This window comes from Bradyrhizobium sp. HKCCYLS2038 (assembly GCF_051167655.1).
Classification (GTDB): domain Bacteria; phylum Pseudomonadota; class Alphaproteobacteria; order Rhizobiales; family Xanthobacteraceae; genus Bradyrhizobium.
Genome location: NZ_JBNPTM010000001.1, coordinates 1,826,867 through 2,047,907 on the forward strand (window position 1 = coordinate 1,826,867; position 221,041 = coordinate 2,047,907).

The window sequence follows — 221,041 nt, forward strand, 5'->3', positions numbered from 1 at the left end:
GCGCCACCGTCATCGAGTAGCCTTCCTTGATGTCGGCGGCCTTCTGGCGCCACAGCTCCTTGCCGGTCTTGGCATCGAGCGCGATCACGTTGGCATCGAGCGTCGTCCGGAAGATCTTGCCGTCATAGATCGCTGCGCCACGATTGATGATGCCGCAGCAGACGACACGCGGCGTCTCGGCGGGATAGTCGACCTTGCTCTTCCAGATCTGCTTGCCGGTCTTGGCGTCGACGGCCATCGTCGCATTGTGGGACGTGACATAGAGCACGCCCTGGTACACGAGCGGCTGCGATTCCTCGCTGCGATCATCGGCGAAACTGTAGTTCCAGACCGGGACCAGATTCTTGGCATTGTCCTTGTTGATCTGCGTGAGCGGACTGAACCGCTGCAGATTGTAGCCCATCCCGTAGTTGAGGACGTTCGCCGTATCAGTTGCACCCTTGACCAACTGATCGGCACTCTGCGCGATTGCACCATGTGATGCACAAATAGCGAGGCCTGCGGCCAGCGCGATCCGCTTCATTCATTTCCTCCAAAGACTTTTTCATGCGCGCCTATCCTGACGCTGCGGCAACAACACTCCGCTCGAATTCAGGAACCGTCAATACGAAATGGTGGGCAGTCGCCTGCCGCAGGCCGGAATGCAAGCCACGGTCAGTGTGCGTCGGCGTCTGCATAAGTATCTGGAAAATGGATAGTTTTTCTATCGCCAAGATGGTCGCCGGTCTCTGCTGCGTTGCGGCATGAACATTGCTTCATTCCATCATGCCGGGACAACAGAGGAGTAGGCGGATGAGACGATCCATCCTTTGGCTTGGCATGCTTTGTTGCCTTTGGGTGAGTGCGAGTGCGCGTGATCTCGGTCAATGGGGATCGGCTGATCCTTCCCTGCGCCAATGGTACGAAGCCTTGATGCAGCCCGACGTGCCGACCGCTTCGTGCTGTGGCGAGGCTGATGCCTACTTCGCCGACGAAATCCATGTGCGTGACGGCAAGACCTATGTGACCATCACCGACGACCGTCCCGACGAGCCGCGCGGGCGTCCGCATGTCGATGTCGGAACGGAGATCGAGGTTCCCGATAACAAGCTGAAATGGGATAAGGGAAATCCCACCGGTCACGGCATTATCTTCCTGAGCCGCAATCGATATGTGTTCTGCTATGTACAGCCGGGCGGCGCGTGAGCATTGCTGAGGGAAGCCGTGTCGTGACTGCGCCACATGTTGGGCGGCCATCAACGCGCAATGCTGGCGGTCTGATTGCGCCAAGGCGCCAGCCGCCGGCCAGCCTTGCGTTCGCGCAATCGCGGCCCTAGCTTTGACCTCGGCGCGAGCAGTGCGCCTCTGTCAACGATAGCTGAACCTGGGAGTTGGAAATGGCCTGGAAGACACCGAAGATCGTCGAAGTGCCGGTCGGCATGGAAATCAACATGTACGCCTGCGCGGCGCGCAAGTAAGCCTTAGCGATCCGCCAAGCCGCAAGCGATGCTTGCTTGTTTCGGCTTGGCGGGTCTGTTGTCGGAACCGTTGCGCGATCAGGCGTCTTGAGTATCGAAGATATACAGGTCGACGCCGCCATCGGCGAAGTTCGGCAGATCGCCCGCCGCCGCCTTGCCTTCCGCCGACCCCATGCCAGCCTGTAGCGCCTGCATCGAATCGAATGCCAGCGTGGCGACCAGGTGGATATTGGTCGGGCCCGCCGGTCCGTTCACCGGGCCACGGCTGATGTCGTAGCTCTTGAGGCCGGGGATCTTCTTCGCCAGCGGCACGTGAATGTTCGCATAGTGCTTGTCGAACGCCTCGGCGCTCTTGGGGGTCTTGTAGAGTACGAGAACCTTGGGCATCTGCTTCCTCCGCATTCGCTTTTTTGAGGTCGATCGACCGCCTCCATTGCAGCCGATCTGCCCGTCGGGATCAAGCGGCAGGCCCCGATTAGCCCATCGATGGTCGTGTCGGGCGTGGTTCCGGACATAAAGTGGGGCGCAAAGAGAAACCGATGCGGCCGAAGGTCGTATTTTCAGGTAATCTGCTTCCGGCTTATCGAAGGACATCGAGCCATGAGCCCCATCGATCTCGTCATCACCGTCTGCGCGGTGCTGTCGCCGACCACCTGCGAAGAGCAGCACCTCGTTTTCGCCGACGGCGGCGCGTCGCTGCAGCAGTGCGCGATGAAAGCGCCGCCCTATATCGCCCAATGGATCGGCGAGCACCCGAAATGGACCGCGGTGCGCTGGCGCTGCGAGTTCCCGCACAGCAACGACAAGGCCTGAGAGCAGGGCGGTCATCGCGTTCCGTACTGCCTACTTCGTGCACTCCCTGAGGTCCTTGTCGGCGACCGAGACGACGGCGTCGGCCTTGATGTCGAGGCCGCGAACGATGCATTGCCGGTCGTCGGCATAGCTCACCTTGGCATCGTAGCGCCCAGGCTCGACCCCGGTGAGCTTCAGCCGCTCGTCGTGATCGAGCTCCTTGTCCTTGTCATTGAGCGTCTGGTTCGGGCCCCAGTTGTTCTGGCCGGCCGGCGACAGCTGAAAGCCGGTCATCGTTGCGCTGGTGAGATTCCACAACCGGATTCCCTTGCTCTGCGCCATCGCTGCGACCGGCAGGCCTGACAGGATGATGATGGCCGTCACGGCGGTCGAAAATCTCATGGCGCTTCCCCTCGAGCCCGTTGTTCATTGCTGACGATAATCATGACACGGACGAATCCAATTGCGCCAGTTCGGCCTTGATCGCCGCAATGCTGTCGTTGCTGCGCTGCGCGCGCGGCAGGCCGATCGGGACCGCGTGCAGCAGGCGGGCAGGGCGCGAGGACAGCAGGAAGATGCGATCGCCCAGCCTTGCCGCGTCGTCCATGCTGTGCGTGACCAGGAGCGTGATCATCGGCCGCGACGCGACCAGTGTCGCAATCTCCTCGCGCAGCCGCGCGGCGAGGGCGTCATCGAGCGAGGCCAGCGGCTCATCGAGGATCAGGAAATCCGGCTCGACCGCGAACGCCCGCGCCAGCGCGACGCGACGGGCGAGGCCGAGCGACAGCTCGCCGGGAAAATGGCTGCGATGCGCCTGGAGCTCGAGCACGCCGAAGATCGCAGCCAGCCGGTCGTCGGCGACATCGGGCGCGGCCAACCGGACATTGTCCTCGACCGATCGCCACGGCAACAGCCGCGGCTCCTGAAACACCATCGCCAGCCGCGCGCCGGCGGGTTGCGAGACATGACCCTGATAGTCCGGGTCGAGGCCCGCGAGGATCCGCAGCATCGTGCTCTTGCCGCAGCCGGACGGGCCGACGACGACGCCGACCTCGCCACGCTCCAGCGCGAACGAAATGCCGGCAATCACCTCCTGGCGCTTGCCATTGGCGCTGGTGTAGCTCTTCGATCTGATATCGACCTCAAGCCGCACGGAGCCGCCACCTGGATGCGCGCTGCTCGAACGGCTGCACGAAGAGAGCTTCGATCACCAGCACGACGGCTGCGAAACTGAGCGAGTAGGCGAGCAGCAGCGGGATGTCGAACAGCTGGAAGGCCACGCCGATCTCGAAGCCGATGCCGTTGGGACGCCCGAGCAGTTCGGCGACCAGCACGATCTTCCACACCAGCGACAGCCCCGAGCGCGCCGCGGCGGCGATGTAAGGCGCGAGCTGCGGCAGCAGGACGTGGCGCAGGATACGGCCGCGCGGGAAGGCGAACACTTTTGCCATCTCATCCAGCGACGGATCGAGCGCGCGGGCGCCCTCGCGCAAGGTCACGACGGCGGTCGGCAGCTTGTTGATCGCGATCGCTGCGATCGCAGCAATTTCGGTGAGGCCGGCCCAGATATAGGCGAGCACGATCACCACCAGCGCCGGCAGGTTGAGCAGCAGGATCAGCCAGGGATCGCCGAGCCGGTTGGCGAGCCGGCTGCGGCCCATCCAATAGCCGAGCGCCGATCCGATCGCCATCGACAGCGTGAAGGCCAGCGCGACGCGGGCGAGGGTGGCGCCGAGATGCAGGAACAGCGCGCCCGACTTGGCTTCCGCGACGGCGACCGCCAGCACGGCCGAGGGCGGCGGCAGCTTGGCGCTGCCGGCGATGGTCGCCGCGCCCCACCAGGTCGCGAGCAGAAGCGCGAAGGACAACAGCCGCAGCACTATTCCCTCGCATCCGCCCTGTAATAGGTGCCGGGGCTGAGTTCGGCTGCGGGGCCGACCAGGTCGCGTCCGCCGACCGAGGCGAGCACGCCATAGAGAACGCGGGCGTCGGCTTCTTCGTCGGCGACGGAGCGACGCGGAATGCCCTCGCGATAGCGGTCGCGATAGGCGCGCAACGTCGCCTCATCGGATGCGCCGGTCAGCGGCGCGATGGTCTGCCAGTCGGCATCCGACGTCGCCAGGATCTCCTTGGCCTTGGCCGTGACCGACAGGAAGCGTGCGACGAGATCGCGATGCTTGCCTGCCCAGTCCTCGTCGAACACATAGCCGATCATCGCGGTGCGGCCCTTGGCGCCGAATGCGGGCAGGATGTCCTCGATGCCGGCGAGGCGGCGAAAGCCTTTCGCTTCCAGCGCCGCGCAGAAATTCCAGTAGTTCAAGCCCGCGTCCATCTCGCCGTCCGCCAGCTTGGCGGCGAGCAGCGGCGGTGCGCCATAGGTGATGGTCGCCTGCGACTTCAGATCCACGCCGTCGCGCTTGAGCGCCGCCTGCAGCAACAGCCAGCTCTTGTCGAGCGGGCCGCCGGCCACCGCGAGCTTGCGTCCCTTGAGATCGGCCAGCGTCTTCAGCGACGAGCTCGCCGGCACCATTACGGCGCCGAGCGCGCTGGAGTAGGGGGAGAAGGTCAGCTTGGCGCCGAGCGCGCGTTCGCGCGACACCCACAGCCAGTCCGACACCATGATGTCCGCGTTACCTGCCCGCAGCGCGATCTTGCCGGCTTCGGGGCTTGCAAGCTCGACCGCGTCGATCGCAATGTCCGCCTGGCTATCGAGCTGATGGGCACGGATGACGGCCAATTCCCAGGCGAAGGTGCCTGTCTTCTGCACCGCAACCTTGACGGTCTCGGCAGCGCACGAGGCCGAGGCCGGCAGCAGCGCGCAGGCGAGGAATGCAATCACCAAACGACCGAGCTGCGTCATGGGCGCGTCTGCGTTTCCTCGAGATGGGTTCTTTTCAGCCTCATTCGCTTAGCATAGCTTGGACTGCGATGCTGCGGAGGATTGTCATGCGTTGCGCTGTTCCGGTAGGACCGATTGTCGCCACCTTCTTTGCCGTGATCGCGCTGGCCGGGCCGGCTCGGGCCGAGGACCTCAACGACTATCCGACCTCGGCGCGCGCCGAATACGTATTCGGCTGCATGAAGGCCAATGGCGAGTCGCGCCAGTCGATCGCCCAGTGCTCCTGCTCGATCGACGTGATTGCCTCGATCATTCCCTATGAGCGCTACGTCACCGCCGAAACGGTCCTCAGCATGTCCCAGGTGAAGAGCAATCTCGGCACGCAGTTCCGCACCTCCGAGCAGGCCGCCAATGCGCTGAACGACCTGCGCCGGGCGCAGGCCGAGGCCGAGGTGAGATGTTTCTGACGCTTCGCAGCCTTGCCTCGCCATCAGGTGCCTGAACTCTGCGCCGGCCATTCATGCTCGAACACATGTCCCTGCGTATCCCGTGCCTCGGCGCGGAAATGCTTGGCTCCGTTCGAGACATAGGTGAAGCGGATGTTGGGGTCCTCCGAGATCGAGATGCCGCCTTCAACCGACAGCACCAGACTGCCGTCCTGTGACAGCGTCAGCTTGTCGACGAAGAACGCGGGAATGTAGAGCTGCGTCACCTGATCCATCTGCAGCCCCGAATTGTTGGGATGCCCGACCATGACTTGCGCCTCGCGGATGCCGCTGCTGGCGCCATCGCCGGCCTGGCTGAACTGCCGATAGCGCATCTGGCCGATGCGCGCGTTGGCCTCCTCCGGATTCTTGGCGGCCGGTGCCGAGCAGCCGCCGGAGGCCTTCACGAAGGTCTTGACCACGTAGAGCTGGCCGTCGGTCAACTCCGCTACGGCGTGCACGTCGGTGTAGTTGTTGACGCGAACGCGGGTCGAGATCGCCGTGACGTTGGCATCGGCGCCCAGCGTGAACTTCGCCGCCAGAGGCGCCGGGTTCTGATCGATCACCAGCGTGATGGTCTTGATGCGGCGCTCGTCGGCGGGCGACAGCTTGCTGCGCAGCGTGACCGGAACGACCGAGGCGTCCTCAGCGCGCGCGGGCATTTCGATCGCCAGCACGCCAGAGCCATCCTGCATCGGCTTGTTGTTGAAGATGTCCTGCATCAGCCCCGGCCACGGATCGTAGCCATCGGCAGCTTTCGCAGGTGAGAATGCGAGGCATGCGCCGAGAAGCCAGGCGCCAAGAAGCAATGTGGACGGCAAGCGGTGCCCGATCATGGCGCGGTCCTCCAAAAGCGTTCTGGTTTATCGGCGATCATAGCGCGTCCCATGGCTTATTCCCATGGCTCATTCCCATTCCATTTCCGAGAAGGCTGCAGTGGCGTTGCGCGCATTGTAATCGTCGAACAGCTCCCATTTGCCGCGTTCCGCCGCTGCGGCGCCGGCCGCATCGGAAATCGGCTTGCCCGCCTTGATCAGCCCACGCACGTCGTGAGCGAGGGTGTCCAGGTAGCGGCGCTCGTCGCCGAGCGCGAGCGGCCAGGGGCTGACCGGCCCGTGTCCCGGCACGACGCGATCGGCGGATATCGCCGCGAGCGCGCCGAGATCGGTGATCCAGCCGCGCAGGCTGCCGTCCATCACCGGGACGTGACGCAGGAACACGAGATCGCCTGCGAACAGGCTCCGGCTCGTTTCGTCGAACACGGTCAGGTCGCAGTCGCTGTGCGCAGTGCTCCACGCCTTCAGGGTCAGCGTCCGGCCACCGAGGTCGAGCGACATCTGGTCCTCGACGACGATCGATGGCGCAACCAGGCGAACATCGTCGATCAGCTCGGCGCCCATCAGCCGCCGGAACGCCTCGATGTAATGCGGTCCACGCACCGCCAGTGCGCGGGGCAGGTTCTTTGCACCGACGAAGCTCGTTGCGTCACCCTGGAAGGCGGCGTTGCCGAAGACGTGGTCGGGGTGAGCATGGGTGTTGACGACGTAGCGGATCGGCTTGGCGGTGCGCGCCCGGATTGCGGCCAAGAGAGCGCGTCCCTCACGGACGCTGCCGCCGGTGTCGATCACGGCGACCGCCTCGCCGCCGATGATGAAGCCGACATTGGCAATGGCGCCCTCGTTCTCGGCCGTCATCAGCGCGGTCTGGCCGATATGGACAAAAACGCCCGCGGCGACCTCGTTCACCGCGAGTTCCCCCGACTGGGCATGCGCCGGGCTCTCCAGCACAACAGCGCCCCATGCCATGAGGGCTATGACGAGCCACTTCACCATCTGTTAGCCTTGCCCGCATGCGACGTGTGCTGGCGGTGGACGTTGCGGCGCAGCACCCGGTCAACTCTTCGCGATGACAGCAAGTGTTGCGCCCGCGAGGCCGGCGGCCTAGCATTTTCAAAAATACCTCGATGCGCTCCATAGGGATGGAAATACGGATGACGAAGCGTCACAGTCTTGCCTGCTTGCTGGCCGTTGCCGGCGGGCTCACCCTGCTCGGGCCGGCCGCGTCTTTTGCACAGAGCAATGATGGCCTGGACCTGTCGATCGAACTGATCGATCCCAAGGTTCTCAGGGTTTGCGCCGACCCGCGCAATCTGCCGTTCTCCAACGAGAAGGGCGACGGTTTCGAGAACAAGCTGGCCGATTTCCTGGCCGCCAAGCTGCAGAAGAAGGTCGACTACACGTTCTTCCCGCAAGCCACCGGTTTCGTGCGCATGACGCTCGGCTCGCATCGTTGCGACGTCATCATGGGATTCCCGCAGGGCGACGACCTGGTGCAGAGCACCACTCCGTACTACCGGACGGCCTATGCGATCGTCACCAAGCCGGGCTCGGACCTTGCCGACGTCACCACGCTGGAAGACGCCAAGCTCAAGGGCAAGCACATCGGTATCGTGGCGGGTACGCCGCCGGCGACCAACATGGCGCTGGCCGGGCTGATGACGACGGCCAAACCCTATCCGCTGATGATCGACACGCGGGTGGATTCGTCGGCGGAAGCGATGATCAATGATCTCAAGTCCGGCGAGATCGATGCTGGCGTGCTGTGGGGCCCGATGGCCGGCTATTATGCGAAGCAGGCCAGCCCGCAGCTGCACGTCACGCCGCTGGTGAAGGAAACCTCCGGGCCGAAGCTGATCTATCGCATCGCCATGGGCGTCCGGGGTGCGGACCAGAACTGGCGGCGGCAGCTCAACAAGCTGATCCAGGAGAACCAGGGCGAGATCAACAAGATCCTGCTCGATTTCGGCGTGCCGCTGCTGGACGAGAGCAATCATCTGATCACCGCCGAGGCTGCCGCGAAGCCATGATCGGCCGGCTTACCGCTGCGGCATTGGCAGGCGTGCTGCTGATCACCGCGGCGGTGCGGGCCGACGATCTCGTGCCGGAGCCCGACAGCTATCGGACCGAGAACTATCGCGCGCCGGTGCCGACGACGCTGAGCGGCGCGCGCGTGCTGTCGACGCGTGACACCGAGGCGATCTGGCGCGCCAAGTCCGCCGCCTTCATCGACGTGCTGCCGCGGCCGCCCAAGCCGAAGAATCTGCCGGCCGGCACGGTGTGGCGCGAGCAGCCGCGCCTCGACATTCCCGGCAGCATCTGGCTGCCCGACACCGGCTATGGCGTGCTGGCGGCTGCGACGGAGGACTATCTGAAGCGCGGCCTGGCGCGCGCCTCCGACGGTGATCTCGGCCGTCCGCTGGTGTTCTATTGTCTCGAAGACTGCTGGATGTCGTGGAATGCCGCGCGGCGCGCGCTGACCTACGGCTATCGCAACGTGGCCTGGTATCCCGACGGCACCGACGGCTGGGCTCGCGCCGACCTGCCGCTGCAGCAGACCCAGCCCGAGCCGCGGCCGGAAGAGTGAGCGGACAACTCGGCAGCTGAAGACTCCGCAGCCAATTGGTTTGCTCGTCATGCGCGGGCTTGACCCGCGCATCCACGTGGTGCCGCGTGGAAAGACGTGGATGGCCGGGTCAAGCCCGGCCATGACGACGCGGAGAGGGCGGCGCGCCAGCTCGACATGGGTGTCTGGTCTGACGAGCGGCATTGTCGACCTACTCCATGTCCTGCTGGATCTCGCGGGCCAGTGCGAACAGGCGCTGGTCGATTGCGGTCGGCACCTCGCAGACGAACTTCATGACGCGGCGGCGGTCCTCGAAGATGCGCGTCTCCCAGTTCACCTGGTTGGTCATCTCCTCGATCTTGGCCTGATCCGGGTTGGCGCTGCTGTGCATCTCCTGCAGGGCGATGGTGTCAGCGCGCACCTTGTCGACGGCCTCGCGCTGCTTGCGCATCACGCGCTCCAGCCCGTTCATGACCGAGGTGCGCTGGGCGTTGAGCGTATCGAACAGGCCGGCGAACAGCAGCTTGCCCTTGCGGGTCTTCTCCTCGGCCGTGCCGGTGAGGAAATCGGCGACGTCCTTCTGCGCCTGCTCGAGCGGGATGCGGCGCGCGGCGAGCCTGGCCACCAGTTCGGCGAGCTTCGCATCGGTCTTCCAGCTTGCGCCAACGTCGTCGACCGCAGGGCCGGACCAGACGGCGGCGATCGAGATTTCCGGCACCTTCGCCTGCGGACAGGGCCAGTCCGGGTAGCGCGGATCGGCTGCGCGCGCGGCACCGGCTGATGCGACCAGCGCGACGGCTAGCACTATCGATGTGAGCCTCATGCCTCGCCTCCGGGGCCACGCCTGACAAAACCCCGCGAGGGATCGTAGGCCAGGATCGCGCCAATCATGAAAACCGCCGTGCAGCCGCCGACCACGGCCAGCGACACCCAGTTCAGCTTGCCGTACAGCGCAAACCGAATGAGCTCCACCGCGTGGGTGAAAGGATTGGCCTCGCAGAGATAGGCGAGCCACGGGCTGCCTTCCTCGACGCGCCACAGGGGATAGAGCGCCGACGAGGCGAAGAACATCGGGAAGATCACGAAGTTCATGACGCCGGCGAAGTTCTCCAGCTGCTTGATGCCGGAGGAGATCAGCATGCCCAGTGCGCCGAGCATCAGCCCGGACAGGATCAGCGCCGGCAACACCGTGAGATAGCCCATCGGCGGCGGCGTGATCTCCCAGAACCAGGCGATCACCAGGAAGGCATAGACCTGCAGCACGGAGACGGCGGTGCCGGCGAGCAGCTTGCAGAACAGCAGATAGCCGCGTGGCAGCGGGCTCACCAGCAGGGTGCGCATGTTGCCCATCTCGCGGTCGTAGACCATCGACAGCGACGACTGCATGCCGTTGAACAGCTGGATCATCGCCATCAGGCCGGGGGCGATATAGACCTCATAGAGGATGTAGGTCTCGTAGGGCGGGATGATCGAGATGCCGAGCACCTGGCGGAAGCCGGCGGCAAAGATGAACAGCCAGACCAGCGGCCGCACCAGCGCCGAGACGAAGCGCTCGCGCTGATGCAGGAAGCGCAGGCCCTCGCGCCAGACGATGCCGATCAGGCAGGTGATGTACTCGCCGACGGAGAAGCCGCTGCGTGTCGGCGCGGGCGCGTGCACGGTGGTGACGGTCATGGCTCGGAGCTCCGTGCAGGGCTGGCCTGGGTCGTCAGCCGGGCGAAGGCGGCGTTGACGTCCGACGCGCCGGAGTCCGTGATCACCTGCGGCACCGGCCCGCGCGCCAGCACGCGGCCCTGATGCAGCACCACGAGATCATCCGTCGGCGCGATCTCGTCGAACAGATGCGTTGCCCAGAGCACGCCGATGCCCTGCTCGGTGACGAGCTGCCGGACGTGGCCGACGATGTCGGCGCGCGCCTTGACATCGAGGCCGACGGTGGCCTCGTCGAGCAGCAGCAGCCGCGGCCTGTGCAGCAGCGCACGGGCGATCTCCAGCCGCCGCATCTGGCCGCCGGAGAGATCGCGCACCTTGTTGCCGGCGCGGTCGGCAAGGCCGATCCGCGTCAGCAGCTCCTCGCTGCGCGCGCGCGCCTCGCGGCGCGAGATGCCGTGCAGCGCGGCGTGGTAGAGCAGGTTCTGCCGTAGCGACAGGTCGAGATCGACCGTGCGCGGCTGGAACACGACGCCGAGCAGCCGCAGCGCCTCGCCCGGCGTGCGGCCGATGTCGTGGCCGAAGATGCTGATCTGTCCGGTCTGCACCGCGAACAGGCGGGTGATCAGCGAGAACAGCGTGCTCTTGCCGGCGCCGTTGAGGCCGAGCAGGGCGGTGAAGCTTGCAGGTCTCACGGCGAAGCTGACGTCGTTCAGCGCCTTGCGCGCGCCGTAGGAATGGCTGACGCCGGCGACCGACAACGCCGGGACCTGTTGCGGCGCCGGCTGCGGTGCGGCGCCTGTCGTATCGAGAGCGGGTGCGTTCTGCGTCGTCATGGCTGTGCAATCGTGATGCCCCAGGGCAGCTCGCCGACCTGGATGGTCTTGATCACCTTCTGCGCTGCGACGTCGATCACTGAGACGTCGTTGGAGACGCCGTTGGTGACCAGAAGATATTTCTCGTCCGGCGTGAACTCCATGTGCCAGACGCGCTGGCCGACCAGCAGATATTTCTTCACCTCATGGGTGACGCCATCGACGATCGCCACGCGGTTGGCCGGGCCGAGCGCGACGAAGCCGGTCTTGCCGTCCTTGGTCAGGCTGATGCCGACCGGCTGGATCGCCTCGCTGCGCAGGCCCGGGATTGCGAACTTGATCTTGCCGGTGACCTCGCGCTTGGCCGGATCGATGATCGAGACGGTGCCGCCGATCTCGGCGGAAACCCACAGCTCCGAGCTGTCGGTCTTGAACTCGGCATAGCGCGGCCGCGCATCGACCAGCACGTTGGCGACGATCTTGCGCGTCGCCGTGTCGATGAAATGCGCCATGTTGGTGGTCTCGGAGGTGCAGATCAGGATCTTGCCGTCCGGGCTCAGCATCATGCCCTCCGGCTCGACGCCGACCTGGACGTCGCCGATGCGCACGCGCTTCTCGAGGTCGAGCACGGTGACGGTGTTGTCGTTCTCGTTCGCCACATAGAGCGTCTTGCCCTGAGCGTCCTGCGTGAACAGCTCGGGATCCGGACCGGAAGGCAGGGTGTCGACGATCTCCTGCTTCTTGGCGTCGATCACCTGAATGGTGTCGTCATCGCCGACCGCGACCATCACGAACTTGCCGTCCCGCGTAAACGCAATCCCGCGCGGCCGCTGCCCGACCTTGATGGTCTTGGTGACCGTCCAGGTGTCGGTGTCGATGACGGAGACGGTGTTGCCTTTTTCATTGGAGACGAAGGCGACGTAGGCGGAGGCGGGGGCGATGGAGGCCAGGGAGAGGGCGGCAGTGAGCAGGCAGGCTTCCATACCGAGGAACCTGCGAAGCCGTGGCCGTCCTTCGAGACGCCCGCCTCCGGCGGGCTCCTCAGGACGAGGGCGGTGTATGTGGCGAAATCCGGGACTCTCTTCGTTACCAAGTTCGCGCTTAATACCCTCATGGTGAGGAGCGCCGTCTTCGGCGCGTCTCGAACCATGAGGCCCCTCGCGGGCCTCGCCCTTCGAGACGCCCGCCTTCAGCGGGCTCCTCAGGGTGAGGGGAGACAGCGCGCTGCGAAGCTGCTTCATCAACATCACTCTATCCGACATCATCATTGCAGCTTGCACTTGGTTTCGGGGCGGTCGACGCCGAGCGTGTCGAGTTCGGAGACCTGGTGGAGAAAGCCTTCCTGCGGGGAGACCGAGACGATCATGCGCCCATCGGCGAGCAGGATCGGCTGGCGCAGCTGCAGGTTCCAGTCGCGAAGAGAGAGGCGCGTGCCCTTGAAGGCGGCGATGGTGAAGTTCGGGCTCTTCAAATAATCGGTCATCGTCTTGGCGTCGCCGGAGTTGGTGCGCGACGCCGCTTCGCCGATCATGCGCACGGCCATCCAGGCCTGCATGTCCAACGCATCCATGCGGCGCGATGCGAGCTTCATGAAGCGGTTCTGCAGCTGCGTGGCGCCCCACTGGTCCTGTGCCGGATCCCAGCTGGTCGGCCGCAGGCCGGCGGAGCCGGCGACGGGGCGCGGATCCCAGGTGCGATAGGGCAGGTAGTTCGCGAACACCTCGCTCTCGTCGGCGGCGACCAGCACGTCATAGGCCGGCGCCTTTTGCGTGAACACCGGCATCTGGCGCTGTATCAGGGTCACGCCGCTATCGGTGCGCCGCGAACCGCCGGTGTCCTCGAAGGTGCGCTCCTCCACGATCTTGGCGCCGAAGCGGGTGGCGGCGCGGCGCAGCGCGTCGGCGAACAGCTTGTCATTGTCGTGCGAGCCGGTGACCAGCAGCCAGCGCTTCCACTGCTTCCACACCAGGTATTGCGCGAGGCCATCGGCCAGCATCGAGCGCGTCGGCGCGACATGGATGACGTTGGCGCGGCAGTCCTGCTCGCGCAGCCGATCGTCGGTCGCGCCGACATTGAGCAGGGTGATGCCGCGGCCGCGCAGGCTATCTGCGACCTTCAGCAGGGCATCCGCGGGCAGGTCGGCCAGGATGAAGCCGGTCTTGCCGGCGAGCTCGTTCGCCGCCTGGCCTGCGTCCTCGTCGTCCTTCACGCGGCGGTCGATCAGGGTGAAGCGCTGGTTGAGAAATTTGCCGGTGGTGTTGTTGTCCTCGATCGCGAGCCTGGCGCCGGCCACGCCGTCATCGGCCGCCGGCTGGTCGAGCGGCGACAAGGTCTGCGGCACGCCGGCGCGGCCGAGATAGCCGATCGCAATGTCGACCGGATCGGCGGCACGCGCCGCGGTTGCGGCGGCAATGAGGCCGATCGCGCCGATCAGAGATCGGGCCAGAACTCGCAGGACCACATGTCCTCCCATTGTTCCCTCGTCGTTTTTCGGCGAGGTTTCGTCTTGCAAGATGACCGAATTGGCCTAGCTTTCAACCCCACTTTTGGCCCCCGTTGCATCATTTCGGATCACGACCTTGAAACTCGCTGCTGTCCTCGCGTCCCTGGTCCTGATGTCTGCAACATCAGCGCATGCCGAGCCGCCCAAGGTGGCGGTGTTCGACTTCGAGCTGATCGATACCAGCCTGCAGGGCGAGGTGCAGGGCCCGCGGCAGGACGAGCAGCAGAGGCTTTCGCATGCCGCCGAGCAGCTCCGCGCGGCGCTGCAGGACTCCGGCAAATTTCGCGTGCTCGATATCGCCCCCGTTAACGATGCGGCGCACCACAGCAATCTGCAGGCCTGCGGCGGCTGCGACGTCAAGCTCGCTGGCGACATCGGCGCCGACCTCGCCCTCACCGGCACGGTGCAGAAGGTCTCCAATCTCATCCTCAACATGAACATCTATCTGCGCGACGCTCACACCGGCCAGCCGGTCGCCATCATGACCGCCGACATGCGCGGCAACACCGACGAATCCTGGACCCGCACCATGGCCTGGCTGCTCCGCAACCGCCTGCTGGCGCCCAACTACGGCGCGCCGCAGGCGCAGTAGGTGCGAGACGTGACGGCGCGTTCTCGCGGCACACCATGCCCGAGCTTTGTATGTCGATCACGCCTCGAAATCAGAGAGGCGCAGGGAAGGCCGGGAGCCTGCCGCCCCCATGGCCCGCCTGCAGAAAGAAGTGCAGGCGGCAGTACCACAGGTTCGGCTCGGACATCCCGGCCCTCCCTGCGCGATGGCTTTAACGGTTGCTTCGCGTGCTCCCCGGTGCGCCGGGCTTTCTGGTCACCGTGCGCGACGACGCGCTTCTCGCGCGCCGCCGCGGGGGCATCAGCGTCGGGATGCCAGGACCACGCGACTTGGCCGTACGCCGTGGCGCGTTCGTCCGCATGCTCTTGCGAGCCTGCTGCGCGCCGCCGGCGTCCACCGCATCCCCACCTCCACGTTCGTGACGACCGCGATACGCCCTCTCGACGAGGCGGGATGCGCCTACACAAACATGGTTTCCGTAAAAACGAAAGCCGATTTTTCGTCGTCGCCCAACTGGCTCGGTGTATCGCTTCGTGGCGCCAACAGAATTTCGCCTCGTCACGCACGCGAAGACCGGGCGTTGCGACCGATAAAATCGCCTCGACGGACGCGCCACCGCGCCCGTCGGGCAAATCAGGGCCGTGGCCGATGTCAGCGTGTCAGCCGCGCCGCGTGCCAGCGCAGATGATCGGCCATGTAGGTCGAGATGAAGTAGTAGCTGTGGTCGTAGCCGTCCTGCTTGCGCAGCAGCAGCGGGATGTTGGCCTTGTCGCAGGCGGCCTTCAGGAGTTCGGGGCGCAGTTGCTGCGTCAGGAACTGGTCGGCGGTGCCGACATCGACGAGGAGGTCGGAGACGCGCGCGCCGTCCTCGATCAACGCCACCGCATCGTGCTTGCGCCAAGCCGCCTTGTCGGCGCCGAGATAGCCACCCAGCGCCTTCTCGCCCCACGGCACCTGGGAGGGGGCGACGATCGGCGAGAACGCGCTGGCGGCGCGGTAGCGGTCCGGGTTGCGCAGCGCCACCGTGAGCGCGCCATGGCCGCCCATCGAGTGGCCCATCACCGACTGCCGGCGCGGATCGACCGGGAAGTTGGCCGCGACCACGCTCGGCAGCTCCTCGGTGACGTAGCTCCACATCCGGTAGTTCTTCGCGAACGGCTCCTGCGTCGCGTCGACGTAGAAGCCGGCACCGAGGCCGAAATCATAGGCGTTGTTGGCGTCGCCCGGCACGCCGTCGCCGCGCGGCGAGGTGTCGGGCGCGACGAAGATCAGGCCGAGCTCGGCGCAGGCCGCGCGGAACTCGCCCTTCTCGGTGACATTGGCGTGCGTGCAGGTCAGGCCGGAGAGATACCAGACGACCGGCAGCTTCGCGCCCTCGGCATGCGCCGGCACGAACACCGAGAACGTCATCTCGGTCTTGGTCTCCGCGCTGGCATGGCGATAGACGCCCTGGACGCCGCCATGGGACTTGTTCTGGGACACGGTCGTGAGCGTCATGGGATCACCTGTTCGGCAATGATGTCGGAGCAACGGCGATGATGTCGCCGATCTGGCGCAAGCTGCGTCGGTCAGCCGACGCGAGTCAAGCGACGCCGTTCTCGATCGCCAAACGCACCAGCTCGCCGGAGGTTCGCACGCCGAGCTTCTGGCGGATGATCGAGGAGGTGTTGGCGACGGTCTTGTAGGACGAGTGGATCAGCCAGGCGATTTCGGACAGGCTCTTGCCGGCGCTGAGCAGGCGCAGGATCTCGAGCTCGCGCGAGGTCAGCTTTGCCAGCGGGCTCTGCGCCACGGCCGCACCGGCAAAGGCGATGCTGCGGGCGATTGCCGGCGGCAGATAGCTGCCGCCGCGCGCGACCTCGCGGATCGCCTCGGCGAGGTCATTGGGATCACCGCTCTTCGACACGTAGCCCTTGGCGCCGATGTCGATGGCGCGCGCTGCGAACACCGGATCGTCGTTCATGCTGAACATGATCAGCCGGGCGTTCGCGTCATGCGCCAGGATGCGGCGCGCCAGCTCGAAGCCGGAGACGGTCGGCAGGTTGATGTCGACGACGCACACGTCGGGGCGCTCGGCGATGAAGCTGGCTTCGCCGCTCTCCGCGTCCGCCGCCTCGAGCAGCACGACGTCAGCATCGCCCGAGAGCAGGGCCCGGCAGCCGGAGGCAACGATGGGATGATCGTCGACGATCAGAACGCGCATGGCCTTGGGGTCCCGGACTTCCAACTCGCCTCATTGCTGCAATGCATCATGGATGCTTGCAGCGCGATGTTGCATGATGTTGCAATTAGATCGCTGGCGGATTTGTCTGTCAATGTGAGGCGCGTGAAACACGGCGGCGGTGAGGCGGAGAGAATGTGGCAGAATTGGTCGTTGCGGACGCGCATCAACGTGCTGCTCGCGCTGGTGCTGACGCTGGGGCTCGCCATCAACATCGGCCGTTTGGTGCTGGAGGCGGCGCCGCGCGTGCTAGCCGAGGATCAGAGCGTGATCCGCCTGACCCGCGCCTTCGTCGAAACCATCATGGACGAGGTCAATGATGCGCCGGATCCCGACGCGCGGCTGAACCGGATCGTCGGCGATCTCGGCCAGCTGCGTCACGTCAGCGTCATCCGGCCGTCGCACCCGACGCTGCCACAGCCATCCTCCGGCGCCGGCGAGCGCGCGGCACCGGCCTGGTTCATCGCCCTGGTGCACCCGGACAAGACCTCGGTCAGCATGCCCGTCATCGTCGCCGGGCGCGCCGAGACGCTGGTGATCACCTCGCATCCGGACGACGAGATCGCCGAGATCTGGGACGGCATCATCACGCAGCTCATCGTCGGCTCGCTGGTCGGCCTTGCCCTGTTCGGGATCACCACGCTGGTGGTCGGCCGCGCGCTGGCGCCGTTGTCGGATCTCGCCGACGCCATGAGCCGGATCGAAGCGGGGGCCTATGACGCCCGCGTCAAGCCGGGCGGCGCGCCCGAGCTCGCCGCGCTCTGCGCCAAGCTGAACCATCTTGCCGGCGCGCTCGGCGAAGCGGTCGAGGAGAAGCGGCGGCTGGCCGAGCGGACCGTCTCGCTGCAGGACCTCGAGCGCAAGGAGATCGCGCGCGAGCTGCATGACGAGTTCGGACCGCATCTGTTCGCGCTGCGCGCGCATGCCAGCGCGCTGATGCGATTGCCGGACACTGTTCCGCTCGACGTCGCCGCGATGCGGCGGCATGGGCAGGCCATTCTCGACCAGGTCAATGAAGTGCAGCAGTTCAACCGCCGCATCCTGGAGCGGCTGCGCCCGGTCGGCCTCGCCGAGCTGGGCCTGCGCGAGGCGCTCGGCGCCCTGGTGCGGCTGTGGCGGGAATCGCGGCCGGAGATTGCGATCGAGACCACGTTCCCGGACACCGTGGTCTGCAGCAATGAGACCGCCGAGCTGACAATCTACCGCGTCGTGCAGGAAGCCTTGACCAACGTGTTCCGTCACGCTGAGGCGACGTCGGTCGACGTCACCATCGAGCCGCTGCAGCAGAGCACGGCCGGCCATCGCCGCAGCTACACGCGGGTGCGCGTCCGCGACGACGGCCGCGGGCTGGCCCCCGAGCACAAGCTGGGCTTCGGCCTCACCGGCATGCGCGAGCGGCTGCTGGCGCTGGGTGGCACCCTGACGGTGGATTCGAGCGGCACCGGCGTCACCATCGAGGCGATGGTGCCGGCCGAGGCGGCTTAAGTTGCAGGACAGGAACTTTCGATCCGCCAGCGCATTCAGCAGGAACCAACGATCTGCGTGAGCCGCGGTCCGGAGCACGCGCGGCTTGCGGTGATCAGATGACCAGAACCCTGTTTGCGCTGAGCAGCGCAGCCATTGCGGCTGTGCTGTCGCTGAACCATGCTGTCGCTCGCGACGACGGCCGTTTTGCAAATTCGCCGCTCAAAGGCTGGTTCGACAGCCTGCGGAGCGGTCGCGGCCCGTGCTGCTCGGATGCGGACGGCTTCGCCGTGTCCGATCCCGACTGGGACATGGAGGGCACGCACTACCGCGTGCGGCTCGACGGTCAATGGATCGTCGTGCCCGACGATGCCGTCATCACCGAGCCCAACCGCGCCGGCCGCACGATGGTGTGGCCCATCAAAGGCTCGCTCGGCACCTCGATCCGCTGCTTCATGCCGGGCAATCTGAGCTGACGCGCAGCCGAGTCGGGCGCATCCGACGCAGCGATCGGCGCTGCGGCCGATGGTCCTGTGCGCGGTCCCGCTTTGGAACTCCGCTCGGTCATGGTGATTGCCCCGCAGGTCATGCCGTGATGGCAGTCTCATGCGAGGAGCACCATGGAACAGAGCAGTGACACCGGCCTCGAAGAACGTATTCGCGAGCGCGCCCACCGATTGTGGGAGCAGTCGGGGCGCCCGGACGGCCGCGAGGATGAGTTCTGGCACCAGGCTGAGCGCGAGGTCCGCGAAACCGAGCAGTTGCACGACGAAGCCACCGCGCCACCCCCGACGATGCTGCCGGATTGACCGGCACGAACAACAGAAGGAATCGCTATGAGCAAGGAAACGCCGAAGGACGATCCCCGCAAGGAAAGCGACTGGGGCTCGATGAAGCAGACCGACAAGCCGTGGGCCGAGAAGCCGGAAAAAGAGCAACGCTCGGAGGCGGCGAAGGACCTGGAGAAGTGGGGCGAGAGCAAGACGCATTGAGGTGGAGGCCGCGCGTCAGCGATCGGGCGAATGCGAGTCTGTGTTCTGGTTAAAGCGGACGGGGCTACTTATGGCACCACCCGTGCGGCAGCCCCTCACCCCGACCCGCTCCCCGTAAGAACGGGGAGCGGGTGCAGCGCGCCTCGTGGCAACAGCTCGCGCTATGTTTGCTGTTGCAACATTCCAGATTGGTCGGCTTAGTCGAACAGAGATATGCCCTCTGATCAAATCTCATCGATCCAGCATGCGCTGGACTAACTCCTCCGCCACGAAGCGATATCGAATTCTCTCGGATCCGTGCTGGTCCGTCTACTCACCTCGAACGCGGTGCACTCCCTCTCCCCGTTCTTCACGGGGAGAGGGTCGGGGTGAGGGGCAACCGCACGGGCGGTCGTCGTCGTTAGTTCGAGATCCGCTCAAGCCCCCCGCCGATCAACGCGGTTCACGCCGTATGCCCCGGATCGACATCATCCGGCGTCTTCTTGTCGCGCTGGGGCGTCATCCTGGCCGGGTCCTTCGCGCCCGGTACGCCGCGCGGGCCGAGCTGATCGCGCTGGATGTCGTCCTCGGAGCGGTCGGGCTCGCGTCCGTTGATGGGAAGATCCTTGGTCATGGCTCGATCCTCTGTCGCACCTCGCTGATCGGGCAATGCGTGCGCAGCCGCTGACGTTCCTTGCGACAGCTGACGGCGCGGCCATGTCGTGCGCAGGAACGTGGCTTCGGCGCTGCGATTGATGGTGCATCAAGCGTCAGGAGAACATCGATGTCGGACCATCACCCCAAGCCGCCGTTTCCGCCGCAGCAACAGGCCATGCCGGGCACCACGGCCGAGATGCAGCCCAGGCCGGATCACGGCGAAACCAGCTACAAGGGCTCCGGCAAGCTGACGGGCAAGAGAGCCGTGATCACCGGTGGCGACAGCGGCATCGGCCGCGCGGTCGCGATCGCCTATGCGCGCGAGGGGGCCGACCTCCTGATTGCCTATCTCGAGGAGCATGACGACGCCAGGGAGGTGCAGCAGCTCGTCGAGAAGGAGGGGCGCAAGGCGGTGCTGATGTCCGGCGACATCCAGGACGCCGCGCATTGCAAGGCCATCATCCAGCGCGCCGTCGACGAGCTCGGCGGCGTCGACATACTCGTCAACAACGCCGCGCACCAGGCGACGTTCAGCGACATCGGCGACATCTCCGACGAGGAATGGGAGATCACCTTCCGCACCAACATCCACGCGATGTTCTATCTCACCAAGGCGGCGGTGCCGCACATGAAGCCGGGCAGCGCGATCGTCAACACCGCGTCGGTCAATTCCGACATGCCGAATCCGGCGCTGCTCGCCTACGCCACGACAAAGGGCGCGATCCAGAACTTCACCGCCGGCCTCGCCCAGATGCTGGCGGAGAAAGGCATCCGTGCCAACGCCGTCGCGCCCGGCCCGATCTGGACGCCGCTGATTCCCTCGACGATGCCGGAGGAAAAGGTCACGTCGTTCGGCCAGCAGGTGCCGATGCAGCGTGCCGGCCAGCCGGCCGAACTCGCCACCGCCTATGTGATGCTGGCCGACCCGCTGTCGAGCTACACGTCGGGCACGACGGTCGCAGTCACGGGCGGCAAGCCGTTCATCTGAGGATGGGCATCTTCGGACTGCCTCAACGCACCGCCATTCCGGGGCAATCGTCAATGCGACGGCGCGAAGCGTCGACGCGTTGGCGATTGACCCAGGAATCTCGAGCAAGTTGAGAAGAGTCGCAAGATAAGCGTGAGATTCCGGGTTCAAGGCCTGCGGCCTTGCCCCGGAATGACTCCGAGGTTTGATGAAGGTCAGCGCATCTCGTCCGTTCAACGCAACATGCCAGCCTCACCGCCGCATGTCGATTGTCCGACATCCGACAGCGCGTTGCGCTACCTCGCGCGGCTAGCCCTTCACGCCACCGACATCAGCTCGCAGGGCGCGGGTTCGGCATGCACCGGCCACACCGCCGCGGTGGCCGTATCGCTTTGCCGCTCATCGAGAATCCGCTTCACCGACCGCGAACACAGCCCGCATTGGACCGAGCAGCCGAGACAGTCATACACCTGTGCGGGCGAGCCGAAGGTGATGTCCGCCGTCGTGACGACGTTGCGAACGGCGGTATCGGTGATGACGTTGCAGGAACAAATGATCATGGCTGTTGCTCGCACCTGCCAACGATAAGCAACGGCGATGCCAAGGTCGGCTGTGGGCGAAACGGCTGATCAGAATCGTTCGAAAACGGCGCGCCTCAGCGCGGAGCGGCCAGGGTTGCGGCGATGCGGTCCGCGGCGTGCAGGCGGATGGCAGCCAGGATCGTCTGCGCGAGCGCCTGTCCGTGCGCATCGATGCCGGTCCACTGCGCGTGGCGGCCACGCGGGTCGATCTCGGCGAGCGCCACGCCGGCCGCAACGTCGCTGCCGTCGCGGACGATACCGCGGAGCATGCCATCGGCGGGCGCGGTGACCGGGACGCCGGAGAGATGGCCGATCACGAAGCCCTTGTAGATGCGCGCGCCGATCTCGACCGGGCTATGCCAGCGGCCTTCATGCTCCGATCGAACCAGGCCGCCAACGTCGCCGAAATCATTGGTGGCCGAGGTCCAGCCCTGGCCCACGATCTGTCCGAGCCGGTCGGCTCTGGTTTCGATGGCGAGGTCGCAATTGGCTGATGGCGAGAAGCCTGGCCCGATGCCGACCGACAGCCGGGTCATGCCGCGCAGATTGGGCGTCGGCTCGCGCCTCTGCATACGAGCGTCGACCAGCACGTCGATGGTGCGGATCGGAAGCAGATCGAGCAGGCCGAGCGTCGTGACCAGAACGTGCTGCGGATTGCCGAGCGCCTTGAACACGTCCATCGGGCTGTCGATGCGCGTGCCGATCACATCCTCGACATGGAGAGCGTCGCCGAACAAGGCATCGTGAAACGCCATCTTACGGCGTATGACCGGTGGATTGGGGTCGTGCGACAGCACCACGCAGAAGCCTGCGCGGTGGAGGTGGACGCCAATCGCGGACGCGACCTCATTGGTCCCGAGGATCACGGCGAAGCGCGCTGCATTCGTCCCCATGTCCCGGTCCATGCCGCACGACGTTTCGTGGCTGCCAGCTCTGCGACCGGAAAGCCACGTTCCAGTTCAATGCAACGTCGAGCAAGAGTCGGACCACGAGCAAGGGCTTCGAAAAACATTGCCATTGCAGGCGTTGTGGTCAGCACGGCGGAAAGGCGACGCGCATCGTGTGACGAACCCGCCAATCTGTCGTGAACGCGACAGCGGCGAAGGGTTCGGCGCTGCATTTTCCGCTGGCCCGGATTCTGCACAACTGCGCTGTGACAGGGCGGCGCATGAGCAGGACGGCATGAGTCTCGATCTCGACCAGGACGTCCGTGCGCCCGCCATCGATGCGGATGAGACGATCGCGTCGTGCCCGTTTCATCGCGACATGGCGGCAGCGGAGCGTCCGGAGCGTACCGAGCAGAAGACGCTGGTGCTGACCGGCGGCTCGCGCGGCATCGGCCACGCGACGGCAAGACTGTTCTCCGACGCCGGCTGGCGCATCATCACGTGTTCGCGCCAGCCATTCGACGGCGGGCGATGTCCCTGGGACGCCGGTCCGGACAATCACGTCCAGGTCGATCTCAGCAACCGCACCGCCATCCCGCGCGCGATCGACGACATCAAGGCCCGGCTCGACGGCGCGCCGCTGCACGCCCTGATCAACAACGCCGCAATCTCGCCGAAGGCCGACGGCGGCGGGCGGCTCGATTCGCTGTCGACCTCGGTCGAGACGTGGATGACCGTCTTCCACGTCAACTTTCTCGGTCCGATTCTGCTGGCGCGCGGCCTGTTCGAGGAGCTGAAGCGCGGGCAGGGGGCCGTCGTCAACGTGACGTCGATCGTCGGCACGCGCGTCCATCCCTTCGCCGGGACGGCCTACGCGACGTCGAAAGCCGCGCTGGCCTGCCTGACTCGCGAGATGGCCCACGACTTCGCGCCGCACGGCATCCGCGTCAACGCCATCGCGCCCGGCGAGATCAAGACCGAGATGGTCTCGCCGGAGACCGAGGCGCGGTTCTCGCCCCTGATCCCGATGCGCCGGATCGGCGCGCCGGAAGAGGTGGCGAAGGTTCTGTTCTTCCTGTGCTCGGATGCGGCGAGCTACGTCACCGGCGAGGAGATTCAGATCAACGGAGGGCAGCACCTCTAGCCCGACGTGAAATAGGTCGCACTCACATGCCGTCAAGGCGACGGTCGCAGCTGGCAGCCGAACACCGCGACTGCCAGACGCGGAGTGGAAAGTTGGTGTTCAGCTTGTCCTGTTGCGATCCGGTTGCAGGCACCCCGAATGAGGTCGAGTTCTAGGCGTCGGGAAGACAACACAAAACGGCGCGCGCGTCGTCGTCCGGATACCGGCGGCTACGCAATGCACGCGCCATAAGGGCTGCAAACTTGTTTGTTAACGTCATGAAAGCCTGCAGCTTTTCTGTTCTTTTCATTGCACACTACTTCTGCGGCAATGCAGCAAAGTTAGGCACGACAATCATCAGCAGTTAAGGGAGGATGTTACAACACCGACAACCACGGATAGCTTTCAGGCGCGTCCGTGACGATCAGAGAAGCGACCATGGTCCAAACGGAAACACGTCAGGTCGAAGCTCGGGACGTTAGGTCCACGGCAGCACCCATCCCGCTCAGCGAGATCGCGCTCACGGGAATCTTCGAAATATCAAAAATCCTGGCCGCGCCGACGCGGCTGGAAATCACCCTCGCCAACGTGGTCAACCTGCTGCAATCGTTCATGCAGATGCGCCATGGCGTGGTGTCGCTGCTGGCCGATGACGGCATTCCCGATCTCGCCGTCGGGGCCGGTTGGAGTGAAGGCAGCGATGAGCGCTACCGCGAGCGCCTGCCGCAGAAGGCGATCGACCAGATCGTCGCGACGGCCGTGCCGCTGATTGCGGAGAACGTCGCCGATCATCCCGCCTTCAGCGCCGCCGACGCGGTCACGCTCGGCGCCGGCGCCGACGTCCGCGTGTCGTTCCTCGGCGTTCCCATCCGCATCGATCAGCGCGTCGTCGGCACGTTGACGATCGATCGCGTCTGGGACGGTCGTGCCGTGTTCCGGCTCGATTCCGACGTCCGCTTCCTGACCATGGTCGCCAATCTGATTGGCCAGACCATCAAGCTGCATCGCGTCGTCGCGCGGGATCGTGAGCGGCTGATGGCGGAAAGTCATCGGCTGCAGAAGGAGCTGCTCGAGCTGAAGCCGGCGCCGAGCAAGGGCAAGAAGGTGCTGGTGGACGGCATCGTCGGCGACAGCCCGGCGCTGCGCGCGCTGCTGGAGAAGATCAACGTCGTCGCCAAGTCGAATGCGCCGGTGCTGCTGCGTGGCGAATCCGGCACCGGCAAGGAGCTGGTGGCCAAGGCGATCCACGAATTGTCGAACCGCGCCAAGCGTCCCTTCATCAAGATCAACTGCGCGGCGCTGCCGGAAACGGTGCTGGAGTCGGAGCTGTTCGGCCACGAGAAGGGCGCCTTCACCGGCGCGATCAATGCGCGCAAGGGCCGCTTCGAACTGGCCGACAAGGGCACCTTGTTCCTCGACGAGATCGGCGAGATCTCGCCGGCGTTCCAGGCCAAGCTGTTGCGCGTGCTGCAGGAGCAGGAGTTCGAGCGCGTTGGCGGCAACCAGACGATCAAGGTCGACGTGCGCATCGTCACCGCGACCAACCGCAATCTCGAAGAGGCAGTCACGCGCAACGAGTTCCGCGCCGATCTCTACTACCGGATCAGCGTCGTGCCGATCAAGCTGCCGCCGCTGCGCGAGCGCCGCAGCGACATTCCGCAGCTGGCCCGCGAGTTCCTGCGCCGCTTCAATTGCGAGAACGAGCGCGACCTCACCTTCGACGTCAGCGCCATCGAGGTGCTGATGCATTGCGGCTTTCCGGGCAATGTGCGTGAGCTGGAGAACTGCGTGCAGCGGACCGCGACCATGGCGACGGGCTCGGCGATCGGCATGGACGACTTCGCCTGCAGCCGCAACGAGTGCATGTCGGCGATCCTGTGGAAGGGCAACACCGTGACGCCGCCGCCGCCGCGCGGCCAGCCGATGGTGCCGCTGCCGATCCTGCCGCGCTCTTCGGCGCCGATCGAAGCGCCGGCCGAATTGCCGGCAGCCGAGGCTGATGATGGCGACTTCAATGAGGCGATGGACGGCGGCCCCGTACCCGGGCGCGACCGCATCATCCAGGCGATGGAGCGCTCCGGCTGGGTCCAGGCCAAGGCCGCCCGCCTGCTCGGCCTCACCCCGCGCCAGATCGGCTACGCGCTGAAGAAGCACAACATCGAAGTCAAGCGGTTCTGAGCGGGCTTGGCGCGAAGTGTTTCGGAAGGGCGCGCCGATGGTGCGCCCTTTTGTTTGAACTTTGCTTTGACACTCCGGCGTTGCTCCACTCTCCTCCGTCATTCCGGGGCGGCGCGCAAAGCGCGACGAGCCCGGAATCCATTTGACTGCGCGTTCTGCCGGTCGATGGATTCCGGGCTCGTGCTGCGCACGCCCCGGAATGACGGAGGAGAGACGGGCGAGCATCTCGACCACTGCAGTCAAGGAGAGCGTGCCCATCTCCATCGCCTGCAGAGTCCCGCCCTGATGACACGCCCCGTCTCCCTGTCGCACTTGCGACATGCTGTCGGGAGAGCGACAGCTGACCGCGATCCGCGAGTTTAGAATCTTCCTTAGAAATCAAACAAATGCGCTCTGGCACGGGGCTTGAAAGATAGCGCTCGAATGACATCGCTCGATGTCGCTGAAGCGCGGGGAGATCAGCATGGCCTACAAGATCATCGCCTCACAATGCACGGTCTGCGGGGCCTGCGAGTTCGAATGCCCGAACGCGGCCATTCGGCTGAAGAACGACATGTACATCATCGATCCGAAGAAGTGCACGGAGTGCGAAGGCCACTTCGACGCGCCGCAATGTGCTGCCGTCTGTCCGGTGCCGGACACCTGCGTGCCCGCCTGACGCGGGCACCTCGTCTTTGAGCCTTGGAAGCGGAGTGAGAGATGGCAGCGGTTCAGGAGACGATTGATCGCGTCAAGGACATCGACGTCGATCAATATCGTTACGGGTTCGAGACACAGATCGAATCCGAGAAGGCTCCAAAGGGGCTGTCGGAAGACACGATCCGCTTCATCTCGGCCAAGAAGAACGAGCCGGCCTGGATGCTCGAATGGCGGCTGGAGGCGTATCGCCGCTGGCTGACCATGACCGAGCCGACCTGGGCGCGCGTCGGCTATCCGAAGATCGACTATCAGGATCTCTATTACTATTCGGCGCCGAAGCCGAAGAAGAAGGTCGCCTCGCTCGACGAGATCGATCCGGAGATTCTCAAGACCTATGAGAAGCTCGGCATTCCCCTGCGCGAGGTCGAGATCCTCGAAGGTGTCGAGCGTCCCGCAGCGGTCGTCGAGACCGAGGACGGCGAGGTGGCTGCGCCGCGCACCAAGATCGCGGTCGATGCCGTGTTCGACTCGGTGTCGGTGGCGACGACCTTCAAGGAGGAGCTGAAGAAGGCCGGCGTGATCTTCATGCCGATCTCCGAGGCGCTGCGCGAGCATCCCGACCTGGTGCAGAAATATCTCGGCACGGTGGTGCCGACCACCGACAACTATTTCGCGACGCTCAACTCGGCGGTGTTCTCCGACGGCTCGTTCGTCTACGTGCCGCCGGGCGTGCGCTGCCCGATGGAGCTGTCGACCTATTTCCGCATCAACGAGCGCAACACCGGCCAGTTCGAGCGCACGCTGATCATCGCCGACAAGGGCGCCTACGTGTCCTATCTCGAGGGCTGCACCGCGCCGCAGCGCGACGAGAACCAGCTGCACGCCGCCGTGGTCGAACTCGTCGCGCTCGATGATGCCGAGATCAAATATTCGACGGTGCAGAACTGGTATCCCGGCAATTCCGAGGGCGTCGGCGGTATCTACAATTTCGTCACCAAGCGTGGCGACTGCCGTGGCACGAATTCGAAGATCTCCTGGACGCAGGTCGAGACCGGATCGGCGATCACCTGGAAGTATCCGAGCTGCATCCTGCGCGGCGACAATTCCAGCGGCGAATTCTACTCGATCGCGATCTCCAACGGCTTCCAGCAGGTTGATAGCGGCACCAAGATGATCCATCTCGGCAAGAACACGTCGAGCCGGATCATCTCCAAGGGCATCGCGGCCGGCAAGTCGCAGAACACCTATCGCGGCCTGGTCAGCGCCCACCGCAAGGCCTCCGGCGCCCGCAACTTCACCGCCTGCGACTCGCTGCTGATCGGCGACAAATGCGGCGCGCATACCGTGCCCTATATCGAGGCCAAGAACTCCTCGGCGGTGTTCGAGCACGAGGCGACGACGTCGAAGATCTCCGAGGACGTGCTGTTCTACTGCATCCAGCGCGGTCTTTCCCAGGAAGAAGCTGTCGGTCTCGTCGTCAACGGCTTCGTCAAGGATGTACTGCAGCAACTGCCGATGGAATTCGCGGTCGAGGCGCAGAAGCTGATCTCGATCAGCCTCGAAGGATCGGTCGGATAAGGACGTCGCGCGCGGCGACATGATGAAGGAGTGTTCGATGACGGCCTTGCTCGAAATCAAGGGGCTCCATGCCGAGATCTCCGGTGGTCGCAAGATCATCCAGGGCCTGGACCTGACCGTGAACAAGGGCGAGATCCACGCCATCATGGGCCCGAACGGCGCCGGCAAGTCGACCTTGTCCTATGTGCTCGCCGGCAAGCCGGGCTACGAGATCACGGCGGGCGAGGTCTATCTCAACGGCGAGGACCTGCTGGCGATGGAGGCCTGCGAGCGGGCCGCCAAGGGCGTGTTCCTCGCCTTCCAATACCCGCTGGAAATCCCGGGTGTCGCGACGCTGACCTTCCTGCGCGCCGCCTTCAACGCCCAGCGCAAGGCGCGCGGCGAAGAGGAGTTGTCCTCGCCGGACCTGATCAAGCGCGTGCGCGAGATCGCCAAGACCCTGAACATCGACTCCGAGATGCTGAAGCGGCCGCTCAATGTCGGCTTCTCCGGCGGCGAAAAGAAGCGCAACGAGACGCTGCAGATGGCGCTGCTGCAGCCGTCGCTCTGCGTGCTCGACGAGACCGATTCGGGCCTCGACATCGACGCGCTGAAGGTGGTCGCCAACGGCGTCAATGCGCTGCGCTCGGCCGAGCGCGGCATGATCGTGATCACGCACTACCAGCGGCTGCTCGACTACATCGTGCCGGACATCGTCCACGTTTTCGCGGCGGGCCGCATCGTCCGCACCGGGACTGCTGATCTCGCACGCGAGCTAGAGGCGACCGGCTACGCGCAGTATCAGAGCGAAGCGGCGTAAGGGGCAGGGCATGGGCGTCGCGATCCGCAAGACCAAGGCCGAGCTCGGACTGGCCGATTTGTACCAGGGCGCCCGGCGTTACCTCCCGGGCGGCGAGGAGATCACGGCGGTGCGTGCCGCCGCGTTCGACCGCTTCAACGCGGTCGGCCTGCCGCACCGGCGCGTCGAGGCCTGGCGCTACACCGATCTGCGCACGCAGATGAAGGAAGCCAAGCGGCTGGCGTCACTGCCCGACGATGCCGCCAAGGCCAGGGCGCGCGAGGCCAAGGACCTGTTCGCCGGCGCGGGCTTCCGCAAGCTCGTCATCGTCGACGGCGCCTTCGTGGCCGAGCTGTCGGATCTCGCCGATCTCGAGCCCGGTCTCACCATCCAGCCGATGTCGGACGCGCTGGCCGCCGACAAGCCGCTGCTGTCGCAGCGTCTTGGCCCCGTGGTCCCCGACGACGATCCGGCGCTGGCGCTCAACACCGCGCTGGCCGCCAATGGCGTCGTCATTCTCGTCGCGCCGGGGACGGCGCTCGGCCGTCCGATCCATGTCGCCTTCGTCACGACCAACTGGGTCGCGACCTCGATGTTCACCCGCTCGCTGGTCAATATCGGCGCCGGCGCCAGCGCCACCATCGTCGAATCGCATCAGGGGCCTGACGGCAGCGAGTACCAGGTCAACACCGCGATGCAGCTCGTCGTCGGCGACGAGGCGCGGATCGATCACATCAAGGTGGTCGGCGAGGGCAGCAGCGCGCTGCACATCGGCTCGCTGCTCGCCAACATCGGCGCGCGGGCGACCTTCAACCAGCTCGGCTTCGTGGCCGGCGGCAGCCTGGTGCGCAACCAGCTGTTTGTGCATGTCGCGGGCGAGGGCACTATCGCCGACATCCGTGGCGGCTCGCTGCTGTCGGGCACGCAGCATGCCGACACGACGCTTTCGATCGAGCACGCTGCCGAGAACTGCCAGAGCCGCGAGACGTTCAAGGCGGTGGTCGGCGACACCGCGCGCGCGGTGTTCCAGGGCAAGATCACGGTCAGCCCCGGCGCGCAGAAGACCGATGCCAAGATGATGTCGCGGGCGCTGCTGCTGTCCGACGAGGCCGAAGCCTGCTCGAAGCCGGAGCTCGAGATCTTCGCCGACGATGTGCAATGCGGCCACGGCACCACGACCGGCGCGATCGACGACGAGCTGCTGTTCTACCTGATGGCGCGCGGCATCCCGCCGGCAGAGGCGAAGGCGCTGCTCATCCAGGCCTTCATCGGTGAGATCATCGACGGCGCGGCCAATGAGAGCGTGCGGGCGGCGCTGACGGAGGCGATGCTGGGCTGGCTCGGACGACGGGAGTAGATGATGCATGCAGCGGTGCAGGGGAGCGGCTACGATGTCGGCCGCATCCGGACGGATTTTCCCATCCTTGGCATGCAGGTCCACGGCAAGCCGCTGGTCTATCTCGACAACGCCGCCTCGGCGCAGAAGCCGCAGGCCGTGCTCGACCGGATGAACCAGGTCTACACCTCCGAATACGCCAACGTGCATCGCGGCCTGCACTATCTCGCCAACGCCGCCACCGAGGCCTATGAGGGCGCCCGCGCCAAGGTGGCGTCGTTCCTCAATGCCGAAAGCCCCGAGCAGATCATCTTCACCCGCGGCGCCACCGAGGCGGTCAATCTGGTTGCGCAGACCTTCGGCCGCGAGCGGATCGGGCCGGGCGACGAGATCGTGCTCTCGATCATGGAGCACCACGCCAACATCATTCCCTGGCATTTCCTCAGGGAGCGTCAGGGCGCCGTGATCAAATGGGCGCCCGTCGACGACGACGGCAACTTCCTGCTGGACGAGTTCGAAAAGCTGCTGACGCCGCGCACCAAGATGGTGGCGATGACGCAGATGTCGAACGTCCTCGGCACCGTCGTCCCGGTCAAGGAGGTCATCGGCATCGCGCATGCCCGCGGCATTCCGGTGCTGATCGATGGCTCGCAGGCCGCCGTGCACATGGAGGTCGACGTGCGCGATCTCGATGCCGATTTCTACTGCATCACCGGCCACAAGATTTACGGCCCGACCGGGATCGGCGCGCTCTACGGCAAGCGCGAGCTGCTGGCATCCATGCCGCCGTTCAACGGCGGTGGCGAGATGATCCGCGAGGTCGCGCGCGACTGGGTCACCTATGGCGATCCGCCGCACCGGTTCGAAGCGGGCACGCCGCCGATCGTCGAAGCCGCCGGGCTGGGCGCCGCGATCGACTACGTCGCCTCGATCGGCAAGCAGCGCATCGCCGCGCATGAGCATGATCTCGTGGTGTACGCCACCGAGCAGCTGCGCGAGATCAATTCGCTGCGCATCATCGGCAACGCCGCCGACAAGGGCGCCATCGTCTCGTTCGAGATGCAGGGCGCCCACGCCCACGACTTCGCCACCGTCATCGACCGCTCCGGCGTCGCCGTCCGCGCCGGCACCCACTGCGCCATGCCGCTGCTGGAACGTTTCGGCGTCACCGCGACCTGCCGGGCGTCATTCGCGATGTACAACACGCGGGAAGAGGTGGATGTGCTGGTCCGCGCGCTGAAGAAGGCGCAGGAGTTCTTCGCGTAAAGGCGGATTGCTGGCGGCAACGTTACGAAGAAGCGATGCCGATGAATGAGCCCTCTCCCCCAAAGCGAAGCGGAGCTTCGCCAGGGTGGGAGAGGGCTACACTGCTATCAGCTCCGGACTCGCTGGGGTGAGGGGTTGCCTCCGCGAGTCACAACCGTCTGAGTATGCCGAGAGAACCCCTCACCCGGCGCGCCTTCGCTGCGCTCATGCGCGCCACCCTCTCCCACAAGGGGAGAGGGTGCACCGAGTTTGCCGTGCCACACGGGCCTAATCGAACAAATCAAACCTACGCCGCCGCGACCATCGCCGCCTGCGCATCGGCCTTGATCCGCCCCACCATCGAGCGGAAGCCGTTGGAGCGCTGCGGGGTCAGATGCTCGCGCAGGCCCAGCTTCTCGAACAGCGCGATCGGGTCTGCCGCCAGGATCTCGGGCGCGGTGCGGCCGGAGACCATCGCGAGCAGGATCGCGACCAGGCCGCGCACGATGTGCGCGTCGCTGTCGCCGATGAAATCGAGCACCGGGGCCGCGCTGCCGCGCCGGACCGTTGTCGCGACCCAGACCTGGCTGGTACAGCCCTGGACCTTGTTGCCGTCGTTGCGATCGGCATCTGGCAGGGGCGTCAGGCCGCGACCGAGCTCGATGACGTAGCGGTAGCGATCGTCCCAGTCGTCGAGCAGGGCGAAGTTCTCGACAATGTCCTCGATATCCGGATTGGCCGGCGCCGCGCCCTGGGCCATCTTCAACATGCTCTTCTCCTCATATCTGCTGACCTCGACGATCAGGGCGACAGGGGCGCCAAGCCCTGATCCGTTCCGCGCCGCGCCAGCACCGACTCCACTGCGTGTGTGACGCCGTCGAAGGTAATCGGCTTGGCGATGATGGCTTCGGCGCCCTGGCGGAGACCCGCCAGCGCAAGCGGCGACCTGGTGGATCCCGCAACGACGATGATGCCGGCCTGGTTCAGCTTCCGCGCCAACATGCCGACCGTCTCCGCACCGGCGTCCTCGAGGATGCTGCTCCCGACCAGCACGGCATCGGGCGTCGCCCGCGCGGCCTTGCTGAGCGCATCGGCCGTCTCCGCGAAGGTGAAGGTCTCGTGACGCTCACTGAGGATGTAGCCGAGCGCCGATCGGACGACCTGATCAGCTTCAATGACAAAGATGCACGTCTTGCCCGACATCGAAGGACTCCTGCTGCCCGTCTGCGAACGGGTTTGATCTACATCAAGCAAACTCCATACCGCCGCCTGTCGCGGGCCTCACGCAGGCGCTTGCCGAGCGTCAATCGCCGGAGCGCCGGTGGGGAGAGCGATGCCATGTGTCGTTTCGGACAGCACGGCGCGGAAGCGTCGGGTGAAAAACCCCGATGTCGGGTTTGCAACAGGGTGCAGTCTACTGCCGAGCTTGACCGCATCTCTTTCAAAACATGGCCTTTTTAACGATTCCAAAGCTCTGGCACAGCCGTTGCAAAACTCTGTTCAGGCAATGGTTGAGGGCTGAGTGCACGCCGACGCTTCGGACGAGCGATGCTCTCCTTCCCAATAACCCGTCTGCCGGTTCTGGAGAGAGGACGCGGTCTCGTCATGCAAGGCGCATGCGGGACATTGGCAATCGGTTGATGGAGAGCAGAATGTCATCACTTCGACAAATCGCATTTTACGGCAAAGGCGGCATCGGCAAATCGACGACGTCGCAGAACACGCTCGCGGCGCTCGCCGAGATGGGTCATCGGATCCTGATCGTCGGCTGCGACCCCAAGGCGGATTCGACCCGCCTGATCCTGCACGCCAAGGCGCAGGACACCATTCTCAGCCTGGCCGCTGCCGCGGGCAGCGTCGAGGACCTCGAGATCGAAGAGGTCATGAAGGTCGGCTATCGCGACATCCGTTGCGTCGAGTCCGGCGGTCCGGAACCGGGCGTCGGCTGCGCCGGCCGCGGCGTCATCACCTCAATCAACTTCCTGGAAGAGAACGGCGCCTATGAGGACATCGACTACGTGTCCTACGACGTGCTCGGCGACGTGGTCTGCGGTGGCTTCGCGATGCCGATCCGCGAGAACAAGGCGCAGGAGATCTACATCGTGATGTCCGGCGAGATGATGGCGATGTATGCCGCCAACAACATCTCCAAGGGCATTCTGAAGTATGCGAACTCCGGCGGCGTGCGCCTCGGCGGCCTGGTCTGCAACGAGCGCCAGACCGACAAGGAGCTCGAGCTGGCGGAAGCTCTGGCGAAGAAGCTCGGCACCCAGCTGATCTACTTCGTGCCGCGCGACAACATCGTGCAGCACGCCGAGCTGCGCCGCATGACCGTGCTGGAATATGCGCCCGACTCCGTCCAGGCCGGCCACTACCGCTCGTTGGCGCAGAAGATCCACGTCAACGCCGGCAAGGGCATCATCCCGACGCCGATCACGATGGACGAGCTCGAGGACATGCTGATGGAGCACGGCATCATGAAGGCGGTCGACGAGAGCCAGATCGGCAAGACCGCCGCCGATCTCGCCGCCACGGCTTAAAGCGTCACCGGTCATCCGGCCCGTCATGTTCGACGGGCCGGGCGATCTCCGCAACCGATCATCGAGGAAAACCAGATGAGCGTTACCGAGAAACAAAGCGTTGCCGAGATCAAGGCACGCAACAAGGAACTGATCGCCGAGGTCCTGAAGGTCTATCCGGAAAAGACCGCCAAGCGCCGCGCCAAGCATCTCAACGTGCATGAGAACGGCAAGTCGGACTGCGGCGTCAAGTCGAACATCAAGTCGATTCCCGGCGTCATGACCATCCGTGGCTGCGCCTATGCCGGCTCGAAGGGCGTGGTGTGGGGCCCGATCAAGGACATGATCCACATCAGCCATGGCCCGGTCGGCTGCGGCCAGTACTCCTGGGCAGCGCGCCGCAACTACTACATCGGCACGACCGGCATCGACACCTTCGTGACGATGCAGTTCACCTCCGATTTCCAGGAGAAGGACATCGTGTTCGGCGGCGACAAGAAGCTCGCCAAGATCATGGACGAGATCCAGGAGCTGTTCCCGCTGAACAACGGCATCACCGTGCAGTCGGAATGCCCGATCGGCCTGATCGGCGACGACATCGAGGCCGTCTCCAAGGTCAAGTCCAAGGAGTATGACGGCAAGACCATCGTCCCCGTTCGCTGCGAGGGCTTCCGCGGTGTCTCCCAGTCGCTCGGCCACCATATCGCCAACGACGCGATCCGGGATTGGGTGTTCGACAAGCTGCCGGCCGATGCCGCGCCGCGCTTCGAGCCGTCGGATTACGACGTCGCGATCATCGGCGACTACAACATCGGCGGCGACGCCTGGTCGTCGCGCATCCTGCTCGAGGAGATGGGCCTGCGCGTGATCGCCCAGTGGTCGGGCGACGGCTCGCTGGCCGAGCTCGAGGCGACGCCGAAGGCGAAGCTCAACGTGCTGCATTGCTATCGCTCGATGAACTATATCTCGCGGCACATGGAAGAGAAGTTCGGTATTCCGTGGTGCGAGTACAACTTCTTCGGGCCGAGCAAGATCGCCGAATCGCTGCGCAAGATCGCCAGCTATTTCGACGACAAGATCAAGGAAGGTGCCGAGCGCGTCATCGCCAAGTACCAGCCCTTGATGGACGCCGTGATCGCCAAGTACCGGCCGCGCCTCGAAGGCAAGACCGTGATGCTGTTCGTCGGCGGCCTGCGTCCGCGCCACGTGATCGGCGCCTACGAGGACCTCGGCATGGAAGTCGTCGGCACCGGCTACGAGTTCGGCCACAATGACGACTATCAGCGCACTGCCCAGCATTACGTCAAGGACGGCACGCTGATCTATGACGACGTGACCGGCTACGAGTTCGAGAAGTTCGTCGAAAAGGTCCAGCCGGACCTCGTCGGCTCGGGCATCAAGGAAAAGTACGTGTTCCAGAAGATGGGCGTGCCGTTCCGCCAGATGCACTCCTGGGACTACTCGGGCCCGTACCATGGCTATGACGGGTTCGCGATCTTCGCCCGCGACATGGACATGGCGATCAACTCGCCGGTCTGGAAGATGACCAAGGCGCCCTGGAAGCAGGCGCCGCAGCCGCTGCTCCAGGCGGCCGAGTAACCACGACCACCCACGGCCTGGCTCTCCTTCGGCGGAGAGCCAGCGCTCCCTGATCGACACAGGAACATAGAGAGGGTTATTCCCATGACACAGTCTGCCGAACATGTGCTCGATCACTTCGAGCTCTTCCGTGGTCCCGAATACCAGCAGATGCTGGCCAACAAGAAGAAGATGTTCGAGAATCCGCGCGATCCCGCGGACGTCGAGCGTATCCGCGAATGGGCGAAGACGCCTGAATATCGCGAGAAGAATTTCGCCCGCGAGGCGCTGACCGTCAATCCGGCCAAGGCCTGCCAGCCGCTCGGCGCCGTGTTCGTCGCCGTCGGCTTCGAGAAGACGCTGCCGTTCGTGCACGGCTCGCAGGGCTGCGTGGCCTACTATCGCAGCCATCTGTCGCGCCACTTCAAGGAGCCGAGCTCCTGCGTGTCGTCGTCGATGACCGAGGACGCAGCCGTGTTCGGCGGCCTCAACAACATGATCGACGGCCTCGCCAACGCCTACAACATGTACAAGCCGAAGATGATCGCGGTCTCGACCACCTGCATGGCGGAAGTCATCGGTGACGACCTCAACGCCTTCATCAAGACGTCGAAGGAAAAGGGCTCGGTTCCGGCCGAGTACGACGTTCCCTTCGCCCACACGCCCGCCTTCGTCGGCAGCCACGTTACCGGCTACGACAACGCGATGAAGGGCATTCTCGATCACTTCTGGGACGGCAAGGCCGGCACCGCGCCGAAGCTGGAGCGCGTTCCCAACGAGAAGATCAACTTCATCGGCGGCTTCGACGGCTACACCGTCGGCAACATCCGCGAGGTCAAGCACATCTTCGAGGAGATGGGGATCGAATACACGATCCTCGGCGACAACTCGAACGTGTTCGACACCCCGACCGACGGCGAGTTCCGCATGTATGACGGCGGCACGACGCTGGAGGATGCTGCCAACGCCGTGCACGCCAAGGCGACGATCTCGATGCAGCACTATTGCACCGAGAAGACGCTGCCGTTCATCAAGAACCATGGCCAGGAAGTCGTCTCGTTCCACCATCCCGTAGGCGTGTCCGGCACCGATGCCTTCGTGATGGCGCTGTCGCGCATTTCGGGCAAGGAGATCCCGGAATCGCTGGCTCTCGAGCGTGGCCGCCTGGTCGACGCGATCGCCGACTCCAGCGCGCACATCCACGGCAAGAAGTTCGCAATCTACGGCGATCCGGATCTCTGCCTGGGCCTCGCGTCGTTCCTGCTCGAGCTCGGCGCCGAGCCGACCCATGTGCTCGCCACCAACGGCAACAAGGAGTGGGCCGAACGGGTGCAGGCGGTGTTCGATGCGTCGCCGTTTGGCAAGAACTGCCACGTGTATCCCGGCAAGGATCTCTGGCACATGCGCTCGCTGCTGTTCACCGAGCCGGTCGATTTCTTGATCGGCAACACCTACGGCAAGTATCTCGAGCGCGACACCGGCACGCCGCTGATCCGCATCGGCTTCCCGATCTTCGATCGCCACCACAAGCACCGTTACCCGGTGTGGGGCTATCAGGGCGGCATGAACGTGCTGGTCACGATCCTCGACAAGATCTTCGACGAGATCGACCGTAACACCAACGTGCCGGCCAAGTCGGACTACAGCTTCGACATCATTCGCTAAATACGGCGCGCGGCGGTCCCTCAAGGTCCGCCGCGCTTTGCTCTGGACGATGAGGCTCACGGGAAGGCTGAAAAGGCCGGAGCCTCCTCTTCTCAAAAGACGCGCAGAAGGTCCGCCAACAGGAGAAGCCGATGAGCTCGCTGTCTGCCACGATCCAGAACGTCTTCAACGAGCCTGGCTGCGGCAAGAACGCCAACAAGTCCGAGGCCGAGCGCAAGAAGGGCTGCACCAAGCAGCTGCAGCCGGGCGGCGCGGCCGGCGGCTGCGCCTTCGACGGCGCCAAGGTCGCCCTGCAGCCGCTGACGGACGTCGCGCATCTCGTGCACGGGCCGATCGCCTGCGAAGGCAATTCCTGGGACAACCGCGGTGCGGCCTCGTCGGGCTCGCAGATCTGGCGCACCGGTTTCACCACCGATATCAACGAGACCGACGTCGTGTTTGGCGGTGAGAAGCGCCTGTACAAGGCGATCAAGGAAATCATCGAGAAGTACGATCCGCCGGCGGTCTTCGTCTACCAGACCTGCGTGCCGGCCATGACCGGCGACGACATCAACGCGGTCTGTAAGGCGGCTTCCGCGAAGTTCGGAAAGCCGTGCATTCCGGTCAATTCGCCAGGCTTCGTCGGGCCGAAGAACCTCGGCAACAAGCTTGCCGGCGAGGCGCTGCTCGACCACGTCATCGGCACGGTCGAGCCGGAGGTGACGACGCCCTACGACCTCAACATCATCGGCGAATACAACCTCTCCGGCGAGCTCTGGCAGGTCAAGCCGCTGTTCGACGAGCTCGGCATCCGCATTTCCGCCTGCATCTCCGGCGATGGCCGCTACAAGGACGTCGCGTCGTCGCATCGCGCCCGCGCGGCGATGATGGTGTGCTCCAAGGCGATGATCAACGTCGCCCGCAAGATGGAGGAGCGCTACGGCATTCCGTTCTTCGAGGGCTCGTTCTACGGCATCCAGGATTCCTCGGACTCGCTGCGCGAGATCGCGCGTCTCCTGGTTGAGCGCGGCGCGCCGGCGGATCTGCTGGACCGCACCGAGGCCGTGATCGCGCGCGAGGAGGCCAAGGCGTGGGCGGCGATCGAACCGTTCAAGAAGCGCCTCACCGGCAAGAAGGTGCTGCTGATCACCGGCGGCGTGAAGTCGTGGTCGGTGGTGGCGGCTCTGCAGGAGGCCGGCATGGAGCTGGTCGGCACCTCCGTCAAGAAGTCCACCAAGGAGGACAAGGAGCGCATCAAGGAGCTGATGGGCCAGGACGCCCACATGATCGACGATATGGCGCCGCGCGAGATGTACAAGATGCTCAAGGACGCCAAGGCCGACATCATGCTGTCGGGCGGCAAATCGCAATTCGTGGCGCTGAAGGCGGCGATGCCTTGGCTCGACATCAACCAGGAGCGCTCGCACGCCTTCATGGGCTATATCGGCATGGTCAAGCTGGTCGCCGAGATCGACAAGGCGATCTACAACCCGATGTGGGAGCAGCTGCGCAAGCGCGCGCCCTGGGAGACCGCGAGCAACAATTGGCAGGCCAAGGCGATCGCGCAGGCCAATGCCGAAGCCGCGGCGCTCGCCGCCGATCCCGTCGCCGCGGAAGCCGCGCGGCGGGCCAAGAAGATCTGCCACTGCAAGTCGGTCGACCTCGGCACCATCGAGGATGCGATCAAGACCCATGGCCTGACCGACGTCGCCGGCGTCCGCACCCATACCAACGCCTCGGGCGGCTGCGGCGCATGTGCCGCACGGGTCGAGGACATCCTGGCGGCGCAGAAGGCGCCGGCCGAGTTGCTACAGGCGGCGGAGTAGGGCGGCGCACATGGCCAAGGTCACCATCGGAAAGAAGGCCTGTGCGGTCAACCCGCTGAAGATGAGCCAGCCGATCGGCGGCTCGTTCGCCTTCCTCGGCCTGCGCGGCGCGATGCCGCTGCTGCACGGCTCGCAGGGCTGCACCTCGTTCGGCTTGACGCTGTTCGTGCGCCACTTCAAGGAAGCGGTGCCGATGCAGACGACGGCGATGAGCGAGGTCGCCACCGTGCTCGGCGGCTACGAGAATGTCGAGCAGGCAATCCTCAACATCCACAAGCGACAAAAGCCGGAGATCATCGGCATCTGCTCCACCGGCGTCACCGAGACCAAGGGCGACGACGTCGACGGCTATATCCGGCTGATCCGCGAGAAGCATCCGGAACTCGCCAACTATCCGCTGGTCTATGTCTCGACGCCGGACTTCAAGGACGCGTTCCAGGACGGCTGGGACAAGACGGTCGCCAAGATGGTCGAGGTGCTCGTCGACAAGCCGATCTCGACGCGCCGCGATCCTGTCAGGGTCAACGTGCTGCCCGGCTGCCATCTGACACCGGGCGATATCGAGGAACTGAGGACGATCTTCGAGGACTTCGGCCTGGAGCCATCGTTCCTGCCGGATATCGGCGGCTCGCTCGACGGTCACATCCCCGACGAGTTCACGCCGACCACCATCGGCGGCATCGGGCTGGAAGAGATCGCGGTCATGGGCAGCGCGTCGTGGACGATCGCGATAGGCGCGCAGATGAAGCGCGCGGCGGAGACGATGCAGGCCAGGACGGGTGTGCCGTACCGGCTGTTCGAGCGGCTCTGCGGCCTGCTGCCGAACGACGAGTTCATGACCTTCCTGAGCGAGATCTCGGGGCGTCCGGTGCCGGCGAAGTATCGCCGGCAGCGCGGCCAGCTCGCCGACGCCATGCTCGACGCGCATTTCCACATCGGCGGCCGCAAGCTTGCCATCGGCGCCGAGCCGGATCTCTTGTTCGACGTCGCCAGCATGCTGAACGACATGGGCGCCGAGATCTCCGTCGCCATCACCACCACGCAATCGCCGGTGCTCGAGCGCATGCCGTGCGAGGAGGTGCTGATCGGTGATCTCGAAGATCTGGAGAATCTCGCCAAGCAGCGCGACTGCGGGCTGATGATGACGCATTCGCATGGCCGCCAGGCCGCGGCGCGGCTGAAGATTCCGTTCTATCGGATCGGCTTCCCGATGTTCGACCGGCTGGGCGCTGGGCATCTGCTGACCGTCGGCTATCGCGGCACACGCGATCTGATCTTCGCCCTCGCCAATCTCATCATCGCCGATCGCGAGGACAACCATCAGCCGACACCCGGCACCTGGCTCGATCCCTGGAAAGACTTCCAGGGATCGACCGACCCCGCCGTCGTGGCGCCGCTGCATTGACGCTTGAGGAGAAAGGACCGACGACATGAAAGTCGCATTCGCTACCCAGGATCTGAAACGCGTCGACGCCCATTTCGGCTGGGCCAAGAACATCGCGATCTACGATCTCGATCCCGAGGGTTATCGCTTCGTCGAGACGGTCGAGTTCGACGGCGACCTCAAGGAAGACGGCAACGAGGACAAGCTGGCGCCGAAGATCGAGGCGATCAAGGATTGCGCGATCCTCTATGTCGCCGCCATCGGCGGCTCCGGCGCGGCGCGCGTCGTCGCCAACAACATCCACCCGATGAAGGTCAGCCAGCCCGAGGAGATCACCGATCTGCTCGGCAAGCTGCAGGCGGTATTGGCGGGCACGCCGCCGCCGTGGCTGCGCAAGGCGCTGGCCAAGGGCCAGGAACGCGCGCTCGATTTCGAGGAATGAGGAAACCATCATGTCGGATACCGCAGTCGTAGAAGACGTCGTCCCCGCCGAGCAGCGGCCCTTCGTCAAGGAGCTGATCAAGGTCTGGCGCGCCCAGGACACCCATGGCGCCTGGGAGGGCAAGAAGGACATCGACCTGCTCGAGCCCTACATCCTGGACAAGGAGAAGCGGCGGGCGTTGCCGATCATCGGCGACCCCGATCCGGAGACGATCTGGCGGCTGGAGCTGTTCTTCAACGCGATCGCGCTGTCGATCGAGAAGGCCACCGGCGTGATGATCTCGCCGATGCTGAAGATGAGCCACGAGGGTTTTGGCCGCATGGTGCTGATCGGCGGCCGGCTGATCGTGGTCAACAAGCAGCTGCGCGACGTGCATCGCTTCGGCTTCGACAATCTCGGCAAGCTGGCCGACGAGGGCGACAAGTTCGTCAAGGCCGGCGTCGAGATGATCGAGAAGTTCAAGGACGTCGCGAATTACTGAACGGCAAGGATGAGAGAGATGAGCGACCTGGACACCCTGAAGGCCGAGATCAAGAAGCTGTCGGCGCGCGCCATGGATGCCAAGATGAACCTGCACGACCTGTCGGAGGAGCTGCCCATCAACTGGGACCAGATCCTGCCGACGGCGCAGAAGGCTCACGAGGCGTTCGCCGAGCTGGAGAAGAAGCGGGCCGAGCTGAAGAAGCTCGAAGCCGCGTGAACCCGTAGGACCCGTCATCATGTCCAATTCAACCCGCGACGGCCGCGATTGGCGGCCGGACTATCTGGTCGCGATCAATCCCGAGAAATGCATCGGTTGCGGTCGCTGCTACAAGGTGTGTGGCCGCGAGGTCATGACCCTGAAGGGCATCAACGACGAGGGCGAGTTCGTCGAGCTCGACGACGACGAGGATGACGAGGTCGAGAAGAAGATCATGGTGATGAACGACACCGGCGCCTGCATCGGCTGCGGTGCCTGCGCCCGGGTCTGCCCCACCAACTGCCAGACTCATTCGCCGGCGGCGTGAGACTGTCGAGCGTGCGGCCATGGTGCGGATGGAGGCAAAGTTCACGATCGGCCAGGTGACCCGGCACCGCGTCTACGATCTGCGCGGTGTCGTGTTCGACGTCGACCTGTCGTTCTCCGAGGAGGAGGGCTGGCGGGCGATCACCATGGACAAGCGGCTCGACCGGAAGCAGCCGTTCTATTACCTGCTCGCCGAGAGCGGCGACAGCAGCTATATCGCCTACGTGCCGGAGCAGAACCTGGTGGCGGACGTCTCGGGGGAGCCGGTGAAGCATCCGGATATCGGCGAGCTGTTCGACGTCGACGACGGCGGCAGCTACCACTACCGCGGGCGGATTTTTCAGTAGAAGGCCGCATGTGCGCTTCAGCGTCATTGCGAGGAGCCGCAGGCGACGAAGCAATCAGAGCCCCGCGCGCTACCTTGGATCGCGTCGCTGCGCTCGCGATGACGGGCAGCAGTCCGTAGGGTGGGCAAAGGCGCCTGGGCGGTCTCACAATCAGGAGCTTGGTGTATCGCGCCGTGCCCACCGCCCATCCATGCGTGCGGAACGACCTTGGTGGGCACGCCATCGGACGCCGCTTCGCCTCGCCGCTGGCTTTGCCCACCCTACATTCTTTCCCGCCGATCCACTGCCGCCATATGACAAGCTCGGTCCATCCACGCGTCATTCCGGGGCATCGCGCAGCGATGAGCCCGGAATCCATAACCACGACCGATTGTTGTTTTCTGAGGTGAGCGCCACGGACATCTCGCACCTCATAACCGCTCGTGGCTATGGATTCCGGGCTCGCGGCTCACGCGCGCCCCGGAATGACGGCGGAGGGAGATGGGGCCAATCCGAACGAGGAGGGCCTACTCGATTCCCTGTTCCCTTGCCTTCCACATCGCGGCGATCCGGAAACGCTCGTTGATCGCGGCGGGGGTGGCGAGGATCTCGGCCTGGGCCGTGGCGAAGGCACCCTCGACGATCGCAGCTTCTTCCTTCGTCAGGGTGATGCGGCCGGCCATGTGGGTGGCGTCGGGTGCGGCCTCCCAGATCTTGCGCCGGTTCGGATGCAGCTTCACCTCGACCAGTTCGAACGCCTCGAGTTCGCCGTCGAGACAGATCGCGAGGCCGATCACCTCGACCTTGCGGCCGTCCTGTGTGGTCTTGACCAGGGTCTTTGCCATGCTCGTACTCCCGTCGTTGCTATCAGCTGGATCACGCCGCCGCGGCCGTATCGTCGAACTGGCTCCACTCCGCCCACGAGCCGTCATAGACGGCGGCATCGGGGACGCCCAGCCGGTACAGCGCCAGCGCCAGCATGCAGGAGGTGATGCCCGAGGCGCAGGTGGAGACGATCGGCTTGCCGAGATCGACGCCGGCGGCTGTGAAGCGCGCGGCGAGCGCGTCGGGCGCCATCAAGACGCCGGTGTCGGGATCGACCAGATCGGCCCAGGGCAGGTTGATCGCGCCGGGGATGTGGCCCTGGCGCTTGAAGGTGAAGACATCCGGCTGCGTGCCATCGAACTTGCCGGGACCGCGGGCGTCGACCAGTTGCGCGCTGGTCTGCGCCAGCCGCTGTACATCGGCCAGCGTCGCGACCAGGTTGGGCCGGAAGCTCGCCGTGAAGCTCGCCGGCGCCGGACGAACCGGCGTCATCTCCGCCGGCTTCTTCTCCTTGGTCCATTTGCCGAAGCCGCCGTCGAGCAGGGCGACATTATCATGCCCGAACACGCGGAACATCCACCACACGCGCCCCGCGGCCGAGCCGCCATAATGGCGGTCATAGACGACCACGCGATCGGCATTGCTGATGCCGAGCAGCCCGACCTTGTGAGCGAAGTCCTCGGCCGTCGGCAGCATGTGCGGCAGCGGGCTGGTCTTGTCGGCAACCTGGTCGATGTCGAAATGCACCGAGCCGGGCAGGTGCCGGCCGCGATATTGGGTGCGACCATCCAGGTTGGTGCTCGGATGGTGCCAGGTGCAGTCGAGGATCTTGATGTCCGGATCGGACAGGTGTTGCGCCAGCCATTCGGAGCTGACCAGGGCGTCAGAGAAGTCCGTGCTCATGCATGCGCTCGCGATTGTGATTGGGTCAATCTGACTGACGCGCGCGCGCGTCAGAGCGTCTTCGGCATCGCATAGCCGGGGCGCGGATGGCTGTCGTAATATTCCGGACGCTCCGGCCAGCCGCCATCGGCGATGATCTTGAATGTCGCCACCGTCACCGGCGCGCCGGGTGAGCACGACACTTCGGTAAACTTGATCTCTCGCTCGCCGGGGCCTGCGGAGAAATCGGCGACCGTGGTGCCGTCGGCCTTGCGTGCCCGTGCGAAGCCGGGCGTACCGACGGTAGCCGCAGGCACCGCGGCAGCGACGAAGTTCGGCTGCTCCAGCCCATCCACCGCAGGGCCGAAGGCGGGCGTGCCGAAGGTGAAGGTCGCGAGCACGCCGCTGCGGTCGACCGCCTTGTCGGCGGTGGTCGGACGCGCCACCGAGTAGACCGTCAGCGTGCCGCCGTCCAAAGCGGCCTTGATGTCGTCGAGCGAGCTTTCGACGAAGTCCAGTGTCACGTTCATGTCGATCTCCTTACAAAGGCGCGTTTGCAGGAGAAATTTTCAAGTTCTGTGCCAGTCTCTCGCAAGAGCGAGAACGAAGGCGCGGCGGCCGAGTTGCGCGAATCTTGCAACGTGATCCCTCAGCGAGCCGACCGCTGCTTTAGCTGTGCTGACAGCGGCGATGTCGGACATGCGCCAGACATCGATGAGGCCTGACATGACGACCGACGTCGCCTACGCCATCTGCAGCTTCAACGACATCCCGAGCCGCCGCGCCATGGGCTTCCAGCTCATGGTCGTGGCCGAGGACGGCAGCCACCGCCCATGGCCGATCTTCATCGTGCGCTGGGGCAAGCAGGTGTTCGGCTATCTGAACATGTGCCCGCACGACAAGGTCAATCTCGACTGGGAGCGCAACCAGTTCCTGGACGGCAACGGCCTGCGCATCCTCTGCGGCAAGCACGGCTCGCTGTTCGAGATCGGCACCGGGATGTGTGTCGACGGCCCGTGCAAGGGCGAAAGCCTGACGCCGGTGGCACTGACCGTGCTCGATGGCGACATCTGCGTGACCGGCGTGACCCTGGTCGAAGATGATGAGGAAGATGAAGAGACCGGCCTGCAGTGTGAGGAAGGCTGAGATCTCACACGAAGTCCCGACGCGAGAGTCGGGACTTCACCTTGCGTGTGAAGGCAAGACCGCGCTCAGACCGGCCGGTTCTCGTTGCGGTTCTTGACCGGCTCCATCTTGGCCAGTGCATCCGCATACGCGATGAACTCGTAGGTCTCGCTGAACTTCTTGGCCGCATCGAGCACGTAGTCGAGCTTGCCGGCGGTGTCGAGCTTCTTGATATCGTTCTTGTCGATGCTCAGGAGATCCATCATCTCCTTCCAGACCGTGGATTCGTCGCAGGGCAGGACATAGAACGTCACGTCGCCCATCTTGATGCGGTACTTCGCCAAGAGGTCGATGTTGTTGCAGAACATGAAGTAGCTGCCATCCGGCTTCAGCAGGTCCTTCAGCACTTCAACCGCGGTCTCGAGATAGGCGAGCGAGTGAATGTAGCCGACGAGCACCGGAATGGTCGCCTCGCCGTCGTTCACGATCGTCAGCACCTGCTCGACCGAGAAATCCGGCGGCCGCTTCTCGTCCGCGACCTGGGTCTGGAACTTCAGCGCGATGTCGCCGCGGAAGCCGAACCGGCCGGGCTTGGTGGTCGGCGCCTTCAGCACGGCGTTGAGCAGCCGGCCTTCCTTGTCGAGCTGCGCGAGCGCCGTTGTCTCGATCGCAACCGTTTTCTCCAATGTCGTCATCAGCAATCCCCTCGCATGGTGTCATGAGCCGTCTCGCCGCACGGCGAGGTCATGAGGCGGTGATGCAAATTGTCTGCCGATGTGCATGGCGCGTTGATTTGCCTGCGCTTTCGTTCGGCTCCTCGGGGCATTGTCGGATTTCCGCCGCGACACCCGGCGAGCCGGTTCGTGGCGGAGCGAAAGCGGCCCTGTCGGAAAGCCGACACGCGTCGGAAACGCCACAGCGACATTGCTGAAAGTCGTGTCATTTCAGCCCATTGCCGCATGGCACGAGACTTGCGAGCCACGTTCGCAACAGTCGAATGGGAAAGGCCGGAAGATGATCAACCTGACCGATAGTGCCGTCAATGCGGTTCGCAACGCGATCACGACCTCCGACAAGCCGGTCGACGGCCTCAGGATCATGGTCGAAGCCGGCGGCTGCGCCGGACTGAAATACAACATGGGCCTCGTCAGCGGCAGCGAGCCGGAGGACACCGTGATCGAGCGCGAGGGCGTGCGCGTGCTCGTCGACCACAAGAGCTTGGAATATCTCGAGGGTACGACGATCGACTTCGTCATCGCGCTGGAAGGCTCCGGCTTCACCTTCGAGAATCCGAACGCGAAGTCGAGCTGTGGCTGCGGCAAGTCGTTCGCCTGATCCCCTCGCTTCATCCAACACGAGAGAACTGATATCATGCTGGTCGAATCCCAGGGCATCGTCGAAGCGCCGGCTCAGATGAGCGAGCGCGAGCGCATCATCCGGGCCGTGATCGAGGAGGTCCGTCCGAACCTCAAGCGCGACGGCGGCGATTGCGAGCTCGTCGAGATCGACGGCAACAAGATCATGGTCAAGCTCGCTGGCGCCTGCATCTTCTGCAAGCTCGCCAGCGCGACCTTGGAGGGCATCCAGGCCCGCATGATCGAGAAGCTCGGTGAGTTCGTCCGTCTCGTTCCGGTCGCCGGCGCACCCAAGGCGCGGCATTAAGGAGCGGCCTTGCGTCCGGTCTACCTCGACAACAACGCCACGACGCGCGTCGACCCCGAAGTCGTCGCGGCGATGTTGCCGTTCTTCACGGACCAGTTCGGCAATGCCTCGTCGTCGCATGCCTTCGGCAGCGAGGTCGCGGGCGTCGTCCGCCAGGCGCGCAAGAGCCTGCAGGCGCTGCTGGGCGCCGCTTTCGATCACGAGATCGTCTTCACGTCGGGCGGGACGGAATCCGACAACACCGCGATCCTGTCGGCGCTTGAGACGCAGGAAGGACGGGGCGAGATCGTCACGACGGCAGTCGAGCATCCCGCGATCCTGTCGCTGGTCGAGCATCTCAGGGACAAGCGCGGCATCACGGTGCATCTGATCGAGGTCGATGCTTCCGGCCGGCTCGATCTCGAAGCCTACAAGCGCGCGCTCGGGCCGCGGACGGCGATCGCCTCGGTGATGTGGGCGAACAACGAGACCGGCACGCTGAATTCCATTCCGGACCTGGCCAAACTCGCGCATGACGCGGGAGCGCTGTTCCATACCGACGCCGTGCAGGCGGTCGGCAAGATCGCGATCGACCTGAAATCCGTTAGCGTCGACATGCTGTCGCTGTCCGGACACAAGCTGCACGGGCCCAAGGGCATCGGTGCGCTGTACGTCAAGAAAGGCACGCCGTTCGCGCCGCTGGTGCGCGGTGGTCCGCAGGAGCGTCGCCGGCGCGGCGGCACCGAAAACGTGCCGGCGATCATCGGCCTCGGCAAAGCGGCGGAGCTGGCAGCGAAACATCTCGCCGACGAGCAGGGCCGGGTGCGCGCGCTGCGCGACCGGCTGGAGCAGGGCATCATCCAGAGCGTGGGCCATTGCGCTGTGCTCGGCGATGCCGCGCAGCGGCTGCCGAACACCGCCAACATCGCCTTCCAACATCTCGAAGGCGAGCCGATCGTCATGCGCCTGAACCAGGCGGGTATCGCCGCCTCGCTCGGCTCCGCCTGCGCCTCCGGCTCGATGGAGCCGTCGCATGTGCTCAGGGCGATGAACGTCCCCTCGGATCTGCTGCGCGGGGCGGTGCGCTTCTCGCTGTCCCGCGACACCACAGGCGACGATATCGACCGCGTGCTGCAGGTCCTGCCCGACATCGTCGGCCGGCTGCGCGAGACCTCGCCAGCCTGGCTGCAACATCACCCGTCGAATGCGGCGGACGCCCTTCGTCCCACGGAGCTTACGCAATGAAAGTCATGATCCGCCGCTCGCCGGAAACCGGCCTCTCGATCTACGTCCCGAAAAAGGACCTTGAGGAGCCGATCGTCGAGACCGAGCACGAGACGCTGTGGGGCGGTTGGATCCGCATCGCCAATGGATGGGTGCTCGAGCTGCCGCAGATGGCCGCCGACACGCGGCTGCCGATCACGATCAATGCGCGCAAGCGCGGTGGAGAAGGGGACGAGTGATGAATGCGCCGCTTCCTCATATCGACATCGTCAAGCAGGCCGACGCCGAGGCGCTGCTGAAGGATGTCGTCGCCAGGCTGAAAGCCGGCAAGGTCGTTCCGTTTCTCGGTCCCGCCGTCTCGGAGCAGTCCGGCGCTGCGGTGCCGATGAACCCGGAGGCGCTGGCCGCGTTCTTCGGCACCAAGGTGGCGCTGCCGCGCCGCGCCAAGGGCAATGCCTGGGCCTCCGCGCAGCACATCGAGAGCACGCGTCACCGCTCGACGGTGACGGCGCTGATGGCGGAAGCCTTCGCCGCGCCGGTCGCTCCCACGCCGCTGCAGCAGCATCTGGCGTCGCTGCCGCTGCCGATGATCGTCGACAGCTGGTATGACGGGGCGATGCGGACCGCGCTGGCCCGACGGAGCGATTGGGGCGAGGTGCAGGGTATCACCCGCGCCCATATCGGTGAGGACCGCTGGTATCGCTTCTACGACGCTGCCGGCGGCGAGAGCGACCGCGAGAAGGCAAGTGGCTGGACCACGCTGCTGTACAAGCCTCATGGCGGCATCACGCCGGCGAAGAACTTCCTGATCACCGACGCCGACTATGTCGAGGTTCTCACCGACATCGACATCCAGACGCCGATTCCCGACACCGTCAAGGATCGCCGCACCGATCGTACCTTCCTGTTCATCGGCTGCCGCTTCAACGACCAGCTGCTGCGCACCTATGGCCGCCAGGTGATCAAGCGCTCGGGGGCCGAGCATTACGTCCTGGTCGAACCGGACTCGCTGTCGAAGAACGAGCTGAAGTTCTTCATTGCCGAGCGGCTGACGCCGATCGCGATCCCGCTGGCCCGCGCCACCGAGATCATCATCGGCGGCTGAACTCGCTCTGTCACAGTCACAAACAGCGCGGCCGCAAGCCGCGCTGTTTTGCTGTGCGTTGTCTCCTCGATCCGAGTCTGTAACGTTTCTAACAACACATCAAACGAGAGGCTTTCGCATGTTGGCAAGGCGACAGCCGTGATAGATTTGCTAACACGTTGATAGTCCGACGAAATGATCGTGTCCGCGACGTGGCACGCGAGTTGCTCAACTCATTCCAAGGCGGTTTGCGGCTCGCCAGCAACGTAAGGAGCGGACATGGACGCGTCAGTGCAGCACGACCAGGCGACGATACCGGACGGCGACAAGCTGAGCTCGGTGATGCAGACCATCGCGGAACACAAGGGCTGCGGCACCTCGGGCGGCAGCGGCAAGGCGAGCTGCGGCTCGGGCGCCGGCGAGAACGACCTGCCGCCGGAGATCTGGGAAAAGGTGAAGAACCATCCCTGCTACAGCGAGGAGGCGCATCATCACTACGCGCGCATGCATGTCGCGGTCGCGCCCGCCTGCAACATCCAGTGCAACTACTGCAACCGCAAATATGATTGCGCCAACGAGTCGCGTCCGGGCGTGGTCAGTGAGAAGCTCTCGCCCGAGCAGGCTGCCAAGAAGGTGCTCGCCGTCGCCTCGACCATTCCGCAGATGACCGTGCTCGGCATCGCCGGCCCCGGCGATCCGCTCGCCAACCCCGAGAAGACCTTCAAGACCTTCGAGCTGATCGCGAAGACGGCGCCGGACATCAAGCTGTGCCTGTCGACCAACGGCCTGGCGTTGCCCGACCATGTCGACACCATCGCCGGCTTCAACGTCGACCACGTCACGATCACCATCAACATGGTTGATCCCGAGATCGGCGCCAAGATCTATCCCTGGGTGTTCTGGAAGCACAAGCGCTACACCGGCGTCGAGGCGGCCAAGCTGCTGACCGACCGCCAGCTGCAGGGCCTGGAGATGCTCACCGAGCGTGGCATCCTCTGCAAGGTCAACTCGGTGATGATCCCCGGCGTCAACGACAAGCACCTCGTCGAGGTCAACAAGGCGGTGAAGTCGCGCGGCGCCTTCCTGCACAACATCATGCCGCTGATCTCCTCGCCGGAGCACGGCACCGTGTTCGGCCTCACCGGCCAGCGCGGTCCGACCGCGCAGGAGCTGAAGGCGCTGCAGGACGAGTGCGAAGGCGAGATGAACATGATGCGGCACTGCCGCCAGTGCCGCGCCGACGCCGTCGGCCTGCTCGGCGAGGACCGCTCGGCGGAGTTCACCACCGACAAGATCATGGCGATGGAGGTGAACTACGACATCGACAGCCGCAAGGCCTATCAGGAGGCGGTCGAGAGCGAGCGCGTCGCCAAGGTCGTCGCCCGCCAGGAGGAGCTCGCCTCGCTCGCCGGCCAGTCCAGCGATATCAAGCTGCTGGTTGCGGTCGCGACCAAGGGCTCGGGCCTGATCAACGAGCATTTCGGTCACGCCAAGGAGTTCCAGGTCTACGAGCTCTCCACGGCCGGTGCGAAGTTCGTCGGTCACCGCCGCGTCGACCTGTACTGCCAGGGCGGCTATGGCGACGAGGACAGCCTGGAGACCGTGATCCGCGCCATCAACGACTGTCATGCGGTGTTCGTGGCCAAGATTGGCGGCTGCCCGAAGAGCGACCTGCAAGCCGCCGGCATCGAGCCGGTCGATCAGTTCGCGCACGAGTTCATCGAGAAGTCGGCGATTGCCTGGTTCAAGAGCTATCTCGACAAGGTCAATAGCGGCGAGATCGAGCACATCGTGCGCGGCGACGCCGAGATCCGCCAGGGCGCCCTGACCTCGGCTGCGTGACATCCGATCCCGGCGGCGCCTTTGAACGCCGCCGGCCCTTTCGACAGGAGCAATTCATGACTTTGAAGATCATTGCCTCGCAATGCACGAGCTGCTCGGCCTGCGAGCCCGAATGCCCGAACGTGGCGATCTCCGAGAAGAACGGCACCTTCGTGATCGACCCCAAGAAGTGCACCGAGTGCCTCGGCCATTTCGACGAGCCGCAATGCGCGGCGGTCTGCCCGGTCGACAACACCTGCGTCATCGACAATTCGTTCCCGCGCTATCAGCCGCCGGCCTGAGGAGAGCCAGATGAACTTCACTCTCACGCCAGCCGCGCAGAAGTTCATGCGCATGATGCTGCGGGCCGATGGCACCGCCGGCTCCGGCTTCCGCCTCGCGGTGTCGCCGGGCGGCTGCTCAGGCCTCGCCGCCGATATCAGCGTGCTCGCCACGCCGCTTGCCGGGGACGCGGTCGTCGAGCGTGACGGCGTCAAGCTGTTCCTGCCGGCGGAGAGCCGGCTGCTGCTCGACGGCGTCACCATCGACTTCGCCGACACCGCTGCTCAGACCGGCCTCGTGTTCCACGATCCGAAGCAGGTGTCGTGCTCCAGCCACGCGCTGAAGGCGCTGTAGGACCAGGACGGCACCGCCATGCCCACCGCTGCCCGGCCCAGCTCCCAGACTGCCATCGAGGACGCGCTGCTTGCCGATGCGCTGCTCGGTGGCGGCCTGCCGGAGGAGGCCGAGCGTCATCTGTGGCTGGCGGGCCAGAGCTATCATGTCGATGATGTCGCGGAGACGCATCTGAAGCAGGCCGAGGCGCTGGCGCCGGACCATGCCGCGGTCCTGATCGGCTTCTATCGGTTCTATTTCTACAAGGGCCGGCTGACCGACGCGCTGCGCATCGCCAAGCGCTGTCTCGCCAAGGCTGCGGTCGAAAACCACCTGCCGCCGCATTGGCGCGACGTCCGCCCGGAGCACGCTGAATTCGGCAGCTTCGATCACATGCTGCCGCGCTTCTTCATGTTCACCTTGAAGGGGTACGCCTACCTGCAGATGCGGCTCGGTAATCTCGTCGAGGGGAGGCTCGCGGTGCAGAAGCTGCTCGATCTCGATCCCAACGACAAGATCGGCGCACGCGTCCTGCTCGAGGTTGTCGACCGGGTGGAGCTCGACGATGAGTGACGACATCGACGAAGCCATCGACTGGCAGGGCAACGAGATCAGCTGCACGGGCTGCGCGCATGAGCAGCTGAGCGCGGCCGGCCGCTGCAGGATCCGGCACGCCTGCGTGCACGACCGCTACGCGCGGCGCATCGACCGGTTCTTCAACTGGAATCCGGCACTCGCCAACGACTACGTCAAGCATCCGCATTTCGAGGTGCGCGCGATCGCCGCCAAGCACGCCAGCCCATTCTATCTGCCGCCGCTGCTCGACGATCCCGAGGAAACGGTGCGCTGGAATGCGGCGCGGCGGCTGCCGAAGCGGCTGGTTCTGCGGCTGCGCCATGACTCGCATCGCGAGGTCCGGATCCGGATCGCGACCGTGCTCGATCCCGAAGACCTGATGCCGATGATGATGGACGACGACTATTACGTCCGTCTCGTCGTCGCGCGCCGCATCGTGCCCTCGGTGCTCGGCCGCATGATGGGCGACCCCGAGGCCGAAGTCCGCCGCGTCGTCGCGCGGCGGATTCCGAGCGACTGGCTGCTCGGCATGATCAGCGATCCCGACGCGCGGGTGCGGCTGGAAATCGCGGAGCGCCTGGCGCCGGATCTCCTGACGGCCATGCGCAAGGACGCCGACTGGCGCGTGCGCCACGAGGTCGCGAGCCGGATTCCGCTCGGCGAGATCGCCGAACTGGTGCGCGACGAGGATCCGCTGGTGCAGGAGATGGCGCGCGGCCGGCTCGAGAACCGTTCTGGAGCAGCGATGGAGAAACCGGCATGAGCAACATCGTTCGTGACAGCGAGGTCGTGGAGCTGTCGGCGCCGCCGTATTTCACCTTCGGCGAGAAGGTCAAGGCGAAGCGCACCATCCGCAACGACGGCACCTATGCGGGCAAGGAGATCGGCGAGATCCTCGCGAAGAAGGGCGAGATCGGCTACGTCGTCTCGATCGGTACCTTCCTGCAGCAATTCTACATCTACGGCGTCGAGTTCCTCGAAAGCGGAAATCGCGTCGGCATGAAACGCAAGGAGCTTGAATCCACCGTCCCCCGTGGGGACGTCGAGGACGAGCTGCCGCTGCCAGGAGCGTACAGATCATGATCGAACCGCGGATGCCGAAGTACCAATGGGGTCAGCGCGTGAAGGCGCTGATCGACCTCGTCAACGACGGCTCGTTCCCCAACGCGCCGGCCGAGGCCAAGCTGGTCGGCGTTGGTGACCTGGGCGAGATCGTCCAGGTCGGCACCCACACCGAGGCAAACATGCCGATCTATCTGGTCGAGTTCGGCGAGCAGCTCGTGGTGGGCTGTCTCGAAGAGGAGATCGTCCCGGTCTAGGGGATGGGGATCAGCCATGGTGGCAGCCGCGCTCAAACCCAGTCTCGTCCGGCCCGCGCATCCCAATGAGTTGGATCGCAAGCGGATCGAGCGCGCGCTGCAGTCACGCAAGCGCTACCGCTACGTCGAGCCGACGGTCCTGCCGGTCGATGAAGGTTATCAGGTCCGCAGTCCATGCTGCTCGCGCAACATCGACAAGGACGGCGGTGTGATCGATGTGGCTCTGCTGCGTCACGACCCCGCGAAGACCATATGGAAGCTGTTCCGGAGAGATCACGCGCAAGGGATCTGGGAGCTGCACAGCGTGCACCAGCGGTTGACCGCGGCGGTCGACGAGCTGAACGCCGACCCTGAGCGGATTTTCTGGCAGTAGAGAGGACGGGTGAGATGGCATTGGCCGAACAGGAACTGAATGAGATTGCGCAGGTCCTCGAGCAACCGGACGCCAGCCAAGCAGCGTTCGCCGAGTTGCGCCGCCGCTTTCCGAAGCTCGCCTTGACCCGCTGCGATGCCTCGGATGTGACCGAGACGCCTTACCGCAGCTATGCGGCGTTCGACCTGCATCTGCTCGATGCCAGCGACCATTGCGCAGGGGTGACGGACGATCCGGCTAAAGCCACCGGCCTGATCCTGGCCAAACGGAGCTGATCATGAAGCCCTATCTGGTGCATGACGCCGACCGGCAGGAGCGGGAGGAAGCCGAACTGACGCCGGTCGAGGCGGGCTTCATCCCGCTGTCCGATCCGGATATCACGACCGCAGAAATCGCAGCAGTAGATGCCGCATTGCGCTCGCCGCGGCTGTCCTGCGGTCCGCTGGTCGACGAGTTCGAGGCGGCATTCGCCGCCTATCTCGGGCGCAAATACGCCATTGCCGTTCCGAGCGGAACGCTCGGCCTTGTTCTGGTCTTGAAGGGCCTGGGGATCGGGTCAGGCGACGAGGTGATCGCGTCGTCCTATTCGTTCCGCGAGATCGCGCATGCGATCAGCATCGTCGGTGCCACGCCGGTGTTTGCCGACATCGACTACTATTCCGGGACGCTGGCGCCGAGCAAGATCGAGGCGCGGATCACCCCGAAGACCAGGGCCATTCTCGCCGGCAACACCAATGGCCATCCGGCGAAATGGTCGGAGCTGCAGGCGATCGCCAAAGCTCACGATCTGACGCTGCTGGAGGACTCGACCGAGGCGATCGGCTCGAAATACAAAGGCGCGCTGGTCGGCACCTTCGGCGCGGCCTCGGTGTTCGACTTTTCGCAGCCGTTCGCGCTGACCTGCGGCGAAGGCGGCATGATCGTGACCGACGACATCGATATCGCCGTCGCCGTGCGTCGTCATCGGCTGCACCGGCTCGACGAGCGTGCGTCGGTGGTGGTCAGCAGCAGCCCGTCGCACCAGGCCGTGATGAGCGATGTCACGGCCGCGCTCGGCCTGGCCCAGTTGAAGCGGGTCGACGAGATCCTCGAACGCCGCCGGCTGATCGAGCAGATCTACTACAGCCAGGTGCAGTCGTTCGAGGGCATCAAGGACCCCTATGTCGGCCCTGATGTCACCGAGGTGAACTGGTTCCTGTACCAGGTGCATCTGGGAACGCGCTTCTCCAAGTCCAGCCGCGATTCGATCGTCGAGGATCTCCGGGTCGAGCAGGTCGAGGCCGTCGCCTATTCCAATCCGCTGCATCTGCAGCGGCACTATTTCGACATGGGCTATCGCCGCGGCGACTATCTGGTGACCGAGAAGGTCGCCGATCGCGTCGTGGCCCTGCCGTTCCACGTCCATCTGACCACCGACCAGATCGCCTTCATTGTCGCGACCATGAAGGACGCCTCGGTCAATGTCGGAGCGGGCGCGGCGATCTACTGACACCAGTTCAACCCAGCAAAGGAGACATTCAATGGCTATTCTGACGGTCATGCCCTCCGGCAAGACGATCGAGGTGGGCGAGGGCACCACCATCCTCGCGGCGCTGCTCGCCGCCGAGGTGGAGATCCCGCACAAATGCGAGGGGCAGGCGAAGTGCGGCTCGTGCCACATCTTCCTGCAGGAGGGCCGCAAGGGCGTGTCGAAGGTCAGCAAGCTCGAGAACGAGAAGCTCGACACCATCGTCGGTGTCGGCTCGAAGTCCCGCCTCGCGTGCCAGGCGACGATCCTCGGCACCGAGAACGTCAAGATCGAGCTGCTCGGCTTCTCGTCAGGTTTTTAACAGGAGGATCACATGGACAACATCACGCTTCACGTTCGCTTTGCCCCGGATGGCACGGTTGCCGAGATCAGTGAACGGCCGGCTGCGCTGACGCCGCAGCAATGGTTCAACAAGCTCAGCGAGGCGATCGGCATGAAGGCCTATCAGACCTTCGCCGGCGGCCGCGGTGTCTTCAAGGTCGCCCGCGACGATGTCGAGGCCCTGAAGGCCGCAACCGCCGCGTGACGGCTGCGCTACCGGCGATCGACGCGACCAGCGGCATGAGCACCGATACGGTTCAGTTCTTCGTGTCGTATACGGGCGTCAAGCTGCCGCTGCGCCTGGTGACGGCGATCGCAGCGGATCAGCTGTCGAACCGCAACACCTTCATCCGCGGCTATTTCAATGCCGCGGGTGCGCTGACCGGATTCGAGAAGGTCGTTTACGGCGAGATCGAGCTCACCCATCGGTATGATTATCACGCCAACGGGACGTTGCGCCGAGCCGTGATCGTGATGCTCGACGAGGATCCGGTGACGCTCAGTTTCGACGAGACCGGCGCTGTCGTCGCCGGGCAGGACGCTGCGTGAAGGGGGCATCGTGACCGTCGCCAAGCTGATCGAGGCTCTTGCCAGCATGCCCAAGGACGCTATCGTGCTGATGGACTCCGGCGCCGGATTGTCGCGCGTCGATGCGCTCGAGCTCGTGGACGAGCAGGGGCCCGGCGCACCCGCCGAGGTGATCCTGCAGCCGAGCTTGGACGAATAGAGACGGAACGGGTTGGATGTCAGACGCTGGGACTTCGCAGACGGTAGAATCGGATAACTCGCCAACGATCACGCCGTATGAGCGGATCGGCGGGGCGGTCGTGGTCGATCGTCTGGTCGAGTCGTTCTATCACCGGATGGATACGCTGCCCGAGGCCAAGACGATCCGCGACATGCACGGCACCAATCTCGGGCCGATCAAGGTGATCCTGAAGCGCTATCTGTCGGAATGGCTCGGCGGCCCGAAGCTCTATTCGCCGGAGAAGGGCCATCCGCGCCTGCGCCAGCGTCACATGGGTTTCCCGATCGGCAGCGCCGAGCGCGACGCGTGGCTGCTGTGCATGCGCGGCGCGCTCGATGAGACCGTGGCCGATGTCCAGGCCCGCCAGGACGTCGACGCCGCCATGACCAAGCTCGCCGACTGGATGCGCAACCAGGCCGGCAACCCGCACGATGCCCGTGCGGCACGGCCGTGAGATCGCGGCGAACCCCGCCGCATCGTCATTGCGAGGAGCCGGAGCCGGAGGCGACGAAGCAATCCAGAGTCCTCGTGTCGCCCTGGATTGCTTCGCTGCGCTCGCAATGACGGAATGCAATGGCTCCTGACTCGTAGGGTGGGCAAAGCGAAGCGTGCCCACCGGCGGTCTCACCAGCGACAAGGACCGCGATGGTGGGCACGGCGATCTTGTGTCAGCGCAACTCTCTGCTGTCGCGGGCGCCTTTGCCCACCCTACGGACGCAACTAATACAACGGCACCCCGAAGAAGTTCTCCTCGTCGCCGCCCCAGGCGCGGTGCAGGGCCAGCGCGTTCTGCCAATGCTGCATCTCGACGTCGCTGGCGTTGCGGTGAGTAATCTTGCCGTCCGGCTGCTCGGCGAGCAAAAACGGCTTGCCGTTGCGAATGAAGCGATTGAGGTCCTTGGTGTCGTTGGGCCGCACCACGCAGCGCGGCCGCTCGTCGATCAGGATGGTGGTCGGCAGCATCGCGCTCTCACTCCATCGGCGGTCCCATGTCGTCGTCGGCCTTCTTCTTCTTTTTCTTGTCGGTCTTGGCGAGCGCGTAGGCGCCGGCGTTCTTCAACGTGATCGGCGGCTGGCCCACGACATATTGCGAGATCCAGGCGAGCGTCCGCTCGTGAGCCAGCGAGGTGGCTGCCGCGTCATAGCTGGCACCGTCGTCGTCGAAATCATGTGCGGCGCCGGGATAGGAGAAGGCGCTGACCTCGGGATGATGGGCACGGAACATGCTGACGGCCGGGAACGGCACGACCGGGTCGGCTTCGCCAAAATGCAGCAAGGTTGGAACCTTGCGCTTGGCGCCGACGGCGTCGACGATGCCGGTGGCGTAGTAGCTGACGGCGCAGGCAAGCCCGGACACGTGATTTGCGGCGCTGTAGGCGAGGCCGCCGCCGGCGCCATAGCCGACCACGGCAACCTTGCCGCATTCCTTGACGCTATCGACCGTCGACTGGATCTCGGCAAGCAGCGGGGCCACGGGATCCTGCGCGGCCGCCGCTGGAGCACCATCGGCCGCCGCCTCGACAGCCGCCGGCGGCGACAGCTCCGGCGCGATCACGACATAGCCGCTCGCCGCGAAGGCATCGGCGACCTTGCGAACCTTGCTGCTGCCGTTGCCGTCCGGCAGCACGACGACGGCGCCTCTCGGTGTGTCGGCCGGATCAGCGCGAAACGCCTCGAACGTATGTCCGTCATTGGCTGTGAGCTTGATGGTGCTCTCTGTCGGCATGTGATGCTCCCGTATCTGCGCCGTCGGCGCGCGTTACAACAAGCCCAGCTCCAGGGCGGTCTCCTCGGACATGCGTGACTTGTCCCACGGCGGCTCGAACACGAGCGTCACCTTCACCGAGGCGACACCGTCGACCGCCTGCACGGCGTCCTCGACCATGCGAACGATCTCGCTCGCGACCGGGCAGCCGGGCGCCGTCAAGGTCATGTCGATCTCGACGGCGCCACCGCCTTCATGCGCGATCCGATAGACCAGGCCGAGGTCGTAGACGTTCACCGGGATCTCCGGGTCATAGACCGTCCGCAGCGCGGCGATCACGCTTTCGGCGGCGTCCTGGGAGCCGGTCGCGACGGCGCTCTGGGCCGGGGAAGCAGGGGGCGCGGCGTGCATGCTCATCATGCGTTGGTTCCTCTCGTGGTCCTGGCTCGCACCAGGGGATGGTCGTTCGAAGTCGTGTCGATATTGCGCTGGCTGTCATGCATGGCTGTGCCTCACTCCGCGCCGAGCCCATCGGCCAGGGCCGCTACGACCGGCCAGCCGACGGCGCCTGATGGATCGAGTCGGCGCAGCGCTGCGAGCATCTCGGCCGCGCTGTCGGGATCGTTCTTGCGCAGATGAATGAAGGCCAGCGCCTTCAGCGTGTAGAGCGCGAAGCGGCCGGCGCCATCCGGCAGCGGATCGTGCGGCACCCATTGCCGCCAATCGGACGACCAATCGGCCTGGCGCGCCGCCTCGGCGAGGCCGAGCTCGGCGACCGCCTTGGCCTCGTCGAGATGGCCCTGATAGGTGTGGATCTTATAGAGGCAGAAATAGGTCGGCAGCTCCTGCGGTGCGGCGGCCAAGGCCTGGCGAAACAGCCGGTCGGCGCGGGCGTGATCGCGGCGATACGCCGCCACTCCCTGCTGCAGCAGCGCGTCGATCTCCTCGGGAAGATCACCGAAGTTGATCGTGTCGGGTTCGCTGACCAGTTCGAGCATCTGCATTGACCTCGATCAAATCACTGCAAGACGCGGACCGTTTTGCAGTGGTGCAGCAGAGGCCTTGGCGATGTCGACGTCGGCGAAAAGCAGGGCAAGATGTTGGATTTTGAACGCCCGTCCCGGCCACATCCTTGTCGTTGTCGCAAAGATGACGCGCCGGCCCCCCTTTCGACGCTCGAACGGCGCCGCAGCAGTGTTCGACAGGTCCAAACGACTGGTTCGGAGCTTGCATGACGCTGTGACCAAACCAGCGGGAGTACCAGCGATGGCGATGGCGGCAACTGATATCGAGCGTCTCATCAAGGAGGCGTTCCCGGATGCGGTCGTCGTGATCGAGGACCTGGCTGGTGATGGCGACCATTATTCGGCGCGCGTCACCTCACAGGCTTTCGCGGGGAAGAGCCGGGTGCAGCAGCATCAGATGGTCTATTCGGCGCTGAAGGGTCAGATGGGCGGCGTACTGCATGCGCTGGCGCTCGAGACGTCATTGCCGAAATGATCGCGACACCTCCAGGGACACAAGGATAACATCAATGTCGACATCCGAACGCATTCAGAAGCTGATCGACAGCAACGACATCGTTCTCTTTATGAAGGGCGTGCCTTCGGCGCCGCAATGCGGCTTCTCCGCCGCTGTCGCGCAGATCCTGGCCAAGCTCGACGTGGCTTACGAGAGCGTCAACGTGCTGGCCGATCCCTTTATCCGCGAAGGCATCAAGGAATTCTCCAACTGGCCGACGATTCCGCAGCTCTATGTCAAAGGTGAGTTCGTGGGCGGCTGCGATATCGTGCGCGAGATGTTCCAGGCTGGCGAGCTCGCGACCTTGCTCACCGACAAGGGCATCAAGGCGTCTGCCTCATGAGTGATGGCAGTGTCGCAGAGGCGGATGACGCCTTCGAGATTCCGCAGCTCTACAAATATCACGCCTTCGTCTGCCTGACGCAGCGTCCGCCGGGTCATCCGCGTGGCAGCTGCGGCGCGCTCGGCGTGCAGCCGCTGTGGGACCGTCTCACCAAGACCATCGAGGCGCAGCGGCTGACCGACGTCGGCGTCACCGCGGCCGGCTGCTTCGGGTTCTGCAGCGCCGGCCCGATGATGGTGGTCTATCCCGAAGGCATCTGGTATCGGCCGACCAAGCCGGAGGACATCGACGAGATCGTCGAGTCCCATTTCAAGCAGGGCAAGCGCGTCGACCGCCTGGTGATGGTGCTGAAGCGCTGATGCTTCGACCGGAGCCGCTCAGCGCGGCTCCGGGCAGGGCGACGCCTCCGGGCGCGTACAGCCCTGGACGTCGTCGAGATCGTCATCCCGCTGCAGCAGCGACAGCACAGGCTCACGATCGAAACCGGCGCAGCATTGGCCGTCGGCCTCGATCAGCGGACGCCGGATCAGCAGCGGATCTTCCAGCATCAGGTCGATCGCGGCGACGGCCTCGATCGCTTCCGGCTCGATCTCGCCCGATTTGACCCGTGGCGAAGCTGGGTTGAACCAGGACCAGACCGGCGTTTCGGCGAAGTAGGTGCGCAGCCGCTCGCCGGTCCAGGGCTCTGTCAGCAGATTTCGTGCGACGACCTCATGGCCGGCGTGCGTCAGCATCAGCTTCTGCCGGGCATTGGTGCCGCAGCCCGGCTTTTCATAGAATATAACGGTGGTCACGTCAGAGCCCGCCGAGCTGGACCAGTTGCGCGCCGCCGGCGCGGCCGAGAATGGTGTCGACCTTCTTGCGCACGGACTCGATTGTGAGCGGCTTCACGACCGCCCCGTGCGCGCCGGCCTTCAGCCCTTCGATCGCGATCGCCTCGTCGGCCTTGGCCGTCACGACCAGGATCCGCACGCCCTTGAACTTGGCGGCGATCTCGCGCACCAGCTCGGGTCCGCGCTGCTTCAGAAACGACACCCCGAGCAGCACTACGTCCGGCGCCAGCCAGTCGACGCCCTTCGCGTAAGCTTCTTCCGGGGTCGCCAGCTCATGGGTCTCGATCTCATCGTGCAGCATGAACTGCAGGGCCGCGCGGGTGATCTCGTCATCGTCGATCACGAACACCCGCCGCTGGTCCACCGCTTTTGCCGTTTCAACTCCGATCTGCATTCGCATCCTCCTCAAAACCTTGGCCGCAAGGCTGCGATGAGGATCTAGCAAATCCCGTTCCGGGCCCGACGCCGCTGAAAATCGGCTGATGTTGTGTCGTTTCGGACAGCGCGGCCCTGCATCCGATCTTGCGAGGCGTTCCGATGTCGGATTTGCAACAACACGCCTCGGCGCGCGGATTGTTCTGCATCTCCTTCTAAATGCGGCCCTTTTGCCTCTGCGCGGGAGCGTGGCACAGGCGTTGCAAAACCCTGGTCAGGCAATGGTTGAGGGCTGAGAGCACGCCGACGCTTCGGACGAGCGATGCTCTCCTTCCCAACAACCCGTCTGCCGGTTCGGACACATGAGAGGACACGGTCACGCTCTGCTGGACGCGGGCGCGACAACAGCAATCGGTTGATGGAGAGCAGAATGTCATCACTTCGACAAATCGCATTCTACGGCAAGGGCGGCATCGGCAAATCGACGACGTCGCAGAACACGCTCGCGGCGCTCGCCGAGATGGGTCATCGGATCCTGATCGTCGGCTGCGACCCCAAGGCGGATTCGACCCGCCTGATCCTGCACGCCAAGGCGCAGGACACCATCCTCAGCCTGGCCGCTGCCGCGGGCAGCGTCGAGGACCTTGAGATCGAAGAGGTCATGAAGGTCGGCTATCGCGACATCCGTTGCGTCGAGTCCGGCGGTCCGGAACCGGGCGTCGGCTGCGCCGGCCGCGGCGTCATCACCTCGATCAACTTCCTGGAAGAGAACGGCGCCTATGAGGACATCGACTACGTGTCCTACGACGTGCTCGGCGACGTGGTCTGCGGCGGCTTCGCGATGCCGATCCGCGAGAACAAGGCGCAGGAGATCTACATCGTGATGTCCGGCGAGATGATGGCGATGTACGCCGCCAACAACATCTCCAAGGGCATTCTGAAGTATGCGAACTCCGGCGGTGTGCGCCTGGGCGGCCTGGTCTGCAACGAGCGCCAGACCGACAAGGAACTGGAGCTGGCGGAGGCTCTGGCGAAGAAGCTCGGCACTCAGCTGATCTACTTCGTGCCGCGCGACAACATCGTGCAGCACGCCGAGCTGCGCCGCATGACCGTGCTGGAATATGCGCCGGAGTCGGTTCAGGCCAACCACTATCGCTCGCTGGCCCAGAAGATCCACGTCAACGCCGGCAAGGGCATCATCCCGACGCCGATCACGATGGACGAGCTCGAGGACATGCTGATGGAGCACGGCATCATGAAGGCGGTCGACGAGAGCCAAATCGGAAAGACTGCCGCCGATCTCGCCGCAACGGCTTAAGCAGTCTTGGTACCGGCCTTCCTCCCGTCGGAAGGCCGGTACCTGTTCGGAAGGTCGCATCGCTGAGGCAGCAGGAGATCGTGCCATGGCCATCGCTATCATCGACACGCCCCAATCCGTAGCGGTTCACCTGCAAGTCTCCGGCGCATCCGTCGAGAACGACAGACAGCATCACGGCCGCGAGATCTATCGCCTGCTGACAGGCAGCGATCCTGCCGACGCTGTCATCGAGAGCGATTCCAGCTTCGACCGGCATGTGATTGCATCGATCCTTGCGGTGTCGGCGATGGAGCATGGCGCGCTCGCCGAGCGCGCGGGATTGTCCACCGTCGAGCTGATTGCACTGTTGGCGCAGCTGTTTCCCGCGGCGGCGATCGACTCCTCATGGCTGCCGATCAACGGCGCGTCGCCGGCTCCCGATGACGAAGAGATGACGATGGTGCGCGATCTGCTTGCCGCGCAGCGCTCGACCGAAGGCGACGTCAGCCGCTGGCTCGCGGCGATGGTCGCGCGGCGCGCGATGGAGCCGAAGCATCTCTGGGAGGATCTCGGCCTGCGCGAGCGCTCCGAACTGTCGCGGCTGCTGATGCGGCACTTTGCGCCGTTGGCCAGCCGCAACACGAGGAACATGCGCTGGAAGCGCTTCTTCTACCGGATGCTGTGCGAGGACGACGGCTTCGTGATGTGCACGACGCCGGTCTGCACCCAATGCAATGATTTCCAGCTCTGCTTCGGCGAGGAGAGCGGCGAGAGCCGGATGGCCGAGCGGCGCCGCGAGGTGGCGCTGCAGGAGGCGGCGAGCGCCGCGATGTGAGGTCGAGGACTGCAACGATGTTGATGGACCCCCAGCCTGGATCGCCGTGCCATTCGGAGAACGGGCGTTGTCCCGAAGCGGACACCTGCGACGGTGGCGAGGTCCTGATGCGCCGCTGCGAGGACGCGTTGCGACTGGCCGGTTTGCGCCCCACCCAGCAGCGCCAGCAACTCAGCCGGATTCTGTTCGGCAATGGAAACCGTCACATCACGGCTGACGTGCTCTATGCCGAAGCTGTCGCGACAGGCATGAAGATCTCGCAGGCCACCATCTACAATACGCTCAATCAGTTCGTGGAGCTCGGCCTGCTGCGGCAGATCGGCGTCGACGGCTCCCGGTCGTTCTTCGACACCAACACGACGATCCATCCGCATTTCTTCTATGAGGACGAAGGCGAACTCGTCGATGTGCCCGGGCATGTCGCGTTCGAGCAACTGCCTGAGCCGCTGCCGGGCTACGGCATGGAGCGGATCGACGTCGTCATCCATCTGCGCCGCAAGCGCCACGCCTGACCGCGCAGGCTGGCGCAGCACCCGCGCATTTCCCCGAAAGCCGTCCACGTTCGATTTCCGACCCTGTTACGAACCCGACAATGTGGGTTCGTCCAAAAAAAATCGGTAAATCAGCGACTTAATGTGACGTTCGGCGCTGGCATGGCGGTTGCTGAGTGACTTGCAGGCCGTGACGGAGCGCCGTGCTTCCCGGTCGATACAGGTTGCGACGGAGCAAGAGAATGCCTGACGTCTTCGGACAGCGCGGGCCCAGGAAGGCCCGGGATGCCGGCTTGACTGAAGGAGGCGCCGCCTCGGGGCCCCGGGTCATCCTCAACGACACCACGCTTCGTGACGGCGAGCAGGCCCCGGGCGTGGCGTTCGCCCTCGGAGAGAAGGTTGCGATTGCGCGCGCGCTGGCGCGGGCTGGCGTCCCCGAGATCGAGGCCGGCACGCCGGCGATGGGCGCCGACGAGATCGCAGCCATCCGCGCGATCGTCGAGGCGGATCTGCCGGCGACCATCATCGGCTGGTGCCGGATGCGCGAGGCCGATGTCGATGCCGCCATCGCGGCCGGTGTCTCGATGGTGAATGTCTCCATTCCAACATCGGACGTGCAGATCGCCGCCAAGCTCGGCGGCGGCCGCAATGCCGCTCTGGGCCTGCTCACGCGCGTGGTCGGCTATGCGCGAAGCCGCGGCCTGGACGTCGCCGTCGGTGGCGAAGATTCGTCGCGCGCCGATGTCGGCTTCCTGGCGGAGGTGATCGCGACGGCGAAATCGCTCGGGGCCCGGCGCTTCCGTGTCGCCGATACGCTGAGCGTGCTCGATCCCGACGCGACGTTTGCGCTCGTCAGATCGTTGCGCGCGACGACGGATCTGGAGATCGAGTTTCACGGCCATGATGATCTTGGGCTTGCGACCGCCAACACGCTCGCCGCAGTCAAGGCCGGTGCGACACATGCGTCGGTCACGGTCATCGGTCTCGGTGAGCGCGCCGGCAATGCGCCGCTGGAGGAGGTCGCGGTCGCCTTGCGGCAGCTCTACCGGCGTGACACCGGCATCGTGCTGGCGGAGCTCGACCATGTCGCCAACGTCGTCGCCGCCGCAGCCGCCCGCGCCATCCCGCTCAACAAGGCGATCGTCGGCGAGCACGTCTTCACCCACGAATCCGGCATTCACGTCGATGGCTTGTTGAAGGATCAGCGCACCTACCAGGCGCTCGATCCCGTGCTGTTCGGCCGCTCCAACCGCATCGTGATCGGCAAGCATTCGGGGCTGTCGGCGATCACGTCGCTGCTGTCCGATCTGCGCCTGCCGGCCAGCGCCGATCAGGCGCAGCGGATCCTGGCACGCGTGCGCAAGCATGCGGTGGTTCACAAGGGGCCGGTGCCGAAGGAGGCGGTCGCCGCCATCTGGCGCGAAGTCTGTGATCACCCGCTCGCGAGCTTTGCCTGACCATGAGCGACATCGCCGAGACCCCCATGAAGCCCATCGCAGCCGAAGCTGCCGTCCCGACGCTGCTCCGACTGATCCGCGAGGATATCGGTTGCGTGCGTTCGCGCGACCCGGCGGCGCGCAGCGAGATCGAGACATTGCTGACTTATCCGGGCATTCACGCGCTGATATGGCACCGCCTCGCCCATCGACTGTGGATCCGCGGCTGGCGCTTTCCGGCGCGGCTGTTGTCGTGGCTCGGACGCTTCCTGTCGAATGTCGACATCCATCCTGGCGCGCAGATCGGCCGGCGCTTCTTCATCGATCACGGCGCCTGCGTGGTGATCGGCGAGACCGCCGAGGTCGGTGACGATGTCACGCTCTATCACGGCGTCACCCTCGGCGGCACATCCTGGTCGCCGGGCAAGCGACATCCGACGCTGGAGAACGGCGTCGTGGTCGGTGCCGGTGCAAAGATCCTCGGGCCAATCACCATCGGGCCGCGCACCCGTGTCGGCGCCAACTCCGTCGTGATCCAGAGCACGCCGCCGGATGTCACCGTGGTGGGCATCCCGGCCAAGGTGGTGCGGCCGGAGTTCACCCACCGGCGCACCGTCGGCCGTATCGATCTGGATCATCACCTCATGCCGGATCCGGTCGGCGAAGCGCTGTCGGTGATGCTCGACCGCATCGAGTTCCTCGAAGCCCAGCTCGCCCATGTCCGGCAGAAGGTGCGCCAGGGACCACCGCCGCCGGCCCCGGCCCCGACCAGCGGCTGCGAGGTCGATCCGACTCTGACCCAAGGAGCAAAGCAATGAGTGCGGTAACCCCGAATGTGCTGGATCAATTGAAGCAGACCTCCGCGGCCGAAGAGTTCTTCAAGCTGCTCGAGGTCGACTACGATCCGAAGGTCCTGAACGTGTGCCGGCTGCACATTCTGCGGCGGATGGGCCAGTATCTCATCAGCGAGGACTTCTCCGAGGTTTCCAACGAGGAGATCGCCACCCGCTGCAAGTCCTTCCTGGCGCAGGCCTACCAGGATTTCGTCGTCTCCTCGCCACTCGATCAGCGCGTCTTCAAGGTGCTCAAGGAAGCCGTCGCGCCGCCCAAGCCGGCGCCGAAGCCGTTCGTGTCGCTGACATCCCTCAAGTAACAGCCGAACTCATCGGGACATCTTCAAGCGCCGCCAGCTAACTGGCGGCGCTTCCTCGTTTCAGCGCTCGATGCGCCACCTTGCGCCTGTCGCATTCCCGACGCGTGTTGCTTGCGACGTGTCGGACCTCTGCAAGCGTCCGCAGCACAAAATCAGGTCTCGGCCCCAAGTGCCTGAAACCGTGTTGGAATCAGCCGCATCCGAAACTGGTACGGCAATTGCTGTCCTCATCGCAGGCCCACACACCGGAGCGATCGCATGCATATCGTCGTCTGCATCAAGCAGGTCCCGGACTCCGCGCAGATCCGCGTGCACCCGGTGACCAACACCATCATGCGCCAGGGTGTGCCGACCATTATCAATCCCTACGATCTGTTCGCGCTGGAGGCGGCGCTGCAGCTGCGCGACAAGTTCGGTGGCGAAGTCACGGTGCTGACCATGGGGCCGCCGTCCGCCGAGGACTCGCTGCGTCGCGCTCTGACCTACGGGGCCGATCGCGCGGTGCTGCTGACCGATCGCTTCTTTGCCGGCGCCGATACGCTGGCCACGACCTACGCGCTGGCAACAGCCATTCGCAAGATCAGCGACACGTTCGGGGCGCCCGACATCGTATTCACCGGCAAGCAGACCATCGACGGCGACACCGCCCAAGTCGGTCCCGGCATCGCCAAGCGGCTCGGCCTGCTGCAGCTGACCTATGTGGCCAAGATCAACGAGGTCGATCCGGCTGCGCGCACGATCGAGGCCGAGCGCCGCTCGGAAGGTGGTGTGCAGGTGCTGAAGACGAAACTGCCCTGCTTGGTGACGATGCTCGAGGCGACCAACGAGATCCGCCGCGGCGCCATGGCCGACGCGCTGCGCGCGGCGCGTGCGCAGATCGTGACCTGGAGTGCGAAGGACGCCGGCGTCGAGGACATTTCCAAGTGCGGCCTGAAGGGCTCGCCGACCATCGTGAAGCGCGTGTTCGCGCCGTCGGCTCGCGCCGACAAGGCGGTCTTCGTCGATGTCTCGACGCGGCCGCCGGCGGAGGCGCTGATCGAGGAACTGTTCAAGCGCCAGCCGAAGCTCGAAGCCGAGCTCGTGACCTCGGCGCACGGCTTCTGACCCCCGCACGCGACATCGAGCTTCCTTCGGATCAACGGGACGACGACCATGAGCGAACCCACCAAAGCACCGCCTGCCGCAGCCGGTCGCGCCGCGACCAAAAAGGAGCTGCCGGAGCATTTCAAGGCCTACAAGCACGTCTGGGTGTTCATCGAGCAGGAGCGCGGGCAGGTTCACCCCGTGTCCTGGGAGCTGATGGGCGCCGGCCGTGAGCTTGCCGACAAGCTGAAGGTCGATCTTGCGGCGGTTGTGATCGGACCGCCGGGCGAGGCCGTTCAGCATGCGGCAGCCGAGTCGTTCTGCTATGGCGCGGATCTCGCCTATATCGTGGCCGACGAGGTACTCACCGACTATCGCAACGAAGCCTACACCAAGGCGCTGACCGACACGGTCAACACCTTCAAGCCGGAGATCCTGCTGCTCGGCGCCACCACGCTCGGGCGCGATCTCGCCGGCTCGGTCGCGACCACGCTGCTGACGGGGCTCACGGCCGACTGCACCGCGCTGGACGTCGATGCCGACGGCTCGCTCGCAGCCACGCGCCCGACCTTCGGCGGCTCGCTGCTGTGCACGATCTACACGCTGAACTACCGGCCGCAGATGGCGACGGTGCGCCCGCGCGTGATGCCGATGCCGGACCGCGTCGAGAGGCCCGCGACCCGGATCATCGAGCACAAGCTCGGCATGGTGGAGGAGGACATCGTCACCAAGGTGCTCTCCTTTATCCCGGATCGCGACTCCGCCAAGTCCAATCTCGCTTACGCCGACGTCGTCGTGGCCGGCGGCCTCGGGCTCGGCTCACCGGAGAACTTCCAACTCGTCAAGGGTCTCGCGTCGGTGCTCGGCGCCGAGTTCGGCTGCTCGCGGCCGCTGGTGCAGAAGGGCTGGGTCACCTCGGACCGGCAGATCGGCCAGACCGGCAAGACCATCCGGCCCAAGCTCTACATCGCCGCCGGAATCTCCGGCGCCATCCAGCATCGGGTCGGCGTCGAGGGGGCCGACCTGATCGTCGCCATCAACACCGACAAGAACGCGCCGATCTTCGACTTCGCGCATGTCGGCATCGTCACCGACGCGATCCGGCTGCTGCCGGCGCTCACCGAGGCATTCCGCGCACGACTGTCGCCGCATTCGCGCGACCGCATCGCAAGCTAGCCACCAGAGGAGCAGGGCAATGATCGAGGAACGTTTCGACGCGATCGTCGTGGGCGCCGGCATGGCCGGCAATGCGGCCGCGCTGACGATGGCCAAGCGCGGCATGAAGGTGCTGCAGCTCGAGCGGGGCGAGTATTCCGGCTCCAAGAACGTCCAGGGCGCCATTCTCTATGCTGACATGCTGGAGAAGCTGATCCCGGAGTTCCGCGAGGAGGCGCCGCTGGAGCGGCATCTGGTCGAGCAGCGCTTCTGGATGCTCGACGACAAGTCGCATGTCGGCCTGCACTACAAGTCGGACGACTTCAACGAGGAGAAGCCGAACCGGTATACGATCATTCGTGCTCAGTTCGACAAATGGTTCTCGTCCAAGGTCAAGGAAGCCGGCGCGACCGTGCTGTGCGAGACGACGGTGACCGAGCTGGCGCAGGACGCCTATGGCAAGGTCATCGGCGTCAAGACCGATCGCCGCGACGGTGAGATCCATGCCGATGTGGTCGTGCTGGCCGAGGGCGTCAACGGCCTGCTCGGCACCCGCGCCGGCCTGCGCGAGCGGCCGAAGCCGGAGAACGTTGCCCTGGCGGTCAAGGAGATGCATTTCCTGCCGCGCGAGACGATCGAGGCGCGCTTCAACCTCAAGGGCGACGAGGGCGCGGTCATCGAGGCCGCCGGCACGATCTCCCGCGGCATGACGGGAATGGGCTTCATCTACTCCAACAAGGAGTGCATCTCGCTCGGCATCGGCTGCCTCGTCTCCGACTTCCAGAAGACCGGCGAGACGCCCTACGGCCTGCTCGAGCGCTTCAAGCAACATCCGTCAGTGGCGCCGTTGATCGAGGGCTCCGAGGTCAAGGAGTACTCGGCGCATCTGATTCCCGAGGGGGGGTACAATGCGATCCCGGAGCTCTGCGGCGACGGCTGGGTCGTGGTCGGCGATGCCGCCCAGCTCAACAATGCCATCCATCGCGAGGGCTCCAACCTCGCCATGACCTCGGGCCGCATCGCGGCCGAAGCGATCTTCCAGGTCAAGTCGCGCCGCGATCCGATGACCAAGCAGAACCTCGCGCTCTACAAGAAGATGCTGGAGGAGTCCTTCGTCATCAAGGACCTGAAGAAATACAAGGACATGCCGGCACTGCTGCACAATCAGTCGCAGAATTTCTTCCTGACCTATCCGCAGCTGGTCTCGAAGGCGATGCAGAATTTCGTGCGGGTCGACGGCACCCCGAAGAAGGAGAAGGAGAGCAGCATGCTGCGCTCCTTCGTGAGCGCGCGGTCGTGGACGGGCCTGTTCGGCGATGCCTTCAAGTTTGCCCGGGCGTGGCGCTAATCGGTGAATGAAGCAAGCAATTGAAGCGAAGGGAGATCAGAGATGAGCACGGATGTCGCAGTGCGGGTCGAGGACAAGCTTTTCTACAATCGCTATCAGGTCGATTCCGGCCGGGCCCACATCAAGGTCCGCCCACATACGTCGCCGAGCCCGCAGCTGAAGGCATTGCTCAAGGCCTGTCCGGCGCGCTGCTACGAGCTGAATGATTCCGGTCAGGTCGAGATCACGGTGGACGGCTGCATCGAATGCGGCACCTGCCGTGTCATCGGCGAGGCCAGCGGCGACATCGAGTGGAGCTATCCGCGCGGCGGCTATGGCGTGCTGTTCAAGTTCGGCTGAGGACCGCTGACCGGACGGGCAGGCGATGCCGTGTCGGCTTTGCGACATCGCGCTGCTGCATTCCGCTCATGCTATATCGTATGAGATATAGATCATTGTGTTTGCGCGGCAGCTCTGCTTACATCTGAGTGCAGCAACGGTGCTGCGACCGCACGAGGAGCAGCCTGTGAAGCTGAGCGCAAGAAACGTCCTGCCGGGAACGGTCGTCTCCGTCTCGAAGGGAGCGACCACGGCGCATGTCAGGGTCGAGCTCGCCCCGGGATTGACGGTGTTTTCTGCCATCACCAACGAAGCCGTCGAGGAGCTCGCGCTCGCGGTCGGCGACAAGGTCTCCGCCGTGATCAAGTCGTCGGACGTGATGATCGGGAAATAGCGACCGGCTGCGGGGCGCTCGCGTGGGTCAGCCCGGCGGGTGAGCCGAGCTCAGGTCGAGCCACCACGCGTCCATCGCCGAGCGCGATGGCTGCAGCAGCGTGCCGATGTTCCCGGTGAAGCTTCGCCAGTCCTCGATGCATTTCTGGGGCACCGCGGTCAGCACCGGGATGCCGGAGGTGATCGCGTCGGCCAGCTCGTCGCGCAGGCCGCTGCCCGACGCCTCTTGCTTGGAGAACTTGTTGATGACGATGAGGTCGGCATGAGCGGCGATGGCGCGGTGAACGGCCATGCCGGCTTCGGCCAGGCCGGCCGAATCCAGCTTGCAGGCCGTGGATCCGCTGCCGAGGTCCTGGCAGATCGAGATCGTATCGCCGTTGCCGAGATCGATGACATCCATCCCGCTCTTCCTGCCGATCTCGTTCCGCGTATTGCGCTGGACGATGCCGCCGACGCGGACGCCGCGCCGCAGCAGTCCCTGGGCGAAATCGTCGAGCAGAACATCGGCGTCGTCGCCCGGTCCATAGAGGATCGCAGCGAGGCGGGGCGGCTTGAGATCGGATGGATCGGATTGATGATGCGACATCGCAGGGGGGCCTCGGAGGGCTGCAGTGAGTCCGTCCGGCCTGCCAGGCCAAGCTGGTCTGGTGATCGAATGCGGGCAGCCGGCCGCGACTATATCGATGATGCGGCCTGAAGAGAAAGGGGGGATATCGCGTGCCGACGACTGCCAGTCTCCATGACCTTGAGGCCCTGCTCCGTGACGACGTTCCCTATGGTGATCTGACGACGGACGCGCTCGGGATCGGCGCCGAGCCGGGGCAGATGCACTTCGCTGCGCGAGATCAGATGGTTGTGGCGCTGGCCGAAGATGCCGCAGCGCTGATCGAGCTCAGCGGCTGCCGGGTCGAGCTGCTCGCGGCCAGCGGAACGGTGCTGGAGAAGGGCGCGCCGATCCTACGAGCGCATGGGCCCGCTGCCGCTCTGCTGCGCAGCTGGAAGGTGGCGCAAACGCTGATCGAGATCTGGTCCGGAGTGGCGACCGAGGCCGCGGCGATCGTCAATGCGGCCCGCACCGTGACCCCGGGCATCGCGGTCGCCTGCACGCGCAAGAACGTGCCGGGGACGAAGCACTTTGCGGTCGCGGCCGTGAAGGCGGGCGGTGCCGTGATGCATCGCCTTGGACTGTCCGAAACGGTGCTCGTCTTCCCCGAGCACCGGGCGCTTCTTGGGGACGCTTCGCTGGCCGATGTCGTCGAGCGCTTGCGGCAGAGCGCGCCGGAGAAACGGCTCGTCATCGAGGTCTCGACCGTCGAGCAGGCCGTGGCGGCCGCGTCGGCCGGCTTCGAGGTCATTCAGGCCGAGAAGTTCGCTCCGGCTGACATCGAGGCTCTGGTCAGGCGGATCGACGCGATGGCCGCCCTGCGAATGCGGCCGATCGTTGCCGCCGCCGGCGGCGTCAATGCACAGAACGCGGCGGCTTACGCTGCAGCCGGCGCCGACCTGCTGGTCACGTCAGCGCCGTATCAGGCCCGCCCTCGCGACGTCCAGGTCCGGATCGCAAGAGCGTCTGTGCCCTGACCGGCAGCATCTATGGCGCCGGGCGGGCGGCCGGGTGCTTCTGGCGAGCCGCCCGCCACTCCAGGAATTCCCGGAACAGCTTGGGGTCGGACGGCGTGCCACTCGGCCTGGAATCGTTGACCTGGGCGTTCGCTCCGAGCACCTGCGCAGCCGGCATGTTGCGGTCGAGCCAGTCCTGCGCGGTCTTGAACCGGGTCCAGCCCGCGATGGGCGCCAGCGGCGCCACCTCCTGCCATTTGGGATGAAACGGCGGCCGCTGCAGCGCCTGCAGATCGCTGAACAGAGCCTCGACCAGCAGCGACAGCCGGCGATGGCGGTCGCTGCCGGGCTGCCAGTTGTACGAGGCGAGCAGGGCTTCGGCCGCGATCGTATTCACAGGCGCCGACCTGTTCACGAGGTTCGGATAGTCGTCGGCGGACAACTGCGCCGGAAGATACTCGTCATGCAAGGTCTTGTCGTATTCGACCGGCACCAGATGCAGATTCGGATCGTTGACCTGGCTGAGCCATTGCAGCGGCTTGCCCTCGACCGCGATGATCGCGTCGATGTCGCCTCGTCGCAGCATGTCCAGTGCCAGCCGCGGCTCGATGTACAGCAGATGCGGCCGGATGCCCAGGCGCTCGAAGATGTTGATCGACGTCACGAACGTGCCGCCATCGGGAAGGTCGACCGCGATGGTCTTGCCGTCGAGGTCGTTCAGGCTGGTGATCGATTTCGGCGCGACCACGTGCATCTCCTCATTGAACAGCTTGGCGACATAGACCAGCTGCTCACGCACGTTGTTGGCGAAATCCTTGCGCTCGAGGAAGGCCAGCGTATCCTTGCGGATGATGCCGGCATCGACGCCGCGCAGCAGCAGGATGTCGGCGACGGATTGTACGGAGCCGCGGCCAATCACGGGCAGCACGCGCAGCTCGGCGCCCTTGTCGAGCACCGATGCGAGATCCGCGCCCATGTTCGCATAGGTGCTGCCGAACGAGCCGGTCATCACCGTCACCGTGTTGGCGTTGAGCTGGCTGGCAAGGTCCTTCTTCGCCGTGCCGTAGCGGAAGATCGTCTTGAAGGACTCGCTCACGGTGCCGGGATCGATACCGCTGCGGACCGGACCGAAGCGCTGCCACTTTCCCCCGGTGAACTGCATCATCTGCATCTGCTCGAGCGGCGCATGGTCGTGGACGCTGGTGTTGATGGTGATGCCGGAGGTCAGCATCGGCACCTGGAGCCCCTTCAGTGACGAGGCCTGCTTCATGATGTTCTGACGCGACAGGTCGTCGCCGCATTTGCGCAGGACCGCCACCATCGTTTCGGCGACGATGTAGCCGTAGACTGAAAGCCCATTGCTGCGGGATACCTGCGGCAGATAGCGATCCATGAAGGCCGCCCATTCGCGGTGCGCCGGCTCGTCCGCGGTCGCCGTATCCTCCTCGTCGGTGAAATAATTGGCCGAGAGAATGCCTTCCGAATTCTGCGCGCCTGCCGCCAGCATCACGGCGGAGACGGAATCCGACACCGAGGTGAGAATGTGATCCGGCCGCCATCCGATCTCGGCAACACGGCGGATGGCCATGACGGCGAATTTGGGAGTGGTGACGTCGAGCAGGATGTCGGCGCCCGAGGCCTTCAGGGTCGCGATCTGCTGGTTGACGTTGGCGTCGGTGACCTTGTAGCCGGCCTCCGCCACGACGGGGATCTTGCCGCCAAGTCCGTCCTTGATGCCCTTGATGTAGTCCTTGCCGAAGTCGTCGTCCTGATAAAGGATCGCGATCTTGCCCTTCGTGTGGGTCTCAAGCAGGTACTGCGCGAAGATGTGGGCTTCGGTCTGGTAGCTCGGCTGAAAGCCCATGGTCCAGGGGAAGTCTTGCGACTGATCCCACTGCGAGGAGCCCGAGGCGACGAACAGCTGCGGGATCTTATTGACGTTCAGATAAGGGCGGGCGGCGAGGCTCGTGGCGGTGCCCAGACTGGCGAACATGAAGAGGACGTTGTCCTCCTCGACGAGCTTGCGTGTCATCTCCAAGGTCTTCTGCGGCACGTAGCCGTCATCATAGGAGATGAAGGTGATGCGCCGGCCGTTGATGCCTCCCTCGACGTTGATCTTGTTGAAGTACGCCGCGATCGTCTTGCCGATGACACCATAGGCGAGCGCGGGTCCGCTATAGGGCATCGTATTGCCGATGCGGATCTCGTTGTCGGCGGCCGAGGCGCCGCGAGCGTGCGCTGTGGCAAGCAGGAGCGCGAGCCCAAGGGCGAGGCATGCGCCCGTCCAGCCGCCGCCGATGCCAGCCGCTCGCGGCCGGAGCTGGCTGTTTCGCGTCCTTGCCGTACAGCCCCAGCCTGCCGCATTGATGCCCTGCATCGTCAATCCTCCCGTCGAAGTCTCTTCATTGAGCGCAGACGATTGATCGCGATCGCCGTTCCTCATTGAAGGCGGCGTGATCGCGTTGGTTCAGATCGATGTCTTGGTGGCGCCGCGCCCCGCTAGCGGACGGCGGATTGTTGAATGCGTCGGCTTGCTTCCAGCGAGCCTTGCTCGGCGGCCCGAAGGTACCAGGCCCTCGCCTTGGCGGCGTCCGGAATCGCACCGAGCAGCCTCAGCTTCGTCAACTCGATCGGATCATAGGTCCGCGCGAGCAGCAGCGAAGCGTCGGCATTTCCTGCGTCGGAGAGCCGGGTGAGAATCAGCCGTGCGCTTGCCACGTCACCGGCGGCCAGCAGATCCCGCCCACGTTTCATCAGCGCGTCGACTTCCTCGCGCGGCAACGGCACGGTGGTGCGAACCGGCGCCGCGGCCGGTGCTGGAGCGGGGTTGGCGAGGGCCAGGGCGTTCGAGGTATTCGGAGCCGGTGATGGGGATGACGTCGGCGGCCAGGCTCGCGCGGTGGTGTCGGGGCTGGCAGCCGCGATGATCGCCGAGGTCGCGCTCGGCGTGTCCTCCTGGGCAATCTTGGCTTCGGCCGGGTCGATCTGGGCAAGGCTCTCGAGCACCGCGGTCGGCATCAGTGCAGATTTGCCCTGGGGCGAGCCGGTGTCCTCGAAGTTCACCACGTTGACGACGATCATGGCCACGGACGCGGCAATGCCGATCGCCGCGCCGACCTTGATCAGGCCCCCGATGCGAAACGACTTGTCATTGTCTTCCGGCGGAAGCGGCATGACGACGGGATCGAGCGTTGGGCTCAACAGGCCGCGGCGAAATTGTTCATCGGCCAGATCGTTGACGGCAGGATGCGCCATCAACGCATTTGGCCGGGCGATCAGATGTGAGGGCAACGGGACGGTCTCGGCAAGCGATTCGGCGCCATCCGAACCACCATCGCTGTGATGCCGCCGCGGCGCGTATTTTCGGAGCTCCTCGGCTGCCCAAGGCGCCGTCGGCTTGACTGATTGGTTCTGAACTGGAGCACTCATTACTAGCCTCCTGCCTCCCACGATCGAGTCGTGGAAGAGATCGTCAGGGCGTCAGGCGCGCGCAATCCAACCGAGGTTCGCATATTGAAGCGGAGCCGGGAAGCGGCACCAACGCTCCTGCCGATACGGTTTCCTTCCGACATGCGCGCCACCCCTTTTGCGCGTCCTGGTCACAATCGTTCTTCTTACCTTTAAGCTGATCAATGTTCTTGGCGGGAAGGGTGAGTAGGTGAGGCTATTCTATGGAAATTTCCCGGCCGGCCCACTGACCCGATGCTCGCAATACGCGAAACTGTTAACAAAGCTGCGCGGCGCGGGAGCGGAAATTGCAGTATTAAAATACCATCACTTCGTCCGTACTGACGTGTTCGCGTCGCTTTGATGCGACATATGCCGCGTGGCGGGCCCAAGGACGATACAACCATCGCGCGAGGCATCCAAGCCAAATGCGGCCGGACAGGGCCGGCCGTATTCACAGATCGATCGTTTTTTTCGGCCGAGAAGGGCATGGACGCGGCCGCGATCCTCAAGCGGGCAACCGACTGAATCGCGACTGCGCCGAAGCGACGTCAGCTTCCGGCGATCGGCCAGCTGTCGACGATGCTGAAGCGGCCCGCACGGCTCGGCTGCCGGAACAGCGCAATCCGGTCGATGACGAGCGAGGCGAGGCCGAGCGCCGCGAACCGGTCTTGCAGCATCGCGAGAATGGGACGCCGCCGCTCATCGGAAAGCCGGCAGGTCAGGGTCATGTGGAAGCGAAAATCGTCCATGACATAGGGATAGCCCCAGCGGTCGAGGTGGTCGCGCTGGCGCGGCGTCAGCAAATCCGGCTTGCGCCGAGCGCGGTCTTCCGCGCTCATGCGGGCCCGGAAGGGCTCGAACGTCTCGACGCAAGCGGCTGCGAGTTGTTGAAGAGCAGGTGATCCCTCGCCGGGGATGACAGCAATGAATCCGCTAATTGCGTCCACGACGGGACGGATGATCGGCACGGTCTTCCAAGCCGCCGCAAAGGCGGCGCAGGCGGCGCACAGCTCTGCTTCGGTGCTGGCGTCGTTCAGCGGAAACGGCGCCTTCAGCGTGGCATGGAAGCCGTATTTGCGGGCGTCCGCGGTCATCTCGGCCCAATCCGGCAGCGCATCGACGACCTCGCTCGGAAACGGTCGTTCGCTGCCGGTCCACGCATCGTAGCCGAGCAGATCCGCACCAAACGTGGCCAGCGGCGTGTCAGTCGCCGGCGTGTAGTAGATCGCATAGCGTGGGACGTCAGCCATCGAAGCTACTCCGCCGCCACTGCGCGCCTCGCCGCGCCGCTGCCCAGGCGCCCGACCTCGGTGAGATAGACCAGCCGGCCGGCCGCGATCACCGCGACCACGCGCGGGCGCATCGGCATGCTGGCGTCGACCAGCACGATGTCTGCACGAGCCCCGGCGGCGAGAGCGCCGCGGTCCGACAAGCCGGCCGCGTGCGCAGGGCCGGCGGAGATCAGACTCCAGGCCTGCGCCAACGGCAATATGCCGTCGGCGGCAAGCCGATAGGCGGCCAGCAGCGGCGCAGGATAGTAGTAGTCGGACGCCAGCACCGAGCACAGGCCCTTGGCGATCATGTCGCTCGCCCTGGTCCAACCGGTGTGGCTGCCGCCGCGCACGACGTTGGGCGCGCCGAACACGATGGCGTCACCGCCAGCGGCGGCCTCGCGTGCCGTCTCCTCGTTGACGGGAAACTCCGCGATCTCGACACCCTGTCCGCGGAAGACGCGGCGCATCTCCGGGCTCTCGTCGTCGTGCGACAGCATGCGGATGCCGGACCGGCGCGCGATGGCGGCGAGACGCGCGACGGAGGCCGGCACGGCATCGGCGCGGGACACGATACGCGCGACGAGACGATCGAAGTCCTCGCCGGACAGGCCGGTGCGATCGACCATGCGCTGCCGCTTGTGCGGCTTGTCGAGGCTCGCGACGGTCGAAGCCATGTGATCGTTGAAGGCGAACAGGTCGATGCGGCGCGCCGCGAGCAATCGGCTGATTTCGTCCTCGTCGTCGAGATTGAAGGTCTCGTGGCGCAGATGGAAGCGCGTATCGGCCGCAAGCCTGGGCCGCAGGCTTTCGATCGCTTCGAGCAGCTGACGCGCATTGCCCGCGCTGCGCAGGCCGGGTTCCCACGACCAGGTCGTGGCGTGGAAAACCGTGGTGATGCCGTTGCTGATCGCCTGGCGGTCGCTGTCGACGAGCGCGACGTCAATCGGGAAATCGACGCCGGCGCGCGGCATCATCTGGCGCTCGAACGCATCGCCGTGGATGTCGACGATCCCGGGAAGCACCGTGAGGCCGGATGCGTCCAGATCGAGATCTGCGCCTCGTGTCGCGCCATCGAGGCCGGCGATCACGCCGTTCGATATTTGCAGCGATGTGTCGGCAAGGTCGGAGCCGATCAGGCAGCGGCCGGAGAAGATGGAAATGTTGGTCATTGGGCGGCACTTTGCCGCACGAGGCGCCCGCCGTCGAGAGCTTCGTATTTGTCCAGGAACGCGCCGATCGCCAGCCCGCGGAAATCCGGCAGGGCCGCGCGAAGCGCGTCATGGGTCCAATCCCACCAAGAGAGCGCGACGAGGCGCTGCTCGATGTCGATCGGAAAGCGGCGCTTGATCACGCGTGCTGGATTGCCGGCGACGATGGTGTAGGGGGCCACGTTCTTGGTGACGACGGCACCCGCCGCCACCACGGCGCCGGTGCCGATGTTGCGCCCCGGCAGCACGATCGCGCCATGGCCGATCCAGACGTCATGACCGATATCGACATGATGCTGCCTGCGCCAAGCGAAGAACTCGGTGTCGTCGGCCTCACCTTCGAAATAGGCGCTGGCGCGATAGGTGAAGTGGGCTTGGGTCGCGCGATGCATCGGATGGTTGCCGGGATTGATGCGGGTCATCGCTGCAATCGAACAGAACTTGCCGATCGTCGTGTAGGTGATCTGGGCGTCGTTGACGACATAGGAGTAGTCGCCCATCGTCACCTCGTGGAGAATGGTGCGAGCACCGACCTCGCAATAGGCGCCGAGGCGCGTTTCGTGGAGTTTTGCGCTGGCATCGACGGTGGGCTCAGTGGAAAGCGATTTGCCGGCCATGTCTGGATCTGTTCCTTGGAAATCGACAACAAGGTCTAAGGTGCTCGTCATGACAGTTGCGTGACACGAGAGTGACAGCGCCGCCGTCGGTGTGGATGAGGGAGCCGGCGTAAGCAGACTGTCATATAACTGTTGAGTCCAGCCGCTAGCGATGGGGCAAAGAGAGGCGTCTGGAGAATTCCATGCTGGTGGTCAATGGTCTGACGTGCCGTTTCGGCACGAAAGCCGCGGTCGACAATGCGTCCTTTTCGGTGGTGCCCGGCAGCTTCGTCGGTGTGATCGGACGCTCCGGTGCCGGAAAATCGACCCTGTTGCGCGCCATCAACCGGCTCAGCCCGGTCAGCTCCGGACAAGTTCTGTTCGGGCATCTCGATGTGACGGCGCTGCGCGGCCGTGAGCTGCGCAAGTGGCGCGCCCGCTCGGCGATGATCTTCCAGCAGTTCAACCTGGTTGGCCGGCTCGACGTGCTCACCAACGTCCTGATGGGCCGGCTTGCCGAGATTCCGTCTTGGCGCTCGCTCGCGCAGCTGTGGCCTGCCGAGGATGTTGCGCTCGCGCTGTCTGCGCTCGAGCAGTTCGACATGGCGTCGCTTGCTGCGCAGCGCGCCGATCAACTCTCGGGCGGACAGCAGCAGCGCGTCGCGATCGCGCGGGCGCTGGTGCAGAATCCCGAGATCATCCTCGCCGACGAGCCGATCGCCTCGCTCGATCCCCGCAACACCCGGATCGTGATGGATGCGCTGCTGCGAATCAACAAGCATTTCGGAATCACCGTGGTCTGCAACCTGCATTCGCTCGATCTGGCGCGCAGCTATTGCGATCGCTTTATCGGCATGGCCGCTGGACGGATCGTTTTCGACGATTTGCCCGCCGCGCTGACCGCGCAGATCGCGCGCGAGCTCTACGATCTCGAGGCCGACGACGTCATGGATAGCGTCCGGCCCGTGCCGCCCGTAACCGTTCCGGCTTTCGGCGAAGCCGCCGTGGCCTGAGGCGTGAGTCACGCTGATTTCAGCCGTCGCATCTCGTGGCGGCCCAACCCTACGACAGCAACAAGAGGATTTGCCATGATCAATCGTCGCGTCATCCTGGCGGGCGTTGCCGCGCTTGCCTTCGCCGGTTCGGCCTCGGCCGAGGATTGGAAGGCCAAATATCCGGAGCTGACCTTCGCGGTCATCCCGGCCGAGAACGCTTCGGGCGTCACCGAGCGCTGGACGCCGTTCGTCAACTACCTGTCCAAGGAGCTCGGCACCAAGGTGACGCTCCGCATCGCCAACGACTATGCGGCCGTGATCGAAGGTCAGCGCGCCGGCAACATCCACATCGCGAGCTACGGCTCAGCCTCGTTCGCTCGTGCGCGCCTGACCGGCGTCAAGATCGACGCCTTCGCCAACGACATCAACGCCGATGGCAGCACCGGCTATTATTCGGTGTTCTTCGTCAAGGCAGCCAGCCCGTACCAGAAGGTCGAAGACCTCAAGGGCAAGAATCTGGGCCTCGTCGATCCGAATTCGACCTCGGGCAACAACGTGCCGCGTTTCGAACTCAACAAGATGGGCGTGACCGATGCCGAGACCTATTTCAGCAAGGTCGTCTTCGCCGGCAGCCACGAGAATGCGATCCTCGCGCTCGCCCAGGGTACCGTCGACGTCGCCGCCAACCAGTGGACCAGCGACAACGACTCGACGCTGGCGCAGATGCTCACCAAGGGCATGCTGAAGAACGCCGACGGCTCGCCGATGAAGAAGGACGACTTCCGCATCATCCACAAGTCGGCGCCGATCATCAACGGGCCCTATGCCTACAATTCGGATCTGCCGGCCGACCTGAAGGCGGCGATCGCCAAAGCGTTCTTCGATGCCCCGGCCAAGGACAAAGCGGCGTTCGACCGTCTCTCCGACGGCCAGAAGAAGGGGTTCCATCCGGCCACGACCAAGGACTGGGATGGCACGATTGACCTGATCAAGTTCGTCGACAGCCTGCGCAAGAAGGCGTCCTGATCCGAACTGCCTGCGACGGTGAGCCGGGCCTGTAAAGGCCCGGCTCTTGTCGTGCGGCAAACCGAGTCGTCTTGAAGCAGGGACAGCATAGGCCCGATGACGGTCGCCGTTTCCATCCTTCCGAGCCAGCAGCTTGCGGCTCTGAACGACGCCTATCGCCGGGCGGTCGCGCGACGCCGCCTGCGGTTTGCGGTCTCGATGGCGGCGTTTCTCGCCGTTCTCCTCGTTGCCGCCGTCGGCGCCGAGGTCAACTTGGCGACGCTCTTCACGTATTTCGGCAACTTCGTCAGCTATTTCGACCGCCTCTTCACGCTCGATGACGGTCACCGCGTCTGGACCAATTTTTCCGAGTGGTTCTGGGGCTTCAGGAAGTGGATCAAGCTGCTCGGTGAGACGCTGCTGATCAGCTATGTCGGCACGCTCGCGGGCATGCTGCTCGCGTTTTGTCTCAACTTCCTTGCGGCCGAGAACACTTCGCCGGCGCCGTGGATCCGGTTCGCCGTGCGCCGGCTGCTCGAATTCGCGCGTACCGTTCCGGGCATCGTATTTGCGCTGATCTTCGTCATCGCCTTCGGCCTCGGACCGGTGGCCGGTGTGCTCGCGATCGCCCTCCATTCCACCGGCGCGCTCGGCAAGCTGTTTTCCGAGGTGGTCGAGAACGCCGACATGAAGCCGGTCGAAGGTGTCAGGGCCACCGGCGCGAGCTGGCTCTCGTGCATGCGCTTTGCCGTGCTGCCGCAGGTCATCGCCGGCTTTTCGAGCTACACGCTGCTGCGCTTCGAGATCAACGTTCGCGAGGCATCCGTCATGGGCTTCGTCGGTGCCGGCGGCATCGGTCAGGAGCTCGTGGTCGCAGTCCGCAAGTTCTATTATTCCGATGTCAGCGCCATCCTCGTGATGATCGTGGTGACGGTGTTCCTGATCGACATCGGCACCGGCTGGCTCCGCGGGCGGCTGTTCGGCGCGGAGGCGCGGACATGAGCCTTCCGGATACGCCGGACCAGACGCAGCTTCGTGAGCACTATCCGCAGATCTTCAATCGGCCGATGTCGGCGCGGCTGGCGACGCCATTGGTGCTGCTGCTCGCGCTTGCAGTGTTCGTCTTCGGCCTCGTGGACCTGGAGTTCTCGCCGTCGCGCATTCTGTCGGGTCTGAGCCAGCTCGGCTGGATCGCGCGCCTGATGCTGCCGCCCGATCCGGGCGGGTCGCTGCCGATCTATCTCAAGGCGCTCGGCGAGACGCTGTCGATCGCAGTACTTGGCACCACGCTCGCCGCCTGCGCGGCGTTCCCGGTGAGCCTGCTCGCGGCACGCAACGTGATTCCGTCAGCGATCTTCCGGTTTCCCGTGCGCCGGCTGTTCGACACCATCCGCGGCGTTGACACGCTGATCTGGGCGCTGGTCTGGATCAATGTCGTCGGACTCGGGCCGTTCGCCGGCGTGCTTGCGATTGCGGTCTCCGATTTCGGCGCGCTCGGCAAGTTGTTCTCGGAGGCGTTGGAGGGCGCCGACCGCAAGCAGGTCGAAGGCGTGCGCGCCGCCGGCGGCAGCGCTCTGCATGAGATCCGCTTCGGCCTGCTGCCGCAGGTGCTTCCTGTGATCGCCGGCCAGGTGCTCTACTTCGTCGAATCCAATACGCGCTCGGCGACCATCATCGGCATCGTCGGTGCAGGAGGAATCGGGCTGCAGCTTGCCGAGCAGATTCGGGTGCTGGAATGGCAGAAGGTGTCGTTCCTGATCCTGATGATCCTGGTGGCGGTGGCCGCGATCGATTGGATCTCGAATAGGCTGCGCTTCGCCATCATCGGCCGCCGCGCGGTGGCCTAGCCTTCCACCTCGAAGGTGACGCGCTCGGCGGCGAAGCGCGAGCGCTTGCTGACCAGCGGCGTGCCGTCGGCATCGACATCGGTGCTGTCGACCACCAGGACCGGGCGTCCGAGCGCGAGATCGAGCCGCGCGGCGTCGCTTGCATCGGCGATCGCCGCAGTGATGCGGGTTGCGCCGCGGCGATAATCGCGGATTCCATAGTGCGCCAGCAGGGCCGTCATCGAGCGGGTCGCGGCGAAAACCCGTCCCGCGTCCGGAAACCGCTCGGCCGCCAGCCAGGACGTGCTGACGCAGATCGGCGTCTTGTCGGCAAAGCGCAGCGCATCGATGCGTGTGAGGGGCGTGCCGGTCTTCAATCCCAGGAGGCGCGCGAGCTCGCGCGTTGCGGGCTCCTCGGAGGCTGCGATCAGCTGCCCGCGCGGCTCGCGGCCGCCGGCGCCCACGATCTCCGAGAAGCGGGTACGCGATCGTAGTGGATAGGACAGGCGGGGGGCTTCCACGTAAGTGCCGCTGCCGCGCTCGGCGCGCACCAGCCCGCGCTCGGCCAGTGTCGCCAGCGCGCGCCGCACGGTGTGGCGGTTGACCCGGTAAGTCTCCGCGATTTCGGTCTCGCCGGGCAGGCGCGTTCCGGCGGCGAAGCGGCCATCGGCAATGTCGCGCTCGATCCCGTCGGCGACCCGTCGCCACAGGGCGACGCCCGAATCGGCGTTCTGCATGCTCAATCGCAGCTCCTCGCGCGGATCTGAAAATCACGGCCATGTCATCAAACAGTCATGGCGCTCTCTTATCAAGTTGTCTATTATCATAGACAACTTGAGCCGGGCAAGATCGAGGATGGTGATGAGCGGCGAGATCGCGATGCGCGAGAGGCGGCGGGAGGCGATGCGGGTGCTGGCGCATGTGCCGGCAGCCGAAATCGTGACGCTGATGAACGAACTCACTGTCCCGCCGCATCAGGATCTGCGAACGCCGGAAAATGGTCTGGTCATGCTGCGCGGCCGGGTCGGCGGCGACGGTGCGCCGTTCAATGTCGGCGAGGCGACCGTCTCTCGTGCCGCTGTCCGGCTCGCGAGCGGCGAGGTCGGGTTCGGCTACGTGCTCGGACGCGACGGCGACAAGGCGCGTTTGATCGCGCTGTGCGACGCGCTGCTGCAGACGCCCGATCATGCCGAGGCGATCGAGACCGGCGTTGTCGCTCCCCTGCGGGAGCAGGTGCAGGCGGGCTGGCAACGAACCGCCGCGGAAGCTGCGGCGACACGCGTCGATTTCTACACGATGGTGCGGGGAGAAGGGTGATGGCAGCGGCGAACGTCGATCTGCAGCCGGGGTTTGCCGACAAGGTGCTGTCGGCGCAATCGACCTTCCGCACCGTGATGGAGGCGATGGCGCGGCCGGGGCAGGTGATGCCGGTCGCCGACGAAGTCGGTCGTCCGTCATCAATGATGGCCGGCGTCGCGGCGGTCGCGCTGACCTTGCTGGATCAGGACACGCCGCTCTGGCTCGATCCGGCTTTCGCCAGCGCGCCTGATGTCGGTGCCTGGCTGCGGTTTCACACCGGTGCGGCGATCGTGGACCGGCAGGATGCGGCCAGCTTCGCGTTGATCGCGGAGTCGGCCATGCTGCCGGATCTCTCCTCGTTTGCGTTGGGCACGCCCGAATATCCGGACCGGTCGACGACCTTGATTCTGCAGGTGCCGAGTCTGTCCCGAGGCCGGACCTTTCATCTGCGTGGTCCAGGGATCAGTCGCACGACATCGCTCACAGTGATACTCGAGCCTGCCGACCTGTTCGACCGGCTGTCGATCAACGAGCAGCTGTTTCCGCGCGGCATCGACGTGATCCTGGTCGACGACCGTTCACTGGTCGCAATTCCGCGCACCACCCGACTCGCATGTGCAGGAGCCTGACGCATGTATGTGGCCGTCAAAGGTGGTGAGCGCGCGATCGAGAACGCGCATCGGCTGCTGGCGCATGAACGCCGCGGCGCGCGCGACGTGCCTGAGCTGTCGCTGCTGCAGATCTCCGAGCAGCTCGGGCTCGCGGTCGATCGCGTCATGAGCGAGGGCTCGCTGTATGACCGCGAGCTGGCGGCGCTGGCGATCAAGCAGGCGAGGGGCGATCTCATCGAGGCGATCTTCCTGGTGCGCGCCTTCCGCGCGACCTTGCCGCGGTTCGGCGCCACCGAGCCGGTCGATACCGGTGCGATGCGGGTGCAGCGGCGGGTCTCCTCGACCTTCAAGGACATTCCAGGCGGCCAGGTACTGGGGCCGACGTTCGACTACACGCACCGGCTGCTCGATCCCGGCTTGGCTGCAGGAGGTGATCCGGAAGCGCCGAGTCTCGCGGCGACGTCCGACGTCCCGATGCCTCGTGTCACCGACATCCTCGGGCAGGACGGGCTGATCGAGCCGTCGCCTGCGGCGGACGCCGACGCGCCGGTCGGCGATCTCACGCGCGATCCCCTGAGCTTTCCTGCAGGGCGCGATCTGCGGCTGCAAAATCTCGCGCGCGGCGACGAAGGCTTCCTGCTGGCGCTGGGATACTCGACCCAGCGCGGCTATGGCCGCAACCATCCGTTCGCCGGCGAGATCCGCTTCGGCGAGGTCGAGGTCGAGTTCTTCGCCGAGGAGATCGGCTTTGCGGTGCCGCTTGGCTCGGTCGAGCTGACCGAGTGCCAGATGGTCAATCAGTTCAAGGGCTCGGCGACCGAGCCGCCATGTTTCACACGGGGCTATGGTCTGGCCTTCGGCCAGAGCGAGCGCAAGACGATGTCGATGGCGCTGGTCGACCGCGCCTTGCGCGCACGCGAGCTCGGCGAGGATTTGATCGCGCCGGCGCAGGACGAGGAGTTCGTGATGTCGCACTCCGACAACGTGCAGGCGACCGGGTTCGTCGAGCATCTGAAGCTGCCGCATTACGTCGACTTCCAGTCCGAGCTCGGCCTGCTGCGCAAGCTGCGCCAGGAGTTTGCCGACGCCAACGCCGCTCCCGCGCTGAAGGAGGCTGCGGAATGAACGCGCCGACCTACAACTTCGCCTATCTCGACGAGCAGACCAAGCGGATGATCCGTCGCGCGATCCTCAAGGCGATCGCGATTCCCGGCTATCAGGTGCCGTTCGCCAGCCGCGAAATGCCGATGCCCTATGGCTGGGGCACCGGAGGCGTGCAGGTCACCGCAGCCATTCTCGGTCCGGACGATGTGCTCAAGGTGATCGACCAGGGCTCCGACGACACCACGAACGCGATCTCGATCCGCAAGTTCTTCGCCAAGACCGCCGGCGTCGCCACGACGACGTCGACCGAACAGGCGAGCGTGATCCAGACCCGCCATCGGATCCCCGAGGCGCCGCTACGCGAGGGGCAGGTGCTGGTCTATCAGGTGCCGATCCCCGAGCCGCTGCGGTTTCTCGAGCCGCGCGAGACCGAGACGCGCCGCATGCATGCGCTGGCCGAATATGGGCTGATGCACGTCAAGCTGTACGAGGACATCGCCCGCTTCGGTCATATCGCCACGTCCTACGCCTATCCGGTGAAGGTCAATGCGCGCTATGTGATGGATCCGTCGCCGACGCCGAAATTCGACAATCCGAAGATGGACAATTGCCCGGCGTTGCAGTTATTCGGCGCCGGGCGCGAGAAGCGCATTTATGCGATTCCGCCGTACACGTCGGTCGTCTCGCTCGATTTCGAGGACCATCCGTTCACGCGCTACAAGTTCGATGCGCCTTGTGCGCTGTGTGGCGCGGAGGACTCCTATCTCGACGAGATCGTGACTGACGACAAGGGCAGCCGCATGTTCGTCTGCTCCGACACCGATTATTGCGAAGGTCGGCAGGCGGCCGGACATCGCGGCGTTGAGAACGCAGCCCCGCACAAGGAAGCCGCCCATGGTTGAGGTGACCCGTGCCACCGATCAGCCACTGCTGGTCGCCGAAGGCCTGTCGAAGAGCTATGGCCGGCTGTCGGCCTGTCGCGACGTCTCGTTCGTGCTCTATCCGGGCGAGGTGCTCGCCATCGTCGGCGAATCCGGTTCGGGCAAGTCGACGCTGCTGCAGATGCTGTCAGCGCAACTCGCGCCGAGCGGCGGCCGCGTGTCCTATCGGATGCGTGACGGGGTGCTGCGCGACCTCGCGCAGCTTGGCGAGGCCGAGCGGCGCTTCCTGTTCCGAACCGACTGGGGCTACGTGCATCAGGACCCGGCGCAGGGCCTGCGCATGGCGGTCTCCGCCGGCGCCAATGTTGGCGAACGCCTGATGGCCGTTGGCTGGAACAATTACGGGCGGATCAGACAGACGGCGTCATCCTGGCTCACACGAGTCGAGATCGATGTCAGTCGCATCGACGATGCGCCGCGGACCTATTCCGGCGGCATGCGGCAGCGGCTGCAGATCGCGCGCAATCTCGTGACCGAGCCGCGGCTGGTGTTCATGGATGAGCCGACCGGCGGGCTCGACGTCTCGGTGCAGGCCCGGCTGCTCGACCTGATGCGCAGCCTCGTCAACGAGCTCGGCCTTGCCGCGATCGTGGTCACGCATGATCTGGCTGTGGCGCGGCTGTTGTCTCACCGTGTGATGGTCATGAAGGAGGGGCGGGTGATCGAGACCGGCCTCACCGACCAGGTGCTCGACGATCCACGCGAGCCCTACACCCAGCTCCTCGTATCCTCGATCCTGCCGCCATGAGCCACATGCGATGACCGTGATGATCGATATCGAAAATGCCGAGAAGACCTTCACCATGCACCTGCAGGGCGGCATCTTGTTGCCCGTGGTGCGCGGCGTGTCGTTCCAGGTCAGGGCCGGGGAATGCGTCGTGCTGGCCGGACCCTCGGGCGCGGGCAAGTCATCGATCCTGAAGATGATCTTCGGCAACTACCGCTGCGATGGCGGCCGCGTCGGCGTCCGTCATGAGGGTGAGATCACCAACATCGCGGGAGCCGAGCCGCGGCTGGTGCTCGACGCGCGGCGGCAGACGTTCGGCTATGTCAGCCAGTTCCTGCGGGCCGTGCCGCGTGTGCCGGCGCTCGACGTCGTCGCCGAGCCGCTGCTCGCGGCCGGCGTATCGCGGGACGAGGCGCGCGCGCGCGCTGGCGCTCTGCTCGCCCGGCTCAACATTCCGGAGCGGCTGTGGTCGCTGCCGCCGTCGACGTTTTCCGGCGGCGAGCAGCAGCGCGTCAACATCGCCCGTGGCTTCATCTCGGAGCTCCCGATTCTGCTGCTGGACGAGCCGACGGCGTCGCTCGACGCTGCGAACCGGGCTGTCGTGGTCGATCTGATCGCGGCGAAGAAGCGAGCCGGTGTGGCGATGCTGGCGATCGTGCATGATGATGATATCAGGATCGCGATCGCTGACCGCATCGTCGACGTGACGACATTCGCAGCCGCGGCTTAGAGGGCAGAACAGCAGATGGACGCGAACATGTCTGAAACCGTGATAGGCAACGCCCGGCTGGTCCTCGCGGACCGGGTGATCGAGCGGGGCTGGGTGGCGATCGTCGGAGGGCGGGTCGCCGAAATCGGTGACGGCGCGGCGCCGGCCGGCAGTCTGGACGCGGAGGGCGATCTGCTGATGCCTGGCCTCGTCGAACTGCATACGGATCACCTTGAGGCGCACTTCGTGCCGCGGCCGAAGGTCTATTGGGACCCGGTCGCCGCCGTGATCTCCTACGACGGCCAGCTCGCCACCGCCGGCATCACCACCGTTTTGGACTCGCTGCGGGTCTGGAGCGAAGAGGGCGCCGAAGGCGTCGACGGTCAGGCCAATGTGCTCGCGGACGCAATCGGGCGGGCGCGCGACGCGCGTCTGCTGCGCGCCGATCACTTCCTGCATCTGCGCTGCGAAGTGCCGATGCCGACGGTGGTCGAGGAAGCGAAGCAGTTGGCGGGCCGCCCGGATGTCCGTCTGATGTCGCTGATGGATCACACGCCGGGCCAGCGCCAATTCCGCGACGAAGGCAAGCTTCGCGACTACTACCGCGGCAAGAGCGGCGGCAAGACCGATGCCGAGCTCGACGTGATGTTCGCGCGCCGCTTTGCCTATCAGCAGACCTATGCGGCGGCCAACATGCGCGAGATCGTTGCTCTGGCCAAAACGCACGACGTGCCGCTCGCCAGCCATGACGACACCACCGACGAGAATGTCGCCGACGCGATCAAGGACGGCATCGCCGTGGCGGAGTTTCCGACCACCATGGAAGCGGCGCGGGGCCTGCACGAGGCGGGCATCAGCATCCTGATGGGCGCGCCCAACGTGGTCCGCGGCGGCTCGCATTCCGGAAATATCGCGGCTGTAGACCTCGCGCGCGAGGGCCTGCTCGACATTCTCTCGTCGGACTACGTCCCGTCGAGCCTGCTGATGGGCGCGCTGCAGCTGCCACAGCGCGCGCCGGCGATCGATCTCGCGGCCGCGGTGCGGACCGTGACCAAGGCTCCGGCTGAAGCGGTGGGGCTGCGCGACCGTGGCGAAATCGCTGCCGGCAAGCGCGCGGACCTCATTCGGGTTCACGTGGCCGGCGACGTCGCCGTCGTGCGCAGCGTCTGGCGGGAAGGATCGCGGGTCGCATGACCGACATCCCGGCTTCATCACTTGGCTCCGAACCAATTGGCTCCGGTCGGCTCGGTCCCGGCCGTCTTGTGCTCGTGGTCGGGCCCAGTGGCGCCGGCAAGGATACGCTGCTCAACGTGGCGCGTCGTGAATGCAAAGATGACGATCGCATCGTCTTTCCACGGCGGATCGTCACCCGCGAGGCCTCGGCGTTCGAAGACAATCTCGAGATGACGGCATCAGCTTTTCGCGAGGCCCTGGAGGCGGGCCAGTTCGCTCTGCATTGGGAGGCCCACGGGCACGACTATGGCGTGCCGCGGACGATCAATGACGACATTCTCGTCGGACGCACCGTGGTCGTGAACGTGTCGCGGACGGCTATCCCGGCGGCGCGGCGCGACTACGCGCATGTGGTCGTCGTTTCCATCACTGCTCCGGCGGAGGTCCTTGCCGAGCGGCTCGGCAAGCGGCATCGCTCGAGCGATGGCGACATCGGCGAGCGTCTGCACCGCTCCGTGTCGGACGAAGCGACTGCAGCGGACGTGACGATCGTCAATGTCGGCGATCCCGCGGCACACGGTCGCCGGCTGGTCGACGTGATCAGAGGGCGGACCGATGCGATGCCGATCAGATCCACAGGAGCAGGCGGCGATGTCGATCATCACCACGATTGAGCAGCTCGAGGCGATTTATGGCGAGACGGGGCTGACATCGACGGCGAAAGTCGCGGATCGGGTGACGCCCCACTACCGAATCATGATCGAGACGTCGCCCTTCGTGGCGCTTGCGACATCAGGCCCGGAAGGTCTCGATTGTTCGCCCCGCGGCGATCTGCCGGGGTTCATTCGCATTCACGACGACAAGACGTTGATGATGCCCGATCGGCGCGGTAACAATCGCATCGACTCGCTGCGCAACATCGTGCGCGATCCGCGGATCGCCCTGCTGTTCCTGATTCCTGGATCTGGCAACACGCTGCGTGTCAACGGACGAGGCCATCTCTCGGCCGCTCCCGACCTGCTGGAATCCTTCCGCATGGAAGGCAAGCTGCCGCGCTCGGTCCTGGTCATGACGGTGGAGGAGATCTATTTCCAGTGTGCGCGCGCAATTGTCCGCGCCGATCTCTGGAATCCCGAGAAGCGGATCGATCCGCGCAAGTTGCCGACGCCGGGTCAGATCCTGGCTGCAATGACTGCCGACGGCATCGATGGTGCGCAGTACGACCGCGAATGGCCGGAGCGTGCGCGCAAGACGATGTGGTGAGCGGGCCGTGCCATGGCCAGGAGCACGTCGTTGCTCGTCGTCAGGCAGCGACATCGAGCAGGCGCGAGGATCCTCTGATCAGAACCTTGCGCCCCATCTGGGTGATCTCTGCAGTTCCATCGCTGATGCTCGCCAGTTCCAGCGCAGCGAGTTGATTGACGATCATGCCATTCAGCCGGCGGCGCTCGCGTGCGGGAATGCGAAGCGCCTTCAGCGTTTCCCATTGATCCGGCGTGAGCTCGTGTTCGAATTCCGCGTTCATGCTGCCTCGAATGTTTGACGTTCGGCATCGTCTTAGAAAGTTCGCGTGACGAAGATGCGACCTTCATGCATCCGTAGTGATACGGCGCTGGATTACGCCCGTTCGGCCGGTGAATTAATTCAAATTTGAATGATCTCGCGCGCGCCCTGCTGCAATGCAGCCAACTCTGTTGTTAGCGGTGAGCCGTGACGTCTCGTTAAGAGAAAATTAAGGCAGATCGCCGGGCCGTAGCAGTAACGCCGCTGTCACATCAGTGTGTCAAACGGCGCAGTCGACTTCGCGTGTGGTGTCTGTCGCTCAAGCGCGCGGTGATGCTGGCAGGCTGCGAACTCTCCGTCTTGCGAACGATAGGTCGTGGCGACAGTCTCGACCTGGTGGGTGCGCGCGAAGTTTTACGAGCTGTCCGTTCGCTCGGTGGATGGGCGCGGTCGCTTGGATCTCGCGATACGACCAAGCCAGTGCGCCGATGTGCCGAGCATCCTACCGCTCTTCCATCATCGTGAAGACCGCTCCGGTCAGCGTCGCGCCGACCGCAAAGGACAGCGTCAAGGCGGCCACGATGATCGTCAGAGTCATGTTCGGTTCGACGCTGTGCGCGATGAGCCGCGAGATCCCGAACGTGTCCATATGGGTCAGTGCGAAGGCGAAGCCGAGACCGAGCGCCGTGCCCATGAACGCATGGCAGGCAAGCTCGATCAGGATCGCCGGGTCGATCAGCGCGCGGCGCTTTTTGGGCGGCATGTCCATGTCCTCCGCTTTCGCCTGAGAACGCGTGACCGTATCGGCGGTTCCGGCCGGACCGCGCCGTGGGCGGCCGCAAAGCGGATTGCCAAACGGCGGCGGGAGCGGCTACGGACATGAGGTCGCCGTCGCGCGCGGATGTCGCACCGTTCAGGCCAAGCCATGAGGCGGCCGAACGGGACGGCACTGGTCCAACAGGGAGGACAAAGACCATGACAAACGCCGTTCGATTCCACAAAACCGGCGGTCCCGAGGTGCTGGTCTGGGAGGAGGTCAGCGTCGGCAAGCCTGGCCCCGGCGAAGCCCGTATCCGGCACACCGCCGTCGGTCTCAATTTCGTCGACATCTACAATCGTTCCGGCCTCTATCCCGTCCAGCTGCCGAGCGGATTGGGCAGCGAGGGTGCCGGCGTGATCGAGGAGTTGGGGGAAGGGGTCTCGGATCTCAAGGTCGGCGACCGCGTCGCCTACGGTTCATCGCCGCTCGGCGCCTATTCCGAAGCGCGCCTGATCCCGGCGGCCCAGCTGATCAAGCTTCCCGACGAGATCGACGACAAGACGGCGGCGGCGATGATGCTCAAGGGCCTGACCGTCCAATACCTGATCCGGCAGACCTATCGGGTGAAAGCCGGCGACACCATCCTGCTGCATGCGGCGGCCGGCGGCGTCGGTCTGATCCTCAGCCAATGGGCCAAGCATCTGGGAGCCACCGTCATCGGCACCGTCTCCAGCGATGACAAGGCGCAGCAGGCCAAGGCCCACGGCTGTGATCACACCATCATCTATTCGCGCGAGGATTTCGTCGCGCGCGTCGGCGAGATCACCGGGGGCAAGAAGGTGCCCGTGGTCTACGATTCCGTCGGCAAGGATACGTTCCTGAAGTCGCTCGACTGCCTGGCGCCGCTCGGCTACGCGGTGCTGTTCGGTCAGTCCTCGGGCACGGTCGATCCGCTGAATCTCGGGCTGCTGGCGCAGAAGGGTTCGCTCTTCGTGACCCGGCCGACCCTGTTCACCTATGCGGCCAAGCGCGAGAGCCTTGTTGCGATGGCGAACGAGCTGTTCGACGTCGTCAAGTCGGGCGCCGTGAAGATCGAGGTCAACCAGACCTATCCGCTCAAGGACGCCGCCAAGGCCCACGCCGACTTGGCCGCCCGCAAGACCACCGGCTCGACCGTTTTTCTGGTCTGATCTGGTTTGACGCTGGACCAGCGGACCGGCTGCGCAGCCGTCTGCCGGTTCTCGGCCGAACCCGGCTAGACCTGCTCGTGCTTGCGCAGATCGCGTTCGTGATCGAACCGCGCGGCCTGCAGGTCGGTGTCGATGCCGACCAGCTCCGGAACCGCCGCTTCCGAAATGATGTCCGCGGTGATGTCCTCGACCGAATGGTCGAGGATCTCATGGATGAAGCTGATGTTCGAAAACTCCCCCGACGCCACGCGTGCAATCACGTCGCGCCGGGTCATTTCGGGGTCGACCACGGCCTCCCGTCCCCGGCGGCCGTAGTCGATCATCACGACGAAGTACTGCATGCACCGCCAATTCGGGTGAGTCGTCACTACCGCGGCATTATTTCTGAAAAACGGAAAAATGTCAACGGCCGTGTTCACCGACGCGCGGGCAGGCGCGGAGGTCGCCCTCCGTCCTGCTTTATTTGCTGGCCGCTCGCGCCGCCCGGGCGCGGGCCGCCGACTTGCTCCGCATCCGCTGGATCTGGCCGCGCGGCAGGGTGACGAAGATTTCCCCGATCCAGTCCAGCTTGACCCCCACGATCGGCTTGGCGTTGAAGCTCTTGAGGTTGACCAGGGACGACGACTTGCCGCGCTCGATCGTCTTCAGATAGCGCTCGCCCGACTTGAGCCGCACCACCGCTTCCTCGCCGTAGAAGCTCGACAGCGGGTGCCGCTGCTCCCGGTAGACCACGATCACGTCGCCGTTCTCATATTTCGGCAGCATCGAATCGCCGGAGACCTCGAAGGCGATGGTCTCTTCCGAGATCGGGAAGGGCAGGGCGACCTCTCCCAGGCCCTCGAGCGGCACCTGCTCGTATTCCGGCTCGATAACGGAGCCCGCGCCGACCCGCCCCATGATCGGAACCGAATTCAGCTCCAGGTAATCCGTGATCAGGGGAATTTCGGCGGCCTTGATCAGCCGTTGCCCTCCGAGAATCTCGGAGACGGCCCCCGGGCGCACCCCCATGGCGCGGGCGAGGCCGCCTTTGGTCTTCCCCGGCTTCTCCAGGGCACGCTCGATCATGGCGACGTCCAACATGACTTCATTTCTCCGTTGCGAATCTGGTGAGGCACTATATCTTTCCGATAATCAGAACTCAAGCTTGACTTTTCGTTCGGAATATCGGAAATTGAGCCGGTCGGGAAGCGGGGCGCCAAGGCGCGGCCGCCCCGGCGCTCCCCGATGCAGACGAAGAGGCGAGAATGCAGTCCACCGATTGGCCAGAGCGACATTCACTGATGTTGCGAGAGCTTCATGCCAAGGGATTGTCCTATGCGGAGATCGCGCGGGCCCTGAATACCGAATTCGGCACCGCCTACACCCGGAATGCGACGCTCGGCCGCGGCAAGCGGTTGGGGCTGGCGGCGCCGGGCGGCCTGAAAGCGGCGCGCGGACCCGATCTCCGGCCGGCACCTGCCTTCATGGGATCCGGCCGCCGGCGCCGGGTCAGAGACCAAAAGGAGCCCGACGGCAGGCGGATTCCGGTTTCGGCTCCCGAGCTGCCGGCCCCGGTGCGGCTTCGCTGTGTCGGCATCAGTCCCCGGCTGCTGTCGCTGGATCAGCTCGAGCCCGGCGACTGCCGCTATCCCTACGGCGGAGACCGCGACGACGATCCCATCACTTTTTGCGGCCATCCGCGTCGGCCCGGCTCGAGCTATTGCAGCCCGCATTTCCAACTGACCCGCAATCCGGATGTCATCGCCGATCGCCCGATGCGGCCATTGACCTTGCGGCTCGTCGCCGCGGCGTAGCCGGCAGGCACCGCCGACCAGACCCGATTTCAACCCGCATGCCGGAGGACAAAAATGGCGCGACCCAAACGCAGCAAGTCGATTCGCATCTCGAAGAGCCATGACCGCAGGGCTCATGATCTGCCGCCGCATGCCGATGTGGTCGCCGTCGAAATCGACGATCCCCTCGCGCTCGAACCGGGCGAGAAGATCGTCGCGCTTCGATCCGTGCGCAACGACCCGCTTGGACGGCTGCACGCGCACAAGCAGCTGGATGATGCGCAATATCGCGCCGGCCGCGCCTTCCAATCCGACTGGGAGCGGGCCGAGCGAGGTCCACAGGCGATCGATCCCTCGCGTGATCACGTGGATGGCGCCCAGGGCCGGGAGCTCGTCACCGAAGGCCAGCGTCAGGCCATGGTCAGGCTGAACCGGGCCGAGCGCGAGCTCGGCGCGGATGGGGCGGCGATCGTGCACGACATCCTGGTGCATGGTCTCACGATGGAACTGGTCGGGCACAAGCGAGGTCTGGCCAGCCAGCGTTGGAATGATTATTTCGCGCGCCGCTTCAAGGAATGCCTGGATCGGCTGGCCGTGGTCTACGGCTTTTCGAACGGACGACCCGCTGGGACGTATCGCGAGGCGACGCGTCCGACCCGCCGGATCGATCCCCGGTCTTAGCCAGCGGGAGGGGCGTTCGCGAACCGATCGCTTTTCGCGGGCGCCCGCACTTCTCTTGGGATCAAGGATGCGGCGTCACGGCATAGGTGGTGCTATAGGGCTCGACCCGCAGCGAGGCATGGGCGAGCAGGGCAATCTTGGCCGAAGGCGCCATCTGCAGCTCGCCGTTCGGTCCGCGATGGACGTTGTACTGCCACGCCGTCAGATCGCCCTTTTGCGCCAGCGCATGCGCGATGGCGCCCGCGTCGGTGCCGCCGATCGTCTTCAGCTCGTCAGCGCTCAGGCCGATCACGATCTCGTCCTTGACGGTGACGACCTTGAACAGCGACGTCTTGGTATCGTCGGCCATGCCGGAGGAGGCGGCAGCAGTCAGCATGGCAATGGCTCCGAACAATCGCGTGAGCTTGGCACTCATCAAATATCCTCTTGGCCGGGTGGCCGTCATGGTCATGAACGTGCAAGGCATTGGTTTCCAATGACGGGCAGTTGGTTCGCGAAAAATCGCTGAGATCTGGATTGAACCCGACAGCGTGGACGTGCGTCTAAGCACGTTCGGGGGCGGATGGAAGTTTGCTGCGCGCAACCGGGTTGAATTGCCGGTTGACGCAGATCAAGCTGCATCTCGCGTCGTGTTGTATTTGGAAACGAGCGAAGAGACGGGGGATCACATGTCCTGCGAACATTATTTGTTGGGTTCGACCGGCCGGAAGATCGCACTCACGGCCATGGCGATGCTGATCATGACGGCGAGCGAGCCGACGACGGTGCTCGCCCGGTCGTCTGGACCAGCCGGCAAACAGGTGCTCACGAACGGTACGTCCGGTGATGCGACTGATCTCAGCGCCCGTCGGCGCTATCGTCGTCACTACCGCGGCAATCCTGCAGCCGGTCTCGCGATCATGGGCGCGATGATCGGAACCATCGGTGCGATCGCCGCGCATCAGCACGATGACGACTATTACTATGCCGGTCCCGGCTACTACGCCCAACCGGGATATTATGGACCGCCGCCGGTGTACTACGCGCCGCGTCCATATTACGGCCACCCGTACTACGGCCACCCCTATTATGGGCCGCGGGTCCACTACTATCATCCGTATTGAGACAAGGGCGGGCGGCAGCGCTGGGCGCTGCCGCCTCACCTTAAGCTTGCGGAGGGTTGGCGTCAGAAGCCGCCGGCGCTGAAGCGCAGCGGCTGGACGATGTCATACGCCGCTTTGCTCAGCGGCACGGCATAGTCGACCGTCAGCGGCCCGAATGGCGAGGCCCAGGTCATCCCGACGCCGACCGAGGATCGCAGGACGTTTCTATTGGCGATCTGGACGTTCTGGGTCGGACCCCGGTAGCCGAACACGGTGCCGGCGTCGACGAAGGCCGATGCGCGCAACCCGTATTCCTGGGGCAGTCCGGGAATGTTGCTCTGCAGCTCCGCGGTCGTGGCCCAATAGTAGCTTCCGCCGACATTGTCCATGGTCGATCCCGGCGTTACATCACGCGGGCCAAAGCCGCCGGGGGCGAAGCCGCGCACCATGGTCGGACCGCCGAAGAAGCTGTTCAACAGCGGCGCCTGCCGGCCGCCCCAGCCCGTGATGTAGCCGCCCTGGGCGCGAACCATTCCCGTCACGTCGCTGTTGATCGACCGGTAATAGCGGACATCTCCGGTTGTGCGTAGAAACCGGACGTCGCCGCCGAGTCCTGCGATATCCTGGCTGAGCTGGGAGCGAATGCCGTTGGTCGGAAGCTTGTTGTTGTCGAGCGTGCTGGTGGTGACGGTGGTGCCGAGCTGGGACACCAATTGCCGTCCCGCGGTTACGGCCTGCCGGACGGGCAGGGACACCGCGGCCGGGTTGACCCCGGGAGACAGAACCACGTTCTGGTCGAACAGCGAATAGCGCCACAGCATGGCGGTCTGCTCGCTCACGGGCATGCCGAGCGTGACTGCGCCGCCATATGTATTGCTGCCGAACGACTGGAACGCGGTCGCAGTGCTCTGGCGTCCGAACAGCTCGAATCCCGGTGTGGTGCGGCCAAGCGCGAAGGGCGAGGTGAACGCGAGGGTGGCGCCGCGGGCGAACTGACCATAGGTGAACGTCGCCTGCGCCGTGTTGCCGGTGCCGAGCACGTTGCGATCGCCGATCTTGACTTCCGCCAGCAGGCCGTCGGTGCTGGAATAGCCGCCGGACACATTGAAGTCGCCCGTCGGCTGGTCGACCACTTCCACATCCAGCACCACGCGATCCCGCGTCGAGCCCTGCCGTTGCGAGATCTTGACGGTCTTGAAGTAGTTGAGATTGCGCAGGCGTCGTTCGGCGCGGTCGACGAGCGACTTGTTGTAGGCGTCGCCCTCGGCGAAGTCGAATTCGCGGCGCACCACGTCGTCGTGTGTATGCGTGTTGCCGTGGATATCGATGCGCTCCACGTAGCTCCGCCGGCCCTGGTCGATCTGGAAGCGGATGTCGGCGAGACGTGCCGGCGCATTGCGCAGGATGACAGGCTCGACCTGCGCGAACGGAAAGCCGATCTTGCCGAGCTCGGCCGTCAGCCCTTCGGTGGTCTTCGTCAGCTTGCCGTCGTCGAACGTGTCGCTCTCCTGCGTCAGCAGGAGAGGGCGCAAGCGCTCGCAGGCCAGATCCGGCACGTTGCATGACAGCTCGATCTTGCCGAAGCGATAGAGCGGGCCTTCATCGATCGCGAAGGTGACGTCGAACCCGCTGTTGGCCCGGTCGTAGTCGACATTCACGCTGGTCACTTCCGCGTCGGCATAGCCGCGATCGCGGTAGTACTGCCGGATCTGCTCGCGATCGGCGTTGATCCGGTCGGGATCGTAGACGTCGCCTCCGGTGAAGAAGCTCAGCGCGTGCGTTGCCGACGTCTTGATCACGGCGCGCAATTGCCGTGCGCCATAGGCATGATTGCCGACGAAGCTGATCGTCCTGACCGGGGTCTTCTTGCCCTCGGTGATCGTGAACACGAGGTCGACGCGATCATTGCCGCGGTCGATGATTTCGGGCACCACCCGGACGTCGTCGCGACCGACGCGATGATACGCCTCGATGATGCGTGTGACGTCGCCCTGGACCGTTGCGCGCTGCAAGCCGGCGCGCGGCTTCGACAGAACGGCGCTGGTGAGATCGGCGTCCTTCACCTTCTTGTTACCTTCGAAGGCAACCCGGTCGAGCACCTTTGCTTCGGAGACCCGCACGACGACCCGTCCGTTGCCGCGATCGACGTGAACGTCGTCGAACAATCCGGTCGCGACCAGCCCCTTCAGCGCTGCGTCGATGGCGGCCGCATCGTAGAGGCCGCGTGCGTCAGCGTGGAAGTAGGCGCGCACCGTATCGGAATCGATCCGCTTGTTCCCCTGCACGACAATCGAATCTGCCGCGCTGGTAGCTGAGATCGACATCACGGCCAGTGCCGCAACAAGCGACATGGTGCGCCGGACTCTGACGGAGCCGCGTCCGCCTGTGCTCCGGGCGCTCATCACGGGATGTCCCTGCATGCTCGTCATCGCCGCGATGCAAGTTCGGGTGCGCGGCCAAATCATGTCTTGGCCGTGGTGCGTTGTTGGCCCGCGATCACATTTGCGATGACGGCAGCCGCTGGAATGCATGTTCGTCGCAGTTTCGACGCAGACGCGATCCAAAGGCTGGATGCCTTTGCTCGTGCGGTCCTGTCGCCGAGCCTGATGTGGCGTGTGTCAATGGGAGCAGACCATGCGAGTGATCGCGCTGGCCCTCATCGCCTGTACTTTCCTGCAATCCGTCGTCGCGGCGGCGCCCGTTCCGGAGATCGATCCGCAGACGTCGCTCGCTGTGGTCCAGCAATGGATCTACAACTATCGGACCAAGCCTGACTACGCGCACGTGCCTGCGGCGGTCCGCGTCATGTTCCACTCTCAGACGTTCAAGGAGCCGGAGAACGCGGGCATCTATCTCGGCTTCATCGCAGGGGCCATCGGCTCAAACCCCGCCAAGGCCGAGCAGCTCGTAACCAGCTTCTTCCCCGTTCCTCCCGAGGAGGAATGGGTGATCGTTCGCGCGATCGCTTATTCGGGAGTTCCGGACTGGCGCAACCTCATGCGCAAGGTCGCGCCGAAGATGCCGGGCCGTCGCGTCATGATCGAGGGCTATCTGAGCGGCACGCAGCAGACGCTGATGGAGATTCCTCTCGAGGAAACCAAGCCCGGCATGATGGACAAGCTGCGCGGTGCGATGACGCAGAACCCGTTCAAGAAGGAAGAGCGCAAGCTCGATACCCGGCTGAGCTACGCGACCCACCAGGATCTGCTCGACATTCTCTGGGGCTACTACTTCGCGACGGGCTCGCATGTGCCGATCCAGCGCATCGTGCAGATGCTGCCGTGGTCCAAGAGCCGCGACACGGTCGACAAGCTGACGATCGGCAGCATGGCGCGCTATACGCTCGCCAGCTATTCGGTGCGCGACGCCGGCCTGCGCGACTATCTGCGCAGCGAGCTGGCGCGGCAGACCGGTCCGGTCAAGGCGCCGCTGGCCGAGGTCGTCGAGGCCGCCGACACGGTACAGCTCGGCGCGGTGCGCAAGGACGCCGTCGCCGCGGTCGAGGAACTCAAGATCAAGGGCTCCGACGCACGCCGCAACATGGACTTCTGGGGGCAACTCGGGGTGGGGGCTCTGGCGCTCGGCTGCGTCTCGGCGGCTGCCCTCGGCCAGGTCGCCGTCGGAATTCCCTGCGTGATCGGCGGCTCCGCTTCGCAGGGGCTGCTGTCGTTCTGGGAAAAGCAGCAATGAAATGAGAACTGGACGGCCCGAAGTCCGGACGTATCGGCGTTGAAATGGCGTCGCGCAATGCCTGGATCTATCGTGCGGCCGATATGATTTTCGTCGGAATGCACACTTAATGGTTGTGTGTAGGGCCTTGCTCTCGACGATAGGTGGAAACTTGCGGCATAGGCCGGGATTGGCCGGCGTCGTGATGAAAAATCAGGACAGGCTGGCTTTGGCGATCGCGGGATAGACCGGTTCGCGGTGAACTTCCGCGCCGGACTCGTCGACCACCACGATCGATAGTCTGCGATCCGTGATGCGCGGATCGTGACGAAGCCGCCGGGCGAGATCCCGGCTATGCTCGATCGCTCCGGCGCGGGTCGCGAACTCGAGACCGGTGCGGTCTCGGGTCGGAACGCCGTCCTTCATGTCGAAATAATACGTTCGCATGGTCTTCCTGCAGCCACTTTGTCGCGGGAATGGGACTGCGGAGCCCTCACGAAATCCGCAACCCATCGTCCTCCCGGGCAAAGTATAGAAGACCTCTAATGTGGAGGACAAGCTTACCTCCACCGTAATCCGCTCTGGTGTTCGCCAATCGACCATTTTCGCTGGCTTCGGTAGCCAGAAACTGCCAGAAAGCTCAAATTGTGCCGCCAAAATCGACCGACTGGTCAGTTTGGCTTGCTGCAGGAGTTGTTCGCTGGCATACTTTCAACCTCGTCGGGTTCCGCGCGGTCGATTTCCAGGCGGGCCATTCGGAGGATCAAGGTCGCTGTCGTCAAACCGAGGCTCTCGGCCTCGATGGCTGCAGTATCAACCTTGCGCGCAAGGCCTTCACGTTTGCTAAGGACTGGCATTACCGTTTCCTGTCAAAGGTGCGAGATGAAGAATTCGACATTCATCGCGGAGCTGCACACTAAGCTCGGAGCCCCATCGAGCGATGCGGTGGAAAGCCTTCGGCTGTTGAAGGCTTTCCTGCAGCTGGCGCCCGGCCAGCGTGTTGAAGTGATCGAATTGGTTGAGCGGCTGACGTCAGAGCACTCATCGGAAACCGACCGTCCCCTGTCCTGACGTCATCCTTTCTCTTTGCTCGCGGCCGCCGGCTGCGTTGCGATCGCGTAGATCGCATCATCCAGAGCTTCCGATTCGTGCAGCGTCCCGGCTGGCAGCAGGATCTTGTCTCCGGCGCTGCAGATGCGTTCGCCGCCTTCCCACCTGAAGGTCAGCCGTCCCCGGATCACCACGAGGATTTCGTCGACGGGATGCGTGTGAAAGGAATGAACCTTTCCGGCCGCATCGTGCTGCAGTTCGATGCAGCCCTGACGCGGCAGCAGCGCCAGGATATCGGGATCGATCGTGAATTCGGTCTTCGTTCCGGCGATGATCTGGGTCATGCGGCCTGCTCCTTGTCTTCGATCGAAGGCGGCTTGGTCTGCGCGAGCTTGTGGAAGGGACACGCCGGCGGCGGCTGGTTTTCGTCGTAGAGGAAGTACTGCTTGTACTCGCGCCCTTCCGGGTTGCCGTAGCGCCCGAGCAGGGGCGACGGCGTCGTCGTATCGAATGGCACCAGCCGCTTGCGTACTTCGCCGAACGACTTGGCGGCAGCCTGGTCGGTGCCGAGAATCTTCTCGAACACCCAGCGAGGCTGAAACGTGAGCATGAAGGCGCTCGAGCGCCGGCTTTGCCGCATCACATGCGCCGGCGTGCTGCAGACGACGAAGATCGGCTCGCCGGCAAACGAAAACTCCCACATCGGATCATCGACGGCCTGCGGGATCTCTTCGGGCCAGGGCTTCTTGTCGATCCGCGCCAGTTGATCGAGGATCCGCCAGAACTTCTTGTAGTAGGCATCGAGAGTCTGGACCGGACGCGGGCGCGTGAACAGGACGAGCGATGTGTTCGGTCCATGCGAGCGACATTCCGATACGAAGAGAGCGAGCTGCTTGCCGAGAGTGTCGACGTCGAGGGGGTCCAGGAACAGATAGCGGAGCTGGTCGTGGCGATAGCCGGCCACGCCGAATATGCAGGGAAAAGGGCGCGCATCGCTGCTCATTTGAGCTTCGAATTCCGAAAACAGCACACTTTGCCAGCTGCTGACCTGATAGCTGGCGCGGACCTCGTCCTTTCTCAAATACAAACGCGACATACTGACCCTCTCTGTTCTTTTTATGCTTGCTTACCCAGTATCAATTTTCGCCTCATCATCAGCGGGCCGAGAATTCCCGGCAGCGACATCAGCAACAGGATTGCGATCAAGGTGGCGTAGCCTGCGTCGTTCGCGACGGCATGCAGCTTCGTGTCCGGTCCGGCATGAAGACCGCTTGCGGCCACCATGGCGAAAGCGATCACCGGCTGCGCAAGCCCGGCGAAGATGCCGGCGGACGTCGTGTTGATCGACGCGCCGACGCCGATCCGTTCCGCCGTGTAGAGATGCTTGGTGCATTTCAAAATCAGGGGCACGGTGCCGCCGGCCACCAGCCCAAGCACCGCAAACACCACGCCGACATAGAGCAGCCCAAAGGTGTGAGCGATCGCCGGTAGCAGCATCGCGACCAGCAGCATGCGCAGCAGGCTGATGCGTATCAACGCTGTATCCAGCGATCGGGTTCGATCGGCCGCGTGGCCGAGGAAGATCGATCCGATCGCATTGCCGACCATGAATGCGAGCAGCGGACCGCCGGCGGCGGATGCCGAGATGCCGAAATAGTGCGACACCATCGGGATCCCCCAGACGCCAGCCAGCGTGGTGACGACGGCAAAATGCGACGCGAAGCTCATCGCGCAGCCCCAATTCGCGGCTGACCCCAACGCGAGCCAGCTCGCCTGCAGCACGCTCGTCAGCGTCTTTGCGTTCTGGTTGGCCGGTGTGGCCTTCAATGCGACTGCTGCGCAACCGAGATTGGCGAGGCCGACGCATGCGATGACGATGAAGCAGGCGCGCCAGCCAAAGCCGCTGACCGCGGCCGCGAGCGGGGTGGTGGCGACAACGCCGCCGGCGTAGCCCGACACCTGGGAGATGCCGGACATCAGTCCGAAGCGCTCGTCGGAGAAGCTCTGCGCGACCAGCTTCAACAGCGCGGTGAAGACCAGCGCGTCGCCGCAGGCGACGATCAGCCGCGCGATGAACACGGTGGCCAGGGTGGGCGCCAGCGCGAAAGCGAAGCTGCCGACTACCGAGGCGGCCATGCTGCACAGGACGACGCGCTTGACGCCATAGCGGTCGACCAGCAGGCCTGCGGGAATCTGCATCAACGTGTAGCCCCAGAAATAGCTGGAGGCGAGCATCGCGACGCCCGATGCATCGGTGCCGAAGTCGCGCATGAAGCTGAGGCCGACCGTCTGCGGCGACATCCGCTGCAGGAAAGCGATCGCATAGGCGAAGGCAACCGCCGACCATGCGACATAGGCGCGGTCCGCAAGCCTGATCGATGGAGCAGAGACGGCCTGTTGTCCGAGCGCCGCCATCATGCCCTCGCGTAGCCGATCGAGAACAGCGCGTCGGCCGAGTTCGGGATGATGCGCGACATGGCTTGCTCCACGAGGGAGGCCGTGCCGCGATAGTCCTGCCGAATGTGCTCGATGTGTCCGTAGGCGCCGCGCATGATCATGCCGGGAACCTCGAGCGGCTTGCCCGGGTAGAGCCGGGCGCACATCTCGACGCCCGCGGCCTGCAGTTCGGGATCAGCGGCGTCGTCGAGCAGCGACGGCGCAACCTTCTCGCAGATCCTGGCGTTGGCAGCCCACACGATCGGATTGCGCGTCCGCCAGCCATAGAGGATTGCCTCGCGGTGCGGGGTCGCGCCGGGATGCTTGAGAATCTGCGAGGTAAAGAATCCATACAGGCCACGCCCCTGGTGTGCCGGCAGCACCTCCGTTCCACTCCGGTAGATCGCCATTCGCTGTGCGACGGTCATCACGCGGTAGACGGAAAAGGCGATCAGCCCAGTGTGATCGTAGACCAGAACGAGACTGAATCTGCCGTCGAATGGCGAAGACTCGGCGGTCCAATGCGGCTCGGTTGCTTTCCAGTTAACCGCAATGATTGCATTCATCGCGTCCATGATCGGCTGCCGATCGGACACTTCGATGTGCGACGCATCGTGGATGCCGTAGACGGTGTAGTCGTCCCAGGGGGAGGCGATCGTCGGGTATCGACCATCCAGGTTGAACGCCATGGCACAACTCCAGCTCTGCAAGTCAGGCTATACAAGCGCGCGTCCGATGGCTTAAAGGACAATATGCCCTCGAATTCTGCCAAGCCGCGGCGGTCCGCGCTGCGTCCGGACGGGGCCGAAAGACGGCTCGCGATCCTGGCCTTTCCCGGAGTCACGCTGCTCGATGTCTCCGGGCCGGCCCAGGTTTTTGCCGAGCTTGCCGAGATCGAGCTGCCGGCCCCTGGGTACGCGCTGAGCTACGTCTCCGAGCAGGGCGGCCTGGTTCCGACCGATGTCGGCCTGATGATCGATACGGCGCCGCTCGAAGCGATCGACCCGCATGGGGTCGATACGCTGCTGATCCCAGGCGGCCCCGGGATCTGGAAGGTACGGCAGGACGAGACCGTGATGCGGTGGATCTCGCAGGTGCTGCCTGGCGCCCGCCGAATCGCATCGGTCTGCCTCGGCGCCTTTGCGCTGGCCTGGGCCGGGGCGCTCGAAGGCAAGCGCGCTGCGACACATTGGCGCTATTGTCCGCGCTTGCAGGACAGCTTTCCCAACGTCAAGGTCGAGCCGGACGCCATCTTCGTTCAGGATGGGCGCGTCTGGTCGTCGGCTGGTGTCAGCGCCGGGATCGATCTCGCGCTGGCGATGATCGAGGAGGATTTCGGCCACACCATCGCGCTCGACGTCGCGCGGCGGCTGGTGGTCTTCCTCAAACGCCCCGGAGGGCAGAGCCAGTTCTCGACGGTGCTGGCTGCGCAGGCCTCCGATGTCGAAGGCCGCTTCAGCTCGCTGCATGCCTGGATCATCGAGAACATCGCGAGCGATCTGCGGGTCGAGACGCTGGCCGCACGCGCCGGCATGTCGCCGCGCACATTTGCCCGCACCTACCTCAGCCGCACCGGGATGACGCCTGCGCAGGGCGTCGAAGCGCTGCGGGTCGAGACGGCAAGGCTGCTGCTGGAGGGCCGTCAGGTCGGAAGTGTCGTCGAGGTCGCGCAGAGAGCCGGCTTCGGCGACGACGAGCGCATGCGCCGCGCCTTCCTGCGGCATCTCGGCGTGTCGCCCTCGGAATACCGTCGCCGCTTTTCAAGCTGAGCCTTGCTGTTCAAGCTGAGCCTTGCTTTTCAAGCTGAGTCTTGGAGCCGTCAGCGCCGATGCCCGTGAGCGTCGGCTGGGCTCGCCGCTTTGCATTCGGGTTAATCGCATCAGCGACGATGCGGCCGGAGCGGCCGCGCCGTGTACGATCGATCGAAGGCTTCAGTAAAATGCTGTGTGTATTAAATCGAAAAATTGATTCACATCCGCATTGCGGAGCAGCGGGGAGAGGCCATGACCAACATCGTACCCTTTCGCCGAAGGGCCGTCTCCGATCCTTCGCTGATGAACTCCGACGGCAAACTTGCGGCCGCAGCAACCGGCCGCCTCGGCGCCGCTCGGGTGAGGCCACCTGAAGGTCAGGACGACATCCGCAGGACGATCATCCTGCTCGATCTCGCCCTGCAGCATGCGCGTGAGATCTTCGGCCTGGTTCGGGGCGAGCAGGAGCGGCGGATCTATGATCGCCATCTCGCATCCATCGAGCTGTCGCTGCGGATTGCGCGGGAGCGCGCCGCACTGTGAAGCCCCTCCGTGGGCGGCGACCGCAAATCGACCGGGACGCGGCACGGCAGATGTGGTAGTTGGGTCCGTCGTGGAGGACGCTACAATGACCCAAACCAAGCTGGAAGTGCCCGCCGAACTGCGCGATCTTGCCGAGAAGACCATTGCGCAGGCGGAAAGAGCCTTCGAAATGTTTTTCGACGCGGCCGGAAAATCGATCACCTCTGTTCCGGGCCCCGCCGCCGACATGTCGAAGCAGGCGCTGACGCTCACTGAGCAGAACATCAAGACCGCTTTCGAACACGCGCGCAAGCTCGTTCACGCCACCGAGCTCGAGGAGGCCATGCGGATCCAGTCGGAATTCCTGCGCAGCCAGTTCACGAACGCCGGCGAACACATGAAGACCATCACCGCAGGAATCATGGCGGCGGCAACCAAGGCCACCGAGCCCAAATCCTAAGGTCTCAAACCCGGTCCTGGCCATTGCATGCATCGGCGATGGCCGGTGATCGGCGGCGAGATGCCGCCGATCGAAAGACGTTACTTGCGAAGCGAGGCGATATAGGCCGCGATGTCCGCCGCCTCGAGCCGGTTCAGTGGAAAGCTCGGCATCTTCGGATGCGGATCGAGCAGGAAGAACGCGACCTTCTCCGGCGTGAAATCCGACTTCTGCGCGATCTGAGCGAATGACGGAACGTCGGCGCTGGCCTGCTTCTGCGTTCCTTCGACCAGATGGCAGGATGCGCACCAGCGGCGCGCCAGGTCAGCGCCGTGATCGGCATCGGCGGCCCAGACCGGGCCAGCCGCCGTCGTGAAGAGGGCAGCCATCAGAACTCTCGTTGCGTAGACGCGCATACAGACACTCCCCGGTCGCGTGTGGTTCACCAGTGCTCGTTGTCAGGCCGCGCGGAAGAAACCCGGTCTCAAGCCGGCTGGCCGGTCGTTCGCCGGCGGGAAGACGCGCGCGGAGTAGCGTTTCGCAGCCAGATCCGAAACGCTCTGTCAGATCAGTTGCAGCAGGATTTGGGAAAATGCGAGAGATCAATCCGGCTGAGAAGCGTCCTGATCAGCGCACTTAGGCGGCCGATAACAGATGGCAAGGGCGAGGCGGCGGCCGTCGTCAGTTCCTGGGCAACGTAGGACATGTCCGACCCCCTCTGTCGCTCAGCATCTCTCCCGTGCACCTGTTGACGAGGTGCAGGCGGCCGCATGAAGGACATGCGACGGCCTCGTACGAATAGGCATCGTCGGCCACCAGCGGCCCGACCACGCCGATCTGCACGTTTGACCCCGTCTGGGAGCAGCGAAATACGAGAGTTTCCATCTGATAAGTATGACAAATCCCGGCGCGGGCGCCTTGATCTGTCTCAACAGGTGGAAAGCCGGGACCTGAGGGTGGCGCCGGAGCGCCGACCGAGGAGTGCGTCAGGTCAACCCATGCGACGTCGCCTTGGACATGCTCATCCGCTCAGCGACATTGGCCGCAGGCACGGAACCGGACTGCGCTGCGCGCAGCGCCGCATCGATCTTCGATTTCACGCGCCGTGCGGCAAGGGCGGCCAGCCTGGTCTGAGTCCGACCAGTCTTGACCTGATCGCCGAACTCGTACCGCCATTCCCAAATGTCCGGTTCAGCAGTCGCGACGACCGTATATTGGACACCTCGGTGGATCACGGAACCCCCCTTTAACTCTTCCACTCCAAGTCAACGTCTAACCATCGTACAATCAATCCGGGTAACTACGGGACTGGAACAATTGACAGCCGTACGAAGGTAAAGTGGTTAACACCCAAACACGGGAAATGTTCCGAGGAGCGTCACGTTTCGTGTGCACGTTTTACGTGCACACACGCACCGCGTGAACGGTAAGAGCCGCGGGTTCCAAGCGACGAACCGGCACGGACAACGCAGCAGGAATCTGCAACAACGTTTGATATCGTCGACGGGGCCCACATTGACGGCGGATGATCGAAAGCCTGCGAATGCTGATGGCGTGGGAGTTGGAACCCGCGACGGAAAACGCGACTTGCGCATCGATGCGTGCCGGGGGCTCGCGCTGTGGTTCATCTTCGTGGATCATGTTCCGGACAATTCGCTCGCCTGGCTGACGCTGCGCAACTACGGCTTCAGCGACACCTCGGAAGTGTTCGTCTTCATCTCCGGTTACACGTGCATGCTCGCCTATGGCGGCGCCTTGCCGGAGCGGGGATGGCCGACCACCATCGTGCGCGCGATGCGCCGTGCATGGGAAATCTATGCGGCCTTTCTGGTGCTCCTGCTCGCCTACACGGCATTGGTGTGGGTCATCGGAGAGGGAACGCGCTTCATCGACGAGACCAACACCGGGTTCTTCTTTCGTGAGCCCGGTCCCACGCTCGTGCATGTCGCGATGCTGCAATTCGCGCCGGTCAATACCGACATTCTGCTCACATTCGCGATCCTCCACATCTGCTTTCCCATCGTGCTGTGGATGATGATGAGCAGTCCGACCGTGACGCTGTCGGCCTCGTTCGTACTCTACATGATGGTGCAGCTGTTCAGCTGGCAGGTGCCGGCCTGGCCGAGCGGCGAACTCTACTTCAATCCGTTTGCCTGGCAGTTCCTGTTCGTGATCGGCGCCTGGTACGCCTATGTCGGGTCGGCAAGGCTGCGCCCCTTGCTGGACTCACGCGTGCTGCTGATCCTGGCTCTCGCCTTTCTGACGTTCGGTCTGTTCATGGCGCTGAGCTGGGAGTTCAAGTCGTTGGAAAGCCTGATTCCCTCCGGCGTCATGGGCATGATCTATCCGATCTACAAGAGCCACCTGGCGCCGGTGCGACTGCTGCATTTCCTGTCGCTGGCCTTCGTCGTGTCGCGACTGGTGCCGCTCGAGTGGCATGGGCGGATCAGGCCCGTCATGGCTGCGATGATCAGGTGTGGGGAAAATTCGCTGTCGATGTACTGTCTGGGTGTGCTGCTTGCGTTCATCGGGCAGGTCGTCCTGACGGACGTCTCCGGCGGCTTCGCCATGCAGGTGCTGGTCAGCGCCGCCGGGATCCTCCTCATGGTCATCGCAGCGACGCTGCTGACTTGGGAATCCAAGCTCGACCGGCGCGGGCCGCGGCTGTTCTGATCGAGCGCGAAGTCAGCGCCGCCGCGCCACCGCAACACCGAACAGGAATGCCACGAACAGGCTTGCCAGCGGCGCCTCGCGTGTGATGGCGCTCAGGGTCGACAGGGCCGTGCCCGGGCGCCGCGCGTCCCGTGCGACCTCGCTCAGCCGGTCAACGGCTGCACTGAGCGTGCCCATCACCTCGCCAAGAGAGCGGGACACGTCGGTCGCGGTGTCGAGTGCGCGCTCGGCCACGCCCGGCTGCGGAGGAGTTTCGAACGTTTCGCTGCTCACTTTGGTTGCCTTCTCGACGCTCATCGGCGGGGTTGAGAGATTGTCATCGGTCCGATCGGGGGTATGGACACAGTCGTCCGTCGCGATCCAGAAATGCGGGTTGAGGTGATTGGTTCCGTCTATCCCTGACGTCTCTTGAAACCGGTGGATCGAGCGGGAAACCGGCATCGGCCGCACACGCGGGCGAGCTAAGCTCCTCCTGCTCAATGAAAGGACCAGACCGTGGCCCCTGCAGACAACGCCTCGCCTCACCGCATCGCCATCCTTGGCGCCCCGATCGATCTCGGCGCGTCCGTGCGGGGTACGCTGATGGGACCGGCTGCGCTTCGCACGGCCGGGCTCGTCTCGCTGCTGGAGAGCCTCGGGCTCGAGGTCACCGACTATGGCGATCTCGGCATCAGCGACATGGCGGACCTCGACGACGAGCCGCCGACCCGGGCGAAGCACTACCGCCAGATCCAGCGCTGGTCCCGGGTGCTGGCGCGCCGGAGCCATCAGCTGGCGCAGACAGGGGCGATTCCGGTGTTCCTGGGCGGAGATCATTCACTGTCGATGGGCTCCGTGAACGGCGTCGCACGGCATTGGCGCGAGCAAGGACGCGCCTTGTTCGTGCTCTGGCTCGATGCCCATGCGGACTACAACACGCCCGAGACGACGCTGACGGCGAACATGCACGGCATGTCGGCGGCGTTTCTCTGTGGTGAGCCGGGCCTCGATGGGCTGCTCGGTGACGAGACGCGGGCGAGCCTGCCGCCGGAGCAGCTCGAGCTGTTCGGCATCCGCTCGATCGACAAGGCGGAGAAGGAGCTGTTGCGCCTGCGGCGCATCAGCATCGCGGACATGCGGGCGATCGACGAGTTCGGCGTCGGGGTGCTGATGCGGCGGATTCTCGACAAGGTCCGCGCACGCAACGGAGTCCTGCATGTCAGCTTCGACGTCGACTTTCTCGATCCCGAGGTCGCGCCGGGCGTCGGCACCACCGTCCCGGGCGGCGCGACCTATCGCGAGGCGCATCTCATCATGGAGCTGCTGCACGATTCCGGCCTGGTCCGCTCGGTCGACATCGTCGAGCTCAATCCCTTCCTCGACGAGCGTGGCAAGACGGCGCGGGTCGCGGTCGAACTGATCGGCAGCCTGTTCGGCCAGCAGATCACCGACCGGCCGACACCGAGCAATGCGATCGCCTGAGCAACGAGGCTCGAAAAGGCGCAGTCCATACGAGCGACGGCGAACCGGAGCGGATGCCCTGCCATCGCCTGCAGGACATCCGCCGCGTCGGGCTCAGTAGCGTGCGTCGTACATCTGGGACTCGACGAAGCCGAGCAGGTCGTTCGGTGCGGGTCCGGAGGCGAGCCCATTCTGATAGGCAACCCCTGCAACCGCCGCGCCGATCAGCGCGGACACCTCGCGGATGCGCGGGAGCGCGGGATACAGGCTGCCCTGCTCGAGATCGGCGCCGGTGACGCAGTTCGCGAGCGTGTGGGCCGCCGCCATGAACATCTCGTCCGTCACGAGCCGCGCACCGCTGGCGATTGCGCCGAGCCCGACGCCCGGGAAGATGTAGGAGTTGTTGCCCTGGCGCGGCACAAAGGTCTTGCCGTCGAGCTTGACCGGATCATACGGGCTGCCGCAGGCGAACAAGGCGCGCCCCTGGGTGTAGCGATAGGCGGCCTCCGCCGAACACTCCGCCTTGGAGGTCGGGTTCGACAGCGCAAAGATGATCGGGCGCTCGTTGAGCTCGGCCATCGTCTGCAGCACGTCGGGAGTGAAGGCGCCCCCGACCGCCGCCACGCCGATGATCGCGGTCGGCTTGAGCGTCTTGATCGCGGTCAGGAAGTCTCCGATCGGCGCCTGCTCATGCGCATAGCGCAGCTTGTGGCCGTGCAGATTCTCGCGGCCCTTGATGACGAGCCCGCGCGAGTCCGTCAGCCAGTTGCGCCGCAGCGCCTCGGCTTCGGACAGGCCTTCCGCCATCATGGCCGAGACGACGAGATCGGCGATGCCCGTGGCGGCCTCGCCGGCGCCGAGGAACAGCACCCGCTGGTCGCGAAGCTTGCCGCCGGTGATGCGCAGCGCCGAGAACAGGCCCGCCAGCGCTACGGCTGCCGTGCCCTGGATGTCGTCGTTGAAGACGCAGGTGTCGTCGCGATATTTGTGCAGCAGCTTGAAGGCGGCGTGGTTCGCAAAGTCCTCGAACTGGATCAGCACACCCGGAAAGGCCGCGCGCGCCGCCGTCATGAACTCGTCGACGAACTCGTCATAGGCCGCGCCCGTGATGCGCTTCTGGCGCAACCCGATGTAGTAGGGGTCCTGGAGGAACTCCTCGTTATTGGTCCCGACATCCAGCATCACCGGCAGGCACTGCTCCGGATGAATGCCGGCGCAAGCCGAGTAGAGCGAGAGCTTGCCGACGGGAATGCCCATGCCGTTGGCACCGAGATCGCCAAGGCCGAGGATGCGCTCGCCATCGGTGACCACGATGAGCTTCGCCCGATACGGCCAGTTGGCCAGGATCTCCGCGATCCGGCCGCGATCATTGGCGGAGATGAACAGGCCGCGCGGCCGCTGGAAGATCAGCCCGTATTTCTGACAGGCGAGACCGACGGTCGGCGTGTAGATCAGAGGCTGAATCTCGTCGATGTTGTCGCACACCACCCGGAAGAACAGCGCTTCGTTGCGATCGTGCAGCGCATTGAGCGCCACGTACTTCTCGAGATCGCCGGGGAGGCTGCGCAGGTTGACGAGAATCCGCTCCGCCTGCGCCTGCATCGACATGACGCCCGCAGGAAGAAAGCCGCGCAGACCGAGCGCATCGCGCTCCTGCTCGGTGAACCCGGTCCCCTTGTTCAACAGTGGATCACGGAGCAGCGCAAGTCCGCGCGGGGAGTAGGTGGGGAGCGTCGGTGCGCTCATACGTTGCGGTTGGGTCAAGGCGGCAGTCTCCGAGGTCCTTTTCGAGCCTCGCCATGCCGGAGCCGGTCTGCGTTGATCGGCGTCAATTGGGGCAGCGTGGCGGGACCGGTCTGTTACCACACTTTCCGCGCCGCATTGCACCAATGACGTTGTGCAACTGCGTTGGATGTACGCGAATCGACGTTGTGGTTGGAGGCTAGGCGCGCCCTGTGACGAACGACCACAGCAGCGCCAGGACGGCCACCGCCATGACCGCGGTGCCGACCCAACCCAGGGCGATCAGCCAGGAGCGGGCGCGGAAACGGCCCATCAGTTCGGCGTTCGATACGATCACCATCATCATCGCCATGATCGGCACCGCGACGATGCCGTTGAGCACGGCGCTCCACACCAACATGTGGATCGAATCGATGCCGGTGAAGCCGAGGCCGAAGCCGATGAGGGTGGCTGCAGCGATGATGCTGTAGAAGCCGACGGCCTCGTCGGGCTTGGCTTCCAACGTCGCATGCCAGCCGAAGATCTCGGCAACGCCATAGGCGGCGGAGCCCGCCAGCACGGGAATGGCCAGCATGCCGGTACCGATGATGCCGAGGGCAAACAGCAGGAAGGTGAAGTCCCCTGCGAGCGGACGCAGCGCGTCGGCCGCCTGCGTCGCCGAATCGATATGCGTGACGCCATTGGCGTGCAGAACGGTGGCCGTCGTCAGGATGATGAAGAAGGCGATCGCGTTCGAGAAGATCATGCCGATCGTCGTGTCGATCCTCATCCGCCGCAGCTCCGGATGAGTCTTCTTCGACAGCTCGCGGAGCGGACGGTCCACCTTGCCCTGGTTCATCTCCTCGACCTCCTGGGAGGCCTGCCAGAAGAACAGATAGGGACTGATCGTGGTGCCCAGCACGGCGACCACCGTCAGCAGGTAATCCGGATCGGTGGACGGAGACGGCCAGACCGCCGCCAGCAGCGCGGTGCCCCAGGGCACTTTGACCATCAGCGCCGTGGCCACGTAGGCGAACAGCGACAGCGTGAGCACCTTGATGACCGGCGCGTAGCGTCGGTAGGGCAGGAACACCTGCAGCAGCGTGGACGCCGCCGCGAAGATCAGCGCGTGTTCGTGGTTGAGCCCGCCGATCACCAACGACAGCGACTCCGCCATCGCGGCGATGTCGGCCGCGATGTTGAACGTATTGGCGCCGACGAGCAGGGCCACGAGGACGAGAACGATCCAACGCGGCGCCAGCGAGGTGATGTTGGCGGCCAGTCCCTTGCCGGTGACGCGTCCGATGCGCGCGCTGACGAGCTGGATGGCGATCATGAACGGCGTGGTGAGAAACACCGTCCATAACAGCCCGTAGCCGAACTGCGCGCCAGCCTGAGAGTAGGTCGCAATGCCCGATGGGTCGTCATCGGCGGCGCCGGTCACCAGACCCGGGCCGAGTAGCCTGAATACGCCCCAGGTGGATCGCTTCGGCTTGTTCGGCTCGGACGCAACGATCATGGTCATGTCAGAACTTCCCCGGGAGCGCAGTGCATGTCTCTCGAAGTCGCACAGCCTCTTTTTGTTCCCGCCTTGGGAACCGGCGGTGAGGACTTGCGTTTGCAAGTTTCGGTGCATCAGGGAGTGGGGGCAGGCTTGCCGGATCAACGGCCATCAACCGAGGATCAGGGACACGGCTCGGCGGAACGCGAGAGGCTGTTTTCCGGCGGCAGCGAGCTCGCCAGACTGATGCTGCAGTTCGACTGGGATGGCACCTCGATCGGGCCGCCGGAGCATTGGCCGCAGAGCCTGAAGACGGCCGTCAGGATCATGCTGACCTCGCAGCAGCCGATCTGGATCGGCTGGGGAAAAGAGCTCATCTACCTCTACAACGACGCCTACAAGCCGATCATCGGCGGCAAGCATCCCTGGGCGCTCGGACGCCCGACCTCGGTCGTGTGGCACGAGATCTGGGAGGACATCGGTCCGCTTCTGGCCAAGGCGAGTGGCGGCGATCAGGGCACCTATGTCGAGGCGCAGCTTCTGATCATGGAGCGCAACGGCTTTCCGGAGGAGACGTACTATACGTTCTCCTATAGCCCGATCCCGGATGACGACGGGTCGCCTGGCGGCATCTTCTGCGCCAACACCGATGACACGCAGCGCGTGATCAGCGAGCGCCAGCTGTCGCTGCTGCGTGAGCTCGCCAATGCGGCAGCTGAGGCCCGCAGCCTCGACCAGGCGTGCGCGCGTTGTGCCCAAGCCCTGGCCAAGGAGCCGCGCGACCTTCCCTTCGTGATGATCTACATGAGCCATGAGAATGGCGCCGATGCGCAGCTCGCTGCACTCACTGGCATCGACGAGAGTCATCCCGCGGTTCAGCACCGCCTGCCGATCGGGCCGGAGGCGACATGGCCGCTGGCTGAGGCGCTGCGGCTGCAGGCGCCGGTCGTGGTGCGCGATCTTCGCCAGACCTTCGGCGTGGACTTTCCGAGTGGCGGCTGGCGACAGCCGCCACAACAAGCGGTGGTGATTCCGATTGTCATGTCCGGCGAAACGGGCGAGAGCGGCTTCGTGATTGCCGCGCTCAATCCGTTCCGCCTTTACGACGAGAGCTACGCCCGCTTCCTGAGCCTCGTGGCTGGCCAGATCGCCGCCGCAGCCAGCAACGGCACCGCATACGAGGCGGAACGGCGACGCGCCGAGGCGCTGGCGGAAATCGACCGCGCCAAGACGACGTTCTTCTCGAACATCAGTCATGAGTTTCGCACGCCGCTGACGCTGATGTTGAGCCCGCTCGAAGACCTGCTCGCGCGTTCGGACGCCCAGCTCGGCGCGGAAGAGCAGGCCGAGCTCAACGTGATTCATCGCAACGGCATCCGTCTCCTGAAGCTGGTGAACACGCTGCTGGATTTTTCCAGGATCGAGGCCGGTCGCATGACCGCGAGCTTCGAGCCGGTCGATCTCGTGGCCCTGACGTCCGAGCTCGTGTCCAATTTCAGGTCCGCGACAGACCGCGCCGGGCTGCGCCTCGTCACCGATGCCGCACCTCTTCCCGAGCCCGTCCATGTCGATCGCGACATGTGGGAGAAGATCGTCCTCAACCTCGTCTCCAACGCCTTCAAGTTCACCTTCGAGGGCGAAATCGCGGTCACCATCGGATTGGCCGCGGACCGGCAGCATGCCGAGATCGCGGTTCGTGACACCGGCACCGGCATTCCGCCCGATGAGCTCCCGCATTTGTTCGAGCGCTTCCGCCGCGTCGAGGGCGCCCGGGGGCGCTCCTACGAGGGCAGCGGCATCGGCCTTGCTTTGGTCCAGGAGCTGGTGAAGCTCCATGGCGGCGAGATCACCGCCGAAAGCGAACTCGGACGCGGCTCCGTCTTCACGGTGCGAATTCCGCTCGGCACGGCGCATCTGCCGCAGCGGCAGCTCGGGTCGTCGCGGACGCAGGTCACGACCAATATGCGGGCGCAAGCCTATCTCGACGAGGCTCTGGGCTGGCTGAACGGCGACCGGCCGCCCGAGCTGCCGAACGCGTCGTCGCCCGACGATCTGGGACTGCGGACCCTGATCGCGGCCGGTCGCGACCGCGTGGTGCTCGCGGACGACAATCCGGACATGCGCGACTACGTGCGTCGCCTGCTCGGTCAGGACTACGAGGTGGAGGCGGTCGCCGATGGCTCCGCGGCCCTGGACGCCGTGCGCCGCCGACGCCCCGATCTCGTCCTGACCGACGTCATGATGCCGGAGCTGGACGGGTTCGGCCTGCTGCGGACCCTACGCGGCGATCCGCAGCTGCGTGACATTCCGGTGGTGATGTTGTCCGCGCGGGCCGGCGAGGAGGCGAAGGTCGAGGGGCTGGACGCCGGCGCCAACGACTATCTCAGCAAGCCGTTCAGCGCGCGCGAGCTGCTCGCGCGTGTCCGCGTCAACATCGATCTCGCGCGGGTGCGGCGTGAGGCCGAGACCACGTTGCGCGAGCTCAACGAGCGGCTCGAACTCCAGGTCTCCGAACGCACCGCCGAGCTGCAGGCCAAGGAGGCGCGGCTTCGAACGGTGTTCGAGGCGAGCTATACGTTCCAGGCGCTGCTTTCCAGTGATGGCGCGCTGCTCGATGCCAATGCGACGTCGCTCGAGGCCATCGCCGCGCCGTTGAACGAGGTCGCCGGGCAGCCGTTCTGGGAGACGCCCTGGTTCACGGGAACGCCGGGCATGCCCGACGTGATCCGCTCCCTCGTCGAGACGGTCGCGCGCGGTGACGTGGCGCGCCGGGAGATTCAGCTCGACCTGCCGGTCGGCGGTTTGCGCTGGTTCGATTTCCAGATGCGCCCCGTGCGCGACGAGAACGGCGAGATTGCGGCGATCGTCCCCGAGGCGATCGAGCTGACGGAGCGGCGCCAGGCCGAGGAGGCGTTCCGGCAGGCGCAGAAGATGGAGGCGATCGGCCAGCTCACGGGCGGGGTCGCGCACGACTTCAACAATCTCCTGACCGTGATCCGATCCTCGGCAGACCTGCTGCGCCGGCGTCAGCTGCCGCCCGAGCGCATGCGCCGCTACGTGGATGCCATTTCCGATACGGCGGACCGGGCTGCCAAGCTGACGGGACAGCTGCTGGCGTTCGCCCGCCGCACGCCGATGGAGCGGCAAGTGTTCGATGTGGCGAGACACGTCGAGCAGATCGCGGAGATGCTGCAGACCGTGCTCGGCGCACCGGCCGTGGTCGAACTCGACCTGCGCGCCCGGCCGCTTCCGGTCGACGCCGACATCAATCAGTTCGATACCGCATTGGTGAACCTCGTCGCGAATGCGCGGGACGCGATGAGTGGCCGCGGCGTACTGACCATTCGCGGTGACCTCGTGCGGCAGGATGGGCCGACGGGACAGGCGCAATTCGTCTCGATCGCCGTCAGCGACACCGGCTGTGGCATTCCTCCGGAGCAGCTCGGTCGGATCTTCGAGCCGTTCTTCACGACCAAGGGAGTCGGCCGCGGCACCGGCTTGGGCTTGTCGCAGGTCTATGGCTTCGTGCATCAGTCGGGTGGCCGAGTGCTGGCCGACAGCGAGGTCGGCCGGGGAACGACGCTGACCTTGCTGTTGCCGCTGACCGGCAAGCCGCTCGGGCCGCATGAACGGACGGAGCGCAGTCCGGAACTGCTCGCCGCGCGTTGGAACGTGCTGGTCGTCGAGGACAACCCGGAGATCGGCGAGTTCTCGACGCAGTTGCTCGAGGACCTCGGCTACAGGACCGCGCTGGCGCGCAGTGGTCCCGACGCGCTGCGCATGATCGAGGCCAATCCTGCGGGGTTCGATCTCGTGCTCAGCGACGTCGTGATGCCCGGCATGGATGGCGTCACGCTTGGTCTGGAAATTCGCCGACGGCTGCCCTCGATTCCCATCGTGCTCAACAGCGGCTACAGCGACGTCCTGGCCGACGGCGATCGCCACGGGTTCAGCCTGATCCACAAGCCCTACTCGGTGGACGAGCTGTCGCGCGTGCTGCGCCAGGTCATGGCTGGGCGCCCTATGGGTCCGGAACAGGCCCCCACCGGATAACCGTCCGTTCCGCGATGCCCTGCAAGCCGTGCAAGAGTCCTCACCGGCTCTTGAAGCGGCGCCCCGAGCCGGCATAATTCATCCGCTGGGGGACGTCAGATGGCGGTTGAGCAATCATTGCGGGGATGTGCGCGGGCGTTGCGGCTGATGTTCGCCGTGATGGCTTGCGCGGCGATGGTCGCGAGCGGCCGCGCGCTCGCAAAGGACGCGAAAGGCGCACCAGACGACGAAGCGGACGATGCATCATCGGACGCGCCCAACGTCTACATCGATTTTCGCACGAACTATGCCTACGTGCCCGGCGGGGGGCTGTCGACGGGCCTCGGTGAGAGTTCCCTGTTCGGCACCCTGTCGCAGATCGCGACGTTGCGGAAGCTGCTCGACCGGCCGCCGCTCCCCGGACTGCCACAGCTCTCGGCGCCGACCAATCAGGGCGTCGGGGTCGATGTCCCGCTCACGTTCGATCTCGGCGACTCGCTGTCGCTCTACGGCGGCTTTACCGGCAGCGCATCGTACAACGGTCTGTCCGGCTGGTCGGACGTTGCCGTCACGAGCTGGTTCCTCGGCTTCCAGGCCGACGTCTATCAGCAGAACGGCGGCGCGCTTCCGACCGTCACGCTGCAGTCGACCGTGACGCGCGCCGTGCCGTCCTCGCCGCTCGCGACCACCTCGTTCAACACCGTCGTCGAGGCGAAGTACGCGCTCGACCCGGACGAAACGCGGGGCTGGCTCGCCGGCGTCCAGTACACGCATATCGATGTCGACGCCTCGCTGGCACGGGTCGGCGACACCACGGCTGGTTATGTCGGCGGCTTCTATCAGTGGGACAACAACTGGAAGGTCTCCGCGCGGGTCGGGCTTCAGTCGTTCGGTGGCGCGCAGCTGCTTGCGATCACGCCGATCGCATCCTATACCCAGCCGCTGATCCGGCTCGATCTCGACCGGATGGACGATGACGACAACCGGCTGTTCGGAATCACGGCGCAGATTGCCTGGGCACCTAAGCCTGTGTATCAGCTGACGGTGAGGACGCCGCTCTACGCGATCAAGAACTGACCGGTCTTGCAACGTCGGCCCAGTCCCCGGCTCAGCGCATGCTGACGAACTTGCCCCACAGGCCGGCGAGCACCGCGCTCGTCATCATGTAGTGCGGCTTGTCGCAGAACAGGCTGCCATAGTGGCAGACATCGCTGCCGACGGAGCCGAGCTGATGCTGCCCGGCGGCGTAGAACAGCGCGGACAGGACAGCAAGAGCGATCGCGACGACATACATCGATACAACTCCTTCTGCTGTTGGCCCGACGGGCATGTCGCGGTGCGCTCACGCTTCGCCAGCTCACCGCGCTTGACACGTCGGGCAAATCAGGTGCATTTTGCCACCATCGAAAAAATCATAGAGCCCGCGCCGGATATCCGGCAGCGGGCTTTTTGTTTGCGAGGGGCCCAAACCCGCCGCGCGGTTACTGAAACCGTAAGGTTGGATCGCCGTCTTTCGATCAAATTTGACACGTCGGGCAAATCACCGGCATAGTGTCATCGTCGAATTTTCCGAAATCGTTGACGATAGACGCCGCGAGCGGACTCACTCGCGAGCTCCGTGACATGCGCGCTTCGCCTTGCCCCAAGCGAACGTAATGACGACATCGACGGAATTCTGGACGCCGTCCTGATCGATCAGGCGCGGGGCAGAGCTGGTCGGAGACATCAAGTATTGGCCGGCCGGCGCGAACCGGCCGGTCCGCGGGCGTGGCGACCGTCGCCGCGCCTGCTGCGGTCCTTTGAGCAGAGGGATAGGGTTCGCGCCCGAAACGATCGCGCTTCGGCTGCGATCTGCCGCGCTTTTTTTCGCACGCAGGGGAGACGACGATGACCGCCTATCTGATCGCGCTCGCCATCATGGGTCTGGTGACGATCGCGTCCGCCGATGCGATCTCGTGACGACCTCCATCGCCGCAGACATCAGCAATCCCGGGAACGGTCCATGTCGAAAACCATCACCGAAATGCGCGCCGATTTTCAGCATCTACGCCGCTGGCGCAAGAGCGTGGAACAGGCCCAGAGCTATACATTCAAGGCCGTGATCACGGTGATTGCGACCGGTCTCGTCGGAGCGATCTGGCTCGGCATCAAAGTCGTGCTCGGCAGGTAGACCATGCCGAGCCGGGACTTGCAACGAAAACGCTGCTTCCGCATCAGGGAGGTCGATCCGTGCGAGCCGGATGTCCTCGAAACCCTGAAGGACCTTCATGAGCGCACGTTTTTCGATCATGCGCCGCTGCCGAATTTTGAGGTCGGACAGTGGTGGACGACGACCGAGATGGGGCGGCCGATTGCCTTTGCCGGCATGATCCCATCGATCATGGGCATCGGAGTGGGATATCTCTCGAGAGTAGGCGTCGTTCCCGAGGTGCGTGGAAGCGGTCTGCAGCGCCGAATGATGCGAGCGATCGAGCAGCGCGCGCGACGAGCCGGACTTTGCTGCATCGTGTCCGACACGACGGGCAACATCGCCTCGGCGAACAACTTCATCCGCTGCGGATATGTGTTGTTCCAGCCGGCGCAGCCCTGGGCGTGGCCGACCTCGCTGTACTGGCGCAAGCTGATCCAGCCGTGATCGCGCGATCGGGGTCGTTTGCACTGCAGCAGGCGCGGAAATTCGGCGGGCTTTTTCCGCGGGCATGATTGGGCTAACCATAGGGGATTCGGTGCCGCTGCAAAGCGCTCCGGATCACGAAGGAGCGATCGCTCGCGACGATCGACGTAAAGGGGAAGGACGTTCCGGATGCCGGCTGAGGTCGCGCTGCCAGACCGCGGACCACGGGCGGCCGATGCGCCGGCCGCCTTGTCCGGTCTTCTCGTCATCGATTTTACGCGCGTCGTCGCAGGGCCGGCCTGCACGCAGACGCTGGCGGATTTCGGCGCCGAGGTCATCAAGATCGAACAACCCGGCAAAGGCGACGATACCCGCGCATACGAGCATGCCGAACGCGGCGGCGAGAGCGCGGCCTTCCTGAGTCTGAACCGCAACAAGCAGGGCATGGTGCTGGATCTCGCCGTTCCCCAGGCCAGAGAGGTTGCGCGGGCGTTGATCGCGAAGGCCGATGTGGTGGTCGAGAACTTCTCCTCGTCGGTGATGGAGAAGTTTGGTCTGGACTATCAGAGTGTCGCCGCCACCAATCCTGGGCTGATCTACTGCTCGATCTCGGCCTATGGCCGGACGGGACCGTTCGCGTGGCGATCAGGCTTTGATCCGATCACGCAGGCCGAAAGCGGGTTCATGTCGCTCAACGGTTTCGCTGATGGGCCGCCGGTGCGGACAGGTCCGCCCATCGTCGACCTCGCAACCGGCATGTCCGCTTGCAACGCCATCCTGTTGGCGCTGGCCGCCAGGCATCGGCTCGGTCGTGGGCAGCACGTCGAAGTGGCCCTGTTCGACGTGGCGCTGGCCATGACCGGCTTCTTCGGAACGACCTATCTGATGAACGGGGTGAACCCGACCCGGACCGGAAATTCCCCCAACGACTCGCCGACAGTCGGCGTGTTCGAAGCTGCGGACGGGCCGCTCTATGTCGCCTGTGCCAACGACCGGCTCTATCACCGGCTGGTGACGGAGGTGTTTGCTCGTCCGGATCTCCTGACCGATGCCCGCTTTGCCACGCGCAAGGCGCGATGGACCAACCGGGCCAAGCTGCGCGCGATGATCGCCGAGATCTTTGCAGCTGAACCGATGGACGTCTGGATCAGCCGAATGAATCAGGCCGGCGTTCCCGTCGGTCGCGTTCGAACGGTCGAGCAGGCCTTCAATTCGCAAGAGGTCCGGGCGCGCGACCGCATTTGTCGCATTCCGCACCCGACGGCGCACTCGATCCCCAACATCGAGCCGCCGATTTCCATGCAACTGACGCCGACAGTCGAGCCGAGCGCTGCGCCGCGCCTGGGTGAGCATACGCTTGCCATCCTGCGCGATCGACTGGAGTTCACCACGCAGGAGATCGATGGCTTACGCAAAGCCGGCGCGTTTGGCGATGCTGAACTCTTCACATGACCATGGCGCCATGCGCTATGATTGAGGCGTGGGGCGGAGTGCCCTCGCCAGCCGACGGGTCTTAGATCGACCTCAACTGGCTTTCGCCATCTCGTCATCCTCGGGTGAGTTCAAGTACATGCCCGACATGGTGTCGACCCAGCAGAGATGGTCATGGACCTTCTTGACGCCCGATACGTTCTCGGCGGCAACCACGGCGGCCTGCCTTGATCGTTCTTCGGTGATGACGCCGCTCAGATGAACGATGCCGTCCTTGACGATGACCGAAAGGCCAAAGGGGCACCAGTCGGCCTTCTCGAGATTGTCGATGACGCGATTGCGGATGTGGTCGTCGTCGGCGGTCGGGTCCGGAACCTGCCGGCCAAGGCTGGCGACGGCCTGCAGGAGATTGGCGCGCGAGACGATTCCCACCACCTGGTCGCCCTTGACCACCGGCAATCGTTTGACATGGTTCTTTTCCATCAGCTCGACGATCTCCGCCAGGGCGGCGTCTTCCGTGATCGTCAAGGGCGCTTTCGTCATCACTTCCGACACTCTGCGTCCGTGCTCGTGAACGAAGTCGGCAGCTGATTTACCCGGTCCCAGAATGAAGCGAAGCCAGCGGCCGCGCTTCCGACCCGTGCCGATTTCAGTCCGGCGGATGAAGTCTCCTTCCGATACGACGCCAACGAGCTTGCCGTTCGCCTCCACCACGGGAAGGCCGCTGACATGCCGTTGAAGCATGATGTTGGCCGCGTCGACGATGGACGTATCCGGCGTGACGGTGATGACGGGGCGTGTCATGATCTGATGGGCGCGCATGGCGAACTCCAAATGTCAGGGCTTAACTGAAGGTAATCCGTCGTTGCGGTCGTGAATTGACTCAGGTCAAAAGGGCGCCTGCCTTGTCATTGATGCAGCTCAAGGTTCCCGCCTGAGGGGGTGGTATGAGATATGTCCAACTCAGCGAGAGGAGGGGTGCCATGTCCGAGCTCTCCGGGGCCAAGGCCCTGGCCGCCGAAACAGCCGAACTGTCGGAACGTGTTGCGCTGTCCAACAAGCATGCGCTCGAGTTGCTGGTCGGTTCTCAGCAGATCATCCTGGAAGAGATCCTGTTCGCCAGCAACGAGGCGCTGGATCGCGTTCGAACGGAAACGCATCTTCTCGCGGAATTCACGTCGAAGCTGGCCGGTGTGCATTCCGTCAAGGGAATCCAGACGATGGTCGAAGAATGCGGGCGGCATCAGATCGACTTTGTCAGGCGGGATTGCGACCGGCTTTTCAAGCATGGTCAGCGCCTCATTGAGGCCGGCGTAAGTCTCGTGGGGCAACGGTGGCGAAACTGAAGAGTGCAGGTGGCACGCGGCCGACTCGGCGCGGCCGCGACGCCAAGAACGATCCTGTCGTCCAAGCCGGCGATGCGATCTCCAAGGATGCGATCTCCAAGGATGAGACGCCTCCGTCGAAGATGCCGGATCAACTCGCGATGCCCCAGGCGAGGCCGATATCGCTAGAGTCGGGCACCGACAGCCGCGAATTCAGCCGTGAGGACCATGAGCTGGACAAGGCATTCAGCGCGGTTCTGGCGCGGATGACCGGCGGAATCTCGCCGGCTGCGCTGTCGATGGCGTATCTCGATTGGGCCTGTCATCTGGCCGCTGCGCCCCAGCGTCAAATCGATGTCGCGCACCAGGCATTTCAGGCCTTGAGGAAGATCGCCGAGCGTTCAGTGCATTTCGCCGATCCGAACCGTCAACCATGGGACCTGATCAAGCCCCAGCCGACAGATCACCGCTTTTCAAAGCCGCAATGGGCCACGCAGCCGTTCAACCTGTTCGCCCAGGCTTTCCTGCTCGGGGAAGATTGGTGGCACAAGGCGACCACCGGCGTGCGCGGTGTCGACCCCGCAAACGAGGCTGTCGTTGATTTTTCCATTCGCCAACTGCTCGACACGTTTGCTCCGTCGAACTTCGCGGCGACCAACCCTGAAGTGCTCGAAAAGTCGCTTCAGAGTGGCGGGGAAAACCTCGTTTTCGGCTGGCAGAACTGGCTCAGCGACCTCATGCAGGTTTTGCAGCCCGGCGGGCCCTCGCGCGGTGCGCAGGACTTCGTCGTCGGAGAGACGGTCGCGACCGCGCCCGGCAAGGTCGTATTTCGCAACAAATTGATCGAATTGATCCAGTACGCGCCAACGACGGAGACGGTGCGGCCCGAACCCGTTCTGATCGTGCCGGCCTGGATCATGAAGTACTACATCCTCGATCTGTCGCCGCACAATTCGCTGGTGACGCACCTTACGGATCAGGGATTCACGGTTTTCATGATCTCCTGGCGGAATCCAGGAGCGGAAGATCGCAACCTGGCGTTTGACGACTATCGCTCGCTTGGCGTCATGTCCGCTTTGGACGTGATCGGGCGGATCGTACCGAACGTGCCGATCCATGCCGCCGGCTATTGCCTCGGAGGAACGCTTCTGTCGATTACAGCCGCGGCCATGGCACGGGACGGGGACAATCGTCTGAAGACGATCACGCTGTTCGCGGCTCAGACCGATTTCACGGAAGCCGGCGAACTGACGCTCTTCATCAACGAAAGCCAGGTTGCTTTCCTGGAAGACATGATGTGGGAGCGAGGCTATCTCGACACCACTCAGATGGCTGGAGCATTTCAGCTGCTGCGCTCCAACGACCTGATCTGGTCGCGGGTTTCGCGCGACTATCTGCTCGGCGAGCGAGCGAATCCGAGCGACCTGATGGCCTGGAACGCAGACGCGACCCGCCTGCCGTATCGGATGCATTCGGAGTACCTGCGCAAGCTGTTTCTGAACAATGATCTTGCCGAGGGCCGCTATCAGGTCGAGGGCAAGCCGGTGGCTCTGTCCGACATTCACACGCCGATGTTCGTGGTGGGTACGGTGCGCGACCACGTCGCGCCCTGGCGATCGACCTACAAGATCCACTACGAGGTCGATGCAGACGTGACATTCGTACTGGCGAGCGGCGGACACAATGCGGGCATCGTGGCTCCGCCGGATGAGCCCGGACATTCACATCAGGTGCGGATCAAGGCCGCCGATGCCCCATATCTCGGGCCGGACGAATGGCAGAAGACCTCTCCTCGGATCGAGAAATCGTGGTGGCCGACCTGGTTCACCTGGCTGGGTCAACATTCAGGAGCGCCGGGCCTGCCGCCGCAGTTCGGAATCGACGGCTCGACCGACCTTGGCTGCGCGCCGGGAGACTATGTGCATACGTGAAAACGCGCCGCTGACGTCCTCTGGCACTTCGTCCATCGAATTCAGCTTCAGAGCCCCAGCAAGGAACGGCTCCGACGCAAAGTCTCTTCTGGGCTCCCTGAAGCGTCGACACGCAGCCAATCCAGAGCGCCGAGGTCATAGCCTTCCTGCCCCTCGGCGACCGTGATTGTTGCATCGGATGCGTCGTTGACTCGATGATGAATTCGCTCCTTCCGGATGCGCAACTCTGCGACGAGAAAGAGCCCGGAAAAAGCAACGTTCGATCGCTTCGCAAGCGCTTGTATCTCGGTGCGCTCATTCTCGTGGGCAAACACGGCGTCGACGATGACCGTGACTCCCCGGGCCAGTAAGCGGGCAGCCCGGTTCATCAACTCGCGATAAACCTCCGCGCTCGCCTCAGCCGTGTAGGCCGCTTTCGGCAGGCGATCGGTTTGGGTAACGCCAGCCAATTGCTTGCGCAGAACGTCGCTACGCAGAACGATTGCGCCAGGCGGCGGTATCGTCAGCGGAGCAAGCGCCCGTGCCAAAGCGGACTTCCCGGTTCCCGAGAGGCCGCCAATTGCGATCATCACTGGGGGCGCCGGTGAAATCAGCCTGCGCGCCAAATGAAAGTATCTGTTGGCGGTATCGAATATTTCGGAGCGATCGGCTTCAGAGTGATCAGCTTGGTCGCGGTCGAGTTTCGCCAGAAAAACCTGGGCCCGGATGGCTGCGCGAATGGCCATGAAAAGCGGCAATGCGGCCAGGCCCTCCATCTCGTCAGGCGATGAAACGAAGACATAGGAGTTCAGAAGCTGATTGGCCGCGGCAGACTGCTCAAAATGAAGCAGGTCCATCAGCGGAAAAGCGAGGTCATAGAGGACGTCGATGATGGCGATCCGGTCGTCGAATTCGATGGCATCGAACAGTACCGGCTTGTCGTCGACCATGACGATGTTTGCCAAATGGAGATCGCCATGGCAGCGCCGGACGTACCCCGCTTCAGCACGTTGCTGAAGCAGCGGTGTCAGCAGTGCTAGGGTCGAACGGCAAGCAAGTTCGAGCTCATCGATTTCCGTCACGTCAAATCGGCGGCTGGCTCTGAAGCTCGTGATGAACGCGTCAATCCACCGCGGGATTGAATCGATCCACGTGCTGGACGCAAATCGAATCGCGAGCTGATGCGACGCTGCGATGGTTTCGGCCAGCAGCGACGCCGTGTCGGCGCCGATCTGATGGTCCCTTGCAAGATGATCAAGCGTCTGGCTGTCATCGAAGCGACGCATCTCAACGGCATGCTCAATAGCTGTGCCGGTCCCACCGATCTCGAGCTTCCCATCCGGGGTCCTGGTGATTGCAGCTACCCCAAGATAGATATCCGGCGCAAACGGACGGTTGATCTCGATCTCCTTCGCGCACGCCGTCTTTCGCAGCGAGAGCGTCGAATAGTCGAGAAAGGGCAGCCGAATCGCCCGCTTGATCTTCAGCGCACGGTCACCGAGCAGGAAAACGGACGCGGCGTGCGTGTCGATTCGACGAACGCCGGGATGGAGGTTCGTATCGCTCAAGAACGAGAATACGAGATCCTGATCGGATGGAGACACCATGGGCGCTGTTGCGTTCCAAATCGCTCAATTGTCTGGGACGAGGACGGCCGCCCCGAGTATGTCACCCCTGCGCAAGCGAGCAAGAACAGCGTTCGCATCGGAAAGCGGATAGGCGGTTGCATGAGGCCGGATCTGAGCCTCCTGGGCAACGCGCAGGAAGTCGAGGCCGTCCTGCCTCGTCAGGTTGGCAACGGACATCACATGGCGCTCTCCCCAGAGAAGGGAATACGGGAAACTGGGGATGTCGCTCATATGGATGCCCGCGCACACGACCCGTCCGCCCTTGCGAACGGCCCGGAGCGCCGCCGGAACGAGCTCGCCAGCAGCGGCATAGATGATGGCAGCATCGAGCGCGACGTCAGGCCGCTGGTCCGATCCGCCGGCCCATGTGGCGCCCAGCTGGCGGGCAAGAGCCTGTGCCTCAAGATCCTCGTTTCGGGTGAAGGCATAGATCTGCCGCCCTTGCCAGCGGGCGACCTGCGCAACGATGTGACCGGCTGCGCCGAAGCCATAAATGCCTAGCCGTTGAGCATCGGCCGTCATGACCAGGGATCTCCAGCCGATCAGGCCGGCGCATAGCAACGGCGCGGCAGCCACGTCATCGATCGGGCCCTCGAGCGGAAATGCGTAGCGCGCATCCGCGATCGCGTATGTCGCATAGCCGCCGTGGCGCGTGTAGCCGGTAAACGTGGGCTCGTCGCACAGATTCTCCATACCCTGCTGGCAGAACGTGCAGTGCCCGCAGGTGTGGCCCAGCCAGGGAATGCCGACCCGGTCGCCCAGCCTGTGTGTCGTTACGCCAAGTCCGATTCGATCGATGTGGCCGACGATCTCGTGTCCGGGAATGATGGGGTAGGGGATGTCGGGAAGCTCGCCATCGCACAGATGCAGATCGGTACGGCACACACCGCATGCGCTGACCCTGACGCGAATCTCGGCAGGACCCGGTTCGGGGTCCGGGAGATGGCTGGACTGGAGGGGTGTGCCCGGCTTTTGCAGCACCATCGCGCGCATGACGAGCCTCCTTGTGGGCCACGTTTGGCGGGATAGATCATGCTGCACCTTGCGCCTTTGATGTCGGTCAAGGCTCACGGCGCGTTGAACGGCGATCAACGCCTCGGCGGCAGCCGCAGGCAGGTATCGAGGAACGCGTCCGTCACAATCATCTCGTCCTGGGCTGATACGTCGCGCTGGACCGCCGGTGGTTTGAAACTAGACTGATATATTGGAAACTGCCGGCTTCCGCGCTCAACATTGGATATCGAGATGTCGACCTACCGCTTGCGGAACCTGCTGTTGCCTCGCTCGATCGCCCTGGTCGGAGGAAGTCCGCGGCCGAACTCGGTTGGAAGGGCCATCCTCGACAACATCATCAAGGCAGGCTTCCAGGGGCAAATCGGTCTGATCAATTCTCGCTATCGTGAGATAGCCGGGGTCAAGTCGGTGGGCAGGATCGACGAGCTGCCGTTCGTGCCGGAGTTGGTGGTCATCACGACGCCACCTTCCTCCATTCCGGGCCTGATCGACCGCGCAGGCAGCTTGGGAACTGCCGCCGCGCTGATCATCACCTCGGGGCTCGGGCACGGGCCGGATTCGCTCGCCGACCGGGTTGAGAGGGCCGCGCAGAAGTTCGGGATGCGCCTGGTCGGTCCAAACTGCCTCGGCATCATGATGCCCACGATCAAGCTCAATGCGAGCTTCTCCGCTCACATGCCGATTGCAGGGAGTTTGGCGCTGATCTCGCAATCCGGTGCCATCGCCGCGGGAATGGTGGATTGGGCGGCTCAGCGCGGCGTCGGCTTCTCGGGCATCGTCTCGATTGGCGATCAATTGGACGTCGATCTTGGTGATCTTCTGGATCATTTCGCGATGGACGGTGGGACGCGCGCGATCCTGCTCTACATCGAAGCCGTCAAGGATGCGCGGAAGTTCATGTCCGCGGCGCGAGCGGCGGCAAGGGTGAAACCTGTCGTCGTCGTGAAGTCGGGCAGGGGGGCCGCTGGAGCGAGGGCGGCTGCGACGCATACGGGCGCATTGGCGGGGGCAGATGCCGTCTACGATGCAGCCTTTCGGCGTGCCGGTGTCTTGCGCGTCTCCGACCTGCGCGAGCTGTTCGACTGCGCCGAGACGTTGGGACGCGTGGAATCGCCCACAGGCAAGCGCCTTGCGATTCTGACCAATGGCGGCGGAATAGGTGTGCTCGCCGTCGATCGGCTGGTTGAGCTTGGCGGAGTGGCCGCGACGCTCTCTCCCGCCGTTCACGACAAGCTCGACGCCATGCTGCCGGTCACCTGGTCCGGATCGAACCCGGTTGACATCGTCGGCGACGCAGATGCAGGACGCTACACGGCGTCGCTCGAGGCACTGCTTGCAGATCAGTCCAACGATGCAATTCTCGTGATGAACGTTCAGACCGCGATTGCGTCGGCGAGCGAGATTGCCATCGCGGTCACGGACTTCGTGAGCAGCTACCGCAAGCAGCATCGGCGCTGGGCCAAGCCGGTGCTGGCGGCATGGGTCGGTGCCGAGCAGCCGGTCATTGAAACATTGAGCGGCGCGGGAATTCCGAACTATCCCACGGAGGATGACGCCGTCCGAGGTTTCATGCATCTCGTCCGCCATCGCGAAGTGGTGGAGTCGCTTGCCGCAGTGCCCCCGGCCATGCCGAGCTCCTTTGCGCCGCATGTTGACGTCGCCCGCGGCATCGTTACGGCCGCTCTGGCTGACGGAAGAACATGGCTTGATCCCGTCGAAATCAGCCGCCTCCTGGAAGCTTATGATATCGCGATGGTTCCGACATTCGCGGCGTCTTCGATCGACGAAGCCGTCGGCTATGCGAATCAATTGTTTGCTCAGGGCGCCACGGTGGTGCTCAAGATCCTGTCTCGCGACATCATTCATAAATCCGACGTCGGCGGCGTCGTTCTCAACCTGACCACGGCTGAGGCTGTTCGCAACGCGGCGAACGAGATCATGGCGCGCGCAAGAGCTGTGCGGCCTGAGGCGCGGATATCCGGCGTGATCGTGCAAGCCATGGTCGTGCGGGCCAAAGCGCGCGAGTTGATCATGGGCATCGCCGATGATCCGACTTTCGGCACCGTGATCGTCTTCGGCCGCGGTGGTACTGCGGTGGAGATCATCAACGACAAGGCGCTCGGCCTGCCGCCGCTCGACCTGCACTTGGCGCGCAATCTGATCGAGCGCACGCGTGTCTCGCGCCTGTTGCGGGCCTATCGGGATGTCCCCGCCGTCAAGCCTGACGCGGTCGCGATGGTTCTCGTCAAGCTCGCGCAGCTCGCGGCAGACGTTCCCGAGATTCGAGAACTCGACATCAACCCGTTGCTTGCGGACGAAAGCGGCGTCTTGGCTGTTGATGCGCGTGTCGCCGTCGGTAAGGTACCGCCGAAATTCAAGGGGTCCGGTCCGTCAAACTTCGCCGTGCGGCCTTATCCGAGCCAGTGGGAACGGCACCTCCAGGTCAAGGATGGCTGGCGCATTCTTGCCCGACCGATCCGACCGGAAGACGAGCCGATCATCCATGAGTTCCTCAAGCACGTGACCGCCGAGGATCTCCGCCTTCGCTTCTTCGCGCCCATGAAGGAGTTCACGCATGAATTCATCGCACGCCTGACGCAGCTCGACTATGCACGCGCAATGGCCTTCGTCGCGCTTGATGAGGCGACGAACGAACTAGTCGGAGTCGTCAGGATTCATTCCGATTCGATCTATGAGAGCGGCGAATACGCAATCCTGCTGCGGTCGGATCTGAAGGGACGAGGGCTCGGTTGGGCCTTGATGCAGTTGATCATCGAATATGCAAAGGCCGAAGGCCTGAAGATGATCTCTGGCGACGTTCTGCAGGAGAACGTCGTCATGCTGGAGATGTGCCGGAATCTCGGTTTCGAGGTCAAGACCGACCCGGCCGAGCGGGACCTGTGCAACGTCAAGCTGACGCTCTGAAGCATCCTCTCCAGGCCTGGTGAACCGAATTACGTCGCGGAGGCGTCGCCGGCCGAGGGCCCCGTGGGCTCGCTATCGGACGCGCCGTGCGAGCGGAGCGTCCTGACGAGCATCGTCAGGATTGGAATGATGAGCAAGGGAATCAGGCTGATGAGAGGGTGGTTGACGGCGCTCGAAATCTTCGACTGCAGGGATCGTGCTTCCAACTGCAGCGCGTCCATCGAGGCGGAGTGCATCTCGTTGGCCAGCTCGAGTTCGCGGCCGGACGGTGCACGTGCGGCAATGATGAGCAGGATCGCTGAGATCAGGAAATTGCAGGCTCCCAGCGCGGCAGCGGCCAAGACGGCGGATGTGATCTGGACCAATGCGAGATAGGCGGCTAGTTCGAGCATCAGGAGACCGAAGACCGCGATCAGGGCCGCAAACGCGCGGATGCCCGCGCCGGCGAGCAGGTGCCGGAGCCTGATGTCGGCGATGACACGGTCGGTGCGCCAGAGCAGGCGCAGGTGTTTGAGGGCGTTTTCCGTATCCACTCAAGTTCTCCGCAGGAGGAGGCCGAGCGCCAGACCGATCGCGAGCGCAGATGCTGTCGCCGCGATCGGACGTGTTCTGATCAATCGCTCGAGGTGAATGTCGGCGTCGCGTAGATCGGCGCGAAGGTTTTCGATGATCGCAGCGACGGGTTTGGCAATCGCATCTGCGTGCTCACTTTCGGGATCTCTGAAGGGGCCGCCCAGCGCACGCAGTTCTTGCACCAGATCGTCCAGCTCTTTGGTGAGGCGCGCGGAAAGGGTGGTCATGCTTTATCCTGTCGCTAGAATGACTCTAGGACGAAGCCCGGCCACCGGCTTGATTTCGCTCAATTGGCGGCGCGAAGCCTGTTGAGGCATATCAAGGTTGGCCGCTCGGTGGGATCTAGGAACTGCCTTGTTGCTCGGTGAGGGAGACATCCTATTGCGTGTTCATCCAAAATTGACCGCCGAAGCGATGGGCGACGTTCTGGAGCTTCGTCCGAGCGGACCCTGGGTATGCCGCGACGTGGCGGAACTGGAGAGCCTGACCAGCATTGCCCAGGTCACCGTCAACAACGCAAGAGCGGTCAAGCTCGATCTTGGGGCCATCAGCGAGATTGATACGGTCGGAGCCTGGCTGCTCGAAAAGCTGGGACGCAGCGCGGCCGCTGCCGGTCGCTCCGTCGAGATTACCGGGGTCGCGGAAAATTACCTGGGATTGATCGAAGAGGTCCGGCAGGTCAACCGACACGAGACCCAGTCACGGCCGACGCCGAACCCGGTCGTGGCCAAGCTCACCGATCTCGGGCGCTCCACGCTAGAGGCTGCACGCGACGTCACGGTGTTCCTCGACATGCTGGCGGCGCTCGCGTTTGCCTTGGTGCGGACACTGCGCCGTCCCAGGTCGTTGCGGGCGACATCGCTCGTCTACCAGATGTACCGGATCGGTTGGCAGGCCATTCCGATCGTCGTGTTGATCACGTTTCTGATCGGCGCGATCATCGCTCAACAGGGGATTTTTCACTTTCGACGCTTTGGCGCCGAGTCCTACGTTGTCGACATGGTCGGCATTCTCGTGCTGCGCGAGCTCGGCGTCCTGATCGTTGCGATCATGGTCGCGGGCCGATCAGGAAGCGCTTACACCGCCGAGCTCGGGTCGATGAAGATGCGGGAGGAGATCGATGCTCTGGTCACGATGGGTCTGAATCCGGTCGAGGTGCTGATCCTGCCCCGTATCGTGGCATTGATCCTGACACTGCCGGTGCTGGCCTTCATAGGCTCGATGGCGGCGCTCTATGGCGGAGGGCTCGTTGCCCAACTCTATGGCGGCATGGGCCCGGCGATCTTCATTGCGCGATTGCATGAGGCGATTTCGGTCACTCATTTCGAGGTCGGAATGCTGAAGGCGCCGTTCATGGCACTCGTGATCGGTATTGTCGCCTGCAGCGAAGGCCTCCGGGTCAAGGGCAGTGCCGAGTCGTTGGGGCAGCAGACGACGACATCCGTCGTAAAATCGATCTTCCTCGTGATCGTCCTCGATGGTCTGTTCGCCGTGTTCTTCGCATCCATTGGAATGTAGCAATGGCGGATTTCGACGTGTCCAATGCGATCCGCGTCACCGATCTCATCGTCGGCTTTGGCCAGCAGGTCGTTTTGAACAAATTGTCGCTGGACGTCCGGCGGGGTGAGATTCTGGGCTTGGTGGGGGCATCCGGCGGCGGAAAGTCGGTCTTGATGCGGACCATCATCGGACTTGTCCCACGACGCGGCGGGACGATCGAAGTGATGGGAATACCTCTCGGCGGGGCAGAGGAACGCGCCACGCAGGATGTCGCGACCCGCTGGGGCATCCTGTTTCAGCAGGGCGCGCTGTTTTCGTCGCTGACGGTGAAGCAGAACGTGCAGTTTCCTCTGCGCGAGAACCTCCAGATGTCGCAGAGCTTGATGGATGAGATCGCGATCGCCAAGCTCGAAATGGTGGGACTGCGTGCCGAGGACGGCGAGAAATATCCTGCCGAGCTATCGGGCGGAATGACCAAACGTGCCGCGCTGGCGCGCGCACTGGCGCTTGACCCGGCGATCGTGTTTCTCGATGAGCCGACATCGGGCCTCGACCCGATCTCGGCGGGCGACTTCGATGCCCTGATCAAGACGCTGCAGAAGACGCTTGGATTGACCGTATTCATGGTGACGCACGACCTGGCGAGCCTCAACACCGTCTGCGATCGCGTTGCGGCTCTCGCCGACGGCAGGATCGTCGCGATTGGTCCGATGAGCGATCTGCTTCGATCAGAACATCCCTGGGTGAAGGCCTATTTTCACGGCAAGCGATCTCAGATGCTGCAACCGAAAGCGAGTTGAAGATGGAAACGCGTGCGCCATTTGCTGTGATTGGCGGCTTCGTCCTGGCGGCCATCGTCGCGATCTTCGGTTTCGTGTATTGGCTGAACAACACCGGAGGACTTGGGCCGCGCACGACGTATCATGTGCGGTTCGAAGGATCCGTCCCCGGGCTGCTGGTTGGGGCCGCTGTTCTTTTCAACGGAATCCGCGTGGGCGAGGTGACTGATCTCGGTTTGGCGCCGGACGACCCGCGCCGAGTCAATGCAACGATCTCCGTGGCCTCGACCACGCCGGTCCGAACCGACACCCGGGTTGGACTCGAGTTTCAGGGATTGACGGGCGTGCCGGTGATCGCGCTGGAAGGCGGCTCGTCGACGGCAACGGCGGCGGCCGGCTCGACGTTGACCGCAGAGCCGGGTGCGGGCCAGAGCATGACGCAGGCCGCACGCGACGCCTTGCGGCGCGTCGATGCCGTCCTGGCGGAGAATGCCGGGCCTCTGAAAGATACGATCGCCAACCTCAAGACGTTTTCGGAGGGGCTTGCGCGAAATACCGGGAAGCTGGACGGGATCGTGTCGGGCCTCGAGAAGATGACGGGCGGCGGCGCTCCGGCGCAGAAGACCACCTACGATCTGACTGCACCTCGGGACCTTGGTCCGATCAGCAAGACTCTCAAGGGCCAACTCGCCATTCCAGAGCCGACCGCCGTGGCGATGTTGCAGACACAGCGCATGCTGTTTTCGCCGGCCAAGGACTATCCCGGTTTTGGCGACGTCCTATGGGCGGACAGCATTCCGAAGCTGCTGCAGTCGCGTTTGATCGACACGTTCGAGAATTATGACGTCGCACACGCGCCATTGCGGGCGACCGACCTCGGCCAGCCCGATTTTCAGTTGCTGATCGATGTTCGGCGGTTTCGCATCAATACTGAGACGGCTGCGGCGGCGGACATTGGCCTGTCGGCACGTCTGGTGGATAAGAACGGCAAGGTCATCGCTTCGCGCTTGTTTGACGCAAGCGAGCCGCTCTCGCGGCTCGAACCTGCCGAAGCCGTGACCGCCTTCGACGCGGCTTTCGGCCAGATCGCCAAATCAGTCCTGGTTTGGACGATACAGTCGCTCTAAAGCCCTAATGGCGAGCCGATCTATTCCAGGCTTTTGAGATAAGAGAGCAGATCATTGATCTGCGGCGGTTGCAGCTCGAATTGCGGCATGGCCGGATGGCCGGTCACGATTCCTTCGGCCAGGGCTTCGCCCAACGTTTCGATCGGATAGCGCAGGTGCAGCGTTCGGAACGGCGGCGCTGGCTTGAATGCACTTTCGCCGGTCCGTCCAATGGCATGGCAGCGCGCGCAGTGAGCCTTGGCGAAAGCCCGTCCCCGCTGCTCCGGCGTCGACGCAGCATGCGACGGCAATATCCAGCAGAAGATCAAGAGAAGGGCGCAGAAGGCGGACCGCTGCATTCATCACGTCCATGGCACTGGGCATTTTCTGCCACGATAGAGCCCCGATCCTGCACTCATTTGATTTGAATCAACTGGAACTCAGAGCATCCGGTAGAATGCGGCTATCCTCCTTGCGTGTGGCCCAGCGGAGCCCTCTATGAAGACGTCTTTGGTTGCAGTCGATTTCCACGGGCAGGGCTGCGCTGATTGTGCCGTGAGGGGATTTAGCGTTTGCGCGTCACTCGACCAGTTTGAGATGCGCGAGTTCGAGCAGCTGAGCCGCCGCGCCAACTTCGCGACCTGCGAGACGGTTTTCGCTCAAGAGGATATGTCATCCTGCTTTTACAATCTTCTCGATGGTGTCATGCGGCTCTATAAGCTCCTCCCCGACGGCCGCAGGCAGATCGTGGGCTTTCTGTTGCCAGGCGATTTCGTGGGAATGACCATCGAAGAGCGGCACGGGTTTTCGGCCGACGCAATCGGGCCGGTGACCGTCTGCCAGTTCGCAAAGGGACCGTTCGGCCGTTTCGCCGAGGATAAGCCGAACCTGCTTCGGCGGATGAACGAATTGGCCGTTCAAGAGCTGAACCAAGCGCGCGATCACATGGTGCTGCTCGGGCGCCGGTCCGCTGAGGAAAAGGTTGCGACGTTTCTCGTCGGGTGGAGGGACCGGCTGGTCGAGCTTCGCGGCCCCTCTAACATTGTACCGTTGCCCATGAGCCGGCAGGATATTGCAGATTATCTCGGCCTCACCATTGAGACGGTCAGCCGGACGTTCACGAAGCTGGAGCGGGAAGGGATCATCGCCATCCTTCCTGGCGGCGTATCGCTGCGGGACTCGGCACGCGCAGAAGCGCTAGCGGCGGCCTGATTTTCACCCGCGTTCTTCTGCCTCGCGGCTTTGCATTGATCTGGGTCAAAGACCCGCGCTCGGCGGTTGGGGAACAATGTCTCAAACTCAAAGAGGGGGGAGAGACATGCCTTTCGACGCCATGATGGTCAGCTTTGCGGTCGTAGCGGTTTTCGTCGCGTTTGCAGCGGTCCTGTTGTGGGCTGATTCGCAGACCAAGCAGCGGAGCTGAAGCCGGGATTCACTTGCAGAGCGGAACGGGCGCGTCATTCTCCGGCTGGAGAACCGCGGTCGGGCAAGGTCATCCGCACTGCAAATTCTTGCCTCGTTCGTGCCTCGGTGGCCTTGATGCCTCCGGGGCATAGCGATTTATGATACCCGCATTTGATCTTCGGCGCATTTTCCTGGACAAACTGTTGATCTGCCGTATTCCGGAGCCGAGTGGAAATCCGGGGATGGGCGGTCGCGCGCCGAAGGATCGTGTTTGCTGGTGCCTGCAGGCGTGCCCGGGATCCTTGGCACCTTTTGCGACCGGCACAAGCTCACGACATCTCTTCGGTCAGCGAATATGGGCGGCTGGGGAGATGCGGTGTGACTGACGAGAAGAAGGCGAACAGCCGATCGTCCAGCAGCGGCAAGCTGACGGTGCTGCGCCAGCACCCGATGTTTCGCGAGCTCGAGCCGGAGGCGCTCGACCAGCTCTGCCGCTATGCCAAGCCGACCTCGCTCAAGCGCGGGGCGACCATCTTCTCGAAAGGCGATGCCGGCTTGAGCCTCTACGCGGTGATCAGCGGGACCGTCAAAATCAGCGTGTCCTCCCCCGACGGCCGCAACGCGATTCTCAACCTCATCAGCGCAGGTGAGATCTTCGGCGAAGTCGCCCTGCTTGATGGGCGCGAACGAACCGCCGATGCGACGGCGAACACGAACTGCGAAATCTTGGTCATCGACCGGCGCGAGTTTCTGCCCTTCGTCAAGAGCCAGCCCGTTCTCGCGATGAAGTTCATCGAGCTGCTGTGTGATCGTCTGCGCTGGACCAGCGATCAGGTCGAGCAGGTCATTCTGCAGGATCTTCCGCGACGGTTGGCCAGCGCTCTGCTGGGTTTGACCGAGAAGCGGAAGCTGGATCCCGCCAGCCGCACCATCGCCATCACGCAGCAGGAGATCAGCGAGATGGTGGGTATGACGCGCGAGAGCATCAACAAGCAGTTGCGCGCCTGGGCCGGGCGAGACTGGGTGAGACTCGAACACGGCGCGATTGTCCTGCTCAATCCCGAGCCGTTGCGCGGATTGGTGGAGGCGGACGAGGACGAGGATGATTAGGGCGACCCGACCGCGTTTGACGGCTCGCCCCCATTCAATTCAATGTCCGTCGCCAAGAATGCCGCCGAGGATGATCACAAGCGTGATGAGACCCCAGGCCGCGTCAATCGTGATCTTGACAGCAGCCTTCGTCGGGACGGGGTGACCTTCGCGATATGCAATCACGATACACAGCATGATCAGCGAAAAGCCGAGCAGCAGGCTCGGGAATACGCCGGCCATGAACAGGGCGGGCCATCATCAGTTGCGCGAGGATATCGGGAAGCCGTCGGACACTCGGCGGCGTCTGGTTGGCAAAGTGGGACAAGCTCATATGCAAATTGAGCCTGTCACCAGCCGCGACCGCTACGCGATGTCCTGGATGCGCTTGATCATGTCCTGATACTTCGGACCATATTTGTCCCAGACCGGCTTGACTGCCTTCTGGAACGGCGCCTTGTCGGCGATGTCGATGATCTCGCAGCCGGCGGCCTTGGCTTTTTCTACGGCCTCGCGCTCATAGGCTTTCCATAGCTCCCGCTCTTCCATCTGAGCCTCGCGCGCAAACTTCCTGATCATCGCCTGGTCATCGTTCGAAAGGTTCGCCCAAGCCCGCTTCGAGAACACGAGCACTTCCGGAATGACAAGGTGCTGGGTCAATGAGTAGTATTTGGCAGCCGTATAGTGATTGCTGAATACGTAGCTCGGTGGGTTGTTCTCGGCTCCGTCGATCACGCCGGTCTGCAGCGCGCTGAACACCTGATCGTAACCCATCGCCACGCCGTTGCCGCCGAGCGCGTTCATCATGTCGATGAAGATCGGATTGCCGATCACGCGGATCTTGAGGCCTTTGACGTCCTCGACCGTCCTGATCGGCTTCTTGGTGTTGTAGATGCTGCGCGCGCCGGAGTTCATCCAGCACAGCGCCACGAGATTTGCGCTTGGATGAGCGCTGACGCGGTCGAGCAGATCCTGCCCGATCGGGCCGTCCATCATTTTTTCGGAATGCGCGATGCTCTTGAACAGGAACGGCATGTTGACGACGTTGACGTCGTCGACGATCGGACCGAGCGCGCCGGCGCTGACGCGCAACATCTGGATCGCTCCGATCTGGGTCTGTTCGATGGTTTCCTTCTCGGCGCCGAGCTGGGCGGAGGGATAGATCTGGATCGTCAGTCGGCCGTTGGTCGCGGCGGCGAGCTTCTTGCCAAGGCTTTCGGTCGCCGCGACCGTTGGATAGCCGGGCGGCTGTACATCCGATGCCTTGAATACGGACTTCGATTGCGCACGAGCAGTCGAGAACGGAGGCAGCGCCGTGGCGCCGGCAATCCCCGCAGTCAATCTGATGAAATCGCGTCGCTTCATGTCGTTTCTCCCACGGACTTCTGCCTGATCGTCGATCCCGCGGTCGGATGCTGCGGCTTCGTTGCTAGGTTGGTTGATCGAAGTAGTCCGGATTGAGCGTTTGAATGGCGGAGATGTCGTCGAGCAATCTTTCCAGGTGCCTTGCCATGGCTGCACGCGCTCCGTCCGGATTGCCTTGTTCGATTGCCGCCAGGATCGGCTCGTGCTCAGCGATCACTTCTGACATCCGTCCGATTTGAGGCAAAGTGAGGCGGCGATAGCGGTCAACGTGAACCTTCACTTGCAAGATGAGCTTCCATATCCCAGGATAGCCGGCAACTTCAGCGATCCCGGCATGAAACGACTCATCCGCCTGGTGAAAGGCCTCGCGATCCCTGGCAGCGCATGCCTCGCGCTGACGTTGCAGCGTCGCGTGCAGGGTCAAAAGTTGGCTCGTGGTTGCTTGCTCCGCCGCCATCCGTGCGGTGGTCTCTTCCAGGGACTTGCGGATGATGATCGTCTCCGGGAGCGACGCGACCGGGATACGAGCCACGAAAATTCCGGACTGAGGGAAGATCTCGACCAACCCTTCATCGGAAAGCTTCAGAATGGCTTCGCGAACCGGCGTCCTGCTGACACCATAGGCCGTTGCGATCTGCGCTTCGGAAATCGGCTCGCCCGGACGTCGCACCAGGGATACCAACTCAGCCCTGAGATCAGCGTAGATGCGCGACGCCGCCGTCGCACCACGCGGCCGACCGTTGCGGCGCATTCGCGCGACCACGGGCCGGGGCGCCGGGGCCAATTTCCTTGGAGCACGACCAGGCATAAGCGTATCCTCGGATGATATATTAATATATTAATGTGCGTTGGCAACAGATATTCCGAGTTTCCCGAAGACTGATCATGGTGCGCCGCAAAGTTCGTGTGTGAGGTCGCCTTAGGAGAGGATGGGCGTTCAAGAGTTGCACGTCATCCGATCTGCCTTGTGGCGTGGTTCCGACGAGCATTCCGGATCTGCAACGCGATCCTCCGCGAGTGCAGCGCGAATGCTCTCGGATGACCAGAGCTTTGATGTTAGCGTTACGGAATGAATCAGCAGACTCGTATCAAAGTTCGCCATTCCACCTGTCCGCACGATTGTCCGTCGGCGTGTGCGCTGGACGTCGAGGTCATCGATGACAAAGCGATCGGTCGGGTGCGCGGCTCGAAACGGCAGACCTACACGGCGGGTGTCGTCTGCGCCAAGGTGGCGCGATATGCGGAGCGCATTCATCACCCAGATCGCCTGATGCATCCGATGCGCCGCGTGGGCCCAAAGGGCTCGGGACAGTTCGAACGCATGTCCTGGGACGACGCGCTGGACACGATTGCCAAGCGATTTTTGCAGGCGGAGCGCGACTTCTCCGCTCAATCGGTCTGGCCCTACTACTACGCCGGGACGATGGGGCTCGTGATGCGGGACGGCATCAACCGCCTCACCCATGTGAAGAAGTACTCACGTTTCTATTCTACGATCTGCGCCAACGTTGCGCGGATTGGCTTTGCCATCGGCACCGGAAAGATCGCCGGCGTCGACCCGCGCGAGATGGCGCTCTCGGATCTGGTGGTGATCTGGGGAACCAATCCCGTGAACACCCAGGTCAATGTGATGACCCATGCCGCGCGTGCGCGAAAGGAAAGGGGTGCCAAGATCGCGGCGGTGGACATCTACGACAACGAGACGATGAAGCAGGCCGACGTCAAGATCATCCTGCGTCCCGGCACGGATGGCGCATTCGCCTGCGGCGTCATGCACGTGCTGTTTCGCGACGGCTATGCCGATCGGGCCTACATGGCAAAGTATACGGATTGTCCGGACCAGCTCGAGGCGCATCTGGAGGCGCGGACACCGGAATGGGCATCGCAGATCTGCGGAGTGCCGGTTGCCGAGATCGAGGCGTTCGCCCGGCTCGTCGGAGAGACCAAGCGAACCTTCTTCCGTCTCGGCTATGGTTTCACACGCAGCCGGAACGGTGCGACGCAGATGCACGCGGCCTCCTGCATTCCGGCCGTGACCGGCGCCTGGCAATACGAAGGAGGCGGAGCGTTCTTCAACAATGCCGCGCTTTGGCATTTCGACGAATCTATCATCGAGGGGCACGACGCGATCGACCACTCCACGCGGTTTCTCGATCAATCCAAGATCGGACGCATCCTGACGGGAGATCGGGAGGCTCTGTGCGGAGGCCCGCCCGTCAAGGCGATGTTGATCCAGAACACCAACCCGATGACGGTCGCGCCGGAGCAGGATCTCGTTCGCCAGGGGTTCGCACGCGAAGATCTGTTTGTTGCCGTCCATGAGCAGTTCATGACCGAGACGGCAAAAATGGCCGACATCGTGCTGCCGGCGACGATGTTCATGGAGCACGACGACCTCTATTACGGCGGTGGTCACCAGCACATCTCGGTTGGGCCGAAATTGATCGATCCTCCCGGCGAGTGCCGCTCGAACCATGAGGTGCTGCAAGGCTTGGCGCGCCGGTTGGGGGCAGTTCATCCCGGCTTCGAGATGACGCCGCGGGATCTGATCGACGCCACGCTGAGAAAGAGCGGCCACGGCGACATCGCCGGTCTCGAGGCGGATGTCTGGCGCGACCTGCAGCCGGATTTCCGCACCTCGCACTATCTCGACGGCTTTGCGCACAAGGACGGCAAATTCCATTTCAGGGCTGATTGGGCTCATCCTCCGTTCGGCCGCGTGATGGGCAATCCCGAGCGGATGCCGTCATTGCCGGACCACTGGGCTGTGACCGAGGAAACGGATGAGGAGCATCCGTTTCGGCTGGCGACCAGTCCGGCACGCTCGTTCCTCAATACGTCGTTCAACGAAACGCCCTCGTCACAGGACCGGGAGGGGGCGCCTTCGGTCATGATCCATCCGCTCGACGCGGCCGTGCTCGGGATCGAGGACGGAGATGCGGTCACGCTCGGCAACAAGCGGGGACAGACCTCGCTGAAGGCCCGGCTGTTCGAAGGGGTCCGGCGGGGCGTGCTGATCGCCGAATCGATCCATCCCAATGCCGCTCATATCGGTGGCCGCGGCATCAACTCCCTCACCGCTGCCGACACCGTTGCGCCGATCGGCGGCGCCGCCTTCCACGACAACAAGGTTTGGTTGCGCAAGGCGGCTGGTTAGGTTCCGCGCGGTCTTTTTCAGAAAACGCCTCAGTCGAAGACGGGTCGTGAGCTGTGTCGGTAATAAGATGCAGTTCACGAACTCGTGTTCGTGCGGCCGTTCTTGCATGCGATTTCATCTTGAGCGACGCTCAAAATACCGATATTGATTTGAGCGTTGCTCACAAAAGGAAACGCCATCATGCACACGCTCAGCTTTCACGGTTCGCAGTTCTTCGACGCCGATGTCAGCACGCCATGGAGGGCTTTGGTCCGTAAGGTGTCGCAATTCCTCACAGGCCCCGTGGAGCGCATCGCGAATGCGTGTGATGTCGCGGGTCTGCTCGCCGCCCGACGATCAAGACAGCCTGCCGGCCGGGGACTATTCCGGGCCGCCGGCCGGGAGGGACATCGGAGCCGTCGTGGCGGGATGTTCGGCTGCTTTCACTACCTCAGCGACCTGAGCTGACGTCGGTTCAAAACTCCTGCTCACGCACAAGGAAGCGGTCACCATGTCGTCACGTCATTTGACGCTCGTCCGACGGCGTTCGCGGTGGATAAGCTTTTTGCATACGACCTTCGCGATATCGTTCGTGCTGGTCGGCGGCGGCATCGTTGCGCTGCCGTTCGACTGGTCGCTGCGGGGTGGACTTGCAACGGCGCTCGTCGCGCTGGTGTGGTCGTCCCTCACCTTGGCCGACACCATTGCGCTGGTATCGCAAAATCCGCTGCGAGCGGCGGGACATGCAAACCAGTCCGGTCGTCGCGCTTGAGAGGGCTCTCGCGGCCGAACGCCTTCTATTTTCAGCACCAACTCGACAAATCACGATCCTAGCGGCAGAGCCGCCGCGACACACCAGGAAATGACCATGATCAAGCAGTTGATGTCGTCGCGCCGTTTTGCTCCGCTGTTTGGCGCTCAGTTCGCCTCCGCGCTGAACGACAACGTTCTGAAGAACGCGCTGGTCATCATGCTGCTCTACGGCGCTGCGGCCGCGCACGGTGATGCGCTGGTCACCATGGCCGGGGCTGTCTTCATCTTCCCGTTCTTCCTGCTCTCCGGGCTTGGCGGTGAGTTGGCCGACCGGTACGTCAAGGGCGTTGTCGCACGCAGACTGAAGTTCGCGGAAATCTTCGCGGCCGGGTTTGCGGCGCTCGGCTTCTTCATGCATTCGATCCCGCTGCTGTTCGTCGCGCTCGGCATGTTCGGCGTCATCGCTGCGCTGTTCGGCCCGGTCAAATATGCCATGCTGCCGGACCAGCTGACTGTCGGCGAACTCGCCACGGGCAATGCGCTCGTCGAGGGCGCGACCTTCATGGCCATCCTCATCGGCACGATCGCCGGTGGCCAACTCGTTTCCGGCTCCTCGCATATGGGATGGGTCGCTCTCGCGGTGATCGGGCTTGCGGTGATCTCCTGGGCTTCGGCGTCGCGCATTCCGCACACCGCGCCGTCAGCACCGGACCTGCGCATCACTGCCAACCCCTGGACCTCGACGTCGCACCTCCTCAAATCGCTCCACGCTGAGCCGCGGCTGTGGGACGGCATGGTGATCGTGTCGTGGTTCTGGCTGGTCGGCGCCGTCGTGCTGTCGTTGCTGCCGGCCCTGGTCAAGGATGTTGTCGGTGGGAGCGAAGGCGTCGTCACGCTGTGCCTTGCTGTGTTCGCGATCGGCATCGCCATCGGCTCGCTGTTTGCGGCGCATCTCAGCCATGTCAGACCGAATCTTGCCCTGGTGCCGATCGGCGCGATCGTCATGGGCGTGCTCGGCCTCGACCTGGCGTGGACGATCGCCACGACCGAGTCCGCGCAGGGCGTTGCGCCACTCGCCTTCGTCGGCACCTGGGCCGGTGCGCGCATGCTGATCGATTTCGCCCTGTTTGCCTTCGGCGGCGGGTTGTTCGTGGTTCCCGCATTTGCAGCCGTGCAGGCCTGGTCGGAGCCGACCGAGCGGGCTCGTGTCATCGCTGCCGGCAACGTGCTGCAGGCCGCCTTCATGGTGGTGGGCTCGCTCGGAGTGGCAGGCCTGCAGGCGGCCGGCGTTGCGATTGCGTGGATCTTCTTCGCACTGGCGCTGGCGAGCTTTGGCGCGGTGTGGTTCGTGCTCAACAAATGGGGCCGGGAAGGTGTGCGCGACTTCGGCGCGATGCTGTTCCGCGCGCTGTTCCGCACGGAGGTGCGCGGTCTGGAAAACCTGCCGACGGCCGGCACCCGCATGCTGATCGCGCCGAACCATGTCAGCCTGATCGACGGCCCGCTGCTGCACGCGGTGCTGCCCATCGATGCGACCTTCGCAGTCGACACCGGCATCTCCAAGGCCTGGTGGGCGAAGATCTTCCTCAAGCTGGTGCGTCACATCACGATCGACCCGACCAAGCCGCTCGGCGCCCGTGATCTCATCAAGCTGGTCGCCAGCCAGGAGCCGGTGGTGATCTTCCCCGAAGGGCGCATCACAGTGTCGGGTTCGCTGATGAAGGTCTATGACGGCACTGCGATGATCGCCGACAAGGCCGACGCCGTCGTGGTGCCCGTGCGCATCGAGGGCGCGCAGCGCTCGCATCTCAGCTATCTCAAGGACGGCCAGATCAAGCGTTCGTGGTTTCCCAAGGTCACCGTGACGATCCTGCCGCCGGTGAAGCTCGCCGTCGATGCGGTGCTGAAGGGCAAGACCCGCCGCAACGCCGCCGGTGCTGCACTTCAGGACGTCATGATCGAGGCGATGGTCAAGAACGCCATGCTTGACCGCACGCTGTTCGAGGCGCTGGCCCATGCCCATCGCGACCATGACACCGGCAAGGTCATGATCGAGGATCCGCTCGGCACCAGGCTGACCTATCGCAAGCTTCTGCTCGGCTCCCAGGTGTTGTCGCGCAAGCTCGAGCAGGGGACGATGGTCGGTGAGAATCTCGGAGTGCTGCTGCCGAACTCCGCCGGTGTCGCCGTCGTCTTCATGGCGCTGCAATCGATCGGCCGGGTGCCGGCGATGCTGAATTTCTCCGCCGGTCCGGTGAACGTGCTGGCGGCGATGAAGGCGGCACAGGTCACGACCGTCCTGACGTCGCGGGCTTTCATCGAGAAGGGCAAGCTCGACAAGCTGATCGCTGCGATCGAAGGGCAGGCTCGGTTGGTCTATCTCGAGGACGTCAAGGCGTCCGTCAGCCTTGCCGACAAGATCAAGGGCGTGCTCGACGGCACCAAGCCGCGCGTTGCGCGTAACGCCGACCATCCGGCCGTGATCTTGTTCACGTCCGGTTCGGAAGGCACGCCGAAGGGCGTTGTGCTGTCTCATCGCAACATTCTCGCGAATGCCGCGCAGGCGCTCGCCAGGGTCGACGCCAATGCTAACGATCTTGTGTTCAATGTTTTGCCGGTATTCCACTCCTTCGGCCTCACTGGCGGCATGATGATGCCCATGTTGGCGGGCATCCCGATCTACATGTACCCGTCGCCGCTGCACTATCGGATCGTGCCCGAACTGATCTACCAGACCGGCGCCACGATCCTGTTCGGCACCGACACGTTCCTGACCGGCTATGCGCGATCGGCCCATGCCTACGACTTCCGGACGCTGCGGCTGGTCATCGCCGGCGCCGAGCCGGTCAAGGATCGGACGCGTCAGATCTACATGGAGCGCTACGGTATCCGCGTGCTCGAAGGCTATGGCGTCACCGAGACCGCACCGGTGCTGGCGATGAACACGCCGATGGCCAACCGGGTCGGTACCGTCGGCCGCCTCTCGCCGCTGATGGAGTATCGGCTCGACAAGGTGCCGGGCATCGACGAGGGCGGCCGGCTCTCGGTCCGGGGTCCCAACGTCATGCTCGGTTACGTCAGGGCGGAAAATCCCGGCGTTCTCGAAGCGCTGCCGGACGGTTGGCATGACACCGGAGACATCGTCACCATCGACGCGCAGGGCTTCATCACGATCAAGGGGCGCGCCAAGCGCTTCGCCAAGATCGCCGGTGAGATGGTGTCGTTGACGGTGGTCGAGCAGATCGCCGCGGCACTGTGGCCGCAGGCGGCCTCGGTTGCCGTCTCGATTCCCGACCAGCGCAAGGGCGAGCGCATCGTGCTGATCACGACGCAGAAGGACGCCGAGCGCTCGGCAATGCAGCGCCAGGCCAAGGCGCAAGGCGCGCCGGAGCTTGCGGTGCCGGCCGTCGTGATGGTGGTCGACAAGATCCCGCTGCTCGGCTCCGGCAAGACCGACTATGTCGGCGCCAAGGCCCTTGCCGAGGATGCCGCCAAGACGACTGCTCCGGATCGCGATGCGGAGGAGCGCGAAGTCGCGTGATGGCATCGCTGCGCCGGCGTTCTCAACAGCATGGCCCCCGCAACGCGGGGGTCGTCCTGCTGCATGGCATCGCCGGCCGCTCGCTGATGCTGCGTCCGCTCGAAAGGCGGCTGCAGCGCGCGGGGTTTTCGACACTCAATCTGCACTACGAGAGCCGCAAGAAGCCGCTCGAGGATCTTGCGGAGGATATTCGCCCGGCGGTCGCCGACTTCGCAGCCGGTCTCGACGGCCCAATTCATTTTGTGACGCATTCGATGGGCGGGCTATTGGCGCGGGTCTACATGGCCCGGCATCGCCCGGCGCGGCTCGGTCGCGTCGTCATGATCGGCACCCCCAACGGCGGCAGCGAGATCGCCGACCGGCTGCAGAATGTCGGGCTCTATCGCGCCTATTTCGGGCCGGCAGGCCTGCAATTGGTGACGACCAAGAATCTCACGCTCGCGTCGCTGCCGCCGGCCGACTATGAGATCGGCGTGATTGCCGGCAGCCGTTTTCTCGATCCCATTTCCGGGCTGTTCCTGCTGCCGTCACCCAATGACGGGCGCGTTTCGGTCGAAAGCTGCAAGCTCGCCGAGATGGCGGATCATACCACGATCAAGGCCTCGCATATGGGCCTTCTGGTGCATCCGACGTCGTTCCGGCAGACGATCGCATTTCTGCGCCACGGCCAGTTCGAACCAGCGCGTCCTCCGCTGCTCCGCGGTGTGATCGCCGAGATCGGCCGCCGCGCGGCCGGTTGACGCAAGTTTTCCTTGCCCGCCGCGGCTATCCCGCCACAATCTCGCAACTCACAAAATCTGCAAGGGCGCGGCGATGACCGACAACAGCGTAATGATCGACAAGCGCGGGCAGGCGCTCTGGATCACCATCAACCGGCCTGAGAAGCGCAATGCCCTCAATGGCGACGTCATCGCGGGCATATCGCGCGGCTACCGGCAGGCTCAGGACGACCCGGAGGTGCGCGTGATCGTGCTGACCGGGGCGGGTGACAAGGCGTTCTGCGCTGGCGCCGATCTGCAGAACTCGGGTGCTGCCTTTGCGATGGATTTCTCGCGCCCCAATGTCGACTACGCCGATCTGCTCCGGCTGTCGCAGAATGCCACCAAGCCGGCGATTGCGCGGGTCGGCGGCGTCTGCATGGCCGGTGGCATGGGCCTGTTGTGCATGACCGACTTGGCGGTCGCCGCGGACCACGTTGTTTTCGGACTGCCAGAGGTCAAGGTCGGCGTGTTCCCGATGCAGGTGCTGAGCCTGCTGCAGAGCATCGCACCGCCGCGGCTCGTCAACGAATGGGCCCTCACCGGGGAGCCGTTCGACGCGAACGCCGCGCAGGCTGCCGGACTTCTCAACCACGTCGTTCCGGCAGCCGAACTCGACGCCAAGATCGATTGGCTGATCGGTCGCATCGTCGACAAGTCGCCCACCGCCATCCGCCGCGGCAAATACGCGATGCGCGCCATCGCCTCGATGTCGTTCGACGAGGCGATCGCCTATCTCGAAAGCCAGATCGCGCTGCTTGCGATGACTGAAGATGCCAAGGAAGGTCTGAAGGCGTTTGCCGAGAAGCGCAAGCCGGTTTGGCCGGGCAAGTAGCCGGATCAGGACTGCGGACGGAGCCGCATTGGCTGGCGCGAGCCGTACATCAGGCTGCGCCAGAGCCATTCGACCGGGCCGAACTGAAACAGCCGCAGCCAGCACCAGCTGGTCATCACCTGGACCACGTAGACGACAATGCCGATGCCGAGCGCGAGCGAGACGCTGAGGCGGCCGAACAGGCCGAGGCCGTAGCCGTAGAACACGAGGCTGAAGATCAGGGACTGCAGCAGGTAGTTGGTGAAGGCCATGCGTCCCATCGGGGCCGCCCAGCCGAGCAGGCGGGCGCCCCATGCGGTGCTCGCGGCAGCGAGGATCAGCGCGCCGTAGGCAATCGCCAGGCTGACCGTCGCAAGCGAGGGGCCGGCGTCGATCGCGATGGCGAGCGCGGCCAGCGTGGTCAGCAGCAACATGGCACGATGACGGGATGCATCGCGTAGAACGCCGGAGCGCCAGATCATGATGCCGGCGAGAAAAAGCCCGAGCGTGCGCGGAAAGATCCAGAGATGCAGCGGCGCGATGGCGCCGATCTCCGATAGTCGGAAGGCGAGGATCTGAGGGAGGCTGTCGCTGGCATAGATGCGATTGGCATCGGCCACATGCTGCGTCATCCAGGAAGAGCTCGGCAGCGGCAGCACGTTGACCAGCCAGCCGGTGAAGTACAGGCCGAGCAGCGCGAGGCTGGACGCGATCACGAGCCAATTCGGTGCAAACAGGAACGGCAGCACGATCAGTCCGGCCAGCGCATATTCGGTCAGGATGTCGCCGTTCCACAGCAGCGTCAGGTGCAGCAGGCCGATCGCGAGCAGGACGAGCAAGCGCCGAAGCAGCAGGGCGACACGGCGGTGCGCGGCGATCCGGTCGAACTGCATCGCCAGTCCGATGCCGAACAGCAGCGAGAACAGCGCGAATGCCTTCATGGAGACGGCCCGCTCCAGAAAGTCTTCGACGCCGCGATTGAAGGGCGAGTCGCCCATGACCGCGGCCCACAGCAGTCGGGTCGTGTCTGGGGACATAGACGCCGCGAACAACGTCGTTCCGGCGTTCTGCGTTCTCAGCGCCGGCAGAAACTGCCGGAAGATCGACACCCTGAATTCAAACACGACATTGATGGCCATGACGCCGGACAGGGCGAGGCCCCGCATGATGTCGAGGCTGATCAGACGGTCGGCGGCTGCGATGGAAACGTACGGCCCTTGGTGGCTGTCGATATCGGGAAGAGCAGTCAAATCCGACCTCGGCGTCACGATGTCTCAATGGCGCTGTCAATGGATGAAGGCCAACGGTAAACGTGGAGCAGGGGAGATGGCGTCAGTCAAGCCTTGGTTGTTGATGCAGCCGCCTTCGGGCAGTTAGTATCGAGGCATGACATCGCCTGGGACCTCTGCAGCCGACGGTCTTTCCATCCGGCCCATGCGGCCGGACGAGTTGTCGCTCGTCATAGACTGGGCCGCCGCGGAAGGCTGGAATCCCGGCCTATCCGATGCGGCATGTTTTTCGGTCGTCGACCCCGATGGTTTTCTTGTCGCCGAACGCAACGGCGAGCCGGTGGCGACCGTGTCGTGCCTGAACTATGATGACCACTTTGCCTTTCTCGGCTTCTACATCGTGCGACCGGACATGCGCGGGCGCGGCTACGGCCTGCGGCTCTGGGATGCGGCGATGGCGCATGCGGGAGCGCGGGTCGTCGGTCTCGACGGCGTGGTCGCGCAGCAGGATAATTATCGCAGGTCCGGCTTCAGCTACGCTTATGCCAACATCCGCTATGGCGGCCGCGCTGCGGCGCTGCCGGCCGCGGTCGGAGCCGATCTTGTCTCGCTTGCGGACGTGCCGACCTCTCACATCGAGGCATCGGACGCGACCGTGTTCGCGGCGCCGCGACGCGCGTTCCTGCAGGCCTGGATCAGTACGCCCCAGCATGTCGGCCGGGCCTTGCTCAGGGACGGTGAGCTGGTGGCTTGGGGCGTGATCCGTCCCTGTCGCGCCGGCTACAAGATCGGTCCTCTGGTGGCGGATCGCCGCGCCGATGCCGAGGCCGTTATCGCTGCGCTGTGCGGTGTGATCGGCGATGCCGAGATTTTCCTGGACGTGCCCGCGATCAATCCGGAGGCGGTGGCGCTCGCGGAAGATCTCGGCCTCAAGCCTGTATTCGAGACCGCACGCATGTACACCGGGCCGATCCCGCCGTTGCGGACCGAACGGGTGTTCGGCGTCACGACCTTCGAGCTCGGCTAGATCAGCGCCGAAGCGGCCGCGCAAAGCTCAATTCGTGGCCGTCGGGATCGGTGAGGTGGAAATAGCGCTCGCCCCATTCGGCGTCGCGCGGCATGGTCGAGGGTGAGAAGCCGGCATCCAGCGCCTTGGCGTAGACGGCATCGACATCTGCGACATGGAAGATGATGCGGCCCCACCAGCTCCATTGCTTGTCCGGGGGCATCGCGATCAGGTTGAGAAAGCTCTCGCCGACGCGGAAGGTCGTGAACGGCGACTCCGCGCCGCCATAGGGGATGTCGTCGAAGCCGAGCGCGCGATAGAAGGCGACCGCGCGCGCCATGTCGTGGGTGGCGATGGTGATCGCGCTGATGCTCTTGATCGTCATGGAGACGCTCCGGACCGCAATGGAAGCCGCGGAACAGAGAAGCGCACCTCGCCGGTGTCACGCAAGGGCCGGCACGCCGCCTAGCGCCACCGCCGCCGGCTCATCATTGCTCCCAGCGCAAAGAAGATTGCGGCCCCGAGCGCGACCGTTGCAGCGCGGGCGACATCGCCGGGCAGAAGCACGGCCTGCCGGGCGGCGCCCTGGCTGAACGAGCCGCGGGTGCGGTGCAGGCGCGTCACCGGCCGGTCGAGGTTGTCGGTGCGGTCGGGGACGAGCGGCACATCGGTCTGCTGCCCCGCGATCGCCTTGGCGGCCAGATAGCGGTCGAGCGCGGCGGGTGCGACGGCGTTGCCGAGGATCGTCAGCAGCGTCGGCCAACCGATCCAGTATTCGCGGAAGCCGCCGTCGGCGACGCGGTAGACCGCTTCCGCAATCACCTCCGGCTCGACCGGCCGGCCCATCGGCCGCGGCGTATGTGCGAGATGTGCGCGTGCCCAGTCGAATTGCGGCGTATTCACCGCCGGCAGGTCGACCATGCACAGCGTGATGCGCGAGCGCTCGTGCATCAGCTCGGCGCGGAGCGAGTCGGTGAAGCCGCGGATCGCGTGCTTGGCGCCGCAATAGGCCGCCTGCAGCGGGATGCCGCGATAGGCGAGCGCCGAGCCGATCTGGATGATGCGGCCTTTGCCGCGCTGGCGCATCGAGCGCAGCGCCGCCATCGTGCCGTGCACGAAGCCGAGATAGGTGACCTCGGTGACGCGGCGGAATTCGTCGGGCGTGATGTCGGCGACGGTCGAGAACACCGTCTCCATCGCATCGTTGATCCAGATGTCGACCGGACCCAGCCGCTGCTCGAGCCGCTCGGCGGCGTCGAACAGCGCCTGCGCGTCGGCGACATCGACGGCTTCATACTCGGCATGGGCAAAGCGCGCCTGCAGCTCGCGCTGCACGTCGCGCAGCGCCTCCTCGTCGCGGGCGATCAGGCCAATGCGGTCGCCGGCCTCCGCAAAGCGTTTCGCCATGGCGCGGCCGACGCCGGCCGAGGCGCCGGTGATGATGATGGTGCGGGCTGGTCTGCGAGGCATGTCCGGTTTCTCCACGCGCCCCGTCGTACAAACGTGCAGCCCGCGGCAATGTTTCGGCCGGGCCCAACCGCGCCGATGAAACCTTGGTAAGCTCTCTTAGGGGGAGATCAGCCGTGCTCCGCCGGTCAACGCCGGCAGAGGGATCCTGGTGATGCGGGCTCCTCGGTCCGCTCACCAAGGAAGCCGCAGAGTGTCGAGTGGTCGCTCGGGCTTCGCGGGCTCAGCCCGCATTGGCCTTGAGTCCGGCCGCCTCTATGCCGGCGATGGCGCAGATCTCGTCATTGTCGGAGGTATCGCCGGAGACGCCGACGGCGCCGAGCAAAGTGGTGCCGTCCATGATCAGCACGCCGCCGGGCACCGGAACCATGCGGCCCTGTGCCAGCGTATTCACGGCGTCGATGAAATAGGCCTGCTCCTGGGCGCGCTGGAACAACGCGCGGGACCCGAGGCCGAGCGCCAGCGCGCCGTAGGCCTTGCCGTGCGCGACCTCGGCCCGCATCAGGCTAGTGCCGTCCTGCGCGGCGGCCGCCTTCAAGCAGCCGCGGGCGTCGAGCACCATCACGGCGAGCGGTTTCAGCTTCTTTTCGACGCCCTTGGCCAGCGTGGCGTCGAGGATCTTACGGGCGGTGTCGAGCGTGAGGTCGGTCATGTTGGTGTCCTTTGTGATCTGGAATTGAAGGTTGGCTTTATCGGCCGTCACTGCGAGCGAAGCGAAGCAATCCAGGGGCCAAGCAAGAAACCCTGGAGTGCTTCGTCGCGGAGCCTGTCATCGGGCCGCGCTTTGCGCGGACCCGTTGGCTCCTCGCGATGACGAACATTGCGATCGCGTTCCGCGGCTGCCTACGCATGAACTACGCGCTCGGCTTCGCTCGCTCCAGGCTGATCGCCAGGAGCTGCGCAGCGTGAAGGGCGCCACGGTGGGCCCCGTCCCGGATCTGGTGACGGCAGGAGGTGCCGTCCGCGACGATGAAGGTGGCGCTGTCCGCCTTGCGCACGGCCGGCAGCAGCGAGGCTTCGGCCATTTGCATGGACACTTCGTAGGTCTCGGCGCCATAGCCGAAGGCGCCGGCCATGCCGCAGCAGGAGGACTCGATCGTTTCCACCTCCAGCTCCGGAATGAGACGCAGCACCTGTTCGACCGGCTTGAAGGCGGCGAAGGATTTCTGGTGGCAATGCCCATGCAGCAGCGCCTTGCCGGGGAGCGGGGCGAGCGGGAGCGCAAGCCGGCCGCTTTCCGCCTCGCGTGCCAAAAACTCCTCCAGCAGCAGCGCATGCGCGCTGATCGTCTTCGCCGTGGTGTCGTTGCGCAGCGACAGCAGCTCGTCGCGCAGCGTCAGCAAACAGCTCGGCTCCAGCCCAATGATCGGAACGCCACGTGAAGCGAATGGGGCGTAGGTCTCGACCAGACGCTGCAGCTCGGACTTGGCTTCGTCCACCAGACCCGCGGACAGGAACGTTCGGCCGCAGCAAAGCGCGCGGCCGCCATCGGCGGGTCGGGGCAGGTAGACGCGGTAGCCGCCGGCGATCAGGACGCGCAACGCGGCGTCGAGATTTTCGCGCTCGTAGACGCGGTTGAAGGTGTCGCCGAACAGCACGACCTCGCGGCCATCCTCGGGGCCGAACGCATCGGCATCAAGGCGGAAAGTGTCGCGTCGAAAAGCCGGCAGCTTGCGCTGGGCGCTGATGCCGGCGACGCGCTCCATCAGCGCCCGCAACGGCGCCACGTGATTGCGCAAGTTCACGAGAGGCGCCAAGCGGGCAGCAAGGTCGGCATAGCGCGGCAGATAGGCGACGAGCCGATCGCGCAGGGTGAGGCCGTGCGTTTGAGTTCGTGCCGCCAGCACCTCGATCTTCATCTTCGCCATGTCGACGCCGGTCGGACACTCGCGGCGGCAGGCCTTGCAGGAGACGCACAGCTTCAGCGTCTCCATCATCTCGTCGGATGAGAGGGCGCCGGGGCCCAACTGGCCTGATATCGCCAATCGCAACGTGTTGGCACGGCCGCGCGTGACATCCTTCTCGTCGCGGGTGGCGCGATAGGACGGGCACATCACGCCGCCGTCGAGCTTGCGGCAGGCGCCGTTGTTGTTGCACATCTCGACCGCGCCCTGGAAGCCGCCGGCGGCACCCGGATAGGCCGACCAGTCGAGCACTGTCTTGATGTCGTCAACGCGATAGTCCGGCGGATAGCGGAACAGCGATCGGTCGTCCATTTTGGGTGGATCGACGATACGCCCGTGGTTGAGGATGTTGTGCGGGTCGAAGCGCTGCTTCACTTCCCTGAAGTCGGCGACGATGCGGCTGCCGAACATCTGCTCGTGGAATTCCGAGCGCACGATGCCGTCGCCATGCTCGCCGGAATGCGAGCCCTTGTATTCGCGGACCATCGCGAAGGCCTCCTCGGCGATCGCACGCATCGCCTTGACGTCCTTCTCCAGCTTCAGGTTCAGCACCGGACGAACGTGCAGGCAGCCTTCGGAGGCATGCGCATACATCGTGCCGCGGGTGCCGTGTTTGGCGAAGACTTCATTGAGGCGCGCGGTGTAGTCGGCGAGGTGCGGCAGCGGCACGGCGCAGTCCTCGACGAAGGACACCGGCTTGCCGGCCTCCTTCATCGACATCATCACGTTGAGCCCGGCGGCGCGGAAGTCGGCGACGGCGGTCTGCAGCGCAGGCTCCGTGATCTCGACGACACCGCCCCATTTTCGTGGCTCGTTCGTCCACGCGAAGCCGAGATCGCCCATCAGCTCGGAGAGCTGCTTCAGCTTGGCGAGGTTCTCGTCTTTGGTCTCCTCGGCGAACTCCACCACCAGGATCGCGTCGGGATCGCCGCGCACGGCGGCAGCGATCACCGGCTGGAACATCGCGATGTCCCGGCCGAGCCCGATCATGGTGCGGTCGACGAGTTCGACCGCAATCGGCTTCAGCTTGACGAGGTGCTGGGCCGCGTCCATGGCTTGGTAGAAGCTGCCGAAATGGCAGACGCCGAGCACCTTGGTGCGGATCAGCGGCCACAGCTTCAGCTCGATGCGGGTCGAGAAGGCGAGGGTGCCTTCGGAGCCGACCAGCAGATGCGCCAGATTGCTGGCGGCATTGCGCGGCGTCAGCGCGTCGAGATTGTAGCCGCCGACGCGGCGCTGCACCTTGGGAAACTTGTCGGCGATCTCGGCGGCTTCGCGCTCCCCGAGTGCCAGCATGTCGCGAAACAAGGCGCGGGCATTGTCCGGTACGCTGACGTCATTCAGATCGCGCGGCACTTCGCCGAAATGCGCCAGCGTGCCGTCGGCGAGCGCGGCGTCGATCGCGATGGTGTTGTCTCGCATCGTGCCGTAGCGCAGCGAGCGGCCGCCGCAGGAATTGTTCCCGGCCATGCCGCCGATCGTCGCCCGCGAGGCGGTGGAGACATCGACCGGAAACCACAAGCCATGCTTCTTCAGCTGCCGGTTGAGGTCGTCCAGCACAATGCCGGGCTCGACCACGCAGGTGCGTGCCTCGACATCCAGCGAAACGATGCGGTTCAGGTGCTTGGAGAAGTCGACAACGATCCCCTCATTGACCGTCTGGCCGCATTGCGACGTGCCGCCGCCGCGGGGCGTGACAATGTGGCCGTCGTCGCGGGCGATGGCCAACGCGCGCAGCGCCTCGTCCATGGTGCGCGGCACGACCACGCCGGCAGGGATGACCTGGTAGAAGCTGGCGTCGGTGGCGTAGCGGCCGCGGTTGAAGGCGTCGAAAAAGACATCGCCCTTGATCTCCGCGCGGAGCTTCTGTTCGAGGCTGGACGGACCGGCTTTGGCGTTCGGCATGATAATCCCCGGGACGGCCCTGGTCGCGTCGCAGTTCCACGGGCCTCGACCCGATGTCAATCATTTAAGATATAGCGTCAACCGGATTGCATGCAATTTTGCCCGGCCGCCCTCGACCTTAGTCTACCCCCGTCGCCTTTGCGCCGGCGAATGTCGCGCCGCCCTGGGCTTCTGCGAAGTACGCGATCGCGGCCGCACCCTTGTTGCGGAGGTGCAGGAACAGGATGTCCGACAGCTCACTGCCGGCGCGCCGGCGCAGCGCATCCAGGATCTGCTCGTGCTCGCGCATGGCTTCGCTCCAGCGTTCGCGCTTGTGGGCCAAATTGGCCGAGAAGCGCACCCGGCGGATGCGTCCTGCGAGGCTCTCATAGCTCGCTTGAAGCGTCGCGTTGGCCGCGGCCTCGACGATCGCGCGATGGATGATCTGATTCACGCGGAAGTAGTTCTGCATGTCTTGCCGCATGTAGAATCCGTACATATCATGATGGAGCTGCTCGACTTTTTCGATTGCTTCATCTGAAATCTTCTCGCAGGCGAGGCGCCCGGCGAGCCCTTCGAGGCCGCCCATTAGATCGAACAGCTCGCAGATATCGGCTGCGCTCAAGGGGCGGACGCGGGCGCCGCGGTTGGGCAGCAGTTCGACGAGACCCTCGGCAGCCAGAACCTTGAGAGCCTCGCGCAAGGGGGTGCGTGAGACACCGAGCATTTCGCACAATTGCCGTTCGGACAGCCGGCCGCCATCGGCGACATGGCCCTCGACAATGTAGTCGCGCAACCGGGCGAGGATCTCGTCATGCAACGAGGTCTCGTCGCGCGCCGAGGGCGAGCGAACGTCAGGATCTGCCACGGAGGGGGGTCTCGATGTCGGGAATCGTGGAACTCATGTGGTGTGATTGTAGCGGGTGATACGGATTGGGTCGACCTTATATATGAATGCGATTATCTGCTTGTATGGAAAAATTTTGCATGCAATCATTGGTGTCATAGTGCCTCCTACCCGGATTTCTGGCCGTGACCCGCCATCAAGGTCGACATTTTCTGCACATTCCGGGTCCCAGTCCGGTTCCCGAACGCGTGCTGCGGGCGATGGACATGCCGGTGATCGATCACCGCAGCGCCGAATTCGCCGAACTCGGCAAGGCCGTGCTCAGCGGCTCGCAGACGATCTTCAAGACGACCAGCCCGGTGATCATCTACCCGTCCTCCGGGACGGGTGCGTGGGAGGCTGCGATCGTCAACACGCTGTCGCCGGGCGACGAGGTGCTGATGGTCGAGACTGGCCACTTTGCCACGCTGTGGCGGCAGATGGCGGCACGGTGGGGCATCGAGGTTGATCTCATCCCCGGCGACTGGCGTCGGGGCGTCGATCCCGCTTCGATCGAGGAGAAGCTCACGGCCGATACGGCGCATCAGCTGAAAGCCGTGATGGTCGTGCACAACGAGACCTCGACCGGCGCGACCAGCCGGATCGCGGAGATCCGCGCCGCCATGGATCGCGCCAGGCATCCGGCGCTGCTGATGGTCGACACGATTTCGGGACTGGCGTCGGCCGACTTCCGCTTCGACGAGTGGAAGGTCGACGTCGCCGTGTCCTGCTCGCAGAAGGGCCTCATGCTGCCGCCGGGGCTTGGCTTCAATGCCATCTCGGACAAGGCTCGTGCGGTCGCCAAGACCAACAAGGTGCCGCGTTCGTTCTGGGATTGGGAGGACATGCTGAAGCTGAATGCGAACGGCTTCTTCCCGTACACACCGGCGACGAACCTGCTTTACGGCCTGCGTGAAGCAATTGCGATGCTGCTCGAGGAGGGCCTCGACCAGGTGTTCGCCCGCCACCGGAAGCTTGCGGCGGCGACCCGTGCCGCAGTCGAGCATTGGGGCCTGGAAGTGCTGTGTCAGGAGGCGAAGGATTACTCGCCCGTTCTGACTGCTGTACTGATGCCGCCCGGGCACGATGCCGATGCGTTCCGCCAGGTCGTGTTGGACAATTACAACATGTCGCTCGGCTCGGGCCTCTCAAAGGTTGCGGGCAAGGTGTTCCGCATCGGCCATCTCGGCGAGTGCAACGCGCTGACGCTGATGGCGGCGCTGAGTGGTGTCGAGATGGGGCTGCGCGCCGCCGGCGTGCCGCATCGGGCTGGCGGTGTGGATGCAGCGATGGCAGTTCTGGAGCAACCCTTGCCCGGCAATGCGCCGCTGCATCTGGCCTGGTGAATTGAGGCCGCTCGGGTGCAGCTGCTCCGGCGATCCGATCATGCCGCACTGCACAGAAGTGGGAGTTTTGTGTGCATCTGAGAGATGTCGGCCCGAAGCGATCGGAGCTCGCGTCTTCTGTGTTGACGCCAGCGGTCTGGCGGGAGAAAAGCGCGGCGAGCGCGTGGGATGCCACGTCCGCGCACCAACCAAGTGACCGGGGATGGACGCCAATGACTGTGCACACAGGACGGCATTTTCTTCAAATTCCGGGGCCGACCAACGTGCCCGACCGCGTGCTTCGCGCGATGGACATGCCGACGCTGGATCATCGCGGTCCGGAGTTCGCCGAGCTCGGCTTCGCCGTGCTGGCGGCGTCGCAGCGGATCTTCCGCACGAAGCAGCCGGTGATCATCTATCCGTCGTCCGGCACCGGCGCGTGGGAAGCCGCCATCGTCAACACGCTCGTGCCCGGCGACAAGGTGCTGATGGCCGAGACCGGTCAGTTCGCGGTGCTGTGGAAGGGCATCGCCGACAAGTTCAAGCTCGATGTCGACTTCGTCGCAGGCGACTGGCGTCACGGCGCCGACATCGCCGCGATCGAGCAGCGGCTGGTCGACGACAAGGCGCACAAGATCAAGGCCGTCTGCGTCGTGCACAACGAGACCTCGACCGGCTGCCTCACGCCGCCGCTCGAAGTGCGCAAGGCGCTCGACCGCGCCGGCCATCCGGCGCTCTTGATGGTCGACACCATCTCCGGCCTCGGATCGATGGAGTATGAGCACGACGCCTGGGGCATCGACGTCTCCGTGGCCGGCTCGCAGAAGGGCCTGATGCTGCCGCCGGGCCTCGGCTTCAACGCCGTCTCGGAGAAGGCGCTCGCCGTCGCCAAGGCCAATCCCGGCATGCGCTCCTACTGGGACTGGCAGGAGATCATCACCTTCAACAAGCTCGGCACCTTCCCGTACACGCCGGCCTGCAATCACCTGATGGGCCTCAACGAGGCGCTGAAGATGCTGGAGGAGGAGGGCCACGAGAACGTGTTCGCGCGCCACCGCCGCCACAGCCTCGCGACGCGCGCCGCCGTCAAGGCGTGGGGCCTGGATACGCAGTGTCAGGATTCCCAGGCGCACTCGCCAGCGCTGACCGGCGTCGTCATGCCCGAGGGCCATGATGCCGATCAGTTCCGCAAGACGGTGCTGGAGAATTTCGACATGTCGCTCGGTACCGGCCTGAACAAGATCAAGGGCAGGGTGTTCCGCATCGGCCATATCGGTCATTTCAACGACCTGATGCTGATGGGCACGCTGTCCGGCGTCGAGATGGGCCTTGCGCTCGCAGGCGTGCCGCATCGCGCCGGTGGCGTGCTCGCGGCGATGGACGTCCTCAAGGCGCGCGAGGCGGCGCCGATTCCGAAGGTGGCCTGATGACCGCACCTGTGACCGGCTCCGACGATCTGATCTATGCCGTCGACGACGGCATCGCCAAGATCACCTTCAACCGGCCACAGGCGCGCAACGCGATGACCTTCGCGATGTACGACCAGATGGCCTCGATCTGCGAGGCTATCAACGCCGACCGGTCGATCAAGGCGCTGATCCTGACCGGTGCGGGCGACAAGGCCTTCGCCTCCGGCACCGACATCTCCCAGTTTCGTGCCTTCAAGACCGCGCAGGACGCGCTCGACTACGAGGCGCGCATCGACCGCGTGCTCGGCACGCTGGAAATGTGCCGCGTGCCGGTGATCGCAGCCATCGCGGGCGCCTGCACCGGCGGCGGCGCCGGCATCGCCGCCTGCTGCGACATCCGCATCGGCACCGAAACCACCCGCATGGGCTTTCCGATCGCCCGCACCCTCGGCAACTGCCTGTCGATGTCCAACATCTCGCGGGTGGTGTCGCTGATCGGACCGGCGCGCACCAAGGATCTCATCTTCAAGGCGCGGCTGGTCGAGGCGCCGGAGGCGCTCGCGCTCGGGCTGCTCAACGAGATCGTGCCCGACGTCGACACCCTGCAGGCGCGCGCGCTCGAGACGGCGAAGCTCGTCGCCTCGCATGCGCCGATCACGCTCGAGGTGACGAAGGAGGCGGTGCGCCGGATCCGCCGTACGCTGTCGCGCGACGAGGGCGAGGACCTGATCCTGCGCGCCTATATGAGCGAGGATTTCCGCGAGGGGATGGACGCGTTCCTGAACAAGCGGGCGCCGAACTGGAAGGGCAAGTAGTCCGATGCCGCTCTTGCGACCTTATGTCGACGCCAGGAGGCCGCATCTCGCTTGTGTTCTTGAAGTGACCACACTAAGCGGGCAGTATTCTGGTAGGATACAAGCAGGCGCTTGGAACGGGGAAGAAAACACGTGCGCAACCTGATCAAGATCGCGGCCACCACGGTGGCCCTTTTCGCAGCCGCGCCGGCCCTTGCCGGCTGGGAGCCGACCAAGCCGGTCGAGATCGTCGTCGCCGCCGGCGCCGGTGGTGCGTCCGATCAGATGGCGCGGATGATGCAGGCCGCGATCCAGAAGAACAATCTGTTGAAGCAGCCGGTTGTCGTCTCGCTGAAGGGCGGTGCATCGGGCGCCGAGGCGCTGATGTACATGAAGTCGAGCGATGGCGACCCGAACAAGGTCCTGATCGCCTATTCGCTGATCTACATGCTGCCGTTGTCGGCCAAGCTGCCGTTCGACTGGAAAGAACTGTCGCCGATCGCTGTGATCGCGCTCGATCAGTTCGTGCTGTGGGACAACGTCAACGGTCCGAAGACCGTGAAGGAGTTCATCGAGGCCGCCAAGGCGTCGAGTTCGCCGTTCAAGATGGGTGGCACTGGCTCGAAGCGCGAGGACCACGTGCTCACGGTGTTCATGGAGAAGAAGACCGGCGCCAAGTTCTCCTATCTGCCCTACAAGTCGGGCGGCGAGGCCGCGACCCAGCTGGTCGGCGGCCACACCGAATCCAACGTCAACAATCCGTCCGAGAATCTCGAGGTGTGGCGCGCCGGCCAGGTCCGTCCGCTCTGCGTGTTCGACAAGGAGCGCATCTCCTACACCGCCAAGGTGACGGAGACGCAGTCCTGGAACGACATCCCGACCTGCAAGGAGCAGGGGCTCGACGTGCAGTATCTGATGCTGCGCGGCATGTTCCTGCCGGGCAAGGTGACCCAGGAGCAGCAGGAGTTCTATGTCGACCTGTTCAGCAAACTGGTGCAGACGGCTGAATACAAGGACTACATGGAGAAGCAGGCGCTGAAGCCGATCTTCCTCACCGGCAAGGACATGCTGCAGTTCCTCGAAGAGGACGGCTTGCTCAACAAGCAGCTGATGACGGAAGCCGGCTTCGTCGCCAAGTAGGCCGGGCGAGGCGAGGGAATTAGGGAAGGTCGATGTCCAACGCTGAGCTCGAGATCGCCGTCGACGATCCGACCGCGCCGGAGGAGAATTCTCCGGCGGTCACCTCCAGCCGGGCCGTCGACGTCGCGGCATCGCTGCTGCTGCTTGCGCTGGCCGTCGTGCTCGCCTGGGACAATTGGCGGACCGGCGCGTCCTGGGATTCGACCGGTCCGGAGCCTGGCTACTTCCCGTTCTATCTCTCGGTGATCCTCGGCGGCGCCAGCCTCTACGGCATCGGCGCGGCGTATCTGTCGCGCAAGGAGGCAGTCGAGACCTTTGTGACGCGGGCGCAACTGCGCCGCGTCATGGCGGTGTTCGTGCCGACGCTGCTGTTCTGCATCGCCATGCAGTTTCTCGGCATCTATGTCGCGAGCTTCCTGCTGATCGCCGGCTTCATGCGCATCGTCGGCAAGATCGCGATCTGGAAATCGCTGCTCACGGCGTTCCTGTTCAGCGCAGTGATGTTCGTGACCTTCGATATCGTGTTCGACGTGCTCATGCCCAAGGGACCGCTCGAAGCGGCGTTCGGGTACTGACCAATCCTCTCACCAACCGTCATTGCGAGCGAAGCGAAGCAATCCAGAGCAGAGCCTGAAAACTCCTGGATCGCGTCGTCGCTTCGCTCCTCGCGATGACGGAGCAAGTGGAACTGACTATGGAAGCCTTCTGATGGAAGCCTTGGGTCTGCTGCTGCACGGGTTCGCGGTTCTCCTGACCTGGAAGACGCTGGCGCTGATGATGGTCGGGCTGGTGCTCGGCGTGTTCGTCGGCGTCTTGCCCGGACTGGGCGGCCCCAACGGCGTCGCCATCCTGCTGCCGCTGACCTTTTCGATGGATCCGACCTCGGCCATCGTGATGCTGTCCTGCATCTACTGGGGCGCACTGTTCGGCGGCGCCATCACCTCGATCCTCTTCAACATCCCAGGCGAGGCGTGGTCGGTCGCAACCACCTTCGACGGCTATCCAATGGCGCAGCAGGGCAAGGCGGCGGAGGCGCTGACGGCGGCGTTCACCTCGTCGTTTATCGGCTCCCTGGTCGCTGTGCTGCTCATCACCTTCCTGGCGCCGTGGATCTCCTCCTTCGCGCTGAAGTTTGGCCCGCCGGAGTTCTTCGCCGTCTATCTGCTCACCTTCTGCTCCTTCGTCGGGCTCGGACGCGAGGACAAGCACAAGACCGTCATTGCGATGTCGCTCGGCCTGCTGCTCGCCGGCGTCGGCATGGACACCGTGTCCGGGCAGTTGCGGATGACGTTCGGCTCGACTGATCTGCTCCGCGGCATCAACTTCCTGGTCGCCGTGATCGGCCTGTTCGGCATCAGCGAGATCCTGCTGACCATGGAGGAGCGCCTCGCGCTGCGTGGCCACGCAGCGTCGATCTCGCTGCGCACGGTGCTCGCGGTCTGGAAGGACTTGCCGAAATACTGGATGACCTTGCTGCGCTCGTCGGTGATCGGCTGCTGGCTCGGCATCACGCCGGGCGGCGCGATCGCAGCCTCCTTCATGGGCTACAATCTTGCCAAGCGGTTCTCGAAAAATCCCGACAGTTTTGGCAAGGGTCGCATCGAGGGCGTGTTCGCGCCCGAGACCGCGGCGCACGCCTCGGGCACCGCGGCGCTGCTGCCGATGCTGGCGCTCGGCATTCCCGGATCCGGCACGGCGGCGATCCTGCTCGGCGGCCTGATGGTGTGGGGCCTCAATCCTGGACCGCTGCTGTTCGTGGAGCACAAGGATTTCGTCTGGGGCCTGATCGCTTCGATGTATCTCGGCAACGTCGTCGGGCTCGTGCTGGTACTCTCCACCGTGCCGATCTTCGCCTCGATCCTGCGTGTGCCGTTTGCGGCGGTCGCACCGATGATCGTGGTGTCCTGTGCGATCGGTGCCTACGCGATCCAGAACGCGATGTTCGACGTCTGGCTGATGCTCGGCTTCGGCGTCGTCGGCTACGTCTTCAAGAAGATCAGGATTCCCTTGGCGCCGTTCACCCTGGCGCTGGTGCTTGGCAGCCGCGCCGAGGATGCGTTCCGGCAGTCGATGATCATCTCCGGCGGCAACATGAAGGTGTTCTGGGCGAACGGCCTCGTTGGAACCATCACGACGCTGGCGATCGTGCTGCTGTTCTGGCCGCTGATCGATCGGCTGGTCGCGAGCTTCGGCAAATCAAGCGCGCCGGCGGCGAAGGCTGAGGTGTAGAGAGGCTGCGGCGCGGTCTCGGGCCTCATGGTTCGAGACGCGCCGCGCTCGACCGTTTGCCAATTGCGTCGGTCTGGGCGCGGCGCTCCTCACCATGAGGGCAAGCGACGGAGCGGCCGCTTCACACCAGGGCATGAACACGCGACCGCGTAGTCATGGAGCGGATCTTGGTTCCGCCGCGCATTCCGTCCCCGTCCTGAGGAGCCTGCCGGAGGCGGGCGTCTCGAAGGACGGCCGCGGGGGAGATGACGCCGAGCCAGCTCTCACCACGCGTAGCGCACTGTCCCTTTGCCGGCGTAAGAGCGCGTTACGTTCGAGAGCTCGCTTTCGAGCGCCGCCGTGGCGCTCCAGCCATTCAGCCAGCTCATCTCCACTGATGTCGTCGTCAGTGCGGAGTCGCGCGCCTGGGCCGCGCCGTTGACGACGAAGCTCGCGCCCGGCAGCGTCCGGAAGGTCGCGGCGGCTGAGCGGTCCGGATTGAAGTCGTGCGCCCAGGCGACGCGGCCGCGCAGGGTGAAAGCGCCATCGCTCAAGACGTAGGACTTGTCGGTGCGCAGGCCGAACTCGGTGCGTGTATCGGTGACGGTCTTGCCGGCATAGCTCAGCGCGAAGGTCGAGGCGCCGGCAACCGCCTGCTCGACATAAGCGGGCAGGCGCAGGTTGGTGACTTGCGCCGCCGCGTAAGGCGTCAGTCCGATCCCGCCGATCGGCGCCACGAACCGCGTGCCGCCCTCGATGCGGCCGGTCCAGGCATTGGCCTGATAGCTCACGCGTAAGCGATCGGTGCCGGAGATCGTGACGGTGCGGTCGCTGGTAACGTCCTGCCAGCCATAGGCGAGCGCGGCCCGCAGATAGCTTGGGCCAACGTGATGATGCAGATAGGCGCCGGCCTGGAACAGGTCGGAGCGGCCGGAGCCCAAGCCGTTGACACTGAAGCTGGTGCCGCCGCCGCCGAGCGCGAAGCCCGTGATGGTGCGCGGTGCGATCCGGTAGTCGGCGCCGACAGCGGTGGCGGCGATGCGGCTGGTGGTGTCATTCGAGCCGACGCCCGCGTTGCCGTTGGTGGATTGCGAGCCGCCGAAGCCCGCCGCCCAGACGTTCCAGCGCTGCGCGAAATCGAGCGGCCGCTCGCCGGGCAGCATCGCGAAGGCATCGGTGTGCTTGCGGGGCGCTTCGGCATAGCTGTTTGCTCCACCGCCCTGGCGCGGGGAGAAGGGATCCGTCAGCAGGCCGGCAAACTGGCTCATCGCGTTGAAGGTGGTCTGCTGCACGCCGGTGGCGCTCTCGCCGGAGGCCTGCGTGAGGCCTGCCTGGTTCAACCGGCCGAACACGAGCGGAATGTCGCCGGTGCGATCGAAGTACGCCGACAGCGAGTCGCCGACCGCCTTCTGGTTGCCGTTGAGGCCGCCGGGCAGAGCGAAGGCAAGCATCAAGTCGAGATAGACGTTTGTTGCATCGTAGCTCAGGCTGGTCTTGAAGCCGGCGGGCAGGTTGGTGTTCAGCGCGCCGAAGCTGCCTGAGATGCCGCCCCCCGTCGTCACGATCGTGTAGCGCTTGTCGACATAGGCGCCCGTGGCGAAGTTGGCGTTCACGGCCGCGCCGCCCAGGACGGCCGATCCGGTGACGCTCGCGAACGAGGCCGTCGTGGGATCGAGCTGCACCAGGTAGTACGCGCCCGACTGGAAGGCGAGATTGCCGACGATGGTCATCGACGAGGCGGCGGTGCCGTTGCCCGGCGCCAGCGTGCCGCCCGTGTTGATGTTGACGGTCATAGGCGGATCGACCAGGCCCGCGCCCATCAGCGTGCCGCCGGAGTTCACGGTCATGCCCGCCGTATTGGTAACAGCGCCTTCGACGTCGAGCACGCCGCCGTTGATGATCGTTGCGCCGGTGTAGCTGCTGGTGCCGGTGAGGATCATCCGGCCGCTGCCGGTCTTGGTGAAGCCGCCGCTCCCGGAGATCGCGCCGGAGAAGGTCGTGCTGCTGTTGTCGCCGCCCGCTGTCAGCGTGCCGGCACCGAGCAGGACGGCGCCCGCGCCGGTGAGGGAGCCGATGGTTTGGTCAAAACCGTTGAGATCGAGCGTCCCGCCGCCGGCGACCGTGAACGCGCTAGCGGTCGCAAGCACGCCGGAGGCGCCGGTCTTCAAAGTGCCGGCATTGATCGTGGTGGCGCCGGTGTAGCTCGTGCTGCCGGCAACGGTCATCGTGCCAGAGCCGGACTTGGTGAAGTCGCCGCTTCCGGAGATCGTACCGGTGAACGTGGTGGTCGTGTTGTCGCCGCCCGCTGTCAGCGTGCCGGCGCCGAGCAGGACGGCACCCGCGCCGGTGAGTGAGCCGATCGTCTGATCGAAGCCGTTGAGATCGAGCGTGGCGCCGCCGGCGACCGTGAACGCGCTGGCGGTCGCGAGCACGCCGGAGGCGCCCGCCTGCAGCGTGCCGCCATTGATGACCGTCGCGCCGGTGTAGGTATTTGCGCCTGTCAGCGTCAGGATGCCCGTGCCGAGCTTGGTCAGGCCGCCGCTGCCGCTGATCGTGCCGCCGAGCGTGGCATTGTTGCCGTTGGTGTCGAAGCTGCCGCCGCCGGCATTGAGCGTGATGTTGCGGCTGGAGCTGAAGCCCGCAAGATATTGCAGTGTCCCGCCGTCGAACGAGAGTCCGCCGGACGCCGCGCCGAGATTGGCGTCGGACGAGATGGCGAGCATGCCCTGGTTGATCGCCCACGGCGTCACAGCGGTAGTCGTCCCAGTCAGGGTCCACGTACTGGTCCCGGTCTTCACGAACGCCGAGAAGCCCTGGTACTGCGCCGACGCCCCGATGTTTGCGACGTCGAACGTGCTGTTCGCAGTGCCGCCGAGCCGGAAGGTGTCGCTGTTCGTGCCGATCACATTGCCGTTGATGATCGAACTCGCCCAGATCTCCAAAACGTTGCTGCCGCCAATGAAGGTGATGGCGTTGCCGGCAACGGCGTTCGTCAGATCTGTTCCGCCTGAGATCGTCCCGCTGTTGATGATGGCCAGATTGCTGCCGCGAACCCCGTCGCCGGGAAGGCCCGTCTGACCGCCACCGCCACCGCCGCCGCTTGCGCCTTGTTGACCGCCGGTGATGATGCCGGAGTTCACGAGCGTACCGCCGACCGCGAAGACGACGCCATCGCCGCCCGCTCCTCCATTGCCCCTGGCGCTGCTTCCGCTATTTGACGAAGCACCGCCGGTGCCGCCATTGCCGCCTGTGATCGTTCCGCCCTGGTTGAGCAGAGTTGCGGTGCCGGTCAGAAATGCGCCGTAGCCGCCGTCACCCCCATTGCCGCCATAGCCGTTGGTGCCGCCGTTGGCACTGCCGCCATCGCCGCCGCGACCTCCGCGGAGGGTACCAGCATTGCTGTACATGAGGCCATTGCCGTCGATGACGACGCCATAGCCGCCGGCGCCGCCACCGCCGCCGCCATGATTGCCAGTGGTCGCCCCGCCCCGCCCACCGTTTCCGCCGACGACCGTCGTGGCGTTTGTAGTGTCGGCCGTGACGAGAGCACCGTGCGAGCCTCCGCCTCCGCCGCCTCCACTGCTGCTGGTGAAGCCTGCACCTCCGGTGCTGCCGTTGTCTCCTGGCCCAATGCCGCCTGCGCCACCCAACACGGCCCCTGAACCAGCCGTTCCGCCGAAGCCGCCAATGACCCCAGAACCACCACCGCCGGCGCCGATGAACGGGCTCACTTCATTACCGCCATCGCTTCCGCCACCAACAGCCGAACTGGCGCCGCCATTCGTCAGGGTGGAGGACAAAGCGCCCCCCGAGCCGCCACTGGTCGCCTGTCCGAGAGCCGCATTGGTCATCAATAGCGATGACACCAGCGCCGTGGCCGACAGCCAGCGTCGCCGCACGTGCCGCGGCGGCCGGAGCGCTTCGAACGGAAGCTTGGTGTTGCTCGGCACGTCAGACCCTTCTGCAACGCAAAGTAGCCGGCGCCGGAACAAGGGCGCAGGTTCCGACGACGTGCGAGCAAATTCACGCTGAAGGGAACTGTGACTTTTTGAGTGGATGGCGCCGCGATCCGAATGAGATCCGGACTGTGGCACCGTCGCCACGTCTTCGGAGCCTGGATGCTGTGCGGCGGACCGTTGTTCGAAACGCTTCCGCGCTTCTCCAGAGGTTGTGTCTTTGCGATGACAGCATTTTAGGCAGCGCAGTGGTAGGCTTCATTCATGGGCAGACGTTGTGCTGCTCACGCGCGGTGCCTGATCTCTGGTCATCGCGTCCTGATGTTTCCTCCCGAGACGATCACCTCGCCCGGCGCGCTTGCGTCGGGCTTTTTTTTGTTGCGGAGAGACGGATCAGGCCCGCTCGCCACTCGGCGTGCCGGGCCTCGTGCTCAAAAGCAAAAGCCTCCGTCCGGACTGAGACGAAGGCTTCGAGCAGACTCAATATGAGAAGAGAAGCGATCCAGAAAACTCTTAGTTGGCCTTCTCGACGACTGGCATGTCGTACCAGTCGGAGTCGTTGTCGAGCATCGTCTCGTCGAACGGAAGAGCGCCGGGATGGCTCAGAGCGGCCGCGTTGACGTCACGCACGATGTTCATCGCCGTCAGAAATTCGTTCAATTCTGTCGCGCTCATGAAGGCTACTCCTTACACCCGCACGGGCCCTGAGGTCCGCGCCAACTGATGAGAAGAGATTAGCGCTGTCTTGCCTTGGCCTCAATCCCGCCAAGGTCGAAGTTCCAACGTGGTGACATCTGGGCCACAGCGGCGGGATGCCGCGGCGCCGTCATATTGCAACTGCTCACACGACGCGATGCAGGCGGAGATCGGCGATCTCGCCGTCGGTGAAGCCGAACTCCGAGAGGATCTCCTCGGTCTGCTCGCCGAACTCCGGCGGCCGCGCAGCCATTTTGCTGGGCGTGCGCGACAAGGTGAAGGGCTGCGCGACCAGCGTGATGTCGCGACCATCATCGTTGGGCACTGGCTGCGCCATGCCGAGATGCTTCACCTGGGGATCCTCGAACATCTGATCGATCGCGTAGATCGGCCCGCAGGGCACGCCGGCGGCGTTCAGCTCCGCGACCCACTGCTCGCTGGATTTCGCCAGCGTGCGCGCATTGATCTCGGCATTCAACGCGTCGCGATTCTTCGAGCGCGCCGGTGCGGTCGCGTAGTCCGGATGGTCGATCCATTCGGGTGCGCCGAGCGTCTGGCACAGCCGTTCCCAGATGCGGCCGCCGGTCGCGGCGATGTTGATGTAGCCGTCGGAGGTCTTGAACACGCCAGTCGGAATACTGGTCGGATGATTGTTGCCGGCTTGAGGCGCGACGTCCTTTTCCATCAGCCAGCGTGCGGCCTGGAAGTCGAGCATGAAGATCTGCGCCTGCAGCAGCGAGGTCTGGACCCACTGGCCTTCACCGGACACCTCGCGCTCGAGCAACGCCGTGAGGATGCCCATCGCGCAGGAAAGACCGGCGGAAAGATCGGCGATCGGAATGCCCGCGCGCATTGGGCCCTCGCCGGGCGCGCCAGTGATCGACATCAGCCCGCCCATACCCTGCGCGATCTGATCGAAGCCCGGTCGCTTCGCGTAGGGACCGTCCTGGCCGAAGCCGGAGATGCTGCCATAGACGATGCGCGGATTGATCTTGCGCACGGCCTCGTAGTCGATGCCGAGCTTGGTCTTCACGTCCGGACGGTAGTTCTCGATGACGACGTCGGCCTGTTTGGCAAGCCGCATGAAGACGTCAACGCCCTTAGGGTCCTTGAGGTTGAGCGTCATCGCGCGCTTGTTGCGATGCAGGTTCTGGAAGTCGGCACCGCGGCGGGGACCGCCGAGCGCTTCGCCGCCATCCTCCATCATGGCGTCGATCTTGATGACGTTGGCACCCCAGTCGGCGAACTGGCGCGCGCAAGTCGGGCCGGCACGTACCCGCGTCAGATCGAGCACCGTGAAGCGGGACAGGGCTTTGGACGCGCGCGGGAAGGCCATGCGGATGAACTCCGAGGAAGCTGACATGGCTGTATAGGAGAGGGCGCGTGAAGCGACAATTGCGCATGGGCGGTGCCGGCCGCGCCGCTCATGCCGCCGCTGCAGGGCTTGGCCGCGCTGGAACCGGACTCAGCGTTCGTCGGCGATCACCTTGCCGTCGTTAGGCAGCGTGCCCGGCGCGACCAACTCAACCTGGCCGCCGAGTTTGGCAACGCTGCGCAGGCTGGCGTTCAGCGCCTCGGAAAGGCTGTCCGACGGCGAGGTGCATTCGGCCTTCAAGGTCATGGCGTCCGTCTCTGCCGCGCGGGTGACGACCAGACGGAGGCGGCCGAGCTCGGGATGGCGCTTGCCGATTTCGGCGACCTGCTCGGGGCGCACGAACATGCCCTTGACCTTGGTGGTCTGGTCGGCGCGGCCCATCCAGCCCTTGATGCGCATGTTGGTGCGGCCGCACGGGCTGATGCCGGGCAGGGCGGCAGTGAGGTCGCCCAGCGCCAGGCGAATCCAGGGGTGGTGAGGATCGAGCGAGGTGACGACGATCTCGCCGACATCGCCAGGCGCAACCGGATCGCCGGTGCCGGGGCGGACGATTTCGAAGATCAGATCCTCGTTCACGACCATGCCGTCGCGTGCGCTCGTCTCATAGGCGATGATGCCGAGGTCGGCGGTGCCGAACGCCTGGTAGGCATCGACACCACGCGCCTTGATCTCGGCCTGCAGCGACGGCGGGAATGCGGCCCCCGACACCAAAGCGCGCTTGAGCGAGGAGACGTCGCGGCCGGCGCTGGCGGCGCCGTCGAGCAGGATCTTCAGGAAGTCGGGCGTGCCGCTGTAGCCGATCGGGCGATAGGCGTCGATCAGCTCGAACTGCGCCTCGGTATTTCCGGGCCCTGCGGGGATCACCGCGCAGCCGAGCGCGCGCGCCGAGGCGTCGAAGATGAAGCCGCCGGGCGTGAGGTGGTAGCTGAAGGTGTTGAGCACCACGTCGCCGGCGCGGAAGCCCGAGGCGAACAGGGCGCGTGCGCCGCGCCAGGGATCGGTGTGCGCAGCCTCTGCCTCGAAGATCGGTCCGGGGGAGGTGAACAGCCGCGAGAACGCGCCGGGCGATTGCGCGACGAAGCCGCCGAACGGCGGCGCCGCCTTGTGCAGGGCCGGGAGCTCGGACTTTCGCAGGACCGGCAGCTGCGCCAGCGCAGCGCGGGTTGTGATGGCACCGGGGTCGATGCCCTTGAGACGCTCGGCATAAGCGGGCGCCTTCGTGGCCGCACGCAGCACGTCGGGCAGGCGGCGGAACAGATCCTGCTCGCGCGCGGCGGGATCGCGGGTCTCGAGGGCGTCGTAGTGGGTCATCGTACCCAGTCCTTGAATCTTGCGGTCGTCATGCCCGGGCTTGTCCCGGGCATCCACGTCGTTCATCGTTGCTGCTCGCGCATGGATGGCCGGGTCAAGCCCCGGCCATGACGGGGAGAGAGTTCGGCTACAGCCACCGCTTCCGCCGCTTGAAGCTCTTCAGGTTCTTGAAGCTCTTGCGCTGGTCGCCGGCGCCGCCGAGGTAGAATTCCTTGACGTCCTCATTGTCGCGCAGGCTGTCCGCGGTGCCGTCGAGCACCACCTTGCCTTGCTCCATGATGTAGCCGTGGCTGGCCACCGACAGCGCCGCGCGCGCGTTCTGCTCAACCAGGAGAATGGTGACGCCGAGATCCCGGTTGATCTCCTTGATGATCGCGAACACTTCCTTCACGAGCAGCGGCGACAGACCCATCGACGGCTCGTCCATCAGGATCATCTTCGGCCGCGCCATCAGCGCACGCCCGATCGCCAGCATCTGCTGCTCGCCGCCGGAGAGATAGCCGGCAAGGCCGGTGCGCTCCTTCAGCCGTGGGAAATAGTTGAACACCATCTCGATGTCGCTGCTGACCTCGCGGTCGCTGCGCGTGAACGCGCCCAGCTTGAGGTTTTCGAGCGAGGTCATGTCGGCGACGATGCGGCGGCCTTCCATCACTTGGAAGATGCCGCGGCGGACGATCTTCTCCGGATCGATGCCGTCGATGCGTGCGCCGTCGAACATGATCTCGCCGCGCGTGACCTCGCCGTCCTCGGTCTTGAGCAGGCCGGAGATTGCCTTGAGTGTCGTCGACTTGCCGGCGCCATTGGCGCCGAGCAGCGCGACGATTGCCCCCTTGGGCACATCGAGGCTGAGCCCGCGCAGCACCAGGATAACGTCGTCATAGACGACCTCGATGTTGCGGACGGAGAGCAGGGGGGCGGCTGACGCGCTGGCTGCGCCGGCTCGCGGAGTGTCGAGTGTCTCGGTCATTGTAGCTGTCCACTGCTGTCGTCCTCCGCGAAGGCGGGGGACCCAGTATTCCAGAGACGCCGCTGCTCCATCGAGAGGCCGCGGCGTACTGGATCCCCCGCTTTCGCGGGGGATGACGATCGTGTGTGGGGCGGCTGCCGAGGTTACTCAGCCGCCGCTCGCTAGCTTACCAACCCGCCCATTCCGCCTTGCGCGGCAGCTCGATGGTCTTGACCTTCTCGAGCTTGATGACGCCCTTGGCCATGAGGTCGTTGAGGTCGCCATCAGTCGGACCCGTGACGCGGGCGCGATAGAGGTCGACCTTCAGGGTGCCGCGGTGATCCTTCTCGGTCCAGGTCGAGGGGCTGCAGACGCCTTCCATACCGGCCGGCACCCAGTCCTTCTTCTGGTGGAAGCCCTTGGCGACGTTCTCGCCGGTGGCACCACCATTCTTCGCCGCCCAGTCAAGTGCTTCCTTCATGTAGAGCGAGGAGCAGACTGCAGCCACGTAGTGCACCGGGCGATAGATCTTGCCGGTGGGGTCGGACATCTTCGAGATCTCCTGCACCGTCTTCATGCCCGGCGCATCGCCGCCCCAGGCCACCGAGGTGCGCAGCGGGAAGATCACGCCGTCGGCCGCGTCACCCGCGGTCTTGGCGGCGTTCTCGTCCATGCCCCAGACGTTGGCGAGGAACTGGATGTCGACGCCGGCATTCTTGCAGGCCTTCATCACCGAGATGTTGGAGGCGGCGGTGTTGCCGAGATAGGCGTAGTTGGCGCCGGAGCTCTTCAGGCTCAGGCACTGGGCGCTGTAGTCGCCCGGCGCCAGCGCGAACACCAGCGGCGGCAGCACCTCGAAGCCGAGCTCGGTGGCGAGCGCTTCGCCCGCGGCCTTCGGCGCGTTGGGGTAGGGATGGTTGGCGCCCATGTGGACGAACTTCGGCTTGCCCGGCTTGCCCTTGGCCTTCCAATCCTCAGCCGCCCAGGTCAGCTCGGCGCGCAGCGCGTCCGAGTAGCTCGGGCCGTAGAAGAAGTTGTAGGGCGCAGGCTTGGCCTTGCCGCTGGTGCCCTCCGGGTCGGTCAGCGCGGCGGCGTAGGAGCCGGACATGTCCGGAATCTTGTCGTTGGCGAGGAAGCCGGTCAGCGCCTCGGTGTCGGCGGTGCCCCAGCCCATGATTGCCGCGACCTTGTTGTCCGGCGCCGACCACTTCTTGTACAGCGCGATCGCCTTCGGCACTTGGTAGCCATAGTCGTTGCTGTCGACCGCGAGCTGCTTGCCGCCGACGCCGCCGTTCTTGTTGATCCAGGCGAAGGTGTCGACCACGGCCTGGCCGTAGGGCGTGCCGACGTCCGACGTGCCGCCGGAGAGATCCTGCAGATGGCCGATCGCGATCTGCTGCGCCTGCGCCGAGGTGGCGAAGGCGCCTGCGAGCAGCGCCAGCGCCGCCGAGCCGAGCCATGATTTCATCGTCATAGTGCTTCCTCCTGTGGTGGTCCGGGCCGGATTGTCGCCGGTCCCTGTTGGTTGGAATCAATGTGAGAATGGATAGAGCTTCCAGTACGTCTTGATCTGCCGCCAGCGATGCGCCAGCCCGTCCGGCTCGAACATCAAGAAGCCGATGATGATCAGGCCGATCGCGATCTCGCGCAGGAAGGTGATGTTGTTGTTGAGGGCGAGCGCCTTGTCGATCGCGCCGCCCTTGAGGTGATGACTGAGCCACTCCATCGATTCCGGCAGCAGCACGACGAAGGCGGTTCCCATCAAGGTGCCCATGACCGAACCGGTGCCGCCGATAATGATCATGGCCAGGAACAGGATCGAACGCTCGATGCCGAAACCTTCCTGCGAGACCACCAGCTGGTAGTGCGCATAGAGGGCGCCGGCGATCCCTGCGAAGAATGCGGCGAGGCCGAACGACAGCGTGCGGTACTTGGTCAGGTTGATGCCCATGATCTCGGCCGAGAGATAATGGTCGCGGATCGCGATCAGCGCGCGGCCGTCGCGAGTCCGCATCAGATTGGTGACCAGGAGGTAGCAGACCAGTACGTAAGCCAGCACCACGTAGAAATATTGCCGGTCGCCGCGCAGCGTGTAGCCGAAGAGCGAGAACGGATTGGCGGAGGCCGGCACCGAGCCGCCGGAGAACCACTCCGCGCGCGAGAAGAAGTCGAGCAGGATGTATTGCGCGGCGAGCGTGGCGATGACGAGATAGAGCCCCTTCAGCCGGGCCGCCGGAATGCCGAACACGAGGCCGACCAGCGCCGTGATCACGCCGGCGAGCGGGATCGCGAAGAACACCGGGATGGCATAGGCGTTGTTGAGATAGGCCGAGGTGAAGGCGCCGAGCAGGAAGAAGCCGGCCTGGCCGATCGAGATCTGGCCGGTGAAGCCGACCAGGATGTTCAGTCCGAGCGCCGCAATCGAGAAGATTCCGATCTGGATCGCGATCGACAACCAGAATTCCGTGAACACCTGCGGCGCGAAGCACAGCAGGATCACGCCGGCAATCGCGAAGTTGCGGCTGGTTCTGGTCGGGAAGATCGTGGTGTCGGCCGCATAGGAGGTGCGGAAGTCACCGGCGGGAATCGTGGAACGTGCGACCATGGTTCAGATCCGCTCGATGTCTTTGGTGCCGAACAGGCCGTAGGGCTTGATCATCAGGATGATGATCAGCACGTAGAACGGCGCGATCTCGTACAGATTGCCCCAGTGCAGATACTCGCTGTCGACATATTGTGCGATGTTCTCCAGCAGGCCGATGATGATGCCGCCAAGCACGGCACCGCCCACGGAGTCGAGACCGCCGAGGATCGCCGCCGGAAACACCTTGATGCCGTAGGCCGACAGGCCCGAGGAGACGCCGTTGACCACGGCAACGACGACGCCGGCCACGGCCGACACCGTCGCCGAGATCGCCCATGCCATCGCGAACACGCTCTTCACGGAGATGCCGAGCGATTGCGCGACCTGCTGGTTGAAGGCGGTGGCGCGCATCGCGAGACCGTATTTCGACGCTTTGAAGAACCAGGCCATGCCGAGCATCATCAGCACCGACACCACCAAGCTCATGACGTAGACGGTCTGGATCTGCAGCCCGAAGATGTCGACCGCCTTGCTGGCGAACACCGGCGGGAACGGCTGCGGGTTGACGCCGTAAATCCATTTCAGCGCCGCCTGGAACACGGTCGACAGACCGATCGTCACCATGATGACGGAAATGATCGGCTCGCCGATCATCGGCCTGAGGATCACCACCTGCACCGCGATGCCGAATGCGAACATGAAGATCAGCGTCAGCGGCATGCCGGCCCAGAACGGCACCTGGAATTTGGTGAGCATCGTCCAGCACACCCAGGCGCCGATCAGCAGCAGCTCGCCTTGGGCGAAGTTGACGACCTGGGTGGCCTTGTAGATCAGCACGAACGACATCGCGACCACGCCATAGAGCGTGCCGACGACGAGGCCGTTGACCAGGAGCTGGATGAGGAAGGCGGTGTTCATGATCGGTCTCACTCGTCATCGCCGGGCTTGACCCGGCGATCCATCATTTTCGGAAGGGGATGGATGCGCGGGTCAAGCCCGCGCATGACGATCGCATATGATAACGAGCGCATCACTCCGCCGCCTCCGCCACGGCGCCGTGCCCACCCAGGTCCACGACCTTCAGCGTGGTGCGGATGCGTTGGGTGGTGCCGTCCTGGAAACGGATGATGGTGTCGACGGGGATCGCCGGCTTTCCGCCATAGATGCCGTCGATGATATCGGCGTACTTCTCGTTGATCACGCTACGTCGCACTTTTCGGGTGCGGGTCAGCTCGCCGTCATCGGCGTCGAGTTCCTTGTAGAGCAGCAGGAAGCGAGCGATGCGCTGGGCCGGCGGCAGATGCGTGTTGACGATCTCGACTTCCTTCTGCAGCAGCGCGTAGACCTCGTTGCGCGAGGCAAGATCGGAATAGGTGGTGAACGCGATGCGGTTCTTCTCCGCCCATTTCGAGATGATCGAGTAGCGGATGCAGATCATGGCCGCGAGATGTTCGCGGCCGGCGCCGAGCACGACTGCCTCGGCGATATAGGGCGAGAATTTCAGCTTGTTCTCGATATATTGCGGCGAGAAGCGCTCGCCGCGCGCGGTCTCGGCGAGGTCCTTGATGCGGTCGATGACGACGAGCTGTTTGGCGCCGTTGAAATAACCGGCGTCTCCCGAATGCATCCAGCCGTCCTTGACGTCGGCCGTCGAGGCCTCCGGGTTCTTATAGTAGCCGAGAAACATGTTGGGATGGCGTACCAGGATCTCGCCGATACCCTGGCTGTCGGGCTGCTCGATCTTGATCTCGATATCGGCAGCCATCGGCACGCCGGTCGTATCGGGGTCGACCTTGTCATCGGGGTGCAGCGTGTAGGCGCCGAGCAGCTCGGTCTGGCCGTACAGCGTGCGGAGCGGCACGCCCATGGCGCGGAAGAACTTGAAGGTGTCGGGCCCGAGCGCCGCGCCGCCGGTTGCGGCCGAGCGCAACCGTGTGAAGCCGAGGCGGTCGCGCAGCGCCCGGAACAGCAGCATGTTGGCGAAACTGGAGTGCTGGCCCTTCTCAAGCGCGGCGAGGCCGCTCGACATGCCCATGTGATAAAGCCGCTGCTTCAGCGGCGAGGCATCCATGACGGCGGCACGGACGTCGGCTGCGATCTGCTCCCAGACGCGCGGCGCGAACAGCACGAATGTCGGCGCGATCTCGCGAAAATCGTTCATCATCGTATCCGGCTCTTCGACGAAGTTGACCTTCATCCGGCAGAGCAGACCTTTGCCGAGCACGTAGACCTGTTCCATGATCCACGGCAGCGGCAGCACCGAGACGTATTCGTCGTCCGGTCCCTTTGGATCGAACGCGAGATAGGTGGCGCAGTGCTTGAGCACGCGCCCGGCCGAGAGCATCGCGAGCTTGGGATGCGACGTGGTGCCCGAGGTGGTGCAGAGGATGGCAACGTCATCGCCGACGGTGGCATCGACCATGCGGTCGTAGAGGTCGGGCTCGCGCGCCGCACGGGCGCGGCCGAGTTCGGCGAGCTTGTCGGCCGGCATCAGTCTGGGATCGTCGTATTTCCGCATGCCGCGCGGATCGGAGTAGACGATGTGCTTCAGCGCCGGCACCCGATCGGCGAGGTTCAGCAGCTTGTCGACCTGCTCCTCGTCCTCGGCGAACACGAGGCGCGCCTCGCCGTAGTTCAGGAGATAGGCGGCTTCGTCGTCGAGCACGTCGCGATACAGGCCGAGGCTGTGGCCCCGGATCGCATGCGTCGCGATCTCGGCGGCGACCCAGTCCGGCCGGTTGTCGCCGATGATACCGACGACATCGTCCTTGCCGAGTCCGAGTTCGGTCATGCCCAGGGCGAAATCGCGCACCCGGGCCTGGTAGTCCGCCCAGCTGTAGGTGCGCCAGAGACCGAGATCCTTCTCGCGCAGCGCTATCTCCGTGCCGTGCTCTTTCGCATTGAGCCGCAGCAGCTTCGGATAGGTGTCGGCCTGCTTGACGCGATCAGCATAGTCCATCATGCGGCGTCCTCCGCAATGGATGGCGCCTCGTCGGGATCGACCAGCAGTTCGTCCTCCTCGCCGAGATAGGCGCGCTTGACGTGCGGATCGGCGAGCACGGCTGCGGGATCGCCCTCCGCGATCTTGCGGCCGAAATCGAGCACCATGACGCGGTGGGAGATGTCCATGACGACGCCCATGTCGTGCTCGATCATTACGACGGTCATGCCGTATTCTTCGTTGAGGTCGACGATGTAGCGGGCCATGTCCTCCTTCTCCTCGAAGTTCATGCCGGCCATCGGCTCGTCGAGGAGGATGAGATGCGGCTCCAGCGCCATGGCGCGCGCCAGCTCGACGCGCTTGCGCAGGCCGTAGGAGAGGGTGCCGGCCGGCGCCTTGCGCACCGACTGCAGGTCGAGGAAGTCGATGATCTGCTCGACCTTCTCGCGATGCTTCAGCTCCTCGCGCCGCGCACCCGTGAGCCAGTACAGCGAGCCGGTGAGGAAGTTGTTCTTCAGGAGATGGTGCCGCCCGACCATGATGTTGTCGAGCACGCTCATGTGGTGGAACAGCGCGAGGTTCTGGAAGGTGCGGCCGATGCCGATATTGGCGCGCGCATTCGGCGGCATGCCGGTGATGTCGCGGCCGCGGTGGAACAGGCGACCCTCGGTCGGCTTGTAGCGGCCGGAGATGCAGTTGACGATCGAGGTCTTGCCGGCGCCGTTGGGCCCGATGATCGAGAACAGCTCGCCCTCGCGCACGCCGAAGCTGACGTCGGTCAGGGCTCGCACCCCACCGAAACGCAACGAAACTCCGCGCGCTTCCAACGTATAGTCCAAGTCGTCCTCCCGAACGGTCTTCTAGGCGCTTGGCGCGCTCTTCAGGCATCGTGTCGCGCGACGTTGGTTCGTCGCTTTGGCTGCGATCCTATCCCGGGGGCAGGTTCCGCGCCATCCGACGAATGACGGGCCGCCCGGGCGGGCGCATTTTGCCGCATCTCGAAGCGCCCGGTGTGGTCCGCAGCGGGATTCGGGCGCCGATTGCGGTGGTCCTCGATAGGGGAAAGCGCTATCAGGAACTGTCTTGCGCCTGACATTTCCCAGGCAAAATTCACCACCGGATTGTTGCGATGCAATATCGTCGCCGCAAGAGTCAGTGACGAGATGACGGCTTGATCTCTCCCGATACCCTGCTGCGCATCGCGCCCTGGTCGCGCCATTTGAAGCCCGATGAAATCGATACGGCGTCCGCCGGCGTCGTCGAGCGATCCTACGCGGCCAACGAGCACATTTTCCTGCGGGGCGACCAGTTCGATTACTGGACCGGGATCGTCAGCGGTCTTGCGCGGATGAGCACCGTCTCGCGCGGCGGCAAGGCGACGACCTTCGCGGGCATGTCGGCTGGCGCCTGGTTCGGCGAAGGAAGCGTGCTGAAGAATGAACCGCGCCGCTACGACGTCGTGGCGCTGCGCGCCACCCGCGTTGCGCTGATGGAGCGGCCGACCTTCATGTGGCTGTTCGAGAACAGCGTCGGTTTCAACCGTTTCCTCGTCACCCAGCTCAACGAGCGCCTCGGCCAGTTCATCGGCCTGGTGGAGGTCGGCCGCACGCTGGACGCCACCGCGCGGCTCGCCCGCAGCATCGCCTCGCTGTTCAATCCGATCCTCTATCCCAACACGACCCGCCACCTCGAGATCACCCAGGAGGAGATCGGGGCGCTGTCGGGCCTGTCGCGACAGAACGCCAACCAATGTCTCAAGACGCTGGAACGCGAGGGGCTGCTCCGGGTGGAATATGGCGGCGTGACGGTCCTGGACCTTGACCGCCTGCGCTGCTACGGGGACTAGATCAATCCCGCGCCGGACGCTCGCTCCGGCGCGCCGGCAAGCGATTTCCAGTGCGCTTGGATCCACGGCCTTGGCTGTGGACTGCTCACTTGGAATGGCGGTCCGGAAGAGCAGCGGTGTTGGAGTGCATATGGCGACGAAGGACTGCAGCGGCCGGGTGGCGCTGATCACGGGAGTTACTGGGCAGGACGGTGCCTATTTGGCCGAATACCTGCTCGGCCTCGGCTATACGGTGCATGGCATCAAGCGGCGATCATCGTCCTTCAACACCGCGCGGGTCGATCACCTCTACCAGGACCCTCACGACGGCGACGTGCGGTTCCTGCTGCACTATGGCGACATGACCGACTCCACCAACCTGATCCGGCTGGTGCAGCAGATTCGCCCCGACGAAATCTACAACCTCGCGGCACAGAGTCATGTGGGCGTGAGCTTCGAGAGTCCGGAATATACCGCCAATGCGGATGCCCTCGGGGTCCTGCGGCTGTTGGAAGCCATTCGCATTCTGGGTATGGAGAAGCAGACGCGTTTCTATCAGGCCTCGACCTCGGAGCTTTACGGCCTGGTCCAGGAAATTCCGCAGCGGGAAACCACCCCATTCTATCCGCGCTCGCCCTATGGCTGCGCCAAGCTCTACGGCTACTGGATCACGGTGAACTATCGTGAGGCCTATGGGATGTTCGCCTGCAACGGCATCCTGTTCAACCATGAGAGTCCGATCCGCGGCGAGACCTTCGTCACGCGCAAGATCACCCGCGGTGTCGCCCGGATCGAGACCGGCCTGGAAGAGACGATCTATCTCGGCAATCTCGAGGCCAAGCGCGACTGGGGCCATGCCCGCGACTATGTCGAGGGCATGCATCGCATCCTCCAGGCCGATACGCCGGACGATTTCGTGCTGGCGACCGGCGAGACGCATTCGGTGCGCGAGCTGGTCGAGCTCGCATTTGCCGAGGTCGATCGCCGCATCGAATGGCGGGGCGAGGGGGTCGAGGAGACCGGCATCGATTGCAAGTCCGGCAAGGCGGTGGTGCGGATCGATCCGACCTATTTCCGGCCCACCGAGGTCGACCTCCTGATCGGCGATTGCAGCAAGGCGCGCGACAAGCTCGGTTGGACACCGAAGACGAGCTTCGCGCAGCTGGTGAGGGAAATGGTCTCGAGCGATCTAAGTGCCGCGCGGCAGGAGGCTGCCCATGGCAGCGCCGTTTGAGCTCGCGGGCAAACGTGTCTTCGTGGCTGGCCATCGCGGGATGGTCGGCAGTGCGCTGGCGCGGCGGCTGGCAAACGAGGGCGTCGAGCTTCTGACGGTGCCGCGCAGCGAGGTCGACCTGCGCGACCAGGCTGCGGTGTTCGCGTGGTTTGCGCGGGCCAGGCCGCAGGTGGTTTTCCTGGCGGCCGCCAAGGTCGGCGGCATCGTCGCCAACAATACGCTGCGCGCCGAGTTCATCTACGACAACATCGCGATCGCCACCAACGTCATCCACGCCGCGCATGTGAACGGTGTCGAGAAGCTGATGTTTCTCGGCTCCTCCTGCATCTATCCGAAGCTCGCCGCGCAGCCGCTGCGCGAGGACGCGATGCTGACCGGCCCTCTCGAACCGACCAACGAGCCCTATGCGATCGCCAAGATCGCAGGCATCAAGATGGTCGAGGCCTATCGCAGCCAGTATGGGGCTGATTTCATCAACGTCATGCCGACCAATCTGTACGGTCCCGGCGACAACTATCATCCCGAATACAGCCACGTCGTCGCGGCGCTGATCCGCCGCCTTCACGAGGCGAAGCTTTCGGGTGCGCCTGATGTCGTGGTGTGGGGCACCGGCACGCCGCGGCGCGAGTTTCTCTACGTCGACGACATGGCGGATGCCTGCGTGCATCTGATGAAGACCTATTCGCATGACGAACTGGTCAACATCGGCACCGGCGAGGACATTACGATCGCCGATTTCGCTCGTGTGGTGGCCAAAGCCGTCGGCTATCAGGGCCGCATCAGCTTCGATCCCTCGCGGCCCGACGGTACGCCGCGCAAGCTGCTCGACGTCTCGCGGCTCGCCAGGCTCGGCTGGCGCGCGACGACGTCGCTGGAGGACGGCATCGCTCGCGCGTACCAAGCATTCCTGAAGGAGACGGGCCAGGCCGCTTAGCCCTCCGCCGTCGTCCCGGCCTCGAGCCGGGACCCATAGCCACCGAACGTCGCGGACGCGCGGTACGGGCCGCCTGCCCATTTCGGAAATCACGCGGTATGGGTCCCGTGCCAAAGCCAGGGGTCAAGCCCGGACGACACCGTTAGTTGGGTGAAACGCGTGGCGCCTTCACGCCCAGCGCCGTCGCGATGGCCGAGATCAGCGGCTTCATGAAATACGCCTCGCCTGCCGGCGTGATCGACGGCGACAGCCCGTGCGCCGCCAACTCATCGGTGACCACCGGCCCCACCGACGCGATCGGCGTGCACGCCAGGCCCTGGCGCAGCTGATCCTCCACGCCATGTGCCTTGGCGACATCGAACAATCGCCGCGGCTGTCCCGAGCTGGTCAGCGCGATCGCATCGACCTTGCCGGCGGTCATCTCGTCGATGGCGGTGAGGATGTTGGCGTCGGCCGCCTTGGCGTCGTAGGCGTAGGGCAGCACGGGATCGACGTCGGCGCCGGTGGCCCTGATGGCATCGATCAGCGCCGAATGGTCCTTGTCGGGATAGAGCTGCAGGCCGAGCCGATGGCCCTTGAGATCGTGCTTTGCCAGCAGCTCGGCGACCCCCTCGGAGGTCGGCTTCTCGGTCGTGACCTGCGCCTCCAGTCCGAGCTCTCGCAGGGCGCGCCCCGGCTTGGGCCCACGGGTAAATTTGCGTGCTTTGCCCAGCGCAGCAATGAACTCCGCTTCCACTCCGATTCGGCGCACCACGGTCATCAGCCGCCGCAACCCCTCGCCGGTCATCAGCACGAGGTCATCGAACGGCCGGTCGATGCAGCGGCGGATCCAGGCCTCGACCGGGGCCGGGTCCGGCGCGTCCTGGATCGTGAACATCGGACATTGCAGCACGTCCGCGCCCTGCTCGGCGAGCAGCCGCGAGAACTGGGCCTCCTCGCGGGTTTCGAGGATCAGAATGCGGTTGCCGGTCAGCCTGTCAGCCATGGTCGTGCTCGAAGCTCAATGGGTGATGTTTTGTTCATCCTGCCTGTACGCCGAGCGTTGGCGCAAGCGTCCGGACGGTGATAGAGCAGGGCCCGAACGGGCGACAAGCCTGCCGCATCATTCTCACTTCATCCTGCCCGGTGACGTTATCGCCATGTCCAACCACCAGTACGTCCTGACCCTGTCCTGCCCGGATCGTCCCGGGATCGTCTCCGCCGTTTCGACCTTCCTCGCCCATAATGGTCAGAACATTCTCGACGCCCAGCAGTTCGGCGATTTCGAGACAGGTCACTTCTTCATGCGCGTGGTGTTCACGGCCGCCGACCTCGCCGTCAACCTGCCGGCGCTGCAGACCGGCTTCGCGGCGATCGCCGAGCGCTTTGCCATGGACTGGCAGATGCGCGACCGCGCCGGCCAGCGCCGGGTGATGCTGCTGGTGTCGAAGTTCGACCACTGCCTTGTCGACATTCTCTATCGCTGGCGCACCCGCGACCTCTCGATGATTCCGACCGCGATCGTCTCCAACCATCCGCGCGAGACCTATGCCGGGCTCGATTTCGGCGACATTCCTTTCCACCACATGCCGGTGACCAGGGACACCAAGCGTGACCAGGAGCAGGCCATCCTGAAGCTGGTCGCTGACACCCAGACCGACCTCGTGGTGCTCGCCCGTTACATGCAGATCCTGTCGGACGAGATGTCGGCCGGCCTGTCAGGGCGCTGCATCAACATCCACCACTCGTTCCTGCCTGGCTTCAAGGGCGCAAAGCCCTATCACCAGGCGTATGAGCGCGGCGTCAAGCTGATCGGTGCCACGGCGCATTACGTCACCAGCGATCTCGACGAAGGTCCGATCATCGACCAGGACGTCGAGCGGATCAGCCATCGCGACACACCCGAGGATCTCGTGCGCAAGGGCCGCGACATCGAGCGCCGCGTGCTGGCGCGGGCGATCCGCTATCACCTTGAGGACCGCGTCATCCTCAACGGCCGCAAGACGGTCGTGTTCATGGATTGATCGAAGCGGGGACGGAAATCGCGGGCGGCCCAGCCGAAATCACGAATCGCGGGCGTGACGTCGAACGCCATGTCCTGGGTCATCCGCAGCCCCATCGCGACATTGGCCTCGGGGTACAGCGGCGCGATGAGCGGAAACAGCCGGCGCCAGACCGCGCCGGGAACGGACGGCATCCGCCTGTGCAGGCCGAGCCCGTCGAAGATCCGGCCGATCATCTCCCGGTAGGTCACCGTCTCACCACCGCCGACCGCGTAGGTCCGGTTGGCCGCCGCGGGGGCGGCGGCCGCGGCCATCATTCCAACGGCGAGGTCACCGGCGTGGATCGGCTGCCTCAGCCCGGTGCCGCCACCGACCAGCGGCATGACGCGGAAACGCTGGATCAGTCGTGCCAGCCGCGTGACGTTGCGGTCCTGCCCTTCGCAGTAGATCAAGGTTGGCCGCAGGATGGTCCAGCCGACACCGAGTCGCGTGCAGGTGTCGATGATCCGCCGCTCGGCTTCGGCCAGCGACCGGCAGGCGGCCCGCTCTGAGGCGATGTCACTGTCTCTCTTCGTAAGCAAGCTGGTCGAGCTCAACACCACGATGCGTCGCACGCCGGCCGCAAGCAGACCTGGCAGTGCCGGTGCCAGCAACGTTGCATGCGCCGTGCAATAAATGGTTTCGGTCGCGGGAAGCCGGATCGCTTCGCCATCAGCTAGGTCGCCGTTGAAGTGATCGATGCCGGGCTGTCCGGGGTCTGAGCGGCCGACGCTCAACGGGCGCTGGCCACGGGCCACGAGGTGGTCGAGCAGACGGCTGCCGACCATTCCGTTGCCGCCGATCACGATGCTCTCGTTCTGACTGGGCTGTCTGTCCACGCCATCCCATCCGGCTGGTGTTACCGAGGCGGGGTCAAGACATGATGTGCACGAATGTTCCTATCGCGGCTCAATCGGGGTAAAATTCGAGGTCATCCACTCTCGAAATCGTTCACCAGCCGTCAGCGGCTCGAGTTGGCCGCCTTTGGGGTCGACTGCGTCTCCTTGTCGCGTTCGGCGGCCGGCAACTTCCGCTGCCGCTCCTGCTCTTGCATGAAGCGGTCGTATTCCACGGTGCCCGGCCGAGGCGGAGCGTCGGGGGGCAGGCCGCCGGCCCATTGTGGCATCAAATCGCCTATTCCGGCGCCGAGCTTTCCATTTATTGACGTGCAACCGACCAGGAGCGGTTCGGCCAAGGCCGCAACCAGCGCGACGAGAAGGAAAGTTTGCAAACGGATGGACATCGGCACGTGACCTTTCGCGGCGCGGGCGACCCGCAGCTCGGACCCTAATGACTTGCGCGCGAATGGCAAAATTGGGCCGCCTCGGGTTGGGAGTATCATTTTACCTCGATGACCTGTGGTACGTTTCGGAAACCGATCGTCCACGAAGCCTCCAATGATCGCCATTGACAATAACGTGCCGAGTCCGCAGCGATGCACCCGCGATATCGTGAACGAGATCGCACAGGTGAGACAACAATGGCCGGGGGCTTTCGGTCCTGAACCGACCAGGGAGGTAGTTTCAATGTTCGTGCGAAACAAGACACTGACGCTGGCAGCCAGTGCGGCATTGGCCGCGGCTGCGCTCGCGTCCGGTGCGGCGCGCGCCGAAGACGTGTTCAAGATCGGCCTGATCGTGCCGATGACCGGTGGTCAGGCATCGACCGGCAAGCAGATCGACAACGCGATCAAGCTCTACATGCAGCAGAATGGCGACACCGTCGCCGGCAAGAAGATCCAGGTCATCCTCAAGGACGACGCCGCGCTGCCCGACAACACCAAGCGGCTGGCGCAGGAATTGATCGTCAACGACAAGGTCAACGTGATCGCCGGCTTCGGCGTGACTCCGGCCGCGTTCGCCGCCGCGCCGCTCGCCACCCAGGGCAAGGTCCCGGAGGTCGTGATGGCCGCCGGCACCTCCGTTATCACCGAGAAGTCGCCCTACATCGTGCGCACCAGCTTCACCCTGCCGCAGTCCTCGACCATCATCGGCGACTGGGCGGTCAAGAACGGCATCAAGAAGGTCGCGACGCTGACCTCCGACTATGCGCCGGGCAATGACGCGCTGGCCTCGTTCAAGGAGCATTTCACCGCCGGCGGTGGCGAGATCGTCGAGGAGGTCAAGGTTCCGCTGGCCAATCCGGATTTCGCGCCGTTCCTGCAGCGCATGAAGGACGCCAAGCCGGACGCGATGTTCGTGTTCGTGCCGGCCGGCCAGGGCGGCAACTTCATGAAGCAGTATGCCGAGCGCGGGCTCGACAAGAGCGGCATCAAGGTGATCGGACCGGGCGACGTGACCGATGACGATCTGCTCAACGATATGGGCGACGCCGTGCTCGGGGCCGTGACGGCCCACATGTACTCGGCGGCGCATCCGTCGGCCAAGAACAAGGAGTTCGTCGCGGCCTACAAGAAGGCGTTCAACAGCCGTCCGGGCTTCATGGCCGTCGGCGGCTATGACGGCATCCACCTGATCTACGAGGCCATCAAGAAGGCCGGCGGCAAGACCGATGGCGACTCGCTGCTCGCGGCGATGAAGGGCATGGCCTGGGAAAGCCCGCGCGGCCCGATCTCGATCGATCCGGAAACCCGCGACATCGTGCAGAACATCTACATCCGCAAGGTCGAGAAGGTCGACGGCGAACTCTACAACGTCGAGTTCCAGACCTTCGAGGCCGTCAAGGATCCGGGCAAGGCCAAGAAGTAACACCTCTTTCTCGCGTCATGGCCGGGCAATAGCGCGAAGCGCGTCTTCGCACAGATGTCCCGGCCATCCACGTCGTTTTCTTAGGAAGGCGCAACGTGGATGCCCGGGATAAGCCCGGGCATGACGGAGTTTGGAGCTCCTCGCTCATTTCTCTTCTCTGGTCGCGTGATTCATGACCGCCATCCTCACCAACCTGTTCGACGGCGTCGCCTACGGCATGCTGCTGTTCGTGCTGGCCTGCGGTCTTGCCGTGACGCTCGGCCTGATGAACTTCGTCAATCTCGCCCACGGCGCCTTCGCGATGGCCGGCGGCTACGCCTGCGCCGTGCTCGTCAATAGGATGGGCTGGCCGTTCTTCGCCGCCCTGCCGCTCGCCTTCGTCGCGAGCGCCATCATCGGCGCCGTGCTCGAGCGCACGCTGTATCAGCACCTCTACACCCGCAGCCATCTCGACCAGGTGCTGTTCTCGATCGGGCTCGTCTTCATGTCGGTCGCGGCGGTCGACTACGTGATGGGATCCTCGCGCATCTTCATCAAGTTGCCGGACGTGCTGCAGGGCCAGTTCGACATCTTCGGCGTCGGCGTCGGCCGCTACCGGCTCATGATCATCGCGATCTGCGGCCTGCTCACGGTGGGGCTGCAGCTGGTGCTCTCCAAGACGCGATTCGGCAGCCGGCTGCGCGCGGCTGTTGACGACCCGCGCGCGGCGAGCGGTCTCGGCATCAACGTGCCGCAGGTGTTCGCCTTCACTTTCGCCTTCGGCTGCGGGCTGGCCGGTCTCGGCGGCGCGCTGAGCGCGGAGATCCTCGGCCTCGATCCGTATTTCCCGCTGAAGTTCATGATCTACTTTTTGATCGTGGTCACAGTCGGCGGCTCGTCCTCGATCACCGGCCCGTTCCTCGCCTCGCTGCTGCTCGGCATCGGCGACGTCGCCGGCAAGTACTACGTGCCGAAGCTCGGCCCGTTCGTCATCTACACCATCATGATCGTGATCCTGATCTGGCGCCCGAACGGCCTGTTCGGTCGCACGGCGACGCGATGAGGATCGCATGACGACGAACGCACAAACCGAGGTCGGCTTCCACGCCAGGCAGCATGGCCGCTGGCACTGGAGCGAGTTCGCCTTCTGGATCGTCGTGCTGGCGGTGGGACTCGCGTTTCCCTCGCGCTACCTGATCATGACCGAGATCCTGCGGCTGGCGCTGTTCGCTTTGTCGCTCGACCTGATCCTCGGTTACGCCGGCATCGTCTCGCTCGGCCACGCCGCCTTCTTCGGCGTCGGCGCCTACTGCGCCGGCCTGCTGTCGGTGCACGGGATCATCAACGAGCCGGTCTTGGCGCTGATCGTGGCGGGACTTGCGGCCACCGTGCTCGGCTTCGCCACAAGCTTCCTGGTGATCCGCGGCGTCGACCTGACGCGGCTGATGGTGACGCTCGGCATCGCGCTGCTGATGGAGGCCCTGGCGGAGCGCTTCTCCAACATCACCGGCGGCACCGACGGCCTGCAGGGCATCGACATCCAGCCGATCTTCGGCGTGTTCGCGTTCGACATGTTCGGCAGGACCGGCTTCTTCTATGCGCTGGCGGTGCTGTTCGTGCTGTTCCTGCTGGCCCGGATCATCGTGCATTCGCCGTTCGGCCTGTCGCTGCGCGCGATCAAGAACAATCCGCTGCGTGCGTCGGCGATCGGCATTCCCGTCAACAAGCGCCTGATCGCGATCTACACCGTCGCGGCGTTCTATGCCGGCATTGCCGGGGCGCTGTTCACGCAGACCACGGCGCTGGCCTCGCTCGACGTGTTCTCGTTCGAGCGCTCCGCTGACCTCGTGCTGATGCTCGTGATCGGCGGCTCCGGCTATCTCTATGGCGGCCTCATCGGCGCCGCGGTGTTCCGGATGCTGCAGGAGCTGTTCCAGTGGATCACGCCGCAATACTGGATGTTCTGGATCGGCCTCGTGCTCGTCGTGATCGTGCTTGTCGGTCGCCATCGTATCCACGGCTATGCGCTGTGGCTGCCCAATTTCATCCTTCGGCAGATCGCCGGCCGCAAGGCCGCGGTGGCCCTCACCGATAATGAGGCGCCATGACCTACGCATTGGAAACCCGCGGCCTCGACAAGCATTTCGGCGGTCTTCACGTCACCCGCGACCTGTCGCTCAAGATCGCGCCCGGCGCGCGCCATGCGCTGATCGGGCCGAACGGCGCCGGCAAGACCACCGTGATCAATCAGCTCACCGGCGTGCTCGAGCCGAGCGCGGGGCGCATCCTGCTCGAAGGCCAGGACATCACCGATCTGCCGGTGCACAAGCGCGTCTTGCGCGGGCTGTCGCGGACGTTCCAGATCAATCAGCTCTACCCAGACCTGACGCCGCTGGAGACGATCGGCCTTGCGGTGTCGGAGCGACTCGGCGGCGGCGGCAATTGGTGGCGGCGCATGGGGACGCGCGACGACATCAATGCCGAGATTGCCGAGACCTTGGAGCGCTTCCGCCTGCTCGACGTGATGAACGACCGCACCTCGACCTTGCCCTACGGCAAGCAGCGTCTGCTCGAGATCGCGGTCGCGATCGCCGCCAAGCCCCGTGTGCTGCTGCTCGACGAACCCGCCGCCGGCGTGCCCGAGGGCGAGCGCAAGGACATTCTCGCCGCCGTGGCCGCGCTGCCACGCGACGTCACGGTGCTGTTGATCGAGCACGACATGGATCTCGTCTTCTCTTTCGCCGATCGCATTTCGGTTCTGGTCTCCGGCGCGCTGCTGGTCGAGGGAGCACCCGACGAGGTCGCGCGCGATCCGCAGGTCAAGGCGGTCTATCTCGGCGAGGCCGCGTGATGACCGATCTGCTCAGCATCGAGAACCTCCGCGCCGGCTACGGCCAGGCCGTCGTGCTGCCGAACATGTCGCTGAAGCTGCCGGAAGGCCAGGTTCTGGCGCTGCTCGGCCGCAACGGCACCGGCAAGACCACGCTGATCAACTCCATCGTCGGCGTCACCCGGCGCTTCTCCGGCACGATTGCGCTAGGCGGGACCGACATCACCGGCCTGCGCGCCGACCAGCGCGCCCGCGCAGGCATCGGCTGGGTGCCGCAGGAGCGCAACATCTTCCGCTCGCTGACGGTCGAGGAGAACATGACCGCAGTGGCGCAGCCCGGACCATGGACGGTCGAGCGCGTCTACCAGATGTTTCCGCGTCTCAAGGAACGGCGCAACAACTTTGGCAATCAGCTCTCCGGCGGCGAGCAGCAGATGCTGGCGATCGGCCGGGCGCTCACCCTGAACCCCAAGGTGCTGCTGCTGGACGAGCCGACCGAGGGCCTTGCCCCGATCATCGTCGAAGAACTGCTGGCGGCCATCGGCACGATCAGCCGCGCCGGCGGCTTGTGCTCGATCATTGTCGAGCAGCATGCGCAGAAGCTGCTCACGCTGGCCGACAGGGTCGTGATCCTGGAGCGTGGCGCCATCGTCCACGACGCGCCGTCCAGCTACCTGAAGGCCGATCCGGCCCCACTGGAGCGGCATCTCGGAGTCGCCAGCGCCGCGGCGCATTGATCCGTCGACGGGCTTGAACGCCCGTCGGGTCAGCGTCATCTTTGGTTGCGGCGGTCGTAATGTTCGCGCAATCAGCGGTGGAGCTGGCGGAAAGGTCCGCCGGTACCGTGTGGTGTGATCGAGGTCGGTATGCAGGATTCGGCTTTTGGCGGGACAAGAGCTGGTCGATCGCGCTCTCTGACCGCGCCTGATCTGGAGAGGGTTTTGATGGTTCACCTCAGGAATTCCCCGGCGAAACAGGTCGGCGAGCCCATGCGAATGAGTTGCGCCTGCGTGCGACACGCCCCGTTCTATACTCGATAGAATTGTATACCGGCCGGATACGGGGTAGGGGATGGATCCAGTCCATCACGCTTTGCCCCGGTGACCCGCCAGGACAGATCGCTGCCGGTCCAACAACCATATCCAACGAATCGACGCCTTCCAAGGAGTGAGCATATGCAACGCACCAAGCCCCCATTCCGCGCCGACGAGGTCGGCAGCCTGCTGCGCCCACAGAAGATCAAAGAGGCCCGCGCCAAGCTCGAGAAGGGCGAGATCTCGGCTGACGAGCTCAGCAAGATCGAGGACATGGAGATCGAGAAGGTCGTGCATCGCCAGGCCTCGACCGGCCTGAAGCTCGCGACCGACGGCGAGTTTCGCCGCTCCTGGTGGCATTTCGACTTCCTGGCCAAGCTGACCGGCTGCGAACTGTTCCACCCGGACGCCGGCATCCAGTTCACGGGCGTGCAGACCCGTCATGACGCGGTGCGCGTGATCGGCAAGCTGGACTTCCCGGACACCCACCCGATGCTCGACCACTTCCGCTTCCTCAAGAAGCACGCCGACACGGCGCATGTGACCGCGAAGATGACGATCCCGTCGCCGGCGGTGCTGCACTTCCGCGGCGGCCGCAAGTCGATCTCCAAGGACATCTATCCGGATCTCGACGCCTTCTACGAGGATCTCGGCAAGACCTACCGCAAGGCCGTGAAGGCGTTCTATGACGCCGGCTGCCGCTATCTGCAGTTCGACGACACCGTGTGGGCCTATCTTTGCTCGCAGGAGGAGCTCAAGAAGGCGCGCGAGCGTGGCGACAATCCGGACGGCCTGCAGCAGATCTATTCGCGCATCATCAACTACGCGATCGCCGATCGTCCCGCCGACATGACCATCACGACCCATGTCTGCCGCGGCAATTTCCGCTCGACCTGGATCTCCTCGGGCGGCTACGAGCCGGTCGCCGAGACCATGCTCGCCAACACCAACTATGACGGCTACTTCCTGGAGTATGACAGCGAGCGCGCCGGCGGCTTCGAGCCGCTGCGCTTCCTGCCCAAGGGCAACAAGGTCGTCGTCGTCGGTCTCGTCACCTCGAAGGTCGGCGAGCTCGAGAAGAAGGACGACATCAAGCGCCGCATGGAAGAAGCCTCGAAGTTCGCGCCGCTCGAGCAGCTCGCGCTGTCGCCGCAGTGCGGCTTCGCCTCCACCGAGGAAGGCAACATCCTCTCTGAAGAAGAGCAGTGGGCGAAGCTGCGCCTCTGCGTCGAGCTCGCCGAGGAGATCTGGGGCAAGTAATAGGCCAGCGAGTGCATGCGCGCCTGGCCGTCAGGCGAGGCCGCATCTCTCGATCAGCTATGGGAAAGCGGGGCCGGAGCGATCCGCCCCGTTTGTTGTTTTCGCAGCAATGCGCGCCGGATCAGTCGCTGCGCGGGCGCCTCGAAGTGGCGATAGGTCAGGTGCGCGGCGGTCAGCGTCAACGCAAGGAAGCCGAGCCAGAACAGCGCATCGTGATAGGGGACCGGCCGCCGCAACGCGGCGAACACCAGCATGATCCCGAGCTGGATCGGGAAGTGCAGCAGGTAGCACGCATAGGTCATGTTGCCGGTCGCCTCCAGCAGACGTTCGACGCGTCGCGGCAGGGACAGCGGGCCTGAGCAGCAGAACACCAGCAGCGGCGTGCAGATCAGCGTGAGCGGCGCTGCGATCGGCGCGATCGCAATGCCGGCCAGCCAGAGCGACAAAGGCAGCGCGACCGCCGCGCATCCGGCTGACACCTCCAGCTTCAACCGATGCGGATGACCAGCCAGGGCCTGCCTGGCCATGGCCACCAATCCGCCCGCATAGAAATACACCACGCATCGTCCGATCAGCGTGCCGCTCGCGGCGGCCACGAGGATGACGATCACGTTGACCAGCGGTGAGGCTTTCACGTAGCGCAGGGTCAGGAAGAACGCCGCATAGACCAGCACCTCGACCGAGACCGACCAGACCGGTCCATTGAAGCTGAGCCCGCTGGACGGCAGCCATTCGCTCGCCAGGAACAGCTGCAGCCCGAAATGGAAGGCGTCGTTGGTCTGGTAGACGAAGAAGAAACCATGCTTGGCGAAATAGACCGCCTGCAATGCGGTGACGAGCAGCAGGGTCGCCAGATGCAGCGGGTACAGCCGCGACAGCCGGTAGACGAAGAAGATCCAGCCGTCGATCGCACCGGCGGCGATGACCGCGCCGTACTTCCAGAAAAAGATGAGGCCGGAGATGCACCAGAACACGGCGACGCCGGTCTCTCCAGCCTCATAGAACGGGAACAGGACCGTATAGAACGGCAGCGCGCTCCTGGCGAAATCGACCGGCATGTCGGAGACGCACGCGAAGTGCTGATAGTGCCAGAGCAGCACCGACATCGCCGCGATGAAACGCAGCGCTTCCAATCCAAGCAGCTTTTGAGGCTCCGGCTGTTGTGTCGGCACGATCATGCGAGGCTTCCGCACCTTCCCTTTGAGGGTGCCGTCGCACTCTAGTCCGAGCGGGGTGAAGGATTGTTTTCGCCCGGAGGCCGCGTGGGCGGGATGTCCGCCGTCAGTTCGCCCGGGACCACGTCGAGGACCGGCAGATCACCCCGCCGAAGGCGCAGCCGGAGGTCGTCAAGGTGCCGCCCGACAGTGTCATCTTGGCATCATAGGTCTTGCCGTCATCCGGATTGTTGTAGCTGCCGGCCCATTCGTTGGGTCCGGTCGATTTCATCCTGTCGAACAGTCGCTGGCCGACCTTGGCCGGCGTGTCGGTGCCTTCCTTGATCCAGACCAGCGTGCCGCAGACGGCGCCGCCGCAGGGCGCGAACTTCACCTTCGATGCACCGCTCTCGCGCAGCCAGACGCCGTTGACGTCATCGGCAAGCGCCGGGCCAGCGCCGAGCGCGAGCGCCAAACTCAAACCGAGCACGGAACGATTGATCATGCACACATCTCCCCTCAATCTTCGCCCGTCACATTGCCGGCCGATCGTGTCAGCGCGGCGGCACGCCAGCGGCGATGCCTGAGGTCGTATCCGGGTGACATAGCAGGATTCGGCCGCGTCCAACCTCATCAATTCCTGCCCCTGAGCGACGAGATCGGTACGGGCAATCGGATCGTGTTGATGGCCAGGTCTGTTTCAGGGTTGTGGGGCGGCCTGCGGCTTCGATCCGGGCGGCATCGGCGGGGCTGGCCGCGCCGGCGGCGGGCTCGGGGCCAGGCTGCAGCTGATGCTGCCGATCGTGTTGCTGCCATACTGGACATAGCCGTTCGGCGTCGGCGGAGAATGCGGCGCGGTGATCGGCAGGTACATGTAGCAGACGCTGCCGTCGGCCGGATCGCGCCAGCGCTGCACGATGGTGTCCTGCAGCGGGCCGGCAAATTGCCGCTCCAGCTGCATGCGCGGCATTTTGGCCCACTCGGTCGGTTGCGGTTGCGGCTGCGCTTGTAGCTGGGCGGAGGCATGGGTGAGCGCGGCCGTTGCCGCCAGCAGGACCACGATATGAACATGACGAGCCATTTGGACTTTCCTGCAGCGGTCAGTTGAGCGTCAGCGATGCGCCGGCGGTTGCGGCGTATTCGTTCACTTGCGGAGTTGCGGAGAAGGTGCCGTGCACGCGCAGCCTGTCGTTGACGGCATAGCCGAGCCCCGATGCAAGGCTGGACTGGCCGCGGAAGGTTCCGACCGCGGCGGCCACCGACAGCTTGCCCGGACGCGGATCGTAGTGCAGGGCGCCGGACGCGAGCGCCAGTGCGACCCCGGCGCGCGCCTCGCGCTGGTTGATCACGACCTGGTTCTGCAGGCCTGAGATTTGCGACTGGACGCCGGCGGTTAGGCCGTTGAGCTGTCCGACATTGACGGCGTCGGTCTGCGAGATGCCGGCGGCGACGTTGGTCAGCCGCCGCTCGCTGCCGGCCGTACCGAACGACACCGTGTTGGCGGCTGTTGCCACCGAGCCCTGGCCGATCGCGACCGCATTGACGGCGCTCGCCTGCACGGTTGCGCCCTTGCCGAGCGCGGTGGAGTTGGCCGCTGCGGCCTGGCTGGCTTCGCCGAGCGCCACGGAATTTGCGGCTGAGGCATTGGCGCCGTTGCCGATCGCGACGTTGCCGGCGGCCCCGACCTGCGCGCCCGCGCCATAGACCGCGGCGTTGGCGAAGTTGTTGTCGGTCGCGTTCGGGCCGATCACGACGGAGTTCGGCGCCGAGATCGCGTTGGTGCCGATCGCGATCGCGTTGTCGCCGTCGGCCCGCGCGCCGTTGCCGAAGGCGAGCGAGGACGTGCCGTTGGCATTGGCGTTGGGACCAAGCGCCACCGCGTTGCTGCCGCTGGCCGACGCGACGGCGCCGCTGCTGTTGATCTTCAGATATTGGTTGGCCTGCGACAGCCCGGCGACGACGGAATTGAGGTTGGTGACGTTTGAATTGAGGCTGGCGATATCGGCGGTGTTGGTCGCGACTTGGCCGTTCAGAGAGGCCACGGCCTGGTTGGTGGCGTAGAGCTGGCTGCCATTGACCGCATCGGTGGATGTTGCCGACAGCGTCGCGGCGGAGACGCCGGTCAGCGTGCGGGTGCCGGCGGTGCCGGTGAAATCCACCGTGCTGCCGCCGCTGCCGGCGGCGACGGTGACGGCGGCGTTGCTCCCGCTTTGCTGCACCAGTCCGATCGAGCCGTTGGAGATCTGGGTCTGGAGGTTGGAAATGCTGGTCGTGTTGCTGGTGACCTGGCTGTCGAGCGCGGTCAACGCGCCACCCACATTGTTGTAGCTGGTGCCGAGGATATTGTAGGTCGGCGCGGTCAGGCGGCCGTTGGCATCGACGCCGGCGCCGGCGCCGAAGACCGCGGCCAGCATCTGGTTGGCGGAATAGAACTGGCTGCCATTGATCGCATCGGTAGAGGCCGCGGCGATCGATCCCGGCGCGATCCCGGTCAGGATGCGGCTGCCGGCGGTGCCGGTGAAGTCGACCACCGCGCCATCGGTGCCGGCGCCGACCGAGAGCCGGCGGGTCGTCGCGTCCTGCTGCAGCAGGCCGATGCCCCCGATGCTGATCTGGCTTTGCAGGCCAAACAGCTGGCTGCCGTTGACTGCGTCGGTCGAACTCGCCGACAGCGTGCCGGCGGCGACATTGACGATCCTCCGCTCGGCCCCGACCGCGCCGACCGACACCGTGTTGGCGGCATCGGCCACCGAGCCGGCGCCCAGCGCCACCGCATTGGCGGCGCTCGCATTGGCGCCATCGCCGATTGCGACGCTGCTTGCCGCAGCGGCGTTGCTGTTGAAGCCCAGCGCCACCGCGTTGCTGCCGCCGCTGCCGACCTGGGCCTGGTTGCCGATCGCGATGCCGTTGCCGGCGGCGGCGTCGACCGAGGCGGCGTTGCCGGCACCTGTATTTGCGTTGCCCCCGATCGCGATGGAATTCGCCGACCTTGCCTGAGAATTTGCTCCGCTCGCAAGGCTGTAATCACCAACTGCCTGGCTGAGTTCGCCGGTCGCCGTGCTGCCGGTTCCATTTGCCGCACTTCTTCTGCCGAGGGCCGTGCTGAGCGGGCCGCTTGCGACGCTGCCGCTACCGAGCGCGGTGCTGCGATCGCCGCTGGCGTTACTCAAGTACCCGATGGCCGTGCTGTTGAGCCCGCTCGCAGAACTCTGATTGCCATTCGCCGTGCTGTTGTCACCGCTCGCTGCAGCGAATGCGCCTGTCGCGGTGCTCTGCGCTCCGCTTGCCACGCTAAGAACGCCGGCTGCGGTACTGTTGTCGCCACTGGCCCTTGCGCCCGCGCCCGTCGCGACGCTCTGTAGTCCGCTCGCCACGCTGAGAACGCCGCTTGCGAGACTGTTTCTGCCGCTCGCAGAACTCTGATAGCCGTTCGCCGTGCCGTATTCGCCGCTCGCTGTTGCAGCTCCGCCGGTTGCCGTGCTGCTTCTGCCGCTTGCCTTCGACGAAGCACCGGTCGCGGTGGCACCCTCAGCATCTGCGCTACTGCCCGTGCCGAGTGCCGTGGCACCGATTCCGGCGGCAGTGGCCGAAAAGCCGGACGCGGTGGCATTGTCGCCGCTTGCGATGCTGCCCGGCCCGACCGCCGTGGCGCCGATCCCGCCTGCCGAACTGTTGAAGCCGGCTGCCAAGCTGGTGGTTCCGCTGGCGCTGGAGCGCGCGCCGAGCGCCGTGCTGTTGCCCACAGCCGAGCTGCGATCGCCCAATGCGGTCGCATCGCCGTTGCTGACCACCGCGTTCGTTCCGATGACGATCGAGCCCGTTGCTCCTGGTGACACCGTATTGGAATTGCCGATGGCGATCGCGTTCAGGGCATTCACCGTGTTGCCGTTGCCGAGAATCGCGCTCCCGGACGCATCTGAGATCGACGCGACGCTGTTGTTCGAGCCGATGACGTTGACGTTGGAGCCGAAGGCCGTGCTCGTCCCGCCTGCGTTGATGCTGTTGTTGTTGCCGGCGATGAAGCTGCCGTCTCCAACGACGAGGTTGGAGCCGCCGACGCCGAAGCTGCCGCTCCCCGTCACCGTTTGGCCATTGCCGAAGGCGCCGCTGTTGGCGCCGGTCACCCGGTTGTCGGCGCCGATCGCGACGGAGTTGCTGCTGTTGGCATCGATCGTGGTTCTTGCGCCGATGGCGATGCCGTTGCTGGATGAGGCATCCACCGAGGCGCTGTCGCCGATCGCGGTGCTGCTTGAGCCGTCTGCCGTGCTCTGGAACCCGAGCGCCACGGCATTGCTGCCGGTCGCGCGAACCTGGGCCTGATTCCCAAGCGCGATGGAGTTGGCCGCAGCAGCGTGGCTGCCGGAGCCGACGGCCGCGCTGCCCGCGCCCGACGCTGTCGCGCCGTGGCCGAACGCCGCAGACTCGCCGCCGGAGGCCACCGCAGCGATGCCGCAGGCGACATCGCTGTTGTTGGGCGCGGTCGTGCCTGCACCCGTCCCACCGGTTTCCATGCAGACAAAGCCGGCCACGGCGGGGCGACTCCCGCCCGCCAGTGCTCCTGCCAACGTGGTGAAGGAGACCGCCGCGAGCAGGACGGCACGGCTTTGACCCATGGCCAGCCGAGGCGTTGTCGCGCCTGTGCCGCTGCGACCGGGGCGTGGCTCGAACGAACTGCGGGACTGCATCTTCGACACTGCTAGAACTCCACCGCGAGGCCGGCACTGCCGACATGCTCGCTGCCGCCACCGTTGGAGTAGCGACCGAACACCACCGTCGGGACGTTGAAATTGAGGCGGTGCGAGATCGCGATCCCCGCGCCGCTCTCGCCATGATAGAAGCCGGTGTTGACGGCTACTGTGGTCTTGCCCGGCGCGGACGGCATCAGCACGGGCGGAGCGGCGACCGCCGCGGCGATGCCGCGCCGCGCCTCCGTCTGGTTGACCGCGACCTGGTTCTGCAGGCCCGAGATCTGCGATTGGATGCCGGTGGCGATGCCGTTGAGCTGTCCGACATTGACCGCGTCGGTCTGCGAGATGCCGGCGGCGACGTTGGTCAGGCGCCGCTCGCTGCCGGCCGTACCGAACGACACCGTGTTGGCGGCTGTTGCCACCGAGCCCTGGCCGATCGCGACCGCATTGGTCGCGCTCGCCTGCACGGTCGCACCTTTGCCGATTGCGGTGGAATTCGCCGCGGCGGCCGAACTGCCCTCGCCGAGCGCCACCGAATTGGCCGCCGCCGCGTTGGCGCCGTTGCCGATCGCGACGTTGCCGGCCGCGCCGACCTGTGCACCCGCGCCATAGACGGCGGCGTTGGCGAAGTTGTTGTCGGTCGCGTTCGGGCCGATCACGACGGAGTTCGGCGCCGAGATCGCGTTGGTGCCAATCGCGATCGCATTGTCGCCGTCGGCCCGCGCGCCGTTGCCGAAGGCGAGCGAGGACGTGCCGTTGGCGTTGGCCCCGGTGCCGAGCGCCACCGCGTCGGTCCCGGTCGCGGTTGCCGCGGCCCCGGTGCTGTTGATCTTCAGGTACTGGCTGGCCTGCGACAGGCCCGTCACGATCGAGGACAGGTTCGAGATGTCGGCGGTGTTGGTCGCAACCTGGGTGGTCAGCGAGGCCACGGCCTGGTTGGTCGCATAGAGCTGGCTGCCATTGACGGCGTCGGTTGAACTCGCCGACACCGCGCCGGCTGTAACGCCGGTCAGCGTCCGCGTGCCCGCCGTGCCGGTGAAATCCACCGTGCTGCCGCCGGACGATGCCGCTACCGAGATGTTGCCTGTCGTGGCGTTCTGCTGCACCAGTCCGATCGAGCCATTGCTGATCTGTGTCTGCAGGTTCGAGATGTCGGTGGTGTTGCTGGTGACCTGGGTGTTGAGCGCGCCGAGCGCCCCGCCGACATTGTTGTAGCTGGTACCGAGAATGGTGTAGGTCGGCGCGGTCAGATGGCCATTGGCATCGAGTGCGGCGCCGCCGCCGAGCACGGCGGCGAGCATCTGGTTGGCCGAGAAGAACTGGCTGCCGTTGATCGCATCGCTCGAACCCGACGCGATCGCGCCCGGGGCGATCCCGGTCAGAGTCCGCGCCCCCGACGTGCCGGTGAAGTCGACCACGCCGCCGTCGGTTGCGGCGCCGACCGAGATCCTTCGGGTGGTTGGATCCTGCAGCACCAGCCCGATGCCGCCGTTCGTGATCTGGCTCTGCAGACCGTAGAACTGGCTGCCATTGACCGCATCGGTCGACGATGCCGAGACCGTGCCGGCCGCGACGTTGACGATCCTCCGCTCGGCACCCACCGCGCCCACCGAGACGGTGTTGGCGACATTGGCGACCGACCCCGCGCCCAGCGCCACCGCGTCGGCGGCACTGGCATTGCTATTGAAGCCGAGTGCGACCGCGTTGCTGGCGCCGCTGCCGACCTGCGCCTGGTTGCCGATTGCGATGCCGTTGGCGGCAGTGGCGTCGACAGAGGCGCTGTTGCTGATCGCCACACTTGCGTTTCCGCCGGCCAGGCTGTTCGCGCCAAGAGCTGTGCTGGAGTCCCCGCTTGCCGTGCTCCGATAGCCGGAGGCCACGCTGTAGGCGCCTGTCGCGTGCGCCAGCTCTCCCAATGCCGCGCTCGAGATCCCGCTAGCCTGACTGAACACACCGTAGGCGGAGCTGAAATCGCCTCTTGCCGTGCTCGCCCCGCCGTAGGCGGAGCTGGCATAGCCGCTTGCCGTGCTCTGATAGCCGGAGGCTATACTGTAGTCGCCAGTCGCGTGCGCCACGTTTCCCAATGCAACGCTCGAGATCCCCAATGCCGTGCTCGCCCCGCCGTAGGCGGAGCTGGCATGGCCGCTTGCCGTGCTCTGATAGCCGGAGGCTACACTGTAGCCGCCAGTCGCGTGCGCCGAGTCTCCGTATGCCGCGCTCGAGATCCCGCTGGCCAGGCTGCTCACACCGTAGGCGGCGCTGGAGAGTCCGCTTGCCGTGCTCAGCGCGCCGTAGGCGGAGCTGTTAACGCCGCTTGCCGTGCTCTGTCGACCGTAGGCGGAGCTATTATCGCCGCCAGCCGTGCTCTGCCGGCCGTAGGCGGAACTGGCATTGCCGCTCGCTGTGCTCTGATAGCCGGAGGCCACACTGTAGTCCCCAGTCGCGTGCGCCGTGTCTCCGTATGCCGCGCCCGAGATCCCGCTGGCCAGGCTGCTCACACCGTAGGCGGCGCTGGAGAGTCCGCTAGCCGTGCTCAGCGCGCCGTAGGCGGAGCTGTTAACGCCGCTTGCCGTGCTCTGTCGGCCGTAGGCGGAGCTGTTATCGCCGCTAGCCGTGCTCAGCGCGCCGTAGGCGGAGCTGGTATAGCCGCTCGCCGTGCTCTGCCGGCCGTAGGCGGAGCTACTATTGCCGCTTGCCGTGCTCTGATAGCCGGAGGCCAGACTAGCGTCGCCAGTCGCCTGCGCCGTGTCTCCAAATGCCGCGCTCGAGAGCCCGCTGGCCAGGCTGTTCACGCCGTAGGCGGCGCCGGAGATTCCGCTGGCCGTGCTGTCGGCGCCGATCGCGGTGCTGTTTACGCCTGATGCCTTAGCCCGCACGCCAAACGCTGCCGCGTTGGCCGCGCCAGCACTGCTCGCGGCTCCAACGGCGACGCTTGCGGCTCCCGCCGCGCTGGCGCTGTCACCGAAGGCGGCGCTCTGGCTGCCGCTCGCCGACGACCTCAAGCCAAAGGCCGAGCTGTTGTCGCCGCTCGATGCGGCCTGCGAGCCGACCGCGGTGCTGAAGGCTCCGGACGCATTAGCGGCGTGCCCGATCGCAACGGACTCAAGGCCCGTCGCATTGGCTAAGTTGCCGATTGCCAGGGAAACGCCGCCCGAGGCCGTGGCGCCAAGGCCGCAGGCTATGTCTGTGCCGTTCGATGCGGTGCTACCCCCGCCTGTAGAAGCGGTGTCCATACACACGAAGCCTGCCGCAGCCGGCTGGCCCGACCCGGCCATCACCGCCAAAACTGCAAAGCTTGCCGCGACCAGCAAGCCCAGGCGGCGCGCGCGCGTCCCGCCAGTCCCCGTTCCGGCGGCGCAGCATGCCCAAACCGCTCGCGATCCTGCAACGGCGGATGGAAGTGTCTTCTTGCTGTGTCGCATGGCCATATCCCGCGGCCGCGGTCCCTATTTTCCCGCTCGCGATCGCGGCGGCCGGGCGACAGCCGCTTTTGCCTCGTTCATTCCATTGCCAGCCGGCCAATGGTCGAACCGTTGACGCAGTCTGATTGGGCCCCAATTCTCCAGGCGCATTTTCATTTCCTCCGGCCGCATCGGCCCGATGACCACGTTGGGTCACCCTGGAAACCATCGGAAACGAAGTCCTCAAAGAACTCTCAAATTTTTGGGTTCGACGATGTCGCGTGCATGTTGGTTGCGCTTGTGACTCCGGAGGCACAATGCAAATGAGTGAATATCCGGCATAAGCACGCAACACGCGAGTGCGCGGCGACTAATCAGTTGTATTCACGGCGTGTTATTGGGCGCAGCACGAAGGCCGGGTCGCCGGCGGTCGCCGAACGCGAGTGCGCTGTCTGGCGCTAAGCGTGATTTTCGTGCCTGTTAGTTGCGTGGCAACTCGCCCGAAAACGCGAGCTCGCCGGAAGGCTCACGCGGATCACGCAGGATCATTCGATGTGCAACCTGCGATATGTGCCATGCCTGCGTGAGTTGAACTTCCGAATGTGTCGGAGGCTCTGCGGAGCTCGCCGGGGTCCACCTCCCCGCCGAGCTACTTCGCCGCCAGATAGACCTCGCCGAGCAGCGAGGAGTTCGACCACGGCACTTGCTTGTTCTTGGTCGTGGAGACCACTTCGGCACGTACCCGTGTCAGCATCTGCTGCACCTCGAGTCCGGGCGTGCCGATGTGACGCGACAGCGCCGCCGAGAACGGGCTGTTGTCGCCTTCGCCGTCCAGCGCCACTTTTCCCGGCGCCGTCGCGAACGCGATCAGCGTGCCGGCGCCCGAGGTTGCGCCGGTCCCGAGCGACGACGGCGCGGCAAGACCGCCGGCACTGATGCCTCGGCTCGCGGTTGGACCGGTGGGCTCCGGCGGCGCGAACGGATTGTTGCGGCAGGCGTCGAGGATCAGGATGTTGGTACGGACCTGGTCGTCGAGCCCGGCCAAGATCTGGTCCATGTCGACCATCGCCGCCGTGACATTGCTCCCCGATGCGAATTCGATGTCGGTCGGGACGAGATAGTTGTGGCCGTCGATCTGCACGCCATGCCCTGCGTAGTAGACCACGGCGACCTGCGCGCGCGCCGCCTCGCGCAGGAAGTCGCGCGTCCTGGCCTGCATCGCGGCGCGATCGAGATCGACGCCCTCGACCACGGTGAAGCCGAGGTCGCGCAGGCTCCGGGCGATCGCCTTGGCGTCGCGCGGTGGATTGGGCAGCGCCTGCACATGCGTGTAGGCGCCGTTGCCGATCACCAGCGCCATGCGCTGGCCGGTTACTGCGGCAGCCGTGGTCGGCGACGACGCGGCGGGCTCTGCCCGCTGCTGCGGTTGCGCCACCGGCTCGGACAGCAGCGACAGCCGCACCTTCGCGGTCGCCTGGTTTTCCTTGCTGCCGGCATCGGACGCGACTGGCTTCAATGCGGCGGCGTAGTCGGCCTTGGCAGACTCAAACTCGCCCTTCGCCTCGTAGGCCAGCGCGCGATGCACCAGCGCCGCGATGATGACGCTGCCCGGCGGCGTCATGATGTTGTCAGGCGGATTGCGCGCCAGCCGGACTGCCTCCGAACCATCGGCGATGGCGCGATCGACATCGCCCTTGGCGCGCCAGATCACGGAGCGGCTGGTCCTGGCCGCGGCCTGCGCCGGCGACAGGCGGATGGCCTCGTTGATGTCGGCCAGCGCGCCGTCGAGGTCGCCGGCAGCGGCTTTCGAGGCGCCGCGATTCTGCCAGGAATAGGCCTCGCGCGGGTTGAGCTTGATCGCGCGGTCGTAGTCGCCGATGGCGTTGGCGAAGTCGCCCTTGGAGCGGTAGGCATTGCCGCGATTGTGGTAGATCGTCGCGTTCGGCGGGCCCAGCTTGAGGGCGTCGTTGAAGTCGGCGATGGCGATGTCGTCCTCGCCTTTGTCGAAATAGGCCGAGCCGCGCAGATTGTAGAGCGCCTGGTCCGGCTTCAGCCGGATGGCCTCGGTGGCGTCGGCGATGACGTGCGCGTAGTCGCCCTTCTTGTTCCAGCCGACCGCGCGCCAGAAATAGATCGTGGCGAGCTGGCCGCCGGAAAATACCTTCAGCGCGATGATCTTGTTGCAGGCATCGATCATCTGGTCCGCCGGCGTCGTCTCGGTGGTGCAGAGCGGCCCGAGCTGGGAGCGGGACTGGGCGAATGCCGGGGGAGCAGCGAGGGCGGCCAACAGCGGGAGAAGCAGCAGGAGCGAGCGGCGCATCAGCACGGACCGTGAGGCGAAGGAGCAGGGGACCACTGATCGTTTTGTTGTCGCCGATGAACTCACGGTTCAACGGTCTTCGCGTCATGCGCGGTCGCGCGGGCTTTGCTCGGGCTCGATTGAAGCGATGGTACCAAGCTGCTCTAGGGCTTTTGCGCGCGGCGCGGCCGCACTTCGACGAAATCGGCTGCGATCTGCACGTCGAAGCGGGAGAGGAAGCTCATGCCCAGCAGTCCGTCGATACCGCTGCCGTAATCCTTGCGGCTGTCATCCTGAACCGCGACGGGAATGCCGGTCGCCTGCAGCGAGTTGAGCTTGACCTTGTCGGCCCGCGACAGCCGCGCTTTGGTTTCGCCATTGGCCGTGTTCAGCGTGATGTCGCTGCCGCCGCTCAACGGCAGCTTGGCGCGCTCGGCGAAGGCGGAGCGGACCGACACGTAGCTCGCGCCGGTGTCCAGGATGAACGATCCCTTGACGCCGTTGATCTCTGCTTTGACCACAACCACGTTCTTTTGGCCGCGCAGCGGAAAGCGCTCCTGACGGGCGTCGGTCGACGCCGCACAATTGCCCTGGCGTTCGTAGTCCGCGATGATGCGCTGGGTCTGGCTGGTATCGCGGGCGCGCGGATCGAACGACACCCAGAGGCTGATCGGCGAGACCGCCTCGCAATAGCGCTTCAGTGCTACGTAGGACTCTGACATCTGGGTGAAGACGCGGCTGGCCACCCGCGCCTTGTCCGGCGACAGCTCGATCGTGTCGGAATAATCGGCAAGCGCGCGCTGATGATCGCCCGCACCGGCGAGCGCCGTAGCGCGCAAATAGTGCGCATCCCGATTCGAGGGGGCCCGGCGGACGTATTCGTCGGCGACCTCGACCGCCTTGGGATAGTCGGTCAGCTTGATGTAGGTGTCGGCCGCGCGGTGCAGGGCGGAAAGCGGGGCGCCGCAGTCCTTGACGAAGCGGAACAGGCCGTCCGCGGCTTGGCGGCGATAGCCGAGCTTGTCGAGCATGAGCGCGAGATCGCCGACGCTCTTCTGATCGCAAGGTTCGCGCTTCAATTCCTGCAGCCGCAGCCACACGAACGGGTCGCGGGCCGCCTGCAGCGGCAGCGCGCCCAGCCGTTCGTAGACGCCGGCAAACACCTCGTCCGGATTCTCATCGAGGTAGCCTGCGGCCGCTTTTCCCAGCATAGCGGCAAGCAGCAGCGCTGCCACGGACAGCGTGGCTCCCGGATACCTCGACATGCTCACCCCAGCGTTGATCCCGCGGGAACTCTATCGCCTCAAACAGTGGCGGAACAAGCTACCACCCGGGGCGCTTTGCACGGTGGGCAGATCATGCTAGAGGGTTGGCCAGCGGGCGGCTGCCCACCCTTATTTCCCACCGACTTTCTCCACCGACTTGGCCGAATGAAGAACGACCAGCTGCTTGCCCAGATCACGGAGTTCTGCCGCCAGTCGGACATGGCGGAATCGACGTTCGGCCGCAGGGCCGTGAACGACGGCAAGCTCGTGCAGCGGCTGCGCGAGGGCAAGCGCATCACCATCGACACGCTCGACCGCATCCAGGCCTATGTCGCAGCCTCGACCGGCACCTTGCCGCCGCCGCGGCTCGACGTCGTGCCGGAGAAGCGCGATCCCAAGAGCAATTTCCGCTTCTTCGAGAACCGCCAGAAATATCTGCTGTTCGTGCACACCTGCAGCGAGAAGCGGGTGGTGGCCGAGCGCGTCGGCCTCGAGCTCGCCAGCATTCATCCGCGCCCGCCGGCGCTGCGGCTGTTCGACGCCGGCGTCGGCGACGGCACGGTGCTGTCGAAGGTGCTGCGCACCATGCATGGCCGCTTTCCGCACATCCCGTTCTACGTCGCCGGCAAGGAGTTGAGTCTCGAGGACGTTCGTCTGACGCTGGAGAAGGTGCCGGACCGGCTGTTCGAGCATCCTGCTTCGGTGTTCGTGTTCACCAACATGAACTATGCCGAGGCGCCGTGGCTGACGCCGGCATCGCCGGCGGTCGCGGCCTCGATGATCTGGCACGAGGTCGTGCTGCAGGGCGATTCGTCCGGAGATTTCGAGGCCCAGATTGCGGCGCTGAAGCCGTTCCTGGAGCAGAACTGGCGCGCCAACGTCTCGCAGCGGACCGGCATGCCGGTGTACGAGCGGCCGATCGCGCTGGTGCTCTACCGCGAGGATCACCGCTTCCTGCTCGACAACATCATTCCGCGGGCGGGGCGGGTCGAGGCCAATTTCGACCTGATCATCGCCTCGCAGCCCTATCGGGCGCGGTCCTCGGTCAATTTCCGCGCCAAGCGCATCATCGCACCGCTGGCGCGAGCGCTGAAACCGGGCGGCCGGCTGATCGGAATCCACTCCCACGGCCAGGATCCGGGCCTCGAAATCATCCAGGCGGTGTGGCCGGGAGAAAATCCTTTCTCGGTCAGCCGACATGAGCTATTGCGCGCCGTCAAATACGAGCTGGGCTCCAGTGGGCGAGACTTAAATTTTAACGCCTATGCGGACAATCGCTCGATTTTCAGGTATGAGATGGAGGCTCTGCCCAACGAGGTCACCGGTGCGATCGGAACCTCGACGGCCTTTGCAGCCTGGAATGCGGCGGTGTATGTCGCGCAGATCGAGGAAGACCGCCTGACGGAGGTCGCCCACTCGTCTCGTGCGCTCGATGCCGCCAGAGAGGTTCTGCGAAAGCACAACGGGCTGTGGTTCTACGACGAGTCCTACGTCATCTCGCGGCGTCGCGACTGACATCCTTTGGGATCACTGGGATCAATACGAACGACCGCCGTGGGCGGCAAAGAAGGGATTGCTTGATGCGCGCGTCTTATCTGTTCACCTCGGAATCGGTGTCCGAGGGTCATCCGGACAAGGTCTGCGACCGTATTTCGGACGAGATCGTCGACCTGTTCTACCGCGAAGGACCGAAGGCCGGCATCGACCCCTGGCAGATCCGCGCCGCCTGCGAGACGCTCGCCACCACCAACAAGGTCGTGATCGCCGGCGAGACCCGTGGTCCCGCCTCGGTCACCAACGAGCACATCGAGCACGTCGTCCGCCAAGCCATCAAGGATATCGGCTACGAGCAGGCCGGCTTCCACTGGAAGACCTGCGACATCGAGATCCTGCTGCATCCGCAGTCCGCCGACATCGCGCAGGGCGTCGACGCGTTGCAGCCGGGTGAGCGCAAGGAAGAGGGCGCAGGCGATCAGGGCATCATGTTCGGTTACGCCACCAACGAGACCCCGGACCTGATGCCGGCGCCGATCTTCTACGCCCACAAGATCCTGCGTCTGATTTCGGAAGCCCGTCACTCGGGTGTCGAGAAGGTGCTCGGTCCGGACTCCAAGAGCCAGGTCACCGTGCAGTATGAGAACGGCAAGCCGGTCGGCGTCCGCGAGATCGTGGTGTCGCACCAGCATCTGGTCGAGGACATGACCTCTGAGCAGGTGCGCGAGCGTGTCGAGCCTTATGTGCGCAAGGCGTTGCCGGAAGGCTGGATCAGCCCCAAGACGATCTGGCACATCAATCCGACCGGCAAGTTCTTCATCGGCGGTCCCGACGGCGACGCTGGCCTCACCGGCCGCAAGATCATCGTCGACACCTATGGTGGTGCGGCCCCGCATGGCGGCGGCGCCTTCTCCGGCAAGGATCCGACCAAGGTCGATCGCTCCGCCGCCTATGCCGCGCGCTACGTTGCCAAGAACATCGTCGCCGCCGGTCTTGCCGACCGCTGCACGCTGCAGCTTGCCTACGCGATCGGCGTGGCGCGGCCGTTGTCGATCTACATCGACACCCACGGTACCGGTAAGGTCTCCGAGGACAAGCTCGAGAAGGTCGCGGCCGAGGTGATGGATCTCACCCCGCGCGGCATCCGCAGCCACCTCGACCTCAACCGTCCGATCTACGCGCGCACCTCGTCCTACGGCCATTTCGGCCGCACGCCGGACAACGAGGGCGGCTTCTCCTGGGAGAAGACCGACCTCGCCGAGGCGTTCAAGCGCGCGGTGTAATTGTCGGCCTCTCGCCGCCTGCGGTGAGAGGCCGGATTGCATCGACTGATGCAATCAAGGTGAGGGGACAAGTCCAGCAATTCGCACCGCACGTGCGGCTTGCCCCTCATCCCATTGCCGATGCGATGCATCGGTTCATCTGAGCCAAGGATGGCGGCAGAAGGCCGCCGTCGCCGCTCCCCGTAGTAGCAGGGGGCAGTGATTTAGAGTGCGCTTCGACGCGTCTCTTTTCGTTTCGTCACGACCAGCTCGAATTTCATACGACCAGGAACCCCCCATGACCGCCAAGCCAGGTTTTACCGACTACATCGTCAAGGACATTTCGCTCGCCGAGTTCGGCCGCAAGGAGCTCTCGCTTGCCGAGACCGAGATGCCCGGCCTGATGGCGACGCGCGAGGAATACGGTCCGAAGCAGCCGCTGAAGGGCGCGCGCATCGCCGGCTCCCTGCACATGACCATTCAGACGGGCGTGCTGATCGAGACGCTGAAGGCGCTCGGCGCCGACATCCGCTGGGTCTCCTGCAACATCTATTCGACTCAGGACCACGCCGCCGCTGCGATCGCCGCCGCCGGCATTCCGGTGTTCGCCGTCAAGGGCGAGACGCTGGTCGACTATTGGGACTACACGGCCAAGCTGTTCGACTGGCACGGCGGCGGCCATCCCAACATGATCCTCGATGACGGCGGCGACGCCACCATGTACGTCCATCTCGGCCTGCGCGCCGAGAACGGCGACGCGGCGTTCCTCGATAAGCCCGGTTCGGAGGAAGAGGAAGTGTTCTTCGCGCTCTTGAAGAAGCAGCTCAAGGAGAAGCCGAAGGGCTACTTCGCCGAGATCGCCAAGTCGATCAAGGGCGTGTCGGAAGAGACCACCACGGGCGTGCATCGTCTGTACGACATGCAGAAGGCCGGCACGCTGCTGTGGCCCGCGATCAACGTCAACGACAGCGTCACCAAGTCGAAGTTCGACAACCTCTATGGCTGCCGCGAGTCGCTGGTCGACGGCATCCGCCGCGGCACCGACGTGATGATGTCGGGCAAGGTCGCGATGGTTGCGGGCTTCGGCGACGTCGGCAAGGGCTCGGCCGCCTCGCTGCGCCAGGCCGGCTGCCGCGTCATGGTCTCGGAGGTCGATCCGATCTGCGCGCTGCAGGCGGCGATGGAGGGCTACGAGGTGGTGACGATGGAAGATGCCGCGCCGCGCGCCGACATCTTCGTGACCGCCACCGGCAACAAGGACATCATCACCATCGAGCACATGCGCGCGATGAAGGATCGCGCCATCGTCTGCAACATCGGCCATTTCGACAACGAGATCCAGGTCGCCTCGCTGAAGAACCTGAAGTGGACCAACATCAAGCCGCAGGTCGACGAGATCACCTTCCCCGACGGCAAACGCATGATCCTGCTGTCCGAGGGCCGTCTCGTGAACCTCGGCAATGCGATGGGCCACCCGTCCTTCGTGATGTCGGCGTCGTTCACCAACCAGACGCTGGCGCAGATCGAGCTCTACGCCAACAACAAGGACGGCAAGTACAAGAAGGAAGTCTATGTGCTGCCGAAGTCACTGGACGAGAAGGTGGCGATGCTGCACCTCGCCAAGATCGGCGTGAACCTCACCAAGCTGCGCCCCGACCAGGCCTCCTATATCGGCGTCAAGCCGGAAGGCCCGTTCAAATCGGACCACTACCGCTACTGATCATCGACACAACGCGCGGCGGAGACAGCAAAGGCCGGGGCATCGCCCCGGCCTTTTTTGTTTTGATCTTGTAGGGTGGGCAAAGCGCCTTCTTGCTCGGTCATCATCACGCGATAGCGGAAGCGTGCCCACCGCGGTCTAGCGGCTCGCGCGGGACGGTGGGCACGGCGCACGCGTGATCTGCGAATGACGTGATAGCGCCCTCCGCGCTTTTGCCCACCCTACGGCAGCGCCGATTGCGGCCATCATCCCGTCCGCCGCGACGCGAGCGCGGACGCCCTTACTGCCTTCGCGCGCTTGGCCGCATGATGGTCCGACCGCGCCGCCATCCGCTTGTGCTTCTTCGTCTCCGCCGCGGCGACCTTCACGGCCGGCGTGCGATGCTTGCTGTATTCCTCGCCGTCGACCGGGCCGACATGCGGCGGGTCGCGATCGAGATAGGGGCGGCCGACGCCAAAGCCCTTGCCGTTGGCATCGACCCATTTCCACAGTTGCTCGGTCGCCACCCAGCGCTGCGCGCGGGTGGCACCGTTGACGCTGACGATGTCGGCCGCAAGCCCGTGGCCGTAGCCGCCGCGCAGGCTGCCGCCGTGATAGGAGCGGTTGCTGGCGGCCTTCAGGCCGCTGGCGATCTCCTGGCGATAATCGTCGCGGAAGCCGCTGGTGATGCCCGGCGCGAGACCGGCGGCCTCGGCGGCATGCAGCGTGTGAAACAGCTTCATCTTGAAGCTGCGATCCATGCCGCCGATGACGTATTCCATCATCGTCCGGCCGACGCGCTCGGCGGCCTTGGGATCCTTCCAGGTGAAGTCGTTGTCGACCAGCTTGGTGAAGCTCCGCGTCACCTTCACCATCCGGCCCTTGCGCTTGATGGTGACGGCGCGGCGCTCGGTCTCGCGGATCTTGTCGAGTTTCGGCGCGCGCTCATACAGCGCCCACAGATAGCGATCGACACAGACGTCGATGTCGGGACACTCATCGAGGATCTCGATGCGGTCGGCACTCGCGACGGTGGGCGCTGGCGGCTCGGCGGCTGCGGCCGGCGCGTCGGCCGGCAGCGCGGCGGATGGATTGATCGATGCCGTGGTGAGGGCCGTCTCCGACGCGAGCGGCTGCGTGGTCGAAGGCTCTGTCGTCGTCGAGGCCGTCACCTCGGCGACCACGGGGGTCGTCGCAGCTTCGGGTTCGGCGGCCGCCGCAGGCCAGGCCATCAAGCAACCCGAGAGGACAAACGATCGGCACAACGCACGCGTGGTGAACTGCTGCGAGCTCATCATCCGGCCTCCCAAAATCCGAGCTCCTGCGGGCAGGAGCGGTCAGGCATCCGATACCTGCGATTGTTCGGCGCTTGGCCGCGGGGCGCAATAACGCAGCAGTCGTCGCCGGCAGCTTTTGAGCGAAGTGTGGCTTGTACGCAACGATCGGAGTTCCATTCGGCGTGCTGCGAACCGCCGTTCAGCGCACGCCTGCGACGCTATCGTCACGCCATCGCGCTGCTCGGTTGCCGGAGTCCGTGGCGAAGCGTAGTCTGGGGCGACCGGTTCGTGGAGCTGATGGCATGAGCACCATCGAGATCATCGTCGGCGGCACGCGGCTGATCCGGGACTACGCACCGGACGACTCGATCTGGTCGCTGCCCGAGGAGAAGCGCGAGCGCCAGGCGTTGGCCGACGCGCAGCGCGACCTCGCCATCGGCGCCGATCGTCTCGCCCAGACCCCCTACGCCGTGCGCGGCTGAGCATCCTCAGCGATCGACGAGGCTGGACGCCGTGCGCGTGGTTCGCCGCAGCAGCTTGCGCCCGGTGAGCATGGCGCGGACGAGATTCTCACGCTGCATCCGGCCGACCAGCACGACGCCTGCGACATGCAGCACCACCAGCGGGATCAGCAGATACGACGTCATCTCGTGGGTGTCCTCCACCCACCAGATGCCGAAGAAGCGCACAGTGACCTGCATCGCGCCGGTCACCGCCGAGATGATCAGGAGCAGCAGCAGCGCGAACTGCATCGCCGTGCCCGCGGGGTTGAGGCCGAGATAGCGTCCGGTCCTGCCGCGCCGCAGATTCCAGAGATAAGCGGGCGTGGCGCGCAGCCGGGCGCGGAGGCTGCGGAAGCGCGAATGGCGCGTGCCGATCAGGCCCCACATCAGGCGGAACGCGAGCAGTCCGAGGATGGCGTAGCCGGCCGTCCGATGCAGGCCGTCATGGACGTTCGGCGTGAGCCAGGCGACGAGCACCAGCGCAGCCAGCAGCCAATGCCACAGGCGCAGCGGAAGATCCCAGACCCGCACGGTCTCGGCAGGGCTGGGGTCCTTCAAGTCGGCTCTGGGGGCTGTGCCGTGCATGAGCATCACGACGCGACGTGCAGCGGTGCGGCACGCCGCGCGCCAACTACTTGGCGATAGTGTGCTTCAGGCTGAGGTCTTCCGGACTGTAGAACAGCTCATACAGCTTGCCGCCCTTGACGCCGTAGACCTCGTAGCAGCTGCCCTCGACCTTCGAGCGGCGCACCTCGTAGCCCGCATCCTTCGCCTTGGCTTCCGCCTCGGCCGCCGGCTTCCACTGCGCCTTGTCGAGCTTGGTGCAGGTCTTGTAGCCGTCGGCCAGAGCCGGTGAGATGGCCGGTGCGATGGCGAAGCCTGCGAGTGCGGCGCCGAGCAGGGCGGCGGTGGTCAGTCTCATCAATCCCTCCAATGAGCAAATTCAAACACGATGCATCGTGGGATCAGTGGAGACGGCAGCGGGCCGAATGTGTCAACGGATCGGCAGCTGGAATTACTCTTAGAGAGCTTCCAAATTCGCGAGCATCCGCCAAACAAGGGCTTTGCGGAGAGATGCGATATCCGCGACGTTACGTCTCGCTCATCACTTGAGTGATGCCTGGCGTCAGATCGATCGATGAAAAATGGGTACCAGAGGGGTCGCTGCCGATTAGTTGCTCGTCATGCCCGGGCTCCGTCCCGGGGCATCCACTTCGTTCCAGGATGCCGGACGACGTGGATGGCCGGGACGGAGCCCGGCCATGACGGCGTAGAGGCAGTCGCGAAAACATCTGCCCGCAGGAGCAACGCGCGGGCCGTCTGGACGCCGCCTCAAGTATCTGTCACAGATGCTTGTGATGACCCCTCGCGTTCACATCGCAGGCGCGGCCCTTAGCCGCCGAATTACCGACCCGGCCTGATCCGTCGGGCCGGGCGCGTTTGCCTGCGACTTGATCTGTGAACATCTCCGGCGCCCGAGGCGGTGCCGCATGCGAGGTCTTTCGATGTCTCCGAACCAACCTACGCTGCACCTCGTGTGCGGCAAGATCGCTGCCGGCAAATCGACGCTGACGGCCGAGCTTGGCCGGCGGCCGGCCACCGTCGTGGTGGCCGAGGACGACTGGCTGGCGCAGCTCTATCCGGGCGAGCAGACGACTCTTGCCGATTACGTCCGCAATTCGTCGCGGCTGCGCGCCGTCATGGGCCCGCATGTGGTGGCGCTGCTGCGCGCAGGCGTCTCGGTCGTGCTGGACTTCCCGGCCAACACGCTGGCCAGCCGCGCCTGGATGCGCGGCCTGTTCGAAGCGGCTGGCGTGCCGCACCAGCTGCATCATCTCGACGTGCCCGACGAGGTCTGCAAGGCGCGGCTGCGGGCCCGCAACGCCGAAGGCCGTCATGCGTTCACGGTGACGGACGAGGAGTTCAAACTGTTCACGTCGTACTTCGTGGCGCCGACGCCCGAGGAAGGATTCGACGTGATCGTGCATCGGCCGTAACGTCCAGGGCCGGGGGTGACGTCATGCGTCTCGGCTCGACTCTGCTCGCAATGGTGGTGGCAATGATGATGCACCGCGCGGCCGCGCAACCCCTGACCGTTGATCCCGAGACCATCGTGCCGTTGCCGCCGGCGTTCGAGATCGAACCGCCGGCGCCGGACGTGCCGGCGGAGATGGCGCGTTTCCTCGGCGCGTGGATCGGCACCTGGCATGACGACCGCCACATCCTGGTGGTCGAGCGCATTCGCGCCGACGGCCATGCCAACGTCGTGTTCGCGGTGTCGGACTCGGCCTTCTACAGCGCCAATCGCGAATGGTGGCGCGATGAGGCGGTCATCAAAGACGGTGTTCTCGTCATGACCGGGTTTCGCATCTTCCGCTACGCGTTCGATGGTCCGGACCGGCTCTACTTGACCGCGACGCTCAAAAGCGGTGGCGTCACCTCGGGCGCGCTGGTGCGCGCGGACGCCGCACGCCTCGCGGCCGGTGATCGGCCGGAAGAGTGGCCGTGGCCGGGTCAACGCGTCTTCATTCCGCATCTGACGGTGCGCACGCCGGACGGCAGCCGGCCGATCCGGCTCGAGGCGACCTACTATCCAGCGGCGGCTCCGGGCCCGGCGCCGCTCGCGATCTTCACGCACGGCTCCGATGTCGGCCGCAACCAGCTGCGCACATGGTCGTTTGCCACCGAAGCGCATTGGCTGCGCGATAACGGCTTCGCCGTGCTGACCTTCATGCGACGCGGCCGAGGCCGCTCCGAGGGTATCAATGCCGAGGAGGATTTCGGCCGCGCGCATGACGGTAGCCTGGTCGATGTCTCGTTCGGCGTGGGCCAGGCGGTCGAGGATCTCGACTCCGCAATCGCCTTCGGCCGCACCTTGCCCGGCGTGCGCCCGGGGTCGGTGCTGCTCGCCGGCCAGTCGCGCGGCGGCTTTCTCGCCATGCATTATGCCGGCCTCAAGCCGGCCGAGGTGATGGGCGTCATCAACTTCTCCGGCGGCTGGTATCCCTACGGTCCCGTGACCACGCCGTACTACGCCAATGCCGGCCGTGGCTCTGCAGGACGAGTGCCGCAGCTCTGGCTCTATGCCGACAATGACCGGCTGTATCCGGAGGCCCTGATCAAGGAGTATCACGCCGCCTTTGCGGCCGCCGGCGGCGCCGTGCGCTTCGAGCTGCTGCATGACGTGCCCGGTGACGGCCATCTGCTGCGGCTCTATCCCGAGCGCTGGCGCGCAATCGGCGACGCCTTCCTGGCGTCGCTCAAATGATGCTGCGGGAGATTGTAGCACGGACGAGCGCAGCGGCGGTATCCAGTCTGCGATGACCTTTGCTCGCGTCTAAGTGCTGCCCAATCCGATCCTGAACCGCCGGTTCTGCCGCCCCTTGTTGTCGACCTTGAGAATGCGGATGCGCCGCGCCTTTGCTGTCGAGATCAGATGCGTCCCGCCGCAGGCCTGGCGGTCGAGGCCGTCGATGTCGACGATGCGGATCAGGTCGTTGGCCTGGCGCGGCGGGGCAACGGATTTGGCGCGGAACAGGCCGGCGGTCGCCTGCGCGTCGTCGTAGGGCATGTCGAAGGCACGCACCGGGCGGTCGTCGGAGATCGCGGCATTGACCGCGTCTTCCACCGCGCGCAACTGCTCCGGCGCGACTTTCGGCAGGTCGAAATCGACGCTGAATTCGTCGCTGTCCGTCATGCGCACGCCGGTCAGCAGCGCGCCGTCGAACAGCGTGTACACCGCGCTGTTGACGAGATGGGCGACCGTGTGCTGCTCGCACATGCGCTGGCGGAAAGCCGGATCGACGCGCAGCGTGATCGATCCGGTCGGCGCGGCGTCGTCGCCGAACAGGTGCCACAGGCCGGCCGCGGTCGGCTCGAAGCCGATGACGTCGCGGACGACGCCGTTCCAGGCGAGGCTGCCGCGATCCGGCAGCTGCCCGCCGCCGCCGGGATAGAATGGCGATCGCGCCAGCAGCACCGCGCCGGGCCGTGTCTCGAGCGCGGCGACCTCGAGGTCCAGCACGTCCGGATGATCAACGGCGAAGGGGCGGGGCGGCAAATCGGTCATGCGGCATACTCCGATGAATCGTCGTCCGTCGAGCGAAGCGAGACCCGGGTGCATCGAGATCATGCGAGAGATCTCGCATGTCGCCGCACTGCTGCCGGCTGCGAATGCTCATGGAATCGGTCGCGGCTTGTCGGCTGCGGTCCAGCCGAGCGGCAATGGCTCACCGCGCCCGTCGGGCTTTGGAAATGCTGCACCATGGGCGAACAGACCGGTCGCGCCCTTGAAGCCGATGATGTACCAGATCTCGATCAGATAGTCCTGGGTGCGCTCGCGGTCTTCGGTCGCCAGCATGTCGACCTTGTCGAGCGCCTCCTTCAGAAATCCCTCGATCTTACGGGCTGGAATGGGCCCGGCTGCCATGGCGAGCACGGCGTCGATGACCGCATTGACGGCCGCGGTTGCCGTCGCCTCGTGAGCGGGTGTTTCCGCCCCGGTGTAGCCGAGCGGCGGATAGTCGTGCGGCTGGAATTTTCGTTCAGCCCTGAGGCGTTGCAGGTGATCCCGGGCCTGCGGCGTGAGTTGCACGACCTCGGTCGAAGGTGAGGGAAACAGCCGATCATACTGGAACAGCCCGAACCCGACGATCGCCAGCAGCGCAGTGCCGAGAATGCAGGCTGCAACGATCAGGATCCGCATGCTCCGGCCTCAGCCCCATGGCGCCACGAGATATCAGCAGGTCAGGTCTTGCCGTCATTCCGGGGCCGTCGTCAATCCGCAGACGGGATGGGGCGACCACATCGCGCCTCACCGGCACGGCGCCACGCTGAACCACGCCATGCGGAACGCGCCGTCGCCGAGTCGCAGGCACACGGTATCGCCGGGCTGCAGCCGTTCGTACAGCGCCTGCGTCACGTGCGCATCGGCCGCCGTGGCCAACGGTCCCCAGGCCTCCAGCGTGACCTGATGCATCGCGAGCCGGCTGTGGCCAAGATGCTTGGTCAGCACGCGGCTGCGCAGCAGCGCCGGCGCCGAGCGATCGAGCGCGGTGTTGAACTGCCCGAGCGCGCCGAAGGCATAGGCGCCGACGAAGACAGAAGCCAGCAGCAGCCGCCAGCCGCGCCGGCGCAGCTGGGTCTCGAACCGTGCCGCCACGATCAGGAAGACGAGGGCGACCGCGATCGCGAAGGCCGTCAGCGGCAGCCAGCTGACGAGATTGACGTCGGACAGCGTGCGCGCGGCGAGCGTGCCGGCGGCCAGGATGCAGCCGGTGCCGAGATTGGCGCCGTAGCCGGAGCCCAGCCCGATGCGGAACCGGCCGGGGAAACGCAGAGTGAGGATCAGTGCGAGCAGCGGCAGCGCGGTCACGACTGCAATCAGCTGGCCCGCCGGAAAGCTCGGGAAGAGCGACCAAGCCGCAAGACCGATCGAGGCGACGGTGAAGCCCAAAGCGACGCCCAGGGCGACGCGCTGCGCGTGCGCGCTCCCGCGATCCCGGCTTGCGGTGCCCGGCGGTTCCTGCGGCGGGGTGGGGGCGTTCATCACATCGTCCGTCCAAATCGTCCGTCCAAGAGTGACCGTCTCGATACAGCAGCCAGGTTGATCGAATGCGAACGCCTTCGATTTGACAGCGCCGGGCAGGGTTGCGACTGTCCGTGCCGAGACGCAAGACGCTCGCTTCAGGGAACGCCAGGACCACCTCATGTCAACAGAACATGCCTCAACAGAGCATGTCGACGTGCTGATCGTCGGCGCCGGACTGTCCGGCATTGCCGCCGCCTATCATCTTCAGCACAAATGCCCGGGCAAGCGGTTCGCGATCCTGGAAGGGCGCGGCGCCATCGGCGGCACCTGGGATCTGTTCCGCTATCCCGGCATCCGCTCCGACAGCGACATGTACACGCTCGGCTACTCCTTCAAGCCGTGGACCGATCCGAAGGCGATCGCTGACGGGCCGCAGATCCTGAAATATGTCAGGGATACCGCGACCGAGAACGGCATCGATCGTCACATCCGCTTCAACCATCGTGTTGTCAGGGCGTCGTGGTCGAGCAGCGAAGCACGCTGGACGATCGAGGCGGAGCGGAAGACGGAGCAGGGCACCGAGACCGTGCTGATGACCTGCGGCTTCCTGTTCATGTGCTCGGGCTATTATCGCTACGAGAAGGGCTATCTGCCGGACTTCAATGGCATGGCCGATTTCAAGGGCCGCCTCGTGCATCCGCAGGCCTGGCCTGATGATCTCGACTACAGCGGCAAGCGCGTGGTCGTGATCGGCTCCGGCGCGACCGCTGTGACGCTGGTGCCCGCGATGGCCAAGACGGCGGCGCATGTCACGATGCTGCAGCGTTCGCCGACCTATGTGGTGTCGCGCCCGGCGCAGGATGCGCTGGCCAACAAGTTGCGCGAGCATCTGCCCGCCAGCCTCGCCTATCATCTGATCCGCTGGCGCAACGTGCTGTTCGGAATGTATTTCTTCCAGCTCAGCCGGCGCAAGCCGCAGCGAGTCAAGCAGCTCATCCTCGGCGGCGTGCGCGCCGCGCTCGGCGCCGACTACGACGTCGCCACCCATTTCACGCCAAACTACAATCCGTGGGACCAGCGGCTGTGCCTGGTGCCTGACGGCGACCTGTTCAAGACCATCCGCGAGCAGCGGGCCTCGGTGGTGACGGCCGGGATCGAGACCTTCACCGAGCGCGGCCTGCGCCTGTCCGATGGCCGCGAGCTCGAGGCGGATGTCGTGGTCACCGCGACAGGGCTGGTGCTGCAGGTGCTCGGCGGCATCGAGGTAGTCGTCGACGGCCGCACGGTCGATTTCGCCAAGACGCTGAACTACAAGGGCATGATGTATTCCGACGTGCCGAACCTCGCCGCGACGCTCGGCTACACCAACGCGTCCTGGACGTTGAAATGCGACCTCACCTGCGAGTATGTCTGCCGCCTACTGAACTACATGGACCGTCACGGCTACCGCCAATGCATGCCGCACAACGACGATACCAGCGTGGAGCCGCTGCCGTCGCTCAGCTTCAGCTCCGGCTACGTGCAGCGGTCGATCGCCGACCTGCCCAAGCAAGGATCGAAACGGCCGTGGCGTCTGTACCAGAACTACGCCCTCGACATCGTCTCGCTCCGCTTCGGCAAGGTCGATGATGGGGTGATGCGGTATTCGTGATCCAACGTCCGTATCGGCACATCTGCCCGACTGACGCTTCACTGCTGCACTTTCTCCCACTTTCTCTCCTCACCCTGAGGAGCCCGCCGCTTAGGCGGGCGTCTCGAAGGGCGAGGCCCGAACTGTGGCCTCATGGTTCGAGACGCGCCGCCATGCAGAGTGTTGCGATGGCCCGACTGTCGGACGGCGCTCCTCACCATGAGGAGTTAGCTCCGAAGCCGGAGCTGCACGTTGGAAGAACACGCTGATCGCGTGTTCTTAGAGAGCAACCTCATGGAGAACTGGGAAACCAATCGACCTCGCCGCGGGCGCGACGGCCGTGACTGCGCCCTCGCCCCCAAGCGAAGCGGAGCTTCGCCAGGGTGGGAGAGGGCATGGATAATAGCGCAACGATCTCGGTCGGGTGAGGGGTCTGTCTCAACGAGTTGCGCTCGCGGAGAGAACCCCTCACCCGACCGAGCCTGCGGATCAGCCGGCGATGCCCTCTCCCACAAGGGGCGAGGGCACTGCATCGCGCAGCGGTGCGGAGGTTGGTTCGAACCGAATTCATCAAAGGGCCAGAGATGGTGAAGCGAGAAGAGAGCCCGGCTCCGAAATCGGAGCTGCACATCGACCAAGAGCAGCATCCTCATGGAGAGGGGCAACAGGTCGCTCTCCGGTTGATCGCGGCCTCGGCCTCACGTCACCGCTCCGCCGCGCCCTCCCGCAGCGGGGCGCGGCTGAGGTCGTTGGCGGCGGCGATCGCTTTCTGCATGAGGCGGATCAGCTCGCTCGCCTCGGCCTTCGTGAGACCCCGCACCATCAGCCGCTGTGCGGCTTCGACCGCCGGCGTGATCGCGTCCAGCGTCCGGCGGCCCGCGTCGGTGATGAGGAGTTCGCGCGACCGGCGGTCGCGGGCGCTGGCCTGCCGGACCACGAGACCCTTCTGCGCGAGGCGGTCGATCACGCCGGTGATGGTGGTGCGGTCATAGGCGATCAGGCCGGCGAGCGTGATCTGGTCGATCGCCGGATTGGCCGCGATCGCCGCCAGGGCCGCGTATTGCACCGGCGTCAGGTCGAAGCCTGCGGCCTCCACCTCGCTCAGGAACACGGCCACCGCAATCTGCTGAAACCGGCGCGCCAGGTGCCCGGGCATGTCCTGCATCTCGGCCAAACCGAATCTCCTTCTGCTTGCTTGACAAGCATACTGATGATCAGCATACTGATCAATAGAGAACAACGCGGGAGGGCGGTCACGTGCAGTTTCATCTCAACGGATTCCAGCCGGGCGACCCCGAGATATCAGATGCCGCCGAGCGGGTGGCGAGCCAGGGCGCGGCGGGCCCGCTGCCGGCCGAAGTCGACGTCCTCATCGTCGGCTGCGGCCCAGCCGGCCTCAACCTTGCCGCCCAGCTCTCTGCTTTTCCCGATGTCACGACCTGTATCGTCGAGCAGAAGCCGGGCCGGCTGCTGCTCGGCCAGGCCGACGGCATCGCCTGCCGCACGATGGAGATGTTCAACGCCTATGGCTTTGCCGAAAAGGTGCTGAGGGAAGCCTGCTGGATCAACGAGACCACGTTCTGGAAGCCGGATGCGGCCAACACCGCCCAGATCGCGCGCAGCGGCCGCGTGCAGGATGTCGAGGACGGCCTGTCGGAGATGCCGCATGTCGTGCTCAACCAGGCCCGCGTGCACGACTTCTTCCTCGATGTGATGCGCCGTTCGGCGAGCAAGCTCGAGCCGCACTACGCGCGCCGGCTGCGCGACCTGCAGATCGATGCGGCCGCCGGCGCGGACGCGCATGGCGTGACCGTCAGCTTCGATCGCATCGATCCGGAGCATGAAGGCCAGGTCGAGACCATCAGAGCGCGCTACGTCGTCGGCTGCGACGGCGCCCGCAGCATGGTGCGCAAGGCGATCGGCCGCGAGCTGCACGGCGATTCCGCCAACCACGCCTGGGGCGTGATGGACGTGCTCGCAGTCACCGATTTTCCCGACATCCGCTTCAAGTCGCTGATCCAGTCCGCCGGGGATGGCAGCCTGCTGGTGATCCCGCGCGAGGGCGGGTATCTCGTCCGGCTCTATGTCGAGCTCGCCAAGCTCGAAGTCGGCGAGCGCGTCGCCGGCCGCAACATCACCGTCGAGGAGGTCATTGCCAAGGCGAAGCGGATTCTCGCGCCGTATACGCTCGAGGTGAAGGAGGTCGCGTGGTGGTCGGTCTACGAGATCGGCCAGCGCATCACCGACAAGTTCGACGACGTGCCCGAGGCCGAGGTTGCCACGCGGCTGCCGCGTGTGTTCATCGCCGGCGACGCCTGTCACACCCACAGCCCGAAGGCGGGGCAGGGCATGAACGTGTCGATGCAGGACACGTTCAATCTCGGCTGGAAGCTCGCCGCGGTGCTCGGCAAGCGCTGCGCGCCCGACCTGCTGCACAGCTACTCGGCCGAGCGCAAGGCGATCGCGCAGGAGCTGATCGATTTCGATCGCGAATGGTCCGGGATTCTCGCCTCCGCCGCCAAGCAGGGCGGCGCCGATGCGGCCAAGACGCAGGACTACTTCGTGCGCCACGGCCGCTACACCGCGGGCACCGCGACCCACTATCGGCCCTCCGTGCTGACCGGCGACGACACGTTCCAGCCGCTCGCCACCGGCCTCGTCATCGGCAAGCGATTCCATTCGGCGCCCGTCATTCGACTGGGCGACGCCAAGCCGGTGCAGCTCGGCCACGTCGTCCAAGCCGACGGTCGCTTCCGCCTCTTTGCCTTCGCCGGCGCCGAGGATCCGGCCGCGCCTCGGTCCGCCATTCGTCACCTGTGCGAATTCCTCAGCAAGGACGCTGCCTCGCCGCTACGGCGCTACACGCCCGCCGGCGCCGACATCGACTCCGTGATCGACCTGCGTGCCGTGTTCCAGCAGGACCATCGCGCGCTCGCGCTCGAGACCATGCCGGCGCTGCTGCTGCCGCGGAAGGGCCGCTACGGCCTGATCGACTACGAGAAGATGTTCTGCCCCGATCTGAAGAGCGGCCAGGACATCTTTGCGATGCGCGGCATCGATCGTGCGGCCGGGTGCCTCGTGATCGTGCGGCCCGACCAGTATGTCGGCGACGTGATGCCGCTCGACGACGTCAGGCGTCTGGCGGCCTATTTCGACGGCTTCATGCTTCCGGCGGCGTGAGCGTCGAACGTAAACGAAATCTGAATCGCGGTACCGGAATCCCGGGCCTTCCGCTAGCCAGATCCCAATGTTTCGACGCTACAACGAGGTCTCCCGATGGACGATTGAGTGGGTGAGCGTCGAGATGTTGATGTTGGCGAACCGTCGCAAGAGCGATCGTCGGCTGTGCAGGAGGATCGCGAAGATCCACTACGGCAATGGCAGCCTGCCGCGAGACTGCACCGTCACGGACATTTCCGATGGCGGCGTCAAGGTGGTGGCGGAATTCGTCGAGATCCCGCCGCAGTTCACCATCGTGTTCGCACCCGACCACCAGCGCAAGTGCCGGCTGGCCTGGCGGATCGGCTGCGAGTTCGGCGCCGAATTCATCGATTGAGCGGATCGGCTGTTTCAGCTTAACGGGACCTTAGGGTTAATCTGCCAGCGTGCAGGGTATCCGGTCCCGAAGTAGTTCAGTTGCATGCGTACGCGGCCCTTCCGCTCTCTCTCTCCGCTCCGGCCGGTGGCATTCGCGCTGTCGTTCACGGCCGTGCTGCTCGGCCTCGGCGCCTGCCAGACCACCGATCTCAGCGAGGTGACCGGCGCGCTCGGCGGCAGCAAGTCCGAGAAGAGCCGCGCCGCTGCAGCGGACCCGCGCGCCGAGACCGACCAGCTCCGCGAGCAATATCGCGCCACGCCGAACGATCCCGACCTCGCGCTGCGCTATGGCTCCGCGTTGCGCGCCACCGGCCAGCGCTCGCAGGCCGTCGCGGTGCTGGAGCAGGCGACGATCGCCAATGCCGGCAACAGGGCGCTGCTGGCGGCTTACGGCCGGGCGCTCGCCGACAACGGCAATTTCCAGCAGGCCTTCGACGTCTTGAGCCGGGCGCATTCGCCTGAGGATCCCGATTGGCGCATCCTGTCGGCGCAGGGCGCCACGCTCGACCAGATGGGGCGCAACGAGGAGGCGCGGCAATACTACGTGACCGCGCTGAAGATCGCGCCGGATGATCCTTCGGTGCTGTCCAATCTCGGCCTGTCCTACGCGCTCTCCAGCGAGCTGCCGAAGGCCGAGGAGCAATTGCGCAAGGCCAGTGCGAATCCGGACGCCAGCCCGCGCGTGAAAACCAATCTCGCCGTCATCGTCGGCCTGCAGGGCCGGATGAGCGAGGCGGAGAGCATCGCGCGTTCGGGGTTGCCGCCGGAGCAGGCCGCCACCAATGTCGCCTATGTGAAGCGCATTCTCGAGCGGCGCAGGATCGCGCAGCGCGAGCTGTCGCCGCGCCACGATCGCACCGTGGCCGGCGAGCCCGACAAGGCGCTGGCGCGGGCGCTGAGCCGCAGCAACGACTGAACCGTTATCTCGCTCCGAGCAGTTTTGCGATCGGCGCCAGCAGCGAGCTGCGCTGCGGCCTCGCATCGACACGGCCGGTGAGCCGGTTCGCGATATCCTGGAACAGTTTTGGCGTGCGGCTGAGCGCGCCGACCTCGGCGATCATCTGGCCGTTGTTGGCGGCGGTGCCGAACAGCTTGCAGTCGAACGGGATCACCGCGACCGGCTCGGCCTCGACGGTCTTGGCGAAGCGCTTCAGGTCGATCTCGGGGCGTTTCGGCATGCCGACCTGGTTCAGGCAGTACAGCGGCGGCCGGTCGTTGGGACGCGACGCCTTGAGCACGCCGAGCAGGTTCTTGGCATTGCGCAAATTGGCGAGATCGGGCTCGGCGACCACCAGGATGTCGTCGGCATTGATCAGCGCATGACGCGTCCAGGCCGACCATTGGTGCGGCACGTCGAGCACGATGCATTGCTGGGTCAGGCGCAAGGTGTCGAAGATCGCGTCGAACGCATCGGCGCCGAAATCATAGACGCGGTCGAGCGTGGCGGGCGCTGCGAGCAGATTGAGATGCTCGCTGCATTTGGCGAGCAGGCGCTCCATCAGCGCGGTGTCGGGACGGTCGGGCTGGTAGATCGCGTTGGCGATGCCCTGCAGCGGATCCTGGTTGTAGTCGAGGCCCGCCGTGCCGAACGCCATGTCGAGATCGATGACGACGGAATCGAGCGTGAGGTCGCGCGCCATGCTCCAGGCGACGTTGTGGGCGACCGTCGAGGCGCCGACGCCGCCCTTGGCGCCGACCACCGCGATGATGCGGCCGGTGATCACGGCCTCGGAGGCCGAGAACAGGCTGCAGATCGAG

At 64.8% G+C, this 221,041-nt stretch carries 232 protein-coding genes and 1 pseudogene (2 of these 233 cut by a window edge); 135 read left to right on the forward strand and 98 right to left on the reverse strand.

What is annotated here, in order from left to right; translation table 11 throughout:
* On the reverse strand, window positions 1-523 hold the 5' portion of the coding sequence (locus ACQR1I_RS07925) for a methanol/ethanol family PQQ-dependent dehydrogenase (RefSeq protein ID WP_434868840.1). 1,142 nt of this gene lie to the left of the window's left edge; only the first 523 of its 1,665 coding nucleotides appear in the window; its start codon is at window positions 521-523; its stop codon lies beyond the left edge, outside the window.
* Window positions 524-792: 269 nt separating this feature from the next.
* Between ACQR1I_RS07925 and ACQR1I_RS07930 the strand changes: the two genes are divergently transcribed.
* Window positions 793-1,185 carry a hypothetical protein gene (locus ACQR1I_RS07930; RefSeq protein ID WP_434868839.1) on the forward strand — a complete coding sequence of 131 codons (393 nt, stop codon included), beginning with the start codon at window positions 793-795 and terminating at the stop codon, window positions 1,183-1,185.
* A 191-nt stretch (window positions 1,186-1,376) separates the two neighbouring features.
* The gene (pqqA, locus tag ACQR1I_RS07935; RefSeq protein WP_009031067.1) at window positions 1,377-1,457 is read left to right on the forward strand and encodes a pyrroloquinoline quinone precursor peptide PqqA; all 81 of its coding nucleotides are present in this window, start codon (window positions 1,377-1,379) and stop codon (window positions 1,455-1,457) included.
* A gap of 78 nt (window positions 1,458-1,535) precedes the next feature.
* Here the strand turns inward: pqqA and ACQR1I_RS07940 are convergent, their stop codons facing one another.
* The gene (locus tag ACQR1I_RS07940; RefSeq protein WP_434868838.1) at window positions 1,536-1,844 is read right to left on the reverse strand and encodes an EthD family reductase; all 309 of its coding nucleotides are present in this window, start codon (window positions 1,842-1,844) and stop codon (window positions 1,536-1,538) included.
* 213 nt (window positions 1,845-2,057) lie between these two features.
* Between ACQR1I_RS07940 and ACQR1I_RS07945 the strand changes: the two genes are divergently transcribed.
* The gene (locus tag ACQR1I_RS07945; protein WP_434868837.1) at window positions 2,058-2,270 is read left to right on the forward strand and encodes a hypothetical protein; all 213 of its coding nucleotides are present in this window, start codon (window positions 2,058-2,060) and stop codon (window positions 2,268-2,270) included.
* Window positions 2,271-2,300: 30 nt separating this feature from the next.
* On the opposite strand, the gene ACQR1I_RS07950 is transcribed toward ACQR1I_RS07945, so the two are convergent.
* Genes ACQR1I_RS07950 through ACQR1I_RS07965 form a run of 4 tightly spaced genes read right to left on the reverse strand, consistent with a single transcriptional unit; the run spans window position 2,301 to window position 5,109 of the window.
* Window positions 2,301-2,651, reverse strand: coding sequence for a hypothetical protein (locus ACQR1I_RS07950; RefSeq protein WP_434868836.1), 351 nt, complete (start codon window positions 2,649-2,651; stop codon window positions 2,301-2,303).
* A 40-nt stretch (window positions 2,652-2,691) separates the two neighbouring features.
* Complete coding sequence (locus tag ACQR1I_RS07955; protein WP_434868835.1) at window positions 2,692-3,402, reverse strand: ABC transporter ATP-binding protein; 711 nt, start codon at window positions 3,400-3,402, stop codon at window positions 2,692-2,694.
* Window positions 3,392-4,129 carry an ABC transporter permease gene (locus ACQR1I_RS07960; RefSeq protein WP_434868834.1) on the reverse strand — a complete coding sequence of 246 codons (738 nt, stop codon included), beginning with the start codon at window positions 4,127-4,129 and terminating at the stop codon, window positions 3,392-3,394. The genes ACQR1I_RS07955 and ACQR1I_RS07960 overlap by 11 nt, the downstream gene beginning before the upstream one ends.
* Window positions 4,129-5,109 (reverse strand): ABC transporter substrate-binding protein, encoded by a 981-nt coding sequence (locus tag ACQR1I_RS07965; protein WP_434868833.1) that lies wholly within the window; start codon window positions 5,107-5,109, stop codon window positions 4,129-4,131. Before ACQR1I_RS07965 ends, ACQR1I_RS07960 begins: the two co-directional genes overlap by 1 nt.
* 86 nt (window positions 5,110-5,195) lie before the next feature.
* On the opposite strand from ACQR1I_RS07965, the gene ACQR1I_RS07970 reads away from it, so the two are divergent.
* On the forward strand, window positions 5,196-5,555 hold the full coding sequence (locus ACQR1I_RS07970) for a hypothetical protein (RefSeq protein WP_434868832.1): 360 nt from the start codon (window positions 5,196-5,198) through the stop codon (window positions 5,553-5,555).
* Window positions 5,556-5,578: 23 nt separating this feature from the next.
* Here the strand turns inward: ACQR1I_RS07970 and ACQR1I_RS07975 are convergent, their stop codons facing one another.
* On the reverse strand, window positions 5,579-6,409 hold the full coding sequence (locus ACQR1I_RS07975; protein WP_434868831.1) for a quinoprotein dehydrogenase-associated SoxYZ-like carrier: 831 nt from the start codon (window positions 6,407-6,409) through the stop codon (window positions 5,579-5,581).
* A 69-nt stretch (window positions 6,410-6,478) separates the two neighbouring features.
* Window positions 6,479-7,378, reverse strand: coding sequence for a quinoprotein relay system zinc metallohydrolase 2 (locus tag ACQR1I_RS07980; RefSeq protein ID WP_434869105.1), 900 nt, complete (start codon window positions 7,376-7,378; stop codon window positions 6,479-6,481).
* Between the two features lie 185 nt (window positions 7,379-7,563).
* Here ACQR1I_RS07980 and ACQR1I_RS07985 point away from each other — a divergent pair, with 185 nt between their 5' ends.
* Window positions 7,564-8,439, forward strand: a complete 876-nt coding sequence (locus tag ACQR1I_RS07985) for a substrate-binding domain-containing protein (protein WP_434868830.1) — start codon at window positions 7,564-7,566, stop codon at window positions 8,437-8,439.
* Entirely contained in the window at window positions 8,436-8,996 is a 561-nt protein-coding gene (locus tag ACQR1I_RS07990) for a PQQ-dependent catabolism-associated CXXCW motif protein (protein WP_434868829.1), read from the forward strand. Before ACQR1I_RS07985 ends, ACQR1I_RS07990 begins: the two co-directional genes overlap by 4 nt.
* Window positions 8,997-9,186: 190 nt before the next feature.
* Here ACQR1I_RS07990 and ACQR1I_RS07995 read toward each other — a convergent pair whose 3' ends face one another.
* From ACQR1I_RS07995 to ACQR1I_RS08015, 5 genes are all read right to left on the reverse strand, one after another.
* The gene (locus ACQR1I_RS07995) at window positions 9,187-9,798 is read right to left on the reverse strand and encodes a hypothetical protein (protein ID WP_434868828.1); all 612 of its coding nucleotides are present in this window, start codon (window positions 9,796-9,798) and stop codon (window positions 9,187-9,189) included.
* Window positions 9,795-10,649 carry an ABC transporter permease gene (locus tag ACQR1I_RS08000; protein WP_434868827.1) on the reverse strand — a complete coding sequence of 285 codons (855 nt, stop codon included), beginning with the start codon at window positions 10,647-10,649 and terminating at the stop codon, window positions 9,795-9,797. Before ACQR1I_RS08000 ends, ACQR1I_RS07995 begins: the two co-directional genes overlap by 4 nt.
* Window positions 10,646-11,461 (reverse strand): ABC transporter ATP-binding protein, encoded by an 816-nt coding sequence (locus ACQR1I_RS08005; protein ID WP_434868826.1) that lies wholly within the window; start codon window positions 11,459-11,461, stop codon window positions 10,646-10,648. Before ACQR1I_RS08005 ends, ACQR1I_RS08000 begins: the two co-directional genes overlap by 4 nt.
* On the reverse strand, window positions 11,458-12,423 hold the full coding sequence (locus tag ACQR1I_RS08010; RefSeq protein ID WP_434868825.1) for a YVTN family beta-propeller repeat protein: 966 nt from the start codon (window positions 12,421-12,423) through the stop codon (window positions 11,458-11,460). Before ACQR1I_RS08010 ends, ACQR1I_RS08005 begins: the two co-directional genes overlap by 4 nt.
* A 281-nt stretch (window positions 12,424-12,704) precedes the next feature.
* Window positions 12,705-13,913, reverse strand: coding sequence for an ABC transporter substrate-binding protein (locus ACQR1I_RS08015; RefSeq protein ID WP_434868824.1), 1,209 nt, complete (start codon window positions 13,911-13,913; stop codon window positions 12,705-12,707).
* Window positions 13,914-14,055: 142 nt separating this feature from the next.
* Between ACQR1I_RS08015 and ACQR1I_RS08020 the strand changes: the two genes are divergently transcribed.
* Window positions 14,056-14,535 (forward strand): DUF3280 domain-containing protein, encoded by a 480-nt coding sequence (locus tag ACQR1I_RS08020; protein WP_434869104.1) that lies wholly within the window; start codon window positions 14,056-14,058, stop codon window positions 14,533-14,535.
* 630 nt (window positions 14,536-15,165) lie between these two features.
* Here ACQR1I_RS08020 and fghA read toward each other — a convergent pair.
* Window positions 15,166-16,011: an S-formylglutathione hydrolase gene (gene fghA, locus ACQR1I_RS08025; RefSeq protein WP_434868823.1), complete on the reverse strand. Its 846-nt coding sequence runs from the start codon at window positions 16,009-16,011 to the stop codon at window positions 15,166-15,168.
* Window positions 16,012-16,096: 85 nt separating this feature from the next.
* On the reverse strand, window positions 16,097-16,717 hold the full coding sequence (locus ACQR1I_RS08030) for a response regulator (protein WP_434868822.1): 621 nt from the start codon (window positions 16,715-16,717) through the stop codon (window positions 16,097-16,099).
* Window positions 16,718-16,870: 153 nt separating this feature from the next.
* On the opposite strand from ACQR1I_RS08030, the gene ACQR1I_RS08035 reads away from it, so the two are divergent.
* From ACQR1I_RS08035 to ACQR1I_RS08050, 4 genes are all read left to right on the forward strand, one after another.
* On the forward strand, window positions 16,871-18,220 hold the full coding sequence (locus ACQR1I_RS08035) for an ATP-binding protein (RefSeq protein ID WP_434868821.1): 1,350 nt from the start codon (window positions 16,871-16,873) through the stop codon (window positions 18,218-18,220).
* 98 nt (window positions 18,221-18,318) lie between these two features.
* Window positions 18,319-18,675 (forward strand): hypothetical protein, encoded by a 357-nt coding sequence (locus ACQR1I_RS08040; RefSeq protein WP_434868820.1) that lies wholly within the window; start codon window positions 18,319-18,321, stop codon window positions 18,673-18,675.
* Between the two features lie 144 nt (window positions 18,676-18,819).
* Window positions 18,820-19,008 (forward strand): DUF2934 domain-containing protein, encoded by a 189-nt coding sequence (locus tag ACQR1I_RS08045; protein WP_434868819.1) that lies wholly within the window; start codon window positions 18,820-18,822, stop codon window positions 19,006-19,008.
* A 27-nt stretch (window positions 19,009-19,035) separates the two neighbouring features.
* Complete coding sequence (locus ACQR1I_RS08050; protein ID WP_434868818.1) at window positions 19,036-19,191, forward strand: hypothetical protein; 156 nt, start codon at window positions 19,036-19,038, stop codon at window positions 19,189-19,191.
* Between the two features lie 442 nt (window positions 19,192-19,633).
* Here ACQR1I_RS08050 and ACQR1I_RS08055 read toward each other — a convergent pair whose 3' ends face one another.
* Entirely contained in the window at window positions 19,634-19,804 is a 171-nt protein-coding gene (locus tag ACQR1I_RS08055; protein ID WP_434868817.1) for a hypothetical protein, read from the reverse strand.
* Window positions 19,805-19,954: 150 nt separating this feature from the next.
* On the opposite strand from ACQR1I_RS08055, the gene ACQR1I_RS08060 reads away from it, so the two are divergent.
* Entirely contained in the window at window positions 19,955-20,815 is an 861-nt protein-coding gene (locus ACQR1I_RS08060) for an SDR family oxidoreductase (RefSeq protein WP_434868816.1), read from the forward strand.
* A gap of 296 nt (window positions 20,816-21,111) precedes the next feature.
* On the opposite strand, the gene ACQR1I_RS08065 is transcribed toward ACQR1I_RS08060, so the two are convergent.
* A complete protein-coding gene (locus ACQR1I_RS08065) occupies window positions 21,112-21,354 on the reverse strand; it encodes a (2Fe-2S)-binding protein (RefSeq protein WP_434868815.1) in 243 nt (80 codons plus the stop codon).
* A gap of 95 nt (window positions 21,355-21,449) precedes the next feature.
* Window positions 21,450-22,268, reverse strand: a complete 819-nt coding sequence (locus tag ACQR1I_RS08070) for a xanthine dehydrogenase (RefSeq protein WP_434868814.1) — start codon at window positions 22,266-22,268, stop codon at window positions 21,450-21,452.
* Window positions 22,269-22,557: 289 nt separating this feature from the next.
* On the opposite strand from ACQR1I_RS08070, the gene ACQR1I_RS08075 reads away from it, so the two are divergent.
* The 7 genes from ACQR1I_RS08075 to ACQR1I_RS08105 all read left to right on the forward strand — a co-directional run bounded on the left by ACQR1I_RS08075 (window position 22,558) and on the right by ACQR1I_RS08105 (window position 31,160).
* The gene (locus tag ACQR1I_RS08075; RefSeq protein WP_434868813.1) at window positions 22,558-23,406 is read left to right on the forward strand and encodes an SDR family NAD(P)-dependent oxidoreductase; all 849 of its coding nucleotides are present in this window, start codon (window positions 22,558-22,560) and stop codon (window positions 23,404-23,406) included.
* Window positions 23,407-23,823: 417 nt separating this feature from the next.
* On the forward strand, window positions 23,824-25,563 hold the full coding sequence (gene nifA / locus ACQR1I_RS08080) for a nif-specific transcriptional activator NifA (protein WP_434868812.1): 1,740 nt from the start codon (window positions 23,824-23,826) through the stop codon (window positions 25,561-25,563).
* Window positions 25,564-26,026: 463 nt separating this feature from the next.
* Window positions 26,027-26,221: a 4Fe-4S dicluster domain-containing protein gene (locus ACQR1I_RS08085; RefSeq protein WP_008961670.1), complete on the forward strand. Its 195-nt coding sequence runs from the start codon at window positions 26,027-26,029 to the stop codon at window positions 26,219-26,221.
* Between the two features lie 41 nt (window positions 26,222-26,262).
* Window positions 26,263-27,780, forward strand: a complete 1,518-nt coding sequence (gene sufB / locus ACQR1I_RS08090) for a Fe-S cluster assembly protein SufB (RefSeq protein ID WP_434868811.1) — start codon at window positions 26,263-26,265, stop codon at window positions 27,778-27,780.
* Window positions 27,781-27,817: 37 nt separating this feature from the next.
* Window positions 27,818-28,579, forward strand: a complete 762-nt coding sequence (gene sufC / locus ACQR1I_RS08095; protein WP_434868810.1) for a Fe-S cluster assembly ATPase SufC — start codon at window positions 27,818-27,820, stop codon at window positions 28,577-28,579.
* A 10-nt stretch (window positions 28,580-28,589) separates the two neighbouring features.
* The gene (gene sufD / locus ACQR1I_RS08100; RefSeq protein ID WP_434868809.1) at window positions 28,590-29,915 is read left to right on the forward strand and encodes a Fe-S cluster assembly protein SufD; all 1,326 of its coding nucleotides are present in this window, start codon (window positions 28,590-28,592) and stop codon (window positions 29,913-29,915) included.
* A gap of 3 nt (window positions 29,916-29,918) precedes the next feature.
* On the forward strand, window positions 29,919-31,160 hold the full coding sequence (locus ACQR1I_RS08105; RefSeq protein ID WP_434869103.1) for a cysteine desulfurase: 1,242 nt from the start codon (window positions 29,919-29,921) through the stop codon (window positions 31,158-31,160).
* Between the two features lie 286 nt (window positions 31,161-31,446).
* Here ACQR1I_RS08105 and ACQR1I_RS08110 read toward each other — a convergent pair whose 3' ends face one another.
* Window positions 31,447-31,908: a SufE family protein gene (locus ACQR1I_RS08110; protein WP_434868808.1), complete on the reverse strand. Its 462-nt coding sequence runs from the start codon at window positions 31,906-31,908 to the stop codon at window positions 31,447-31,449.
* A 32-nt stretch (window positions 31,909-31,940) separates the two neighbouring features.
* Window positions 31,941-32,342 (reverse strand): response regulator, encoded by a 402-nt coding sequence (locus ACQR1I_RS08115; RefSeq protein ID WP_434868807.1) that lies wholly within the window; start codon window positions 32,340-32,342, stop codon window positions 31,941-31,943.
* 449 nt (window positions 32,343-32,791) lie between these two features.
* Between ACQR1I_RS08115 and nifH (ACQR1I_RS08120) the strand changes: the two genes are divergently transcribed.
* From nifH (ACQR1I_RS08120) to hspQ, 10 genes are all read left to right on the forward strand, one after another.
* On the forward strand, window positions 32,792-33,679 hold the full coding sequence (gene nifH / locus ACQR1I_RS08120; RefSeq protein WP_315756203.1) for a nitrogenase iron protein: 888 nt from the start codon (window positions 32,792-32,794) through the stop codon (window positions 33,677-33,679).
* Window positions 33,680-33,754: 75 nt separating this feature from the next.
* Window positions 33,755-35,257, forward strand: a complete 1,503-nt coding sequence (nifD, locus tag ACQR1I_RS08125; RefSeq protein WP_434871200.1) for a nitrogenase molybdenum-iron protein alpha chain — start codon at window positions 33,755-33,757, stop codon at window positions 35,255-35,257.
* 84 nt (window positions 35,258-35,341) lie between these two features.
* Entirely contained in the window at window positions 35,342-36,901 is a 1,560-nt protein-coding gene (gene nifK, locus ACQR1I_RS08130; RefSeq protein WP_434871199.1) for a nitrogenase molybdenum-iron protein subunit beta, read from the forward strand.
* A 131-nt stretch (window positions 36,902-37,032) separates the two neighbouring features.
* Complete coding sequence (gene nifE, locus ACQR1I_RS08135) at window positions 37,033-38,706, forward strand: nitrogenase iron-molybdenum cofactor biosynthesis protein NifE (RefSeq protein ID WP_434871198.1); 1,674 nt, start codon at window positions 37,033-37,035, stop codon at window positions 38,704-38,706.
* 10 nt (window positions 38,707-38,716) lie between these two features.
* Window positions 38,717-40,111 carry a nitrogenase iron-molybdenum cofactor biosynthesis protein NifN gene (gene nifN, locus ACQR1I_RS08140; protein WP_434871197.1) on the forward strand — a complete coding sequence of 465 codons (1,395 nt, stop codon included), beginning with the start codon at window positions 38,717-38,719 and terminating at the stop codon, window positions 40,109-40,111.
* A 25-nt stretch (window positions 40,112-40,136) separates the two neighbouring features.
* Window positions 40,137-40,532, forward strand: coding sequence for a nitrogen fixation protein NifX (nifX, locus tag ACQR1I_RS08145; RefSeq protein ID WP_434888717.1), 396 nt, complete (start codon window positions 40,137-40,139; stop codon window positions 40,530-40,532).
* Window positions 40,533-40,542: 10 nt separating this feature from the next.
* Window positions 40,543-41,013, forward strand: a complete 471-nt coding sequence (locus ACQR1I_RS08150; RefSeq protein WP_434871195.1) for a NifX-associated nitrogen fixation protein — start codon at window positions 40,543-40,545, stop codon at window positions 41,011-41,013.
* An 18-nt stretch (window positions 41,014-41,031) separates the two neighbouring features.
* Window positions 41,032-41,232, forward strand: coding sequence for a CCE_0567 family metalloprotein (locus tag ACQR1I_RS08155; protein ID WP_006609662.1), 201 nt, complete (start codon window positions 41,032-41,034; stop codon window positions 41,230-41,232).
* Window positions 41,233-41,251: 19 nt separating this feature from the next.
* Complete coding sequence (fdxB, locus tag ACQR1I_RS08160) at window positions 41,252-41,539, forward strand: ferredoxin III, nif-specific (protein WP_434871194.1); 288 nt, start codon at window positions 41,252-41,254, stop codon at window positions 41,537-41,539.
* A 19-nt stretch (window positions 41,540-41,558) separates the two neighbouring features.
* Entirely contained in the window at window positions 41,559-41,885 is a 327-nt protein-coding gene (gene hspQ, locus ACQR1I_RS08165; RefSeq protein ID WP_434871193.1) for a heat shock protein HspQ, read from the forward strand.
* Between the two features lie 506 nt (window positions 41,886-42,391).
* On the opposite strand, the gene ACQR1I_RS08170 is transcribed toward hspQ, so the two are convergent.
* Genes ACQR1I_RS08170 through ACQR1I_RS08180 form a run of 3 tightly spaced genes read right to left on the reverse strand, consistent with a single transcriptional unit; the run spans window position 42,392 to window position 44,101 of the window.
* The gene (locus ACQR1I_RS08170) at window positions 42,392-42,709 is read right to left on the reverse strand and encodes a hypothetical protein (protein WP_434871192.1); all 318 of its coding nucleotides are present in this window, start codon (window positions 42,707-42,709) and stop codon (window positions 42,392-42,394) included.
* Between the two features lie 31 nt (window positions 42,710-42,740).
* Window positions 42,741-43,592 carry a sulfurtransferase gene (locus ACQR1I_RS08175; RefSeq protein WP_434871191.1) on the reverse strand — a complete coding sequence of 284 codons (852 nt, stop codon included), beginning with the start codon at window positions 43,590-43,592 and terminating at the stop codon, window positions 42,741-42,743.
* Window positions 43,593-43,642: 50 nt separating this feature from the next.
* Entirely contained in the window at window positions 43,643-44,101 is a 459-nt protein-coding gene (locus ACQR1I_RS08180; RefSeq protein ID WP_434871190.1) for a hypothetical protein, read from the reverse strand.
* Window positions 44,102-44,297: 196 nt separating this feature from the next.
* Here ACQR1I_RS08180 and ACQR1I_RS08185 point away from each other — a divergent pair, with 196 nt between their 5' ends.
* Complete coding sequence (locus ACQR1I_RS08185) at window positions 44,298-44,717, forward strand: Rieske (2Fe-2S) protein (RefSeq protein ID WP_434871189.1); 420 nt, start codon at window positions 44,298-44,300, stop codon at window positions 44,715-44,717.
* Between the two features lie 65 nt (window positions 44,718-44,782).
* Here ACQR1I_RS08185 and ACQR1I_RS08190 read toward each other — a convergent pair whose 3' ends face one another.
* Window positions 44,783-45,391 (reverse strand): hypothetical protein, encoded by a 609-nt coding sequence (locus ACQR1I_RS08190; RefSeq protein WP_434871188.1) that lies wholly within the window; start codon window positions 45,389-45,391, stop codon window positions 44,783-44,785.
* 319 nt (window positions 45,392-45,710) lie between these two features.
* Between ACQR1I_RS08190 and ACQR1I_RS08195 the strand changes: the two genes are divergently transcribed.
* The 20 genes from ACQR1I_RS08195 (at window position 45,711) to ACQR1I_RS08290 (ending at window position 56,400) form a co-directional block, all read left to right on the forward strand.
* On the forward strand, window positions 45,711-46,031 hold the full coding sequence (locus ACQR1I_RS08195) for a HesB/IscA family protein (RefSeq protein ID WP_434871187.1): 321 nt from the start codon (window positions 45,711-45,713) through the stop codon (window positions 46,029-46,031).
* Between the two features lie 36 nt (window positions 46,032-46,067).
* Window positions 46,068-46,358 (forward strand): NifU family protein, encoded by a 291-nt coding sequence (locus ACQR1I_RS08200; protein WP_434834915.1) that lies wholly within the window; start codon window positions 46,068-46,070, stop codon window positions 46,356-46,358.
* A gap of 9 nt (window positions 46,359-46,367) precedes the next feature.
* Entirely contained in the window at window positions 46,368-47,582 is a 1,215-nt protein-coding gene (gene nifS, locus ACQR1I_RS08205; protein ID WP_434871186.1) for a cysteine desulfurase NifS, read from the forward strand.
* Window positions 47,579-47,800 carry a putative nitrogen fixation protein NifT gene (gene nifT, locus ACQR1I_RS08210; RefSeq protein ID WP_012029022.1) on the forward strand — a complete coding sequence of 74 codons (222 nt, stop codon included), beginning with the start codon at window positions 47,579-47,581 and terminating at the stop codon, window positions 47,798-47,800. Before nifS ends, nifT begins: the two co-directional genes overlap by 4 nt.
* Entirely contained in the window at window positions 47,800-48,666 is an 867-nt protein-coding gene (locus ACQR1I_RS08215) for an SIR2 family NAD-dependent protein deacylase (protein ID WP_434871185.1), read from the forward strand. Before nifT ends, ACQR1I_RS08215 begins: the two co-directional genes overlap by 1 nt.
* Before the next feature lie 258 nt (window positions 48,667-48,924).
* Entirely contained in the window at window positions 48,925-50,487 is a 1,563-nt protein-coding gene (nifB, locus tag ACQR1I_RS08220) for a nitrogenase cofactor biosynthesis protein NifB (RefSeq protein ID WP_434871184.1), read from the forward strand.
* Between the two features lie 56 nt (window positions 50,488-50,543).
* Window positions 50,544-50,768 carry a YfhL family 4Fe-4S dicluster ferredoxin gene (locus tag ACQR1I_RS08225; RefSeq protein WP_015665417.1) on the forward strand — a complete coding sequence of 75 codons (225 nt, stop codon included), beginning with the start codon at window positions 50,544-50,546 and terminating at the stop codon, window positions 50,766-50,768.
* Between the two features lie 10 nt (window positions 50,769-50,778).
* The gene (locus tag ACQR1I_RS08230; RefSeq protein WP_434871183.1) at window positions 50,779-51,102 is read left to right on the forward strand and encodes a HesB/IscA family protein; all 324 of its coding nucleotides are present in this window, start codon (window positions 50,779-50,781) and stop codon (window positions 51,100-51,102) included.
* A gap of 18 nt (window positions 51,103-51,120) precedes the next feature.
* A complete protein-coding gene (locus ACQR1I_RS08235) occupies window positions 51,121-51,654 on the forward strand; it encodes a hypothetical protein (RefSeq protein WP_434871182.1) in 534 nt (177 codons plus the stop codon).
* Window positions 51,647-52,420 (forward strand): 4Fe4S-binding leucine-rich repeat protein, encoded by a 774-nt coding sequence (locus ACQR1I_RS08240; protein WP_434871181.1) that lies wholly within the window; start codon window positions 51,647-51,649, stop codon window positions 52,418-52,420. The genes ACQR1I_RS08235 and ACQR1I_RS08240 overlap by 8 nt, the downstream gene beginning before the upstream one ends.
* Window positions 52,417-52,740 (forward strand): nitrogen fixation protein NifZ, encoded by a 324-nt coding sequence (locus ACQR1I_RS08245; RefSeq protein WP_434871180.1) that lies wholly within the window; start codon window positions 52,417-52,419, stop codon window positions 52,738-52,740. Before ACQR1I_RS08240 ends, ACQR1I_RS08245 begins: the two co-directional genes overlap by 4 nt.
* Entirely contained in the window at window positions 52,737-52,976 is a 240-nt protein-coding gene (locus ACQR1I_RS08250; RefSeq protein ID WP_008963352.1) for a nitrogen fixation protein NifZ, read from the forward strand. The genes ACQR1I_RS08245 and ACQR1I_RS08250 overlap by 4 nt, the downstream gene beginning before the upstream one ends.
* A 16-nt stretch (window positions 52,977-52,992) precedes the next feature.
* Window positions 52,993-53,349: a DUF3024 domain-containing protein gene (locus ACQR1I_RS08255; protein ID WP_434871179.1), complete on the forward strand. Its 357-nt coding sequence runs from the start codon at window positions 52,993-52,995 to the stop codon at window positions 53,347-53,349.
* Between the two features lie 14 nt (window positions 53,350-53,363).
* Window positions 53,364-53,624 (forward strand): hypothetical protein, encoded by a 261-nt coding sequence (locus tag ACQR1I_RS08260; protein WP_434871178.1) that lies wholly within the window; start codon window positions 53,364-53,366, stop codon window positions 53,622-53,624.
* A complete protein-coding gene (locus ACQR1I_RS08265; protein WP_434871205.1) occupies window positions 53,624-54,838 on the forward strand; it encodes a DegT/DnrJ/EryC1/StrS family aminotransferase in 1,215 nt (404 codons plus the stop codon). Before ACQR1I_RS08260 ends, ACQR1I_RS08265 begins: the two co-directional genes overlap by 1 nt.
* Window positions 54,839-54,869: 31 nt before the next feature.
* Window positions 54,870-55,178, forward strand: coding sequence for a 2Fe-2S iron-sulfur cluster-binding protein (locus ACQR1I_RS08270; protein WP_434871177.1), 309 nt, complete (start codon window positions 54,870-54,872; stop codon window positions 55,176-55,178).
* Between the two features lie 12 nt (window positions 55,179-55,190).
* Window positions 55,191-55,403 carry a hypothetical protein gene (locus tag ACQR1I_RS08275; protein WP_434871176.1) on the forward strand — a complete coding sequence of 71 codons (213 nt, stop codon included), beginning with the start codon at window positions 55,191-55,193 and terminating at the stop codon, window positions 55,401-55,403.
* Window positions 55,404-55,438: 35 nt separating this feature from the next.
* Entirely contained in the window at window positions 55,439-55,747 is a 309-nt protein-coding gene (locus ACQR1I_RS08280) for a DUF6156 family protein (protein WP_434871204.1), read from the forward strand.
* 10 nt (window positions 55,748-55,757) lie between these two features.
* Window positions 55,758-55,925, forward strand: coding sequence for a hypothetical protein (locus ACQR1I_RS08285; RefSeq protein WP_015665429.1), 168 nt, complete (start codon window positions 55,758-55,760; stop codon window positions 55,923-55,925).
* 16 nt (window positions 55,926-55,941) lie between these two features.
* The gene (locus ACQR1I_RS08290) at window positions 55,942-56,400 is read left to right on the forward strand and encodes a group II truncated hemoglobin (RefSeq protein ID WP_434871175.1); all 459 of its coding nucleotides are present in this window, start codon (window positions 55,942-55,944) and stop codon (window positions 56,398-56,400) included.
* 266 nt (window positions 56,401-56,666) lie between these two features.
* Here the strand turns inward: ACQR1I_RS08290 and ACQR1I_RS08295 are convergent, their stop codons facing one another.
* The 4 genes from ACQR1I_RS08295 to ACQR1I_RS08310 form a co-directional block, all read right to left on the reverse strand.
* Window positions 56,667-56,909 (reverse strand): hypothetical protein, encoded by a 243-nt coding sequence (locus tag ACQR1I_RS08295; RefSeq protein WP_434871174.1) that lies wholly within the window; start codon window positions 56,907-56,909, stop codon window positions 56,667-56,669.
* 7 nt (window positions 56,910-56,916) lie between these two features.
* The gene (locus ACQR1I_RS08300) at window positions 56,917-57,672 is read right to left on the reverse strand and encodes a dienelactone hydrolase family protein (RefSeq protein ID WP_434871173.1); all 756 of its coding nucleotides are present in this window, start codon (window positions 57,670-57,672) and stop codon (window positions 56,917-56,919) included.
* 33 nt (window positions 57,673-57,705) lie between these two features.
* Window positions 57,706-58,068 (reverse strand): iron-sulfur cluster assembly protein, encoded by a 363-nt coding sequence (locus ACQR1I_RS08305; RefSeq protein ID WP_434871203.1) that lies wholly within the window; start codon window positions 58,066-58,068, stop codon window positions 57,706-57,708.
* Between the two features lie 95 nt (window positions 58,069-58,163).
* A complete protein-coding gene (locus ACQR1I_RS08310) occupies window positions 58,164-58,655 on the reverse strand; it encodes a tetratricopeptide repeat protein (protein ID WP_434871172.1) in 492 nt (163 codons plus the stop codon).
* Window positions 58,656-58,917: 262 nt separating this feature from the next.
* On the opposite strand from ACQR1I_RS08310, the gene ACQR1I_RS08315 reads away from it, so the two are divergent.
* The 3 genes from ACQR1I_RS08315 to ACQR1I_RS08325 are packed head-to-tail and all read left to right on the forward strand — an operon-like array spanning window position 58,918 to window position 59,874.
* Window positions 58,918-59,151: a BolA/IbaG family iron-sulfur metabolism protein gene (locus ACQR1I_RS08315; RefSeq protein ID WP_006609694.1), complete on the forward strand. Its 234-nt coding sequence runs from the start codon at window positions 58,918-58,920 to the stop codon at window positions 59,149-59,151.
* A gap of 34 nt (window positions 59,152-59,185) precedes the next feature.
* Window positions 59,186-59,515 carry a Grx4 family monothiol glutaredoxin gene (gene grxD / locus ACQR1I_RS08320; RefSeq protein WP_434871171.1) on the forward strand — a complete coding sequence of 110 codons (330 nt, stop codon included), beginning with the start codon at window positions 59,186-59,188 and terminating at the stop codon, window positions 59,513-59,515.
* The gene (locus tag ACQR1I_RS08325) at window positions 59,512-59,874 is read left to right on the forward strand and encodes a (2Fe-2S) ferredoxin domain-containing protein (RefSeq protein ID WP_434871170.1); all 363 of its coding nucleotides are present in this window, start codon (window positions 59,512-59,514) and stop codon (window positions 59,872-59,874) included. Before grxD ends, ACQR1I_RS08325 begins: the two co-directional genes overlap by 4 nt.
* Window positions 59,875-59,892: 18 nt before the next feature.
* Here ACQR1I_RS08325 and ACQR1I_RS08330 read toward each other — a convergent pair whose 3' ends face one another.
* Both ACQR1I_RS08330 and ACQR1I_RS08335 read right to left on the reverse strand, forming a co-directional pair.
* The gene (locus tag ACQR1I_RS08330) at window positions 59,893-60,309 is read right to left on the reverse strand and encodes an ArsC/Spx/MgsR family protein (protein ID WP_434871169.1); all 417 of its coding nucleotides are present in this window, start codon (window positions 60,307-60,309) and stop codon (window positions 59,893-59,895) included.
* A gap of 1 nt (window position 60,310) precedes the next feature.
* Entirely contained in the window at window positions 60,311-60,742 is a 432-nt protein-coding gene (locus tag ACQR1I_RS08335) for a response regulator transcription factor (protein ID WP_434871168.1), read from the reverse strand.
* A gap of 411 nt (window positions 60,743-61,153) precedes the next feature.
* Between ACQR1I_RS08335 and nifH (ACQR1I_RS08340) the strand changes: the two genes are divergently transcribed.
* The 11 genes from nifH (ACQR1I_RS08340) to ACQR1I_RS08390 all read left to right on the forward strand — a co-directional run bounded on the left by nifH (ACQR1I_RS08340) (window position 61,154) and on the right by ACQR1I_RS08390 (window position 70,233).
* The gene (gene nifH, locus ACQR1I_RS08340) at window positions 61,154-62,041 is read left to right on the forward strand and encodes a nitrogenase iron protein (protein WP_434888718.1); all 888 of its coding nucleotides are present in this window, start codon (window positions 61,154-61,156) and stop codon (window positions 62,039-62,041) included.
* Between the two features lie 85 nt (window positions 62,042-62,126).
* On the forward strand, window positions 62,127-62,855 hold the full coding sequence (locus ACQR1I_RS08345; RefSeq protein WP_434870436.1) for a nitrogen fixation protein NifQ: 729 nt from the start codon (window positions 62,127-62,129) through the stop codon (window positions 62,853-62,855).
* A gap of 17 nt (window positions 62,856-62,872) precedes the next feature.
* On the forward strand, window positions 62,873-63,367 hold the full coding sequence (gene irrA, locus ACQR1I_RS08350; protein WP_434870435.1) for an iron response transcriptional regulator IrrA: 495 nt from the start codon (window positions 62,873-62,875) through the stop codon (window positions 63,365-63,367).
* A gap of 221 nt (window positions 63,368-63,588) precedes the next feature.
* Entirely contained in the window at window positions 63,589-64,803 is a 1,215-nt protein-coding gene (nifV, locus tag ACQR1I_RS08355; protein WP_434870434.1) for a homocitrate synthase, read from the forward strand.
* Between the two features lie 2 nt (window positions 64,804-64,805).
* Complete coding sequence (gene cysE / locus ACQR1I_RS08360; protein WP_434870433.1) at window positions 64,806-65,600, forward strand: serine O-acetyltransferase; 795 nt, start codon at window positions 64,806-64,808, stop codon at window positions 65,598-65,600.
* Window positions 65,597-65,935: a nitrogenase stabilizing/protective protein NifW gene (gene nifW, locus ACQR1I_RS08365; RefSeq protein ID WP_434870432.1), complete on the forward strand. Its 339-nt coding sequence runs from the start codon at window positions 65,597-65,599 to the stop codon at window positions 65,933-65,935. The genes cysE and nifW overlap by 4 nt, the downstream gene beginning before the upstream one ends.
* 258 nt (window positions 65,936-66,193) lie before the next feature.
* Complete coding sequence (locus ACQR1I_RS08370; RefSeq protein WP_434870431.1) at window positions 66,194-67,039, forward strand: electron transfer flavoprotein subunit beta/FixA family protein; 846 nt, start codon at window positions 66,194-66,196, stop codon at window positions 67,037-67,039.
* A 48-nt stretch (window positions 67,040-67,087) separates the two neighbouring features.
* Window positions 67,088-68,194: an electron transfer flavoprotein subunit alpha/FixB family protein gene (locus tag ACQR1I_RS08375; RefSeq protein ID WP_434870430.1), complete on the forward strand. Its 1,107-nt coding sequence runs from the start codon at window positions 67,088-67,090 to the stop codon at window positions 68,192-68,194.
* A 19-nt stretch (window positions 68,195-68,213) separates the two neighbouring features.
* A complete protein-coding gene (locus ACQR1I_RS08380; protein WP_434870429.1) occupies window positions 68,214-69,521 on the forward strand; it encodes an FAD-dependent oxidoreductase in 1,308 nt (435 codons plus the stop codon).
* A gap of 42 nt (window positions 69,522-69,563) precedes the next feature.
* Window positions 69,564-69,860 (forward strand): ferredoxin family protein, encoded by a 297-nt coding sequence (locus tag ACQR1I_RS08385; RefSeq protein WP_434870428.1) that lies wholly within the window; start codon window positions 69,564-69,566, stop codon window positions 69,858-69,860.
* 166 nt (window positions 69,861-70,026) lie between these two features.
* Complete coding sequence (locus tag ACQR1I_RS08390; protein ID WP_434870427.1) at window positions 70,027-70,233, forward strand: TOBE domain-containing protein; 207 nt, start codon at window positions 70,027-70,029, stop codon at window positions 70,231-70,233.
* A gap of 27 nt (window positions 70,234-70,260) precedes the next feature.
* Here the strand turns inward: ACQR1I_RS08390 and ACQR1I_RS08395 are convergent, their stop codons facing one another.
* Window positions 70,261-70,818: a DUF2478 domain-containing protein gene (locus ACQR1I_RS08395; RefSeq protein ID WP_434870426.1), complete on the reverse strand. Its 558-nt coding sequence runs from the start codon at window positions 70,816-70,818 to the stop codon at window positions 70,261-70,263.
* A gap of 131 nt (window positions 70,819-70,949) precedes the next feature.
* On the opposite strand from ACQR1I_RS08395, the gene modD reads away from it, so the two are divergent.
* The gene (gene modD / locus ACQR1I_RS08400; protein WP_434870425.1) at window positions 70,950-71,813 is read left to right on the forward strand and encodes a ModD protein; all 864 of its coding nucleotides are present in this window, start codon (window positions 70,950-70,952) and stop codon (window positions 71,811-71,813) included.
* A 10-nt stretch (window positions 71,814-71,823) separates the two neighbouring features.
* Here the strand turns inward: modD and ACQR1I_RS08405 are convergent, their stop codons facing one another.
* From ACQR1I_RS08405 to ACQR1I_RS08425, 5 genes are all read right to left on the reverse strand, one after another.
* Entirely contained in the window at window positions 71,824-74,169 is a 2,346-nt protein-coding gene (locus ACQR1I_RS08405) for an ABC transporter substrate-binding protein (RefSeq protein ID WP_434870424.1), read from the reverse strand.
* Between the two features lie 122 nt (window positions 74,170-74,291).
* Window positions 74,292-75,047: a sel1 repeat family protein gene (locus tag ACQR1I_RS08410; protein WP_434870423.1), complete on the reverse strand. Its 756-nt coding sequence runs from the start codon at window positions 75,045-75,047 to the stop codon at window positions 74,292-74,294.
* A 743-nt stretch (window positions 75,048-75,790) separates the two neighbouring features.
* Complete coding sequence (locus ACQR1I_RS08415; RefSeq protein WP_434870422.1) at window positions 75,791-76,492, reverse strand: DUF1045 domain-containing protein; 702 nt, start codon at window positions 76,490-76,492, stop codon at window positions 75,791-75,793.
* A gap of 5 nt (window positions 76,493-76,497) precedes the next feature.
* The gene (locus ACQR1I_RS08420) at window positions 76,498-77,685 is read right to left on the reverse strand and encodes an alpha-D-ribose 1-methylphosphonate 5-triphosphate diphosphatase (RefSeq protein WP_434870421.1); all 1,188 of its coding nucleotides are present in this window, start codon (window positions 77,683-77,685) and stop codon (window positions 76,498-76,500) included.
* A complete protein-coding gene (locus tag ACQR1I_RS08425) occupies window positions 77,682-78,341 on the reverse strand; it encodes a chloramphenicol acetyltransferase (RefSeq protein ID WP_434870420.1) in 660 nt (219 codons plus the stop codon). The genes ACQR1I_RS08420 and ACQR1I_RS08425 overlap by 4 nt, the downstream gene beginning before the upstream one ends.
* A 182-nt stretch (window positions 78,342-78,523) precedes the next feature.
* Between ACQR1I_RS08425 and phnC the strand changes: the two genes are divergently transcribed.
* The 4 genes from phnC to phnE (ACQR1I_RS08445) all read left to right on the forward strand — a co-directional run bounded on the left by phnC (window position 78,524) and on the right by phnE (ACQR1I_RS08445) (window position 82,167).
* Window positions 78,524-79,333: a phosphonate ABC transporter ATP-binding protein gene (phnC, locus tag ACQR1I_RS08430; protein WP_434870419.1), complete on the forward strand. Its 810-nt coding sequence runs from the start codon at window positions 78,524-78,526 to the stop codon at window positions 79,331-79,333.
* Between the two features lie 75 nt (window positions 79,334-79,408).
* Window positions 79,409-80,341, forward strand: coding sequence for a phosphonate ABC transporter substrate-binding protein (gene phnD / locus ACQR1I_RS08435; RefSeq protein WP_434870418.1), 933 nt, complete (start codon window positions 79,409-79,411; stop codon window positions 80,339-80,341).
* A 96-nt stretch (window positions 80,342-80,437) separates the two neighbouring features.
* Entirely contained in the window at window positions 80,438-81,322 is an 885-nt protein-coding gene (gene phnE, locus ACQR1I_RS08440; protein ID WP_434870417.1) for a phosphonate ABC transporter, permease protein PhnE, read from the forward strand.
* Window positions 81,319-82,167: a phosphonate ABC transporter, permease protein PhnE gene (gene phnE / locus ACQR1I_RS08445; protein WP_434870416.1), complete on the forward strand. Its 849-nt coding sequence runs from the start codon at window positions 81,319-81,321 to the stop codon at window positions 82,165-82,167. The genes phnE (ACQR1I_RS08440) and phnE (ACQR1I_RS08445) overlap by 4 nt, the downstream gene beginning before the upstream one ends.
* Here phnE (ACQR1I_RS08445) and phnF read toward each other — a convergent pair.
* On the reverse strand, window positions 82,164-82,889 hold the full coding sequence (gene phnF, locus ACQR1I_RS08450) for a phosphonate metabolism transcriptional regulator PhnF (protein WP_434870415.1): 726 nt from the start codon (window positions 82,887-82,889) through the stop codon (window positions 82,164-82,166). The genes phnE (ACQR1I_RS08445) and phnF overlap by 4 nt on opposite strands.
* Window positions 82,890-83,007: 118 nt before the next feature.
* Between phnF and phnG the strand changes: the two genes are divergently transcribed.
* From phnG to ACQR1I_RS08495, 9 genes are read left to right on the forward strand one after another with little or no spacing between them, the layout of a single operon-like run.
* Entirely contained in the window at window positions 83,008-83,463 is a 456-nt protein-coding gene (gene phnG, locus ACQR1I_RS08455; RefSeq protein WP_434870414.1) for a phosphonate C-P lyase system protein PhnG, read from the forward strand.
* Window positions 83,463-84,074, forward strand: coding sequence for a phosphonate C-P lyase system protein PhnH (phnH, locus tag ACQR1I_RS08460; protein ID WP_434870413.1), 612 nt, complete (start codon window positions 83,463-83,465; stop codon window positions 84,072-84,074). The genes phnG and phnH overlap by 1 nt, the downstream gene beginning before the upstream one ends.
* A 3-nt stretch (window positions 84,075-84,077) precedes the next feature.
* A complete protein-coding gene (locus tag ACQR1I_RS08465; protein ID WP_434870412.1) occupies window positions 84,078-85,181 on the forward strand; it encodes a carbon-phosphorus lyase complex subunit PhnI in 1,104 nt (367 codons plus the stop codon).
* A complete protein-coding gene (locus ACQR1I_RS08470; protein WP_434870411.1) occupies window positions 85,178-86,062 on the forward strand; it encodes an alpha-D-ribose 1-methylphosphonate 5-phosphate C-P-lyase PhnJ in 885 nt (294 codons plus the stop codon). The genes ACQR1I_RS08465 and ACQR1I_RS08470 overlap by 4 nt, the downstream gene beginning before the upstream one ends.
* Window positions 86,055-86,849, forward strand: a complete 795-nt coding sequence (gene phnK, locus ACQR1I_RS08475; RefSeq protein ID WP_434870410.1) for a phosphonate C-P lyase system protein PhnK — start codon at window positions 86,055-86,057, stop codon at window positions 86,847-86,849. The genes ACQR1I_RS08470 and phnK overlap by 8 nt, the downstream gene beginning before the upstream one ends.
* A gap of 10 nt (window positions 86,850-86,859) precedes the next feature.
* Window positions 86,860-87,558, forward strand: coding sequence for a phosphonate C-P lyase system protein PhnL (phnL, locus tag ACQR1I_RS08480; RefSeq protein ID WP_434870409.1), 699 nt, complete (start codon window positions 86,860-86,862; stop codon window positions 87,556-87,558).
* A gap of 15 nt (window positions 87,559-87,573) precedes the next feature.
* Window positions 87,574-88,731: an alpha-D-ribose 1-methylphosphonate 5-triphosphate diphosphatase gene (locus tag ACQR1I_RS08485; RefSeq protein WP_434870408.1), complete on the forward strand. Its 1,158-nt coding sequence runs from the start codon at window positions 87,574-87,576 to the stop codon at window positions 88,729-88,731.
* Window positions 88,728-89,384, forward strand: a complete 657-nt coding sequence (gene phnN / locus ACQR1I_RS08490) for a phosphonate metabolism protein/1,5-bisphosphokinase (PRPP-forming) PhnN (RefSeq protein ID WP_434870407.1) — start codon at window positions 88,728-88,730, stop codon at window positions 89,382-89,384. Before ACQR1I_RS08485 ends, phnN begins: the two co-directional genes overlap by 4 nt.
* Window positions 89,362-89,973 (forward strand): pyridoxamine 5'-phosphate oxidase family protein, encoded by a 612-nt coding sequence (locus tag ACQR1I_RS08495; protein ID WP_434870406.1) that lies wholly within the window; start codon window positions 89,362-89,364, stop codon window positions 89,971-89,973. Before phnN ends, ACQR1I_RS08495 begins: the two co-directional genes overlap by 23 nt.
* 40 nt (window positions 89,974-90,013) lie before the next feature.
* On the opposite strand, the gene ACQR1I_RS08500 is transcribed toward ACQR1I_RS08495, so the two are convergent.
* Window positions 90,014-90,235, reverse strand: coding sequence for a hypothetical protein (locus tag ACQR1I_RS08500; RefSeq protein WP_434870405.1), 222 nt, complete (start codon window positions 90,233-90,235; stop codon window positions 90,014-90,016).
* Window positions 90,236-90,715: 480 nt separating this feature from the next.
* Complete coding sequence (locus ACQR1I_RS08505; protein WP_434870404.1) at window positions 90,716-90,976, reverse strand: hypothetical protein; 261 nt, start codon at window positions 90,974-90,976, stop codon at window positions 90,716-90,718.
* A gap of 212 nt (window positions 90,977-91,188) precedes the next feature.
* Between ACQR1I_RS08505 and ACQR1I_RS08510 the strand changes: the two genes are divergently transcribed.
* Window positions 91,189-92,163: a quinone oxidoreductase family protein gene (locus tag ACQR1I_RS08510; protein ID WP_434870403.1), complete on the forward strand. Its 975-nt coding sequence runs from the start codon at window positions 91,189-91,191 to the stop codon at window positions 92,161-92,163.
* Between the two features lie 65 nt (window positions 92,164-92,228).
* Here ACQR1I_RS08510 and ACQR1I_RS08515 read toward each other — a convergent pair whose 3' ends face one another.
* Both ACQR1I_RS08515 and ACQR1I_RS08520 read right to left on the reverse strand, forming a co-directional pair.
* Window positions 92,229-92,504 carry a hypothetical protein gene (locus ACQR1I_RS08515; RefSeq protein WP_434870402.1) on the reverse strand — a complete coding sequence of 92 codons (276 nt, stop codon included), beginning with the start codon at window positions 92,502-92,504 and terminating at the stop codon, window positions 92,229-92,231.
* A 118-nt stretch (window positions 92,505-92,622) separates the two neighbouring features.
* The gene (locus ACQR1I_RS08520; RefSeq protein ID WP_434870401.1) at window positions 92,623-93,243 is read right to left on the reverse strand and encodes a LexA family transcriptional regulator; all 621 of its coding nucleotides are present in this window, start codon (window positions 93,241-93,243) and stop codon (window positions 92,623-92,625) included.
* A 164-nt stretch (window positions 93,244-93,407) separates the two neighbouring features.
* On the opposite strand from ACQR1I_RS08520, the gene ACQR1I_RS08525 reads away from it, so the two are divergent.
* Complete coding sequence (locus tag ACQR1I_RS08525) at window positions 93,408-93,956, forward strand: GcrA family cell cycle regulator (protein WP_434870400.1); 549 nt, start codon at window positions 93,408-93,410, stop codon at window positions 93,954-93,956.
* 54 nt (window positions 93,957-94,010) lie between these two features.
* Window positions 94,011-94,616 carry a DUF6456 domain-containing protein gene (locus ACQR1I_RS08530; protein ID WP_434870399.1) on the forward strand — a complete coding sequence of 202 codons (606 nt, stop codon included), beginning with the start codon at window positions 94,011-94,013 and terminating at the stop codon, window positions 94,614-94,616.
* Between the two features lie 61 nt (window positions 94,617-94,677).
* Here ACQR1I_RS08530 and ACQR1I_RS08535 read toward each other — a convergent pair whose 3' ends face one another.
* On the reverse strand, window positions 94,678-95,031 hold the full coding sequence (locus ACQR1I_RS08535) for a hypothetical protein (protein ID WP_434870398.1): 354 nt from the start codon (window positions 95,029-95,031) through the stop codon (window positions 94,678-94,680).
* A 253-nt stretch (window positions 95,032-95,284) separates the two neighbouring features.
* On the opposite strand from ACQR1I_RS08535, the gene ACQR1I_RS08540 reads away from it, so the two are divergent.
* Window positions 95,285-95,719: a hypothetical protein gene (locus ACQR1I_RS08540; protein WP_434870397.1), complete on the forward strand. Its 435-nt coding sequence runs from the start codon at window positions 95,285-95,287 to the stop codon at window positions 95,717-95,719.
* Between the two features lie 62 nt (window positions 95,720-95,781).
* Here ACQR1I_RS08540 and bamA read toward each other — a convergent pair whose 3' ends face one another.
* Window positions 95,782-98,049, reverse strand: coding sequence for an outer membrane protein assembly factor BamA (bamA, locus tag ACQR1I_RS08545; RefSeq protein WP_434870396.1), 2,268 nt, complete (start codon window positions 98,047-98,049; stop codon window positions 95,782-95,784).
* Window positions 98,050-98,332: 283 nt separating this feature from the next.
* On the opposite strand from bamA, the gene ACQR1I_RS08550 reads away from it, so the two are divergent.
* Window positions 98,333-99,388, forward strand: coding sequence for a hypothetical protein (locus ACQR1I_RS08550; RefSeq protein ID WP_434870395.1), 1,056 nt, complete (start codon window positions 98,333-98,335; stop codon window positions 99,386-99,388).
* 192 nt (window positions 99,389-99,580) lie between these two features.
* On the opposite strand, the gene ACQR1I_RS08555 is transcribed toward ACQR1I_RS08550, so the two are convergent.
* Window positions 99,581-99,814, reverse strand: a complete 234-nt coding sequence (locus tag ACQR1I_RS08555; protein WP_434870394.1) for a DUF6894 family protein — start codon at window positions 99,812-99,814, stop codon at window positions 99,581-99,583.
* 435 nt (window positions 99,815-100,249) lie between these two features.
* Here ACQR1I_RS08555 and ACQR1I_RS08560 point away from each other — a divergent pair, with 435 nt between their 5' ends.
* Window positions 100,250-100,438: a hypothetical protein gene (locus ACQR1I_RS08560; RefSeq protein ID WP_434870393.1), complete on the forward strand. Its 189-nt coding sequence runs from the start codon at window positions 100,250-100,252 to the stop codon at window positions 100,436-100,438.
* Window positions 100,439-100,440: 2 nt separating this feature from the next.
* Here ACQR1I_RS08560 and ACQR1I_RS08565 read toward each other — a convergent pair whose 3' ends face one another.
* The 4 genes from ACQR1I_RS08565 to ACQR1I_RS08580 are packed head-to-tail and all read right to left on the reverse strand — an operon-like array spanning window position 100,441 to window position 103,542.
* Window positions 100,441-100,761, reverse strand: coding sequence for a cupin domain-containing protein (locus ACQR1I_RS08565; protein ID WP_434870392.1), 321 nt, complete (start codon window positions 100,759-100,761; stop codon window positions 100,441-100,443).
* On the reverse strand, window positions 100,758-101,513 hold the full coding sequence (locus ACQR1I_RS08570; protein ID WP_434870391.1) for a YqcI/YcgG family protein: 756 nt from the start codon (window positions 101,511-101,513) through the stop codon (window positions 100,758-100,760). The genes ACQR1I_RS08565 and ACQR1I_RS08570 overlap by 4 nt, the downstream gene beginning before the upstream one ends.
* 20 nt (window positions 101,514-101,533) lie before the next feature.
* Window positions 101,534-102,835: an MFS transporter gene (locus ACQR1I_RS08575; protein WP_434888719.1), complete on the reverse strand. Its 1,302-nt coding sequence runs from the start codon at window positions 102,833-102,835 to the stop codon at window positions 101,534-101,536.
* Window positions 102,832-103,542: a hypothetical protein gene (locus ACQR1I_RS08580; protein ID WP_434870389.1), complete on the reverse strand. Its 711-nt coding sequence runs from the start codon at window positions 103,540-103,542 to the stop codon at window positions 102,832-102,834. Before ACQR1I_RS08580 ends, ACQR1I_RS08575 begins: the two co-directional genes overlap by 4 nt.
* Before the next feature lie 63 nt (window positions 103,543-103,605).
* On the opposite strand from ACQR1I_RS08580, the gene ACQR1I_RS08585 reads away from it, so the two are divergent.
* The 3 genes from ACQR1I_RS08585 (at window position 103,606) to ACQR1I_RS08595 (ending at window position 105,586) form a co-directional block, all read left to right on the forward strand.
* A complete protein-coding gene (locus ACQR1I_RS08585; RefSeq protein WP_434870388.1) occupies window positions 103,606-104,622 on the forward strand; it encodes a GlxA family transcriptional regulator in 1,017 nt (338 codons plus the stop codon).
* A 234-nt stretch (window positions 104,623-104,856) separates the two neighbouring features.
* Window positions 104,857-105,147, forward strand: coding sequence for a hypothetical protein (locus ACQR1I_RS08590; RefSeq protein ID WP_434870387.1), 291 nt, complete (start codon window positions 104,857-104,859; stop codon window positions 105,145-105,147).
* Between the two features lie 85 nt (window positions 105,148-105,232).
* Entirely contained in the window at window positions 105,233-105,586 is a 354-nt protein-coding gene (locus ACQR1I_RS08595) for a phasin (protein WP_434870386.1), read from the forward strand.
* Window positions 105,587-105,666: 80 nt separating this feature from the next.
* Here ACQR1I_RS08595 and ACQR1I_RS08600 read toward each other — a convergent pair whose 3' ends face one another.
* The 3 genes from ACQR1I_RS08600 to ACQR1I_RS08610 all read right to left on the reverse strand — a co-directional run bounded on the left by ACQR1I_RS08600 (window position 105,667) and on the right by ACQR1I_RS08610 (window position 106,800).
* Window positions 105,667-105,954, reverse strand: coding sequence for a c-type cytochrome (locus ACQR1I_RS08600; RefSeq protein WP_434870385.1), 288 nt, complete (start codon window positions 105,952-105,954; stop codon window positions 105,667-105,669).
* 179 nt (window positions 105,955-106,133) lie between these two features.
* Window positions 106,134-106,271: a hypothetical protein gene (locus tag ACQR1I_RS08605; RefSeq protein WP_434870384.1), complete on the reverse strand. Its 138-nt coding sequence runs from the start codon at window positions 106,269-106,271 to the stop codon at window positions 106,134-106,136.
* A 280-nt stretch (window positions 106,272-106,551) separates the two neighbouring features.
* On the reverse strand, window positions 106,552-106,800 hold the full coding sequence (locus ACQR1I_RS08610; protein WP_434870447.1) for a hypothetical protein: 249 nt from the start codon (window positions 106,798-106,800) through the stop codon (window positions 106,552-106,554).
* 280 nt (window positions 106,801-107,080) lie between these two features.
* On the opposite strand from ACQR1I_RS08610, the gene ACQR1I_RS08615 reads away from it, so the two are divergent.
* Window positions 107,081-108,238: an OpgC domain-containing protein gene (locus tag ACQR1I_RS08615; RefSeq protein WP_434870383.1), complete on the forward strand. Its 1,158-nt coding sequence runs from the start codon at window positions 107,081-107,083 to the stop codon at window positions 108,236-108,238.
* Between the two features lie 12 nt (window positions 108,239-108,250).
* On the opposite strand, the gene ACQR1I_RS08620 is transcribed toward ACQR1I_RS08615, so the two are convergent.
* Entirely contained in the window at window positions 108,251-108,511 is a 261-nt protein-coding gene (locus ACQR1I_RS08620; protein WP_434870446.1) for a hypothetical protein, read from the reverse strand.
* Window positions 108,512-108,733: 222 nt separating this feature from the next.
* Here ACQR1I_RS08620 and rocF point away from each other — a divergent pair, with 222 nt between their 5' ends.
* Window positions 108,734-109,699, forward strand: coding sequence for an arginase (gene rocF / locus ACQR1I_RS08625; protein WP_434870382.1), 966 nt, complete (start codon window positions 108,734-108,736; stop codon window positions 109,697-109,699).
* A 93-nt stretch (window positions 109,700-109,792) separates the two neighbouring features.
* Here rocF and ACQR1I_RS08630 read toward each other — a convergent pair whose 3' ends face one another.
* Together ACQR1I_RS08630 and ACQR1I_RS08635 are read right to left on the reverse strand one after the other, a co-directional pair.
* Window positions 109,793-111,424 (reverse strand): NAD-dependent malic enzyme, encoded by a 1,632-nt coding sequence (locus ACQR1I_RS08630; protein ID WP_434870445.1) that lies wholly within the window; start codon window positions 111,422-111,424, stop codon window positions 109,793-109,795.
* Between the two features lie 196 nt (window positions 111,425-111,620).
* Window positions 111,621-112,925, reverse strand: coding sequence for an NRAMP family divalent metal transporter (locus ACQR1I_RS08635; protein ID WP_434870381.1), 1,305 nt, complete (start codon window positions 112,923-112,925; stop codon window positions 111,621-111,623).
* A gap of 129 nt (window positions 112,926-113,054) precedes the next feature.
* Here ACQR1I_RS08635 and ACQR1I_RS08640 point away from each other — a divergent pair, with 129 nt between their 5' ends.
* Together ACQR1I_RS08640 and ACQR1I_RS08645 are read left to right on the forward strand one after the other, a co-directional pair.
* On the forward strand, window positions 113,055-116,954 hold the full coding sequence (locus ACQR1I_RS08640; protein WP_434870380.1) for an ATP-binding protein: 3,900 nt from the start codon (window positions 113,055-113,057) through the stop codon (window positions 116,952-116,954).
* Window positions 116,955-117,113: 159 nt separating this feature from the next.
* Entirely contained in the window at window positions 117,114-118,010 is an 897-nt protein-coding gene (locus ACQR1I_RS08645) for a hypothetical protein (protein WP_434870444.1), read from the forward strand.
* A 31-nt stretch (window positions 118,011-118,041) separates the two neighbouring features.
* On the opposite strand, the gene ACQR1I_RS08650 is transcribed toward ACQR1I_RS08645, so the two are convergent.
* Window positions 118,042-118,227, reverse strand: a complete 186-nt coding sequence (locus ACQR1I_RS08650; RefSeq protein ID WP_434870379.1) for a hypothetical protein — start codon at window positions 118,225-118,227, stop codon at window positions 118,042-118,044.
* A 708-nt stretch (window positions 118,228-118,935) separates the two neighbouring features.
* Here ACQR1I_RS08650 and ACQR1I_RS08655 point away from each other — a divergent pair.
* From ACQR1I_RS08655 to ACQR1I_RS08665, 3 genes are all read left to right on the forward strand, one after another.
* On the forward strand, window positions 118,936-119,103 hold the full coding sequence (locus tag ACQR1I_RS08655; protein ID WP_434870448.1) for a hypothetical protein: 168 nt from the start codon (window positions 118,936-118,938) through the stop codon (window positions 119,101-119,103).
* A gap of 18 nt (window positions 119,104-119,121) precedes the next feature.
* The gene (locus ACQR1I_RS08660) at window positions 119,122-119,568 is read left to right on the forward strand and encodes a GNAT family N-acetyltransferase (RefSeq protein WP_434870378.1); all 447 of its coding nucleotides are present in this window, start codon (window positions 119,122-119,124) and stop codon (window positions 119,566-119,568) included.
* 168 nt (window positions 119,569-119,736) lie between these two features.
* Window positions 119,737-120,999, forward strand: coding sequence for a CaiB/BaiF CoA transferase family protein (locus ACQR1I_RS08665; RefSeq protein WP_434870377.1), 1,263 nt, complete (start codon window positions 119,737-119,739; stop codon window positions 120,997-120,999).
* A gap of 72 nt (window positions 121,000-121,071) precedes the next feature.
* On the opposite strand, the gene ACQR1I_RS08670 is transcribed toward ACQR1I_RS08665, so the two are convergent.
* On the reverse strand, window positions 121,072-121,800 hold the full coding sequence (locus ACQR1I_RS08670; RefSeq protein WP_434870376.1) for a CBS domain-containing protein: 729 nt from the start codon (window positions 121,798-121,800) through the stop codon (window positions 121,072-121,074).
* 161 nt (window positions 121,801-121,961) lie between these two features.
* On the opposite strand from ACQR1I_RS08670, the gene ACQR1I_RS08675 reads away from it, so the two are divergent.
* Window positions 121,962-122,324 carry a hypothetical protein gene (locus tag ACQR1I_RS08675; protein WP_434870375.1) on the forward strand — a complete coding sequence of 121 codons (363 nt, stop codon included), beginning with the start codon at window positions 121,962-121,964 and terminating at the stop codon, window positions 122,322-122,324.
* Window positions 122,325-122,464: 140 nt separating this feature from the next.
* The gene (locus tag ACQR1I_RS08680) at window positions 122,465-124,234 is read left to right on the forward strand and encodes a PHA/PHB synthase family protein (protein WP_434870443.1); all 1,770 of its coding nucleotides are present in this window, start codon (window positions 122,465-122,467) and stop codon (window positions 124,232-124,234) included.
* A gap of 47 nt (window positions 124,235-124,281) precedes the next feature.
* Here ACQR1I_RS08680 and ACQR1I_RS08685 read toward each other — a convergent pair whose 3' ends face one another.
* Complete coding sequence (locus tag ACQR1I_RS08685) at window positions 124,282-125,820, reverse strand: AAA family ATPase (RefSeq protein ID WP_434870374.1); 1,539 nt, start codon at window positions 125,818-125,820, stop codon at window positions 124,282-124,284.
* Between the two features lie 24 nt (window positions 125,821-125,844).
* Complete coding sequence (locus ACQR1I_RS08690; RefSeq protein ID WP_434870373.1) at window positions 125,845-126,834, reverse strand: zinc-dependent alcohol dehydrogenase family protein; 990 nt, start codon at window positions 126,832-126,834, stop codon at window positions 125,845-125,847.
* A 39-nt stretch (window positions 126,835-126,873) separates the two neighbouring features.
* On the opposite strand from ACQR1I_RS08690, the gene ACQR1I_RS08695 reads away from it, so the two are divergent.
* Window positions 126,874-127,041: a hypothetical protein gene (locus ACQR1I_RS08695; RefSeq protein ID WP_434870372.1), complete on the forward strand. Its 168-nt coding sequence runs from the start codon at window positions 126,874-126,876 to the stop codon at window positions 127,039-127,041.
* 45 nt (window positions 127,042-127,086) lie between these two features.
* Window positions 127,087-129,780 carry a bifunctional acetate--CoA ligase family protein/GNAT family N-acetyltransferase gene (locus tag ACQR1I_RS08700; protein WP_434870371.1) on the forward strand — a complete coding sequence of 898 codons (2,694 nt, stop codon included), beginning with the start codon at window positions 127,087-127,089 and terminating at the stop codon, window positions 129,778-129,780.
* A 29-nt stretch (window positions 129,781-129,809) separates the two neighbouring features.
* Here ACQR1I_RS08700 and ACQR1I_RS08705 read toward each other — a convergent pair whose 3' ends face one another.
* Window positions 129,810-130,313: a phage holin family protein gene (locus tag ACQR1I_RS08705; protein WP_434870370.1), complete on the reverse strand. Its 504-nt coding sequence runs from the start codon at window positions 130,311-130,313 to the stop codon at window positions 129,810-129,812.
* Window positions 130,314-130,580 (reverse strand): hypothetical protein, encoded by a 267-nt coding sequence (locus tag ACQR1I_RS08710; protein WP_434870369.1) that lies wholly within the window; start codon window positions 130,578-130,580, stop codon window positions 130,314-130,316.
* 154 nt (window positions 130,581-130,734) lie between these two features.
* Here ACQR1I_RS08710 and ACQR1I_RS08715 point away from each other — a divergent pair, with 154 nt between their 5' ends.
* From ACQR1I_RS08715 to ACQR1I_RS08725, 3 genes are read left to right on the forward strand one after another with little or no spacing between them, the layout of a single operon-like run.
* Window positions 130,735-131,871 carry an MlaE family lipid ABC transporter permease subunit gene (locus ACQR1I_RS08715; RefSeq protein ID WP_434870442.1) on the forward strand — a complete coding sequence of 379 codons (1,137 nt, stop codon included), beginning with the start codon at window positions 130,735-130,737 and terminating at the stop codon, window positions 131,869-131,871.
* Window positions 131,872-131,873: 2 nt separating this feature from the next.
* Window positions 131,874-132,653, forward strand: coding sequence for an ABC transporter ATP-binding protein (locus ACQR1I_RS08720; RefSeq protein WP_434870368.1), 780 nt, complete (start codon window positions 131,874-131,876; stop codon window positions 132,651-132,653).
* Between the two features lie 2 nt (window positions 132,654-132,655).
* Window positions 132,656-133,759, forward strand: coding sequence for an ABC-type transport auxiliary lipoprotein family protein (locus ACQR1I_RS08725; protein WP_434870367.1), 1,104 nt, complete (start codon window positions 132,656-132,658; stop codon window positions 133,757-133,759).
* A 20-nt stretch (window positions 133,760-133,779) separates the two neighbouring features.
* Here the strand turns inward: ACQR1I_RS08725 and ACQR1I_RS08730 are convergent, their stop codons facing one another.
* Window positions 133,780-134,097: a c-type cytochrome gene (locus ACQR1I_RS08730; RefSeq protein WP_434870366.1), complete on the reverse strand. Its 318-nt coding sequence runs from the start codon at window positions 134,095-134,097 to the stop codon at window positions 133,780-133,782.
* Between the two features lie 139 nt (window positions 134,098-134,236).
* Here ACQR1I_RS08730 and ACQR1I_RS08735 point away from each other — a divergent pair, with 139 nt between their 5' ends.
* Together ACQR1I_RS08735 and ACQR1I_RS08740 are read left to right on the forward strand one after the other, a co-directional pair.
* Window positions 134,237-134,950, forward strand: coding sequence for a helix-turn-helix domain-containing protein (locus ACQR1I_RS08735; protein ID WP_434870365.1), 714 nt, complete (start codon window positions 134,237-134,239; stop codon window positions 134,948-134,950).
* 570 nt (window positions 134,951-135,520) lie between these two features.
* On the forward strand, window positions 135,521-136,252 hold the full coding sequence (locus ACQR1I_RS08740) for a Crp/Fnr family transcriptional regulator (protein WP_434870441.1): 732 nt from the start codon (window positions 135,521-135,523) through the stop codon (window positions 136,250-136,252).
* Between the two features lie 39 nt (window positions 136,253-136,291).
* On the opposite strand, the gene ACQR1I_RS08745 is transcribed toward ACQR1I_RS08740, so the two are convergent.
* From ACQR1I_RS08745 to ACQR1I_RS08755, 3 genes are all read right to left on the reverse strand, one after another.
* The gene (locus ACQR1I_RS08745) at window positions 136,292-136,474 is read right to left on the reverse strand and encodes a hypothetical protein (RefSeq protein WP_434870364.1); all 183 of its coding nucleotides are present in this window, start codon (window positions 136,472-136,474) and stop codon (window positions 136,292-136,294) included.
* Between the two features lie 123 nt (window positions 136,475-136,597).
* On the reverse strand, window positions 136,598-137,596 hold the full coding sequence (dctP, locus tag ACQR1I_RS08750; protein WP_434870363.1) for a TRAP transporter substrate-binding protein DctP: 999 nt from the start codon (window positions 137,594-137,596) through the stop codon (window positions 136,598-136,600).
* A gap of 64 nt (window positions 137,597-137,660) precedes the next feature.
* Window positions 137,661-138,347, reverse strand: a complete 687-nt coding sequence (locus ACQR1I_RS08755; protein ID WP_434870362.1) for a GntR family transcriptional regulator — start codon at window positions 138,345-138,347, stop codon at window positions 137,661-137,663.
* A gap of 318 nt (window positions 138,348-138,665) precedes the next feature.
* On the opposite strand from ACQR1I_RS08755, the gene ACQR1I_RS08760 reads away from it, so the two are divergent.
* The 5 genes from ACQR1I_RS08760 (at window position 138,666) to ACQR1I_RS08780 (ending at window position 146,619) form a co-directional block, all read left to right on the forward strand.
* Complete coding sequence (locus tag ACQR1I_RS08760; protein WP_434870361.1) at window positions 138,666-140,753, forward strand: molybdopterin oxidoreductase family protein; 2,088 nt, start codon at window positions 138,666-138,668, stop codon at window positions 140,751-140,753.
* 544 nt (window positions 140,754-141,297) lie between these two features.
* Complete coding sequence (locus ACQR1I_RS08765; protein ID WP_434870360.1) at window positions 141,298-141,504, forward strand: hypothetical protein; 207 nt, start codon at window positions 141,298-141,300, stop codon at window positions 141,502-141,504.
* 96 nt (window positions 141,505-141,600) lie between these two features.
* Window positions 141,601-145,026: an acyl-[ACP]--phospholipid O-acyltransferase gene (locus ACQR1I_RS08770; RefSeq protein WP_434870359.1), complete on the forward strand. Its 3,426-nt coding sequence runs from the start codon at window positions 141,601-141,603 to the stop codon at window positions 145,024-145,026.
* On the forward strand, window positions 145,026-145,766 hold the full coding sequence (locus tag ACQR1I_RS08775) for an esterase/lipase family protein (RefSeq protein ID WP_434870358.1): 741 nt from the start codon (window positions 145,026-145,028) through the stop codon (window positions 145,764-145,766). Before ACQR1I_RS08770 ends, ACQR1I_RS08775 begins: the two co-directional genes overlap by 1 nt.
* A 73-nt stretch (window positions 145,767-145,839) precedes the next feature.
* On the forward strand, window positions 145,840-146,619 hold the full coding sequence (locus tag ACQR1I_RS08780) for an enoyl-CoA hydratase/isomerase family protein (protein ID WP_434870357.1): 780 nt from the start codon (window positions 145,840-145,842) through the stop codon (window positions 146,617-146,619).
* 5 nt (window positions 146,620-146,624) lie between these two features.
* Here ACQR1I_RS08780 and ACQR1I_RS08785 read toward each other — a convergent pair whose 3' ends face one another.
* Window positions 146,625-147,848, reverse strand: a complete 1,224-nt coding sequence (locus tag ACQR1I_RS08785) for a DUF418 domain-containing protein (protein ID WP_434870356.1) — start codon at window positions 147,846-147,848, stop codon at window positions 146,625-146,627.
* A 136-nt stretch (window positions 147,849-147,984) separates the two neighbouring features.
* Between ACQR1I_RS08785 and ACQR1I_RS08790 the strand changes: the two genes are divergently transcribed.
* Complete coding sequence (locus ACQR1I_RS08790; protein WP_434870355.1) at window positions 147,985-148,854, forward strand: GNAT family N-acetyltransferase; 870 nt, start codon at window positions 147,985-147,987, stop codon at window positions 148,852-148,854.
* 1 nt (window position 148,855) lies between these two features.
* Here ACQR1I_RS08790 and ACQR1I_RS08795 read toward each other — a convergent pair whose 3' ends face one another.
* The 5 genes and pseudogenes from ACQR1I_RS08795 to ACQR1I_RS08815 form a co-directional block, all read right to left on the reverse strand.
* Window positions 148,856-149,218 (reverse strand): VOC family protein, encoded by a 363-nt coding sequence (locus ACQR1I_RS08795; RefSeq protein WP_434870354.1) that lies wholly within the window; start codon window positions 149,216-149,218, stop codon window positions 148,856-148,858.
* Between the two features lie 80 nt (window positions 149,219-149,298).
* Complete coding sequence (locus ACQR1I_RS08800; RefSeq protein ID WP_434870353.1) at window positions 149,299-150,303, reverse strand: SDR family oxidoreductase; 1,005 nt, start codon at window positions 150,301-150,303, stop codon at window positions 149,299-149,301.
* Between the two features lie 220 nt (window positions 150,304-150,523).
* A complete protein-coding gene (locus ACQR1I_RS08805; protein ID WP_434870352.1) occupies window positions 150,524-150,952 on the reverse strand; it encodes a GlcG/HbpS family heme-binding protein in 429 nt (142 codons plus the stop codon).
* Between the two features lie 202 nt (window positions 150,953-151,154).
* Complete coding sequence (locus tag ACQR1I_RS08810; RefSeq protein ID WP_434870351.1) at window positions 151,155-154,109, reverse strand: FAD-binding and (Fe-S)-binding domain-containing protein; 2,955 nt, start codon at window positions 154,107-154,109, stop codon at window positions 151,155-151,157.
* A gap of 118 nt (window positions 154,110-154,227) precedes the next feature.
* Window positions 154,228-154,993: pseudogene (locus ACQR1I_RS08815) on the reverse strand (GntR family transcriptional regulator).
* Window positions 154,994-155,120: 127 nt separating this feature from the next.
* Between ACQR1I_RS08815 and ACQR1I_RS08820 the strand changes: the two are divergent.
* The 6 genes from ACQR1I_RS08820 (at window position 155,121) to ACQR1I_RS08845 (ending at window position 161,871) form a co-directional block, all read left to right on the forward strand.
* Window positions 155,121-156,320, forward strand: a complete 1,200-nt coding sequence (locus ACQR1I_RS08820) for a pyridoxal-phosphate-dependent aminotransferase family protein (RefSeq protein WP_434870350.1) — start codon at window positions 155,121-155,123, stop codon at window positions 156,318-156,320.
* Window positions 156,321-156,532: 212 nt separating this feature from the next.
* On the forward strand, window positions 156,533-157,726 hold the full coding sequence (locus ACQR1I_RS08825) for a pyridoxal-phosphate-dependent aminotransferase family protein (protein ID WP_434870349.1): 1,194 nt from the start codon (window positions 156,533-156,535) through the stop codon (window positions 157,724-157,726).
* A complete protein-coding gene (locus ACQR1I_RS08830) occupies window positions 157,726-158,523 on the forward strand; it encodes an enoyl-CoA hydratase/isomerase family protein (RefSeq protein WP_434870348.1) in 798 nt (265 codons plus the stop codon). The genes ACQR1I_RS08825 and ACQR1I_RS08830 overlap by 1 nt, the downstream gene beginning before the upstream one ends.
* A 132-nt stretch (window positions 158,524-158,655) precedes the next feature.
* A complete protein-coding gene (locus ACQR1I_RS08835) occupies window positions 158,656-159,642 on the forward strand; it encodes a tripartite tricarboxylate transporter substrate binding protein (protein WP_434870347.1) in 987 nt (328 codons plus the stop codon).
* A 32-nt stretch (window positions 159,643-159,674) separates the two neighbouring features.
* Window positions 159,675-160,217, forward strand: a complete 543-nt coding sequence (locus ACQR1I_RS08840; protein ID WP_434870346.1) for a tripartite tricarboxylate transporter TctB family protein — start codon at window positions 159,675-159,677, stop codon at window positions 160,215-160,217.
* A 133-nt stretch (window positions 160,218-160,350) separates the two neighbouring features.
* Window positions 160,351-161,871 (forward strand): tripartite tricarboxylate transporter permease, encoded by a 1,521-nt coding sequence (locus tag ACQR1I_RS08845; protein WP_434870345.1) that lies wholly within the window; start codon window positions 160,351-160,353, stop codon window positions 161,869-161,871.
* A 263-nt stretch (window positions 161,872-162,134) separates the two neighbouring features.
* Here the strand turns inward: ACQR1I_RS08845 and ACQR1I_RS08850 are convergent, their stop codons facing one another.
* The 10 genes from ACQR1I_RS08850 to ACQR1I_RS08895 all read right to left on the reverse strand — a co-directional run bounded on the left by ACQR1I_RS08850 (window position 162,135) and on the right by ACQR1I_RS08895 (window position 176,498).
* Window positions 162,135-165,800 carry an autotransporter domain-containing protein gene (locus tag ACQR1I_RS08850; RefSeq protein ID WP_434870344.1) on the reverse strand — a complete coding sequence of 1,222 codons (3,666 nt, stop codon included), beginning with the start codon at window positions 165,798-165,800 and terminating at the stop codon, window positions 162,135-162,137.
* A gap of 519 nt (window positions 165,801-166,319) precedes the next feature.
* Window positions 166,320-166,481 carry a hypothetical protein gene (locus tag ACQR1I_RS08855; RefSeq protein ID WP_434870343.1) on the reverse strand — a complete coding sequence of 54 codons (162 nt, stop codon included), beginning with the start codon at window positions 166,479-166,481 and terminating at the stop codon, window positions 166,320-166,322.
* A gap of 166 nt (window positions 166,482-166,647) precedes the next feature.
* The gene (locus ACQR1I_RS08860; protein ID WP_434870342.1) at window positions 166,648-167,838 is read right to left on the reverse strand and encodes a CaiB/BaiF CoA transferase family protein; all 1,191 of its coding nucleotides are present in this window, start codon (window positions 167,836-167,838) and stop codon (window positions 166,648-166,650) included.
* Between the two features lie 129 nt (window positions 167,839-167,967).
* Entirely contained in the window at window positions 167,968-169,188 is a 1,221-nt protein-coding gene (locus ACQR1I_RS08865) for a phenylacetate--CoA ligase family protein (protein WP_434870440.1), read from the reverse strand.
* A 127-nt stretch (window positions 169,189-169,315) separates the two neighbouring features.
* Window positions 169,316-170,155 (reverse strand): ABC transporter ATP-binding protein, encoded by an 840-nt coding sequence (locus ACQR1I_RS08870; RefSeq protein ID WP_434870341.1) that lies wholly within the window; start codon window positions 170,153-170,155, stop codon window positions 169,316-169,318.
* 166 nt (window positions 170,156-170,321) lie between these two features.
* The gene (locus ACQR1I_RS08875) at window positions 170,322-171,608 is read right to left on the reverse strand and encodes an ABC transporter substrate-binding protein (protein WP_434870340.1); all 1,287 of its coding nucleotides are present in this window, start codon (window positions 171,606-171,608) and stop codon (window positions 170,322-170,324) included.
* Between the two features lie 57 nt (window positions 171,609-171,665).
* Complete coding sequence (locus ACQR1I_RS08880; RefSeq protein ID WP_434870339.1) at window positions 171,666-172,739, reverse strand: branched-chain amino acid ABC transporter permease; 1,074 nt, start codon at window positions 172,737-172,739, stop codon at window positions 171,666-171,668.
* A gap of 3 nt (window positions 172,740-172,742) precedes the next feature.
* Window positions 172,743-173,636, reverse strand: a complete 894-nt coding sequence (locus ACQR1I_RS08885) for a branched-chain amino acid ABC transporter permease (protein WP_434870338.1) — start codon at window positions 173,634-173,636, stop codon at window positions 172,743-172,745.
* Window positions 173,637-173,748: 112 nt separating this feature from the next.
* Window positions 173,749-175,680, reverse strand: a complete 1,932-nt coding sequence (locus tag ACQR1I_RS08890; protein WP_434870337.1) for a long-chain fatty acid--CoA ligase — start codon at window positions 175,678-175,680, stop codon at window positions 173,749-173,751.
* Window positions 175,677-176,498, reverse strand: a complete 822-nt coding sequence (locus tag ACQR1I_RS08895) for an ABC transporter ATP-binding protein (RefSeq protein WP_434870336.1) — start codon at window positions 176,496-176,498, stop codon at window positions 175,677-175,679. Before ACQR1I_RS08895 ends, ACQR1I_RS08890 begins: the two co-directional genes overlap by 4 nt.
* Before the next feature lie 332 nt (window positions 176,499-176,830).
* Between ACQR1I_RS08895 and ACQR1I_RS08900 the strand changes: the two genes are divergently transcribed.
* From ACQR1I_RS08900 to fcl, 3 genes are all read left to right on the forward strand, one after another.
* Complete coding sequence (locus tag ACQR1I_RS08900; protein WP_434870335.1) at window positions 176,831-177,505, forward strand: Crp/Fnr family transcriptional regulator; 675 nt, start codon at window positions 176,831-176,833, stop codon at window positions 177,503-177,505.
* A gap of 130 nt (window positions 177,506-177,635) precedes the next feature.
* Window positions 177,636-178,718, forward strand: coding sequence for a GDP-mannose 4,6-dehydratase (gene gmd, locus ACQR1I_RS08905; protein WP_434870334.1), 1,083 nt, complete (start codon window positions 177,636-177,638; stop codon window positions 178,716-178,718).
* A complete protein-coding gene (fcl, locus tag ACQR1I_RS08910; RefSeq protein WP_434870333.1) occupies window positions 178,702-179,652 on the forward strand; it encodes a GDP-L-fucose synthase in 951 nt (316 codons plus the stop codon). The genes gmd and fcl overlap by 17 nt, the downstream gene beginning before the upstream one ends.
* A gap of 142 nt (window positions 179,653-179,794) precedes the next feature.
* Here the strand turns inward: fcl and ACQR1I_RS08915 are convergent, their stop codons facing one another.
* Window positions 179,795-180,637, reverse strand: coding sequence for a uroporphyrinogen-III synthase (locus tag ACQR1I_RS08915; protein ID WP_434870332.1), 843 nt, complete (start codon window positions 180,635-180,637; stop codon window positions 179,795-179,797).
* Between the two features lie 154 nt (window positions 180,638-180,791).
* On the opposite strand from ACQR1I_RS08915, the gene purU reads away from it, so the two are divergent.
* Window positions 180,792-181,655, forward strand: a complete 864-nt coding sequence (purU, locus tag ACQR1I_RS08920; RefSeq protein WP_434870331.1) for a formyltetrahydrofolate deformylase — start codon at window positions 180,792-180,794, stop codon at window positions 181,653-181,655.
* Here the strand turns inward: purU and ACQR1I_RS08925 are convergent.
* Window positions 181,598-182,479 (reverse strand): NAD-dependent epimerase/dehydratase family protein, encoded by an 882-nt coding sequence (locus ACQR1I_RS08925; RefSeq protein WP_434870330.1) that lies wholly within the window; start codon window positions 182,477-182,479, stop codon window positions 181,598-181,600. The genes purU and ACQR1I_RS08925 overlap by 58 nt on opposite strands.
* Window positions 182,480-182,634: 155 nt before the next feature.
* The gene (locus tag ACQR1I_RS08930) at window positions 182,635-182,916 is read right to left on the reverse strand and encodes a hypothetical protein (protein ID WP_434870329.1); all 282 of its coding nucleotides are present in this window, start codon (window positions 182,914-182,916) and stop codon (window positions 182,635-182,637) included.
* Window positions 182,917-183,199: 283 nt separating this feature from the next.
* Between ACQR1I_RS08930 and ACQR1I_RS08935 the strand changes: the two genes are divergently transcribed.
* The 6 genes from ACQR1I_RS08935 (at window position 183,200) to ACQR1I_RS08960 (ending at window position 189,484) form a co-directional block, all read left to right on the forward strand.
* On the forward strand, window positions 183,200-184,381 hold the full coding sequence (locus tag ACQR1I_RS08935; protein ID WP_434870328.1) for an ABC transporter substrate-binding protein: 1,182 nt from the start codon (window positions 183,200-183,202) through the stop codon (window positions 184,379-184,381).
* Window positions 184,382-184,553: 172 nt separating this feature from the next.
* Entirely contained in the window at window positions 184,554-185,423 is an 870-nt protein-coding gene (locus ACQR1I_RS08940; RefSeq protein WP_434870327.1) for a branched-chain amino acid ABC transporter permease, read from the forward strand.
* 7 nt (window positions 185,424-185,430) lie between these two features.
* Complete coding sequence (locus ACQR1I_RS08945; protein ID WP_434870326.1) at window positions 185,431-186,468, forward strand: branched-chain amino acid ABC transporter permease; 1,038 nt, start codon at window positions 185,431-185,433, stop codon at window positions 186,466-186,468.
* The gene (locus tag ACQR1I_RS08950) at window positions 186,465-187,211 is read left to right on the forward strand and encodes an ABC transporter ATP-binding protein (protein WP_012045616.1); all 747 of its coding nucleotides are present in this window, start codon (window positions 186,465-186,467) and stop codon (window positions 187,209-187,211) included. Before ACQR1I_RS08945 ends, ACQR1I_RS08950 begins: the two co-directional genes overlap by 4 nt.
* Window positions 187,211-187,927 (forward strand): ABC transporter ATP-binding protein, encoded by a 717-nt coding sequence (locus tag ACQR1I_RS08955; RefSeq protein WP_434870325.1) that lies wholly within the window; start codon window positions 187,211-187,213, stop codon window positions 187,925-187,927. The genes ACQR1I_RS08950 and ACQR1I_RS08955 overlap by 1 nt, the downstream gene beginning before the upstream one ends.
* 438 nt (window positions 187,928-188,365) lie before the next feature.
* Window positions 188,366-189,484 (forward strand): cobalamin-independent methionine synthase II family protein, encoded by a 1,119-nt coding sequence (locus ACQR1I_RS08960; RefSeq protein ID WP_434870324.1) that lies wholly within the window; start codon window positions 188,366-188,368, stop codon window positions 189,482-189,484.
* Between the two features lie 53 nt (window positions 189,485-189,537).
* Here ACQR1I_RS08960 and ACQR1I_RS08965 read toward each other — a convergent pair whose 3' ends face one another.
* From ACQR1I_RS08965 to ACQR1I_RS08995, 7 genes are all read right to left on the reverse strand, one after another.
* Complete coding sequence (locus tag ACQR1I_RS08965; protein WP_434870323.1) at window positions 189,538-190,662, reverse strand: acyltransferase family protein; 1,125 nt, start codon at window positions 190,660-190,662, stop codon at window positions 189,538-189,540.
* A 103-nt stretch (window positions 190,663-190,765) separates the two neighbouring features.
* Window positions 190,766-191,143: a DUF2147 domain-containing protein gene (locus ACQR1I_RS08970; RefSeq protein ID WP_434870322.1), complete on the reverse strand. Its 378-nt coding sequence runs from the start codon at window positions 191,141-191,143 to the stop codon at window positions 190,766-190,768.
* A 195-nt stretch (window positions 191,144-191,338) separates the two neighbouring features.
* The gene (locus ACQR1I_RS08975; RefSeq protein ID WP_434870321.1) at window positions 191,339-191,719 is read right to left on the reverse strand and encodes a hypothetical protein; all 381 of its coding nucleotides are present in this window, start codon (window positions 191,717-191,719) and stop codon (window positions 191,339-191,341) included.
* 19 nt (window positions 191,720-191,738) lie between these two features.
* A complete protein-coding gene (locus ACQR1I_RS08980; RefSeq protein ID WP_434870320.1) occupies window positions 191,739-195,167 on the reverse strand; it encodes a YadA family autotransporter adhesin in 3,429 nt (1,142 codons plus the stop codon).
* Between the two features lie 167 nt (window positions 195,168-195,334).
* Window positions 195,335-198,559: a hypothetical protein gene (locus ACQR1I_RS08985; RefSeq protein ID WP_434888720.1), complete on the reverse strand. Its 3,225-nt coding sequence runs from the start codon at window positions 198,557-198,559 to the stop codon at window positions 195,335-195,337.
* An 817-nt stretch (window positions 198,560-199,376) separates the two neighbouring features.
* Window positions 199,377-201,047, reverse strand: a complete 1,671-nt coding sequence (locus ACQR1I_RS08990; RefSeq protein WP_434870318.1) for a caspase family protein — start codon at window positions 201,045-201,047, stop codon at window positions 199,377-199,379.
* A gap of 143 nt (window positions 201,048-201,190) precedes the next feature.
* The gene (locus ACQR1I_RS08995; RefSeq protein ID WP_434870439.1) at window positions 201,191-202,291 is read right to left on the reverse strand and encodes an aspartyl protease family protein; all 1,101 of its coding nucleotides are present in this window, start codon (window positions 202,289-202,291) and stop codon (window positions 201,191-201,193) included.
* 165 nt (window positions 202,292-202,456) lie between these two features.
* Here ACQR1I_RS08995 and ACQR1I_RS09000 point away from each other — a divergent pair, with 165 nt between their 5' ends.
* The 3 genes from ACQR1I_RS09000 (at window position 202,457) to ahcY (ending at window position 206,767) form a co-directional block, all read left to right on the forward strand.
* Complete coding sequence (locus ACQR1I_RS09000) at window positions 202,457-203,806, forward strand: hypothetical protein (protein ID WP_434870317.1); 1,350 nt, start codon at window positions 202,457-202,459, stop codon at window positions 203,804-203,806.
* A 65-nt stretch (window positions 203,807-203,871) separates the two neighbouring features.
* Complete coding sequence (gene metK, locus ACQR1I_RS09005; RefSeq protein WP_434870316.1) at window positions 203,872-205,068, forward strand: methionine adenosyltransferase; 1,197 nt, start codon at window positions 203,872-203,874, stop codon at window positions 205,066-205,068.
* Window positions 205,069-205,345: 277 nt separating this feature from the next.
* Window positions 205,346-206,767: an adenosylhomocysteinase gene (gene ahcY / locus ACQR1I_RS09010; RefSeq protein ID WP_434870315.1), complete on the forward strand. Its 1,422-nt coding sequence runs from the start codon at window positions 205,346-205,348 to the stop codon at window positions 206,765-206,767.
* A gap of 245 nt (window positions 206,768-207,012) precedes the next feature.
* Here ahcY and ACQR1I_RS09015 read toward each other — a convergent pair whose 3' ends face one another.
* Window positions 207,013-208,044: a hypothetical protein gene (locus ACQR1I_RS09015; RefSeq protein WP_434870314.1), complete on the reverse strand. Its 1,032-nt coding sequence runs from the start codon at window positions 208,042-208,044 to the stop codon at window positions 207,013-207,015.
* A 281-nt stretch (window positions 208,045-208,325) separates the two neighbouring features.
* Between ACQR1I_RS09015 and ACQR1I_RS09020 the strand changes: the two genes are divergently transcribed.
* Window positions 208,326-208,505 (forward strand): hypothetical protein, encoded by a 180-nt coding sequence (locus ACQR1I_RS09020; protein WP_434870313.1) that lies wholly within the window; start codon window positions 208,326-208,328, stop codon window positions 208,503-208,505.
* 6 nt (window positions 208,506-208,511) lie between these two features.
* Here the strand turns inward: ACQR1I_RS09020 and ACQR1I_RS09025 are convergent, their stop codons facing one another.
* Both ACQR1I_RS09025 and ACQR1I_RS09030 read right to left on the reverse strand, forming a co-directional pair.
* Window positions 208,512-209,117 (reverse strand): cytochrome b/b6 domain-containing protein, encoded by a 606-nt coding sequence (locus ACQR1I_RS09025; RefSeq protein ID WP_434870438.1) that lies wholly within the window; start codon window positions 209,115-209,117, stop codon window positions 208,512-208,514.
* Window positions 209,118-209,157: 40 nt separating this feature from the next.
* Window positions 209,158-209,448 (reverse strand): PepSY domain-containing protein, encoded by a 291-nt coding sequence (locus tag ACQR1I_RS09030; protein ID WP_434870312.1) that lies wholly within the window; start codon window positions 209,446-209,448, stop codon window positions 209,158-209,160.
* Between the two features lie 583 nt (window positions 209,449-210,031).
* On the opposite strand from ACQR1I_RS09030, the gene ACQR1I_RS09035 reads away from it, so the two are divergent.
* Both ACQR1I_RS09035 and ACQR1I_RS09040 read left to right on the forward strand, forming a co-directional pair.
* A complete protein-coding gene (locus tag ACQR1I_RS09035) occupies window positions 210,032-210,523 on the forward strand; it encodes an AAA family ATPase (RefSeq protein ID WP_434870311.1) in 492 nt (163 codons plus the stop codon).
* A 23-nt stretch (window positions 210,524-210,546) separates the two neighbouring features.
* Entirely contained in the window at window positions 210,547-211,794 is a 1,248-nt protein-coding gene (locus tag ACQR1I_RS09040) for an alpha/beta hydrolase family protein (RefSeq protein WP_434870310.1), read from the forward strand.
* Between the two features lie 69 nt (window positions 211,795-211,863).
* Here the strand turns inward: ACQR1I_RS09040 and ACQR1I_RS09045 are convergent, their stop codons facing one another.
* The 3 genes from ACQR1I_RS09045 to ACQR1I_RS09055 form a co-directional block, all read right to left on the reverse strand.
* On the reverse strand, window positions 211,864-212,595 hold the full coding sequence (locus tag ACQR1I_RS09045; RefSeq protein ID WP_434870309.1) for an alanyl-tRNA editing protein: 732 nt from the start codon (window positions 212,593-212,595) through the stop codon (window positions 211,864-211,866).
* A 108-nt stretch (window positions 212,596-212,703) separates the two neighbouring features.
* Window positions 212,704-213,231 carry a DUF4844 domain-containing protein gene (locus tag ACQR1I_RS09050; RefSeq protein WP_434870308.1) on the reverse strand — a complete coding sequence of 176 codons (528 nt, stop codon included), beginning with the start codon at window positions 213,229-213,231 and terminating at the stop codon, window positions 212,704-212,706.
* Between the two features lie 108 nt (window positions 213,232-213,339).
* Window positions 213,340-214,074, reverse strand: a complete 735-nt coding sequence (locus ACQR1I_RS09055; RefSeq protein WP_434870307.1) for a hypothetical protein — start codon at window positions 214,072-214,074, stop codon at window positions 213,340-213,342.
* A 160-nt stretch (window positions 214,075-214,234) separates the two neighbouring features.
* On the opposite strand from ACQR1I_RS09055, the gene ACQR1I_RS09060 reads away from it, so the two are divergent.
* Window positions 214,235-215,707, forward strand: a complete 1,473-nt coding sequence (locus ACQR1I_RS09060) for a flavin-containing monooxygenase (protein ID WP_434870306.1) — start codon at window positions 214,235-214,237, stop codon at window positions 215,705-215,707.
* Window positions 215,708-216,389: 682 nt separating this feature from the next.
* Here ACQR1I_RS09060 and ACQR1I_RS09065 read toward each other — a convergent pair.
* Complete coding sequence (locus ACQR1I_RS09065) at window positions 216,390-216,842, reverse strand: MarR family winged helix-turn-helix transcriptional regulator (RefSeq protein ID WP_434870437.1); 453 nt, start codon at window positions 216,840-216,842, stop codon at window positions 216,390-216,392.
* A gap of 101 nt (window positions 216,843-216,943) precedes the next feature.
* Here ACQR1I_RS09065 and ACQR1I_RS09070 point away from each other — a divergent pair, with 101 nt between their 5' ends.
* The 3 genes from ACQR1I_RS09070 (at window position 216,944) to ACQR1I_RS09080 (ending at window position 220,199) form a co-directional block, all read left to right on the forward strand.
* Complete coding sequence (locus ACQR1I_RS09070; protein ID WP_434870305.1) at window positions 216,944-218,866, forward strand: FAD-binding monooxygenase; 1,923 nt, start codon at window positions 216,944-216,946, stop codon at window positions 218,864-218,866.
* A 130-nt stretch (window positions 218,867-218,996) separates the two neighbouring features.
* Entirely contained in the window at window positions 218,997-219,242 is a 246-nt protein-coding gene (locus ACQR1I_RS09075; protein ID WP_434870304.1) for a PilZ domain-containing protein, read from the forward strand.
* Window positions 219,243-219,326: 84 nt separating this feature from the next.
* Entirely contained in the window at window positions 219,327-220,199 is an 873-nt protein-coding gene (locus ACQR1I_RS09080; protein WP_434870303.1) for a tetratricopeptide repeat protein, read from the forward strand.
* Between the two features lie 4 nt (window positions 220,200-220,203).
* Here the strand turns inward: ACQR1I_RS09080 and ACQR1I_RS09085 are convergent, their stop codons facing one another.
* Window positions 220,204-221,041, reverse strand: the 3' portion of a protein-coding gene (locus ACQR1I_RS09085; RefSeq protein ID WP_434870302.1) for an AAA family ATPase. 431 nt of this gene lie beyond the right edge of the window; the window shows 838 of its 1,269 coding nt (coding positions 432-1,269); its start codon lies beyond the right edge, outside the window; it ends in the stop codon at window positions 220,204-220,206.

Coding starts and splice junctions, on each gene's coding strand:
- ACQR1I_RS07930 (WP_434868839.1), top strand. CDS start 793: ATGAGACGATCCATCCTTTGGCTTGGCATGCTTTGTTGCCTTTGGGTG.
- pqqA (WP_009031067.1), top strand. CDS start 1,377: ATGGCCTGGAAGACACCGAAGATCGTCGAAGTGCCGGTCGGCATGGAA.
- ACQR1I_RS07940 (WP_434868838.1), bottom strand. CDS start 1,844: ATGCCCAAGGTTCTCGTACTCTACAAGACCCCCAAGAGCGCCGAGGCG.
- ACQR1I_RS07945 (WP_434868837.1), top strand. CDS start 2,058: ATGAGCCCCATCGATCTCGTCATCACCGTCTGCGCGGTGCTGTCGCCG.
- ACQR1I_RS07950 (WP_434868836.1), bottom strand. CDS start 2,651: ATGAGATTTTCGACCGCCGTGACGGCCATCATCATCCTGTCAGGCCTG.
- ACQR1I_RS07965 (WP_434868833.1), bottom strand. CDS start 5,109: ATGACGCAGCTCGGTCGTTTGGTGATTGCATTCCTCGCCTGCGCGCTG.
- ACQR1I_RS07970 (WP_434868832.1), top strand. CDS start 5,196: ATGCGTTGCGCTGTTCCGGTAGGACCGATTGTCGCCACCTTCTTTGCC.
- ACQR1I_RS07975 (WP_434868831.1), bottom strand. CDS start 6,409: ATGATCGGGCACCGCTTGCCGTCCACATTGCTTCTTGGCGCCTGGCTT.
- ACQR1I_RS07980 (WP_434869105.1), bottom strand. CDS start 7,378: ATGGCATGGGGCGCTGTTGTGCTGGAGAGCCCGGCGCATGCCCAGTCG.
- ACQR1I_RS07985 (WP_434868830.1), top strand. CDS start 7,564: ATGACGAAGCGTCACAGTCTTGCCTGCTTGCTGGCCGTTGCCGGCGGG.
- ACQR1I_RS07990 (WP_434868829.1), top strand. CDS start 8,436: ATGATCGGCCGGCTTACCGCTGCGGCATTGGCAGGCGTGCTGCTGATC.
- ACQR1I_RS07995 (WP_434868828.1), bottom strand. CDS start 9,798: ATGAGGCTCACATCGATAGTGCTAGCCGTCGCGCTGGTCGCATCAGCC.
- ACQR1I_RS08000 (WP_434868827.1), bottom strand. CDS start 10,649: ATGACCGTCACCACCGTGCACGCGCCCGCGCCGACACGCAGCGGCTTC.
- ACQR1I_RS08005 (WP_434868826.1), bottom strand. CDS start 11,461: ATGACGACGCAGAACGCACCCGCTCTCGATACGACAGGCGCCGCACCG.
- ACQR1I_RS08010 (WP_434868825.1), bottom strand. CDS start 12,423: ATGGAAGCCTGCCTGCTCACTGCCGCCCTCTCCCTGGCCTCCATCGCC.
- ACQR1I_RS08015 (WP_434868824.1), bottom strand. CDS start 13,913: ATGGGAGGACATGTGGTCCTGCGAGTTCTGGCCCGATCTCTGATCGGC.
- ACQR1I_RS08020 (WP_434869104.1), top strand. CDS start 14,056: ATGTCTGCAACATCAGCGCATGCCGAGCCGCCCAAGGTGGCGGTGTTC.
- fghA (WP_434868823.1), bottom strand. CDS start 16,011: ATGACGCTCACGACCGTGTCCCAGAACAAGTCCCATGGCGGCGTCCAG.
- ACQR1I_RS08030 (WP_434868822.1), bottom strand. CDS start 16,717: ATGCGCGTTCTGATCGTCGACGATCATCCCATCGTTGCCTCCGGCTGC.
- ACQR1I_RS08035 (WP_434868821.1), top strand. CDS start 16,871: ATGTGGCAGAATTGGTCGTTGCGGACGCGCATCAACGTGCTGCTCGCG.
- ACQR1I_RS08040 (WP_434868820.1), top strand. CDS start 18,319: ATGACCAGAACCCTGTTTGCGCTGAGCAGCGCAGCCATTGCGGCTGTG.
- ACQR1I_RS08045 (WP_434868819.1), top strand. CDS start 18,820: ATGGAACAGAGCAGTGACACCGGCCTCGAAGAACGTATTCGCGAGCGC.
- ACQR1I_RS08050 (WP_434868818.1), top strand. CDS start 19,036: ATGAGCAAGGAAACGCCGAAGGACGATCCCCGCAAGGAAAGCGACTGG.
- ACQR1I_RS08055 (WP_434868817.1), bottom strand. CDS start 19,804: ATGACCAAGGATCTTCCCATCAACGGACGCGAGCCCGACCGCTCCGAG.
- ACQR1I_RS08060 (WP_434868816.1), top strand. CDS start 19,955: ATGTCGGACCATCACCCCAAGCCGCCGTTTCCGCCGCAGCAACAGGCC.
- ACQR1I_RS08065 (WP_434868815.1), bottom strand. CDS start 21,354: ATGATCATTTGTTCCTGCAACGTCATCACCGATACCGCCGTTCGCAAC.
- ACQR1I_RS08070 (WP_434868814.1), bottom strand. CDS start 22,268: ATGGGGACGAATGCAGCGCGCTTCGCCGTGATCCTCGGGACCAATGAG.
- ACQR1I_RS08075 (WP_434868813.1), top strand. CDS start 22,558: ATGAGTCTCGATCTCGACCAGGACGTCCGTGCGCCCGCCATCGATGCG.
- nifA (WP_434868812.1), top strand. CDS start 23,824: ATGGTCCAAACGGAAACACGTCAGGTCGAAGCTCGGGACGTTAGGTCC.
- ACQR1I_RS08085 (WP_008961670.1), top strand. CDS start 26,027: ATGGCCTACAAGATCATCGCCTCACAATGCACGGTCTGCGGGGCCTGC.
- sufB (WP_434868811.1), top strand. CDS start 26,263: ATGGCAGCGGTTCAGGAGACGATTGATCGCGTCAAGGACATCGACGTC.
- sufC (WP_434868810.1), top strand. CDS start 27,818: ATGACGGCCTTGCTCGAAATCAAGGGGCTCCATGCCGAGATCTCCGGT.
- sufD (WP_434868809.1), top strand. CDS start 28,590: ATGGGCGTCGCGATCCGCAAGACCAAGGCCGAGCTCGGACTGGCCGAT.
- ACQR1I_RS08105 (WP_434869103.1), top strand. CDS start 29,919: ATGCATGCAGCGGTGCAGGGGAGCGGCTACGATGTCGGCCGCATCCGG.
- ACQR1I_RS08110 (WP_434868808.1), bottom strand. CDS start 31,908: ATGTTGAAGATGGCCCAGGGCGCGGCGCCGGCCAATCCGGATATCGAG.
- ACQR1I_RS08115 (WP_434868807.1), bottom strand. CDS start 32,342: ATGTCGGGCAAGACGTGCATCTTTGTCATTGAAGCTGATCAGGTCGTC.
- nifH (WP_315756203.1), top strand. CDS start 32,792: ATGTCATCACTTCGACAAATCGCATTTTACGGCAAAGGCGGCATCGGC.
- nifD (WP_434871200.1), top strand. CDS start 33,755: ATGAGCGTTACCGAGAAACAAAGCGTTGCCGAGATCAAGGCACGCAAC.
- nifK (WP_434871199.1), top strand. CDS start 35,342: ATGACACAGTCTGCCGAACATGTGCTCGATCACTTCGAGCTCTTCCGT.
- nifE (WP_434871198.1), top strand. CDS start 37,033: ATGAGCTCGCTGTCTGCCACGATCCAGAACGTCTTCAACGAGCCTGGC.
- nifN (WP_434871197.1), top strand. CDS start 38,717: ATGGCCAAGGTCACCATCGGAAAGAAGGCCTGTGCGGTCAACCCGCTG.
- nifX (WP_434888717.1), top strand. CDS start 40,137: ATGAAAGTCGCATTCGCTACCCAGGATCTGAAACGCGTCGACGCCCAT.
- ACQR1I_RS08150 (WP_434871195.1), top strand. CDS start 40,543: ATGTCGGATACCGCAGTCGTAGAAGACGTCGTCCCCGCCGAGCAGCGG.
- ACQR1I_RS08155 (WP_006609662.1), top strand. CDS start 41,032: ATGAGCGACCTGGACACCCTGAAGGCCGAGATCAAGAAGCTGTCGGCG.
- fdxB (WP_434871194.1), top strand. CDS start 41,252: ATGTCCAATTCAACCCGCGACGGCCGCGATTGGCGGCCGGACTATCTG.
- hspQ (WP_434871193.1), top strand. CDS start 41,559: ATGGTGCGGATGGAGGCAAAGTTCACGATCGGCCAGGTGACCCGGCAC.
- ACQR1I_RS08170 (WP_434871192.1), bottom strand. CDS start 42,709: ATGGCAAAGACCCTGGTCAAGACCACACAGGACGGCCGCAAGGTCGAG.
- ACQR1I_RS08175 (WP_434871191.1), bottom strand. CDS start 43,592: ATGAGCACGGACTTCTCTGACGCCCTGGTCAGCTCCGAATGGCTGGCG.
- ACQR1I_RS08180 (WP_434871190.1), bottom strand. CDS start 44,101: ATGAACGTGACACTGGACTTCGTCGAAAGCTCGCTCGACGACATCAAG.
- ACQR1I_RS08185 (WP_434871189.1), top strand. CDS start 44,298: ATGACGACCGACGTCGCCTACGCCATCTGCAGCTTCAACGACATCCCG.
- ACQR1I_RS08190 (WP_434871188.1), bottom strand. CDS start 45,391: ATGACGACATTGGAGAAAACGGTTGCGATCGAGACAACGGCGCTCGCG.
- ACQR1I_RS08195 (WP_434871187.1), top strand. CDS start 45,711: ATGATCAACCTGACCGATAGTGCCGTCAATGCGGTTCGCAACGCGATC.
- ACQR1I_RS08200 (WP_434834915.1), top strand. CDS start 46,068: ATGCTGGTCGAATCCCAGGGCATCGTCGAAGCGCCGGCTCAGATGAGC.
- nifT (WP_012029022.1), top strand. CDS start 47,579: ATGAAAGTCATGATCCGCCGCTCGCCGGAAACCGGCCTCTCGATCTAC.
- ACQR1I_RS08215 (WP_434871185.1), top strand. CDS start 47,800: ATGAATGCGCCGCTTCCTCATATCGACATCGTCAAGCAGGCCGACGCC.
- nifB (WP_434871184.1), top strand. CDS start 48,925: ATGGACGCGTCAGTGCAGCACGACCAGGCGACGATACCGGACGGCGAC.
- ACQR1I_RS08225 (WP_015665417.1), top strand. CDS start 50,544: ATGACTTTGAAGATCATTGCCTCGCAATGCACGAGCTGCTCGGCCTGC.
- ACQR1I_RS08230 (WP_434871183.1), top strand. CDS start 50,779: ATGAACTTCACTCTCACGCCAGCCGCGCAGAAGTTCATGCGCATGATG.
- ACQR1I_RS08235 (WP_434871182.1), top strand. CDS start 51,121: ATGCCCACCGCTGCCCGGCCCAGCTCCCAGACTGCCATCGAGGACGCG.
- ACQR1I_RS08240 (WP_434871181.1), top strand. CDS start 51,647: ATGAGTGACGACATCGACGAAGCCATCGACTGGCAGGGCAACGAGATC.
- ACQR1I_RS08245 (WP_434871180.1), top strand. CDS start 52,417: ATGAGCAACATCGTTCGTGACAGCGAGGTCGTGGAGCTGTCGGCGCCG.
- ACQR1I_RS08250 (WP_008963352.1), top strand. CDS start 52,737: ATGATCGAACCGCGGATGCCGAAGTACCAATGGGGTCAGCGCGTGAAG.
- ACQR1I_RS08255 (WP_434871179.1), top strand. CDS start 52,993: ATGGTGGCAGCCGCGCTCAAACCCAGTCTCGTCCGGCCCGCGCATCCC.
- ACQR1I_RS08260 (WP_434871178.1), top strand. CDS start 53,364: ATGGCATTGGCCGAACAGGAACTGAATGAGATTGCGCAGGTCCTCGAG.
- ACQR1I_RS08270 (WP_434871177.1), top strand. CDS start 54,870: ATGGCTATTCTGACGGTCATGCCCTCCGGCAAGACGATCGAGGTGGGC.
- ACQR1I_RS08275 (WP_434871176.1), top strand. CDS start 55,191: ATGGACAACATCACGCTTCACGTTCGCTTTGCCCCGGATGGCACGGTT.
- ACQR1I_RS08280 (WP_434871204.1), top strand. CDS start 55,439: ATGAGCACCGATACGGTTCAGTTCTTCGTGTCGTATACGGGCGTCAAG.
- ACQR1I_RS08290 (WP_434871175.1), top strand. CDS start 55,942: ATGTCAGACGCTGGGACTTCGCAGACGGTAGAATCGGATAACTCGCCA.
- ACQR1I_RS08295 (WP_434871174.1), bottom strand. CDS start 56,909: ATGCTGCCGACCACCATCCTGATCGACGAGCGGCCGCGCTGCGTGGTG.
- ACQR1I_RS08300 (WP_434871173.1), bottom strand. CDS start 57,672: ATGCCGACAGAGAGCACCATCAAGCTCACAGCCAATGACGGACATACG.
- ACQR1I_RS08305 (WP_434871203.1), bottom strand. CDS start 58,068: ATGAGCATGCACGCCGCGCCCCCTGCTTCCCCGGCCCAGAGCGCCGTC.
- ACQR1I_RS08310 (WP_434871172.1), bottom strand. CDS start 58,655: ATGCAGATGCTCGAACTGGTCAGCGAACCCGACACGATCAACTTCGGT.
- ACQR1I_RS08315 (WP_006609694.1), top strand. CDS start 58,918: ATGGCGATGGCGGCAACTGATATCGAGCGTCTCATCAAGGAGGCGTTC.
- grxD (WP_434871171.1), top strand. CDS start 59,186: ATGTCGACATCCGAACGCATTCAGAAGCTGATCGACAGCAACGACATC.
- ACQR1I_RS08325 (WP_434871170.1), top strand. CDS start 59,512: ATGAGTGATGGCAGTGTCGCAGAGGCGGATGACGCCTTCGAGATTCCG.
- ACQR1I_RS08335 (WP_434871168.1), bottom strand. CDS start 60,742: ATGCAGATCGGAGTTGAAACGGCAAAAGCGGTGGACCAGCGGCGGGTG.
- nifH (WP_434888718.1), top strand. CDS start 61,154: ATGTCATCACTTCGACAAATCGCATTCTACGGCAAGGGCGGCATCGGC.
- ACQR1I_RS08345 (WP_434870436.1), top strand. CDS start 62,127: ATGGCCATCGCTATCATCGACACGCCCCAATCCGTAGCGGTTCACCTG.
- irrA (WP_434870435.1), top strand. CDS start 62,873: ATGTTGATGGACCCCCAGCCTGGATCGCCGTGCCATTCGGAGAACGGG.
- nifV (WP_434870434.1), top strand. CDS start 63,589: ATGCCTGACGTCTTCGGACAGCGCGGGCCCAGGAAGGCCCGGGATGCC.
- cysE (WP_434870433.1), top strand. CDS start 64,806: ATGAGCGACATCGCCGAGACCCCCATGAAGCCCATCGCAGCCGAAGCT.
- nifW (WP_434870432.1), top strand. CDS start 65,597: ATGAGTGCGGTAACCCCGAATGTGCTGGATCAATTGAAGCAGACCTCC.
- ACQR1I_RS08370 (WP_434870431.1), top strand. CDS start 66,194: ATGCATATCGTCGTCTGCATCAAGCAGGTCCCGGACTCCGCGCAGATC.
- ACQR1I_RS08375 (WP_434870430.1), top strand. CDS start 67,088: ATGAGCGAACCCACCAAAGCACCGCCTGCCGCAGCCGGTCGCGCCGCG.
- ACQR1I_RS08380 (WP_434870429.1), top strand. CDS start 68,214: ATGATCGAGGAACGTTTCGACGCGATCGTCGTGGGCGCCGGCATGGCC.
- ACQR1I_RS08385 (WP_434870428.1), top strand. CDS start 69,564: ATGAGCACGGATGTCGCAGTGCGGGTCGAGGACAAGCTTTTCTACAAT.
- ACQR1I_RS08395 (WP_434870426.1), bottom strand. CDS start 70,818: ATGTCGCATCATCAATCCGATCCATCCGATCTCAAGCCGCCCCGCCTC.
- ACQR1I_RS08405 (WP_434870424.1), bottom strand. CDS start 74,169: ATGCAGGGCATCAATGCGGCAGGCTGGGGCTGTACGGCAAGGACGCGA.
- ACQR1I_RS08410 (WP_434870423.1), bottom strand. CDS start 75,047: ATGGCGCATCCTGCCGTCAACGATCTGGCCGATGAACAATTTCGCCGC.
- ACQR1I_RS08415 (WP_434870422.1), bottom strand. CDS start 76,492: ATGGCTGACGTCCCACGCTATGCGATCTACTACACGCCGGCGACTGAC.
- ACQR1I_RS08420 (WP_434870421.1), bottom strand. CDS start 77,685: ATGACCAACATTTCCATCTTCTCCGGCCGCTGCCTGATCGGCTCCGAC.
- ACQR1I_RS08425 (WP_434870420.1), bottom strand. CDS start 78,341: ATGGCCGGCAAATCGCTTTCCACTGAGCCCACCGTCGATGCCAGCGCA.
- phnC (WP_434870419.1), top strand. CDS start 78,524: ATGCTGGTGGTCAATGGTCTGACGTGCCGTTTCGGCACGAAAGCCGCG.
- phnD (WP_434870418.1), top strand. CDS start 79,409: ATGATCAATCGTCGCGTCATCCTGGCGGGCGTTGCCGCGCTTGCCTTC.
- phnE (WP_434870417.1), top strand. CDS start 80,438: ATGACGGTCGCCGTTTCCATCCTTCCGAGCCAGCAGCTTGCGGCTCTG.
- phnE (WP_434870416.1), top strand. CDS start 81,319: ATGAGCCTTCCGGATACGCCGGACCAGACGCAGCTTCGTGAGCACTAT.
- phnG (WP_434870414.1), top strand. CDS start 83,008: ATGAGCGGCGAGATCGCGATGCGCGAGAGGCGGCGGGAGGCGATGCGG.
- phnH (WP_434870413.1), top strand. CDS start 83,463: ATGGCAGCGGCGAACGTCGATCTGCAGCCGGGGTTTGCCGACAAGGTG.
- ACQR1I_RS08465 (WP_434870412.1), top strand. CDS start 84,078: ATGTATGTGGCCGTCAAAGGTGGTGAGCGCGCGATCGAGAACGCGCAT.
- ACQR1I_RS08470 (WP_434870411.1), top strand. CDS start 85,178: ATGAACGCGCCGACCTACAACTTCGCCTATCTCGACGAGCAGACCAAG.
- phnK (WP_434870410.1), top strand. CDS start 86,055: ATGGTTGAGGTGACCCGTGCCACCGATCAGCCACTGCTGGTCGCCGAA.
- phnL (WP_434870409.1), top strand. CDS start 86,860: ATGACCGTGATGATCGATATCGAAAATGCCGAGAAGACCTTCACCATG.
- ACQR1I_RS08485 (WP_434870408.1), top strand. CDS start 87,574: ATGGACGCGAACATGTCTGAAACCGTGATAGGCAACGCCCGGCTGGTC.
- phnN (WP_434870407.1), top strand. CDS start 88,728: ATGACCGACATCCCGGCTTCATCACTTGGCTCCGAACCAATTGGCTCC.
- ACQR1I_RS08495 (WP_434870406.1), top strand. CDS start 89,362: ATGTCGATCATCACCACGATTGAGCAGCTCGAGGCGATTTATGGCGAG.
- ACQR1I_RS08500 (WP_434870405.1), bottom strand. CDS start 90,235: ATGAACGCGGAATTCGAACACGAGCTCACGCCGGATCAATGGGAAACG.
- ACQR1I_RS08505 (WP_434870404.1), bottom strand. CDS start 90,976: ATGCCGCCCAAAAAGCGCCGCGCGCTGATCGACCCGGCGATCCTGATC.
- ACQR1I_RS08510 (WP_434870403.1), top strand. CDS start 91,189: ATGACAAACGCCGTTCGATTCCACAAAACCGGCGGTCCCGAGGTGCTG.
- ACQR1I_RS08515 (WP_434870402.1), bottom strand. CDS start 92,504: ATGCAGTACTTCGTCGTGATGATCGACTACGGCCGCCGGGGACGGGAG.
- ACQR1I_RS08520 (WP_434870401.1), bottom strand. CDS start 93,243: ATGTTGGACGTCGCCATGATCGAGCGTGCCCTGGAGAAGCCGGGGAAG.
- ACQR1I_RS08525 (WP_434870400.1), top strand. CDS start 93,408: ATGCAGTCCACCGATTGGCCAGAGCGACATTCACTGATGTTGCGAGAG.
- ACQR1I_RS08530 (WP_434870399.1), top strand. CDS start 94,011: ATGGCGCGACCCAAACGCAGCAAGTCGATTCGCATCTCGAAGAGCCAT.
- ACQR1I_RS08535 (WP_434870398.1), bottom strand. CDS start 95,031: ATGAGTGCCAAGCTCACGCGATTGTTCGGAGCCATTGCCATGCTGACT.
- ACQR1I_RS08540 (WP_434870397.1), top strand. CDS start 95,285: ATGTCCTGCGAACATTATTTGTTGGGTTCGACCGGCCGGAAGATCGCA.
- bamA (WP_434870396.1), bottom strand. CDS start 98,049: ATGTCGCTTGTTGCGGCACTGGCCGTGATGTCGATCTCAGCTACCAGC.
- ACQR1I_RS08550 (WP_434870395.1), top strand. CDS start 98,333: ATGCGAGTGATCGCGCTGGCCCTCATCGCCTGTACTTTCCTGCAATCC.
- ACQR1I_RS08555 (WP_434870394.1), bottom strand. CDS start 99,814: ATGCGAACGTATTATTTCGACATGAAGGACGGCGTTCCGACCCGAGAC.
- ACQR1I_RS08560 (WP_434870393.1), top strand. CDS start 100,250: ATGAAGAATTCGACATTCATCGCGGAGCTGCACACTAAGCTCGGAGCC.
- ACQR1I_RS08565 (WP_434870392.1), bottom strand. CDS start 100,761: ATGACCCAGATCATCGCCGGAACGAAGACCGAATTCACGATCGATCCC.
- ACQR1I_RS08570 (WP_434870391.1), bottom strand. CDS start 101,513: ATGTCGCGTTTGTATTTGAGAAAGGACGAGGTCCGCGCCAGCTATCAG.
- ACQR1I_RS08575 (WP_434888719.1), bottom strand. CDS start 102,835: ATGATGGCGGCGCTCGGACAACAGGCCGTCTCTGCTCCATCGATCAGG.
- ACQR1I_RS08580 (WP_434870389.1), bottom strand. CDS start 103,542: ATGGCGTTCAACCTGGATGGTCGATACCCGACGATCGCCTCCCCCTGG.
- ACQR1I_RS08585 (WP_434870388.1), top strand. CDS start 103,606: ATGCCCTCGAATTCTGCCAAGCCGCGGCGGTCCGCGCTGCGTCCGGAC.
- ACQR1I_RS08590 (WP_434870387.1), top strand. CDS start 104,857: ATGACCAACATCGTACCCTTTCGCCGAAGGGCCGTCTCCGATCCTTCG.
- ACQR1I_RS08595 (WP_434870386.1), top strand. CDS start 105,233: ATGACCCAAACCAAGCTGGAAGTGCCCGCCGAACTGCGCGATCTTGCC.
- ACQR1I_RS08600 (WP_434870385.1), bottom strand. CDS start 105,954: ATGGCTGCCCTCTTCACGACGGCGGCTGGCCCGGTCTGGGCCGCCGAT.
- ACQR1I_RS08605 (WP_434870384.1), bottom strand. CDS start 106,271: ATGTCCTACGTTGCCCAGGAACTGACGACGGCCGCCGCCTCGCCCTTG.
- ACQR1I_RS08630 (WP_434870445.1), bottom strand. CDS start 111,424: ATGAGCGCACCGACGCTCCCCACCTACTCCCCGCGCGGACTTGCGCTG.
- ACQR1I_RS08635 (WP_434870381.1), bottom strand. CDS start 112,925: ATGACCATGATCGTTGCGTCCGAGCCGAACAAGCCGAAGCGATCCACC.
- ACQR1I_RS08645 (WP_434870444.1), top strand. CDS start 117,114: ATGGCTTGCGCGGCGATGGTCGCGAGCGGCCGCGCGCTCGCAAAGGAC.
- ACQR1I_RS08650 (WP_434870379.1), bottom strand. CDS start 118,227: ATGTATGTCGTCGCGATCGCTCTTGCTGTCCTGTCCGCGCTGTTCTAC.
- ACQR1I_RS08655 (WP_434870448.1), top strand. CDS start 118,936: ATGTCGAAAACCATCACCGAAATGCGCGCCGATTTTCAGCATCTACGC.
- ACQR1I_RS08665 (WP_434870377.1), top strand. CDS start 119,737: ATGCCGGCTGAGGTCGCGCTGCCAGACCGCGGACCACGGGCGGCCGAT.
- ACQR1I_RS08670 (WP_434870376.1), bottom strand. CDS start 121,800: ATGCGCGCCCATCAGATCATGACACGCCCCGTCATCACCGTCACGCCG.
- ACQR1I_RS08675 (WP_434870375.1), top strand. CDS start 121,962: ATGTCCGAGCTCTCCGGGGCCAAGGCCCTGGCCGCCGAAACAGCCGAA.
- ACQR1I_RS08680 (WP_434870443.1), top strand. CDS start 122,465: ATGCCCCAGGCGAGGCCGATATCGCTAGAGTCGGGCACCGACAGCCGC.
- ACQR1I_RS08685 (WP_434870374.1), bottom strand. CDS start 125,820: ATGGTGTCTCCATCCGATCAGGATCTCGTATTCTCGTTCTTGAGCGAT.
- ACQR1I_RS08690 (WP_434870373.1), bottom strand. CDS start 126,834: ATGCGCGCGATGGTGCTGCAAAAGCCGGGCACACCCCTCCAGTCCAGC.
- ACQR1I_RS08695 (WP_434870372.1), top strand. CDS start 126,874: ATGCTGCACCTTGCGCCTTTGATGTCGGTCAAGGCTCACGGCGCGTTG.
- ACQR1I_RS08700 (WP_434870371.1), top strand. CDS start 127,087: ATGTCGACCTACCGCTTGCGGAACCTGCTGTTGCCTCGCTCGATCGCC.
- ACQR1I_RS08710 (WP_434870369.1), bottom strand. CDS start 130,580: ATGACCACCCTTTCCGCGCGCCTCACCAAAGAGCTGGACGATCTGGTG.
- ACQR1I_RS08720 (WP_434870368.1), top strand. CDS start 131,874: ATGGCGGATTTCGACGTGTCCAATGCGATCCGCGTCACCGATCTCATC.
- ACQR1I_RS08725 (WP_434870367.1), top strand. CDS start 132,656: ATGGAAACGCGTGCGCCATTTGCTGTGATTGGCGGCTTCGTCCTGGCG.
- ACQR1I_RS08730 (WP_434870366.1), bottom strand. CDS start 134,097: ATGCAGCGGTCCGCCTTCTGCGCCCTTCTCTTGATCTTCTGCTGGATA.
- ACQR1I_RS08735 (WP_434870365.1), top strand. CDS start 134,237: ATGAAGACGTCTTTGGTTGCAGTCGATTTCCACGGGCAGGGCTGCGCT.
- ACQR1I_RS08745 (WP_434870364.1), bottom strand. CDS start 136,474: ATGGCCGGCGTATTCCCGAGCCTGCTGCTCGGCTTTTCGCTGATCATG.
- dctP (WP_434870363.1), bottom strand. CDS start 137,596: ATGAAGCGACGCGATTTCATCAGATTGACTGCGGGGATTGCCGGCGCC.
- ACQR1I_RS08755 (WP_434870362.1), bottom strand. CDS start 138,347: ATGCGCCGCAACGGTCGGCCGCGTGGTGCGACGGCGGCGTCGCGCATC.
- ACQR1I_RS08760 (WP_434870361.1), top strand. CDS start 138,666: ATGAATCAGCAGACTCGTATCAAAGTTCGCCATTCCACCTGTCCGCAC.
- ACQR1I_RS08770 (WP_434870359.1), top strand. CDS start 141,601: ATGATCAAGCAGTTGATGTCGTCGCGCCGTTTTGCTCCGCTGTTTGGC.
- ACQR1I_RS08775 (WP_434870358.1), top strand. CDS start 145,026: ATGGCATCGCTGCGCCGGCGTTCTCAACAGCATGGCCCCCGCAACGCG.
- ACQR1I_RS08780 (WP_434870357.1), top strand. CDS start 145,840: ATGACCGACAACAGCGTAATGATCGACAAGCGCGGGCAGGCGCTCTGG.
- ACQR1I_RS08790 (WP_434870355.1), top strand. CDS start 147,985: ATGACATCGCCTGGGACCTCTGCAGCCGACGGTCTTTCCATCCGGCCC.
- ACQR1I_RS08795 (WP_434870354.1), bottom strand. CDS start 149,218: ATGACGATCAAGAGCATCAGCGCGATCACCATCGCCACCCACGACATG.
- ACQR1I_RS08800 (WP_434870353.1), bottom strand. CDS start 150,303: ATGCCTCGCAGACCAGCCCGCACCATCATCATCACCGGCGCCTCGGCC.
- ACQR1I_RS08805 (WP_434870352.1), bottom strand. CDS start 150,952: ATGACCGACCTCACGCTCGACACCGCCCGTAAGATCCTCGACGCCACG.
- ACQR1I_RS08810 (WP_434870351.1), bottom strand. CDS start 154,109: ATGCCGAACGCCAAAGCCGGTCCGTCCAGCCTCGAACAGAAGCTCCGC.
- ACQR1I_RS08825 (WP_434870349.1), top strand. CDS start 156,533: ATGACTGTGCACACAGGACGGCATTTTCTTCAAATTCCGGGGCCGACC.
- ACQR1I_RS08830 (WP_434870348.1), top strand. CDS start 157,726: ATGACCGCACCTGTGACCGGCTCCGACGATCTGATCTATGCCGTCGAC.
- ACQR1I_RS08840 (WP_434870346.1), top strand. CDS start 159,675: ATGTCCAACGCTGAGCTCGAGATCGCCGTCGACGATCCGACCGCGCCG.
- ACQR1I_RS08845 (WP_434870345.1), top strand. CDS start 160,351: ATGGAAGCCTTGGGTCTGCTGCTGCACGGGTTCGCGGTTCTCCTGACC.
- ACQR1I_RS08855 (WP_434870343.1), bottom strand. CDS start 166,481: ATGAGCGCGACAGAATTGAACGAATTTCTGACGGCGATGAACATCGTG.
- ACQR1I_RS08860 (WP_434870342.1), bottom strand. CDS start 167,838: ATGGCCTTCCCGCGCGCGTCCAAAGCCCTGTCCCGCTTCACGGTGCTC.
- ACQR1I_RS08865 (WP_434870440.1), bottom strand. CDS start 169,188: ATGACCCACTACGACGCCCTCGAGACCCGCGATCCCGCCGCGCGCGAG.
- ACQR1I_RS08870 (WP_434870341.1), bottom strand. CDS start 170,155: ATGACCGAGACACTCGACACTCCGCGAGCCGGCGCAGCCAGCGCGTCA.
- ACQR1I_RS08875 (WP_434870340.1), bottom strand. CDS start 171,608: ATGACGATGAAATCATGGCTCGGCTCGGCGGCGCTGGCGCTGCTCGCA.
- ACQR1I_RS08880 (WP_434870339.1), bottom strand. CDS start 172,739: ATGGTCGCACGTTCCACGATTCCCGCCGGTGACTTCCGCACCTCCTAT.
- ACQR1I_RS08885 (WP_434870338.1), bottom strand. CDS start 173,636: ATGAACACCGCCTTCCTCATCCAGCTCCTGGTCAACGGCCTCGTCGTC.
- ACQR1I_RS08890 (WP_434870337.1), bottom strand. CDS start 175,680: ATGATGGACTATGCTGATCGCGTCAAGCAGGCCGACACCTATCCGAAG.
- gmd (WP_434870334.1), top strand. CDS start 177,636: ATGGCGACGAAGGACTGCAGCGGCCGGGTGGCGCTGATCACGGGAGTT.
- fcl (WP_434870333.1), top strand. CDS start 178,702: ATGGCAGCGCCGTTTGAGCTCGCGGGCAAACGTGTCTTCGTGGCTGGC.
- ACQR1I_RS08915 (WP_434870332.1), bottom strand. CDS start 180,637: ATGGCTGACAGGCTGACCGGCAACCGCATTCTGATCCTCGAAACCCGC.
- purU (WP_434870331.1), top strand. CDS start 180,792: ATGTCCAACCACCAGTACGTCCTGACCCTGTCCTGCCCGGATCGTCCC.
- ACQR1I_RS08930 (WP_434870329.1), bottom strand. CDS start 182,916: ATGTCCATCCGTTTGCAAACTTTCCTTCTCGTCGCGCTGGTTGCGGCC.
- ACQR1I_RS08935 (WP_434870328.1), top strand. CDS start 183,200: ATGTTCGTGCGAAACAAGACACTGACGCTGGCAGCCAGTGCGGCATTG.
- ACQR1I_RS08940 (WP_434870327.1), top strand. CDS start 184,554: ATGACCGCCATCCTCACCAACCTGTTCGACGGCGTCGCCTACGGCATG.
- ACQR1I_RS08945 (WP_434870326.1), top strand. CDS start 185,431: ATGACGACGAACGCACAAACCGAGGTCGGCTTCCACGCCAGGCAGCAT.
- ACQR1I_RS08950 (WP_012045616.1), top strand. CDS start 186,465: ATGACCTACGCATTGGAAACCCGCGGCCTCGACAAGCATTTCGGCGGT.
- ACQR1I_RS08955 (WP_434870325.1), top strand. CDS start 187,211: ATGACCGATCTGCTCAGCATCGAGAACCTCCGCGCCGGCTACGGCCAG.
- ACQR1I_RS08960 (WP_434870324.1), top strand. CDS start 188,366: ATGCAACGCACCAAGCCCCCATTCCGCGCCGACGAGGTCGGCAGCCTG.
- ACQR1I_RS08965 (WP_434870323.1), bottom strand. CDS start 190,662: ATGATCGTGCCGACACAACAGCCGGAGCCTCAAAAGCTGCTTGGATTG.
- ACQR1I_RS08970 (WP_434870322.1), bottom strand. CDS start 191,143: ATGATCAATCGTTCCGTGCTCGGTTTGAGTTTGGCGCTCGCGCTCGGC.
- ACQR1I_RS08975 (WP_434870321.1), bottom strand. CDS start 191,719: ATGGCTCGTCATGTTCATATCGTGGTCCTGCTGGCGGCAACGGCCGCG.
- ACQR1I_RS08985 (WP_434888720.1), bottom strand. CDS start 198,559: ATGGACACCGCTTCTACAGGCGGGGGTAGCACCGCATCGAACGGCACA.
- ACQR1I_RS08990 (WP_434870318.1), bottom strand. CDS start 201,047: ATGCGCCGCTCGCTCCTGCTGCTTCTCCCGCTGTTGGCCGCCCTCGCT.
- ACQR1I_RS08995 (WP_434870439.1), bottom strand. CDS start 202,291: ATGTCGAGGTATCCGGGAGCCACGCTGTCCGTGGCAGCGCTGCTGCTT.
- ACQR1I_RS09000 (WP_434870317.1), top strand. CDS start 202,457: ATGAAGAACGACCAGCTGCTTGCCCAGATCACGGAGTTCTGCCGCCAG.
- metK (WP_434870316.1), top strand. CDS start 203,872: ATGCGCGCGTCTTATCTGTTCACCTCGGAATCGGTGTCCGAGGGTCAT.
- ahcY (WP_434870315.1), top strand. CDS start 205,346: ATGACCGCCAAGCCAGGTTTTACCGACTACATCGTCAAGGACATTTCG.
- ACQR1I_RS09015 (WP_434870314.1), bottom strand. CDS start 208,044: ATGATGAGCTCGCAGCAGTTCACCACGCGTGCGTTGTGCCGATCGTTT.
- ACQR1I_RS09020 (WP_434870313.1), top strand. CDS start 208,326: ATGAGCACCATCGAGATCATCGTCGGCGGCACGCGGCTGATCCGGGAC.
- ACQR1I_RS09025 (WP_434870438.1), bottom strand. CDS start 209,117: ATGCTCATGCACGGCACAGCCCCCAGAGCCGACTTGAAGGACCCCAGC.
- ACQR1I_RS09030 (WP_434870312.1), bottom strand. CDS start 209,448: ATGAGACTGACCACCGCCGCCCTGCTCGGCGCCGCACTCGCAGGCTTC.
- ACQR1I_RS09035 (WP_434870311.1), top strand. CDS start 210,032: ATGTCTCCGAACCAACCTACGCTGCACCTCGTGTGCGGCAAGATCGCT.
- ACQR1I_RS09040 (WP_434870310.1), top strand. CDS start 210,547: ATGCGTCTCGGCTCGACTCTGCTCGCAATGGTGGTGGCAATGATGATG.
- ACQR1I_RS09045 (WP_434870309.1), bottom strand. CDS start 212,595: ATGACCGATTTGCCGCCCCGCCCCTTCGCCGTTGATCATCCGGACGTG.
- ACQR1I_RS09050 (WP_434870308.1), bottom strand. CDS start 213,231: ATGCGGATCCTGATCGTTGCAGCCTGCATTCTCGGCACTGCGCTGCTG.
- ACQR1I_RS09055 (WP_434870307.1), bottom strand. CDS start 214,074: ATGAACGCCCCCACCCCGCCGCAGGAACCGCCGGGCACCGCAAGCCGG.
- ACQR1I_RS09060 (WP_434870306.1), top strand. CDS start 214,235: ATGTCAACAGAACATGCCTCAACAGAGCATGTCGACGTGCTGATCGTC.
- ACQR1I_RS09065 (WP_434870437.1), bottom strand. CDS start 216,842: ATGCCCGGGCACCTGGCGCGCCGGTTTCAGCAGATTGCGGTGGCCGTG.
- ACQR1I_RS09075 (WP_434870304.1), top strand. CDS start 218,997: ATGTTGGCGAACCGTCGCAAGAGCGATCGTCGGCTGTGCAGGAGGATC.
- ACQR1I_RS09080 (WP_434870303.1), top strand. CDS start 219,327: ATGCGTACGCGGCCCTTCCGCTCTCTCTCTCCGCTCCGGCCGGTGGCA.